This is a genomic window from Aquimarina acroporae, assembly GCF_023195925.1.
Classification (GTDB): Bacteria; Bacteroidota; Bacteroidia; order Flavobacteriales; family Flavobacteriaceae; genus Aquimarina; species Aquimarina acroporae.
The window spans coordinates 346,028-576,713 of sequence record NZ_JALPRE010000006.1 but is presented as its reverse complement, the minus strand read 5'-3'; the positions used below and the strand labels follow the sequence as shown (position 1 = coordinate 576,713).

Below are 230,686 nucleotides of genomic sequence, written 5' to 3'. Positions count from 1 at the left end.
CAGTTGTTATTCCGGGAAGTTACACCAAGAAATTTGCTGCTGGTGAATATAATGTTCCATGCGCCTTGATTATTGGAAAGCGTAAAGAGAGTACAGACAAAAAGACTTCTCTAAATGATGCGCTTCGTGAGTATGATGTAGCCGTTTAGTAAAACGAAGAAGATATTTTTGACATTGAGCTTGTTTTGCGACTTAAAACAAGCTCAATTATTTTGACAAATAGCTTATGAAAATCTTAGTTATTCAGCAGAAAATGATTGGTGATGTCCTTACAGGCTCTATTATTTGTGAGACCTTAAGGAAGGAATACCCCAACGCCACCATTGATTATCTGATATACACTAATACAAAACCTGTTATAAAAAACAATCCTTTTTTTGACAATATTATAGAGTTTAAACAAGAATATCGAGATAGTAAAAAAGAACTATTTAAATTTCTGAAAGAAATACGAAAATCTAAATATGATTATGTAATTGATGCCTTTGGGAAATTGGAGAGTAATTTGATTACATTGTTCTCTGGAGCACCTAAGCGCGTTTCTTTCTATAAGTGGTATACCCAATTTATTTACAATACCATTATTCATAGAAAATCTGAGACGTTAACCAATGCTAGTACAGCAATAGAAAATAGACTAAGATTAGTTTTACCCGAACATAGAATAGCCACCGAAATTGTAAAACCGCGAATTTTTCTTGACAAAGAAGAACAAGAACAAGCCAAAGAATTTCTTGAGTCTAATGGTATTGATGCCAAAACTCCCTTAATTATGATCAGTGTTTTGGGAAGCGAAGAGCGTAAAACCCTTCCTCTAAAATACATGGCTAAACTAATTGATGAAATTGAATACCAAACCAAAGCAAATATCCTTTTCAATTACATCCCAAGTCAGGAAAAAGATGTGAAGACTATTTATGAATATACGCTCCCGCGTACACAAAAATGTATTCACTTTAATGTATATGCAAAAAGTCTTCGTGGCTTTATTGCCATTTTATCTCACTGTGATGCATTGATCGGAAATGAAGGAGGAGCAGTAAACATGGCCAAAGCACTAGATATACCTACTTTTACAATTTTTTCTCCTTGGATCATCAAAAAAGACTGGAATATGTTTGAAGACGGCCTAGATCATGACTCCATTCATTTGGCCGATGTAAGGCCTGACCTCTTTGATGATAGCTCACCTAAATCTCTTAAAGATCAATCAATAGAACTATACCAATATTTCACACCCGAATTAATTATCCCTCAACTAAAGAGCTATCTAATGCAACTGTTTAAATAACAAGATAGAGGTATATCGAAGGATATATTTTTGTAGCTGTACATACTAAGAATAATTCATGTGGTAAAAATGGTTATTTTTGCGCAAAATCATATTTAAAAAAGGAACTGACAATGGTAAAACTCTCTGGAGTAATCATTACATATAATGAAGAACGAAAAATTGAAACATGTCTAGCATCTCTAAAAGATGTGGTTGATGAAATTGTCGTTGTAGATTCCTTCTCCACAGATCGCACCGAAGAAATTTGCAAAAAATATGATGTGAAATTCGTAAAGCAAAAATTTCTTGGTTATAAAGAACAAAAGAACTTTGCCATCAACCAAGCTACTCATGATCATATCATATCTCTTGATGGAGACGAAGCATTATCTCCCAAACTACAGGAGACACTTTTAAAATTAAAATCAAATTGGGTATATGATGGTTATTATATGAACCGCTACAATAACTTTTGTGGACAATGGATCAAGCATTCAGATTGGTATCCCGACAAAAAACTACGTGCTTTTGTAAAAGGCAAAGGAGAATGGAAAGGTATTAATCCACATGATTCTTACAAACTACACGATCCAAAAAATTGCGGTAAACTCAAAGGTGATATTTTACATTGGAACTACCCTACATACAGTGCTTACAATACCCAAATTGAAAAGTTTTCTTCTATTTCTGCTCAATCCTATTTTGAGCTTGGTAAAAAAGCTACGTTATGGAAAATTTTATTTAATCCGTGGTGGGCTTTTTTTAAAGCTTACTTTTTAAGGTTAGGTTTTTTAGACGGTTTAAATGGCTTTATTATTTGTCTTCAAACTGCTAATCTTACATTTTTAAAGTATATAAAATTGAGGGAGATTATTAAATCGGAGAATCGGAAGGCATAGTTTTATACTTTTTCTTCCAAAAGAATACTCTTTTTTTAATTCTGATTTTTCTATAAAATTTATCCTGAAATTCTTTGGTAGTCTGCCACATGAGTTGAAATATTTTTTCTTCGTCTTCTCCTGTGCATTTTGCATATTCGTTACTCATGATCTCAATCATAGATTTATGAATAGTAAGCTTCGCAAAATTTTTCACCCTAGTTTCAAAATTCATGGGCCCAAACTCCATTCTATTGAGATCAACCAAATAAAAATCGTATCCTCCTCCAGTTTTTCTTTTTATTAAAGTATTTCCAGGAGAGTGGTCTAGAAAATTCACGCCATTTTCATGCAATTTATATGTAAAACGAGTAAAAGCTCTTAATATCTCTTCATGATCTGGAATACCGAAATCTGTGGTTAACTCCCTATAGGTCAAATCACAATCTACCAGCTCACTAACATAGTAACTCTTTTTGAATAAGAAAAGTGTTGTATATAAATCATAAGCGACAGGAAATGGAGTATTTATACCAAAGTCCAGCAATTTATTTGCATATTCATATGATCTTTGTGCTTTTGATTTTCTTAAAAACTTATACGCTACCTGATTTATAATATTGGGGATTTTAAAAGATTTAATAGTATACTCCTTCCCATCTACCTCAGCAATTTTTATAATGTTACGTTCTGCAGCTCCTAAAATTTTAGAATAACTCTCGAAATTGGATATTACTTCTTTTATTTTGGCCCTAGAAGCTTCATATTCAGGATGTAGTATAAATTTATTTTGCATTAACAAGCATATTATCTTTTAAACTTAGCAACAGTAGCATATTGTGGATACCTTATGTCTAACTGAGTAAATAAAACTGGTATATTATATAGATATGGCTTAATCGATTTACTTTTATTAATACCTTCATGATTTACCACTAAATACCCTAGCTCTTCATACATTCGTCTAATACTTTTGCCTGTAAAAAACCTAAGATGTGTTCTATCCATAACCCCAAAGTCCTCATACATCCAATCCTTTTTTACCAATACCCGCATAAAAGTATTATGATACCTTACATTTGGTATAGAACTTATTACCACCCCTTCTGGAGTAAGTTTATGTTTTATCTTGTCCAAAACCATGTAAGGATCTACCAAATGCTCTAAGACATCATTAAAATAAATAGCGTCAAAATAGTTATCTGGAAGTTCATCTAGATAATCTTCACATTTTCCAGAGAATACTTTAAACAATCTATCTTTAGCAACTTGAGCCTCATCATCCATATACTCTATACCCCAGACCTCTGCTCCAGTTTGCTCTTTCAAAACTTCTGCAAAAGCGCCATTACCACACCCAATATCAATGATCTTTTTAGGATTATCGGGTAGATATTTGATCATTTCATGACGTATATTATCGTAGTAACCTTCGGGCTTATTTTCGTAATCCATTCATTTGGTTTTTTGCAAATATATTCAAATAAAAAGTACCTGCACATGGAAACGAAATCATATTCATTTGCTTAATCTGTTTTCAACTTGTACTTTTGATTTTTATGCTCAAGGCTAACCTATGATAGACATTTCTGTAATACTTATTAATTACAACTCTTCCACTTTTACTGTAGATTGTATTAAATCTATCCAAGAACAAACTTCTTCTGAGATTTCGTATGAATTTGTGGTAGTTGACAATGCTTCTGAAATTGAAGACTATACGTCTCTAGAGACAGCTATTCAATCTCTAGACTTGCCAAATTTAACCTTTGTTAGAAGTAAATTCAACACCGGTTTTGGAGGTGGTAATATGCATGGAGTGCAATTTGCAAATGGTAAATATTATGCCTTTGTAAATAATGATACCATTTTACAAAATGACTGCTTAAAAATAGTATTTGATTTCCTTGAAAGTAACAAAAATGCTGCCATTTGCTGTCCACAACAATATGATGAAAATGGCAATGTACAAAAGTCTTTTGATCATTTTTTAAGTTTGAGAAGAGAGCTTTTTGGCCGTGGTATTTTAGAAAAAATAAATCCTAAAAAATATCCGAAAAGACAAAAAGTTTATACGAACCCTGTGAAAGTACAAAGTGTTCCTGGATCATTTCTCGTTGCAAAGGCTGACGCTTTTGATGAAGTTGGAGGGTTTGATACTAATATTTTTCTGTACTATGAAGAAACAGACCTTTGTTATAGAATCGCCAAACACATAAAAAATGGTGATTGTTTTCTAGTTCCGGAAGGGAGATATACACATTTCAAAGGACAAAGCACAGGAAAGAGTTTAGCAATAAAAAAAGAACTTAAAATATCTTTATTATACGTATTGCGAAAAAACTCAGGATATTTGGCGTATGAAATTTTGAGATGGTGGTTAACTATTAAGTTTTTATTCAAGTCGGTATTTAAACCCAAAAATTTCGCACTTTTTACTTTATTTCTAAAAGGTGCTTCATTAAGCGAATCTTTAAAACAAAAACAAACTATAGCAAAACAATAGTATGCATATTTTACATTTATCTGCAGTAACGAATTGGGGTGGTGGCGAAAATCATATTGAAAATTTATGCAGTGAACTAGCTTCAACACATCCCGAAGTAAAAAACACTATTTTTTGTGTAAATAACTCTCCTTTTCATGAGAGACTCAAGAAAACAGACTTGCCTGTTATACCAGCTCCTTTACGCATAAAAATTGACCCTGGATACGTTTTTAAATTAGGTCGTGTATGTAAAAAGGAAAAAATTGACATCATTCACATTCACGACCCAAGTGCAATTCAATTGGCAATTATTGCAGATAAACTTTATAACCTTCCACCTTTTATCTTCAGTAAAAAAACCTCTTTCCCTATCAAACAGCGAAAAAAAACACTGTATAAATACAACTATCCCAAGATTAAAAAAATACTTTGCGTTTCAGAAGAGACCAAAAGAATAGCCGAAAAAGGAATACGAGATCATGATAAACTTATAACCATTTATCATGGAACAAATTTAAAAACCAAAAGCGCAGAAACTCCGTTTAAGATTAGAGATAAATACAATATCTCTGATAACAAAATTATTATCGGAAATATTGCAAATCACATACGAGCAAAACACTTAGATACCTGGGTAGATATTGGAGATCAAATTGTAAACAAAGAAAAAAGAAATGATTTTTTCTTTGTACAAATTGGAACATTCACCGAACGAACTGAGGCATTATTAACCCGAATAAAAGAGCTAAACTTGGAGAATCACATGATTTTTATGGGATATACTCCAAACGCTTCAAATTTCATCCCCCAATTTGGTATGTCTCTTATCACTTCGCAAAGTGAAGGGATCCCACAGTTTATCTATGAATCTATGTATCATAAAGTCCCTGTGATAAGTACAAATGTGGGAGGAATTCCGGAGATAATAGAACACGATGTAAATGGTCTACTAGCTCCAATGCATGATCCAGAAACATTAACAAAACACATATTACATCTGGCAAAGAAACCAGATACTCAAAAGAACTTTGTAGAGAGAGGATACACAAAACTCATGGAGAAATATACTACCAGTAATATGGCAGAACAGACTTTAAACGTTTATAAAAACATTGCAAATCATGGCTGATCAACAATTGGAAATCGAAAAAACACTTTCAGTTTTAAAAAAAGGAGGTATTATTCTTTATCCTACAGATACCGTTTGGGGTATTGGATGCGATGCCACCAATGCAGATGCTATAGATAAAATTTTTGCACTAAAACAAAGAGCAGAAAGTAAATCTATGATTTGCTTGGTTAGTGATTTCAAAATGCTTCAACAGTACGTTGAAGATGTTCCCGAAGTAGCTTATGATATATTGAAATACGCTTCAAAACCGACTACTATTATTTATGACAAACCTCTTCGAGTAGCAGAAAACATTGTTGCAGAAGATAATACCTTGGCTATTCGGGTGGCAAGAGATCCTTTCTGCGGAAAACTCATACGAAAATTCAAACGCCCTATAGTTTCTACTTCAGCTAATATAAGCGGGATGCCTACTCCAAAAAACTTTAAAGAAATATCCACCGCTATTTTGGAAGGCGTAGACTATGTTGTAAATTTGCCCCTACAAAAAAAAGGTATGAAACCATCTTCGATTATTAAAATTGGAAATGACAGTACCGTGAAAATTATCAGGAAGTAAATTGATTCATGTCTGAAGCCAAAAATTTTAAAAAAGCCTTACAACATCCAATATTTAAGACAATTACCAAAGCTGCAGAACATCTTAACGTAGATAGTTATGTAATAGGAGGATATGTAAGGGATTATATATTACAAAGAGGCACTGCCAAAGACATAGATATTGTTGCCGTAGGAAGCGGTATTGAATTGGCTAAAGAAGTTTCGAAACTACTGCCTAATAAACCTAAGGTTCAAGTTTTTAAAACCTATGGTACTGCTATGCTAAAAACTGATGATATTGAGATAGAATTTGTTGGAGCTCGTAAAGAATCATATGCCGAGAACAGTCGTAATCCAGTTGTAGAAAACGGAACTTTGGAAGATGATCAAAACCGTAGAGATTTCACCATCAATGCCCTAGCTCTTAACTTATCACAAGAACACTTTGGCGAATTACTAGATCCTTTTTCTGGTGTTGATGACATGAAGTCTAAACTAATTCGAACTCCGCTAAATCCTGATATCACCTACTCTGATGATCCGTTGCGTATGATGAGAGCTATTCGTTTTGCAACACAGTTAAACTTCAAAATTGAAGAAGAATCTTTACAAGCTATCACAAGAAATAAGGAACGTATTACCATTATTACCAAAGAGCGTATTGTAGATGAACTACATAAAATTCTATTAAGCGAGAAACCTTCGATAGGCTTTATATTATTAGAAAAAACCGGATTACTTAACTTTATTTTACCAGAGTTGATAGCATTAAAAGGTATCGATGAAATTGAAGGACAACGGCATAAAGATAATTTCTATCACACACTGGAAGTAGTTGATAATATCTCTGAAAACACTGATGATCTTTGGCTACGATGGGCCGCTTTATTACATGATATTGGTAAAGCGCCTACTAAAAAGTTCAGTAAAAAAGTTGGATGGACATTTCACGGACATGAATTCGTGGGCTCAAAAATGGTATATAAGCTGTTCAAGAGATTAAAAATGCCATTGAATGAAAAAATGAAATTCGTTCAAAAAATGGTTTTAATGAGCTCAAGACCCATAGTTATTGCTTCAGATGTTACAGATTCTGCTGTACGCAGATTAGTTTTTGATGCTGGTGACTATATCGAAGAACTTATGACATTATGTGAAGCAGATATCACAACTAAAAACCCGAAACGTTTTAAAAAATATCATAACAATTTCAAGATTGTACGACAAAAAATTGTTGAAGTCGAAGAGAGAGATCATGTACGTAATTTCCAACCTCCTGTGAGTGGGGAAGAAATAATGAAAACTTTCGACTTAAGACCGTCAAGAGAAATTGGCATCATCAAAGAAGCTATAAAAGAAGCTATTCTGGAAGGGGAAATCCCAAATGAACATGAAGCGGCATTCCAGTATATGCTACAAAAAGGAAAAGAACTAGGGTTAGAGAAAAATTAAGAATATGAAGAAGCATTTTAGAACTCTGATAATAACATCTATTGTTTTTATATATCTCATAATAATTGCAGGAGCTGTAGTGAGAATGACTGGTTCGGGAATGGGTTGCCCAGACTGGCCTAAATGTTTTGGATACTATATTCCACCAACAGAACAAGCTCAAATTCAGTGGCAACCAAATCATGATTATAAAAAAGGGTTCATTGTTATTGTTGATGAAGAATTGCGAATTGCTCCTCAAGATTTCACATCAGGACAACAATACAATTCATCGAATTGGAAACCTTATACCAAACATGACTATGCCAAGTTTAATGTATGGCATACATGGATCGAATATATTAATCGATTATGCACAGTACTTTCAGGTATTCCCATCTTACTCATGTTCTTTGTTTCGTTTAAGTTTTGGAAGAAAAATAAACAAATTCCTATTTTGGCAACTATAGTACTGTTAACCATGGGATTTCAAGCATGGTTAGGCAAAGTTGTTGTTGATTCGAATTTATTACCATTTAGAATCACCATACATATGGTAATGGCTTTTGTCATACTAGCTGTTCTAATTTTTCTTTTATTCTTAACCAAAGAACGATTTAGAATCGCCCATTTTTCTAGAACTTTTAAATCTATTTTGTTGTTTTCTGTAGGACTCACTTTGATTCAGGTAGCCCTTGGAACCCAAGTACGACAGCACGTAGATCAGCAAATAAAAACACTTGGAGACTCAGCAAAATCTCAATGGCTAGACCCACCAACCATTATGTTCTATGTACACAGATCTTTTTCTGTTCTTGTAGTATTGGTAAATGCTTGGCTATTCTTACAACACAGACGTTTACAACTAGGTTTACACAAACTAACATGGGTGATGATTTTTATTGGCCTGGAAGCATTTACCGGGATTTTAATGTATTATTTTGATTTTCCATTTTTATCACAACCCCTACATTTGGTATTGTCCTCATTACTATTTGGAGTACAATTTTTTATTCTTTTGGAAGTTTTTAAAACTAAACCAGAAATGGAAAAACTATAAAACAACAAGGTCAAAATCTGAAAGAAGTCACAAACTTGTTTGTATCTTTGCAAATCAAATTAGTCAAGAATGATTTATCGTTTTAGAGTTATATTAGACACTGAAGAAGATGTCTTTAGAGATATTGAAATTGAACAAGACGCAACTTTGGAGCAATTTCACAATGTAATCACCCAATCTTTTGGGTTTGACGGCACAGAAATGGCATCGTTTTACATTAGTGATGATAAATGGAACCAAGGTGAAGAAATATCTTTATTTGATATGAGTGATGGTGCGCAACCAATTCGACTCATGAATGAAACCAGTTTAATAGATGTGGTTCATGAAGCATCACCAAAACTGATTTATATCTATGATTTCTTAAACATGTGGACTTTCTTGGTAGAATTAGCTGAAATCGCAGATCACGAAAGCGGGATGAAATATCCGAACTTAATGTTTGTTCATGGACAAATCCCCGATCAAGCTCCCGAAAAGGAATTTACTGCCAACGAATCTGATGATTATGATGAGGACGAAGATTTTATGGATCTTGATGAATACAATGATTTGGGTTTTGACGAGAACTGGAACTGATAGTATCCAGAGTAATACTCAAATTCCTTGAAGCACTTTTTTACATTGAAACAAAAAAAATATGATCAACCTATATAGCACTCAAATTGAATCTCTTTCAATACACAAAATTGGTAATAAAAGCCGAAACGAAAATATCTTTCTTTCTGAAGCCCCTTATGCTATTAATGATGAATTAACAGCGCTGTTAAAAGAATATTTTTTCAAACCCTTTCGGGAAAAAGAGGAAAACTACTTTCAATTTGCTGATGAAGTTGACATTGAGTTTAACCCATTGTTTAAAATTTGTACCGAGATTTTTAATAATCCTGCATCAGTTCACGAGAAATCGAAAAGAATAGCATCTCTGCTTTATGAACAATCACAGCACCCACATATCAAAAGTGGTGAAGTATATGTTACCTATCTTGACAACGTAACAATAGATAATGAAAAGGTAGATGCAATTGGAATTTTTAAATCAGAATTGAAACACGATTTTCTTCAATTCGCTGAAAAAGAATCAAACATTGAATTACTCATTCAACAAGGAGTAAATCTTAATAAACTAGACAAAGGATGTCTTATTTTTAATCACAAAAAGGAAGAAGGATATAAAATACTTTCTGTCGATTCTAACAAATACGACACCAAATACTGGTTAGAGCATTTTTTAGGTGTTGAAGCTTTTGCCGATGAAAACTTCTACACGAAAAGATATATGAAATTTTGCCAGGATTTTGCAAAAGATGTTGTACTTCCAGCCGAAGATAAAAAGGAAGAAGTGATGTTTATGAATCGTGCTGTAAATCATTTTGCTAAAAACGATGAGTTCGATGAATCTGCATTTTTAAATGATGTTATAGACAATCCTGATCTGATTCCAGAATTCAAACATTACAAAGTCGAAAAAGCACCAAAATATCAAATAGAAGACCTTACCTCCTTTCCTATTGCCAATAATGCCGTTACAGCAGCTCGTAAGAAAATGAAGAATGTCATCAATTTGGATACCAATGTGCAAATTAAGATGGATTTCATCAACCCTGAATCTGCAGAAAAATTCGTTGAAAAAGGGTGGGATGAAGAAAAACAAATGTATTATTATTTAGTATATTTCAATAAAGAACAAAAGACCTAACCGTGGATTATGTTCTTGTTGGCATAATAGCACTGTTAGGATCTGGACTTACATTTTTTTCTGGTTTTGGTCTGGGCACCTTGCTTATGCCGGTATTTGCACTTTTTTTTCCTATAGATATTGCTATTGCGCTTACTGCCATTGTGCATCTGTTAAATAACATTTTTAAATTGACATTGGTTGGAAAGTCTGCCAATGTTAGAACAGTACTTCGATTTGGTCTTCCTGCTGCTTTATTTGCCTTTCTAGGCGCTTACATTTTAGGGCAACTTACCGAAATCCCTGCAGTATATTCATATACCCTTGGGGCCAAATCATATGAAATAACCGTAGTAAAAATATGTATCTCTCTATTACTTATATTCTTCTCCTTTTTTGATCTTATACCAAAACTAAAACGATTAGAAATAGACACTAAACACTTGCCCGTAGGAGGAGCGTTAAGTGGATTCTTTGGAGGTTTATCTGGACATCAAGGTGCATTGCGTACCGCTTTTCTTATACGAGCAAAGTTATCTAAAGAAGCATTTATTGCAACTGGAGTTGTAATAGCCTGCTGTATAGATATATCTAGAATTTCAATCTATGCAAAAGATATATCACAACTAGGAGATAGACTAAATTACCCTGTACTAATTGTTGCTACTATTATGGCTTTTACTGGAGCATACCTCGGTAATAAATTTTTAAAAAAAATCACGATTAACACCATACAAATGGTGGTAGGTATCTTTCTAATTATATTCTCGGTGTTGTTGGGAATAGGAATATTATAATGTCTTGTTTCTAAATAATAACTCTCTATTTTTTCAAGAGAACACAATTGTAAAAAAGAATTTTATCGATCTAATAAATTTTTCATATTCACATTTTCATAATTTCGTCTCACAAAGTCAAGGGCTGTTTTGAGTACTTCACCCATAGAATCGCTTCTTCTAAATTTTAAATCTAACGTAAAATTATAGAGATGCTCGCGTAACTCCTTTGTATTATCCTCGGTCGAAATCTGATCGGCACACATGCACTCTACCAAATTTTCATACCTCGATCTGGAAGCCAAAATACGCTTGGCCAAAATAGATCGTTCTTCTTTTTTATATTGTTCAATAGAGTTTGGCTGCAATTTTTTCATTACGATATCAACCATGTTAAAATTTTCTTTGAAAAACTGAGGTTGATATACTTTTAATTTTCCTTCATAACACTGCTGATCAAAGTCTATAGCCCTTATCTTATACTCTACATGGTCAAAATCATGAATAGGTATGATAACATAATTGTATGAGCGCATATCCCCTAATAATCGCATTTGACAACGCTCATTAAATTTCACAAATTCTTTTGCGATCTGTGATTTTGCCTGATCACTTAAGTCGGGTAAAAAATCCTTAATAAATACATCTCCGGGAATTCCCGCAATATGCTCCTCTATCAAAGTATTTTTATACACCAAAAAATTAATTCGATTCGGAGAAAACATATGCTCAAGTTCCAAACCATAAATTCTTGAAGCATCTGCCTTTTTCACATAGATATAAGTATAATTATCATTGAGAATGTTTCGTACTTTTATTCTAAAAGGTTTTGAGTTTCCGAAAGTACAATAGTCAATAGCGTCTATATTTAAAAACTCGATAGCATCCTCATTACCGTCAGAATGAAGAATAGTGTACACCTTTTTAAGACTTAGTTCTATCTCTGGTCGTTCATGTTCTTCGTAGTATACACGAACCCATAATGTATCTTCATCGTTACTATCATAAACCACTATAGATCCCGAAAACCGAAGTAAATCATCATAAAATACTGGAATCTTAATCTTTCGATTACAAGCTTTTAAATACGAATCCAACAAATCATTGATAGGATATGTTGGTTTTTTTTTTGACATTAATTTTTCTTCCATAACCATCTATCATTTCTTCTGGCAAGTTACGAATTCCAATGTTGAAACTCCAAAAACCCAATATACCCCGATTACAACAATATTAACAAATATCACAACTGTAATCTACCTTCAAATTGTAACAAATATTCTCCTCTGTCGTCTAGTTTAATATAACCACCAAAAAAATAGTTCATTGGAAAATATTCTAACGCTAAATAATCTCACCAAGAGATTTGGCCCGATAACCGCAGTAAAAGACTTATCCTTTACGATCAAAAAAGGGAATGTATATGGGATTCTTGGACCTAATGGAAGTGGAAAATCGACTACCTTAGGTATAGTTCTCAATGTTGTTAACAAGACTTCTGGCGATTTTACTTGGTTTGATGGTAATACTTCTACCCATGATGCTTTAAAAAAGGTTGGAGCTATTATCGAACGACCAAATTTTTATCCTTATATGACCGCTGCTCAAAATCTAAAGTTGGTATGTCAGATCAAAGGAGTCGCTCCCGATAAGATTGAAGAAAAACTAGAAGTTGTTGGGTTATTAGATCGTAAAGACAGTAAGTTTAGAACATTTTCTTTAGGAATGAAACAACGATTAGCTATTGCTTCTGCTCTATTAAATGATCCTGAAATTTTAATTCTTGATGAACCCACAAATGGTCTAGATCCACAAGGGATCCATCAAATACGACAAATTATCAAAAAAATTGCTGCACAAGGAACTACCATATTATTGGCTTCCCACCTTTTGGACGAAGTAGAAAAAGTATGTAGTCATGTAGTCATTATACGAAAAGGGATTAAGTTGTATTCGGGACCAGTAGATGAAATGAACGCTAGTTACGGTTTCTTTGAACTAAAAAGTAATCAAAATTCTGCTTTAAAAGAGTGGTTATCTAAACAAGCACGTTTTAAAAGTTTTAAAGAAGAAGAAGACAAGCTTATCGCATTTTTAGCTGAAGAATTAGATGAAGAAAGTTTAAACAAGCAGCTATTCAATGATGGTATTATTCTTACTCATCTTGTAAAACGCAAAGAAAGCCTTGAAGAACAGTTCTTACAATTAACCAACAACTTAAACTAGACTCATGTTACGATTACTTAATATAGAATTCATTAAATTATGGAATAACAGATCCAGTAAATTTTTAATTTTTTGTTATTTTGGATTATTAATTTCAATTGCCTTATTCGCATCTATCAAATTTAATATTGGTCCTATAAAGTTCCATTTGGCAGACATGGGCATATTTAGTTTCCCTTACATCTGGCATTTTAATACCTTCGTTGCTGCTTTATTCAAGTTATTTTTAGCAATTGTCATAGTATCAATGGTAGCTAATGAATACAGCAATAAAACCTTAAAACAGAACTTAATTGATGGACTGAGCAAAAAAGAGTTCCTGGCGTCTAAATTTCTAACCGTAGTTGTTTTCTCGGTTATATCTACACTTTTTGTATTTGTAGTCTCTCTAATATTAGGCTTAATATTTTCTGATTACAATGAGATTCCTATTATATTTTCCGACTTAGAATATTTAATTGCCTACTTAGTAAAACTTATCGGTTTTTTCTCATTTTGTTTATTTATTGGAATCCTTATTAAAAGATCAGCATTTGCATTAGGGTTTCTATTCATCTGGTTCTTGGTGGTTGAAATTTTTCCTTACTTATATGTTATGTCAAAATACTCCAAAGACCTTGCTGATAAGATTTTTGCTTTCTTTCCATTTGGGTCTATGTGGAATCTTATCGATGAGCCTGGCTCTAGATTAAATGCGGTTCAGTCCTTGGCTAACCAGGTTGGAGAAGATATAAGTTATGACTATGCAGTACACTGGTATGAGATTGTAATTGTATTGGTATGGACGGTAATATTTGTAAGACTTTCATACTGGCTTCTTAAAAAGAGAGATTTATGATATCTTTGGCCCTTTAGCGTCAAAGTTTAATGAAATATTCACACTTATTTCTTTTTTCACTCTTTCTTTATTGGAGCACATATGGTCAGGGAGAAGCTAACAATTGGTATTTTGGTCAAAATGCTGGATTAAGCTTTAATACCACTCCTCCAACAGCACTTATAGATGGACAAATAGACACCTTAGAAGGATGTACTACTATTTCTGATGCTACCGGACAACTATTGTTCTATACTGATGGAATAACCGTTTGGGACCGCTTTCATAATGTCATGCAAAATGGAACCCGACTAAAAGGAGATCCTTCTAGTACATCTTCTGCTTTGATTGTACCACAACCCAACACCCCAAATATATACATCATTTTTACTGTTGACGAACCTCATCATGTAAATGCAGATAATGATCCTGAAACTTTTGATGGAGATGGGGTAAATGATGGGTTTATGTATTCTGTGGTAGATTTATCTCTCAATGGTGGATTAGGAGGTGTAGTCCCGGGTCAAAAAAACATTCCATTAATCACATATGACACTTCAAATACTTTAGAAAGTGCATATAAATGCTCAGAAAAAATTACAGCTGTAAAAAGTGATGACTGTGACTCGTTTTGGGTAATCACTCATTTTGTAGATACCTTTTACGCATTTAGTGTTACGCAAACCGGGGTAAACACAACACCTGTAACTTCTACGACTGGTACAACAGTGCCTCTTTCCGGATATAGAAGAAATGCATTAGGTTATATAAAAACTTCTCCCGAAGGAGATAAATTGGCAGTTGCTCATTTAGGATTCGCTACTATTACCGGAGGTGAAGGTCCGGGAAAAATATTACTATACGATTTTGATAGCGCGACGGGTATTGTAAGTAATGAAATTGAATTATACGATGGTAATTCTCCATATGGAATAGAATTTTCGCAAAGCGGACAAAAATTATATGCTACTGTTGGACTTTCTGACCCCATTGGAGATAGTTTTCTTATACAATTTGATCTTTCTTTACCTGATAATCAGATTGCCGCTAGCGGTACTAGAATTCGGAATGAAAATAACCAGGCCATACTTCGTCTTAGCGCGGGTGCTCTTCAGCTAGGACCAGACGGAAAAATTTATAAAGCTCAATACAGTTTTATTGAAGAAAATGGCGATTTTCTGGGAGTTATAGAAAACCCCGAAGCTTCTGCAAGCGATGTAATTTATATACAACGGGGAATCATTGTAAATAACGATAGAAACAGAGGTTCTCGCCTTGGGCTACCTCCATTTATTCAGTCTATTTTTGCTCAAACTATTGACATCATAAATAACGGAGAACCAAACGATGTAAACCTCCCTCTTTGTGATGGAGATATTTACCGTCTATCATATCAGAATATTCCTGGAGCTACATATACTTGGTTTATCAATGATGTACCAAGTTCAAGCACTACTAATTTTTTAGATATTACTGCTACTGGAAATTATAGACTCGAAGTTGATTTAAATGATGGGAGTTGTGCACTTATCGGCGTAGCCAATGCTACTTTTTTTGAAATCCCTCCAGTTGTTTCTTCTACCCTGATTCAATGTGACGCTTACGAAACCATAGGTGATGGCTTAACTATTTTTGATTTAAGCTTAGCCACCGATGAACTCACAGGAGGAAACACTAATTATTCTGTTCAGTTTTACAGCGATTTACCAGCTGCTCAAGCTGGTACTCCAGCAATTAATAACATTAGTGCTTTTGAAAACAATCAAAACAATCAAATTGTATATGCCCGGGTCATCAACAATGAGAATACAAACTGTTTTAGCATTTCTACAGTTACATTAGAAATAAGTAATACTAGGGTTAATGATGCCGAATTAAGAGCATGTGATGATGACGGTGCCGAAGATGGCTTTACTTCTTTTGATCTTACACAAGCTGATCTCCAGGTACTTGCAGGTATTTCTACTACAGGTTTAACCATATCTTATTTTTTAAATACTGATGATGCGTTACTCAATATGAATTCTATTACCGACTACATCAACTCTACACCAAATTCGCAAGGTGATGATTTTGTATATGCAAGGGTGCAGGAAAATGGAATCGATTGTTTTGGTATAAGTCAGGTATTCCTTTTTGTAGATCCTTTGCCCGACATAGAAGATCAAGGTGAAGGTTTTTTGTGTGAAAACGAAAATAGTATCCCCATTAACTCAGGGTTATCTCCGGGAAGTAATCTAAGCGATTTCACCTACCAATGGTCTACCAATGAAACAACCGAAACTATTTTAGCAACAGAACCAGGAGTGTATACGGTAGATGTAACTTCTATGCAAACCGGTTGCACCAAGACTCGTGCCTTCACGGTTATTGGCTCAAGTATTGCATCGATTGCATCCATCGATATTAATGATGCAAGGGATAACAATATAGTAACTGTAAACGCGGCTGGTTCGGGAGACTACGAATATGCTGTCGAAATTAACAACGAACTTAGCGAATATCAAGACGACCCTACGTTTACTAATGTGCCTCCAGGGTTTCATACTATATATGTTAGAGATAAGAATGGTTGTTTACCTATAGTAACTCAAAATATCTCGGTAATTGGTTTCCCGAAATACTTTACGCCTAATGGTGACGGATTTCATGAAAGTTGGAATATTATAGGCATCTCAAACCAAATTGCACAGGGATCCATGGTATATATTTTTGATAGGTATGGAAAACTCCTAAAACAAATAAGACCAACTGGTGATGGCTGGGATGGAACATTTAATAGCAAGCTAATGCCCTCTAGCGAATATTGGTTTAGAATTGAATTGGGAGATGGAAGAGTTGTTACCGGTAGTTTTTCTTTAATTAGATAAAAAAATAAACATACTACTTTTCAAAAACTTAATCTAAATGTAAGATTTGGGGTGATCCCTAAAGAAAATTTATTCACTTCTCTCAATTCAAAAGAAATATTACCTTCTTGATCTTGCAATTGGTAGAGTGTAAAAGTGCGATTTAAAATGTTTTTTTGCTCGTATAAATTCAACAAAGAAACTCCTAATCTACCTTTTACTTTATCGCTATTCTTGGACCAATTAAAATCATAAACCATAGAAAAATCTAATCTATGGTAATCTGGTAAGTTTCTAGCATTGGCCTCTTCTAGTTGAATAATTGGTTGGTTATCTATAATTTCAAATCCGGTAGCCTGAGTAAACGGTATTCCAGTTCTATATTTCCAACCTAAAGAAAATTGAAATTTATTTAATTGCAGTGCATGAGACCAGGATAATGAATGCGCTATGTTATTGTTTCCTTGAAAAGAATTACCATTATTGATATCATCAAAAGTAAACATGGTATCAGAAAACGAGTAGCCTAACCAAGAGGTATACTTGCCTATTTTCTTCTTAATCAAAACATCGATTCCTTGTGAGATACTTTCACCTTCAGAAAAACCATTAGCAAGAGTTTCAAAACCACGGGTTAACGAAGTAAGTCCTTTTACTTTTTTATAATAACTATCGACTTCTATGTTCCAATTTCCCTTGTTGAACAACCCTCCTACAGTGAATTGACGACTTTGTAACAAAGGAAATCCATCCTCCTGAGCCAATATCCAAACCTGATTTTCTAAACCAAAATTGAAGGTCGCAAATTCTATGACCTGACTAATCGATTGATTTTTCAGCTCTGCCGAGCTATTAAGACTGAAGTGTTTCCCTAATTTTTTCTCAACAAAAAGTCTAGGCTCCAGATACGATTTGTTCAAACCTGCATAATAACTTGCTCTTACTCCCAAATTAACTAACCAGGATTTTAGTCCTCTATATTGTAGTTGCGTATAAAAACTATTGATAGAATTATCCTGTTCGTTTTCAAAAATATCGCTGGTATCTGTAAAAATAAAACCGACTTTATCAGAATATAATTGATACCCATTTGACCATACAAAATTGGCACCTAATTTCCAGTCTGAGTTAAATAGGAACCCAAATTCTTGAATGTCATTTTCTTTGGTAATTATCTGATTTTGATTAAAAAACATATTCCTCCCTTCGTATTCTAAATCATACTCAGAATATGTGATTTCAGATCTGGTAGAAAATTTTGGACTCCACTCTCCTTCCCAACTTAGATTAGTGCCAAAATTTTTAATCCCCAATTTGTCGCTAGAACTATCTGCAAACTCAATATCACTAAACGAATAGTCTAGCTTATTTCTGGTATATAAACTAGAAACTGCAAGCTTATGTTTATCAGATATATGAGTCGTTAATTTCCAGGTGACGTCTGTAAAATAAAATTGCTCTTTGATTTCGGTGAATTCAGGATCAAAAATACTTTTATTCGAACTTATACTAGTATTCTGGAAAGCTCTATTCGAGAATTTAGTGATTGTGGGTGTTTCCAAGATATCGGTTATCGATCTCCTCCCCGAAACCAGCAACCCTGTCTTTTTAGAAAGTGGTATTTTCAAATAAGCATCTCCGTGAGTCATATTCACTCCTACACCTCCTTGAACGGTATTTGGAATAGCATCTTCAGTTTTAATGTCAATTACCCCTGCTACCCTGTCGCCATATTGTGACTGAGTACCGTTTTTAAAAATGGTAATTCCTTCTAATATATACGGATTAAAGGCTGATATTAGTCCAAAAAAATGATCTGAATTATACATTTTTATTCCATCCCATAAAATTAAATTCTGATCGGGTGTACCGCCTCGAATATAAATCCCCGAAGCTGTTTCTAAAGGACTTTCAATACCAGGTAGCAATTGTATATTTTGCAGTACATCGGGTTCTGAAACACCAGAAATCAATTCCAGCTCTTTAGGTTTAATTTCTACCGCCCCGTTTCTTTTTTTAACCATTCCAGAGGCAAGATATTCCTTAATAAGCACCTCGTTTAGCATAAAGCTTTCTTGTTGCAGGGTTATTTTGGTGCAATCGGGATCAATAACATCTTTTACTTTTACCTTTGCAGTTTTATACCCGATAAAAGAAAAAGTCAAAGTATCGTTAATCTTATTTTTCTTAATGCTAAAAAAGCCCTGGTCATTCGACAAAACCCCAATTTTTCTGGACTCGTTCAAAATCGTGGCTCCAGTCATTGGAGTATTTTGTTCATCTAGCAAATACCCACATACCGTTACTTCTTTCTCTAATTTCACCACATAATAGCGCTCATCAACTTTATTAAATTGAAAGGGATAATCTTCTGACACTTTATTAAGAATTCCTGATAGGGTTGCATTATCAATTTCAAGAGAAATTGAAAACCCTTCAAAAGAAGAAGAGTTGTAAGAAAACTTAACATCGTACTTTGTCTCAAGTTCAGTTAAAAACTCATCCAACCCAATATTACTAAAACGGATACCCTTATCTTCTTGAGTATACCCAATAAGGCCCAAGAGGAAAAACAATAGTAAAAAGAATTTGTACTTCATTTATTCTTCAGACAATTCAATAGTAGTATTGTCTATAAAAATAAATTTAATATCCATAGCATCAAAAACTGTATGTAACGCATTTTGGAGATTGTCATGTGTAAATGCTCCTGTATAGTATAGTTTTTGATCAATATTTTCAGATTTAATTATAACATTATATTGTTTTTCTATAGCTATAATCACTTGTGACAACGGAATTGAACTAAAACTACTCTCACCATGAATCCAGGTAGGATTGTGTTCTTTTATTTCATCATACTGTAGTGTATTATCAATATCTCTAACTCGCTCTCCTTTACTTATAATTTTAGAAGATGTACCACTTTCTACCTTAACCTTACCTTCGAAACAAGAAACTTCAAAAAAATTGGAATTGGTAATAACATTGAACTGTGTACCTAAAACCGAAACCTTTTTTTCTCCCGAAATTACAGTAAACGTACTTCCTTTTTTTACTATAAAATAACCTTCTCCATTAAGAAAAACATTTCTTTGCTCTTCTCCCCAGCCTTGTTCTTTATAATATAATTTCGATTTTGCATTTAGCAAAACTTCAGAACCATCTGGTAGTGTTACTGCCAGTTGCTCACCAAAATCAGATTCATAAGATATTTTTTGATTTAAAAACAATGCAACTCCAAAAATTAAGGCTACACTAGCCGCAACGCCGTATGCCCAATTAGGGATTAGGCGCTTAACCTTGGTCTCTTTGTGTTTATCTTCCTGAATACGATCAAAAAGTTTTTCTCGATCTGTCTCTGGAACTTCTAATAGCTTTGTACCTTCTAATATAGTCTTATACAGCATATAATCCTTCGACTTTTCGAAAGCTTCAAGCTCTGAGTCAGATAACTCATTACTCACCCACTTCGCCAACAAATCATTTGTTTTGTCTGGTTTTTCCATTTTGCAATACTATTAGATGGATCTTCCTAATTTTTCTCTAAGTTCTAAAAGCGCCAGGTGCATTCTTCTTTCTACTGCTTTTTGCGATAAGCCGATAATCTCAGCTATTTCACGATACGTTTTATTATCTTTTCTACTCAATAAAAAAACTACTCGTTGCTTTTGAGGCAACTCGGCAATACACCTTTCCAGCTTTATCATAAATTCCTTCTCTTCCATTAAAAATTCTGGACTATAGTCGAATTTTATTGAAGAAAAACTTTGCTTGTTATATTTTAAAAGCACTTTTTGATGCCGCACCTCATTTAAAAAAGCATTTTGAGCTACTTTCATCAAAAACGACTTTGCTTTACCAAATAAAACTTTACTACAATTTTTCCAAAGTTTCACAAAAGCCTCTTGCGTGATATCCTCTGCCTGTTGCATATCTCCACATTTATAATAAACGAAATTGAGAATTACCTTTGAATGATTCTCAAAAATCATTCTGAAATTTTTTTCGTCACAAACAGACTTTTGTTCTTCAGACATTCGATAAATACTTTGCTTTTTTCAAAACTAAGCTATTTATACAAAAAAAATAGAATGATATGATTTTAATCTATTAACTACCACGTTCATAATTAATCAATATAGATTGATTCATAATGTTGCTTTTTAATCTTATCACTCTACAATTACACAACACCTCTACCACATAACACCCTATTCTTTTTAACTAAATAATCAAAACTAAGAGCAAAAAAATAAAATAGGGTGTTGCATCACTTCTGTGTTGTTTAATAAAAGAAAGAATTCTTTTCAATCAAAAAACACAAACCTAATTTAAAAATACTATGATAAAATTTTCAAAATACACTATGGTAACATATATAGTAATTTCTATTCTTTTAATAGGCTGTAAAAGTAATCATGACACCGCATCGTCTCATTCGATTACTTACATCACCAAGGCTTGTTTTGGAAAATGCCCGGTATATTCTTTTACCCTTTCATCTGGAGGGAATGCATCGTTTACAGGTCATAAAAATGTAAACCAGACTGGCAACATCAATATAAATATTCCTAAAAAAACAACAGTTGAAATCTTCAATTTATATGACCAAATAGACCATACGAACAAAACCTACAATGCCAATCTTAGAGATTTTCCCGAAAAACTTTTGATTTACGACAAAGACACCATTCGCATAAAAGGAAGCAAAAACGTACCTCAAAATCTATTGAATCTTATTAAAAAGATCGAAACCACAGTGAACATACATATCCTAAACAATTAACACACCCATCAGCTCTTAAATTCATTATTAACCTTTCAAAAATTAAAATCATGCAAAAATGTTTTTTTTATTTAGTACTGTGTACTTTATTTACAATTACCGGCTGCAGCAATGACGACGACACTTCTGGCAACCCATTTATCCCAACCAATTTGGCTGCCGTATTATCCCTTGAAAGCAATGGAATCTCGGTTAATGAAGGGAAACCATTTATAATTAACCTCAATTTATCTAAAGCTTTTTCAGAAGACCTCATCCTGGAAGGTATATTTACAAATACCAATAAAGCGACTTACATCAATGATGATGATTTAAAAAAAGAATTTGAGTACAGTACAGATGGTGTTAATTGGTTGAGCGAATCAAACAAACTACAGATCAAATTTCCGAAGGGCAAACAATCTCTGAAAGTAAGAATGCAGACCAACGACGATCAAAACAAAGAAATTCTATTTGAAGACGTTGAACTTGCTTTCTCAAATAAATCTCCCAATCTCGATATCGGAAAAGAAGATCTTAACATTAAACTTTCTATAAAGGACAATGATGATCCTGAAGAAACTCAGGAAGGAGCCTTGATGGAATTTGTTTTTGATGAAAACAACGATTATACGCTAAAAGCAGTAACTAACGGACTTCTTTCATCTGAATTTACTACGTTAAAAGAGGTAGTCGACGGGGGGTATAAAAAAATTATGGATGATGTTAAATACGTTAATTCTATATTACCAGCTGAGAATAAAATAAAAACCTTCTTATTACTTTTCTTAGAGAATAGTGGATTAGGCGGATTCGTATTTAACGGCCAGGATCAAAATACCATTCAAGGTAATATCAATGAATGGACCATGGGGATGAATTTGGCTTTTGCATTTTTTGAAGGAGGAGAAAATGGTATCTCGACGATAAAGTATAATGAGAATGGAATATATGGATACATCCTTGCTCATGAAGCAGGTCATATCATCACCCTGGCGAGAAAACTTCAGTTTGATGCTACCATTGAAGAAGCAAATTGCAACAACTTATTTATCTCTGAAGGGTGCGCTCTTAACGACGCTCATTTAAACAAATTCAACAACTCTTTCTACATTCCAACGGCGCCAGAATATGAGGAACCAAAATATGTTACCGAATATGCGAAGACTAATATCGCCGAAGACATCGCCGAAGTTGTCGCTACCTATGTAACCCAAGAAAACTTACCTAATTTGAATACCAAAAGTTCTGGAGCATTACACAAAATGCATCAATTATTCGGAGAAAATGAATTTATAAATTTCCGAGAAAACTTTAGAAAAAATATCAAAGTTGGATTTGGACTTGGCAGTTCCCCCATAGAAAAAAGCGGAATCAATAATGAGGTAGTTTTTAACAGGTATGACGGAAAAAGAGTCCCTTGTAAGCACGTAAAAGATTTAATGCGTAAAGAAATTAGGAAAAAAATAAAGAGTTTTGAGTAGTTTCCCGATTTACTTTACCATTGGCCGTTTAATTTTTTAAACGGCTTTTTTTATTAATATTTTAAGGAAAAAGATATAGCAAGAATGGTATATGATTGTGTATCTTTATTTTTAAAAGAAAAGGGAAGTATGAAGTTCGAACTAATATCTGAATTTAAACCTACAGGAGACCAGCCTGATGCTATCGAACAATTGGTAAGTGCCATATCATCTGGAGAAAAATACCAAACCTTATTAGGTGTTACAGGATCTGGAAAAACATTTACCGCGGCCAATGTAGTATCACGCCTGCAACGACCTACACTAGTATTGGCTCATAACAAAACGCTTGCAGCACAGTTGTATTCTGAGTTTAAGCAATTTTTTCCAAACAATGCAATTGAGTATTTTGTTTCTTATTACGATTATTACCAACCAGAAGCATATATCCCAACTACCGGAACGTATATAGAAAAAGACCTTTCTATTAATGATGAGATTGAAAAAATGCGATTAAGTGCAACCTCATCATTACTCTCGGGAAGAAGAGATGTATTGGTCGTTGCATCAGTTTCTTGTTTATATGGTATAGGTAACCCTGCAGAATTTCAAAAAAATGTTATCTCAATTCAGGAAGGGCAATTTGTATCTAGAACAGCATTACTTCACCGTTTAGTGCAAAGTTTATATTCACGAACAGAAGGAGAGTTTAAACATGGAAATTTTAGGATTAAAGGAGATACTGTAGATATTTTTCCCAGCTATGCCGATGATGCCTACAGAGTGCATTTTTTTGGTGATGAAATAGAAGAGATCGAAGCTTTTGATGTACAAACGAATAATGTGATCGAAAAATATGATCGATTAAATATTTATCCTGCGAATATGTTTGTTACTTCTCCTGAAATCCTTCACAATGCTATTGATCAAATTGCATTGGACTTAGGAAAACAGGTAGAATATTTTAAAGAAATTGGAAAACATCTTGAAGCCAAGAGATTGGAGGAACGCACTAATTTTGACTTAGAAATGATTAAGGAATTAGGATATTGTTCTGGAATCGAGAATTATTCCAGATATCTCGATGGAAGAGAACCGGGAACAAGACCATTCTGCCTGCTAGATTATTTCCCAGATGATTATCTAATGATTGTTGATGAAAGTCATGTTACCATTCCACAAACACACGCAATGTACGGTGGTGATAGGTCAAGAAAAGAAAATCTTGTAGAATTTGGTTTTCGACTTCCTGCTGCAATGGATAACAGGCCATTAAAATTTGAAGAACTAGAGGCATTGCAAAATCAGGTAATTTATATAAGCGCAACTCCCGCCGATTATGAATTACAAAAAACTGAAGGAGCTTTTGTAGAACAAATTATACGCCCAACTGGGTTATTAGACCCTGAAATTGAAGTACGACCAAGTCTAAATCAAATCGATGATTTGATAGAAGAAATGCAACAACGTATTGATAAGGACGAACGTATTTTGGTAACTACACTTACCAAAAGAATGGCAGAAGAATTAGCTAAGTACCTGACGAGAATAGATATTCGATGCCGATATATACATAGTGATGTAGATACTTTGGAACGCGTCGAAATCATGCAAGATCTCAGAAAAGGAATTTTTGACGTACTCATAGGAGTAAATCTACTTAGAGAAGGATTAGATTTACCAGAAGTTTCCCTTGTAGCTATTCTTGATGCAGATAAAGAAGGTTTTTTAAGAAATAATCGCTCTTTGGTACAAACGGTAGGGAGAGCAGCAAGAAATGTAAATGGGAAAGCAATTATGTATGCCGATAAAATCACAGATAGTATGCAAAAAACTATTGATGCTACAGAATATCGTCGAGAAAAACAGATTGCCTACAATACCAAACATGGAGTAACTCCAAAGGCAATTAAAAAATCTCTGGATAATGCATTGGCTGGAAAAAAAGCAGAACCCTATAAGTTTGAAAATGCCCCAACCCTTCAAGCCGCCGAAGAAGAGACAGCTTACTTCACCAAAGAACAATTAGAAAATAGAATCAGAAACGTTCGCAAAGAAATGGAAAAAGCAGCTAAAGAATTAGACTTTATAACTGCTGCACGATTGAGAGATGAGATCAAAATGTTGCAAGGTAAAATTCAAGATCAAAAGGTATAACCACTCCTCACAATTATTTAGAGATTATGGATGTAGAAGAATTTATTAAAGGAATTCCAAAAGCAGAACTTCACTTGCATATAGAAGGTACATTTGAACCGGAATTGATGTTCGAAATTGCCAGTAGAAATCATAAAGAAATCAAGTATAACTCGGTAGAAGAATTAAAAAAAGCGTACCGCTTTAACAATTTACAGGAGTTCTTGGACATTTATTATGAAGGAGCCAATGTTTTGGTTAATGAACAGGATTTTTATGATCTAACCTGGGCGTATCTTACAAAAGTACATGAGCAGAATGTAGTTCATGTAGAAATATTTTTTGATCCTCAAACCCATACAGATCGAGGCATTCCTTTTGATACCGTTATTACTGGAATTTATAAAGCTCTAGAAGAAGGACAATCAAAATATGGTATTAGTTTTAAACTCATCATGTCTTTTTTAAGACATCTGAGCGAAGAAGCTGCTTTTAAAACACTAGAACAAGCTCTACCCTATAAAAAATGGATTAGCGGTGTTGGTCTAGATTCCTCAGAATTAGGAAATCCTCCTTCCAAATTTGAACGTGTTTTTGAGAAAGCAAGATCTGAAGGTTTTATTACTGTTGCTCATGCCGGTGAAGAAGGTCCAGCCGAGTACATTTGGGAAGCTCTCAATCTTCTTAAAGTTACTCGAATAGATCATGGTAATCGCTGTTTAGATGATATTAATTTGGTAAAACAATTAGCAAAAAAACAAATACCGCTTACTGTTTGTCCGCTATCGAATCTGGAACTTAAAGTAGTAGATGATCTGAGAAATCACCCAATACTCAAGATGATGGATAATAACCTTCTGGTTACTGTGAATTCTGATGATCCTGCATACTTTGGTGGATATATGAATGAAAATTATATCGAGATCGCAAAGGCCTTGCATCTTTCCAAAAAAGATATTACACAATTGGTCATCAATAGTTTTAAAGCTAGTTGGTTACCAGATCCTGAAAAAGAAAAAATAATTACTCAGATTGAAATTTATTTTCAAAATAATTAAAACGCAAACATGCCACATTTTATATTAGACTGTTCTGAACGTATTATCGAATTGAAGTCTCCTCAAGAAATCATAGAAACCGTTTATAATGCTGCAGAATCTACTGGACTATTTGCAAAAGGTGATATAAAAGTAAGAATAAACCCTTTTAAATATTATACTGTTGGTGGTACTCATCAAGATTTTATTCATGTATTTGGAAACATCATGGAAGGCAGAACTAATGAACAAAAGGCCAACCTTTCTAAAGAGATTGTTACTATACTAAAACAAATGTTCCCTGACGTTCCTATACTATCAATAAACATACGAGACTTTGAAAAAGCTTCTTATGCAAATAAAACAATGGTATAAGAAGATTACTCTTTCAAGATATCTTTTACGATTTTAAGATGATGCCTTGTATGAATTTCTATAAATCTCTTAGCCTGCTTTTTATTTAAGCGATCAAAAACAGGGTGTTTAAAATTTGAATGGTCATCTAAATTACCTATATGTTTTAATTTGTCCCGAGCCATCGACAATTGAAGTACGATATCATCTGTTTTTATGGTATCCGGAGGTAAAACAGATTGAGGAGCCTGAGCCCTACCTCTTGGAATATACCCCAAGGTAAATGATAATAATCTAGGCATATTGAATTTTCTAACATATGCTTCGGGATCTGATTTATGCAGGGAATCACAAATCCCATTAATCACCTTTAAGCTATGATCTAAGTGCCATGCCACGGCAACTCTAGACACCTCTTCATTAAGGCTATCTCTATAAATCAAATATTTCTCGATTTTGTTTAGTTCACTTTTCATAAAATCTTTTTTTGAGGGTTGACCCTTGATTTGCACAAATCCTAATAGGCAAATGCATAAAACAAAAATATTTACTAGTATTTTTTTCATGAACTTCTTCTTTATGAATATACTATTTTTATTAATTTTCTGTAATAGACCCACATTAATAGAAATACAATAATGGCTACTATTTGAATCTTTTTTATCATTGAGATAAGTATTAAAAACAACTCCTCCTCTCAACCGGGGTATGGGAGAATTAGAAAAAAAGTCAAGAGAAGGAGTTAAAACAAACCTACTTTATTCAATACATTCACCTTTTAAAACTGAAATCTATACCCGAAATCTGGGAAAAAGCCTATTTGATCTACTTGATCTACTTGATTAGTCAGTCTATTATATCTGCGTACAAATATGTTTTCATTATTAGTAACATTTTGAAGGTCTAGATAGAATTGATGAGATCTCTTTTTGGATTTACTATTTATTTTATACCCAAGTTTCACATCTAACCTGAAATAATCATCGTTTTGTTCACTAAATGCTAAATCCTCTCTTAACACTTCAAATCCAGCTTGCTGAGAAGCTTCCAGGTTAACTGGAGTAAAATATCTTCCTCCAGAAAGGGTTAATTTGGTATCAAAAAAGAGCACATCTTTCTTGGACTTACCCATCTGAAATTCTTTACCAGCTAATAAGTTAAATACATAACCATTGTTAAACGGCGTGTTTCTTTCTATACCATCCCTCCCCTCATATTTACTTTCAAAAACAGAAGTGGTTAGCAACCCATAATACCCATCACTAAAAAATTTCTCCAGAGTAAGTTCTATTCCTTGATTAAATCCTGTACCCTCATTGACTAAAGAAACCCGATCATTTTGAAAACCAAAATCTGCTCCCTCTGTAAGTGAAGAGTAGCTAGAAGAAAAAGGTTCTATAGCTGCTTTATCTATATCCTGATAATACACTTCTACTTTACCCCGCCAACTTTTACCCAACCTTACATCATAACCCAATACATAATGACTACTACGTACAAAATCTAAGTCTAGATTGGTTTGTACCAACTCTCCGTTTACCTCTTCATTTAAAAACAATAGAGGAAGTGAGATTGGTTGATGATGTAATCCATATCCTAAACTAATACGATGATTTTGTCCAGCTTTAAATGACAACCCGGCTCTAGGTTCTATCACAAATTGCTCATTCAATGTACTATATTGGCCATGTAATCCTGCATTTAGTGTTAGGTTTTGAGTAAGTCTAAATTGTCCCTGAATATACGGTTGCACTATGCTCAGTCCTTCATCTATATCGGTAAACGTAAACAAATCTGGATCTCCATCTCCATCATTATCTGGTTGTTCTAACCTATCTCTTTCTAAGGATTCTAATTGAAAGTTTTCAAGTAAAACCCCAGTTCTTAGTGTTGCTTTATTACTAAGCTTGGTGTTAAAAAGTGTAGAAAATGTATAACGAGTTTCGGTATTATCGGCTTCAGTATATCTTATAACTCTTTCCTGAGAAGTGTCTTTATCGATAAAACGATCTGCGACAAAATCATTGACAGCATATGAACCTGCCAGAATTGTTCTTAAGAAAGAGTTCTTACCTAAATTAATTTGATGCTTTAAACCAACTACACCAAAACCAGAATCTACAAAAGTATTCTCATCCTCGGCGGCAAAAAGATCATCCTCATCTATATCATCTCCCAAAAACTCTATATCCGACGCCCCAATAATACCAAATAACGAAAAGCTTCCTAAGCTACCTTTCCCCGAATCAATATTAAAAGATACATCATAATAATTCGGTGTGGCTGATGTACCACCTGCACCAACACCTAACAATCCTACTAAGGAATATCTTCCTGCAACCAGAAAAGAGCCCTTATTTTTCCCTAAGGGACCTTCGGCCATGGCCTCTACCCCTGTAAAAACTCCTACTTGACCAGTATATTCATATTCATCGAGGTTTCCTTTTCTAAACCCTAGGTCGAATACTCCACCAATTGCATTTCCATATTCTGATGGAAACGCGGAAGTAATAAAATCAGAATTCTTTAACATGTTAGGATTTAAAGCAGATACTGGACCACCAGTAGTTCCCGATGTTGAATAATGATTGGGACTAGGAATAGGAACACCCTCCAATCGCCATAGAAGTCCAACTGGAGAATTTCCTCTCACTACAATATCATTTCTGCTATCATCGGGTGCAGATACTCCAGCAAAATTGGCCGCTAATCGTCCTACATCACTCCTTCCTCCAGAAAATCTGGTTACTTCTTCAAGACCAAATTGTCTTGCTGAAACTGATGTAAGCTTATTAATCGCCTGAGCTTTATTGGTTTCAGAAGTAATAATAATTTCGTCAAGCTGATCAAAAGATTCTGTCAAGGCAACATTAATCACTGCCTCTTTACCAGATGTCACCACAATATTTGGGATAGTTATAGACTCAAAACCTATAAAACTTATCCTGATGGATTGTCTCCCCAAGGGAACTTTTTCTAAGGTAAAATAACCATCTATATCTGTAATCACCCCATTGGTCTGTTCTACATTAAGGAGTTCTATGGTCGCCCCAACCAAAGGACTTTCAGATTGTTTATCTATAACTAACCCTTTTATAATACCTGTTTGAGCACTGGCGATAAATGCGAACAAAACAAAATAAACTTGAACAATTTTTTTCATGAGATTTTTGATTTTTCTCAAAAATGCACTAATAACAAAAAACTCAAAAGCCACTTTATCTGAATTGAGCATTTTACTCTTGTATTGCTAAAAAACCGATTTAAATACTAAAAAAAACCTTGATGTTTATCTCACATCAGGTCAAGTCGTATTTCATACAGTTCAAGAGAATATTTAACAATTGGTAGTAATAGAAATAGGTATTGAAACTTAGTTATGTATCTTTATACGTACCAATTATTTAGAATTCAATGATTTCGAAAAACTACATAAAAAAATTTCTCATTCGTTTTTTGATTGTGAACATCATCTATTTTATGGTGAAACTAACCATAGATCACGATGACGACGGAAGTGCTTTTGATGCAACTGGTATTTTTTACTATTTCAGCGCTTTTTTCCTTCTTATGCTGTCGTGGGAAGTTAACGATTGGCTGATACGTAGAGAAATGCGAAACAACATTAATAAAGGACTAGATTTCACTAATGGAATTCGAATATTAGGAATAAACTTAGTAATTGTAATGCCTATTGCCGCATTACTATACTATTTAGCCATTTTTGAGCTAGGTCACATTTGCAAAATAGATACCGATAATCCATGGCTGCGATTTAGGATCGATTTTTTTAGAGCTGTAATTTTAGGTTTTGCTGCTATACTGTTTAACATGTTTTTCTTCGCTTTACAGCAAAAAAAGGAATTGGAAAACACCATGAATAAATTGAAAAAAGAAGTAGTTACTTCAAAATATAAATCTTTAAAGAATCAAATAAGCCCTCATTTTCTTTTCAATAGTTTAAATACGCTTACTTCTTTAATGTATGAAGATAGAGATTTGGCCTCAGATTTTGTTTCTAGACTTGCTTCTTGCTACCGATACATATTGGACAATCGTGAAGAAGATCTTGTGAGTTTGGAAAAGGAATTGACATTTCTTGATTCTTTTATTTTTATGATGAATGTAAGACATGAAGGGGCACTCAGTATCACAAGTCATATTACTGTCGATCCCAAGGAATTTGTAATTCCTACGTTATCACTTCAGATGCTGGTTGAAAACGCCTTAAAACACAATTATTTTTCAAAAGAAAAACCCTTAGAAATAAGTATCCTTTCTATAGATAAGAAAAGTATTGTGATACAAAACAATATTCATATTAGAAAAAAAGAAGAAAACTCTACAAAATTAGGGTTAAAGAACATAAAAAAAAGATATGCATTTTATACCAATCAGAAGGTAGAGATAGACACTGAAAATGGATACTTCAAAGTTTCTATTCCTTTATTACCTAGAGATATTCAAGAAATAAACGTTATAAAAGTTTCTTAGTATGACTGCTGTTATTATAGAAGATGAAAATATCGCTTCAAGGCGTTTAGCCAACTTAATTGGAGAACTAGCTCCAGAGGTAGAAATAACCGGACAAATCACCTCTGTAGAAAATGGCAAACTATGGTTTGACAACAACCCCTTACCAGATCTGATTTTTTTAGACATACAATTAAATGACGGATATGGGTTTGATATTCTTGATTTTTTGGAAGATCACCCTCCGGTAATATTTACTACTGCGTATAATGAATATGCCATTCGCGGCTTCAAGTATAATGGTCTTGATTATTTACTAAAACCTATTGATAAGAAAGATTTAAAAAAAGCGCTAGCAAAATACCGTAAAAATCATACAGAAACTTCGCCATATATCGATGAAGATCAACTGGCCCGAATTAAAAATATATTCAATAAAGAATATAAAAAAAGATTCATGATTAAAGTAGGTAATCATTTTAACACCTTTGGTGTTGAAGATATTGCATATTTCAAATCACATGATGGAGTTATTTTTTTATATGCCCACAACGGACAGCAATATCCAATTGAATATTCTATCGACCAATTGGAAGATATATTAGATCCTGTTCAGTTCTTTCGAATTAATAGAAAATTTATGGTCTCAGTAAAATCTGTTATTGAAATACATAGTTATTTTAACAGTAGACTATTATTAAAACTTAAGCCTCAAGAAGAAGAGCAAGTAATTGTCTCTCGCGAACGTACTTCTAATTTTAAAAAATGGTTAGACCTATAATATGCGTTTAGCACGAAAAATTATTTGGGTTTTGTTTGCCGTCTCATGTCTGTTCATAGGCCTGTATCCTATTATGTACTTTATTCTAGATCCCAAATTTGGTCTTCTAAGTTCAAAAAGTACAGAGCTGTTATCTAATTCCATTTGGAATGCTGCTTTTTACAGCCATATAATGTTAGGAGGAATTGCTCTACTCGTTGGATGGTCTCAGTTCAGTAAAAAACTAAGATCCAAAAGATTAAATACACATAGAACTCTTGGTAAGATATACGTTGTGTCGGCTCTAATGAGTGGTGTTTCGGGAATTTACATTGGGTATTTTGCAACGGGTGGTATTATTGCTGCCCTTGGGTTTATAAGTCTTGGTGTTATTTGGGTATTCACCACTTATAAAGCATATACACAAATAAAATCTGGAAACATAATTGCACACCAACGTATGATGATATACAGTTATGCCGCTTGCTTTGCAGCAGTCACACTTAGGATATGGTTACCTATATTGATTCCCATTTTTGGCAGCTTTATCTTAGCATATAAAATTGTCGCCTGGCTCGCATGGGTTCCCAATTTAATTGTTGCAAATATTATGATTGCAAAAAACAAAGTTTGAAGAATAAAAAAACGCCCCAGCGCAGGGCGTTTTTTTCAAACATTAATTAACTAAACAAATCTCAAATCAAATTATGAAATCTCAATCAACCTTTTGGGTTGAACCTTTGCTTCTTCTTTTTTAGGAATAGCTACTTCTAGCACACCATTTTCGTACGATGCTTCAATTCCTGTAGCATTTACCGTATCTGGTAAATTAAAAGACCGTTTAAATGAACGGTATCCAAATTCTTTTCTGGTATATTTTCTTGCTTCTTTAGTCTCCTTTTCAGATTTTACCTCAGAAGAAATGTGTAATACCTCATTATCCAACTCTATATTAAAATCTTCTTTTGCTAGTCCAGGTGCAGCAAGTTCTATGGTAAAGTCATTATCTGATTCTTTAATATTTACTGCCGGAGTATTAAATCCTATTTTACTCACATTTGTTCCCCCGAACCAATCGGTATTTAGAAAATCATCAAAAAGGAATGGTAATCTGTCTGTTCTTTTTATTAAACTCATTGTATTGTAATTTTTAAGGTTAATCTTAATTTCTAATTCAACCTATCTATAGCAATTTGAGTTCCATTGCTAAAAACAAGACATTTTGTCATTTATATCACTCAAAACAATGACATAATGACAATTTTACTTAGGCCAAGTATGACAATTTGTATAAAAAAACCTATCAGAATTACTGATAGGTTTCTAACTATAGCTGTATTATTATTTCTAGTTATAAAATCTTGTAAAAATTTCTATAAGCTTATTTGGTGGGATTACCTTATTAGGATAATTATGCATTTCGGCTAAAACAGTATCAATAGCTTCTGGTCGCAACCCCATACGCAAACCAATATCTTTAATATCACGAACTTCAAGTGGTGAGGTTTCCTGATCTACATTCATTAACAATACTAATCTATGAAACTGTAGAATTCTTTGTGATTCTGGCTGCAAACTCTTTTGCTCCACATTATTCTCTTTTAAATCTTCAACTTCTTCTTTTGAAACCCCTAACTGTGAAGCTACAGCCACAATAAAATTATATTCCTCCTCTTTAAAATTCTTATCAGCTCTTGCAAACTGAATCATTTCAGAAAGCAAACTTAATTTTTCCTCTTTACTATACATGAATAGATTACTTTTGCGCCGAAAATAATAAATTTCAATTTATATATAATCAGTTTTTAAAAACAAAACTTACATTTGCACCATGGGTTTAACCAATAACGACATTTTTAAGAAATTACGTGTTGCACACAAATTGAGAGACGATGATATCGTGAAGATTTGCGCACTGGTAGATTTTAAAGTAACTAAAAGCGAATTAGGTGCATTTTTCAGAAATGAAAACCATCCCAAGTACATGGAATGTGGTGATCAGATTCTAAGAAATTTTCTGAACGGACTTATCATTCACCTTCGAGGACCTATGCCAGAAAAAAAGAAACCAAACTCTTCAAAAGACAACCCAAAATAACACTTTACACTTAAAAATAAATGCTTAATTTGGTGGGAACTAATTCAAACAACCACTTAATTAAGTATATATGCTAACAACTACCGAAAAACAATTATTTCGAGAAGAATTGTTTCGTCATTTAGATGGAATCGCAACAGCTCCAATTGCATATTCTTTATTTAAAAATGGAATAACAAAACATATATTACAACAACAAGAAACCACAATCGCTGCTATTGCAAAATCTTGTAAAGCAAATGAAGGATACCTTAATGTAGCATTAAGAATTTTAGGGTCTCAAGGTTGGTTGAATTACAAAGTAGACAAAGACCAAACCTTTATAGGTGTAAATGAAAATACTAATATAGCATTTAACAATTTTTACCTCTACAAAGATATGGTAGACCTATTAGAATATTCAGGTAAATTTCATCCTAGAAAGTTTGAATTGGACCCCTTTCATAAACTGGAAAAATTATTTATCAAATACCAGAATCGATTTAACCTCGAAGAAAGCAAAGATATACTTACCACTAAAATTCAGAATCAAATTCTCAAGCATATTGAAGGCATTTTGGTTGGCCCAACTACTGTACATTTAGGCATGGGTGGGATGTTTCACAAATATTTCATGGAAGCTTCTTTTAGAGCGGATGAATACCATCGTTTCCCGGAAAGTTTTAATACTATTCTTACGTTTTTATGTTCACTAGGGTGGTTTAGTAAATCTAACGATCACTACACGTTTACCGAGAAAGGGTTATTTTTCGCAAAAAGAGCCTCTGCCTACGGGGTGACGGTTTCCTATATTCCAATGTTTAGAAAAATAGATGAACTCTTGTTTGGAGATCCCAATACACTATGGAATACTAAGAGCGAAGAAGAAACCCACGTAGATCGAGAAATGAATGTTTGGGGTAGCGGCGGTGCTCACGCCTCCTATTTTAAAAAGATAGATGAAATTATTATTAGTCTTTTCAACAAACCTTTAGAAGAACAACCAAAAGGTATCTTAGATATGGGATGTGGTAATGGCGCTTTTTTAATTCATCTTTTCGAAGTCATCGAATCAAAAACTTTGAGAGGTAAACATCTAGATGACTACCCATTGTTTTTGGTTGGAGCAGATTACAATAAAGCCGCGTTAAAAGTAACTCGTGCCAACCTAATTCAGGCAGATATCTGGGCCAAAGTGATCTGGGGAGACATTAGTGATCCCAATTTGCTACAAACAGATTTGAAAAAAAACTATAATATCGAACTTAAAGACCTCTTGTCCGTTAGAACTTTTCTAGATCATAACAGAATCTGGAGCGAACCAATATCGGAGTTAAACGCTCCCAGTATATCTACAGGAGCTTTTTCATATAGAGGTAAAAAATTACATAATGATGATGTAGAACGTAACTTAAAAGATCATTTTAAAAAATGGGCTCCACATATTTCAAAGTTTGGACTTATTGTTATCGAATTACACACCATCTCTCCGGATCTTACTGCTAAAAATTTAGGAAAAACTGCCGCAACGGCCTACGATGCAACACATGGATTCTCTGATCAGTATATCCTGGAGATTGACAGTTTTCTAAAAACAATAGATGAAGTTGGATTAAAAAGTGATGAACGCTATTTTTCGAAGTTTCCGAATTCAGATTTAGCAACGGTAAGCATCAATTATATCATCAAAAAGTAGTAAATATTCATTATTGACTGGTTTTTAGGTTTTAGTTAACAACAAGCCTTTTACAAAAGGTGTATTTTCCCTTCTGCAAACAATGCAATAAAGTTTATCAATCACACCTATTATGATCAAGTTAAAACTCACACTTTCAAAACTACTTTTATTTTTTCTTTGCATTCCATTATATTCTTTTCCTATTGACCCTGTCAATACAAGAATGATGCAACAACCCGCTATTAGTCAAACAAATATAGCCTTCATTTATGCCGAAGATCTATGGATTGCTAACTTAGATGGTTCACAACCTAAAAGGCTTACCATTGACAAAGGCATAGAGTCTAATCCGGTTTTCTCTCCAGATGGAAAGCATATAGCTTTTAGCGCACAGTACGATGGCAACGTAGACGTTTATATTCTTCCTACCACGGGAGGAATTCCTAAACGACTAACCTGGCACCCCGGAGATGACATCACACTAGGTTTTTCTCCCGATGGAAAATCTGTATTGTTCAATTCTCAGAGAGCCATACATACTCGACGATATGCAAAACTCTACCAAGTTAATATCGACGGAGGTTTTCCTAAAGAGTTAGAAATACCCAATGCCTGGCATGCTACGTATTCTCCCGATGGCACTCAAATGGCTTACACTCCAATTCGAGAAAGATTTCAGCAATGGAAAAATTATAGAGGAGGTACAATCGCCAATATATGGTTATTTTCTTTTGCAGATAAATCTATAGTAAAAATACCACAACCAAATGGAGGAAGTAATGATGTTCAACCCATGTGGAAAAATGATAATGTATTTTTCCTAAGTGATCGAAATGGAGAATTCAACTTGTATTCATACAACACTACCTCAAAAACTATTGAACAGCTTACTCAATTTGATGATTTCCCCATCCTTAATGCTAAATTAAATCAAAACAAAATAATCTTCGAACAAGCTGGCTATCTTCACACATACGATATTGCTCAAAAAAGTAGTTCGAAGCTAACCATTGGAATCGCAACAGATTTACTCGAATTGAGAGATCGATATATTAAAGGAGATCGATACATCCGCTCTGCTCATATATCACCAACCGGAAAAAGAGCAGTATTTGATTATAGAGGTGAAATCATTACCGTGCCCGCAGACAAAGGAGACCCAAGAAATATTACTTCTAGCGCAGGTGCTCATGAAAAATACCCTTCATGGTCTCCCGACGGAAAGCATGTCGCTTATTTTTCTGATGCATCAGGCGAATATGAATTACATATTAAACAACAAGACAATAAGGGAAAAACGCAAACCTTTAAGCTATCAGGAACAGGCTTCTATGCATTTACCAGCTGGTCTCCAGATGGAAAAAAAATAAGTTTTTCTGACAATGGAAGAAGCTTATATATATTTGATATTGACACAAAAAAAATGACCAAAATTGACACCGATGAATATTATTTTCCTGGCGCTTTCAGAAACCTATTTGGTGATTGGTCATCAGACTCAAAATGGATTGTATATTCTAAAATTATAGATAGCAATTTTGAGCAATTGTATCTTTACTCGATATCTCAAAATAAATCATATGCCATAACCGATGGCTTGAGCAATGCAAGTGATCCTGTTTTTGATCGTAACGGCAAATACATATATTTTACTGCATCTACAGATGCTGGACCGGTGGTAAACTGGTTTGACCAGTCTAACCAAGACATGACATTAACCACTTCATTATACCTAGTTACACTCCAAAAAAACACCTTATCCCCTTTCGAAAAAGAAAGTGATGAAGAAGAATCTAAAGAAGAAGATTCTAACAACAAGGACGATAAAAAAGATCAAAAAGACACTGTAAAACCTGTTCAAATTGATATAAACGGAATACAAAACAGAATTGTAGACCTACCTGTAAAACCAGGTTTCTATTACAACCTCGGTTCTGGTGAAAGTGATAAATTACTATATATCTCAGGGAGTCAAAACGATTTTGAAACAACACCTACCCTTCACATGTATGACATTAAAGAGCAAAAGGATTCTGAAGTCATGAAGCTTGATAATTATATGATTTCTTCTAATGGAAAGAAAATGTTGTATACCACTAAGAATAAATGGGGAATAACAGAAACAGGGAAAAAACCGACAAACGGCAATGAAACACTAAACATTAGCGCTATTCAAGTAAAAATGACACCTTCTTTAGAATGGAAAAACATTTTTAAAGAAGCATGGCGTATTAATCGTGATTACTTCTATGACCCGGGAATGCATGGATCAGACTGGAAAGGAGTAAAAAATAAATATGAAGTCTTTTTACCTCATTTAACAACCAGAGGCGATCTTGATAGAGTCATGCAATGGATGTTTAGCGAGCTTTCTGTTGGACATCATAGAATGGTAGGACGAGGCGAAAGGCTAAATATCCCCAAAAGAATACCAGGTGGCTTACTTGGGGCTGATTATAGCATTGAAAACAATAGATACCGTTTCAAAAAAATATACGGAGGCCTAAACTGGAATCCAAAAATGCGTGCACCACTTAGCGGACCAGGGATAGATGTAAAAAAGGGAGAATATCTACTTGCAGTAAACGGAAAAGATTTAAATGCAACAGATAACATTTTTAATCACTTTGAAAACACGGCCGATAAAATAGTAGAAATTACAGTAGGTCCAACTCCAAACTATTCAAACTCTAGAACTCTTAAAATTACTCCTATCGGCAATGAATCTGCCCTAAGGAATAGAGACTGGGTAGAAGGTAACTTAAAGAAAGTACACGAAGCTACCAATGGGCAAGTAGCTTATGTTTACGTACCAAACACTACTACAGCTGGACATGAATATTTTAAAAGGTATTTTTATCCTCAGGCTAATAAAAAAGCAATAATTATTGACGAACGATTTAACGGAGGAGGGCAAATCTCAGATTATTACATCAACCTTCTACTTAATCCATACCAATCTCATTGGAACTTTAGATATGGTAAAGATCTTAAAACCCCGAGCGCCTCTATACAGGGGCCAAAAGTTCTTTTAATTGACGAAACTGCTGGTTCTGGAGGTGATATGTTCCCATGGATGTTCAAAAAATTTAATGTAGGTACTATGATAGGAAAACGCACTTGGGGTGGACTAGTAGGTATTTTAGGGTTCCCAGAATTTATTGATGGGGCTAGTGTTACTGCTCCTAACGTTGCGATTTGGACAGAAGATGGGTTTATTGTAGAAAATGTCGGTGTAGCTCCAGACATAGAAATAGAACAACTCCCATCAAAAGTAATTAATGGAGAGGATCCTCAATTAGACAAAGCTATTGATGTAATTCTTAAGAAACTACAAGAAAACCCTCTTAAAGAACCAAAACGCCCTTCATACCCAAAAAGAGCTAGAAATTAAAACTAAAAAAGCTGGTAACTAGTTACCAGCTTTTTTATACCCGTGTTAATTCAGTAATCACAGTTTTATGCTCAGGAAATTCTGAAATCAACTTATTTCTCTCCGCTAGTTCAAAATCATCAAAATCAAACCCGGGAGCCACGGTACAACCTACCAAAGAGTATGCTTCATTATGTTTCACACTTGAAGCGAACCAACAACCTGCCGGAACCACCAATTGAGGCATTTGCATATTATAAAAATCCGTCCCCAACGTATACCTTTTATATGTACCATCTTGATAAATCACATGCACAAAAAGAGGAGAACCCATATAAAAATGCCACATTTCATCTTGTTTGATTCTATGAAAAGCCGAAAAATTATCTGAAGTCAACAAAAAATAAATCCCTGTGCTATAATTACGACTTCCCTCAAAATTAGGATAAAGTTCTTCTTGAGATATCGTCTCTTTACTTCTATAAGTTTCTTTATAAAACCCTCCTTCAGGATGAGGAGTTAACGCTAACTTCTCTACAATTTCAGAAATTTCTAAAGACATATGTATATTAAATAAGGTTAATAAAAAAAGCGGCCTAGAATGACCGCTTTTACATATATAAAATTTTATTTCTTTATGCCAAAACAGCTTGAACTTTATCAGCAGCTTCCTGGAACTGCACAGCGCTCTGTACGTCTAATCCACTGTTATCAATCAATTCTTTAGCAATATCTGCATTAGTACCTTGTAAACGCACAATGATCGGAACGTTGATCGCATCTCCCATATTCTTGTAGGCATCTACAACACCCTGTGCTACACGATCACATCTTACAATTCCTCCAAAAATATTGATCAAGATAGCCTTTACGTTAGGATCTTTAAGAATAATTCTAAACGCAGTTTCCACACGCTTAGCATCTGCTGTTCCTCCAACATCTAAGAAGTTTGCTGGCTCTCCCCCTGCTTGCTTTATCAAATCCATAGTTGCCATTGCAAGGCCTGCACCATTTACCATACAACCAACATTTCCGTCTAGATCTACATAGTTAAGACCAACTTCTTTAGCTTCAACTTCAATGGGATTTTCTTCTCTGATATCTCTCATGTCAACATAGTTCTTATGTCTATACAAGGCATTATCATCTAAAGTAACCTTTGCATCTACAGCCATGATTTTATCATCACTAGTTTTCAATACAGGATTAATTTCAAATAGAGAAGCATCAGACTTTACATATGCTGTATATAGCGCCATCACAAACTTGGTCATTTCTTTAAAAGCAGAACCACTCAAACCTAAGTTAAAAGCAACTCTTCTTGCTTGAAAAGGAAGTATTCCAACAGAAGGATCAATTTCTTCTGTAAAGATTAAATGAGGAGTTTCTTCGGCTACAGTTTCGATATCCATACCTCCTTCAGTAGAATACATGATCATATTACGACCTGAAGTACGATTCAATAAAACAGACATGTAGAATTCGTCCGGTTCACTATCGCCAGGATAATACACATCTTCTGCTACTAAAACCTGATGTACTTTTTTACCTTCTGCAGAAGTTTGAGGAGTAATCAAATTCATTCCTATGATTTGTTCTGCAATTTCCTCTACTTCTTGAAGATTTTTGGCGAGTTTCACTCCCCCTCCTTTACCGCGCCCACCGGCGTGAACCTGTGCTTTAATCACATGCCACCCAGTTCCTGTTTCTGCAGTTAATTGTTTTGCAGCAGCTACCGCTTCGTTTGCATTTTGAGCAACAATACCACGTTGAATACGTACGCCAAAGCTGCTTAATATTTCTTTACCCTGATACTCGTGTAAATTCATCTGTTTTAGTTATTACATTTATTATCAGACCATTTTTTGACACTTATAGGCCTGTTAAATTTGCGCTTTTTAAGCAGTTCCAAAAATAGGAAAAGTGAAGTTACTGTGCCAATCTTTTACACAAAAAATACGACTTAGAAATTAGAGCTTGAAATCATCAAAATCTAAAGGATCAAAATTCTTAAAATGACCATTCATTTTAATAACTTCTTTGGCGCGATTCATTTCTCTAACTACCGGAATAGTAATCTTTAGATGTCCAATAAGATAATTAAGTCTTTCTAACTCACTTCTTAATTTCAATAGATGATATTCCTGATGCATAGCCAACCCCACTTTATGAGCCACTTGATAACTCACAAAAGGAATATCGAAAATCGGTGGGTTTTCTATAGTAAGTTCTACATATAGAATGGCTATGTTTTTTAATAATTCTTCTTGAAGATCCTTTGCTCCATTATCTTTATCGTCCAAAAACTCTACTTCTCCCCCTGGATATAATTTACCTGGGTACTGTTGATAAAATTGTGTGATCCTAAAGATTCTTGTTCCTACACATACCACATCACTCTCTCCTCCAGGATAACGTTTTGCTACTTTTTGCAACGTTACTTCGGTACCATATTCTAATTTTTTATTTATGTAGGTAGGAACACCAAACGAAATACGATGCGTTTCGCAATCTGCGATTAATTGTTGATATCGTTTTTCAAAAACGTGTAAAGGCAGGCGTTCACCAGGATACACCACTAGTTCTAAAGGAAAAAGAGGAAGCATTTTTTTTATTTAAATGTACTAATAACCTATTGTTATCCCCCTTAAACACAAGTTAAAAATCTTAAAATCTACCAAGGAAGTAGATTTTTTTATAATTAGATCGTAATATCTCTGATTTTATTGATAATTTCGTAGGCTTAAATTGTGACACGATGGAGAATAAAAATTTATTAGCAGTAGCTAAAGAGCACGGGAGTCCTGTTTATGTATATGACTCCTCAAAGATTATTTCACAATACAATCGTCTGTTCGACGCTTTCAAAAAAGTCAAACAGGTGAAGCTTAACTATGCAGTAAAAGCACTTTCGAATATATCTATATTAAAGCTAATAAATTCTTTGGGAGCTGGTTTAGACACAGTATCTATACAAGAAGTGCAACTTGGTTTAAAGGCTGGGGTAAAACCAGAAGATATCATCTTTACTCCAAATGGAGTTTCTTTGGAAGAAATAGAAGCGGTTTCTGCTCTTGGAGTTCAAATTAATATTGACAACTTATCTATTCTGGAGCAGTTTGGATCTAAACATCCTACAACTCCAGTATGCATTAGAATTAACCCACATGTTTTGGCTGGAGGTAACAGTAAAATTTCAGTAGGACATATTGATAGTAAGTTCGGAATTTCTATTCATCAAATACCGCACATTCTAAGGATTGTTGAAAATACAGGAATGACTATTAACGGTATACATATGCACACAGGAAGTGACATTCTTGATGTTGAAGTTTTCTTATATGCAAGTGAAATCTTATTTGATACTGCTAAAAATTTCAAAAACTTAGATTTTATTGATTTTGGTAGTGGTTTTAAAGTACCATACAAAGAAGGAGATATCGAAACCAATATTGAAGAGTTTGGTGAAAAACTAAGCAAACGTTTCAACGAGTTTTGTAAAGAATATGGAAAAGAATTAACCTTAGGTTTTGAACCTGGTAAATTCTTGGTTAGTGCTTCGGGATATTTTTTAGCGAAAGTTAATGTTATAAAACAAACGACCTCTACAGTATTTGCAGGAATAGATAGTGGTTTTAATCACCTTATCCGTCCGATGTTTTATAATTCGCATCACGAAATTATAAATGTTTCGAATCCTAAAGGAAGAGAACGATTTTATTCTGTAGTTGGATATATATGTGAGACGGATACGTTTGCTACCAATAGAAGAATTTCTGAAATTAATGAAGGAGACATCATAGCTTTTAAAAATGCCGGAGCCTATTGCTTTTCAATGGCTAGCAATTATAACTCTCGCTATAGACCTGCTGAGGTCTTATGGCATGAAGGTAAAGCTCATTTAATTCGAAAAAGAGAAACCTTTGAAGATTTAACCAAAAATCAAATTGAAGCTGATATATTTTCAAAAGTGACCGAATCTGTATCTTAACAAAAAGTAATAATAATACATAAAAAAAGCGCCATTAAAACATGGCGCTTTTTTTGTGCCTTGAATAGACCTCATGCTTATTTCATACTCATTATCAACATATTAAAACTACAACCTAGCTTTCAAAAGCTATAATTTTATTATTTTTAGAGATATAGAATATAACATGTACATCATGAACAATTTAGAATGGAACTCTTTTACCAAAAAAATTTACATCCATGCATCGGTAGAGGAATTATATCCGCTATGGGCTACCTCACAAGGGATCACTTCCTGGTTTTTAAAACATGCCGAATACCGAGATAAGCACCAAAAAATAAGACTCCCCGATGAGCACATTCAAGAAAATGACACCTATTTATGGCAATGGCACAATTGGGATGGAAAAGAAGAAGGAAAAGTCATAATCGCCAACGGGAAAGATCATATTGAGATATCATTCGAATCTTCTAAGGTATCTATTCAGTTATCACCAAAAAACACCGTTACTATTATTACACTAACTCAATATGATATCCCAACGGATGATGAAAGTAAGTTAAAAATTCATTTTGGCTGCAGTAATGGCTGGACATTTTGGTTAGCTAATCTAAAAGCTTATGTAGAACATGGAATTCTACTCAATGAAAAGGAAATCGATTTAACAAAAAATGAATTAGCTGGATACGAATTCGTTAATATGTAATTTAAAACTTTTGGATATTACGAATTAGATGTTCTAGTCCATTTACTTTGAGTTCATATACCGTCTGAAGTTGTTGGCCCAGTTTACCCTTGGGGAATCCTTTGTTATGATACCATACGATATAGTATTCTGGAAGATCAATAAGATATCTATCTTTATATTTGCCGAACGGCATTTTGGTATGAGCTAATTTTAGTAAAAAGTCTTTTTGAAAGTGAACCTCCATAAAAATCAAAAAAATATTATCTATTTCTTATAGTCACGATAATACCACATTAAGGTCTCCACTTTTTTCTCCCATTTCTTCTGTGCTTCACTATTTCTCGAATGCTCTGTTTCTTCATCATATCTTTCCTGCATATTAATACGCATTCGTTCTACCAACTTGTACATTTTATTAAGATCTCTACGAATATTATCTCCAGCTTTATATTCTTTCAATCTTTTTCTCATGATTCGAGCGTGTAGTTCAGAAATATCAAAGTGTAGTTGCTCATGAGAAAGTAACATACTAGACATTTTTCCTCGTTTAACCCAAGACAAAGAGGGATAACAGAAACTATCAACTTGATAGTTCAATTCTATATTACCATCATCTTTCCCATAAGACCATTGATAAGTAATTCCAGTATTCACACTAGCATCAAAAGTACTGCTAGATTCAGGTCTTCCCCTAAAATCAGACCAATCCAATTCGCTTCTTTCAGTGTATGAAAACTTTCCTACATATCCATTATTATTAGAAAAAAATAAAAATAAAATAATAGTAAAGTACTTACTCATAATTGTAACAATTATGCCCAACCAAAGTTATTTTTCTTCCATTTTACATCGCTGAAGACACAATATGGGGCAAATACTGTGAGCAAAATGCAAAATAGCCTTATTTTTTGATTCTAATATACGAGTATTTTTAAATTATACATAATATTTAGAACCTTAACTTGGAATTAATTTTCCACTTGTATTCCTTACAACTAGTACATCAATTATGATGCCAAGGGAATCCTATTCTATGAAAACATTAGTATAGATTTAAGATAACCTTAAGATTCTCAAATATATATAAAATTCTGGTTTTATACTATGGAAGACACAATTTTATTTATCACAAGGCAGAATACCCTAGATAGCCCCTATAAACTTTAACATTTTAAAATTATTCTACCAAGCTTAATTTTAGATCATCGCCAAATTTAACCAAATAAGTAGCCTTGTTGTAATACCCTCCGAGCGGCTTTTTGGCATAGTTGAATTTGTTTTCTACATATTCGGTTGTTCCTTCTACTGAAACGGCATGAAACAAATCATCTGCTGTTCCTAATCGCATTAAAACATCATAGGCGATATCAAAACCACGAACCGCCCAAGTGTTTGGATACACTCCAAATCTATCTTTGTATTTATAAGCAAATGAAGATTTATCTTTCTTTTCATTCTCATCTTCATGCTCATCTTCATCGAATTCCTTGAACACAGATGGATAATGTAAATGTAATCTAGACAGATGTTCATTTTTAATATTATCATCATCAAAGGCTCCATTTTTGTCGGTAGTAAACAATGTAATTTTATGACTTTCTGCTTTTGCGTTTAGTAACGGAATTACGTTGCTTATCATAGCCACATCACTCGATTCAAGAAACACCCAATTTGGTTTATTTTCTACCAACACCTTCCCTAAATGCACTTCATACAGATAATTACCTTCTTCAATTTTTGCTACTTTGGCATTAGGAAATTTGGCTATCAATTTCTCTTTTATAGCCTCATATTTCTTTCCTTGTTGCACAATAATGATTATGTTTTTATCGGTAGAATCCTTTTCAACGTAAGAGATGATTTTTTCCTGTAACATTTCATTGGTTGGACGAGTTTGAAAAAAATTATCATAAGTACTAGACTCTCTCCTGGATGCCGGAGAGAATACCGGAACATCATATTTTTTAAGCTCTGATGCTACTATCTCTAAATTCGATTGATACAAAGGACCAATGACTACATCTGTGCCTTCAAAATCATTTTCCCGCATCAATTTCTTAAGAAACGCCTGATTCTTATTCTTTTGAGTATCATACACATTAAGTTCGGTAGTAATCCCTTTAGTTTTAGCCGAATCTATAGCCACTAACACTCCACTGTATAAATCAAGAGAAATCCTTAAACTCTGTTTATTTTTAAGTAAATCTTCTATTCCTTGTCTCGCATTAAAATCTAAAGTATCAACACTAAAAGGAAGCATAACAGCTATTTTCTTGGGCTTGAAATTATATAACTTCTTCTCTAAGTTTACATATTTTTCCTGTCCAAAATCAATAGATAGCGTATCAATGGCTTTTTGTTCTGGAATTGTTATTACCATACCGGCTTTTAAACCATCTTTGATATAAGGATTCATTTTTAGTAAAGAATCCGAAGAGATATCTAATCGACGAACCAAACTAAACATCGTTTCCTTAGGTTGAATCTCGTACAACTGAAAACCTGGCTGTATAGAATCTTGCAGTGACACAAAAATTGTTGTAGGAACAATGATCTCCATGCCGATAGGGAAATCTGGATCCATATTTGGATTAAGTTGTTCTAATTCCCCAATAGAAATCCCATGTCTCCTTGCAATACCATATTTTGTTTCTTTCGGCTTTACAATGTATTTGGTCGTAGCAGAAATCCTTGAAGCTACGCTATCAACAATCATATCGTTTTTGGGCGCACCCTTCTCGTAAACGGGTATTCTAAGACGATCTTTTTTCTTGATCTGTTCTGAGTATAGCCTTTTATTGTGCTTCTTAATATCTTCTACCGTAATATCATACTTCTTTGATATGCCGTACAATGTCTCTTTTCGTTTCACTTTATGTGTAATAAAGCGTACAATCTTTCGCTCTTCAGGAACTACTTTAAGACTATCTAAGACGTTATCTTTTCCAGGCTCTTGAGCACCATCAATTGCAGTTGGATCTTCTTTTTCAAGTTTCCCTACATTTAACACCTGCCCAACATTAATACCATTCACCGCTTCGGGATTAAGCAAGTAAATTGTTTCTGTAGTTATATTGTATTTTTTTGAAAGACTATATACCGTATCTCCTTGTTCTACCACATGAGTTTTGTACTCCTGATCATCAGTAACAGGGATGGCCAAAATTTCTCCTTCTTTAATCCCGTCTTTTGCGGTTGGGTTTATTTTGTATATAGCTTCTGGAGTAGTATTATAACGCTTTGCTATACGATATACGTTTTCCCCTTTAACTACGGTATGACTCTTATATTGCTGTGCATAAGCTGTTGTAGCCATGGTGAGCAGCAAAAAAATCAACAAAATTTTCTTCATTTAAAATAGCTTTTTGTTTCCCGAATTTCAAAAAAATAGATACTAATTAGATATACTTTATTCCCACTCAATTGTTGCAGGAGGCTTAGAACTTATATCATATACTACTCTATTAACGCCTTTTACCCGGTTTATTATTGCGTTTGAAGTTTTTTGCAAAAACTCATAAGGTAAATTTACCCAATCGGCTGTCATCCCATCGGTACTTTCAACAGCTCTCAAAGCAACACAATTCTCATAGGTTCTTTCATCTCCCATAACTCCTACACTTTGAACAGGTAATAAAATTGCACCTGCTTGCCAAACCTTATCATATAAGCCGTTTTCTTTTAGACCATTTATGAATATTGCATCAACATCCTGTAAAATAGCAACTTTTTCTGCTGTTATATCTCCCAAAATTCGAATCGCTAATCCTGGTCCTGGGAACGGGTGTCTACCTAATAAATCCTTATGCATTCCCATAGAAGCCCCTACTCGTCTTACTTCGTCTTTAAACAACATTTTAAGAGGCTCAACGATCTTAAGTTTCATATAATCTGGTAATCCACCAACATTATGATGGCTTTTTATTGTTGCACTAGGGCCTCCAGAAACAGAAACACTTTCTATAACATCAGGATAGATCGTTCCCTGTGCTAACCATTTTACATCCTCTATTGCATGCGCTTCATCATCAAATACTTCGATAAACACACGTCCGATCGCTTTACGCTTTTTCTCGGGATCACTTTCACCTGCAAGAGCTTCCAAAAAACGTGCCGAAGCATCTACTCCTTTTACATTTAACCCCATTCCCTTGTACTGTGCCAACACATCTACAAACTCATTTTTACGAAGTAACCCATTATTTACAAAGATGCAATATAAGTTTTTTCCGATGGCTTTATGAAGTAACATTGCCGCTACAGATGAATCTACACCTCCAGACAACCCAAGAACAACCTTGTCATCGCCTAACTGTTCTTTAAGATTTTTAACGGTTTCATCAACAAAAGAGTCTGGAGTCCAGTCTTGAGCAACTCCTGCAATATCTACCAAAAAGTTTTTTAACAATTGGGTACCATCTTTGGAGTGATAAACTTCTGGGTGAAATTGAATTGCATAGGTATCCTCTCCGTTTATTTTGAACGCCGCATTTTTTACATCATGCGTACTAGCCAAAAGCACACCATTTGTGGGTAATTCCTTTATAGTATCACTATGACTCATCCATACTTGAGAGCCTTCAGAAATGTTTTGAAACAGTTCATTACCATTTACATATGACAAATTAGCACGACCATATTCCCTCGTATTAGAAGCTGCTACCTGACCACCACCAAAATGCGCAAGGTATTGAGCCCCATAACAAATACCTAGCAATGGCTTCTTTCCTTGTATTTCTGAAAGATCTGGATGTGCAACATTATCTCCTCGAACCGACAATGGACTACCAGATAATATTACAGCTCCATAATCATTGATATCTTTTGGAGGTTTGTTGTATGGATGTATTTCTGAATATATATTGAGCTCTCTTACACGACGCCCAATAAGTTGTGTAACCTGTGAACCGAAGTCCAGAATAAGTACCTTGTTGTTTTGCATAGGCAAAAATAAAATTAAATTAGTAACCCTGAAATCCTTAGCCAGATAATTTTATTCTAGTATACCTATTTTAGAAAAACTGCACTTATTTTAGATATTATTTAAAAAATTAGATGTACTAGACCGAAATTATTTTATCTTTTATTGCTTTCACGATCAATCCAGCAGTATTTTTCACTCCTAACTTACTAATTAAATTTTTTCGATGCCCCTCGATGGTCCTAGCACTTAAAAAAAGTTGCTCTGCTATTTCGGCAGTGGTACATTCTTTTGCAATTAATTCTAGAACTTCTAACTCTCTAGAGGTTAGATAATAGTTCTTCCCAATTTTTGGAGGTTTATGGGTTTTATTCTTTAGTTCCTTCAACAAAGCTTCAGAGACAAAAGGGTTAAAATAAATTCCTTTTTCATGTACAGCTCGTATAGCTTCTTCCAATTCCTGTTGATTCGTATCCTTTAGCAAATATCCGCTTGCACCTATTTCCATAAGGTAAGAGGTCATCCTCTCTTCCTTATGCATCGTAAGGATAATAATCTTGATATCTGGATAAAGCTCCTTCAATTTTATAGTTGTATCTACGCCATTCATTTCTCCCATTTCAAGATCTAACAATATTACATCAGGCACAACATCATTAAGTTTTACTAGTAAATCTTTACCGCTAACGGCCTCTAAAACCAATTGTATACCCGGTATTTTTTTAAGTAATAACTTGATCCCTTCTCTAAACAAATTATGATCATCTATTAATCCCAATTTTATTTCTTCCATGATCTTTTATTTTTCGATGTGTTTACTTATTTCAAAATAATCTTCACTTCAAACCCTTGAGAAGTGTGCACAAAATCCATATATCCAGAAATTACCGATAATCGACTTTCTATATTTTTAAGGCCTAAGCCCTTACTTTCTACGAGTCTCTTTTGATCTATACCAATTCCATTATCCCTATATACAATTACCAAAGCCTCATTTTCATTCTTCATTGTAATATTGATTAATGTTGCCTTAGCATGTTTTAATGTATTAGTGATTAACTCTTGAATAATTCTATAGATATTTAGTTCTTTAGATTTCATAATTGTAGAAGTGGTATTATCATAAAACCTGATTTTGATTTTTCCGGAATCATTGATTGTTTGCATCAAGCTCTGAACTGCCTCAATGAGCCCCAATTTCTCTAAGACTACTGGTCTTAAGTCTTGAGAAATTGTTCTTACGCTATAAATCATATCGTCTAAAAAACCTCCCATTTTATGGATAATTTCATTAAGATCTTCTGGAGGTAAAATTGGGGTAATTTGCCCGAAATACAATTTGGTCGTGGTTAACATAGCCCCTACGTCATCGTGAAGTTCTTTTGCAATTCTAGTACGTTCTTCCTCCTGACTCAAAATGGATGTCCTAAGTAGTTCCTTTTGATACTCTGACGCTATTTTTTGATGCTTTTTTTGCTGTGCCAAAAGCCTTCGCTGATATACAATAAAGAAAATAATCACAGACAGGGAAAGAAGAAAAATAACTCCCATACCAATCATTACAATCTTTAATGTTATTGCTTCTTCGGATTCACCCATACGGCAATGGTATAAAAAATAATGAGTATAATATTTACAACGGCATGGAGTCCCCAAACTAAGTAGCTTGCTTCTGTAGACTCCTTAAACAGATTATTATTAATGAAAAACAACATCAAATTACTCGAAAAATAAATCAAGAAACCTGAATTGATCCAAAACATAGGGTTCGTTTCCAAACTACTGTATTTAACCTCTTTTAATAGCTTATAAAAATAACTTAGCGCAAAAAGAACTACAATCACTCCCAACGCTGTAGTGACGTTGGAATTGAATGTAAAAAGGTTCTGAAAAAAAATAGTATTTATAACAGCAAAGACAGTAAATATTATACTTAAATATACAAAAAGTTGTTTTGAATACACTTGAGATAACTCACCTACATAAATATTCATGATTAGTAAAAATTCAATTACCGTATAAAAATGATAAACCGGTAAATTATTTATTTTCTGGTACCATAATATGGTAGAAATAGATTCTACAATCAAAATAACAATTAATATGTACAAAAGCTTCTGCTGTACATTATTCAAAGATTTGAACTTAAATGCAGCGACCAATAGTGGTAACAGAGCTATAAAAGATGAGATATCTCCTAGAATATTGAAAAGCGTTTTACTCATTATTAAGTATTTATACGACTACGATTTACGGACATGTAGGAGGACACGGTTTAGAATACTCCAGATAGGTCTCATCATCATTTGACTCCATCAAACCTACTCCACTCATTTCTCTATTCAGATGCAAAGGAGGAGTGACACCCAGTACTGGCGTAAAAGAAATTTCATCTTCATGTTGAAACTTATTCATGTCTATGCCAGGATAAAGATGAATAGCCTCCACTTTTTCCGGAATAATATCTTGAACTATCTCATCTAACATGAAGAATTCTACTCTAAGCATAGTCCCTAGCATATTACCCTCTTCAGATTTTGCCTCCCCCCAACAATGAAACAGGTCGTCTATTAAGTGCATTTCCACTTTATCCCAATTTGCACATATTTTCTCTTTAAAAATTTTGGGAACCAAAGACTCGGTAAATTGTTTCCTATTGAATCGGGATTCATTGGGTCGAGGCTCTAGGCATGGGGTTAGATAAAATATTTTCTCCCCTTGACTCTCAGGGGTATCTTTTTCATCATAATTTAAATGAAGATAAGGACAAAATGAAACTTTTTCTTTACGATATTTTTGTTCTAATGCCAGATAAATACGAATGCTAGCTATCCTTTCAGAAAATTTATTAAACCTTTTTAACTCAGAAGGATTTAATTTAAAATAAGTCACTCGCTGATATTGCCCCCTATTCAATTTATGAAAATGATGCGCTAGTTGTAAAACATCCTCTTCACACCACTTCTCTCGCGTGGGTGGATAAGCTGCTGGATCTAACTTTTCATTGTTTTGTGTGATTGCATTTCCCATGTTAATGTGTTTTATTGATTACACTTGTTTAAAGCTACTTAAAAAAAGTGTTTCTTACTAATTACCAATACCTTAACAAGGATTTACCACTACCATACACGTATTTTCCACGGTTTTGCATTTTCGGTATTTATGGTCTTTTACTTTTAGTAGATCTCCCTCAATTTTGAAACATTGGTTCTAGTCAGATCTTGGTCTGTTTTGAACAAAAAAACATGATCGTCAAAATCAAAGTAATTAATAACAGTTTATAGTATGAAAACTCACACAAAAATTTTAAGGATGCTTATTCTCATAACATTAATCGTATGGGGATGCAGCAAGGATGATGGAGATGAAGTACAACCGCCATCAACAGAAGTTGAAGAATTACCAGGAATAGATTTGGAAGAATTTGAAACCGATCCCGGTGAAATAGGAATTATCATTAATGCTAGAGGTATTGCCAGAAAAGGTTACAAACCAACTATTGCCGATATACAGGTAACAGCAAGTTCTGGGGATTACAGTCAAAAAATTGTTTTTGACGAGTTCAACAATATTGCCTCATTATCTTTTAAAAACGAGAATCTTTCCGAAGAAGCCCAAACAGAACTCAAGAACGGAGTACCTGTTACAATAAAGGTATTTGATGAGAATGATAATGAATTATCTACAAAAGAAATTTCTAAACTTTCGTTTGTATCCAACCCTGCCGAAGAAGAAATGTCATCAGATAATTTAGAGGATCGTTACGCCAAAGTAAGTATACGGGAAGATGTAAAACATTATATGCAAATTGTGAATACAGATACCGAAGAAATCTACGGAGCTCCAAACTCAGTATTGTTCCCTAATACCGTACTACTCAATACTCCAATAGTAGTTAGCAAATTAGCCGATCTAGATTATAATTCTGAGAATACAGAGACCTTTACAACCTATAGATTTGTTGAAGTCCCCGGTGAAGAGGGAGTTTTTACTATAGCAGTGCATAATGGAGATGACATTCATTACTTATATATTGTGCCGGCAAATTCTGAGCTTCGTATTCAAAGCAAAGCAAACTTAATTAGAAATGGAGGAAATAATACCGGAACCCCTCCTAATTACAAATTCAAAATTGAAAAAGTGGCAGCAGGATTATATACAATCACACCTACATTTACAAATAATCCATTAACTCTAATTAATGATCGTTTAAATGCAGGGACTAGTAATGCAGAACCTGTTTATTTTAGAATTTTATCCTTTGACATAGACTGGGAAATACAACCAATAGATTCAAAATTCACGCATCCCATTCTTCCCCCATCGACTACATCTGAAGCCTATAATAGTACCTTGAGAAACTGTAGCAGTGGTAGTCTTGAACAAACAATAGGACGATCTGAATCATTAGAAACAAAAGAAGTAATGGGTTGGGAAGAGTCTATGTCGGTGAGTACAACGCAAGAGTATGCTGTCTCTGTAACCATTGAAGCGGAAGTATCTACTAAGTTTTTTGGTGCTGGTGGATCTGTAAAAAGTTCGGTAACCGGTAGTTATTCCTTCAGTAAATCAAGAACATCTACGAGTTCTCGATCTGGATCTTTTGAAGAAACTAGAACTACAGAAATTTCAACCGAACGCAAACAAGAGGTACCTCCTGGGACTTCCATCACTGTTGCAGATGTTTACCAAACTTATGAAAATGTAAGGATACCATATGTAAAAAGATTTAGAATAAAAGGAAAATATCAAAAGGATGGTAAACCGCTAACTGGAGAAGAAATAACTACACAATTTGCTTTCAATAGTTTTACCGGTGTGATTACTGAAGTACAAAGTGACTTTATAGAAGTTACTGTGAGAGGGACCAACTTGATTAACAGATTAATCGAAACCGAAACTATTTCAAAAGATATAGAGGGAACATGCAACAATTAACACAAAGCTCTTGATCATAGAAAAAGGCATCTAAATTAGATGCCTTTTGCAATTATTCTATTTTGATTAATTTTAATCATTATTTACACGACATATGACTCAAATCATCTTTTCTTCCTTGATACGTGACCTTCAGGAAGCTGCCAAAACTCCAGGACATCCCTTTCGTTATTTTACCTTAGCTACTACAAATGAAAATGGCACCCCCAGATTGAGAACTGTGGTTCTTCGAGAGATAGATCAACTATCGAACCTCATCGTATATACCGATAAAAGATCTGAAAAAATAACTCATATTAATAAGCATGCTATAGTAAGTTTACTTTTTCTGGATAAAGAGAGATTAATTCAATTATCGATAGAAGCTAAGGCTACACTCATAGAAGATCCCGAAAAAACAAGAGCTATTTGGGGGCAAATTCCTGAAAAATCTAAAAAAGACTACACTTCAAAATATACTCCTGGGAAAGAAATTAAAGACCCCCAGAACGTTGAATTTCTAACTCAGGGAAACTTTTTTGCTGCAATACGACTAATTCCTCAAAAAATCGAATACTTACGACTTAAACGCCCAAATCATATTCGCGTTCTATTTTCTAAAGAAGGAAACGATTGGAAAAGTTCATATCTCGTTCCTTAAAATGTCTTTTTCAATATTACAGTTCTAAAACTAAAAACTCTCCCTGTAAAGGGTTTAGGTGTTCGATTAACATAGGGATTAAATCTTTTCCGTACTCCAAATATATTTCAGAGAAATTTCTATTACGCTCTTGTAAACTTTGGTTAGGAAATAACTCATTTTGGATAGCGGTGAGTCGCTTTACATGATCACTCAACTTTCGTCGTTGTGCTTTAAGCAATCGTTTTTCTAAAACCTCTAGTCCTTTTAACTGTTTTATTTCTTGTGCTTTTACAGCATTCAGAAAAGTGACATCCGTTTGATCTGCTAAGGTATACATATCCTTAAATTGCTCCTTTAAATGTTTCCGTTGAGGGTCAAAGTTAATATCAATATTAGAAATTCTTCTTACTTTTCTATTAATCAATTCATGTTGTTTTAAAAACAACTCCTTGTAAGAAACTTCGAGTTTTTCAATTTTTGCAGCTTGTTTTTTGGTATGTATTAGAACTGAATTACGCAAGAGAAGCATCGGAAAGGGAACTGCAACTTCTTCAAAATAACTCTTCAACTCTAACCAATATGCTAGTTCACCACCACCACCTATATAACATAAATTTGGCAAAATCACCTCTTGATATAGCGGACGCATTATTGCATTTGGACTAAACTTTTGTGGTTCAAGTTCTAGATGATTTAATAATTCATCTTTACTCCAGGAAATATCGGTCTCATTTACAACAAACCTTTCCCCATCTCTTATAATACGTTCACGCAGACCATCTGCTAAGTAGAATAAATTAATTTCTCTTGGGTTAACCTGAACCTTGTAACCCTCTTTTTTAAGCGTATTAGCTTTGGGCAGTATTTGATTATATGCTATCTCTTCTAACAATTCTCGTTTCATAAAAGGAGTGAAGAGCTGCTTTAATGTACTATCATCACCATCAACAATGACCAGACCGTATTCACCAAATAGTGTATTTGCCAAATATCTTGTGGCATCTGCAAGAGAATTATGCCCTAGATAAGCTTCTTTAAAAAGTGATTTCAAATATTCTGCATTACTACCTGGGCCAATTTCGGAAGAAAAAACCTCAAAAACCCTATCCAATCCCTTAGTATCAAAAATACCTACTGCACCTCCGTCTTCTCTATTCCATTGAATTTTCTTTCCAAATAAATTAAAGTAATTTATTTCATCAAAATCATGATCTTCAGTAGCCATCCAATAAACCGGCACAAAATTATAATCAGGATAATTTTCTTTTAAAACCTTGGTAAGATTAATTGTAGAAATAATCTTGTACAAAAAATATAATGGCCCAGTAAAAAGGTTTAATTGATGACCAGTAGTGACGGTAAATGTATTAGTATTTACTAATGACTTAAGATGTGCATCCGTCGTCTCCGAAACTTGAAAGTCTTTATACTGTTTTTGTAACGCCTCAAACAACACCTCTCTATTTTCAATAGAAAACGACTCTTGTTTCTCTTTTATTTGAGCAGCAAAATTCTGTACTTTTGGAAAATGATTATAGTACGAATGAAGCGAATCTTTTTGATCCAAATAATCACAAATTAGAGAGGAAAAATAATTCGTTTCTCTAAACGGAATACAGTCACTGGGCATAAATCCTTTTTTTTGAGAGGTTAAATATACATCAGATTGTAATTGCAAATCCTAAATTTTAGTTAATACAGATGATATCCTAAATTTAACTCGGTATTTTTCGATTTAAATTTTTAGTAGATCAATGAAAAAACTAGTCTTCTCGCTATTAGTACTCACAACACTTTTTTCCCATTCACAAAGTAAATTACAATCACCTGTTGAATTTCTAGGCTATGAAATAGGAGAACAATTTACTCGACACGCAGATGTTGTAAACTATTTTAAACATGTAGCACAAAATTCGTCATTAGTAACCTATACCAACTATGGTAAAACTAATGAACGGAGGCCACTCACCTATGCCATTATATCTTCTGCAGAAAATTTAAATAATCTAGAAACCATACGCACAGATCATCTAAAAAGTGCAGGAATTATAGAAGGTAATGCTACTTCTGACATTGCAATAGTTTGGCTTAGCTATAACGTACATGGTAATGAAGCCTCTGGAACAGAATCGTCTATGCAGACTGTTTATGAACTCATTACAAAAAAAACAGAATGGTTAAAAAATACTGTAGTCATAATGGATCCCTGTGTAAATCCAGATGGCAGAGATCGCTATGTCAACTGGTATAATCAAGTAAAAGCTACACCTTATAATACTGATCAATTGGCTACCGAACATAACGAATCTTGGCCTGGGGGGCGACCAAATCATTACCTCTTCGATTTAAATCGTGACTGGGCTTGGGCAACACAGGTTGAAACAGCTCAGCGTTTAAAAATATACAATCAATGGATGCCTCATATTCATGTTGATTTTCATGAACAAGGCATAAACGAACCTTACTATTTTGCTCCTGCTGCAGAACCTTTTCATGAGATTATAACGCCTTGGCAAAGAGATTTTCAAACACAGATTGGTAAAAATCATGCTAAATATTTTGATAAAGAAGGATGGTTATTCTTTACTAGAGAACGCTTTGATTTACTTTATCCCAGTTATGGTGACACCTACCCAACTTTTATGGGAGCTATAGGAATGACATATGAACAAGCGGGACATGGTAGAGCCGGATTAGGTATTGAAACCGATGAAGGCTATGTACTTACACTCAAAGATCGGGCGCTACATCATACCACTACAGGATTGTCTACTATTGAAATTTCTTCTAAAAATGTTACGACACTAAACACTGAATTCAAAAAGTTCTTTATTAATTCAAATTTAAAGTACAAAAGTTACATACTCAAAGGGGAAAGTGACAAGATCAATTCACTTACTCAACTTTTAGACATCCATGAAATAAAATACGGCTTCACCAATGCTACTAAAGTTTCGGGCTTCGATTTTAGGCAAAATAAACAAAGTACTATCAATGCAAAGGGAGCTTTGGTTGTAAGCACGAACCAACCCAAAGGCAAAATGGTAAAAGTGCTATTTGAACCCGACGCGAAACTTAGCAATCCTCTTACTTATGACATTACCGCATGGAGTGTACCCCATGCTTACGGCTTAGATGCTGTAGCTTCAACATCACTCATTGCTGCTAATGAAAGTAAACAACCTAAAACAATAAACAATATCGTTTCTCCTGATGGTGCTGGATACATTTCAAAATGGAATAGTATAGATGATGCTGCTTTCATGGCAGAATTACTTCAACATAAAATCAAGGTTAGATTTAGTGAGAAAGATTTTTCAATACGTGAGAATCAATTTAAAAAGGGTAGTCTAATTATTACTAAAAGTGATAATCGCAAAACAAAAGACTATGATCAAATTGTAGTTGACATTGCCAACAAACACAATAGACAACTATATGCATCTCCAACTAGTTTTGCCACAAAAGGAGTCGATTTTGGTTCCCCTGATGTTAAACTTATCAACAACCCTAAAATTGCAGTACTTAAAGGTGATTACGTTTCCTCACTAAGTTTTGGTGAAATTTGGTACTTCTTCGAGCAACAACTAAAATTCCCAATTACCGCTATTGACACCGATTACTTTAGCCGAGTAGATCTAAACAAGTACGATGTTCTTATTCTTCCCAATGGATATTATAATGGAAATATTACCGAAAATCACCATACCAAATTAAAAGATTGGGTGAAATCTGGAGGTAAAATAGTAGCAATGGCTAATGCGGTCGACATCTTTTCGAATAAAAAAGGATACGATCTCGAAAAACATAAACCTAAGAACAAAGAAAAAGACTCTATAGGTAATCTTACTCCGTATGACCAACGTGAAAAGAAAAGCGTCAAAAATTTTATTACAGGTAGTATTTTTAAGACAAAAGTAGATCCTTCACACCCTATGGCTTTTGGATATAGCGATACTTATTTTAGTTTAAAACTAGGAAGTTCTTCCTATAAGTTCTTAAAGAATGGATACAATGTTGCCTATGTTGAAAGCCCTATTAATGTTTCGGGTTTTTCAGGTGAAGATGCATTAAAAGGCCTTAACAATTCTCTGGTTTTTGGAGAAGCAAGAATGGGTAGCGGAAGCATTATTTACATGGTAGACAATCCTTTGTTTCGGTCATTCTGGGAAAACGGGAAACTTTTTTTTGTTAACGCTGTTTTCTTAACAAACAACAATAAATTCAGATTATAAATTAATTATATATTATGATAACTACTCACATCTCAACAACCTTTAAAATTACAGCATTGTTTGCTATATTGCTTCTTATAGGTTGTAACAAAAACAAAACCACTGTGGAAACGAAGTCAGAAACAAAAGAGGTAGAAAACCCTTTATTGGCAGAATGGACTGGCGAATATGGCGGTACTCCTGCATTTGATAAGGTAAACATTTCCGATGTAAAACCAGCTCTTGAAAAAGCAATGGAACTTAACTTAGAGGAAATCGAAGCCATTGCGAATAGTACAGAAACTCCAACGTTTGCAAACACTATAGTGGAGATGGAAAAATCTGGAAAGGAACTTAATAAAATCTTTACGTATTACGGAATTTTAAGCAGCAACATGTCTTCTCCAGAATTTAGAGAAATTCAAAAAGAGATGGCACCTAAGTTATCTGATTTCAGATCTAAGATTTCACAAAATGAAAAACTTTTTCAGCGTATTAAAACGGTATACGACAATGCAATTAAGAATCCTTTAGAAGATGACCAACAACGAGTTGTACAGTTAACCTATGAGCAATTTGCGATGAATGGAGCAGAATTGGATGTTGAGAAAAAGAAACGATATGCTGCAATCAACAAAGAACTCTCTGAGTTATATACCAATTTCTCAAACAATATTCTTGCCGATGAAGAAGGGTATGTTACTTATCTTACCAAAGAACAATTAGGCGGACTATCAGAACCCTTAATAAATGCTTATGCCAAGGCGGCCACAGATCGTGGTCAAGAAGGAAAATATGCTGTAACTAATACAAGATCATCAATGGATCCATTTCTGACCTATTCTACTGAAAGAGGTTTAAGAGAAAAAGTATGGAAAAACTATTACTCCAGAGGTGATAATGGTGATGAACATGATAACAATGAAAATATTGCAAAAATCCTTAAACTTCGTAAAGAGCGTGTTGGCCTATTAGGTTATGATAATTATGCTGATTGGAGGTTACAAAATCGCATGGCGAAGAACCCAGAAAATGCAATGAAATTAATGAATGCTGTATGGCCTGCAGCTATTGCAAGAGTGCAAGAAGAAGTAGCCGACATGCAAGCTATTGCAGATGCCAATGGGGACAAGATTACTATCGAGCCATGGGATTACAGATATTATGCCGAAAAGGTAAGAAAGAAGAAATATGACCTCAATTCTGACGAAGTAAAACAATATTTGCAACTGGACAAATTGAGAGAAGCCATGTTTTTTGTAGCAGGCGAATTATTCAATTATAAATTTACTCCCATAGCAGAGGGAAAAGTTCCTGTTTTTCATCCAGATGTAAAAGTTTGGGAAGTAAATGATAAAACTTCAGGAGAACATATAGGACTTTGGTATCTTGATCCATTTGCAAGAACCGGAAAACGTTCTGGAGCTTGGGCCACAACATATAGAAGTCACACTACTTTTGATGGTAAAAAAACGGTGTTAGGTTCAAACAATTCTAACTTCGTTAAACCTGCCCCAGGGGAGCCTGTTCTTGTTTCATGGGATGATGCAGAAACTTTCTTCCATGAATTTGGTCATGCTTTACATTTTTTCTCTTCTGAAGTACGATATCCAACATTAAATGGAGGAGTTAGGGATTATACAGAATTTCAGTCTCAATTATTAGAGCGTTGGCTTTCTACCGATAAGGTTATTGATAAATATCTTGTGCATTATAAGACAGGAGAGCCAATTCCTAAAGCCCTTGTACAAAAGATCAAAAAAGCTGCTACCTTTAACCAAGGGTTTGCAACCACAGAATATTTGGCTTCTGCATTAATGGATATGAAATTTCATTTGGCCGACCCTACCAATATTGACGTAGATGCATTTGAAAGAGAAACACTTAATGAATTAAAAATGCCAAAAGAATTAGTAATGCGTCATAGAACTCCACACTTTGGTCATGTATTTTCTGGTGAGGGATATGCCACTGCATATTATGGATATATGTGGGCCGATGTACTTACTTCTGATGCGGCAGAAGCTTTTGCTGAAGCCCCTGATGGATTTTATGACAAGGATGTAGCAGATAAACTGGTCAAATACCTCTTTGCTCCACGCAATGCTATCGATCCAGCCGAGGCTTATAAAAAATTTAGAGGTAGAGATGCTCAAATAGAAGCATTGATGAGAGATCGAGGTTTTCCAGTACCAAAGTCTTAGCGATAAAACACACAATTTATACTTTAAAAAAGGAATAAGCTGAAAGAGTTTATTCCTTTTTTGTTTGTAGTACATCAAATATTTTCTGTACTTTAGTGTCACTCCCAACCATGCCGATACATTTACGGCATTATAGAATTTCTCATATAAGAGGTAATTCTGTCTGAATCTATTGAAATTCTCAATAGAAAGAACAGGACATTTATGTAAACACGATAGCTTATATAGTACAATTATCATGTGCTAAAAAATGAATTATCAATATGGATTCATTTTTTAAACACCGAGGGTAACATTTTATCCCATCACAACACAAAAGAATAAAGTAAACAATCAACTATTGTCAAAATACTAACTTAAAACCTAAAAATAAATGTTTGCACTTCCACCAAAAATGAATACGCTAACCATTAATTCTACAAATTGCAATCAACTTATTGAATTCTATTCTAAACTGGGTATGTTATTTACCACAGAAGTAAAAGAAGGAATCGTTAGATATCATACATATGTCTATAAAAATCTAACCTTAGAAATAAATGAGGTATCTCACCACGACGCATCTACACGAAATGTTTCCTTACAATTTTTTATCAATGGAATAGATGGATATATAGACCGACTAAAAGAAAAAGGTATAAAATTCACAAAAGATTCCTGGAAAACCGAAACACATCAACACATTCAGCTTATCGATCCAGATGGCAACTTAGTTGAGCTAATTGCAAAAACTTAAAAACGTTTAACTACCTAACCTGAGAGATAGTTACATTTTATCTACAGAGATGTAGATATATGATTTATTATTCGTAGTTTTTTACTAAAAACCAATACTATGTCTAAGGTTATAAAAGTTTATGAGTCTGTTAATCGCTCTGACATTGAAGTAACATTCGAAATTAAACGAATGGAAGATGTTCATGAAGATAAGCATGGCAAAACCGATGAACCTCATCGGCACAATTTTTATACTATTCTCCTTACCAAAGAAGCAAGAGGAAAACATTATATTGATTTCAAAGCGTATGAACTAAAAAATCTACAAATATATTTTATTAGCCCGGGACAAGTTCATCAAGTTATTGAAGAACAAAAATCTTATGGTTATGTAATTACATTTTCAAGACTATTCTTGGCAGAAAATAATATTGATTATTGCTTTTTAGAAGATATCAATCTATTTACAGATTACGGGGACTCACCTCCTTTATCTCTAAACACTGAACAATTTGAGCAACTTTCTAATTACTGTAACCAAATATTTGATACTCGAGGTTCTGGGATAAAATTTGAGAACCAAGCTATAGGTGCGCTGTTACAACTTTTTTTAATTTCATGTAATAATATTTGCAAACTCGATGTAATAAATTTACAGCAACAACAAGTAGGAAGCTCTATTTTAAAAGAGTTTAAAGGTTTGGTTGAGAAACACTTTTCAGAATGGCACTTAGTACAACAATATGCCGAAGCGTTGCATGTTACTCCAGATCATCTTAATCGCACCGTAAAGCTCCTTATAGGCAATACAGCAAAGGAATATGTGCAGTCGCGTATTATAATTGCTGCCAAAAGAATGTTATTTTTTTCTGATCAAACTAACAAAGAAATTGCATACACTCTAGGGTTTTCTGATCCCTCAAATTTCAGTAACTTTTTTAAGAAATTGACTGGAATTCCTCCTTCTCAATTCAGGAAATAAAATGGATATCGGATTTTGACATACCTATCTCGTATTCTAATATTTCATAATCACTATAATAGGTAGAACTTTGTTACATAATAACAAACTATATAAAGAAAGGAGTTAAAATGAAAACAACAGTTCATAAAGCAGATAGCAGAGGAAAAGCAGATCACGGTTGGTTAAGCTCACATCACTCTTTTAGTTTTGCCAATTATTACAACCCTGAGCGTATGAATTTTGGAGTACTAAGAGTATTAAATGATGATATTGTTGCGCCAGGAATGGGTTTTGGAAAACATCCTCATGATAATATGGAAATTATTTCTATTCCTTTGTCTGGTGATCTTGAACACCAAGATAGTATGGGGAACACTACTGTTATCAAACAAGGAGACATACAGGTAATGAGTGCAGGGACCGGGATTTTTCATAGTGAATACAACAAAAATAAAGATAAGGAGGTGAAATTTCTTCAAATCTGGGTGATTCCAAATAAAAAAAATGTCGCCCCTAGATATGATCAAATCACCATAGATGAAAGCAGTGCAAAAGACCAACTATTACAAATACTATCGCCAAACCCAGATGATCATGGGGTGTGGATTCATCAAAACGCATGGTTTCATTTAGGAAATTTTGCTAAAGGTCATAACGAACATTATGACCTAAAAGACAAAACAAATGGAGTTTATGTCTTTGTTCTAGAAGGAGATATCATTATCGAAAATCAAGAACTAAATAAAAGAGACGGCATAGGCATCTGGGAAGCTCCTAAATTTGACATCAAAGCTACAAGTGATTCAAAAATTTTAATCATGGAAGTTCCAATATCCATCTAAAAAAACAAAAATAATATGCAACTACTAGAAAATTTAAAATGGCGTTATGCCACAAAGAAGTTTGATTCCAATCGAAAAGTGTCTGACACAGATCTTCAAAAAATCAAAGAAGCAGTTTCTTTATCTGCTTCTTCCTATGGCCTACAGGCCTATAAGGTTTTAATCATAGAAAACGATGAGATTAGAAAACAACTACAACCTGCTTCTTGGGGGCAATCACAAATCGTTGATGCTTCGCAACTCATTGTTTTTTGTAATTATACAGAGGTGGGTCCAAATGTTATTGATGAATACCTTACGCTCAAAGCAGACACACAAAACCTTAACATTGACGATCTTAAAGGTTATGGAGATTTTATGAAATCAAAAATAGGAAGCCTTTCTCCAGAAGCCATGAAAACGTGGACAGCAAAACAAACCTATATTGGACTTGGTAACTTATTGGCTGCTTGTGCAGAATTAAAAATAGATGCCTGTCCTATGGAAGGTTTCGAAGCCGACCAGTATGACCAAATATTAGGGTTAACCGAAAAAGGGTTATCAACATCGGTAATTGCAACTATAGGGTATAGATCAGAAGAAGATGTGACCCAAAACAGTAAAAAAGTTCGAAAACCCATAGATGAACTATTTGACATCATCTAAAAAGAACTAAAAGTAAAGAAAAGAAGCCTAGTGCTTCTTTTTTTTATTTAGGCATAATTCATTCACTATACACAAATCGAATGAGTCTTCATTTTCTACTTTACAATGATATTGAATTAAACTTAAAAACCATTCGATACCGGCGTGTCAAAAATAAAATATTCTCAACAAAAAGCCATTTTTAATCAAAAAAAATCAAAAAAATATAATTTTAACCTCTTAATATTAACAAATCGTTAATAAATAGGTTTTTCTGTTAATTTCCATTTTTATCTAATTTTCAACAAAATCTCCTAAAAATTATCATTAATTCATCTTCTTCTTTATTAATGATATCACATTCTAAAAACTTCCCTTATTACCATTGAAAATAATGCATCTCCAAATACTGTTAACACCCCATGAACAAAGGCTTGATAAGGAAATCAAAGAGTTTTATATCGCTTTTTTGAATACATTTGCCCCGAATTTAAAATCAAACAAGTAAAATATAAATTGTTTCGAAAATGATCAAAAAAGTTACATTTCTATTATTACTCGGAATCTCATTAATCTCTTGTGAAAATGACTCTGTAGATGATGCAGTATTTAATGAAGAAAATAACCCAGAAGCGCCGTCTGAAATAATCGATGTATATGTCGACGATAGCAAAGGCTTATAAAACATCAAACAAAAATATCACCCAAACTAAATTTAAAAACAATGATCAAAAAAATTTCAATCTTATTAGTATTAGCTGGTTTATCATTCGCTTGTGAAGCAGAATCTTTCGATGACGCTACTTTTAATCAGGAAACTAATCCAGAAACTCCAAATAACGGAGAAGAGATATTAACTGAGACAAACTAATTAATTTGATTCTCATTTAATTTTAAAAAATAATTCTTTTTTAAGATTTATTGAATTAGCCCAAAATAAAATAAGTCAGCAAAAGAAGCCTATTCAGGCTTCTTTTTTTATGTCAAAATTTAAAATCGTATTTTAGAACTGTAACTTTTAACACAACGGTGATGAGGTCTATAGAGCGAACTTTTCTTTTATTATTATGTTTTATTGTATCACAAGGATTTGCGCAAAATGTATCTTCAGATAAATACAAAGAGTTTGATTTCTGGATAGGAGAATGGAATGTCTATAAACAAGGAACAGATTCTATTGTTGGAAAAAGCAAAATACAAAGCATTGTAGATGGAATGGTAATTAAAGAAACTTATCACTCCACTACATCCCAATATCAAGGAACCAGTTTAAACAAATACAATCCCAGAATTGATAAATGGGAACAGTTTTGGGTTGACAATAGTGGACTTTCTCTTCATATTGTCGGAAATCTTGTAAATGGAAAAATGGTTCTAGAAAACCAAATAACTTCCAAGAAAGGGACTATCTTCAACAAGATCGAATGGCAAAAAAACAATGACGGAACCGTACGTCAAACCTGGTATCAAAGTAGTGATGAAGGTACTAGCTGGAAAGCTGTATTCGATGGAGAATACAGAGTTCTTAGCAAAAATTAAACCACCTCTGCATAGAGATCGAAATCTTCGGCTTCATAAATTTTAACGGTAGTATACTCCCCTACCTTTAGGTATTGTTTTGTAGCATCGATTAATACCTCATTATCAACATCGGGAGAATCGAATTCGGTTCTTCCTACAAAGTATTGTCCTTCTTTACGATCAATCACTACCTTAAATTGCTCTCCTATTTTTTGTTGATTGAGTTCCCAAGAAATTTGAGATTGAATTTCCATAATCTCATTTGCTCTCTGCATCTTAACATCTTCTGGCACATCATCCTCAAGATTAAAAGCATGTGTGTTTTCTTCATGAGAATAGGTAAAACAACCCAAACGTTCAAAACGCATTTCCTTTACCCAGTTTTTTAGAGTTTCAAAATCTTCCTGAGTTTCTCCAGGATATCCAACGATAAGGGTAGTACGAATTGTCATTTCTGGAACGGCAGCTCTAAACTCTTTCAGCAACTTTGTCGTTTTCGCTTTAGTTGTTCCTCTTCGCATCGATTTTAGAATAGGATCTGCAATATGTTGAAGCGGAATATCAATATAGTTACAAATTTTAGGTTCTTTTTTCATAACATCAAGAACTTCCATAGGAAAACCTGTAGGAAAAGCATAATGCAAGCGAATCCACTCAATTCCATCTACCTTCACCAATTCCTTTAATAAATCTGCAAGTTTTCTTTCCTTATATAAATCTAAACCATAATATGTAAGGTCCTGAGCAATTAAAATAAGTTCTTTTACACCATCTGCAGCCAATTTCTCTGCTTCGATAACTAAATCCTCAATAGGAGTAGATTTATGTTTTCCTCGCATCAATGGTATAGCACAAAACGAACAGGGACGATCACACCCCTCGGCTATTTTTAGATATGCATAGTTCTTTGGTGTTGTAGTTAATCTCTCCCCTATCAATTCATGTTTATAATCTGCTCCTAAAGCTTTTAACAAACCTGGGAGTTCTGTAGTCCCAAAATATTGATCTACATCTGGTATTTCTTCCTGTAAATCTGGTTTATATCTTTCAGACAAACACCCTGTAACAAAAACTTTATCTACAACTCCCTCTTCCTTTTTCTGCACATATTGTAAAATAGTATTTACAGACTCCTCTTTCGCATTAGCAATAAAACCACAGGTATTAATTACAACAATATTACCTTCTTCTTCATGAACAACTTCTTTATTGTTGGCTTTTAACTGTCCCATTAACACCTCACTATCGTAAACATTTTTACTACAGCCAAGTGTAACTACGTTGATTTTATTCTTCTTTAAAGTCTTTGTTCTCATTTCGTTTAGATAAAAGGTGTGCAAAGATACAATGATTAGTTCAAGTATCGATATAAATTCAGCTTCAATATGTTAAAGATGCCATTACCTTTTAAACCTTTTGTATATTGTATAGTCCAAATCTACAAATACCCATAATGAAAAAGCTACATTTTATTATGATTAGCCTGTTATTCATCAGTATCTCATGTTCTAGTGATTCTGGTGAAAACACAGTTAATCTACCGCCCGATCTAAGTACCTTATATTTCCCTCCTGTAAACTCGAGTGATTGGGAAACTATAACAATTCAAGATCTAGGATGGAACATTGAGCAGGAACAACCTTTATACGATTTCCTAGAAAGTAAAGGAACTAAAGGTTTTATAATTTTAAAAAGCGGAAGAATTGTAGTCGAGCAATATTTCAACGGGGGTTCTGCTTCAGATAATAATCCTTGGTATTCGGCAGGAAAAACATTAACTGCCTTTACCGCAGGTATTGCACAGCAAGAAGCATTGCTTAATATTAGTGAGTCTTCTTCGACTTACTTAGGATCAGGTTGGGCAAATATCACCCTAGAACAAGAAACCAACATCTCAGTCTTTCACCATTTAACCATGAGCACTGGTTTAGATTATAATGTTACAAATCAAAATTGTACTGATAGTAATTGTTTAACCTATTTAAATAACCCAGGTGATTTTTGGTACTATCATAATGCTCCCTATACTTTATTAACTGACATTATTTCTGGAGCCACAAACAGATCTTATAATGATTATTTTAATGAAAAAGTAAGAGACCCTATCGGCATGGATGGCACTTGGATACGTTTGGGCTTTGCAAACATATATTATAGTACTGCGCGGAGTATGGCACGTTTTGGACTATTAACTTTAAACAAGGGTACTTGGGATACCACTACCATACTCACTGATACTTCATATTTTACTAAAATGACTACCCCCTCACAAGAATTGAATCCTGCCTATGGCTACCTATGGTGGCTTAATGGAAAAACCAGTTTTAGAGCACCTGCTTCTGAAATTGAATTTAATGGCGAATTGATCCCTAATGCTCCAGATGACCTTATAGCAGGATTAGGTAAAGATGACCAAAAGTTATATGTGGTTCCAAGCGAAGACTTGGTAATCGTGAGGATGGGAGATAATGCTGGAGAAGCCCTTTTAGGCCCCTCCAGTTTTGATAATGATCTTTGGGAACAATTAAACCTCTTTATTAATTAACATATTTTGAAGGAAGTTTTCGCTCCTTTGTAGCCTGCTCATAGGCATAACCTAATTGCAAGAGTTTGGCTTCAGAAAATGCTTTTGCGATAAAAGTTAATCCCTTAGGTTCACCTTTATCGTCGTATCCCATTGGGACTGTTAACGCAGGATATTTGGCCACTGCCGCATATCCAGCATGATAATTATTTATAGATAATACAGCATCAAGATTATGTTTATCTATATGTTCATCAAAATATGCTCTTGATGTTGTTTCTAGTTGTTCTTTTATCGTATCTAGTTCTGCCGTGGTTGTACTATCGCTTAAAATGCCTTCGAACAATTGTTGACCATAAGGTACTCTAAGTGTAGTATCTTGTTTATTAAAACTCACTGCATCTGCTATATTTTTTATAGACACTTCACTTCCCGCTTGAGAAGCTAAATAGGCAGGTAGATCATTTTTCATATCTATATTTAAAATACTTAAAAAACCTGGAAGCGGAGTTTGTTTTGGTTCAAGCTCAAAGATTTCTGCTCCTTCTTTTTTAATTTTTTCTATGGCGATATTATATATAGAATCTTCCAAAAACTCTTTAATCACACCAAATCTTTTTCCTTTTAATGTTTGTCCTTCAATTCCTTTTACATAATCTATATTAGTCTCAACAGAGGCACTATCACTAGCGTCTTTACCTATAACCGCATTTAACACTATAGCATTATCAATTACATTTTTTGTCATGGGTCCCGGAGTATCAAGCGTACTAGAAATTGGCACAATACCTGTTCTACTTAACACCCCAATAGTAGGTTTAAGGCCAACAACCGAATTCTGACTAGAAGGCGATAATATAGATCCACTAGTTTCTGTACCTATTGCCGCAACACAATAATTTGCAGCTACTGTCACACCACTTCCAGAACTAGAGCCACCAGATTCAAAAACTAATCTCCCATATGGATTTATGGTTTGCCCTCCCACTGCACTATATCCCACAGGACACCCTGAGCACAAAAAATAGGCCCATTCACTTAAATTTGCTTTCCCTAGAATAAGTGCATTCTTATCTAATAATTTTTGTGTGATGTAGGCATTACCTGTCTTATTATGCTGCAATGCAATTGCTCCTGCAGTAGTATTCATGCCCACGGTATTGATATTATCCTTGAGTAAAATTGGCATTCCATACACCGAAAATATGTCTATTTTAGATTTATCTGTTTTATCCAATGCTCTAGCTTGTTCTACCACTTTAGGGTTAAGAGAGATCACCCCATTTAAAGATAGTCCATTATCACTCTCATATTTTCTAATTCGATAAATGTAAAATTTAGTAAGTTCTTCATAAGAAAGTTGCCCAGCTTTAACACTTTTCTGAAGTGTAGGAATATCTTTTTCAAGGATTAAGTCTTTAAGACGATTATAATCTTCGGGAGCAAAATAATCCAATTCAGGCTCCAAAGATTCCCAAATGCTGTTTTTATCAAGTACTTTAGAATTGACCAGTTTAAGATGCATTCTGGATTGCTCTAATTTTTGAGTTGCTTCAATGTCCTCAGACTCATCATAAGTTTGCCAGGTTACTTTTGGTTGTTTTTCTTCAACTATTTGTTTTTCTTTTTTACAAGACAGGAAAGCTAAGAATAGCAAAGTGACGAGAATAAGATTTTTCATTATGATTTACTTTTTATGTTTGTGTTTAGTTTACGCCTTTAAATGTAGCTCTAATATGATACTGATCAATGCTTTTTATTTTTTTTTAACGGTGTATTGATCCAATATAAATGTTTATCGTTAAACTCATTTATTTCTGAAGACGAAAGAGGAGCTTGCTTATCTACCACTTTAAATCTAGGCTCAAGTCTACTTTCTGTAAAAACTTCCTGAACAAATATTTCTCGATATTGATTTAGGGCTAGTTTTGGAGCTTCATTCAATACATTCCCTTTAGTATCGGTTATTCCTTTCATCAATAGCTTTATATTCTTCGACAAACCTTCTGCGTTAAGGTTAGGTATTTTTTGCATTTGGTTCTTATTTACCTTTATTCTAATATGTCTACTAAAAAGTAAAACATCTTCAATGTCAATTTTCTGTTCCTCATAACTCAATTTTATCTTTTTTCTTCTTGTTTTAATCGACAATCGATCAAAGTCCTTATTAAAAACAACGTCAAAAGAACTATTGTTTACATTATAAATGATCTCTTCAATTGCAAAAGAAGGATCACCATATATCTCAAACCTATTATTAAAAGTGATATAATTTAAATACATTTTTTCTCCATTCTTTTTATATTCTATATTCACTGCATACAAAGGAAATTCGTTTTTGCTCCCATACAAACCATAACTTAATTTATGAATGGCATAATCCTCTTTTGAAATGTATATTTTTCCCTTACCACGGTAAGTAGACTTAGTAATATCCTTGTATGAATAAAAGTCTATTTCATAAAGAGCAATATCATCCAGATAATTAACCTTATTAAGTTTAAAACGATGATTTTTTACAAAATCTAATTTTAAACTCTCCACAAAAGAAAAAGAGCGTTTATTATAATTTCGCACCGCATCAGTAAGTGTTAAAAGGTTAAGCTCATTACCACCAAGCGGGGGAATAACAACATCTTTGAGGTATTTTTTCTTATAATTATCATAAGGCACCGTAAACAAACTATCTCTAGCAAAATCTTCATTTCTTAAATAACTATACAAGACTGTTTGATTGTCATCATTATCGAGATGATCTGTATCAAAACCAGCATCAAAAACATGAAGAATACTTTCGTTAAGGTTAATATATTCAGGATATATTTCTTGATCTGTATTCAATACATATGAACTATCTATTGGTTGTTGATAGTCTCTGTAATAAGCTATATACGAAAATGGAGTTTGTGAATAGTTTTCTTTGATACTCGCTATTGCTTTTTTTACTATTCTTTTTGCAGAGAGTTGTCTTTTTTTCTTCTTAGATCTTAAAACTACCGTAGCCAACTTATCGATACTAGGTTGTAAATAAATCAGATTTAAAGTATTTGGTTTTAAGTCTGAGATATACACCTCTTTTATTTCATAGCCTATAGAAGACAGAATTATTTTCTGTGAAGAATTTAAATTACCTGGAAGCCTAAACTGTCCTTTATCATCGGCTATGGTACCTCTATTAGTTCCAAAAAGTTTAACCGTAGAATAAAAAACCGGGGCTCCCGAATCTGCCCTAATAACTTTACAAACAATTTCTCCCCCAGTATCTTGCGTGTAAGCACCAGGCAAAAAACAGAGTGTTAGGCATATGATGGCAAGGAACAATTTATTTGCCATGAGTACTATTTTTGATTCTTACTTGAAAATATAAAAAAAGGCATTTAGATTATTCCTAAACGCCTCTTTTTTAACTCTTTTGTAACAATGATTAATCATCTCCACGCCTTAAAGGTGTATTCACCCAGTACTTATTCTTTTCTTCAAAAACATTGATTTCAGAATCCGAGAGAGGTGCGTATTTATTCATTAACTTCATGCTTTTGTCTACAGTTTTACCAGGAAACACCTCTTGTACAAATATTTCTCTATATTGATTTACAGTTACGTTAGGTATTTTATCAATACCATTACCATCTATATCTTTGATATTTTTTATATACAATCTAAGATCTCGTGACAAAGTTTGTTTATTAAAATCTGGAGACCCTAATACCTGTTTTTTATCAATCTGTACTCTAACATAATCATCAAAAACCTGAACATCATTCACCTTAATTTTATCTTGTTTATAAGTATAGGTTACTTTATACTTACTTTTTGAGGATGCCGACTTTTTATCGTATGGCCTATTGAAGTAGATATCAAAAAACAAATTTTCTTCATCCAATACACGGGTTTTAGTTTTGAAATAATGATCGCTATTGGCCTGAAATCTATTATTAAAAGTGAGATAATTCAAATACATTTTGTCATTGACCGAAACATATTCTAGAGTTACCCCATATAGAGGATTTTTATTAATCTCCTTATCTTTTTCAAACATTTCATAAGTAAATTTATGAATCGCAAAGTTTTCTTTTGCAATAAAAATAGAGCCTTTACCATAGTGATTTACACCTGCCACTTCGGCTTCAGTTAAAAAACCTATTTCATATATCTTCATATCATCTAGATATCGAATTCCTTTAAGATCAAAAAAATGGTTTTCCATGAAATTCTTATCCAACATATCTACAAAAGAGAATGTTACCTTATTGTGATTACGTATCACATTGGTAATATTCATAACACTAAGCTCATTACCTCCTAATGGAGAAATAGTTACATCCTTAAGGTATTTTTCTTTTTTGTTATCATACGGAATAGCTAGTGTACTATCCTGAATAAAGGTCGCATTACGATCATAGCTATATAATAATGTCTGATTTTTTTCATCTGCAAAATAATCGGTACCAAAACCTGCATCATACACCTCTATTATACCTTCATTAAGATTAACATATTGAATACTTTCTAAACCTTTATACAATTCTGCATAACTTTCGTCTACAGGTTGCTGATAATCTCGATAATAACCAATATAGGAATATGGACTCTGAGGGTAGTTATCTGGTATTTTTCTTAGTGCTTTTTTTATTATTTCCTCCGCAGATAATCTCGGTTCCTTTTTTTTCTTCACTACTAAAGCAACAGCATCTAGTTCTTCTATTTTGGAAGTAAGATAGATGATATTAATTTCGCTTTTTTTGAGGTTTTTTATTGGTATCTCTTTGGTTTCAAAACCGATAGAAGAAATTTTAATTTTTTCTGAGCCATCTAAATGCAACGGAAGTCTAAATTCTCCCTTATCATCAGATATCATCCCTTGATTTGTACCCAAAAATTTAATAGTTGCGTATAGCACAGGTTGTTTCGACCCCTGTTCTAGCACTCTACAAAGAAGTTGATCTGCACTAGTGCCTGTTTGCCCTTGAATGTCTTTACAAAAGGCTAGAAAAAAAATTATAGTGAAAAGAATTATTTTTTTTATCATGCTTGATTCCTCTAATATTATCGTTTTGTTATATAGTATCTAACCTCTACTATAATGTGTCGTAGTAAGGCAAAATGTTACCCTTATTTCATCCTTTTTTATTTCTATAACGTCTAATCAAAAATACAAGATTCATTTTATTCATCGCTTGATCCTTATGCTATTATATAATGCGGTAGACATTTTAGTTTATATAGTTAAGTATCCTTTTGAAGTTTTAAAGTGCCTAACCGTTTTATTTTATTAATTTAAGGAGAAAGCATACTAATAAAGTAAACAAAAAAGGTCCTGAGAAACTTCTCAGGACCATAAATGAAATATCGTCATATTTATTTAAAAAACGAATCTACAAATTCGTATTTATTAAACACTTGTAAATCTTCTATTCCTTCTCCTACACCGATATATTTTACCGGAATTTGAAACTGATCACTAATACCTATCACTACCCCTCCTTTTGCTGTACCATCTAACTTGGTAACCGCCAAAGAATTCACTTCGGTAGCTGCAGTAAATTGTTTCGCCTGTTCGAAAGCATTTTGGCCAGTAGAACCATCTAGTACAAGTAACACATCATGAGGAGCATCTTCTACTACCTTTTGCATCACTCTTTTTACTTTGGTTAACTCATTCATTAAATTAACCTTGTTATGCAATCTTCCTGCAGTATCAATAATGATAACATCTGCATCTTGATGTACTCCAGATTGTAAAGTATCAAAGGCTACTGACGCGGGGTCGCTTCCCATAGCTTGTTTCACGATAGGAATATCAACACGATCTGCCCATACCTGAAGCTGATCTATAGCAGCTGCTCTAAAAGTATCTGCCGCCCCTAACACAACTTTAAGACCTTTTTTCTTAAACTGATATGCTAATTTACCAATAGTAGTAGTTTTTCCCACTCCATTCACTCCCACTACCATTAGGATATACGGTTTCTTGTTTTGAGGAATTTCAAAATCTATTGCTTCTCCAACGTTAGTTTCAGAAAGTAAACCTGCTATTTCTTCCCTAAGTATTTTATTTAGTTCATCAGTACCTAAATACTTATCTTTTGCTACTCGATCTTCAATTCTTTCAATAATTTTTATCGTGGTTTTCACGCCAACATCACTAGTAACCAAAACTTCTTCGAGTTCATCCAAGACATCATCATCTACTTTAGACTTACCTGCAACAGCTTTGCTAAGTTTAGAAAAAAAACTTGTTTTCGTCTTTTCTAAACCTTTATCTAGTGTTTCTTTTTTTTCTGAAGAAAATATATTTTTAAAAAGCGCCATTGTTATTTTCGATATAAGTAAAATTTAAAAAATCTAACAATTACCATTAGACTATCTAAATATAAAAAGAAAGAGCCATTTCAATACTATTGAAACGGCTTCTTTTAAATATCTTTTTACAGGAAATTTACTTTTGCTTTAAAAAGTCATTTACCAACTCTGGTGACATAATTGATTCAACAAAAGTATACGCTCCAGTTTTAGGAGACTTTACCATTTTTATGGCCTTAGTTAATCTTTTTGAACCTGTCTGTAACGATGCTACTGATTTCTTTGCCATGTCTTATTATTTTATTTCTTTATGAACAGTCATTTTCTTAAGAATAGGATTAAATTTCTTTAATTCCATTCTATCTGGAGTGTTCTTTTTATTTTTTGTAGTTATATATCTTGATGTACCTGGCTGACCAGAAGCTTTGTGCTCTGTACACTCTAAGATTACCTGAACTCTATTACCTTTCTTCGCCATTTGTAGTAACTTTTATAAAAGGAGATTATTTATTAAAAAAACCTTTTTCTCTTGCTTCCTTTAATACAGCAGAGATTCCATTTTTATTTATATTTTTTAACGCTGCAGTAGACACTTTAAGTGTAATCCAGCGGTCTTCTTCTGGAATATAAAAACGCTTTTTAATCAAATTTGCATTAAATTTACGTTTTGTTTTATTCATCGCGTGAGAAACGTTGTTTCCTACCATTGCTTTTTTTCCTGTAAGCTCGCAAACTCTAGACATCTCTTCTTAATTTTGGTGTTATTTCAAAACAGGGTGCAAAGTAACGAATAATTTCTCGAACAGCCAATAATAGTTTTTAAAAATTTTCTCATTTATTAAAGTTTTTTTAACCTTGTTTTTATTGCATTAAAAACCAAGGGTTTTCCTATTTCTTAAAAAACAAAATGATCTCATTTATTAAAGCATTAGAATGACCAAGCAAATATAACACTAAGCTACTCATTACAGCCTAAAAACAAGCTATAATTAATGAGCTCCTTGCTACAATAAAACATTTGAAACTTTTAAAAGTTGGTTTATTGCTATGGTGTAATGTATATTTATAAGGTAAACACATTTAATTTAAACCTAAAAATGCTTGATAACATAGAACATAAGCTCATCAAGAAACATACTGTAGTCAATATTGGCTCTTTTTATTATTATGAGAACTTTATGATTTCTGAAATTGAAGAAGGTGTAGTTATCGATCTGGAGATGGTAATGCAGGTTACTGACATGTACACCAAAAAATATTATGGCAGACACAAACCATTTGTATATATAGCAAACAGAATTAATTCATATTCGCTAAACCCCACCGTACATTTTGAAACTGCTAAAATTTTACCAAACACAAAAGGTTATGCTATTGTCACTTATAGTAAAATGAATGCTGAAATAGCGAATATAGAACGTCCTTTTCTTAAAATCCCAATACAAATCTTTTACAATATGGAAGAAGCAATCAAATGGGCCGAAGATTTAATAGTTCATGATTAAAATCTTTTTAAGACTCATTAATTTTATAAAAAACCAGTTTTTTGAGCTTTAAACTATATAATTTATATGTTTAAAACATGCTCACTAGTGCCTCTTATTATGGTTTTAATTATTATTGTTTATTTTAGAAAGATCAAACAGTTTTTTTAAATGATTAAAAATATTAATACCCCTCTTTTAAATAAACATGAAATTGATATTGGCTGGTTTTACTTTTACGAAAACTTTGTTATCGGAAATGTCAATGAAGGATTGGATCTTAATTTTGATAGTGGTAAAAAACTCTACGAATTAATTCAGTTTTATTACAAAGACCAAATACCATTCACGTATATTTCTCAACGAATTAATTCTTATTCTTTTAAACCAACAAGAATTTATGGAGCCGAAGATTACTTTCCTAATCTTAAAGGTTACGCAATTGTAATTTATGATCCGGTTAATTATAAAGTTGCAAAGTTAGAAGAGACTTTCACGGCAATGCCCACCTATATAACAAACGATTTAGAAGATGCTATTGATTGGTCTAACAACATAATTTCAATAAAAGAATAGAAAAGTACAATTAGTACCTATTTCCCAAGCTCGTTTAACAAGAGTTCTAAGGATTTATTTACGGCTTTACCGATAGTTCTCTCTCTGCCATTTCCAAATTCATACTTTTTGGAAAAAATTCTTTCAGGGGTGGCAATAGCAATAAATACTGTTCCTACCTCTACATCACCATCTCCTTTATCGGGACCAGCATTTCCTGTTGTTGCGATAGCATAATCGGAATTAAACTTTTCTTTAACTGTTTGAGCCATTGCTTCAGCAACCTCTAAACTAGTTACAGTATATTCTTGTATAAGTTCTGCTGGAACTCCAAGTACATCTATCTTAGATTGGGTTGCATACGTAACTGCCCCTCCACTAAAATATTTGGAAGCTCCAGAATTTGCAGTAAAAATTTGAGCTATCGTACCTCCAGTGCAACTTTCTGCAACCGCTAAAGTCTTCTTTTTGTACTTCAACAAATTACCAATTCTCATCTCTATCGTCTCTCCCTCATCATAACCCACAATAATATCACCTATAAGGAGTTTGAGTTTAGAAATTCTTTCTTCTATAGTATCCTGTAACAGTTTTTTATCTCTTCCTCTAGCGGAAACACGAAGTCTCACTCTTCCAAGATTTGGTAAATACGCGAGTTTTAAAAATGGAGGTAAACTATCTTCCCATTCTTCAATTCTTGCCGCAATGGCACTTTCGCCTAAACCGTAGGTATGAATGGTCTTATGAATAATAAAAGGGCGTTCAAATCTTTTCTGTAATCTGGGAATAACCTCATTTTTCATTAATCCCCTCATCTCAAACGGAACACCAGGCATAGACACAAACACCTTACCATCCTGTTCTATCCACATTCCGGGGGCCGTACCATATTGATTCATCAAAACTGTGGATTTACTTGGCACCAAGGCTTGTTGTCTATTTACATCTGAAATTGGTGTAGAAATGTACTTTGCAAATAAAGCCTCTACATGAGCCAGCACTTCCTCATTTTCAATTAATGTATCATTAAAATACTCACAAATCGTATGCTTGGTAACATCATCTTTTGTAGGGCCTAATCCTCCTGTAATAAGAATTATATCTGCTCTATTTTTAGCCTCATCGATAGCATTAAGAATATGCTGATGATCATCACTAATAGATGTAATCTGGTAAACATCGATTCCAATTTTATTCAATTCTTTTCCCATGAAAGCAGAATTAGAATCGACAATCTGACCTATTAGAATTTCGTCTCCAATAGTAATAATTTCGGCTAACATACTTATGAGAAATCCACCTTTAATTCTTCAATAGCACCATTTACGGTCAATACAATATGATCTAAAACTGTTTGAATTTCTTCTTTACTCTTTTTTGTTTTAGACCAAGCTTCTATCTGTTTAATTTGAGCCAACAAATCGATATCGAACAATTGAAGATTTGGCTTCATTTTATGAGCATATTGATAAGCCATTTCAGGATTATCAGCATCAACAGCCTGGACCATGTTCTCCAAATCTGGCGGAATCTCTTCTAAGAAAGTTTGTACCAATACGGCTATAAATTCATCATCGCCACCAGATAACTCATTTACATTTTTCAAGCTATATCCTTTGCTCATTTATTTTATTTTTGATTCAAAAATTGTCAATAACAGAACCCGTAATACAAGAATCGGTTCAAATTCTTCTGGGTTTATGTGTAAATATAATATCTCCTTCCTACAAACTAAAATATTTATTGATTATTCTGTAATCAAAGTGCATTTATATCAAAAAAATATCAATCTACTGTATCCTAGTAATGCTTAAATAGCAAAAGAAAAACAGGCTAATTAAACAAAACTAAAATCTATTTAATAGTTGTTAAAAAAATTTGTTAGTCTAGCCTAACTTTATAAATTTGCCAAAACTAATAAAAATAACAATTAAACATGAAGACACTGTTATTCCTTTTTTCCTTTTTCCAAATCACTATGATATTAGGACAAAACGGGACATTAAAAGGAAATATACGTACAGAGGAAGCAAATCTACCATACGCAAATATTAAACTATACAATTCCTCTTTTAACACCTATATCTCGGCAGATGAAAACGGTGCCTTCGAAATTAAAAGTATTCCTTTCGGGAATTACCAAATATCTATCAATTCGGCAGGTTATCAACCCTTCGAGGACGCTGTTTACATCGATAGCCCAACCACAACAAAAACATTTACCCTAAAAGAAGATCGATTAAATTTGGACCAGGTGGTAATAAGCGCGACAAGAAATAGAGTAAATCGCAAAAAAGCTCCTGTAGTTGTCAATGTTCTTAGCCCAAAGTTATTAGGAGCTACTCAATCTATTTCAATTTCTGAAGGACTTAACTACTCTCCCGGGGTAAGAGTTGAAAACAATTGTCAAAACTGTGGATTTACTCAGGTAAGACTCAACGGCCTGGATGGAAGCTACACTCAAGTTCTAATAAACAGCCGAGCTGTATTTAGTGCTCTAAATAGTGTATACGGACTAGAACAAATACCTACCAATATTGTAGAACGTATAGAAGTAGTGAGAAGTGGGGGCTCTGCACTGTATGGATCTAATGCTATAGCAGGAACCATCAACATCATAACCAAAGACCCTGTACTAAATACTTGGGAAATCGGAACCTACTTTGGACTGATAGATGGAGACACTCCAGACCGCACTCTAAATTTTAACGCCTCTCTGGTAAGCGATGATTTAATGTCGGGAATTACGGTATTCGGACTTAGCCGAGACAGAGAAGAATTTGATGCTAATAACGATGGTTTTACAGAATTAACAACCCTTGAAAACACTACTTTTGGTTTAAAAACCTTCTTAAAACCAAATGACAGAAGTAAAATTTCTCTTGACCTAACTACTATAAAAGAATATCGTCGAGGAGGAGATCGTTTAAATCTTGCACCCCATTTTACCGACATCACAGAAGAACTAGACCATAATACCTTTTTAGGAGGGATCACATACGAAGTAGAAAACAAAAAGGGTACTAATAATTTATCAGTATACACCTCGGGACAATATACAGATAGAGATAGTTATTATGGAGGTTTGGGAGGTTCTCGTACCCGACAAGACAGTATACTTGCATTAAATTCATATGGGGTGACCAAAGATTTAGCATTGCTTACAGGAGTTCAATTCACTCATAACCTTAAGAACAATGATATTATCACCATAGGAGCAGAATATAACATTAGTGACACAGAAGATATTATTGCCGGATACAATCGTCTTATTGACCAACAAGTACATACCGTAGGCTCTTATGTACAATACGAATGGAAACCAAATGATAATTTTACAGCACTTGTTGGAACTCGACTAGATCATGTAAATGTAGATGGCGATTACAATATTGGAGGTATCTCAAGAAATGCATCCATTACCCAAACAGTGCTCAGCCCAAGAATTACACTATCGTATAATCTTTTCAAAAGCCTAAAATTACGAGGTGGTTTTGCTAGAGGTTTTAGAGCACCGCAAGCTTTTAATGAAGATTTACATATTTCATCGGTTGGTGGAGAACCTCAATTTGTGATTTTATCAGAAAATCTTGATACCGAGTTTTCTAATGCATACACAGCTTCTTTAAACTATTCAAAAAATATACGTAAAATGCAGACGGATTTTCTTTTAGAAGGGTTCTACACCGATCTTGAAGATCCATTTACGTTAGTAAGCACAGGAGCTGTTCTTGAAAACGGATCCATTCTAGAAGAAGTGCGAAATGGATCAGGAGCCAAAGTATTTGGAACCAATTTTGAGATAGGAATCTCCCCTTCAAAAGAATGGCAATTTCAGTTGGGAGGAACCATACAAAAAGCTAGCTATGATGAAGACCAAGTACTTTTTGAAAGTGATGACTCCAATACTAACGAAACAGATGTTGTAGTAGATGAGTTTGTGAGAAACCCTAACACCTATGGATATCTAAATGCATCTTGGATACCTGGAGAACATTTTAATATGGATCTTACAGGAACTTATACCGGAAATATGACAGTGCCCAGAGTGGTAAGTGAAACCGGATTTTTAAATCTTATAGATACAAATCCGTTTTTCGATTTGAATTTGAAATTAGAATACCATACCGATATTTCAGAGAACTTTCAGATTACATTTAGCGGAGGTGTTAAAAACATATTCGATAGTTATCAGGATGATTTCGATATCGGACCACTTCGGGATTCTGATTATATTTATGGTCCAGGTAGCCCAAGAACCTTTTTTATAGGAATAAAACTTGGTAAATTGCATAAGTGATGAGATACATTAAAATCATACTATTCATTCTTATTGTTACATCTAAAGCTTATTCACAACAAAAAGAAAAAGTAAGATGGATTACTTTTGAGCAGTTAGATGACTCCCTATCTATTAAGCCCAAGAAAGTACTGATTAGCTTTTATGCAGATTGGTGTGCGTACTGCAAAAAAATGGATCGTGCTGTCTTCACAAAACCCAATATAGCGAAGAAAATCAATGAAGATTATTATGCAGTTAAAATGAATGCAGAGAGCACAGATACCATTCACTTTGATGGTACTGTGTTCACCAATAGAAATTATTTAGAAAACCGGAATGCTATACATGAAATCCCAATATTACTAGCTTCGCGAGAAAAACAGCCTTTTTCTTTACCCGCGACTATTTTTTTGGATGAACAATTCCATATCAGAAAACGTTATTTTGAATATATGAGTCCCAAAAGACTATTATCAGTTCTGGAACAGTTAGATTAAAGCTCCCTGCCCTACTTCACTTTAATGGAGAACATTTTTTGTCCCTCGATAAAACCGGTCAAAACATCATTTGTTTTTACTTGCCCTACTCCAGCAGGAGTACCCGTGAAAATAATATCACCGATCTTCAAGGTAAAAAACTGTGAAACATATTCGATAAGTTCATCAATTTTCCAGAGCATCAGTTTTGTGTTTCCTTGCTGAACAATTTCTTCATTTTTCTCAAGTCGAAAATTAATATCGTTCACATCTAAAAATTCTTCTTTAGATACCCATTTACCTAATACTGCTGCTCCATCAAAAGCTTTTGCTTTTTCCCAAGGCAAGCCTTTTTCCTTAAGCTGACTTTGTAGATCTCTTGCCGTAAAATCTATTCCCAGACCAATTTCATCATAATATTTATGAGCAAATTTTCTATCTATATATTTACCCAATTTTTTAATTTTTACCAGAACCTCTACCTCGTGGTGTATATTATTAGAAAAATCTGGGATAAAAAACGGTTGTTTTTTTAGTAAAATAGAAGTGTCAGGTTTCAAAAAAACCACTGGATCAACGGGTTTTTCATTTTCTAATTCTTCTATATGATCCGTATAATTGCGTCCAATGCAAATAAGCTTCATAATTGAAAAAATAAAAGAATACTATAAGTTCAGGCTATTGTTTAATTTGCGAAGTCGAACCGCAGTAAGCACTTTTTTGGTATACAATGGAAAGTCGGCATTTTGAATCCATCCAAAATACCCAGGTTCTTCTTCCATGACTTTTTCAACTAGTTTTCCCTTATGCTTACCAAATGAAAACACTTCTTTTCCATTTTCGTCATAAGCGATAAAACCAGCAAAATCTGCAAATTGTTTTCTAGAACTAAATTCTGACAAAAACTTAGTGTCATTTTCTAACTCTGGGTATTTGTCGAGTTGTGCCTTTAACACTTCGTAAGTAGCCATAGTATCTGCCTCTGCAGAATGAGCATCTTCTAGATTTTTGTCACAATAAAATTTATATGCAGCAGAAAGTGTTCTCTTTTCCATTTTATGGTAAATGGTTTGCACATCAACGGCAACAGTATTTTTCATATCAAAGTCAAGGCCTGCTCTCAATAATTCTTCTGCCAATAATGGAATATCGAATCGATTAGAGTTAAACCCTCCAAGATCACACCCTTTAATCATCTCACTCACCAAGTTTGCAATTTGTTTGAATGTAGGTTCATTTGCAACTTTAGCATCATCGATACCATGAACGGCAGTTGTTTCGGGAGGAATTGGCATTTCAGGGTTCACTAACCAAGTTTTACTTTCCTGGGTTCCGTTTGGAAATATTTTGAGAATAGAAATTTCTACAATGCGATCTTTAGAAATATTGACACCGGTAGTTTCAAGATCAAAAAAACATATCGGTTTTTTCAAATTCAGCTCCATAAATTATTTGTGTGATTACCAAAGATAACTTCAATTCTTTAACATTCTTATAGACGATGACTATTTTAACACTTACAAAAACTATATAAGCTTCTCTACAAATACATTATCTGCAAATTTTCTTGTCACCGTTTCAATAGTGTCATTAAATGCAATTCGAATTGACTTATCAAATTCGCGTACCTCGAGTATCTTAATTTCACTACTCAAGGCCAATCCTATTTCTGAGACAAATCTCAAAAAATTAACCGAACCATCGTTTACAGATATTAGTTTACAGACATCGCCTTCTTCCAAAGAAGATAAGGTAATTTTAGGAACCACTTTATACTCCCCTTTTGAATTTGGGATGAGTTCTCCATGTGGATCCTTTTCAGGAAAATCCATAAACCTATCCAACTCATCAATTAACTTATAGGATTTTATATGTTCTAGTTGTTCTGCGACATCATGTACTTCGTCCCAACTAAAATTCAAATAATTATATAAAAACGTCTCCCAAAGTCTATGCTTTCTAATTAGCTTAACAGCTATGGCACGTCCCTCTTCGGTTAGCTCTAACTTTCCATATTTTTCACTTACTACATAATCCTTTGTTTTTAGCTTCTTGATCATATTATTTGTAGAAGCCGGAGAGACCTTTAGATATTCGGCTAGTTGGTTATTACCGACTTTTACCGAATTATCCTCTACCAATAACTGAAAAAGAGCTTTTAAATAGTCCTCTTCGCTTTTTGTTAAATTATTCGAATTTGATTTGTTAGTCATGGCTAACTTTTTTAGTTTTGCTTCAATAATAAAACAAAAATACTAAACCTAATATAATTTCAAAGTATTAAACAACAACCTATGCAGTTTGAAAGTTAGATAAGTAATTGTTAGCATAAAAAATTAAGCCTCTAACTGTATAAAATTTTATTAGGACTAAAATTTATAAAATGATCAAAAGACTTGGGATACTTTTTTTAATCTCTATGACTCTTTTTTCCTGTAAAAAGGGAGTCAAAAAAGAAAACCAAAAACTAAATGTAGTAACTACCACTTCAATGATAACAGACCTGTTAAAAAATATTGGAGGAGATACTATCGAGGTAAATGGGTTAATGGGAAGCGGCGTAGATCCCCATTTATATAAGGCTAGCGAAGGAGATGTGAATAAACTGGTTAACGCAGATATTATATTTTATAACGGCTTACATCTGGAAGGAAAACTGGTAGAAGTATTTGAAAAAATGGAAAGCCAAGATATCAAAACCATTCCTGTTGGTGCATGTCTGGATAAAAGCACCCTTATAGGGTCTGATTATTTCGCTTCAAATTATGACCCCCATGTATGGTTTAGTGTTAATAATTGGAAGATAATTACCGAATATGTTATAAAACAATTATCTGTTGCTGATCCTAAAAACTCTGTAGTTTTTGAAACAAATGGAAAAAACTATCTTTCGAAATTAGAAGCATTAGAAACACAGTTAGAAAGAACCATCGCTACGCTTCCTAAAGAAAAAAGAATTTTGGTTACGGCACATGATGCGTTCAGTTATTTTGGAAAAGCATATAACTTTGAAGTAGTTGGTTTACAAGGGCTTTCAACAGCAACAGAAGCTGGTGTTCAAGATGTCCAAAAACTTGCCAATTTTATTATAGAGAAAAAAGTGAAGGCCATTTTTGTAGAAAGTTCGGTTCCTAAACGCACCATTGAAGCCTTGCAAGCAGCAGTAGCTTCTAAAAACCATCAGGTAACTATTGGAGGCACCTTATTTTCTGACGCGTTGGGAAACCCTGGAACTAATGAAGGAACGTATATCGGAATGTTTGACTATAATGTAAATACGATTATAAATGCATTGAAGTAATGGAAGAAAAAATTGCTGTTCAAATAGATGATTTAACGGTTGCCTACAATTACAAGCCGGTACTATGGGATATCGACTTAGCTATTCCCGAAGGGGTGCTTATGGCAATTGTAGGACCAAATGGAGCAGGAAAATCAACTTTGATCAAATCAATTTTAGATATTATAAAACCCATTGCCGGAAGCACTAAAATCTATGGAAAATCTTACAAGAAACAGCGTTCACTAGTAGCTTATGTCCCTCAAAAAGGGAGTGTAGACTGGGATTTCCCTACCACAGCATTAGATGTGGTCATGATGGGAACCTACGGCAGCCTAGGGTGGATTAAAAGACCAGGTCAAAAAGAAAAAAAAGCTGCGCTTGAAGCACTGGAGAAAGTTGGAATGTTATCATTTAAGCATAGACAGATTAGTCAATTGTCTGGAGGACAACAACAACGTATATTCCTAGCTAGAGCATTGGTCCAAAATGCATCAATTTATTTTATGGACGAACCTTTTCAAGGGGTAGATGCTACTACTGAAAAAGCTATTATTAATATCTTGAAGGAGCTTAGAAAGGCTGGAAAGACTGTTATAGTGGTTCATCATGATCTACAAACAGTACCCGAATATTTTGATTGGGTAACTTTTCTAAATGTAAAAAAGATTGCCACAGGACCGGTGAAAGACATTTTTAACGATGATAACCTCACCAAAACTTACGGAATTAATTATAAAGTAAGTATAAAACAATAATACTATGGATCTTCAAGAATACATAGAACTTGTTTTTACCGATTATACGTTGCGAACGATAACATTGGGCACGGCTATTCTTGGTGCAATTTGTGGAATGCTAGGAAGTTTTGCCGTACTACGTAAACAAAGCCTGTTAGGTGACGCTATTTCACATGCGGCACTACCAGGTATCGCCATTGCCTTTTTAGTTCTTGGTACCAAAAATAGTGCTGCGTTTCTACTAGGTGCACTTGTAAGTGGTTTAATTGGTACATTCTGGATTCGTGGTATAACGCGTAAAACACATCTTAAATCAGATACTGCCCTTGGCCTTATTTTATCATTGTTCTTTGGGTTTGGAATGTTACTATTAACCTACATTCAAAAGCAACCAAATGCTAATCAAGCGGGCTTAGAAAGCTACCTTTTTGGACAAGCAGCAACACTTCTCGAAAGCGATGTATGGTTAATGATTATAGTAACCGGAATAAGTTTGGTTATTCTTTTATTGTTTTGGAAAGAATTAAAACTATTACTCTTTGATCCAGAGTATACAAAAACCTTAGGTTTCAATACTAAATTCTTAGACATTTTAATTACTACCTTTATTGTAGTAGCTATTGTACTGGGGTTACAAACAGTTGGAGTTGTATTAATGAGTGCCATGTTATTAGCACCGGCTGCTGCAGCAAGACAGTGGACAAATAACCTTGCTATAATGGTTATTTTAGCTGCTATTTTTGGAGCATCTTCTGGTGTTCTGGGTACTGCCATAAGTGCAAGCCATAACAACCTATCGACGGGACCTGTAATTGTATTGGTAGCCGGAGCATTTGTCTTAATTTCATTTGTGTTTTCACCAGGTAGAGGCTTACTATTCAGAGAAATTCGTTTTAGAAAAAACCGAAACGATCTTCAACTGCATAAGACACTTTCTTTTATGTATGATATTGCGAGTACACATGAAGATATTTCTCATCCACATGCTATAAAAATTCTTAACAATTTTCAAGGTTTTACTCGAAAATCACTTCAAAAACTTGAAGATAAAAATTACATAAAAGTTCATGGAAATATGTGGTCAATGACCGCCTCTGGATTTCATACCGCAGCCAACCTATACAACCAACTTGTTAAAGCAGAGGAAGATGAGTAGTGCACAAATTGAAATACAATTAATTGCAAGTTTGGTGGCTATGGCCTGCGCCATACCCGGAACTTTTCTGGTTTTGCGTAAAATGGCTTTAATCACCGATGCCATAAGTCACTCTATATTACCCGGCATCGTGATTGGTTTTTTTGTTACACAAGATTTATCCTCTCCCCTTTTAATTATTCTAGCAGCAGCTAGTGGGGTCTTAACAGTAGTCTTGGTAGAGTTTATTCAAAAAACAGGCTTAGTAAAAGAAGATACCGCTATAGGATTGGTATTCCCGGTACTCTTTAGCATTGGAATATTGTTAATTGCAAAAAACGCCAACGACGTGCATCTAGATGTAGACGCTGTTTTACTTGGAGAACTTGCTTTTGCACCTTTTGACAGACTCAACATAGGAGAATTTGATTTAGGCCCAAAATCCTTATGGATTATCGGAACAATATTATTAATTACCTTAGGGCTACTTCTTGCATTTTTTAAGGAATTAAAAGTAAGTACGTTTGATGCTGGTTTAGCCTCTGCGCTTGGTCTTTCTCCAGTTGTAATTCATTACGGGTTAATGACAGTTTCATCTATAACTACTGTTGGAGCTTTTGATGCCGTTGGAGCCATTTTGGTAATTGCCCTTATGATTGCTCCTGCAGCAACCGCTTATTTGCTCACCAACGATCTCAAGAAAATGCTCTTACTTGCTGTTATTTTTGGCGTAGGAAGTGCAATTACCGGATATTGGGTAGCACATGGTTTAGACGCTTCTATATCTGGTTCTATGACCACCGTTTTAGGCGTGGTATTTTTGATGGTTTACCTATTCGCCCCCAATAAAGGGCTACTTTCTGTACTGTATCGTCAAAAACAACAACGTATAGAAGTTTCATTACTTACTTTTCTATTACATCTCGGAAATCATAAAGAAAAAGAAGAAAGACATGTAAAACATTTAAATGAACATATTAACTGGCAAAAAGTACAATCGAAATCAGTTTTAGAATTGGCGCTAAAAAATAATATGATCACTATAGATAATGAAATTGTCTCATTAACCCAAAAAGGCAAAAAATTCACCAAAGAAGCTATAGATTATATTGTGACCAATAAAAACTCAGAAATTGAAAACATGAAAGATAGATTCTTTTTGTTCAGAGGTTAGCCATGTATCTATACCAATTCTTATTTTACCATAGACGATAGGACTCAGCATTTTTAACAAATTTACCCGTAAGACTACTATCTATCTCCCATTTCATCTCTAATGCAGCCACTTCATTTTGATGTGCTATAACTCCTTTCATCAAATCTATATGATAATCTTTTTTCCACTCTTTATGATGCTGCGCTAATTGTTTTATAGCATTCAAAATAAATGCTACTTCCTCAGTCGTATGCGTAGGATGTATAGACATACGAATCCACCCTGGTTTATTTGTATAGTCCCCTTTATCAATCTGGTCAGTAATAACTCTAGATTTTTCCTGAGTTACATTAAGTAAAAAATGCCCATAGGTTCCTGCACAAGAACACCCTCCCCTTGTCTGTATTCCAAATCTATCATTCAATAATTTAACCCCAAGATTATAATGCAAATCTTCAATATAAAAGGAAATTACACCCAACCTATCCTTATGTTGTTCTCCTAAAACATATAAATTTGGAATAGCATTCAGGGTTTCCCATATCATTTCCAAAATATCTATTTCCCTCTTTTGAATATGACTTACATTCATCTCTTCCTTGAGACGCATACACATAGCCAACTTAATTGTTTGGAGAAATGCAGGAGTGCCCCCATCTTCTCTTTCTTCAATATTCTGTAGGTATTTATGCCCTCCCCAAGGGTTTGTCCAGGATACCGTGCCTCCTCCAGAAACATCAGGCACCAAATTATTATATAATTTATGATTAAAAACTAATACACCTGTAGTACCAGGACCTCCCAAAAACTTGTGACCTGAAAAATAAATTGCATCAAAGTATCTTCCGTTACTATCATCGGGATGCATATCAATTCTAATATACGGTGCTGCACAAGCGAAGTCTACAAAACATAAACCATTATATTTATGAATTAATTCTGCTATTTCAAGATATGGAGTTATTATCCCAGTAACATTGGAACAAGCTGTTATCGCAACAATTTTTGTTTTACGATGAATATATAGGCGTATTACTTCTTCAAATTTATCAACCGATACCAAACCAGTGTCATCGGGAGGCACAATGATCACATCTGCAATAGTTTCTAACCAAGAAGTTTGATTAGAATGGTGTTCCATATGAGAAATAAAAATCACAGGGCGATCCTCTTCTGATAATTTAATTTGATTTTTAAACCGTTCTGGGATGCGCAACCCCAAAATACGCTGAAACTTATTGATTACTCCAGTCATACCAGAATTTGAAGAAATAAGTACATCTTTAGTCCCCGCATTCACACAATCCTTAACAATCTGTTGTGCCTTATGATAGGCATAAGTCATTGCAGATCCAGTATAATTGGTATCAGTATGAGTATTGGCAACAAGCGGATAAAAGTCTTTCTGCATACGTTCTTCTATGGGGCCATACATCCTCCCACTGGCTGTCCAATCAGCATAAATGACCCTAATAGCATCATGATAAGGAGTTTTTATACTGTGGTATTGACCAATAATACCTTTGTGATATTTAGAAAAATAATGCTCCATAATTATTTTTCTGCTGTTCCCTGAATGATATCCCATAAGTCTCTAGGGTCTTCTGTATAAACATCTTGCAGAAGCATTACCATGATCACTATATAAAAAATGAACCCTAAAACAATCATAAGTTGTATTCGAGACGTTTTTTGTATGTTTTGCCTATCTTTTCTTTCACAAACCTCCCCTGGGCAATATTGTACCTTATCTTTATAAAAGATGCTATAAAACTTACAACCCAAACAAATACCAAAAGCTGTTTCCCAAAACAAAAATACCAGACATATTAAGCAAATAAGTGCCGTAACGGGTCCGTAGGAGTTGATCACATTAGAAAGTATGAATATAGTTGCAGATAGTATCAAACCAATTTTCCAAGCAAATTTCTTTTGAGGTGCTCCCACATATTCTGGCACTTGATTACGAACCATTAGCCTACCTAAAATAAGAAATGGGGAAAACTTAGGATTTATTAAAACCCTAATCATAATATCGGTAAGAAAAATAGTAACTGCATATTTGAGCATGGTAAAATCACCTGTAAAAACGACTATGAGTATCGAAATAAGCATAAGCAGAAATAAAACTCCAGCTGCTGCTCTTATTTCTCTTTCGTTTAAAACAGGAATAGTATATCCCTCTACGAATTCTCCAAATTGAATTGTTTTATTTATCGTTTGCATAATTTTGTTTTTTGATTGTTAATGATGAATTTTTATACGGTATCTGGAACTAGTTTCTTAAGAGTAAAACCTTTTATAATTAGCCAAAACGCAATTGCTATTTGCATTAACCCAACAGGAAGGTAAAGTGTCATTGATCCTGTACCATAAATAGACCAGAGCACATTACCCAACATGACCAAAGTTGCTGCACACCCCAGAATAGATAAAAGACCAGGGACAAGCTTTGTTTGGCAAAACCCATAATACAAGATCATCATAGATATTCCTCCAACGAGCATATCCATCATGTGTACCCAACCCCTCATATCAAGAATTAGATTACCAAAACCCTTTAGCAGTTTTGTATCTGAATCATGAGCTTGCACGTAATCGTTACTTACAGACAGAATAGAAAGTACAACAGTATTATCTACCAAGGTGATAGCAAAACCTATAATACTAAAACCTAGATACCAAAGTGCTAAAGAATTTTTGTAGATCGAGAAAAATGGTTTTAATAGCAGTGCAGCCCAAAAACCAAAACCACTTAATACCACTGCAAGTAATACCGCTGTAATTACTATATTGGACTGAGAAGAGGCTATCGCCAAGAAATCTTTATCGTAGATTACTGGGCCTAATAAATGAAAGTTTATTAAAACACCCAATACAAATTGAGTTAAAAAAAGGCAACCCAATACCCTTCCTATTTTAGGATTTAAATTCATAATATTCGTTTTTTGATTGATGATTTCCGGTTTGAACTACTGTATGTTCAAACCTCTGTATATGGATATAAGCCTATTACTTAACCCAAAAAAGTCGTTTTATATAATTCTCATAAGTATACTTCCAAGGAATTGCTATTACATCTAGTGGTACAGCAATCAAAAAAGGTGTTAAAAACCCCTCGACACCTTCATCTAATCTTCCAGATAGACTCAAAGGAAGATAAATACCTAGTAACCAAATAGATTTATAGCTTAATTGAAGTAATAATAAGGGCAACATCTTTAACGGGTATCGTATACCAAGCCCCATCAGCAATGCGTAGCCAGCCCAAAAACTATAAACTACTCCATCATAGGTGCCCCAGGTTTCACTTGGATTTATGATTTCTGACCACACATCATACCCTAGCGCTACAAAGGTTATAAGATACACAAATCGCATTGCGCAACTTTTAAATTTGGATATCTTTTTGGCAGTATGATACTGCTCATTTGGCATTATTGCCATGCTCTTTTCGAAGTTCATAACTGTTCGTTTTTTGATTAATGATTAAGATTGATTGATGATGATTTAACTACTTTCTGTTCGTTTCCATATTTCTTCAGTTGTAATTGATTTAATTTGTGAAATCTATATGATTAGAATTCCCTTTTATGTTGACTTTTGAATCTGAAACCGCCTTGCATTTTACCGACTTATAGGACAAATCGAGATATCCTTTACTCGCATTACTAAAATGCAATTCTATCTTATCTCCCAAAACTTGATGAACAGTTTCAAACATTGTTCCCGAACTCATATCAATTTCTATTAAACCTGGATTAGAAATAAATATCTTTACACTATCTTTTTTCCTAATTTCTGGTGTCTTATCAATAAAAAGAGTATCACCAACGACTCTAATTTTGACCTTAGAGATGTATGTTTCGGGTCCTTTAATTTTTATGGTAGTAATACTATCTTGAGTAAAATAAATTGTTGCATCCTGACTATTATATATTCTTTTAAAAGACGAAACGGTTCGTATCTCTTCTTTAAAATCAGATACCACTTTTCTTCTGTCTACCTTATCGATATAATCATGCATAATAGCTTGAAACGCCAAAAAGAAAAATGCTAAAACTGCAACGGCAATTATTAAAACTAAATTACTTTTTCTCATCATTTACATTTTTAACATACTCGTCATAAGAGTGTTTTACTTCTTCAAACTCTACATCTAAGAGCATCATTTCTTTAAATATATTAGGTAATTTTACACCCATAAATTCTTTTTTCTTAATCTCCAGAACAGTATCATATCCTTTTTCTGAGACGAAATACCCAATTCCTCTTTTGTTATAGATCACCTCTTGTTCTTGTAAATGGTTAAACGCTCGTATTGCTGTATTCGGATTTACTTCAACGGTAACAGCAACCTCTCGCACAGAAGGTATCCTCTCATTTTCCTGCCATTTCCTTATAAGAATATTCTCATAAAAGAAATCTACAATTTGCAGATAGATAGGCTTGCCATTATCAAAATCCATTATCGTATCTCCTTTTCTGTTATTCTAAAATAAGTTACCAAAAGCATCATAGGGCCAAATACGAGACTAAACAGAAACGCTCCTATTCCAGAGACATCTTTTGTTGCCAAATCGAATGCATCTGTAGAGAATGGGTCGGATGTAAATACATCGAAAGCCCCTCCCGTAAATGCAAAACATAGTATGAGATTGTATATAAAAACACAAAAAAACACCACTATTGCCGCTAATAAGGTTTTACCAATTCTATTTTTTGAAAACACCACAGCTCCGAGAAGAAATGCAGGTTGAACGAAAAAATAAAATTTGACCACCGTCCAAAACGTTTCAGAAAATATGGGTAAAAAGTGTATACCGGTACTAGGAGAAAAACTACAAAGTAAAATTGCTATTTGTCCAATTACAAATGCAAAAAATGTAAATACAATAATATAAATAACGTTGGACAATAACCATGCTGCTATTACTCTTTCTAATGCTGTAACTGGTAGTAAAAAATAAAAGTAACTTGACTTACCACTATGCATTTCTCTAAAAATCGCAAAAGTAAATAATAACCCTATTGATAAAAACAGTACTGAGAACACCCCTATAAACTCATTAGATTTTACCACATAATCTCCGCGAATACTTAATAGTGTAGCAACCAAAATAAGACCACCAGCCACCAACAAGGTGGTGATTATAGCTCCTCTAAGAAGAACTAAGTTCCTATACATAAGACTACTTACTCTTTTTATATTAAATGACTGTGCCATGCATCTTACCTTTTACCACGTTATTAATTCTCTCCGGATTACTCACTACCGCATTAAATAGTAACTCTAAATCTACCTCTGTTTCCTCCTGATCTAATCTTTCAAGGACGGCTCTGCTACCAAAAGAAGGTTCGGTATATATAATTTGATCCTGCCTATCCTGCTTCGCCCTACCAAACCAAAGCTTTTCAGAAATCGAAGAAAAAGGCTGATCGAATACAACTTTAGATTGCCCCAAAATCACAACATGATTAATAAGACTATGTAAATCTCTTACTTGATGCGTTGAAATCACAATACATTTACCTTCATCTACTGCAGAAGCCATTATTTTTCTAAACTGACTTTTGGAAGGTATATCTAAACCATTAGTTGGCTCATCCAATAACAACAAACTAGTGTTTGCAGAAACCCCAAAAGCAATAAGAACTTTTTTCTTTTGCCCAAAAGACAACGCAGAAAGGTTTTCTTGCGGCGAAAGCTTGAATTCCCGTATTAAATCATAGAATTGATCTTGAGAAAACTTAGGGTAAAAAGGAGCGTTTATTTTTTCAAACTTATGAATACTTAAACTAGGCAATTCAAAATCTTCGGGCACCATAAACACCTCTCGCATATCTTCTATTCTTCTTTTTGAGAGATCATTGTTAGACATTTGGCAATATCCTTTTTTCGGAAAAAGCAGACCCGCCATTAATTTTATAAGTGTACTTTTCCCTTCTCCATTTTCACCAAACAGCCCATAAATATTACCAGAACTGAAATCCAATGAAATATCATTAAGCACCACTCTGCTTTTAGGATAATGAAATTTTAAACCTCTTATTTGAATCATATCTAGTGTATTAGTTATCTAGTACACCTCAAAAATATAAAAGTTATTTAAATTGAACAAATATTTACAACATCTTTTAAATCAAACACTTTGTCCACAAAAAAACCTCGTAGTTGTACTACGAGGTTCTTACAATAGGTTTTAGTTTATTTTCTAGATCTCTCTATTCACATCAAACGCTTCTAAGTAATCTTTTACGCGCTGTACAAATTGTCCTCCTAACGCTCCGTTAACCACTCTATGATCATAAGAATGTGACAAAAACATTTTATATCGAATCCCGATAAAATCTCCTTCTGGAGTCTCAATTACAGCAGGAACTTTTCGAATAGCACCTAACGCTAAGATACCTACTTGAGGCTGGTTGATAATTGGTGTCCCCATTATACTACCAAAGGTTCCTACATTGGTAACTGTATATGTTCCATTTTGAATATCATCAGGCTTTAATTGATTATTACGAGCTCTATTAGCTAAATCATTAACAGCTTTGGTCATTCCAACCATATTTAATTGGTCTGCATTCTTTATAACGGGAACAATCAGGTTCCCGTCTGGTAATGCCGCAGCCATACCTAGGTTAATATTTTTCTTTTTAATTATTGTATCTCCTGAAACAGAAATATTCATCATCGGAAAATCTTTAAGCGCCTTTGCAACAGCTTCCATAAAGATTGGTGTAAAAGTAAGATTCTCTCCTTCGCGTTTCATAAAATCTCCTTTCACCTTTTTTCTCCAGTTCCAAATATTGGTTACATCTGCTTCAATAAAAGATTGTACATGCGCTGAAGTCTGTACCGAATCTACCATATGATGAGCAATAAGTTTACCCATCCTAGTCATTTCTATGATTTCATCTTCTCCAGAAGCCACCACAGGAGCAGGTTTTTGAGAAACCTCCTTTTTAGGAGCAGCCGGAGCTGCTTTTACCACTGCTTTAACTGGCTGTACAGGTGCAGATACTTTTCCGTTTTTACGATCTTCTACAAATTGGAGAATATCGTTTTTGGTAACCCGACCATCTTTTCCTGTACCTGTAAGTGCATCAAGTTCTTCTACTGAAATTCCCTCGGCAGAAGCTATGTTTTTCACTAACGGTGAATAAAACTTAGAACTCCCCGAAAAATCTACGGCAGCACCTTCAGCAACAGCCTCCACAACATCGGCTACTTGAGTCTCAAGTACCACAGCTTCTTTTGGAGCTTCCTCGTTTTTTATAACTGTTTCTGATGGACCAGAAACCTCTACTACATCTCCTTCGGTTTCAATAACAGCAATAGTTTGACCTACTTGTACCACATCATCAACTTCGAAAAGCTTTTCAACAAGCACTCCTTCTACCTCACTAGGTACCTCACTATCTACCTTATCTGTAGCAATTTCTACCACTGCATCATCTAGTTCAATAGTATCTCCAACTTCTTTTAACCAAGTTGTTATTGTTGCCTCTGCAACACTCTCACCCATTTTTGGAAGTTTAAGCTCAAATTTTGCCATATTCTTAATCCAAAGTGTTTATAAGTTAAATTTTTTGCGAATTTAATTAAAATAAAGCTTTAATATTAGTTTTTCTCTATTAAAGTTTATTTAAAATACTATAACCTCTCCTTTTCCATCACTAAAATTGCTCCCTAAAATGTAATTACAATTTTTGGGTCGAATCTTAAAGGTAACATTCTTCTTTTTCAAAAGCTGCATTTGATCTATAATATCTTCAAAGGTCATAAAATCGTTATCAAAGATAATCTCGATATTACTATCTCCCAAATCTTCAGCTTTTATTACAGAAAACATTACCACTTTTTGTTGTAATTCGACCTCTAAAAACCCTCTAAATCTCTCATTATCAGACAACAAAAAATAACTATCAATTTTCCTATTTCTTTTATCAAAGTTTTTAAACGACTGAAAAAAAGACACAATACGAATTCCGGTAGAGACCATAACATCTAAAATAACATTACTTCTAAAGTGTTTTTTGTAAAACAAACGCATGGCATTATAAAATCGTTTTACGTAAACCGCATTCCTATCTGTACTCTCTCCTCTATAATGTACCGCTACTATATTCCCTATATAATAGTTTAATAATCCATTTTTTTTGATCTTATACGACAAATCTATATCCTCGCCATACATAAAGTAATCATCATCAAAACCTCCTGCTTGTATAAATGCTTTCTTTTTTAGCATCATAAAAGCTCCTACCAACACATCTACATCACCGATACCATTGTCACTTATATGATCTGCATAGTAATTTTTCACATACCCTAAGTTAATTCCAAACAGTCTTCTAAATGAAGTTAATGGAGATGGAATATTACGCTTACTCTCGCTAAGATAATCACCAGTTCCACTTATAAGTTTAGGCCCAACAATGCCCAAATGAGGTAGCTGTTCTGCCGATCTCATTAACCTTGTAAAGGTCGAATGCCCTACAATAGTATCTGGATTTAGGAAACAAATATATTCGCCAGTCGCCACTTCTGCTCCTTGGTTATTTGCACTAGCGAAACCATTATTTATTTTGTTTTCTATAAGAATAACCTTAGAAAAGTGTTCCTTAACTAATTGCACACTATCATCAGACGAACAATTATCAACAACAATAATTTCTGAGTCTAATGAAGATATAGCCTCTCGAAGGCTAAGCAAACATTGTTCTAAAAAATATTGAACATTATAACTTACTATGATAACTGATAATTTCAGAAGGAATTCTCTTTAATTTTTGGAAAATTAAGAGTTTTTTAGGGCATTTTCAAAAGGAATTCTATTTACAATACTTCTTCCAAGCGTTACCTCGTCTGCATACTCCAATTCATCATTAACTCCAATACCTCTTGCGATTGTAGATGTTTTAACAGACATCCCCTCCAATTGTCTGTAAATGTAAAAATTTGTAGTATCTCCTTCCATAGTTGCGCTTAAAGCAAATATCAGCTCTTTAACTGCTCCTGTTTTTACTTTATCTACCAAAGAACCAATAGTTAGATCTTGAGGACCAATACCATCTAATGGACTAATCTTACCTCCTAAAACATGATACAAACCTCTATATTGTCCTGTGCTTTCTATAGCCATTACATCTCTAATGTCTTCAACTACACATATAACATCTTGAATCCTATTTGGATTGCTACATATATCACATATCTCGGTATCGCTAATACTATGACATTTTTTACAAAAATTAATATCTTTCCTTAATGTTCCTAAAGCTTGGGTTAAGTGTTCTGTTTGTGTTTCTGGCTGTCTTAATAAATGAAGTACCAATCGTAAAGCAGTCCTTTTGCCTATACCCGGCAATTGAGACATTTCATAAACTGCATTTTCTAATAACTTTGAAGAGAATTCCATAGCGCCACAAATTTAACATTTTTACCGGATATAACTTCACAAATACCCCTCACTTATTACAAGCATTTAAAACCATTTTTCTACTTTTACCTTAAAAGTAAAGATAATGTTTGATTCTCTTTCTGAAGAAACCCAGCTTATTCTGATGATTATCGGAATCGCTGTGTTATTCGCTCTTGTTTCCTGGAATACGAAACGAAACAAAAACAAATTATACGGTCGCAAAAAGCGAAATTTCAAAAAAAACTATTTTGACAAAAAAGAAAAAAACAACCAATGAAAATATATACCAAAACTGGTGACAAAGGTACAACGGCTTTATTTGGAGGCACAAGAGTCCCAAAACACCATATAAGGATTGATAGCTATGGTACAGTTGATGAATTAAACTCCCACATTGGACTTATTAGGGATCAAAAAATCGATGAGCTAAGCAAAAAAACACTTATCGATATTCAAGATAAATTATTTACTGTAGGAGCCGTTTTGGCAACAGATCCTGAAAAAGCAATTTTAAAAAGTGGTAAAAAACGATTAAACATTCCCACTATTAACAACGTTGATATTGAAATTCTGGAAAATGAAATTGATCGAATGAATGAATTATTACCCCCAATGACTCATTTTGTTTTGCCTGGAGGACACCAAACCGTGTCATTCTGTCATATTGCACGTTGCGTATGCCGAAGAGCCGAACGTTTGGCAACTGCTCTCTTTGAAATAGAGCCTTTTGAAGCTACAACACTGCAGTATTTAAACCGACTATCTGACTATCTTTTTGTGCTGGCACGAAAATTGTCCCTCGATTTGAAAGCGGAAGAAGTAAAATGGATTCCGACAAAGAATTCATAATTTTTCTAACTGAGAAATTAATAAGGGAAAGTCTCAGAAAATCACGTTCTTATAATTATTGTTTAAATAATTAATTTTTTACTTGACTTTTTAAACTAAAAAATTATTTTTGCAAAAAATTAAACCAGTAAACATATGTATTGGACTTTAGAATTAGCATCATATTTAAGTGATGCACCTTGGCCAGCTACAAAAGACGAATTAATAGATTATGCAATTCGTACTGGAGCACCTCTGGAGGTTGTAGAAAATCTACAGGCAATTGAAGATGAAGGAGACTCTTATGACTCTATAGAAGAAATATGGCCAGACTATCCTACAGACGAAGATTATCTTTGGAATGAGGATGAATATTAAAAAAAATTGAAATAGTACTAAAAGTCTCGCAAGAGGCTTTTTTTTTGCGTAAATTACGCTTCTTTTGAGGTTTTTAAACCTTAAAAGCATTGTATAATGTTGACCCAATGGGTCTTGAGATAAATAAGCAATCCCCATGCTGGGATTTTACCATTGTGTAATTAAATAGCACTGGTTACTATCAAAATCTCAGTAAACACACATAACCATTAATTATGGGAATTTTAGATTCTGTACTTAAAGTATTTGTTGGAGACAAATCCAAAAAAGATATAAAAGAAATTCAGCCTAAAGTTGAATTGATTAAAAAAGCTGGAAAAGCTCTCGAAGGGTTATCGGATGATGAGCTACGTGCAAAAACAGAAATGTTCAAAAAGCAAATTAACGACGCACGAGCAGAAATCAATACTAAAATAGAGCAACTTAAAGAAGATGCGAATAACACTGAAGATATTGACAAAAAAGAAGATATCTATGGTCAAATTGATAAACTGAAAGACGAGGCTTACGAAATCACCGAAAAAGCTTTAAATGATATCCTCCCAGAAGCTTATGCCGTAGTAAAAGAAACGGCAAAAAGATTTGCCAATAATGAAACTATTGAAGTAAGTGCTTCTAGCTATGATCGTGAGCTTTCTGGAACCAAAGATTATGTAACACTTGATAATGATAAAGCTATTTGGTCAACTAGTTGGGATGCTGCAGGTAAAGAGGTAAAATGGGATATGATTCACTACGACGTGCAGTTAATTGGTGGTGTCGCAATGCATGAAGGTAAAATAGCCGAGATGCAGACGGGAGAAGGAAAAACGCTAGTTGCAACACTCCCAGTATATCTTAACGCACTTTCTGGAAATGGGGTTCATCTGGTTACAGTAAATGACTACCTAGCTCGTCGAGATAGCGAATGGATGGCACCTTTATTTCAGTTTCACGGGCTTACTGTTGATTGTATTGACAACCACAGACCTAACTCTGCTGAACGTAGAGCAGCCTACAATGCAGACATTACCTACGGAACCAATAACGAATTTGGTTTCGACTACTTAAGAGATAATATGTCTCATGCACCAGAAGATCTTGTACAGAGACCACATAATTATGCTATTATTGATGAAGTAGACTCGGTATTAATTGATGATGCAAGAACGCCTTTAATCATATCTGGTCCAATTCCTAAAGGAGATATTCACGAGTTTGATGAATTAAAGCCAAAAATTGCAGACGTTGTATCGGTACAGCAAAAACTCCTGACTACAGTACTTGCCGAAGCAAAAAAACTCATTAAAGAAGGGGACACTAAAGAAGGTGGATTTAAATTACTTCAGGTATATCGAGGTATTCCAAAAAACAAAGCTTTAATCAAGTTTTTGAGTGAAGAAGGTGTAAAACAATTACTTCAGAAAACAGAAAACTTCTACATGCAAGATAACAATCGTGAAATGCATAAGATAGATGCTGATCTGTACTACGTAATTGAAGAAAAAAACAATCAGATAGATCTCACCGATAAAGGAGTAGAATATTTATCTGGAAAAGATAATCCCGATTTCTTTGTATTACCCCAGATAGGGATGGAAATCGCTAAAATCGAAGACTTAGAATTATCAAAAGAAGAAGAAGCTGAAAAGAAAGAAGATCTTTTTAGAGAGTATAGTGTAAAAAGTGAGCGTATTCACACATTACGCCAGCTTCTTAAAGCATATTCATTGTTCGAAAAAGACGTAGAATATGTTGTAATGGACAATAAAGTAAAAATTGTCGATGAGCAAACCGGCCGTATTATGGACGGTCGTAGATATAGTGATGGACTGCATCAAGCGATCGAAGCTAAGGAAAATGTAAAAATTGAAGATGCTACCCAGACATTTGCCACAGTAACTTTACAAAATTATTTCAGAATGTACCGAAAGTTATCCGGTATGACAGGTACTGCGGTTACTGAAGCAGGTGAATTATGGGAAATCTATAAGCTGGATGTAGTAGAAATACCTACAAACAGACCAATCGCTAGATTTGACAGAGAAGATTTGGTATACAAAACCAAAAGAGAGAAATACAATGCTGTAATTGATGAAGTAACCGAATTATCTAAAGCAGGAAGACCAGTGCTTATTGGTACTACATCTGTAGAAATATCTGAATTATTGGGTAGAATGTTAACTATTCGCAAGATACCTCACAATGTACTTAATGCTAAGTTACATAAGAAAGAAGCAGATATCGTTGCCGAAGCTGGAAAAACAGGTATGGTAACTATTGCTACCAATATGGCAGGTCGTGGAACGGATATTAAGTTATCTGACGAGGTTAAGGCCGCTGGTGGTTTAGCAATTATTGGTACAGAGCGTCATGATTCACGTCGTGTAGACCGCCAGTTGCGTGGTCGTTCAGGACGACAAGGAGACCCTGGTAGTTCTCAATTCTACGTTTCGCTTGAAGATAATTTAATGCGTCTTTTTGGATCTGAGCGTATCGCAAAAATGATGGACAGAATGGGGCTACAGGAAGGTGAAGTTATTCAACATTCTATGATTACCAAGTCTATAGAAAGAGCTCAGAAAAAAGTAGAAGAAAATAACTTTGGTGTTCGTAAACGATTACTAGAATATGATGACGTAATGAACGCTCAACGTGAGGTAGTTTATAAACGCCGTTATCACGCATTATTTGGCGAGCGTTTACGTGTAGATCTAGCTAATATGATCTATGATACTTCTGAAGTTATTGCCGAAAGCAACAAAGTAGCTCAAGACTTTAAGAACTTTGAATTCGAACTTATTCGTTACTTTTCGATGAGCAGCCCAATTACTGCTGAAGAATTCGAAAAAATGGATGCTCAAAAGATTGCGGGGGAGATTTACAAAGCTGCTTATGAGCATTATCAGGATAAAATGAAGCGTAATGCAGAGATGGCCTTTCCGGTAATTAAACAAGTATACGAGGATCCTTCGAGTAATTATGAAAGAATTCTTGTTCCTTTTACTGATGGAGTTAAAAGCTTAAATGTAGCTACTAATCTTCAAAAGGCCTATGAATCGGAAGGAAAGCAGTTAATTACAGATTTTGAGAAAAATATCACACTTGCCATTATAGATGATGCTTGGAAAACGCATTTACGTAAAATGGACGAACTAAAACAAAGTGTACAGTTGGCGGTTCATGAGCAAAAAGATCCTTTATTAATTTATAAGTTTGAAGCTTTTGAGTTATTTAAAGCAATGATAGAGGAAGTTAATAAAGATGTAATTTCTTTCTTATTTAAAGGTGAATTACCTACAGGTAATACTCAAGATATCTCTGAAGCTCGTCAGGTAAGAAGAAAAGAAAACCTTGAAACATCTAAAGAGGAAATTCCAAATATGGATGAGCGTGCTGCTATGAATAGAGCAGCTGGACAAACTCAACAGAGGCCTCAGGTTACTGAAACCATTGTACGAGAACAACCAAAAATAGGACGTAACGACCGTGTTACCATTAAACACGTTATGAGTGGAGAGAATAAAACACTTAAATACAAGCAGGCTATTCCATTAATTGAAAAAGGAGAATGGGTACTTATAAATAACGAATAAGAATACATAGCATCTTATCGATATAAAAAACCTGGAGAGAAATACCTCCAGGTTTTTTATATCGATATTTTATTACCTCGTTAGGCTATGGACTTTTTATACATTGTAAAAAACAAAAATGGCAAAAAACCAACTGCAAAAACAAAAGCTCCGGCTAGTAGCAAAATACTAACTCCTTGTAACTCTAAAAGCTTAAACACACCAGCAAATCCAGTTATTATTGCAGCGACACAGCCCAAAATGATTTTTAGCCTTTCTGAAAAAGCTCGAGCAATAGTAACCTTATACATATCAAAGGTTAACATTGGGACAAACACCAACAATAACGTAATAAATCCAATCATAAAAAACAGGTTCGCCCCAGGATAAAGTAACAACTTAAATGTTACACCAATTGTTAATGAAAATGAACCTATAAAGCCTATTAAATACATCAATTTTTTCATCATAATTATTCGTTTATAGTTTAATAAAAAAAATGTTTTACGCTCTAAATCAATTAAACCGTTAGGAGCTAATTCTTTAATAGCTTCATCAAACGATTGTTTAAAAGGTTTCCCTCTCCTTAATTCGCTATCTACGGCGCAACATAAGTGATCCAGGATATCATCTCTTAAATCCTTATGTTTTAACCCCTGAGAGTCAACAAAATGCTGAATACTATATAGCTGTTCTTCATTTAGTCTCATATCGTTCCAAATTCAGGAAAAATAACCTTATTCAGTGTTTCTATAAAATCTTTCAGTTCTTCTACATAAGAAGCTTTCTTCTCCTTTCCTTTTTTGGTGAGGGCATAATACTTTCTCACCCTTTTCCCTATATATATTTCTTCACATGACAATAGACCTTCTTTTCTCATTTTTTGAAGAGCCGGATATAAAGACCCATCCTTTAGTAAAATCTTTCCACCTGAACGTTCTTTTACCTGTTGAAAAATTTCATACCCATACATGCGACCATTCTCTGCAAGGATATTTAACACAATAACCGATAGGGTTCCTTTTAATAGTTCTTTTGAATACATAGAATAAATATACATAAAAAAACAATACATCATAATTCTGTGCATTAAAATTAAAAAAAATGATAAAATTGTTTTATCAATACATCTATTATTACTAAAAAAACCGATTCATAATGAACCGGTTCCTGTATTATTTACTAACTACTATGACGTTTTTTCAAAAAGCCCTAAAGGATGAACAATCCTATAGGTCTGTAATATTATTTTGAGTTTCTGTATATTTCTCTACAACTACTGCATCCCCATTACTGTTTTCTAATAGGTAAACTCCTACCGGTAATTGACTTAAGTCGATCACATTTGTAGTTTTAGATAAAACATGTACCGTATCTTTAACTTCAAATAATTTTAATTTATCTCCTTCTGCAAAATCTACAACAGTAATAACATCTCCCTCTCTCTGAATATCTAATACATTCTTCTGTGGGTTAAGATATTGTGCTACGAACTCCTCTTCGGTATTTTCATTTACTACCTCATTACTCATTTCGGCATCTTCTACCAAAAAGTTTTCTTCCTGAGCAAAAACAGCTCCATCAATCATTAATTCTTCTTCAAGACGATCGATAACGATAGACTTTCCTCTATTGTTTTCTAATAAATAAGATCCGATTGGTAATTGACTAAGATCGATACGAGAATAAGATTTAGATAAAATATGATCACCTGTTTCAACTTCGAACAACTTTAACTTATCTCCTTCTTCAAAATCTACAACTTCGATAATAAGTCCTTCTTGTTGAATGGTAAGATTATCATCCTCCATACCAAAAATCGATACCGATAAAAATAGTGTAATTAATAGTGTAGTCGCTTTCATAATTTGGGGCTTTTTGATTGTAAAACTACGGTTTCACCATACAATGATAGGATTAAATAATTATGCTACCAACTAATTATCAGTCTTTTAGACCAAAACCTGTTAATTTTCGTTAAAATACCAAAAATGCAAATAATAAAACATAAAACATTGATTATCAATGCTTTAAAAATTTAAGTTTAGGTTAAAAGGCAACTATGAATCGATTAAAAACACAAAAAACAGTTATTCTGACACCTTAATCCCCTTAATTTCAAGGTAATATCTAAAAGAAACTATCTAAGAAACCAATTGCATCTTTCAAAAAATGTCTATTGATTACCATTGTTTTACTAAGGGTGCAATTGGATACGATAACTTTTATGTATTGCAGAGGCTCTGCGTATGTGAGTAAAGGTCACCAATTAAATGAATAAACTTAGATATTAAGAAGTAAATTAGGATTAGGGCAGTTATATTTATATTTATTCAACTCCTCTCTACTAGAAACCCCGGGATAATCGCCTACATTACCTTCTAAATCTTTTATAATTTGAAAATGCAGATGTGGAGCATAATCTCCATTTACCGAAGCATCTCCAAGTATTGCAATAACATCACCAGCCTTTACAACATCTCCCATATTTAATCCTGAAATAGATGCTGTACTTAAATGACCATAAAGCGTGTAGAACTCAACTCCTCTAATATGGTGTTTTAATATAATGGTAGGCCCGTAATCGCCATAGTTGTTATTATTTTTAAAACTATGTATTTCTCCATCCAATGGAGAGAGTATTTCTGTACCTGCATCACACCAAAGATCTAGGCCTAGATGAATATTACGTTCCTCTGCAATGTCACCGTCATTAAAATGCTTACTGCGTCTATAAATACCTCTGGGTTCATGATATCCCCCATAGGCCACTTTGGCATTATTCTTATTAAGATAATCAACTACATAAGCCTCAAATGCTTTAGAAGAAGACACATCAAAAGTATCTAGGCTTACATTAGATTCAGATAAATCTATGGGGATATATTGTTCTTTAGAGAATTTAGAGGATACTACCGGAATAAAATCTGAGGACAACTCCTCTACGAATTTAGAAAAATTAAAATCTGTCATTGACACAATATGAACTAAACATTACGAAACTGACAGTAAATATAAAAAAAGCTTTGCATGAATAACTTCAAACTTTATAGTTATGCACTTTGATCCATAACCACAGGTTCTTTAGACACCCATTGTTTGGGTAATTGTTTTAAAAGAGCTTTTCTAAAAATATGATAATCAACTGTAATAGTGTGCCTAGGAGTATTTATTTGCTTATAATGTGGATGTGTCACTTCTCTTTCACATAATTTTTTAATGTTTGAAGGCATTCGCCAATCTCCTGCTAAATAATTGGCCAAAATTTTACTTTGTAACTCCGAGCCAGGCCAAATACAGCCCAAAGGCTGGAACATCCCTACAAAAAACAAATCGTGATACTCTGGGTGAAACATTTTTAAATATAACGGAACAGGACCATCGCTATAGTCTACAAATGATTCATCAAAAAAGGAATGCTTAAGAACATATCCTGTACAGGCAATAATAACATCTACATGCTCTGTAGTCCCATCTTTAAAATGTACAACCTCTCCTTCTAATTTTTCTATATCGACTTTAGGATGAACTTTACCATGTCGAATCTTATAGAGTAATTCATCGTTTATTGTTGGGTGCGTTTCTCCAAACTTTGTCTTCACCTCTTGCAAGCCATATAGTTTATTTTTGCCCAACATAATGTTTAGCAATTTGTCATTAAGCCAACTTCTTATTTTTACCGGTAGCCATGCAGATCTTGCACCAACTATATCTGAAGGTATTCCAAAAAAGAATTTGGGTATAATTCGATATCCTCTTCGCCAACTAATACTGGTTTTTGCACTTACTCTACTTGTTTCTACCGCCACATCGCATGCAGAGTTACCGCCCCCAATGACCAATACTCTTTGATTAGCAAAAGGCGCAGCCTTTTTATAATTATGTGAATGAATAAATGCCCCATCAAAAGTACCAGGATATTCTGGCATTCTTGGAACAGAGTGATGTCCATTACAAACCACCAGATCAGTAAAGGTCTCTACAACTTCTTTGTTATTTTGTAAGATCGTAACTTCCCATTTATTCTTCGCTACTCTTTTGCAATTTTGCACAACCGTGTTAAACTCTATATGAGTATACAAACCAAAATGTTTTGCATATTCCTGAAAATATCTTCTCAATTCATCATGAGAAGGGTAATCTGCTACGGTAGGATCAAAATCTTCAAATGTAAAATCTTCGTATTGGGATAGCGTTTTAGAACTTATAATATGTGTAGTGTCGAAAACACTAGAATGGCTTTCATTTTCTGAATAAATCCAATTACCTCCTACTTCATTATTACGATCATAACATACTACATCAAGGTTTTTGTCTTTTAGATTTTTAAGCGCAGTTATACCACTTGGTCCTGCCCCAATAACACATATCCTTTTTTGCATACTAAGTTTGCTTAATTAATTCCTTATGTAAAATAGAGAATGTATTGCAGTTTTAAAAATATTTTAACGATATGACACCATAATATGTTTTATACCGCAAAATTCTTATCTATTCTCTTTTTAAGGAATCCTATTTGCACAAAAAACAATAGTGCTAAAAAAACAATCGCGTAGGTAGTGGTTTTTGTAAAATTGATGCCTGATAGCGGATTTTCAAATTTGATAAAATAATCAAAAGGAAAGTTTACTTTATTGAAAACTGATTCGCCGTTATACAACAGAAACAAAGCTCCAATAAGAACCGAAACAGTAAGTAAGACTATTATCCATCCCTTTTTGGAGATAAGAGGTTTATATACTATAGTATCTTTTGAAACAGAAGTTTCTACTTGGTTCATCACATTACTAAGAAAACTAGGAGAAGGGTTTTCTAAACCAGCTTCTTTAACTAATTTTTGAATATCTCTAAATCGCTGTTCCATTTTTACTACTGATTTCTGGCGAAATGTAATTTTTCAATATCGAATATAGCTTTTTTCTACTTCGATATAGTTTAATTTTCACATTATCTTGTGATAAACCAATGATTTCGACAATTTCTTTTATACTTTTTTCATCAAAATAATAAAGTGTAACTATAGCCGCTTCCTCTTCAGGCAACTTTAAAATACTATCTGCTATTATTTGTTTTCTTTCTTTGACCTGTAAATAATTAAGTGCATCTGTAACTAATTCTATTTCTCCCTCATTAATCTCTTCTATTAATTCTGAAGTCATTATACGCTTGTTAGATTTAATCGCATCCAAACTTTTTCTATATGCTATGGTATATAACCACGTAGAGAACTTGGCTTCTCCTCTATATTTTTGTAACGACCTAAAGGCCTTTACAAAAGTATCTTGAGCTACCTCCTCTGCTATTTCTTTATTTTTAACCACTCGATATACAACGGTATATACCAAACTTTGGTATTTCTCTACAAGTACAGAAAACGCATTCACATTTCCTTCTAATACTTGATCTATGTAATATTGATCTGGTTGATGGTTCATTTACGGGTATGACGATCACAAATTGAAAATGGTTACACATTTCTCTCCAAAAATTACAAAATATATTTTTACACTTTTTTGTAACCAACCAAAACTATCTATCGTCATAGAAGAAAAACGAACAGTATTAACCTATAAAAATTTATAACATGGGATCTGAAGTAATTATTTTACCTGCTATTTTTGGAGTTCTTTTCGGAATCTATTACCTATTCATTTCTGCAAGAAACAAAGAACGTATGGCTCTTATTGAAAAAGGTGCAGACGCTTCTATTTTTTATAGCAGTAAGGAAAAAAGAGTTACTCCTATTTGGAAAGTTCTTGTACTAAACTTATCTCTTTTATTAATGGGAATTGGACTTGGCATTTTCTTGGCAGGAATATTAACTGAAGTAATTGGCGTTAAAGACCATATTGCTGAACCAGGAACTATATTCCTAATGGCCGGCGCAGGATTATTTGTTGGATTTAACATGACCAAAAATTTAGACAAATAAATCTATCTTTAGTACAAACCATCGAGGTGCTTTATGCACCTCTTTTTTTGTATCCATATTATCTTCATATTTTTTTTAGAATTCATCTTTTAAATTAAAAACAAGTATATCAATACGAAACACTACTTTAAGTAAAATAAAGAGATCCCAGAACTATACTAAAACGCTTAAAAACATATCTATACTTTTCCAGCACAGAATTACAGAATAAAAAAAACCTACCCGTTTCCAGGTAGGCTATAAAAATATTATGGCGAATATTATTTAATGCATGTCTGCTACTTGATCCTTGTCATAAAACTTTTCTACAACTACAGAGTCCCCTTTACTGTTCTCTAAAACATAAACTCCAGCTGGTAACTGACTAAGATCAACAAAATTAGAAGTCTTTGTTAAAATATGTACTGTATTTTTCACTTCAAATAACTTGATTTTATCACCTTCTTCAAAATCAACAACGGTAATCATATCACCTTCTCGCTCTATAGCTAAAAGATTGGTTTCTGCATTATCATAATAATGCATATATTCTTGTTCTACATCTATTTCTGCAGGCATCATCACTCGTTTGCTATCTCTTTCTAAAAGAAAATCATTGTGTATTGCAGTAATAGCACCATCAACATTTAACCCTTCTTCTAAACGCTCAATTACAATTGACCTTCCTTCGTTATTTTCTAACAAATATGCCCCTATTGGTAATTGACTTAAATCTATCTGACCATGAGTTTTTGACAAAACATGATCTCCTGTTTCGATCTCGAATAATTTGATCTTATCTCCTTCTTCAAAATCTAATACCACAACAACAAGTCCATCTTGCTCCACTTCTAATTTTTCTCCATCACCAGCATAACTGTTGATAAATAAAAGCAAGCCAAAAAAACATGTAATTAATTTCATTTTAATACTATTTTATTAATGGTTTGTGAGTTTGTTGTTACGGTTTAACCATACAATAATATTATTAAATAACTGTTAAACAAACTAAAAGACAGACTTTTAGATCAAATGGTTTTGATTTTCGATAAAAGACACAAAAAAAGCTAAAATAAGTTAAAATAAAACACAAAATTCTGATTAGCAACATCTTACATTCAACGTTTACTTAAAAAAGCAGATAAAAAGCAGTATTAACAGGACAAAAAACACGATGCAACGTATCTTCGTACGTTTTTATTGTTAAGCAATTGTAAAAAAAATGCTAACAAACTAAAAAAGCCCCATTGACCAAGTCAATGAAGCTTTTTTATAATTAACACTACAATTATTATGAAAAACTAATTTTTATGTAATACTACTTCACTATACTTTGCATTGATAGTTATTAAGTTTTCTGTACTACGTGTATCTTGATATCCGTTGATGAATACATTTCCAAAATTCTTTCTACTGTTTATCTCAAGAGTTTTAGGTAATGATATTAAACTTTGAGCCCCACTATATGACAAATTGAATGCAGATTCAGGTAATTTCAGTTTAAAGTCACTATTCTGTACTGCTAGATCCAAAGTAGTGAAGGATTTTCCCAAATTTGCTATAGTGATCATTCCGAAACTTGCAGAAATCGCACCATTCTCATCTAGTTGTTGAATAAAAATGTTACTAGAATCAGCATTTACCAAAAGGTTCTTAGCGTTTTGAATTCTGCAATTCTTTACATAGTTCACCACCAACTTACCATTGTTCCATTGTTTTACATACACAGGTGAATACGAAGCTTTTATGTAGGTTTGATTTCCCTCCACTACATTGGCAGAAAGTTTTGTGTGCGATAATGAAGCCTTCACATTACTTGCAAGTTCAGGTAATTGAACCGCACCATGTCGTACATTCATTTTCAGATTTGCCCGTTTTGGCATCTTTATCTTAATAATCTTACTAGTATTGTTACCTACATTTGATCGTTGAGCACTATATTGATATACTGTTACATTGGCCGTTCCCTTCTGCTGGTTTTGAATATCTCTTACCAATTGTGAAGCCCACGCCTCCATTTGCTTTCCATACTGTGCTCCCCAAGTATCGAGACGTATTTCCATTTGACCCGATGTAGGAGTAGTCTTACCTTGAATTTGATTGGCCAATTTTTGTTTTCCTTGCTCTATTTCCTCACTAAACTTCTCTCGTATTTGATTCTCCCATTGTTGAATATACTTCTCTTCTTCTTTGCTGTATTTTTTGTTTTCTAAAGTTACGTTGGAAAGATTTTCTGGAAGTGCACTAGGCATAGGATTATTAGCAATATTCTCCATTATTGGCCCCAACATATCTGCTATTGCCGGACTCAACCTCTGTAACTCTTCTTTAGTCATAGTTATATTTGAAGCTGTTACTTTTCCGGTCCATAAATTACCTGCTGCCGACGTAATGGTTATGTTTTGATCATCTCCCAATATTTCTAGCTGCCAACTATCTAATATCCTTCTACTATTTTCATCGGTAAGATTAGCTCCCTCAATATAAGCTTCTACACCAATTTCATTCTTGTTCCATGTTTCAAAAACAATATTGGTATGACTTGTATTAAGGTTTACGTTAACATCAGGATTCACGGTAAGCCTTTCATTCAGCTTTTCTTGTCTGTCCTGCGCAAAAAGACCAACACAAGAAATACCCATGACCAATGCTACAACATTAAGCTTGTATTTCATCGTAACTTTCATTCTCAATTTTTTCTAATTCTTTAAGTTTATCTTTCAGTCTATTAAGCAGAGAAAGCCTTAAGGTTAAATTCTCCATCATAGCTTCTACACTTTCAATATTAGGACCTACTTCGATAAGTTCTTTACTAAGATTTTGATATTCTCTATCTAAATTATTCAGACGTATTTTAAAACTCTCAACCAACTCTCTGTTTTTATCATCTACAGTAATCTCAGATAGTTGAAACTTTATACTAGTTAGTAAGTAATTTTCTACTTTTTCATATTCTGGAGATATCTCAGCCAAGGGAGAAGATTGTTTGGTTAAAACAACCGTTCCGTCTTTCAAATCTGTAGTCTCAGTATCAACAACATCTGTGCTTACGGTATCGGCACCATTAAACTGATTGAAAGTAAACATAGAAATGGTAAATACTATTGCTACACTGGCAGCAATTTTAAGCCATCCATAGTTGAAACTCTTTTTCGCTTTCTTGGGAAGCTCTTTCTCAAGTCTTGCCATAAAACGAGCCTCATGTCCTTCCTTTATTCTCTCTGAAGGCAAAGCTCTATCCTGTTTTAATAGCTCTCTAATATCTTGTGCCATCTTTCAAATGTTTTAGTTGATCCTGAAGTTGTTTTTTTCCTCGGTGCACCAAAGTTCTTGAAGCTACCGGGGTGATATCTAATATCTCACTTATTTCATTATGGTCATACCCTTCAATCAAAAACAGCATCACTGCATATTTATACTTTTCTGGTAATCGCTCTATTGCTTTTTTTACTTCTTCTACCGTTACCGAATCTGATACAGACCAGTCGTTTTGTTCTTCTACCGTCGTCATCACTTGTTCATTTATTGCAACCATATTCATCTTCTTCGCTTTCAGCATATCTATACTCTTATTTATTACAATCCGCTTGAGCCAGGCGCCAAAAGTTACATCACCTGTAAATTGATGTAATCTGGTAAAAGCTTTAATGAAAGATTCCTGCATAGCTTCCTCTGCCTCGAAAGGATCTTTGAGGAACCTTAAAGCCACATAATACATACCATCACAGTACTTATTGTACAGTTTCATCTGCGCTCTGCGATCATTGGCCCTACATTGTTCTATTAGCTCGCTTTGTAACAAACTTGAATAACTTTTTGGTTAGTGATTATTATTTAAAAACGGTCTTAAATCTTATTCATTTATATAGACGATTTCCCATACCTAGATGTTGCAAAATTATGCATAAAATCCATACAGAAACAACAAATAACTGAATATCAAATAATTAATAAATTTTTAACTACCTAAAAAGTAAGTTTTTGAAGATTACAAATACTATTTATAACACTTTTATTAATTAATCAACACTTATTTAACCATGCAAAGATTAAATAAATACTATGACCCCCAAAAATATGAAGACAAAGATGTAGATGATATTATCAACTTATTATCAAAAAACGTACGTTGTACCAATAACCTAATACAACGTATTGACCAGCTAATAGAAAGTAAGAATTTACCAGAATCTATAACCAAAGTTCTGGTAACTTTCAGAAACACCTGCGCTATAAATGTGATGAATATCACACAAGTCATTAAATAACCAAAAGAGCATTTAATTTTAGATATTATCAAAAAACGTAATACTTAAAAGACTATATTTATGTTTTAATTTTTTATGTCAAAATCATTGAAACGTATAGTAATTGTATTGGTGGGACTTTTCATCTTAGGATACTCTGGCTTATTGTTGCTGAAACATAATACAAAAAAACATAGTCCGGAAGAAACTATAACTCATATTGGACAAGATACCAATTTCTCTGTGTTTTATAATCGCCCTTTCAAAAAAGAGAGGATAATTTTCGGAGATTTAGTTCCATATGGTGAAGTATGGAGAACAGGTGCGAATGAAGCTACTACTTTTACTTGTGATAAAGATATATTAGTAGATGGAACTATATTAAAAGCTGGAACGTATACACTTTGGACTATCCCCAATAAAGATTCTTGGAAAATTATTTTTAATTCAAAAACGTATAATTGGGGTGTAGATTTCAAGGATGGTAAAGCGAAAAGAGATTCTAAACATGATGCACTTGTAGTAGAAGTTCCCACACAACCTCTATTAAATATCGTTGAGCAATTTTCTATTTATTTCCAAAATGCAAATGGCTTTACTATAATGTATATGGCCTGGGATCGAACGGCTATTGCAATTCCTATAAAAATTAGTAGTTGAATAATCTCAGCCAATACTCCTGTTTTTCTATACTAATTCATAAAAGGAATTTATAACTTTGCTTTAAAGTAATTTTGTGCCAGACAATAAATCAAAACATACAGACGCTTCGTTTAAAGTTCCGACTAGCACGACTAGTGCTGCGATAAGTAGGTTCAAAAAGCTACAACAAAAAAATATTTCTATCGATACCATTTTTAAAGCTATTATAAATGGTGACACTCCTGCGTTGAGTAAAGGTATTACTTTGATCGAAAGTACTCAACCTGATCATTTTGGCAAAGCTCAAGAACTTATCGAAAAATGCTTACCGCACTCTAACAATTCGGTTAGAATTGGAATTACGGGAGTACCAGGGGTTGGAAAAAGTACATTTATCGAAACCTTTGGTAAAGTTCTCATTGACAATGGCAAAAAAGTGGCAGTACTCGCTGTAGATCCCAGTAGCTCTGTCTCACAAGGAAGTATATTAGGAGACAAGACTAGAATGGAATCGCTAGTAAGATCTCCAAAAGCATTTATTAGGCCTTCTCCCTCGGGAAAATCTCTTGGCGGTGTTGCGCAAAAGACTAGAGAATCTATCATACTTTGTGAAGCAGCCGGATATGATGTTATCATTATTGAAACTGTGGGTGTTGGACAAAGCGAAACCGCAGTGCATAGTATGGTTGACTTTTTCTTACTTTTAAAACTTGCCGGAGCCGGAGATGAATTACAAGGTATCAAAAGAGGGATCATAGAAATGGCAGACGCAATTATTATCAATAAAGCAGATGGCGATAATGTTAAAAGAGCAAGAGAAGCCAAAAATCAATTTCGTAAGGCTTTACACTTATACCCTTTGGCCAAAAGCAGTTGGTCCCCACAAGTGTTAACATGCAGTGCTATTGAAAATAATGGGATAGATGAAGTGTGGAATCTTATAGAAAATTATTTAGATACTACTTCAAAAAACGGGTTTTTCACAGAAAACAGAATCCAACAAAATAAATTTTGGTTATTACAAACTATAGAAGAGCAACTAAAAGCTAACTTTTACAACCACCCTAAAGTAAAAACTGAAATTGAAGCCCAAATTGAAGCTATGCTACTTCATAAAGTAACACCATTTGCTGCTGCAAGATATTTATTGGACTTAAATAAAGAAAAGTAAAATTTATTGTCTGATCTTTTCTCTTAAGTTAAACCGATATGTATATCCCAAACTAACTTCAGAAAAATCGGCTTGCCCTAGATTAGCGTTAATATTTGCTGCTAGAAACAAATTGTTTTTTGGAGATTTAAATGTATTGATTACGTAATATTTTATTCCCAGTCTACTTGACACCGTCCTTTTAACTTCAAAATACCAATCTATCTCTCCCAAAGTGGTATATTCATTATTGTAGAAATATCCCTGACTTAGCTGCCAATCTATTTTGTAAAAAGGTTTGTATATATTGATCCCTAGGTCAAATTCGATACCTACATGTCCTATCAATAATTCTGTACTGCCAAAAAAACCAAAGTTGGTAGCGTAGCGATATGGATTCTCTCGATACTCAGGAACTTGTTCATTGATCAATTGTCCATTTTCATTAATATGATCATAATAATGTTCATAAAATCTATAATATGCACCTCCGCCAAATTTAAACGTACGATTTATAATTTTACCCCCAGAAAAAGCAGCAGAATAGACTTCTTTCTTATCATTAAAAACCCGAGATAGTACATTTTGCCCAATTCCACTTCGGAAAGAAAAATAGTTTTCTAAATATCTATTTTTCTTTTTTAGTTTACTACCTGTTCTTATATCTGCAATTTCACTTTCTCTACCTATACGTGACGATAAACTTACCGAAAATGAATTCAACCCTTGGTTTGGTAGTTTTGTATGACCATTTGAAAAGTGCGAATACCCCAGTCCTAAATGAAAATCTATGGTTGATTTATCCAAAACCTTGTAATACACAAATGACCTAAAAGCCCAATTTATATCTGTAGTTACTGCTAAATTGGATGGATTGATTTCGGCATCAAACTGAGTATCGATATATGCAGCTCCCATACCAATATTGACATTCCAATTATCAGTCTTTTTTCTAAAAAGTCCAAACTCTACAAAGGGCATTACACTATATGCCATTCCGACCATTTCAGTATTTCCAAAATCTGTAACTCCTATTGAAACTCCTGTTTTTGGGAAACCTAACTCAGATGCCCATTGCTGGTTTAATGTTGTGTTATGTGTTCCTAAACTTAAAAAAAGAGATTTTTGTAATTTGGTTTCAGGAAAACCAGTATTTGCTTCCATCGTCTTTCCCACCAAAAATTCTGGTGCAACAAAAAAGGTGGAATTATTAACACTATCTTCAGATTGGCCGTAAAACTGTACTCCTATAAAAAATATAAGTAAAAAACTTCCCTTTAACTTCATATATTCCATTTGTCCCCTTGGTTATTTACACATACCTGTAAAAACACCAAGTCATCTCTTTACACCTTTTTTTCCCCTTTAGGTGCTTGAGATTTTAATACTGTTATGCATTGAAAATCAAAACACAAGTACTAAAAATAACAAATAAAAAACACTTATTAACACTTTATCTTTTATGAAATACCATTCTACTATTTATCCCCGAAGTCTCCTACCTGATCTTTGCTGACACCATTGGGTATTTCTGCTGTAGAATTTTCTTCATCAAAACTCTCCATAGTATCTGCTAGCCTCTTACTTATTTTTACCAAATAAATAGTATCTGTAGTTTTTACCTCAAGAGCTTCTATCGCTTCATTACGATGATTTTTGAAAGAAATAACGTCTTTATCGGCATATCCATCCGGAAACTTTTCTACAAGAAGGTTCAAAATGTTTTTATCAAGCTTTTTATAATCAACAATTACTCTTCTCATGGTTGCAGGTTTAGTTAGTTACATATTCTTAAAGAAGTAAAATAAATACATAATCGCCTTTTCGAAATACAAACCTTGGGACGTTTATTTCTAACCTATCCCAAGTAATTTTGAAATTGGGAGCAATAACATTTCTAGTTCGAAATGCCTATACAAGTCTAACTAAAAAAAATGAAATTTTGCATAAAAAGAGTTTAAAAATGAAATTATTTTTTGGCTTTTTTACTTGTTAAAACAATTAAAACTTTACTTTTTTTTTAGGTTGGTTTTAAAACTTTTTGGACATTTATAGACATCACATTAATCGTATGACCACTGATGGCATTACAAGGTGAGATAAAACAATTTCTATGAAATCAAAAAACAGTAAAAATAGTTTACTTTATATTTCTCTCGGTATATTGCTTTTCTTCTCATTTTTTTTATACTTTTTTACTTTAGAAACCTATAACGGAATAGAATCCTTTTCCATTTACATTCGTCAACGATTCGGACGGTTTTATTTATGGCTTGGCCTAATATGTGTATTGTTACTAATAGTTCTTGCTCTATCTAAATGGGGAAAGCGAAAATTAGGAAAACCAGACGATAGTCCTGAATTTTCTAGGCTAGCATGGATATCCATGCTTTACAGTGCAGGTATGGGAGCAGGAATACTTCTAAGAGCAGTTCAGGAGCCAGTTTACATGATAAACAACCCTCCTATTTCTAGTAATTCAGATAATGCTACTATTGCCTTAGAATATACTTTTTACCAATGGGGTTTCACGGCTTGGGCATTTTATGCCATTTTTGCCATCACGGTAGGCTATTATCTTTTTGTACAATCTAAAAAAGTATTATCCAGCAGTGCATTCTCTTCTATAGAAAATCTGGTGACTCAAAAAATTCCAAGAAATGTAATTTTTGGCAGTATCGATATACTTGCTATTTTAACTACCGTTTTTGGGTTGGTAGCAGCTATTGGCTTGGGCACCACTCAAATTGAAGGAGGACTCACCCATTTACTACAAGAAGATTTTGGGCTAAAAGGTACCATTTTAGTACTTATCCTAATTTCTTTACTGGCCTTCATTTCTGTATACCGAGGAGTAAATAAGGGTATCAAAATTATTTCCACATGGAATATTTACATAACTGTTGGATTACTAGTATTTGTGTTTTTACAAAGTGATATTATTGCCATAATTAGCCAGTTTTTTTCTTCTATATTTCATTATTTCATAGATTTTATTCCGCTAAGTCTTGCCTATGGGGATTATAACCCCGGAGAGAAGTTTTTAACGGATTGGACCTATTATTATTGGGCTTTTTGGTTAGCTTGGGCTCCTTTTACAGGGATTTTCATCGCACGAATTTCAAAAGGTCGCTCCCTACGAGAAGTAATATTGGGAGTGCTTCTTATACCATCTTTGGGCACATTTTTCTGGTTCACAACATTTGGGCAATCTGCTTTTGGCATTATCGAAAATCTTGGTGCTTATCAAGGGCAATTTGATAATGTATTCACTTCTATTTTTGTGTTTTTTGAAAACTACCCTTTTCAAGGTTTTATAAATACACTTACCATCCTGCTACTTATTAGTTTTTTGGTAACCTCTTTAGACTCTGCAATTTTTGTATTAAGTATGTTTACAGATAACGGAAAAGCAGAACCCTCGAAAAAACATCGATTCCTGTGGAGTATCATTCTTACAATTTTCTCTATTGGTATTATCTTATTAGGGAACGCTAAAACAGATATCAATGTGCTTATCGCAATGCAAAAACTACTTATCATCACTTCTCTACCATTTTCTTTACTTATGGTAGTAATGATTGTATTGTTTATCAGGGATTTTAGAAAAAACAGAGTTTAACTTCTTACTTCACCATATTTCTTTATAAGAACACTGTGAAGTTTATGAGCACCTAAACCAAGTAAAATTCCTATCGCCATACCGGTTACTATATCACCTGGGTAATGAACCCCTACATAAATTCTACTATAGCTTACGACAACAGACCATACGACCATAAACGGAAAAATATATTTAAGATGCTTTTGTAAGGTAAGCCCAGTAAAAAATGCTAAAGCCATTGAGCTAGCCGCATGGGCAGAAAAATATCCATGCCTACCACATCTTTCGGCAATAAAACGAGTAAACTCTGCTACACCATCCGCACGACATGGTCTTGGCCTCATGAATAGTACATTTTTAAAAAGATTAGATAATTGATCTGAAGCGGCTATAAGTGTTGCCACAACAACCAAGGTAACTATAGTACCTCGAATACCAAAATACTTATAGAAAAAATACAGCAACACAAGATAGAGAGGAATTTGATATAACTTCTCGGTCATAAACAACCAAAAACCATCCCAGGTAACTGTACCCAAATTATTGAGGTACAAAAAAAGGTCTTTATCCAGCTCTATAAGTTCTTCCATAAGTTATTGTAGATTATCTTGAATCTTACTCATCATATCGTTCAATCTCCCGATCATAAAAATCATTCGCAGCTTGAAAAAGACTATTAGCTTCTTCCTGCAATTCTTTTTCATCACTTTTATCAAACTCCTCAAGCCATTCTACCTCATCATTTTCCAGATTAATAATAAATCTTGGAAATTCAGTATGAATTACAAAAATAGCCTCGGGGAAATCGGTATTATCTCCTAACAAAAATTTCGGAAAACTCATATGGTATACTTAGAATTACTCCTCAAAGGTATCACCTTTTTACAAGGAAACCAGTATAAAGATAGAATTACTCTATTTTAATTTCTACCCTGTTGTTTGATTCTGGATCAAGATTTGTTCCCTCTGCTTCTAAAGGATCTGTATCTCCAGAAGCAACAATTTCGATTAAGGACTCGTCTACCCCTTTTTCTATCATGTACTTTTTTACATTACTGGCCCTCACTGCTGACATAATTTCGTTTTCAAAGGTAGACCCAGCGTCATCAGCATGACCAATAATCTTAACAGAATTCACTTTAAATATAGTCACATATTGAATATATGAGTCTAATGCTTTCTGAATCTCAGTATAGGCTTCACTTTCACCTACAAGAAATTCAATCGGCTTAAAATCTAAAGCCATATCACAAACTTGTCCTGCAACCAGGTTTTTGGGAGTTCTCATCTCCATAAGCAACACATCATCTACAAAATAATATCCTGTATCGTATGCTCCTCCTTTTACTGATTTTCCTCTAGGATCATCCCCAAAATAACCAAGAGATAGATACTTTTCGGTTCCTTTTGCACGGTACACCCCGCATACCTTTGTCCAACCCTTGGTATTACAAACCAATTTAGAAGATTCAACATGTAATGGTAATTTTGAAGTGATTGTTATTTTAGGACTTCGGGCACTAAAATACCCTCCAATCGAAGAGGTGCAAGAATTTGAAATTCCTTCACCTAAAGAAACATACATATGAAAATAATAATATTTACCTGCTCCAAGAGGTTTTTTCAATTTTGCAGTTACTCCTTCCTTGTATTCTCCTCCAGCAATGTACATCCCTACCTTACCTTCTCCAGTTTTAGGCTCTTGAGCTCCAAATTGATTTAAAAAATTTGGCGATTTATGCACAAATCGTACTAATTCTAATTGAGGGTGGTGGACATCGGGAGAATTAATTGCAGGCTTCCAATCTTTAATAATCCCAAAGTTTTTCATTTCCATATCCATTCTCTTAACAGAGGTATCTACATTTTCAAAACTTGGATTGGGAATTAGATTCTGATTTTTACTATGCTCGAAGTTTTGAGCAATGCTACTTTGTGTAACGGCAATAACAAGAACTGCCAGCAGTAGACAAAATTTAGAATTTGGGACTCTCATTTTTTGTATTCTGTTTTTTTGGAAAGATAGTTAATTATTCGTTAATACCCAATAAACGTTAGATACGAAAAAAACGTATTTTCCAAGGTTCTTAAATTAAAAATCAACCTTTTTTTACTAAATCTTTGGTTAACTTATTGAACCTAAAGTACAATAACAATGCCGAAGTAGTTAAACCCGCCAGAAGTCCTATCCATATCCCAGAACTTTTATATTCGGTATATAATCCTAAATAGTAACTAATTGGAAAACCTACTACCCAATAAGCGATAAATGTGATAAAGGTAGGGATCTTAACATCTTGAAGTCCCCGGAGCGCTCCCAAAACCGTTACCTGAATTGCGTCAGATATTTGAAATAACGCAGCTATAATTAAGAGTTTGGCTGCAATACCAATTACTTCATTTGTATCTGCAAGATTTTCTGCATCATTTACATCTAAATAAATCATTGGTAATAGTTCATTACAAACAACAAAAATTAAAGCAAATACCGTAGCTATTAAAAATGCTAATAGAAAAATAGAAATGGCTATTCTTCTTAAATCTTCAAATCTGAGTAAACCCTTCTGGTTTCCTACCCGAACCATCGCTGCTACACTCAATCCCATGGCCACCATAAATGTCATAGATGAGAGATTTAATGCTATTTGATTTGCTGCTTGAGGATTTTTACCTAAAATACCAGATAACCATATCGCCGCAGTAAAAATAGCCACCTCAAAAAACATTTGTAAGGCCGAAGGAAAACCAAGAGCTAGTATTTTCTTCAACATCTTATTTTCTAAAACGAAAAGTTTAATTTGTGTAACGTATGCCGTAGATTTTTCCTTTTGTTTTAGGAATATCCAAAGGAAAATAATCATTACTATTCTGGAAACCAAAGTTCCTACGGCGGCGCCAACAATTCCCATTTGCGGAAAACCAAATTTTCCAAAAATCAAAAGGTAATTTAATACTACGTTAACCAAATTAGCTATTAGCGTAGCATACATGGGATATTTGGTCATCGACAAACCATCTGAAAACTGTTTTAACGCTTGAAAACTTATTAATGGAACTAATGAAAAAGCCACCAAATCTAAATAAGGCATTGCTAATGTTACTACCTCTTCGGGCTGGTTCATCAAATACATTAAAGGTTTCGCCAAAAGAATTAGAAGAAACAGTATAATACCAAGGGTAGTACATAAAAACAACCCATGCTTAAAAGCAGATTTACCATTTTTAAAATTATTCTCGCCATCAGCTTCGGCAACAAGTGGTGTAATTGCAGTAGAAAAACCAATCCCTAAGGACATTGCTATAAACATAAAGCTATTCCCTAATGAGACCGCTGCCAATTCAGCAGTTCCCAATTGCCCTACCATAATATTATCGACCAACGCAACTAAAGTATGACCAATCATACCCATCATCACAGGAGCCGCCAACTTAAGGTTGTATCGAAATTCTTTAGTGTATTGGTAAAGCATTTTTCAGATTTTGAACTCGCAAAGGTATTAGAACTATAGAAAACTAAAATATTCTTATCGTATATTTAACGTTCTATACCCGTATTATGTCAGAAAACTTAGCATCTTCAAAACAAACAAAAAAAAGAAACAATACCCGTATCTATCTAATTGTAACCAGTATATTATTCGGTATCTTGATTTTACCCTCCTTACCCATGATAATGATGTCACCCATGATGTTTGACAGCCCAGGATCAGAAGATAGCACTCCTACCATAATCTTGGTATTAAGCCTAGTTGCTTATCCTGTTGTTACCGTTTTTGGTATTGTAGTAGGATGGATTCTATTTGCTAAACAGAAACATTTTTTATCAATTATTTTTGCAACATTACCTCTTTTGAACATCTTAGTAGGCATTCTTTCTGTTATTTACATGGCCGTATTTTGCAATGGCAATTTTGATTGTTAATTACTAGGTTCTCATTGTTCAATTGCAAATACTCAAAATAGCTCTAACAATTCTAAAAAGTAAATTTTAGTTCACTTATTTTTTATAAGTTCGTTTAGGATCTCTACAAATCATCTATCATGAAACTCAATTTTTCGATATTTCTGTTTATACTATTAAGCACGACTAATGCTATCTGGTCTCAAAGAACAATAACAGTAAGCATAGAAAAAACTGATTATCTAACTGGAGAGATTATTCAATCAAATTTTAAAACTTCTTCTCCTTTGGCACAGAGATCTTGGATCGGTCTTTTTAAAGCTTCAACTCCTCATGGTAATACAAGTAATTATATTAATTATCACTACATAAATGAAAAAACATCTGCAAGTTTCGATTTTGAAGCCCCTGTTGAGCCAGGTGCATATGAATTACGGGTATTTGAAGAGGAATATGGAAAAGAACTGAAATCAATTCCTTTGAATGTGATGTCTATTGACCCTAATTTGGTTACTTTATCTATTCTAACCAAAGAAATTAAACCCTCACAGCCATTCGATGTTAAGATTGAAAGTTCGTTTACTTTAAATCCAAAAGCATGGATTGGAATATTCGACCCCAAAACAAGTAAAGATGAAATCACCTATATATCTTATGAATATGTAACTTCTAGGAAAGGAAATATTTTACGTCTTAGTGCTCCTGAAAACATTGGAGATTATGAGCTTAGATTTTATGCCGCAGACCCTGGAGCATTAGTAAAAAGAGTTCCTTTTCGAATAGGTGCTTTAAAACTAGATGGTCTTAGATTTTCTTTAAACAAAAAGGAATATGAGCCTGAAGAAGATATCATTATATCCTACACTGGCCATAAGGACCTAACTGACAGAGCCTGGATAGGGCTATTCAAAGCTGATGCTACTCCAAATGACTACAAAGAATTTCTTGATTATGAATATCTAAACCCAAAGATCGGTGGAACTTTAACCATAAAAGCTCCTTCTACAAAAGGTGCTTATCAGGCTAGGCTTTTTTATGCAGACTTAGGCCCTCAATTACTATCGCCAATTGCATATGTTGTCACCTCTTCTTTAGACAAAGATTTTATAAAAAAAACTATTGACACCAAGGGAAAAATAACTTTATACGGCATCTATTTTGACACTAACAAAAGTATTATTAAACCTTCATCCCATCCCTTAATTTCGCAAATTGCCCAAATGCTTAAAGCAAACCCACATCTAAAAATTCGAATAGAAGGGCATACAGATTCTCAAGGTGACGATGCGTATAACCAAACTCTATCAGAAAAACGATCTGCTGCAGTACGCGAATATCTTATCAAAAAATATGAAGTGCCTACTGGGCGATTAGAATCTAAAGGCTACGGCGAAACAAAACCTGTTGGTGATAATAAAACCTCGGCCGGAAGAGCCAAGAATCGCAGAGTAGAACTGGTAAAAATTTAACTCCGGACTTTTTCAAAAAGGGATATCAAATCCTCTATATCTTTTTCATTGGTCATCCATGAGCAAATACTTATACGAATTGCTGGTTTGCCTTGCCAAATAGTACCACCCAACCAAGCTTCTCCAGATTGTTGAATGCATGTTATGACGTTCTTAGTATTTTCTTCGCTCCCACAAGAGATTAGCACCTGATTGAACACTACCTCATTGATTACTTGATATCCTATTTCTTCCAAACCAGTGGCTAGTTGTTTTGCTCTTTCATAAAAAGTAGTAACCATTTGGTCGATTCCATCTTTACCCAGGTATTTCATAGTAGCCCATAGCTCTATCGCTCTAGAACGTTTTGATAATTCTGGAGTATACAAAAGAGGGTCTCTTTGTTCACTGTAGATAATATATTCTCCAGAGGCCTGAAGCGCACTTATCATTGCATCGGGGTAACGGCACATTATAATACCTGAATCATACGGAGTATTTAAAGTTTTATGACCATCAACCGCCCAAGATGATGCTTTTTCCATACCTTTTGTTAAGTATGCTAATGCTTTTGTTGCTCTTGCCCATAGGCCAAATGCTCCATCAATATGTACCCAGGCACCAACTTCATTAGCTATATCACATACGGTATCAAAGTCATCAAAAGATCCTGTATTTGCATTTCCCGCTTGTAGCAGTACCAGACAACTATTATCTAATTTTGGTAATGCATCGAGCACCAATCGCCCTTGATCATCTGCTTCTAACCATTCTATACTGTTTTTCCCATACCCAAGCATTGCGAGTGTTTTCTTAACACTTGCATGTACTTGCTGGTGCGCCAAAATTCTAAGGTTGGGAGCTCCATTTAATCCATTTTCGTGTACATCCCAACCCAAGTTTTTAAGCAGTTGAAATCTTGCCGCAGCCAAACCGCATAAGTTCGCCATAGAAGTTCCACTTACAAAACCTGCCACAGTTTCCTTTGGAAGATCAAAAATATCTTTCAACCAGCTTTCACATACTTCTTCTAATTTTGCATTTACTGGAGATGTTAAATACAAGCCCCCACACTGATCCCAAACATCAGACAGCCATTTGGCTCCTAAAGAAGCGGGAACCACTCCTCCATTTACAAAGCCATGATATTTTCCTCCAATCTGAGCAATTGTTCCTGGAGCACCAAACGTGTTTAATTCATGTATTACTTCTTTGGCATCGATAGTGTCCTGTTGAAGAGGAACATCAAAATGATTTAATCCTTCCAGATTCTTTTCTGAAGGAAAAACATCCATATCTTCGATATTGTCTAAATATTCAAAAGCATACAAGCGAGCCTGGTCAAATAACGCTTTGCTTTCAAAATCCTGCTTCATCTTTCTTTGAAGTGTATTCATATGGCTGTTATTAAAATTTTAAAATCATTTCATACTGTCCTTTTCCCGGTTCCAGTTGGAGTTTGTTAAAGAGTTTTTCAAAAGGAGCATATCCTTTTTCTATATTGATAACTTTTAATTGTTCTGACGTAGAAAATCCAGCCAATGCTCTCATTAATTTTTCTCCAACCCCCTGTTTTCTATATTCTTTATGAATAGCTATTTGGGGAATATCTCCAGTATGCTTTTCTATAATTCCGAACCCAACGAATGTCTTATTTATCAAGGCTTTTACAAACGTAAAATTTTCTCGTTTTCTCTCTATGGATTCTTTATTATTTTGCCAAGAAGGTTGAATAGTGTAAAAAGATTCTGAGCTATCCATTGAGAAGTTTGAAATTTCTTCAAACGTGATATCAAATTCATTTTTTGAAGTAAAATTATTCAACTTAGATTTTGAAAACACATAATAATCGAATTCTCTACTGATGTTAAGCCCAAGCTCTTTATATAAACGTACAGCTTTAGTGTTGGTTTTGATGACTTCTAACAAATACTGCTCTATTCCGTTAGATTGTAAATCTTCAAACGCATATGCAAATAGTTTTTTAGCAATCCCTTTTCCTTGAAACTTTGGAATAACACCTGTACCTGTGTCATAAGCTGTATGTAAACCATTCCAACTACCGATCCCGTTTAACACAAAACCTACCAGTAGACCTTCGTTAAATGCCCCATAAGACAATTGGAAATTACACCCACGTCTTTCGAGCATATATTTTAATTCTGCCAGAGTTATATTAAAAGGAACTTCATAATTAGAAAAAGCATCCAAAAAACAAGTATGAACTTTAGATATTGGGACATTGACAAGGTTTGTAAAGGTTACCATAATTCTATAATTTATAGCAAATAAAACAAAGATAGTGACAACCCTATGTCAGTAGCATTTTGAATATCCTTTTCTGAGGAAAAAAATTAGTTATTTGAGTATTTTCGCTTCAATTTTTTCCTCTTCTATCTTACCATTATTTTTATACACAAAGTATGAATTACTTTGTTCATCTAACGTTACCGCTTCTTTCACCTTATCATTTATAAACAAAATACCGGCATTATCATCACAAGCATACCCATCACCGAGTTTTCCTGTTAAAATGTTTTTATGATATAATGGTCTTCTTGATTCTTCAGAATGATAATGAGGACAATGGCTATAATCAAGAAAACTTAACCCCTTTACAATACTCAATTCTTTTGGTCTGGAATCTGTAGTTCCTCCATTAAACCAACATAAAGAACCTGCACTTCCTCCAGCAAGAATTATCCCTTTTTTATATGCTTTTTTCAACGCTTGATCTATTTCTTGTGCCTTCCATATAGCCAACATATTTAGAGTGTTCCCTCCTCCTACTATAATTGCATCCATTTTTAAGAGTACATTCTCAAAAGATTCTTTTTGCCTATACGAATTAATCCAAACCCTGAGCACGTGTGGTTCAATATCTAGATCTGAACATAACTCATACCAGTAATTAATATATCTATCACTATCCCCGGTAGCTGTAGGTAAAAAAATAATTTTTGGTTTTTCTTTACCTGTAAGCTCAGCAGTATACTTGAGAAATTGTTTATTCAATTGCCCACCATAGACAAACAGTTTTGTAGTTATTGAGCTATTATCTTGACCTACAATTTTAGCATAGGTGAACATAATTAAAACAGCTAATATTACCTTTTTTATCATCGCACTTTTGTTATTTCACCCCGTACTTATCAAAAAGATACATTAAACTAGCCATAGTGGCAGCTCCTAATTCTAATTCTCGCTTGTTTACAGCATCAAAGGTATCGTTCTTGGCATGGTGGTAATCAAAATACCGTTGTGAATCTGGTCGTAAACCTGCCAAAACAATATTATCATTTTTCAGGGGACCAATATCTGCTCCACTTCCCCCTTTGGCAAAGTAGTGAACCAGGTACGGTTCGAACAATGATTTCCAACTTTCTATTTGTTCGAAATTTGCATCATCACAATCGAATGAAAATCCTCTGGGGGTAAATCCTCCAGCATCACTTTCTAAGGCAAACACGTGCTTTTCTCCCTTATTTTGTGCTACTTTGGCATATTTTCGCCCCCCTCGTAGTCCATTTTCCTCATTCATAAATAGCACTACGCGAATAGATCTTTTGGGTTTATATCCTATTTCTTTAAATAGGCGCAATACTTCCATAGATTGTACAACTCCGGCTCCATCATCATGAGAACCATCACCCAAATCCCAAGAGTCTAAATGCCCTCCTACTACCATATACTCGTTAGGAAATTTAGAACCAGTAATTTGTCCAATAACATTAAACGATTCTACATCCTTCCAACTGCGACAGTTCATATTGATGTGAAATTTTATTTTTGGATTTAGTTTTAGCATAGAGCTTAACAACTCTGCCCCATTTGTACTAATAGCTGCCGCGGGTATTTTATCCTTATTGGGAAGGTCTCCATAACTCATTGATCCGGTATGAGGAAAATCATCAAGTCTTAAATTCATAGAGCGCACGATTACTGCAATTGCCCCAAATTTTGCTGCCTCTGCTGCTCCAGAATAGCGTTGATCTACACAACCGCCATACGCTCTAAAGGTTTCAATTAAATCTGGCTGCATAGGTCGATTATAAAAAACAATCTTGCCTTCAATTTGATCAGATCCAAGTTTTCTTAAATCTTCTAATCCTTTTACCTCTATAATAGGTGCTTTTATACCACCTATAGAAGTGGGAACAGAACCTCCCAAGGCACATATAGGAACATTGGTTGTCTTTCCTGGTTCTGTTTCTATATAAGCAAATTCGGTAACACCCCTGGTCCATTTTGGTACCATTACCGACTGTAGCCAAACTTTATCTATTCCAAGTTCTTTTAGTTCCTTTTCCCCCCATTCTACTGCCTTTTGTGCATTGATCGACCCTGAAAGTCTACCTCCAATTTGATTGGACAAATAGTCTAACCACTCATAACTTTTTCCATTTACAAGCGAAGTGGTATATAACTTCTTAATTATAGTAGAGTCTTCTTTGACATTGTTTTGAGCATATCCACTTAAACAAAGTATCGCAATTAAAACAGGGGTTATTTTTCTTAACATAGCTTTTGTTATATTCAGTCATTGATCTCACATACTTTTTAGAGTGAGCTTATAACTTTATTCATTTTCTAACTGTTGTTTGTATAAATCTAAATTAGATTTTGTTTTTTCATCTAGTTCAGGTTCTTGAATATCCTCATATTCTTTAAGTGAATCATAAAGTGTTTTTGCCACAATATATCTCGCAGTGGGTTTATCATCTGCAGGAATAATATACCATGGGGCATGTGAAACCGAGGTTCTATTTATAGCATCTTGATAACACTCCTGATACTTATCCCAAAGTTTACGTTCTTTAAGATCTCCAGCAGAAAATTTCCAGTTCTTTTCTTTTTTTTCGAGTCTTCTAAGTAATCTATTCTTTTGTTCTTCTTTGGAAAGATGTAAATAAAACTTATAAATTAATGTTCCGTTTTGGGCGATGTGCTTTTCAAAATTCCTAATTTGTTCAAAACGTGAATCCCAAAATTCATCGTTGATATCTTCTACTGTATTGATATGTGGGATATTCTCACTCATAATATATTCTGGATGCACTCTGGTTACCAATACATTTTCATAGTGCGTTCGATTAAAGACTCCGAACTTACCTCTTTGTGGCAAGGCGATATAATGTCTCCATAGATAATCGTGTCCTAATTCTAGATCTGTAGGAACTTTAAAACTATGAACGATAATACCTCGTGTATTAAAGTCTTTAAACACCTCTCTTATTAAACTATCTTTACCGGCGGTATCCATTCCTTGTAGACATACAAGAACTGCATATTTATTGTGTGCATATAAGGTATCCTGAAGCTCCCCAAGTTTTTCGCGTACCTTTTCTAACTCTTTCTCTACTTTTTTCTCGCTTTCATTTAGATCATAGGTAGTAGATATTTTTGATAACTCAACTGGGTTATCAACTCTAAAATCTTGGTGATGTATCGTCTTCATATTGTGATTTGTGTTATACTTCGAAAGATACTAAAGTTTTATATTTGTTTGAAATATAGTTTTGTTTTCTGGCGATAACTACACCGTTGTTAAGATTAAATGGCTGAATACTTTTTGGTGTTACCAAGCATTAAAATCATAGCTAAATCCGATAAGAAAAGTATCATATCGTCTTCCTAGACTCTTTATATTGAGTTCAGCAAAGATATGGACCGGTATAGACACTTGATGGAGTGCCCTCAACTTAATTTGCGCACCGTGATTAAAATTCCCTGTCCTAAAACCTAAAAAAGCTTCGTCTTCAATTTCTTCAAAAAAATCAGAATCATTTCCAACATAACTCATCCCGGCAGTAATTGTAGTTGGATACCAATTAAAAAGGATAAGATTTACTCCAAAAGCAAGCTCATTAAAACCTTCATATTCCTCTTCGTCACCGACCGAAAAAGAGCGATTGTATTCGCCAATAAAAGTAGTATAACAGTTAAAAGCATACTCTACCCTGGCCCCTACTCCTACTTCATTTTGCAAACCAAAACTTTTGATTCCAACGAAACCGTAATTTACAGCACCTGGGTCATACTGGGCTACTGCAGTATGTACACAAAATAACAGTACTAGTATTAATTGTATCCTCTTCATCATATGGGGTCTCCCTTACTCTTAACGGAAAATAACGTCTTAAAAAAGTCGTAAAACAAATTCTAAACCTTACAATCTTCCTTTATTTTGCTGCAAAAAGTTTGACATCCTCTTCACTAACATCTTTTCCTCCTAAAATTATTAATCGTTCTACGACATTACGCAATTCACGAATATTTCCTGTCCAATCGTACTGTTGTAGTTGTTTGATTGCCTTATCTGAAAAGGATTTTACCGGAGAACCTTGCTCATCTGCAATTTTCTTAGCAAAATATTCTACTAATAATGGGATATCTTCCCTGCGATCGTTTAAAGCTGGTACTTTAACAAGAATCACCGCCAATCTATGATATAAATCTTCTCTAAATTTATTGTCGGCAATCTCTTTTTTAAGATCTTTATTGGTAGCTGCTACTACACGAACATTTACCTTTATGTCTTTATCACTACCTACTCGCTGAATTTTATTCTCTTGAAGTGCTCGTAACACTTTTGCCTGTGCAGAAAGACTCATATCACCTATCTCATCTAGAAAAATAGTTCCTCCGTTTGCCGCTTCAAATTTACCCGCTCGGTCTTTATTTGCCGATGTAAAAGCTCCTTTTACGTGACCAAAAAGTTCACTTTCTATAAGCTCTCCCGGAATTGCAGCACAATTCACCTCTATCATAGGACCGGAAGAACGATCACTTTTTTGGTGAATCCAATGGGCCACAAGTTCTTTACCTGTTCCATTGGGACCTGTTATTAATACTCTGGCATCGGTTGCCGCAACTTTCTCTATAATTTCTTTGATATCGGAAATAGCTTTTGATTCCCCGATCATTTCATAGTTCTTAGAGACTTTCTTTTTCAGCCTCTTATTTTCCACAACTAATTCTTTTCTATCTAAGGCATTGCGAACCGTATTCAATAATCTATTCAAATCTGGTGGCTTCGAAATATAATCGAATGCCCCTAATCTCATAGTATTCACCGCAGTATCAAGATCACCATGACCAGAAATCATAACAATCGGTATTTCTGGTTTTATTTTTTTAACGGCTTCCAGTACCTCTACTCCGTCCATCTTAGGCATCTTAATATCACAAAGTATTAAATCAAAATCGTCATTCTTTATTTTTTCTATCCCTGAAAGACCATCTTCGGCTTCAAAAACTTCATATTTATCACTCTCTTCTGATAAAATTTTCACCAGTACTCTTCTAATTGCCGATTCGTCTTCTATTACTAATATCTTTGCCATTATATTTTTAATTTTATACCACTACGAAAATAGAACGTATTGTCATTATTAATTGTCAATACGTTTTCTTGATCTCCATCTCGTAAGCGAATTTCATTACTTAATGTATATCCTGCATATGTGTAGAACAATAAGTGTTCCGTAAAATAATATTCGTACCCCAAAGCTCCAATTACATTAAGCATTGAGGCATTTTCTGCTAATTTTGCTTCTCCATTTGCATCAATAAACATTCTGTTATTCTGCAAATTACCATAAAACCTATCTAAACCTACAAAAGCCTGAAGCGTATTTTTCTCATTAAAAAAATATTTGATATTTGTTTTTGGAGTACCTACAGAATATGACCAGTTTTGATGAAATCTTTTAAAGTAGTTTATTATTGGGAGTGGAAAATTTATACTGGCGGGAGTGGTATATCGTAACCCCAAAATCAATCTGGCGGTCTTTGGAGCTTGTTTATTTTTATAACTTTTTACAAAGTAGACCGACCCTGTATACCTGAAGTCATCGCCCTTTATACCCGATCCCTCAAAATTCGAAGATATCTGTGCTCCTAATTTTGTGCCAAACCTCCAGTTATTTTTCATTTTGAAGGTATATCCCAATTCTAATCCAAAGGTTTGAAATGCATTAAAATCTCCTAAATCCTCGAACAGCAATCCATCATTAAGTTCTAAGTTGTTATATCGGTATTGTGCAGAAATCACAACATAGCTACCCTCGGTACTCATTTTAATAGGGTAATTTGCCGAAACCCTAATTCTGCTATATACATTATCGCTTTCGCTTTGAGGAATATAGGCATATTCTACTCTAGCCAAGTCTGTATCCTGACATCTGAGATAACAACAGGAACAAAAGCAAAGACAAAACAGTATCAAATCTTTTGTTCTCATCTATGGGGCGTATATGTTATTATTTCTTCGATATCTTATATTTTATTCTTTCAAAATGGTAACCTCCCGTTGTGGGAATGGTATTGTAATGTTATTTTCTCTAAATAACCTATCTATTTCAAATCTTATTTCACTTTTGGGTATGGCTCCCTGAAAACTGTCATTTATTGTAAATACTAATTTAAAGTTTAAAGAACTATCGCCAAAATCTGTAAAAAGAACGATAGGAGCTGGGTCTTTTAAAACATGTGAATTGGATAAAGCAGCCTGAATCAACAAATCTTTCACCAATTGAGTATCACTACCATATGCTACTCCAACGCTCACCGACTCTCTGGTAAGCGAACCATTTTGTGTCCAGTTATATACCGAAGAAGACATGTATTTATGATTCGGAATAATCAATACTTTATTATCTATAGTAACCGCTCTTGTGGTTCTAAGTTTGATTTCTTCTACACGCCCTACTTTATCTTCTATCTCGATAATATCTCCTACCAGTACAGTTTTGTCGACAAAAATGAAAACACCCGACAAAATATCTTGTATAAAAGTCTGAAGTGCAAGACCAACACCCACCAATAATGCAGCAGAAGCGGCAAATATTCCTGTAATATTAAAACCTATGCCATCTAATGCTCCAAAAAGGACCGCGATATATACGACATATTTCAAAAAGGAAAATACAGATTCAAATTTCCGTTGGTCTTCCTTACGTAATTTTCTGGTAAAAATTTTCTTAATCATCCTTATGAGGAAGGATGTCCCAATCAAAATAATAATTACAAAAAGTAAAAGTCCCACTGTAAGCACCATGGGATGCTCATCTGTTCCAAAATGAAAAATTTCAAAATTGAGAAATTCATTCAAAGGCTTCTCAACCTCATCAGGAATTAATCCTCTTACTTTCTTCTCTACTGTACCTTCCTGAATTATCATTATTGACTAATATTTTAACCATTTAAATAACTCCTTATAACTTGGTTTTTTACCGTACATCAATATACCTACTCGATATATTTTTCCGGCCAACCAGATCATAAATATAATACTTCCAAATAAGAGAAAAATTGAGATCACGACTTCCCACCAATTCACTCCAAAAGGTATCCTCATAAGCATTACGATAGGTGACGTGAGAGGAATCATCGAAAATACCGTAGAAACCGTTCCATGAGGATTTTCTATTACAGAAAAGAACCCCACATATATACCTAGCATTAAGGGTAAAATAATAGGCAGCATAAATTGTTGTGAGTCGGTTTCGCTATCTACAGCTGCACCAATTGCTGCATATATAGAACTATATAAGAAATACCCCCCTACGAAATACACAAAAAAAGCGAGAACCAATGCTCCTAAAGGAAGTTTATTAATCTCAACCAGTACCTCGGCAAAATTTGCCATTGTTACTCCTTGAGTTTCTTCTACCACTTTAAGAGCGTCTTGCATATTACTTTGATCTACATCTATTCCTAAAAAAACAACACCTACTGTAAGCAAAACACCTCCCAGGATTACCCAAATGATAAACTGTAAAATTCCAGCAAATGAAGTTCCTAAAATTTTCCCCATCATTAACTGTAGAGGTTTTACTGAAGAAATAATAATCTCTATAATTCTATTTGCTTTTTCTTCAATTACAGATCTCATTACCATGTTCCCATAAATAATAATGAACATCATTAAGAAATAACCTGCCGCTCCTCCAAAGAACATTTTTACATAGTTAGTAATTTTGGATGTTTTTTCTCCCGAAAAATTCTCAATTGAGATATTTACTTGGGCCTTGGCATTTTCTATAGTACTAAGATCTAACCCTTTACTTTCAAAATTCTGATTGGTAATCTTAGCAGCTATAATCTTCTCAATACTACTAAGCACACCAACATTTGGCGCTTCTTCTGCATAAAATTGTATCGATTCTGCCAGCTCCTTATTCGATTGTTTTTTAGGTATATAGAGCAGTCCGTATAATTTTTTAATGATCACAGAATCCTTAGCATCATTTAACGTTAATTGGCTGTAATCTACATAATCGATATTTTCTGAATCCTTAAAATCTTTGGCAAACATGCCTGTTTCATCAAAATAGGCTATCTCCCTGACCTCATCATTATTTAAGGTCGCCAGCCAAGTGATTAATGAAATCATACCGACCATGATCAACGGACTTAAAAAAGTCATCACGACAAATGTTCTATTGCGCACTCGTGCTATGAACTCTCTTTGGATAATTAGTTTAAGGTTACTCATTCTCTGTGATCGTTTTTATAAATATCTCATTAACCGTTGGAATCACCTCATTAAATCTCATTACCTGAGCTTTACTCGATAAGAAACCAAGAAACTCATTTGAAGGTGTATTTTTATCTAGGGTGATTTTAAGTTTTAATTGGTCATCGATGGTTTTAAAATCTGCAGGTCCAACATCGAATTTATCGGTTAACTCGGCAAAAAGTGCGTCATTATTTTCTGCTATAAGTCCTACTTCGTAGGTATTGGTTTTAAATTCTCGTTTGATATCTGAAACCTTCCCTTCTAGAATTTTTTTGGACTTATTAATTAAAGCAATATGATCACATAACTCTTCTACACTCTCCATACGATGTGTGGAAAAAATCACTGTTGCTCCTTCATCACGCAACTGTAGAATTTCATCTTTTATAATATTTGCATTAATGGGATCAAAACCACTAAAAGGCTCGTCAAATATTAAGAGTTTGGGACGGTGCAATACCGTAACAATAAACTGTACTTTTTGAGCCATTCCCTTAGACAGTTCTTGTATTTTTTTATTCCACCAATGAGTTATTTCAAACTTATCAAACCAATATTTTAGCCTTTCCTTTGCTTCTTTTTTACTTAACCCTTTTAATTGAGCTAGATATAGCGCTTGTTCTCCAACCTTCATTGACTTATAAAGCCCTCTTTCTTCGGGCAAATAGCCAATATCTTTAATATGTTCTTTGTGTAATGGTTCTCCATCCAGATAAACAGCTCCTTGATCTGGAAGTGTTATTTGATTTACAATCCTTATTAAGGTTGTCTTACCTGCCCCATTGGGCCCCAACAACCCAAAAATACTTCCTTGTGGGACTTGAATAGACACATCATGCAATGCAGTAAAACTTCCAAAGCGTTTTGATGCATGTTGCACTTCTAATAGATTAGTCATATTTGGTACAATAATACGTTGTGATTCATTAGAAAGTCGAATGATACAAAAACTTAAAAACTTTTACTAATTAAGTTTACATATTTCTGTGTATGACCATAAGAAGTTTGATTATTTTAGAATAGTCTTCATTATAAAAACAAAACCCACCCTAAATACAAGTATTAAGGATGGGAAAAAAATTGCTATGAAAAAGAAAAATTATCACTAAATGCGCTAGTGATTTTCCAAATATACAAATTTTTCCTAATCAAAAGTTAATAAAAAGCAATTGATTGCTGCGTTAACAAACAATTGTTTTTATTAAGAAAACATATCTTTCACCTTTTCAAAAAATGACTTCTCACCACTATCTGGGTTTGGTTTAAAATGATCATCTTTGGCCATTTTTTCGAAAAATTCTCTTTGTTCTTTATTCAATGTTTTAGGAGTCCAAACATTAACATGTACTAGTAAATCTCCTTTACCGTACCCATTAAGACTAGGGATTCCTTTTCCTCTTAATCTTAATATTTTTCCACTTTGTACTCCTTCTTCTATTTTGATACGCACTTTACCCGATACTGTATCAATCTCTCTTGATGTTCCTAAGGCAGCTTCAGAAAAACTAACATACAAATCAAAATGTAGGTTATTACCTTCTCTTTGTAATTCTGGATGATCAAGCTCTTCTATAGCTACCAAAAGATCTCCTGCTACACCATTACCAGGAGCTTCATTACCTTTGCCAGATACTTTAAGTTGCATACCATCTTCTACTCCTGCTGGAATTTTTATACTCACAGTTTCTTCTGAAACCTTTAATCCCTGTGCATCTGCATCTGCTGGTCGGTGATCGATCATTTGTCCTGCACCACCACAGGCTGGACAGGTAGTAGCAGTTTGCATTCTACCCAAAATGGTATTTGTAACTCTTGTTACCTGACCGCTTCCATTACATGTAGTACATGTCTTGTAGGTAGTACCTTTGGCTTGAACTTTACGCTTTACTTTTATCTTTTTCTCAACTCCGTTGGCTATTTCCTCCAGAGAAAGTTTTACTCGAATTCGAAGATTACTTCCTTTTACACGGCGTTGTCTGCCTCCGCCACCAAAACCACCGAAACCGCTAAAACCTCCTCCAAAAATATCTCCAAACTGGCTAAATATGTCATCCATATTCATACCACCGCCACCGCCGAAGCCGCCGCCTTCAAAAGCCTGATGACCAAATTGATCATAACGTGCCTTTTTATCTGGATCACTTAAGACTTCATAGGCTTCTGCCGCTTTCTTAAACTTTTCTTCTGCAGTTGTGTCTCCAGGATTCTTATCAGGGTGGAACTCTATTGCTTTTTTACGATATGCCTTTTTAATTTCGGCTTCGCTAGCATTTTTACTCACTCCTAATATATCATAAAAATCTTCCTTCATACCTTTTTTATTGTCCGGTTACAACCTTAGGAAAACGAATTACTTTTTCCCCTAGCTTATAGCCTTTTTCTATAACATCTACGATTTTACCCTTAAGATCCTCACTTGGTGCAGGTATTTGAGTAATAGCTTCATGATCATCAGCATTAAAAGTATCTCCCGCGTTAACTTCTATTTCCTCAAGCCCTTTTCCTTTTAAGGTTTCTTTAAGTTTATTATGAATAAGCTCAACTCCTTTAATCAGTTCTTTGTCTTCAGATTTTTCAATTTCCTTTGATGCTCTATCGAAATCATCCAAAACTGGTAGCATAGATTGTAATACATCCTGACTAGCTGTCTTAAATAATTCTATACGCTCTTTTGAAGTACGCCTTTTATAGTTTTCAAACTCTGCAAAGAGTCTCAAAAATTTATCTTTTTCTTTTTCCAGCTCTTCTTTTAACTGCGCTTCAACATCTACTTCCTCTGCTTCTTTTTCTTCAACCTGAGCCGTATCAAGTCCTTCTTCTACTTGATCTTTTACATCTTCAGTATTTTTATTTTTCTTACTCATGTAACGTGTACCTTTTATAAGTTTTGATTTTGAAGTAGCAAAAGTACTGCCATTTTTGAATTAATGTCATAATGTCACCGTAATATTTTTAGATATTTTTAAGAGGTTTGTTTTTTAAATGAAATAATTTTGAGTTCAACTATAATCTAAAAATATACTTATGAAAACCAAATTAACCTTTATAGCCGCAATGTGCTTTATGCTAGTAGCCTCAATATCTTGTAAAAAAGAACAGAAAAATGAAGCTGAAGCAAAGGAAGAAGTAAAAGTGAGAGAAGCACCAGCTTCTGCGTTATCTTATGCTGTTGATAATAATAGCTTAATTTACTGGACTGGTAAAAAACCTACTGGACAGCATTCTGGCACCATCAATCTTAAAGGTGGAGATGTTAAAACAGAAAACGGTAAAGTGTTAAATGGGTCTTTCACGATAGATATGAATTCTATAACAGTAACCGATTTGGAAGGAGATGAGAAAGCAAGCCTTGAAGGCCACTTAAAAGGAGAAGGTGAAAAGACTGAAGATCACTTTTTTAATGTTGCGAAGTTCCCAACAGCTGCATTTGAAATCACGGCTGTTACTGAAACTGAAGAAGGGACCACCATTGCAGGAAATCTGACTATAAAAGGAATTACCAAAAATGTATCTTTCCCAGCAAATATTTCTGCTGATGATAATGGAGTGACTATCACAAGTGACGTATTTACCATAAATAGAACAGAATGGGGAGTGAACTATGCTTCAAAATCATTGTTTGACAACCTTGGGGATAAGTTTATTAACGATGACATTGAATTAAAACTAGAGATTAAAGCGAATCCTACAATCTAAGAACAAGTTTAGATAATAAGACAAGAAGGCCGATTATAGAAAATCGGTCTTTTTTATGGTATTAACGCATGTATTGCAGAAGTTATATTATCGTATTTAAACTCAAAACCAGACTTCGAAATTTTATCGCTACATACTCGTTGGCTCGAAAACAACAATATGTGCATTTCTCCTAAAATCATTTTCAATGTAAGTCTTGGAACTCCTGGTAGAATAATTCTTTTGTTTAATCTTTTTGCAATAGCATAGGTAAGCTTTTTGTTGGAAACAGGATTGGGAGCAACAGCATTAAAAACTCCTATTAGTTCTTCTTTCAAAACATGTAAAAACATATGGGCCAAATCTTCTACATGAATCCAACTTTGCCATTGTTTACCATTTCCAAAAACAGCTCCGAAACCTAATTTAATCGGATTTTTCATTTTCGGAAACGCCCCACCCTTTTCAGAAAGAACCAAACCAATGCGAAGAAGACTCGTATCTATACCTAATTCTCCAAACTCTAATACAGAACTTTCCCATTTTTGTACTACTTCGCCCAAAAAACCTAAATCTCTTTCAGGAGAATCTTCCATATAATAATTTTGAAAAGAATCTGGATAAATACCTATGGCACTAGCAGAAATCACATGACGAACGGTATGATCATTATCCCTAAGCGCATTTAGAAGTAAACGCGTTGAAACAGTTCTACTTTCAAGTATTTCTTTTTTATACTTTGAAGTCCATCGTTTGGCCACAGTTGCCCCCACTAAATGGATAATTACCTCAACACCATTAAAACAGTTAACATCAATTTCATTCTGTTTGGGATTCCAAAGAAAGCCTCGATAGTCTTCGGTATCTTGTATTTTGCCTTGTCTTGTGGTAAGGTAATGCACATCAATATTTGCCTGGTGACAAAGTTTAACAATTTCCTGGCCAATCATGCCGGTTGCACCAGTAATTAGAACCTTCATTTCTTTTTCTTTTTATGCAAAATACTATCGCTCTATTACAAAACCTATCTCTTTATTATAGGTTTAACAGTCGTTCATTACAGATTGGTATGGTATCTAGTTAACAAGCTTTGTTGCTCTTAACATTTCTCTTTTACCAGGTGGGCCGGGTAGTCTTTCAACATCAAAACCCACTTCTTTCATAGCTCGCCGTACACTTCCTTTGGCCGAATATGTAACCAACACTCCATTAATCTTCAATGCTTTATACATTTTTTGAAAAATCCTCACTGTCCACAACTCTGGTTGCACCCTAGCTCCAAAAGCATCAAAATAAATCAAATTAAAGCTGCTTACATCTTCTATTTCTGAAAAAAACTGTTGTCTTTTGGTACAGGAAAAATTGTTAGAAATAATTTGAGAAGTTTCCCATTCATTCTGATGCAATACATCAAAAATTTTCTTTTGCTCAGCAACTTGCAATGTTTCTGGGTAGTTCATAAGCTGCGCTTCTTCTAAAGAAACTGGATATGCCTCTACTCCAACATAGTTAACTTTTTGTTTTACTTTTTCAGCCTCTAAAAAAGTAATAAAAGCGTTTAAACCGGTTCCAAAACCAATCTCTAGGATATCAAGTGTTTCAGAAGATGATGTATTTAAAACATGATCAAAACCTTCCTTAATAAACACATGTTTGGCTTCATTTATAGCGCCATGCCTAGAATGGTATTGTTCATTAATATCAGGCAAATGAATAGTTGAAGAACCGTCGCCCGTTGTAATGATTTCACGTTTTAGGTTTTTCTTCATCATTTTTTTACGAGTACACCATCCGCAACAAGAGAATATGTCTTTTTAGGTTGGGTTATTGCTGTTATTTCAGCTTCACTTTTTCCTGCATCACTTGCAAAGTGACGTTGATCTTCTACAGACATTTCGCTTACAAAAGCTTTTCCTCTCACAATAACAGTATCATTTTCTATGTCTTTTGGTACAAAAAAACCATAATCTTTAAATTTCACCATGGTTTCTTTTCCATCATTAAGGGCAATTTTCATCCAACATCCCTTTGCTTTACAAACAGCATTCACTGTGCCTGTAAAAGCAATATCTACCGTATCACCAGGTGTCATGTTTTCATACTTCTCAGATATCAAATCTGCATACAACACTTCACCAGAAGAAATTTTTGCACCAAAATCATCATACTCTTTTAACAAAGTCTCATCAATTGCAAAAGAATCTTTCTTTTTATCTGAACAACCAGCAAATAAAACCACCAATACTGTTAAAAAAAATATGTTTTTGTTCATTATTTTATAATTATTGTTATCAGTTGCTAAAAATACACATTTTGAGAATTCCTATTTCATCAGAAAAGGGTATTTTTGTGTACTTTATAACTATTGTAAATAATTTTAATTATTTCTACCGTAAATCATACAGAAAGATGTCTTGGTTATAAAATTAGTTTGATCACTAAAAAATGAATAGAATGAAAAACACCGTCTCACAGCAGATAGAAATTTTGCAGGTAAGTGAATCTAAAATTGGACAAGTAGATTTTGAAAATCTTAATTTCGGAAAAATATTTACAGATCATATGTTTGTCTGTGACTATGCCGATGGAGAATGGAAATCTCCAAAAATTGTCCCTTATGGACCTTTAACCTTAGACCCATCTGCTCGTGTATTTCATTATGGCCAAGCTGTTTTTGAAGGTATGAAAGCGTATAAAGATGATCAAGGAGACACCTTCTTATTTCGACCAGACGAAAATTTTAATCGAATCAACAAATCTTCTGAACGTCTTGCAATACCAGAATTTCCAGAGGAATTTTTCTTTGAAGGGTTAAATACACTATTAAAACTAGAGGATGCGTGGATTAAACCTGGATATGGTAATTCCTTATATATTCGTCCGTTTGTAATTGCAACGCAAGCAAGTGTATCTGCTTCTGAAGCTGATGAATATAAATTCATGATAATTTGCTCCCCGGCACAATCTTATTATAGTGGAGATGTAAGCGTATTGGTTGCAGAAAAGTTTAGTCGATCTGCCAATGGAGGTTTTGGATATGCTAAAGCAGCAGGAAATTATGCTGGGCAGTTTTATCCTACTAAACTTGCCAAAGAACAAGGATATCAACAAGTAATCTGGACAGATTCTAATACGCATGAGTATATGGAAGAAGCCGGAACGATGAATGTATTTTTTAGAATAAACGACACCTTACTTACTGCACCAGTAAGTGATCGTATACTAGATGGGGTTACTCGTAAAAGCCTTATAGCTATTGCAGAAAAAGAAGGTATAAAAGTAGATGTACGACCGGTTAAGGTTAGTGAGATCGTTGAAGCCGCTAAAAATGGAAGTCTAAAAGAAATTTTTGGTGCTGGAACCGCTGCTGTGGTGAGCCCAATAAAGGCTTTTGGATATAAAGGTGAACATTACGAAATTGAAAAACAAGAAAGCCCATATGCTTCTTTCTTCAAAAAAGCATTGATGGATATACAGTATAATAAATCTGAAGACCCATTTGGATGGAGATATAAAGTATAATGCCTACAAACTAAAAAAAACTCCGGAATAACAATCCGGAGTTTTTTTTAGTTACTTATCTAGTATTTCTTTGATATTCGGTTTAAAGTAATTCGGGCCCTTGAGCACTTTACCGTCCTCCCGATAAATAGGCTGTCCATCTTCTCCCAGTTTACTCATATTACTTCGTTGAATCTCGTTAAACACTTCTTCTATTTTATGTTGCATACCATGTTCTATGATGGTACCACATAAGATGTAAAGCATATCTCCCAAAGCATCTGCCACTTCAACTAAATCGTTATCCTGTGCCGCTTCAAAATATTCTTCATTTTCTTCTTTCATCAGATTAAATCGAAGTTTATTTTTTGCTTCTCCCAAATCTGCAATAGGTTCATTTTTATAACCCAATTTAAAAGCAGTATGAAATTCTTGAACCGCAGCAATTTTATCTTTCATCGGTATGTTTTTATAGATTATCTTTGCGGTAAAAATAACAATTTATGTTCAGTCAGGGCCAGTTAATATTTGCAGGATGTTTTGTTGTAGCGTTTATTTTACTCATGATTTTTAGCTATCGCAAGGACCGTACGCTACATAGCAAATATTACAAGGGCAGTCTTTTTATATTGATCGGTTTTATTATCTTTATTTTCGTGTTGTTCGCGTTGAAAATATATTTACAGCCCGAGTAAACCGTATACCCCTAGTTATCAATCGTTAAAATATTAGTATTCAAAACATCAAAGGTTTTGAGTACAGGGTCTTTTCTCAGAAAAGAAAATATTACCCTGTATTGGGTATGGATAGGTATGTTCTTTTTTGAGAGTTTTGGAATAACTAAATAACTTCAATGTCATGTCAAAAAAACTCTATGCATTACAAAATTTAAAACTTTTTGTACAACCAAGAAATTCTCATTTATGCTGGGCAGCATGTATCCAAATGTTACGCCATACGGATAGTGATGGACAAGACTTTATAGACCAAAATGAGCTTGTCAAAGATTATAGAAATGATCAATGTTTTTTAATTAATGACGAAGAAGACTATCAAAATAATTACAATATCCCGATATACGAAGAATGTATTGTACCTTTCTTTCAAAAACATCAAATACTTTGCGAAAATCATCTTAATAAACTTAACAATTTTGAATTTTACGTAAAAAGTTTGAACAAGAATAAAGCTCCATTACTTTTAGCTCTTAAAACCAGCTCAAATATGGGGCATTTGGTTCTTGTAATGGGTTATGGATATTGTGACACAACAAATTATCTATTAATCTTTGATCCTGGTCTAGGCACTACTTATTTCGAAAAATTTGATGAAAACAATTTTACATTTGAAGATTATTCGTGCGTTAACCTCTGGAGTATCACCTTTAAACAAACGGAAAAAATAAAACTAAAAGAGTATGACTTAAGTGTAGAAAACTCCTTTGATGTACCAAAAGAAGTTATCGAAAATTCTTTCAAAGAATTTGGTATCCCTACATTCTTATTCAATGTGTTTCCAAAAAGAGAGCAACTTATTAATAATGATGCACTAATTGATTATTATCCTGCAATAGAAGGAAAAAATCTTTCCGATTTCGGTTTTTTTAAAATAAAAAAAACTAAGCGTATTGAGTGCGCCAATGAGATTTATTTTAGAAGCTCCTCCACTGAACCAATTGACAAAACTATTTCCGAAGAATTTTTTCAAAGAAACGTTAAACCTTTCAATCAAAAGATATTGTTTTTACCAATATATCAAACTAAAATTTTGATTTCAAATGATTTAGATAATCCAGAAGTATATCCTTTTCATTTCCCCTCTGACTATAAAATAGAAAAAAAATGGTATTCATATGAAAGCTTCGAAGAATCAATGATAAAATTTCCAAAGGCAGAATCATTAAAACTAAATAATAATCGAAAAGTCTAATATTATGCATGAAAATTTAAGATTTAATCTAAAACCAAAAAAATTAAATGAATGGCAACCTATTATAGCAACTGAATATATCGGTACCTTTTATATGATTTATATTAAATTTCTTGAAGAGTTAAAACAATCCAATAATGGTGATTATCATGTAAATTGTAAGTTTCATTTGCAAAATTTTAGAGGTGCTATAACAATGGGGATAGATTATGAATATTCAGATCTATTAAAAGCTAAAAAAACAAGCGTACCTTTTGATTACATGCTGAAAATACCTGTTTCTCCATTTTTAAAAAACAGTGAAAATGAAGATGATTATCCGACAATTAAAATGACTTTTTCTGAAGGTTTAATAAATAAGGAAATCAATGGTCATCCTTTTAAACTTGAAACAGAAATAATGTATCGAAACTTACCAAAATGCTTATTTAACCCTTACAATATAAAAGAGTCTGCTTTTCTTCATCCTCTTTATTTATTCAGAGAAGGAGAAAATATACAACATATTTACTATAACAAAAACACAGATCAAGGAGTCCAGGTTACCGGCGGAAAATATGATGTAAATAGAGCTTCCAATAACAACAACTCTCAAAACCCCACCCATTTTGGAACTAATGGCAGTCCAACATGTGATGCTAAAATATCCGAGATAATAGAATGATAAAGTCTTTTTTAACACTTATTCTTATAAATGTTATGCTCCCAATGTTAGCTTATTCAAACATTGGGAGTATGCATCAAATTATGAATGAATTAAAATTTAATAACTTTCGGAATGCTCGATCAATTACTAAAAACTCTAAAATAGATAAAAACCTAAAAAACTTATTAATTGATTATATTCATGTTAGACAATATGGCTGTGAAGAACGCCCAAACAGCATTAAAAACCAAAACACTGATCTTTTCTATATAATAAATAATCTTAAGAATGGTTTACATCTTTTTTACCATGATGGTAACGAAACTGAGGCATTTAAAAAATTGAATTTAGCGTTAAAAAAATCATTAGAAATCAACAAACCTTTTTTGATCTGTGAATCATTACGTGCCCTTTTAGAAATCTATAACAATCAATCGGCGGGGATTGAAGAAAAATCTCATATCTCCCTACTTAAAACTTATAAGCAAAATTTAACTGATAAATATGAGCAAGCACACTATCATTATTATCTTTTTAGACTAAAACAACGATATAATGTAAAAATTGAACTGTTAGATCAAAAATTATTACATAAAACAAGAAGAATTATCAATGAACTAGGCTTTAAACCTCTTCTTGGGAAACTATACATTTCGAATGCCACTTATTATTTTCATTATCTCAAAAAAAAAGATAGTGCAATTATATTCATTAATAATGCTAAATTAATTTTAGAAAATTCGAACCATTTCTTAGACAAAGAAAGGTTTATTGCTGCTTCTATAAATCATGCAGGCTATAATACTGAAACGAATACGGCGGAAAAAGCTTTGAACCAACTACAAAAAATAAAATTCAGTAATGACGGATACATTTTTGATCTACTTAAAAAATACTACTGGTATAGAAAATGGAAAGTTTTTGAAAACTTAAAGGTTCAAGATAGTAGTTATTTCTATAAGTCTAAATACTTAGAGCACGAACTAAATCTTAAACAACGAACAAGCCTTTTTAAAATATCAGAATTAAAAACTCTAGAAAAAGAAAAACTAAATCTTATTCTCCAAACTGAAATAGAAAAAAAGAAGCAGCAACAGCGTTACTTATGGATTGGGTCCATTTCACTGCTAATAATAGGAAGCGGTTTTAGTTTTTTAATTTATAAAAACACAAGAAAAAAACAACGTATCGCCGAACAAGAAAAAGAACTTGAGGTACAAAAAACAGAAAAGCTGCTAAAAGAACAAGAACTAGCTGCTATCGATGCCATGATTTTGGGACAAGAAAAAGAACGGCAACGACTAGCCAATGATCTTCACGATAACCTTGGGAGCACTCTTGCAACTGTAAAACTACATTTTCAGCATCTCCAGAAAAACCAGAACAATCCAAAGGCAGAAAATCTTGAAGAAATATATCACAAAACCAATACCTTACTAGACGAGGCCTATCAAAAAGTGCGCACCATGGCACATGAAAAAAATAGCGGTGTTATGGCAAATCAAGGTCTATTATTGGCCATTAAAAATTTAGCAAAAAAGGTATCTAATGGCAATGAAATGCTGGTTGAAGTTCAAGATTATGGTCTCAATGAACGACTAGACAATACGCTTGAAATTTCTATCTTTAGAGTGATACAAGAATTAATTACGAATATTATTAAGCATGCTAATGCAAACGAAATACATATCTCTCTTACCAATCATGACTCTCTATTAAACATTATTGTCGAGGATAATGGAAAAGGGTTTGACGCCAAAATACTCCCAGAAAAAGAAGGGATGGGGCTGAAAAATATTGAAAAACGTATAGAGCATCTTGAAGGCACTTTTGAAATCGACTCCACCCTAGAAAAAGGAACTAATATTATTATAAACATCCCCATATGATTACAATAGCCATAGCAGAAGACCACCAATCACTTATTGATGGCGTTAATCTACTTCTTAAATACGAAGAAGAAATAAGCATTGTTGGTATGGCTAATGACGGGGAAGAACTTTTATCTATTGTGAGAAGAAAACAACCAAAAGTGGTTCTCATGGATATACGCATGCCAAAAATTGATGGTATTGCTGCGACAAACATTATTAAAAAAGAGTTTCCGCATATCAAGGTTATTGCATTTTCTATGTTCGACCAGGAAGATGCTGTAACCCAAATGGTAGCGGCAGGTGCATCTGGATATATACTTAAAAACTCCCCTCTGGAAGAAGTGCTAGCTGCCATTCAAAAGGTAGTTAAAGGAGAAACTTACTTCGATGCCGCCTTAGACCCTTCCCTTTTTTCGAAAGACACAAAACAGGAAGCCAAAAAACAAGTTTTATCCAAAAGTGAGCGGGAAATTCTCAAGTTGATAGGACAAGGAAAAACCTCTTCTGAAATTGCTGCTATTCGATTTAATTCGGTGTCTACTATAGAAACTCATCGTAAAAATATTATACGAAAACTAGGACTTCATGGCAAAGGTGAATTATTGCGATATGCCATAGAGAAAAAGTATGATTTTTAGATTTTTCCGCTTCTTTCCGAAATTATACAAATACCCTACAATGGGTATTTTTTTGTGGTTGATAACATGGTAGTTTTGAGTGACTATTAATCAAAATCACATACAATGAAAACACGAAAAATTTATACCGGTAAAATGTATCAGCAGTTTAGATACCTGGCTACATGGTTACCGGGTACACCAATGGAACTGGGAGATATTGGTATCTTGAGAGGGAAAGAGTTTATAAAAATAGGAAATATTTCAGATCATGGTATTTCCTTTGATATAGAGCATGACAATACTCCAACAGATCTAGATCATACTTCTAAAAATGCAGTTTCAATTTCAGCCAAATTATCAGGATCTCCAACTCCACCGGGAAGTTTTCTAGCTCAAGCTGATGCAGGAATTTCGGTAAAGTTCTCAAAAGAAAATGCAATTCTTTTTAAAGCAAAAAACACTACTACACCTGCTATTAAAGACCAGATTAAACTTGGTAAGGAAATTTTAAAATTAAACGAAACAGGTTTATGGAATCATAATTGGTGTGTTATCACAGAGCTAGTTCATGCTGAAAGTTGTAGCATTATCATATCTAGCTCTAAAGAAGGGCAAATTGACCTAAAAGCATCGGCCGATATACAAATCAATTCATTAAGTATAACTGATACTGATTTACAATTTGCAAATGCCTTTTCCAAAGATTTATCTACAACAATTATCGCACAATCGGGACTCACTCCATTATTCAAAGTAAGCAAGGTACGTAGAAGACTTTTAGGCTCACCCGTTTTTAAAGCTAGAGGAATTGACAGCATGAAATTGATTACTCAGGATTATATGAGTAAACAAAAAGATGAATTCTATTTCGGTCAGCCAGACTTTGATCATGAATTAGAAGACCTTGAAATATAAAATAAATAAAAAGAGCCCTTTCTGGAGAAAGAGCTCTTTTTATAATCGAGTGTTTTTTTATTAATTCACCTCTGGCAAAAAGTTAAAACTTTTACTATACTCTATCATTTGCGTTGCAAAATCTTTAGGTTGTGTTACTTCGATTTTAGTAATTTCTCCATTTTCATCCATTTCCGGAACTAGCACAGGATTCACAAAACCGCTATAAGGAGCTGCAGTAAACTGTTCGTTACGTTTTAAAATTTCTGCATGCAACGCCTGATCTACTTTAACTCCATATCCTTCTACCAAAGCTTCTGCTGCTTTATAATCTCCCTCAGATTTAATTCTTTGGGTTTCTCTAAGTAATTCACCAAAAATCTCTCTTAACTTTTGATAATCATTAATATTATAATAGGTTTTACCATCTTTTGTTACTTTTTCGATGACATTATCTTTGGCACCTTGTTCAAAAGCCCAAGCACTCACCCATTGTCTATTTCTCATATGTGCTTCTTCTACATCATCTCCAAGATTCAAACGAATTAACTGTGTCATTAATCCATTTCTGATATATCCATCATAAGCAGCTTTACCAACTTTTTCCCAATCTTCAACCAATCCTAATTCCTGTAATTTTGGATCCATCAAATAATACAACCCTACTAAATCTGCACGTCCTTCTTCCATGGTAGAAGCATAATTCTTAAGCGTTTCCTTGGTCTCTCCTACTCCAGGATTTAATTGCCCAGAAGCATGCCCAATAACTTCATGAAGAGCCGTATGAAGTTTATCTCCAAGTTGTCCGTATTTTTCTTCTAGTTCAAACTCTTCATCATCATGAACAAATTCTTTTAATCGACCTGATCCACCGGCATTATTATATGCTCCAATAATATTTCCTAAAGAGACCGACTTTGATCCTACTGCGGCTCTAATCCAGTTGGCATTTGGAAGATTCACTCCAATAGGAGTACTTGGTGAGGCATCTCCTGCTTCTCCTGCAACTGCAACCACTTTATAGGTTACCCCTACTACATTTTTTTTCTTGTGCTCTTCCATCAAAGGAGAATTATCTTCGAACCATTGTGCATTTTCAGATAACACCGCCATTTTTTCAGACATATCAAAATCTTTGATTTCAACAATGGTTTCGTATGAACCTCTGTATCCAAGTGGATCATTATACACTTCAATAAAACTATTGATATAATCAATATTACCTTCCGTAGCTGCTGTCCAAGCTACATTATAGTCATCCCAAGTTTGCAAATCACCTGTCTTATAGTAATCTATCAATAACCCCAATGCATCTCCTTGTGCCTTATTCTCAGCAACACCCTTAGCTTTTTCTAGCCATTTTATGATTTCATCGATTGCCTGACCATATAATCCTCCAGACTTATACACTCTTTCCTTAAGTACCCCATTTTCTTTCACCAATTGAGAATTTAAACCATACGACAGTGGTTTGTCAGGATCTGGAGATTTCATTTTTCCATAAAAGGATTCAACATCTGCATTGGTTACTCCAGGTCCATAAAAATTAACTGCTGACATGGCTACGTTATCTATTCCTTTTGACTGATTTACTTTCTTAACATCTTCTTCGTTGAAAATAACCTCATATACTTCCTTTGGAATTTCTGTACCAGTTGCAGCCAATAATGAGCTGAAATAGTCCTGACTGAATTCAGGTTTAATTTTATCATTGCTATAATGATGGTGAATTCCATTAGAAAACCAAACCCTTTTTAAGTATGTTTCAAAAGCTTTCCAATCGTCACTATTCTTTTCTCCTTCATATGAAGCGTAAATTTTCTCAAGTGCTTTTCTAATCGTTAGATTATATCTATAGTTTTGATCCCACATGATATCTCTACCACTTAATCCTGCCTGAGTAAGATAATATACTAGTTTTTGTTCTTTAAGAGTAAGATCATCCCAACCAGGTATTTGGTATCTTAATATTCTTAGATCAGCAAATTGCTCTACTACATAGTCAAACTTCTCTTCTACCGCTGTTTCTGCTTGTTCTTCAACTTGTTCTTGTGTCTTAGGTTCATTTTTACAAGCAACTGCAAATACAACCATAGTCACTAAAAAGAGTATTCTATTGAGTTTCATCAGTAATTATTTTGTTTTAGTTATTGTCTTGAAACGCATTGTATTTTAGTTTTAAAAGTAGTTATCACCTCAATACAACAATATTCAAAAACCGTTAGTTTAATTGTTGAGACAAATGTAACAAAATAATAGGATGCAAAAATTAGTTATATTAGCTAATCAAACAATCTAAACTAACTACAATGAAAATAATCAAATATTTATTTTTTCTATTATTACTAGTGATTCTTGGAGGAGCTGTTTATGTTGCCCTCATCGACGGTAAATATCAGGTAGAAGAAAGCCGTGTAATCGATGCTCCAGACGAATTACTATTCGATACAATTAATGAATATAAAACTTGGGAAAAATGGGGGCCATGGATGGATGAATCTGATGATCTAATTATGGAATATCCAGAAAACACCAGCGGAGTTGGAGCTTCTTATAGTTGGAAAAGTGAAACACAGGGAGATGGTAAAATGAAAACAGTTAAAACATTTCCTTTTACAAGCATAGATCAAGAAATAACCTTTATCACTCCAATGGGAGAAAGTAAAAGCGATGTATATTGGAAATTTGAAAAACTAGAAGGTAGAAAAACTAAAGTTACCTGGGGAATGAAAGGAGAACAATCTTTCATGGAAAAGGCATTTTGGGCTACTCAGGATAGCACTTTATCTCAAATGTTACGTCCCATGTATCAAAGAGGACTCGAAAAACTTGATGCATTTACCGAAGAAAAGATGAAAGTATACGCTGTAAATGTTGATGGTATTACAGAACACGGTGGTGGTTTTTATATGTATAGTGCTACAGCTTCTTCAATAGCAGTAATTCCTGAAAAAATGGCTCAGATGTTACCTGCTGTTAAGTCCTATATGACAGAGAATAATCTGGCTCAAACCGGAATGCCGTTTACAATATATAATGAATATAACGAAGAACAAGGAACTGCAATTTTTTCAACTGCTATTCCTACACGAGATAAAGTGGTAACTCCCAAAGAAAGTACAATTTTGTGTGATTTTTTACCAAGACAAAAGGCAGTAAAAACAACCCTAAAGGGAGATTATATTCACTTGAAAGAAGCTTGGGAAACAGGATATAAATATATAGGAGAAAATGGTTTAGAAGCCAATGAACAATCTCCAGCTTTTGAAGTATATCGAACAGACCCTGAGGTTGAGCCAAATCCAGCCAATTGGATCACCGAAATCTATATTCCTGTAAAATAAATACAACATATTTAAGCTGCATTTTGACTGTTTTTCTCAAAATGCAGCTTTAAAAAAATTATCCTATCTCATGAAGCAATTGTTTTTAGTATTTATTGGTGGTGGTACCGGGAGTATTGCCAGATATCTTATCAGTAAGTACCTCAATAATGCTTCTAATGGTATACCATATGGCACTTTTACCGCCAATGTCCTAGGTAGTTTGTTTATTGGGATTATTTTAGGGCTTGCTCTTAGAAACAACTCTCTTTCCCAAAACACTGTTCTTCTATTGGCAACCGGTTTTTGCGGAGGGTTTACTACTTTTTCGACCTTCGCCTATGAGAATCATGTACTTCTGAAATCTGGAGATCTTATTCCGTTTTTTCTATATACCTTAGGTTCTATACTTATAGGTTTTCTCTTTGTTTTTTTAGGAGTGTTCCTTGCCAAATGAATTCCAAACCTTAAAAATCCAAGTCATGAAAAAAATTGAAGCGATTATTAGAAAATCAAAGTTCAAAGCAGTAAAAGATGGATTACATGATATTGGGATAAGTTTCTTTACTTATTGGGATGTCACTGGAGTTGGAAATGAAAAAAAAGGAAAGGTATATCGTGGCATCACCTATAATACCTCAGATATACAAAGAAGATATTTATCTATTGTAGTCATCGACGACCTAGAGGAGCAGACTATTCATACTATTATTGAAAATTCTAAAACTGGTGAGGTTGGAGATGGAAAAATTTTCGTTTCAACGATTGAAGAATCCTACAGAATTAGAACAGGTGAAAAAGGAGACCAGGCACTACTCTAACTCTCTCTTTCCCCTTTCGTTACATTTTTAATTTCTTGCCTTTTTAATTGAGACTTTACATTCTTTTTAAGAAAAAAAACAAAAAACTCTCAAAAAAGAACTTTCATATTCTCAAAATTTATCCAAATAAAAATTAAACCCTAATTTTTTAAGGGTTTAAAATAGAAAAACCATAAAAATAACTCTATAACCCCTTTTTTTTATTGGGGTAAAATTCTTTTAATATAGTTTTACAACTCCAATTAAAAACAAATAATTACCATAATTAATGTTATTATGAAAACAAAAACCGTAACAGATCTTTTCAAAAAAATCATGCTAGTCTCGCTAGCCTTTTTAAGTTTTAACACCTTCGCACAAGAAGAAGAATCAGAATCGACTGTAGAAAAAGTATTATCAAAAATAAGTTTATCGGGGTCTATAGATGGATATTACAGATATAACTTTGGAGCACCAAATGACAATTCTGTAGCTCCAGCGTCATCTTTTGCTAACCAAAGTGGTTTCGCATTAGGTATGGCAAATGTAATTTTGGGGTATGAAGGAGAAAAAGTAGGTTTTGTAGCCGATCTTGTTTTTGGACAAAGAGGTGAAGATGCCGTTTTTAACTCTGATGGTTCTGCACAAATTGTTAATCAATTATATGCCTATTGGAATGTAAGTGAAAGCGTTACTCTTACCTTTGGTAACTTTAACACATTTCTTGGGTATGAAGTAATTTCTCCTACTGGGAATTTTAACTACTCTACATCTTATATGTTCTCATATGGTCCTTTTTCTCATACTGGACTTAAAGCAGATTTTGCTCTTAGCAAAAAATGGTCTGCAATGTTAGCTGTAATGAACCCTACAGATTACACAGAAAACAATCCTTTTGACACATATATTGTTGGAGCACAATTAGGATACGCCACCGATAGCGGAAGCGCTTACTTAAACTTTAGATACGGAAATGAAGGTGAGCCTGGAGAAGTAGGCCCTACTTTTCAAGCAGATTTAACCACTGGTTGGGATGTAGCCGAAGATTTCTATCTTGGTGTTAATGCTACATATCTATCTACCGAACCACAAGAAGATGGTGATGCTTCAGGATTCTATGGTGTAGCGTTATATCCACAGTATAAAACTTCTGAGAATTTTACTTTAGGGTTCAGAGGTGAATATTTTTCAGTATATAACGGTGGACTTGCAGATGTAGTTGGTTTAGATGCAGAAGGTGATGGAAATGTTATTGCTGCTACATTAACAGGAAGCTATGATATTGGTGATTTAACTCTTAAACCAGAACTTAGATTAGATTCTACTTCTGAAGACTTCTTTACAGATAATGATGGAGAACTTACCAAAAGTTTATCATCTTTTGTACTAGGAGCTATTTACAAATTCTAATATATCAGGCAGATATATAAATTATAGTTTTTTATTAAATGAAGCGTTTCGAAATACCGAAGCGCTTTTTTATTTATGATCTGGAGTATTCTTATATTTTTTCACACCTACTCTTACGGGTAAATCGAGATGATTTTCCTCTGGTGGAATAGGACAAGAATACCGCTCATTATACGCACAATAAGGATTATATGCGGTATTAAAATCTATTAAAATCATATCCCTGTCAGGAATTTTAAGATCTATAAAACGTCCTCCAGAATACGTTGACGTTCCATTGGTTAAATCTGTAAAAGGTAGAAATAAATAATCCTTATATTCTGGTTGGTTGATAAGCCCTTGATTTTGATAAATATTAAGTACAATTTTTTTCTCTTGAAGCCTGAAATGTGCTTCACCATACTTCACATACAAAGGTTCTCTTCCTGTAGTAGTTTGCATTATGAAAGGAGTTTCATGCGGAGTTCTAACAAATTTCGCCTTAATGCAAAATGAAGTATCTATCTTAAAAAAATCTAATGCTTTAAAATTTTGGAAATCTTGAGCAGTTAGCGGTGTAGTTTCTTTGGATGCAAATTCTTCATTTATCTTCTCCTGAAAAGATAATACCCGCTGAATATCAGAAGATTTCTGACCATAAACAGTTCCTAACAGGAAAACAAATATTAAAAACACAAACCGATTCACTACCCCTTTACTTTTTTGCAAAAGTACAATTTACAATGACTTAACTAATTAATTTCAATAAAATTGTTCTTAAAACTAGTTAAAAAACTACTTTTATCGACTATTTTCCTATTGCAACCTAAATTCCTGACTCTTGTGAAAAAAATTTTGCTTCATTATGTTGATTCTTTTTCCGGCTTATCTAAAGAAGTATGGTGGCTTGCCCTTATTACTTTTATAAACCGTGCAGGGGCAATGGTTATCCCTTTTTTATCTCTGTATTTATCTGATAACCTAGATTTTACAAAAGAACAAATTGGTTGGGTAATGACCAGTTTTGGATTAGGTTCTTTTTTTGGCGCATGGCTGGGAGGAAAATTAAGTGATAGAATAGGGTATTACAAAGTAATACTGGGATCTTTGGTCCTTACAGGTATTGCATTTTTGACTGTTCAATTTTTCACAAGCTTCATTAGTATTTGCATTAGTTTCTTTGTTCTTATCGCTATTGCAGATGCGGCAAGACCTGCTTTTTTTGTTGCGTTAAGCGCATATAGTAAACCTGAAAACAAAACACGTTCTCTTACTTTTATCAGGCTAGCGATTAACCTGGGATTTTCAGCTGGACCTGCTTTAGGTGGACTAATCATTGCAACCATTGGATATTCTGGATTGTTTTGGGTAGATGCAGTTACGTGCATCATCGCTGGATTAGTAATGATTCAAACCTTACATCCTAAAAAGGCAAGAGAGCTGGATAAAGAAAAAGTAGTAGATAATCCTACTCCAGCACATCTAGATTTTACCTATATAATTTTTCTATTTTCATTAATGCTGTTCGGGTTTATATTTGTGCAATATTTCTCGACCTTACCCTTATATTATAATGAGATACATTCCCTTTCTGAAAAAAATATCGGGCTTATCTTAGCATTAAACGGGGCTTTAATTTTTCTTTTCGAGATGCCATTAATCGCTTATTTGGAAAAAACAAGCATCTCACATATAGGAAATGTTATTTCAGGTTTTATTCTCACAGGATTAAGTTTTATAGTTCTATTGATTACGCCATGGTCTGGTATTCTTGTTATTGGTATGGTCCTAGGAACCCTAGGAGAAATGGTCGCTTTCCCGTTCGGAAATGCATTTGCACTTGAAAGAGCCAAAAAAGGAAGACAAGGTTCATATATGGGACTATACAGCATGTCATTTTCTGTTGCTCATATATTTGGGCATAACTCTGGAATGCAATTTATTGCTAATTTTGGATACAATAACAATTGGCTCTTTATGGCAGCAATAGCTGTAATTGGAACAATTTTGTTACTCGTCGTGAAACACAGGTTACATCTTGAAAAATCTACTCACTAAAATGAATCATAAACATATCATCATGAGCACAAAGTTTTTGGTATTTATTTCTTTGGTTTTGTTAAGCTGCTCCAATGAGAAGAAAGAACAACAACTAGCTCCGAAAAAAGAAGAATCCGATATTTCTATAAAAGAAAAGAAATTTCCAGTCTTGGCGCCAAATAGATACAATGTTGCTTTCCTTATTATGGATGGCACTTATAATACAGAATTTACAGCTCCATTTGATATTTTTCAGCATACTCAATACCGAGAAAACATAAAACAGATGAATGTATTCACTGTCGCCAACACCGATGAACCTATTACCACTTTTGAAGGAGTTCGAATTCTACCAGATTATAACTACATGACAGATAGTATACCCAAAATAGATATTTTAGTTGTACCAAGCGCAGAGCATCATTTAGATACCGATCTTGAGGATCAAAAAATGATCAATTTTGTTAAGACTGTAGACAAAACTGCACTGTACGTAACTTCACATTGCGATGGAGCATTTGTGCTTGCAAAAGCTGGTTTATTAGACAATTCTGTCTCCACTACTTTTCCCAGTGATATCGATAAAATGAAAGATATGTTTCCTAATCTTGATATAAAAAAAGAAGTTCTATTTGTTCATGATGGGAAATACATTACCTCTGCAGGTGGAGCAAAAAGTTTTGAAGCTGCCTTATATTTATGTGAATTTTTATACGGTGAAGATATAGCAAAATCTTTGGCTGGCGGCCTTGTGATTGATTGGAAATTGAAAGATGTTCCTCACCTTATCATCAGAAAATAAAATTCCTAATGTTCTTAACTAAGAACTTAAGATGAATACAAAAAGAAAGCGCTCAATTACAAAGAGCGCTTCATATCATGGGCAAATTACGTACTCTCTTTAGCTTCAAGATCTGGGGTCTTTAGACTAATGTCCTCACACCTAATTTGTCCCCGATGTATTCCAAACTAATATTTTAATTCCGTATCGTCACACAGCTTAAAATATTAATTCTATGGACTACATCAAGTATTTTTAAGATGTAGTAAATTTAATGTAAATAAATTGTAAAAACAAAAATAAACACGATAAAAAACATATAAAATCGATGAAATACACAATATTTTATGATTTCAAACTATTTTGAAAGAGAATATCTAGAAGTTCCCAGGTATTTTTTCACTAAATCATTGTATTCTTTTGACACTCGTAAACTTAGAGTTCCTTCAATAGAATAAATCCCATCTAAATCATTATAACCGTTTTGAAGCATTTTTTCCAAATAGAATAATGCTGTTTCCTTATCCCGATCTAAAACGCTTAGGGTAATAACCTTTTTATAAGACTCAAAATCTTTACTATCTACTATCGTACTAAATATGTTCAGAAACATTTCTCTTTCAAAATCTGGCGCCATTTTATTAGATATCATCTTGTAGGTTTCGACTATATATTTTAAATACCCTTTTACTCGTATTGCCATTCTACTTTCGTAGGGTTTCTTTTGGGCAATTAGAGTATCGAGTTTAGACATTTCATGTTGCCACCACCCAAGGTTATCATAACTATAAAGTTCGATATCTTCTTCGGCGCTAAACAAGTACATATCCCTAAAGTAATTTTCTTTATAAGAATATTTATACTTAAGTCTTCTTTCTTTTTTGTACCCGCTCAACTTTTTAATTTCCTTTTGTTTCTCTTTTAAATCATCTGTAGCAAAAAATAGATTATAATTAATTCGTATCCTCTTAAGCTCTTCCAACGACTTAATAAATTTTTTATCTTCTACATACTCATCTACCAAATCGAGATCCTTTTGAAACCGTTGTTTAACCCAACTAGAATCTGTTGGAATTCTTCCCTTTAACATTGCTTGAATATCGAAAGTTGATAAGACTTTATGAATAAGTTTCTGATCAGGAAAAACTGAATCTCCCTCATAGATTAAGATGTCTGCAGGCACTGCTTTTCGCTTTAAAAAGCTTTTATTCTCAAGAAAATTTTTATAGAGATGATTATTTTCATTAACAATTCCAAAATAGGATAGGTTTTTATTCATCTTAACTTTATAATCATAAAAATAACTATCGTTAATTGCTACAACTCCAGAAATCTCTTTAGGATACAAAATGGGTAATAAACTGATTAATTTAGCATCATTTTCTTTTGCTGTTACATATACCCTCCCTATCTGAACTGGAAATAACTTAAAAACATATCGTAAAAAAACAGGAACATAATTTGCTTTTTCCTCAGGTTTTTGACCTTCTAAAAAATCTGTAACCACTACTATGTATCCTAATTCCTCTGCAGCTGCCTTATATAAACTGGTCATATTTTTGGTTTTTCCAGAAGAATCGAATCCTATTATTACCGGCCATGTTTTACTTTGATCATATTTTTTTGGTAGATATATACTAAACGTATTTTTAGTAGTTGGAAAGTTAAGGTCAGCAGTAATTGCTCCTTTTTTAAGCGTATGCTGTTGTTTTTGAGTCCACCCCAAATTCATAGTTAACATCAGCAAAATGCCAATCAAAGCCCTGGATAAAGATAATTGCACGATCAATTGTTTTTCAAATAAACTCCACAAAAAAGATGCCAGTGATTCGTATAAATTACCACAAAAAAAACACCTGAACAAATTCAGGTGTTTTTCATCTTTTTCCTTGTACTCTCTTTAGCTTCCCTAACTAATGTCCTCACACAAGATTAAAGACCTCTATCTGATTAAAAAGTAGCAAAACTCATGCCAAAAATTAAACATCAAAATCGTCTAGTTGGGCTTGATCAATAATAGGATTATTCTCTACCAAGTTGGAAAGAATAATATGAGTTTTCACTTCTCCATATGTTATTAATCTATCTATAAATTCTTGTAAATGGATCTGATCTCTAAGAACTACCTCTATTATAATATTTTCATTACCAGTAATCCTGTAGCAGTTTAACACCTCATTAAACTCAGTTACCTTAAGCATAAACGGTTTTAACCTTCCCATAAAAGCTTTTAATGTAATCATGGCTTTTAATTGATATCCCGTTTTTTCATAGGAAACCTCAGCCTTATAACCTTTTAGAATCCCGTAGTCTTCCAGCTTCTTAATTCTTTCTGCCACGGCGGGAGAACTCAAACCTATCTTTCGGCCAATTTCGGCATTTGATAGCCTTGCATTTTCCTGTAGACATTGTAATATTTCCCAGTTTATCGAATCAATTTTCATTTTAAACAAAAAACTCTAATTATACTTAAAAAGTTAAGCAAATTAACTATTTAACTTTAATATCAAAAGAAAAAATAACCAAAATTAAGCTATTTTTGATATAGAAATTGCTATGAGATTACAACCCAAAAATAAAAGGCTATATAGAAAAGCTCTTGAGATATTTACGCTTTCAAGGAGTGTTTCTAATTATCTTGTCCATGATTTAGCATCATTGGAAGAAGATGGGAATGAAAATCCGCATATTTATTTTACTGGTGATATTATAAGACAATCTGATGCTCTGGCTCCTCATATAATTCATGCAGAAAATCAGGTCTTTCAAGACGATAGAATTAAGCATGCCCATTCTTTAATTCGTATTACCAATCGACTTTACAAAAATTGCGAACGACTAGAGCAATCTCAAAGCAATGGAAAAGAATTTGCTACATTATTACGGAAAGAGCTTCGCAAATTTAAAAGTCTTCAACGCAGTTGGATGATGACTTTATAGTGCTTATCACCTTTTAAATTCAGGATAAATAATTTTATTAATTTTTATACAAAACTCCTTTTGTGCGGTATTTGGTTGATTAAGATTTGGATTATTCATAGAATATGCCAAAGCAAATATTTTAAACCGTAATCTTTTTATCATTTTATTCATTTCCGGGTCCTTTGATTCCTTTAGTGCATTTAATTCCCTTTTCCACCAGTTCATATCACTTTGCTTTGGGTTTACATAATCTTTATAAAACTGTTTTCGGAATTTTTCGGTCAATTTTGCTTCAGCATCAAAAGCCTTTGAAAAGGATCTAAAAATACTTTTATAAGCTTTACTACTCTTTATCTGCCTTATATTCGATTTGATACTATCCATTTCATAAAATGATTCGTAGGTCGATATTAAACGATCATAATCTTCTATGGCCTCAATAAGATTATTTTTTGATACCGATAATGATGCATCTTGATAACTACCTTGATAGCTTCTATAAATTTCCTTATCTGTTCTTCTCTTTATATTTTTGATATGCGCTTGAATCTCTAGCCATTCAAAAGCTTTTAAAATTTCTTCTGGTGGAGGCCAACTGTGATCACCGCTATAAGTGAACAGAGCCTGACTAAAATTAAACTTCTCTAAATAATGTCGTGCCAATATCATTTCGGTGTAGTTCATATCTTCATCTCCACACATTCCTACAAAGGCAAACTTTTGTATAGAAGGGACATGGGATTGATTTTCAGAAAAAGCAGCTCCACAGGCAATCACTCCGGCAATTTGATCTGTTAATACAGCAATAGAAGTCGCCAAACGTGCTCCTCCCGAAAAACCTGCTAGCAAAATTCGATCTTCAGCAACGTTGAAATTGGAGAATATATAATCAAACAATCTATTGGTTATTTCAAAATTTCTCTGATAGGGGCCGTTTCTAGTATTGTTTGAGCATACTAAAATATAATTATACTTTTCTGATGCTTCTACAAAAGCCTGTATCCCAATTTTACTTCTTGCTGCTGGTTCAAAAATAAAGACTATAGAACTTAATGTATTTTGAGTATATGTAGATGGTAAATACAAGGCGAAAGATTCTTTTGCCTCTTTAGATATTGGAATAGAATCTATAATCTTACCGGTTTCAAAGATTTGTTGTGCATTTCCCAGGCAGAAGGCAGAAAATATTATAATTATAATGAAGTGTTTCATTTATATCGTTTACCATGCTTAATTACTATATCTACATTTTGCAATAGACTAATATGTCGTAGCACATCTCCTTTCACAGCTATAATATCGGCATCTTTACCTTCGGTAACCGTTCCCACCTTTTGGGCTACACCTGTCCACAAAGCAGGCCAATAAGTAGCAGCCCTAATTGCGTACATAGGATCGATACCAAATTCGTTTACCCAAACATCAAATTCATTCCATGTAGATTGACTGTGAAATTTCATTGGAATACCACTATCAGTTCCAATTAGCAATACCACTCCTGCCTCTATAAGTTGCTTAATTTTCGTTTCTAGAGTAGGTTTACGCATTGGCGTAAGTTGAAAATAAGGTAGTTGATCTTTATGAGCAAAACTATTTTTGATATCTGCTATTATAGTATCATGAAGTCCTCTGTGCCAAGAATCATTATCTAGATGTTCACCATTATCTCTCACATATTCATAATTGTATAACCCTTCGACAGTAGGGCACCAATAGAGTGGTCCCAAATTCATTTGGGCAGTTCGTTCTTTTATTGCTTCGAGGATATCATCGGGATAACTAGGAGCCGATGAAAGTCCGGTATGCTCGAAACAATCTACCCCAGCCTTAAGACCTAATCTAATTTCTTCGGGGCGATGGCCATGCGCTACAACTTTTAAACCATATTCATGAGCAGTATTCACCACTGCTTGCAGCTCATCATAATTCATTTGATCTTGATCTATGAGCTTAATACAATCTACTCCAGCATTTGCCAGCTTTTTAATTTTCTTTTTAGCATCTTCTACCCCATTAACCCCCCATCTGAAAGCTTCGGTACCAGGGTAGGGTTTCTTTTGAATAAATGGTCCCGAGACATACAAAGTTGCACCAGGAATTTCTCCTTTATTAATTCTATCTCGTACCGAAATACTTTCTTTGAGCGGTCCCCCCAAATCTCTGGCACTAGTAACACCCGCCATTAATAATTGTTCTGCTGAAGCGGGCATAATTACTTCTTCTAGTAGAGGAGGATATGTTTTATCCCAATATGCATAATCTGCATGACCATTGATCATAGTATGCACATGCATATCCCATAGTCCTGGTAAAACCGACATCCCTTCAGTAGAAATCACTTCGGCATTTGCCGGTACTTGTAGAGTTTCAATAGTACCTACTGCCTTTATTTTTTTTCCTTCAATAATGATCACACTATTTTTAATGGGTGTGGATCCAAAACCATCGATTAAAGTACCTCCAACTAAGGCCTTTATTGGTTTTTCCTGAGCAAAACCTAAAGAGCATGAAAAAAGAAAAAAGAGAATGTAGCGCATGATGTTTGTGTTTCTTTAAAGATAAAGAAATTCAAATACATAAAAATCATGTTATTTCAAACTAACTCACTTCCTCTTCTATTGCATTGTTATATAATTTCAACTCTTTTTTTACCTTTGGACTTAATAAAAACAATCCGATCATATTAGGCACCATCATTGCAAATATCATGGTATCACTAAAATCGGTTACCGCGGTTAATGTTGCGGCCGCTCCCACCACGGTAAAACAGCAAAATATAAATTTATAGATGTATTCTGTTTTCTTACCTCGTCCAAAAAGATAACTCCAGGCCTGATACCCATAGTACGACCATGAGATCATCGAAGAAAATGCAAACAGCATCACCGCAATGGTTAGTATATATGGAAACCAGGAAATACCACTCTCTAGGGCAGAAGATGTAAGCAATATTCCTTCTTCAGAATTAATCTCTACACCAGTATGTATTTGTCCAGTAATAATTAATACCAATGCGGTCATAGTACATACAACAACTGTATCTATAAAAGGTTCTAACAATGCCACTAGACCTTCACTCGCAGGAAATTTGGTTTTTACTGCACTATGTGCAATCGAAGAACTTCCTATTCCTGCCTCATTACTAAAGGCTCCCCGTCTAAACCCTTGAATAAGTACTCCTATAAAACCACCTATAACTCCCTCAGGATGAAAAACACCCTGCCATATCGCAGCAAAAGCATCTGGAATTTTTTGCCAATTCAACCCCAATACTATAATGACAGCAAGAATATAGATTACCACCATTACTGGCACTATCTTATCGGTTACACTAGCAATCTTTTTGATCCCTCCTATGATAACAACTCCTACCAATATGGCCATAATAAGACCAAATATCCACCCTTGTCCTTGCAAAGAAACATGAGGAGACAACACTACATGTTCAAATAATTTAAAAGCTTGATTGATTTGGAACATATTACCTCCTCCAAAAGAACCACCAATACACATTATAGAAAATAGTATAGCCAACACTTTTCCGAGTTTTGGAAAACCTTTCTCCTGGAGTCCTTTTCGCAGGTAATACATTGGCCCTCCATATACCTTTCCTTCGGCATCTACTTCACGATAGGCAACTCCGAGCGTGCATTCTACAAATTTTGACGACATTCCCAGTACACCAATTAGAACCATCCAAAACGTTGCCCCTGGCCCACCTATGGATAAAGCGATTGCAACCCCCGCTATATTTCCTAATCCTACAGTAGCAGAAACTGCGGTTGTCAACGCTTGAAAGTGACTTACCTCGCCTTTGATCTCTGAGGTATTATCTCTTTCGTTATCAGCGGCTTTTTCGAGACCATCATATGTACCTCTTACTACTCGAATTGCCTTGCCAAAACCACTAATATTTATGAATTTAAAATAAATGGTAAAATAGGCTGCTCCCCCTAGTAAAATTAGTAGTACCCAAGGTATACCTGTAGTACTTGTCAAGGGAATCTCGGCAAGGATTGCATCTACAAACCAACCTGTTGCGTTTCCAAAAACTTCATTAATACGTTCATCTAAGCCTTGTTCTGAAATAAGATAAGAAAATAACATGTTTACTATTTTCTTTGCAAATTCTTAGAAAAGTGGTTAACACAAAAGGTTAAGTAGTGATCAAATTTTATGATGTCTATGGTTAACCATAGGGTTAGGTATTATTTTTAAATGAGGTATACTCCAGATAATTATTGTCTTTTGCGAAGTCGATTAATTGTTCTTTTCCACCGGCGCCACTAATGTTAAGCATCTTTTTGATCTGATAAATATGAGTTTGAAATCCATCTACACTAATGTGCATTTCTTTGGCTATTTCTGTATATGATTTGTCATCACCGTAATGTGCCAAATACCCTAAAACCTCTTTTTGTCGATCAGAAAATTCAATTTTCGAGGATTTATCTAGATCTGAAACCGTCTTTTTAAGTGTTTTAATAGTATCCAGATGGCTTTCATTTGCTAATTCTAATTGTTCTATTGCTCTTTCTAACTCTGTATTACGAATTTCTAATTGATGCGCCAGGCTCTGTTGTTTTTCCTGTTCTGAAAGGAATTTCCAACTATATAATAATATTGAAAATAACAGAATGAAAAGAAATTTAAATGAAATAGCTGTAATACCCCCTAAAACACTCCAAAACCGTTGATCAATAAACTGCAATACTTTGTCCTGCGGAATAATTCTATGCGAGACTGCTATCACAATGAGTACAAATAACACAAATGTGGGCAAGTACATAAACTTCATTTGCCTACCAACAAAAGCCTTATTCAATTCAAACAATAAAGAAATGGCTACCAATATTGAAATAGGAATATCTATCAACCAAATAAAGTTATTACTAATCTCTTCGTTTCCATAAGAGGACGCTACAAAAACAAAGGCTATCATACCAAGTACTCCACAATATACACCAACAAATTCTTTAACACTGAAGCGTTGCACCAATCTCACCAGGATCCCAGGCTTTTTTTGATGCTCTATAGAAGGTAATGAGAGAATAATAAACAATGAGTTTGCCAGTGATACCAAAACTCCAAAATAAATCAACATTTTGTTTGTCGTTGGCCATTTCTGCCATGTGACCAAAATAAGGTTTACCATTGCCCCTAAGCCCCAAACGAATATAGCAAGCCCAAACCATTTTATTCCTTCAATCGCATTGGTTGCTGCTCCTCTTCGTTTTTCCTTACTAAAAATTCTCTGTATGACAATAGCCGAGATAAGACAAACAATAGCTGTGACTGTATATTCTATAGTAGTTAACAAGATATATGCTTTTGCCTTAAAGATAAAGAAACTCCCCTAAACGAAAAATCCCGTTTTATAAAAACGGGATTTGAGCTTTATCTTATTCATACCATTACATATTCCTTCTATACTGTCCACCCACTTCAAAAAGGGCTGCAGTAATCTGCCCCAAAGAACATACCTTGGTAGCTTCCATCAAAACTTCGAAAATATTTTGATTCTGTATGGCCGCTTCCTGTACTTTCGCCAATGCAGTAGCTGCAACGTCTTCTTTGGCTTTATGTAAATTATTGAGTGTTGTTATTTGGTATTGCTTCTCCTCTTCGGTAGCTCGAATTACTTCTCCTGGAGTAACCGTTGGAGAACCTTTAGAACTCAAGAACGTGTTCACTCCAATAATTGGAAACTCTCCTGTGTGCTTTAAGGTTTCGTAATACAAACTCTCTTCCTGTATCTTACTTCGTTGATACATAGTTTCCATAGCTCCCAGCACCCCTCCTCTTTCTGTAATTCTGTCAAATTCGGTTAAAACAGCTTCTTCTACAAGATCTGTTAGCTCTTCTATAATAAACGATCCTTGAATTGGATTTTCGTTCTTAGCCAAACCAAGTTCTTTATTAATAATTAACTGAATAGCCATAGCCCTACGAACAGATTCTTCGGTTGGTGTCGTAATAGCTTCATCATAGGCATTGGTATGCAATGAATTACAATTATCATAGATTGCATATAAGGCTTGTAAAGTTGTTCTTATATCATTAAAATCTATCTCCTGCGCATGTAATGAGCGTCCTGAAGTCTGGATATGATATTTCAACATTTGAGCTCTAGAATTCGCTCCATATTTATGTTTTAACGCCTTAGACCATATTTTTCGAGCTACTCGACCAATTACAGCATATTCTGGATCAATACCATTAGAGAAAAAGAACGATAAGTTAGGACCGAATTTGTTGATATCCATCCCTCTACTTAGATAATATTCTACATAAGTAAATCCGTTGGCTAAGGTAAGTGCCAATTGTGTAATCGGATTAGCTCCGGCTTCTGCAATATGATACCCCGAAATAGAAACAGAATAAAAGTTACGTACCTGTTTCTCGATAAAATACTCTTGTACATCTCCCATTAGTCGCAATGCAAACTCGGTAGAGAAAATGCAGGTGTTTTGCGCCTGGTCTTCCTTTAAAATATCTGCTTGAACTGTACCTCTAACTGTATTTAGAGTTTCGGCTTTAATTTTATTGTATACATCAGATACTAATACCTGATCTCCCGTAACTCCCAAAAGCATTAATCCCAAACCATCGTTTCCTTCGGGTAATTCTCCCTGGTATTCCGGGCGATCAATTCCTTTTTCGGAATATATCTTTTTGATTTTAGCTTCTACCTCAGCTTCAAGATCATTTTCTTTAATATACTTCTCACAGTTTTGATCTATGGCCGCATTCATAAAAAATCCTAACAACATAGGTGCTGGACCATTAATAGTCATACTCACTGATGTCATAGCATGTGCCAAGTCAAAACCAGAATACAGTTTTTTAGCATCATCTAAGCAACATATAGATACTCCCGCGTTACCAATTTTACCATAGATATCAGGTCTGTGATCTGGATCATTACCATAAAGCGTAACCGAATCAAAAGCCGTAGATAACCGTTTGGCCGGCATTCCTAAACTCACATAATGAAAACGACGGTTGGTTCTTTCTGGTCCTCCTTCTCCGGCAAACATACGTGTAGGATCTTCTCCAGTTCTTTTAAAAGGATACAACCCAGATGCATATGGAAACTCTCCAGGTACATTTTCTTGTAATGACCATCTTAAAATATCTCCCCAAGCTTCATACTTTGGTAGGGCTACCTTAGGAATTTGTGTATGCGACAAGGACTCTGTATGTGTATCTATCTTAATTTCTTTGTCTCTTACTTTGAAAGTATATACTGGATCTTTATACTTTTTAACCTTGGCTCCCCAACCTGTAATAACTTCCCAATTATAAGGATCCAGATTTAGTTTTACACGGTCAAACTCGGCCAATAAAAGTTTGATAAGCATCTTCTTATCTTCATCTTTTACCTGGCGAAGCCCCTCATCTTCAATCCCATTTTTAGATAGTCCAATAAAATCTATATCAGCCACACTACAAATGGTTTTATAGATACCATAAAGCTTTTGTCCTACCTCGACCTGGGCTTCTACAGTGTTGTCATATGCTCTGTTATTCTCGGCAATCTCAGATAAGTATCGTGTTCTACTTGGAGGAATCACAAAGATCTTTTCTGACATTTCCTTTGAAATATGAAAATCTGAATTGAGATTTGCTCCTGTTTTCTCTACCACTTTATCCATAATAGCTTTGTACAGCGTATTCATTCCCGGATCATTAAACTGAGAAGCAATAGTTCCATACACTGGCAAATCATCTTGCGGAGTATCCCACAAGTTATGATTTCGCATATATTGTTTTTTTACATCACGAAGCGCATCTAGCGATCCTCGTTTATCAAACTTATTAATAGCAACCAAATCGGCAAAGTCTAACATATCGATCTTCTCCAACTGTGTAGCAGCTCCAAATTCTGGTGTCATTACATATAGAGAAGTATCGCTATGTTCTAATATTTCGGTATCAGATTGGCCTATTCCCGATGTTTCTAAAATAATTAGATCAAATTCTGCCGCTTTTAATACTTCAATAGCTTCGGCTACATATTTTGAAAGTGCCAGGTTAGACTGTCTTGTAGCCAAAGAACGCATATAAACTCTTGAAGAATTAATAGCATTCATTCTAATTCTATCTCCTAATAAAGCTCCTCCTGTTTTTCTTTTCGAAGGATCTACAGATATAATCCCTATGGTCTTTTTTGGAAAATCAATTAAGAACCTGCGAACCAATTCGTCTACTAATGATGATTTACCAGCTCCACCAGTACCTGTAATCCCTAAAACCGGGGTCTTTGAAGTTTTATTTTTTTGATGAATTTCATCTAGTGTATTCTTTGCGATATCAGGAAAATTTTCTGCTGCAGATATAACTCTTGCAATAGCTCCTATTTCTTTTTCTGCAAGATGTTCGGCTTCTCCATTAAGCGCATCACCAATTGGAAAATCGGCTTGTTTCACCAAATCATTAATCATTCCTTGCAAACCTAGTTCGCGACCATCATCTGGAGAATAAATTCTGGTAATCCCATAATCCATCAAATCTTTAATCTCCTCAGGGAGGATTACTCCTCCTCCTCCTCCAAATATTTTAATATGTCCTGCTCCTTTTTCTTGTAGCAAATCATACATATATTTAAAATACTCATTATGCCCTCCTTGGTAAGAAGTCATAGCTATCGCATTGGCATCTTCCTGAATTGCACAATTCACTACCTCTTCAACACTTCTATCATGTCCCAGGTGAATTACTTCGACTCCGGTAGACTGTATGATACGTCTCATAATATTGATCGCTGCATCGTGTCCATCAAATAGGGAGGCTGCAGTTACAATTCTAACTTTGTTCTTTGGGGTGTACGGTGCAATTTGTTCCATTGACAATAAATAGTGATTTTAATGCTGCTAATTTACGAAATACGCATCAAAAACGATGGTTTTTTTAGAATTATATAATTTATTTAACCCTCCATAGCTTTTCGTTGTTTATTCTTCAAACAAAGATGCGATTTTTAGTTAAATTCTTAAGATTTAGACATTTGTTAATGCTTATGTTAAACATTTTCTATCTAAGCCCGGAAAATAATATCTTCCGAGGCAATAACAAAAACAAATTTGATTCACAATGAAATTCACATCATCAAAAAACAAAGTATTCTTACTTTTGATGTTTTTCGTTTTTGGAATGGGGATCCAAAACGCAGACGCACAAAAGAAAAGTAAAAAGTCTAAAAAAAGTAAAAAAGAACAAGTAGACCCTTCTAAAAGTACTAAAGACGATAAGAAAAAAACCATCGAAGAACTTACCAAGAAAAGTATGAAAATGGAAGGTCTTTTCACTATGTATAGAGATTCTATTGACGGTACTACCCAAATGGTTATTTCTAAAGATCAAATAGGAAAAGAGTTTATCTATTTTAGTCAGATTGCAGACGGAGTATTGGATGCAGGAGCTTTTAGGGGAGCTTATCTGGGTTCAAAGGTTTTTAAAATTGAAAAACATTATAATAAAATTGAATTCATAACACAGAATTCATCCTTCTATTTTGATAAAGACAATGCTTTGTCAAAATCGGCCAACGCAAACATTAGCGATGGAATTATGGCAAGTTTAAAGATCGAAGCCGAAGATGACAAAAAAGGCTTATATCTTATTAAATCTGATGATCTTTTCCTAAAAGAGACTTTTGAGCAAATTAAAGCACCTAATCGACCAAAATCATCGCCATTTGCCTTTAAAGTAGGAAAACTCAGTAAAGAAAAAACCAAGATTAAAACCATCAAGAATTACCCAGAGAACACAAATGTAAAAAGTCACTATGTGTACACAAATCCTTCAGTTCTTAACGGAGGTTCTGCCGCTGTAAGTGATGGAAGAAATGTCACTATAAAAGTAGAACACAGTTTAATCGCAATGCCTGAAAACAATTATCAACCAAGATTTGATGATCCTCGGGTAGGATATTTTTTCACTCAGGTTACAGATATGACCTCTACCAGTCCAACTCCATATAGAGATTTAATACACCGATGGAATTTGGTAAAAAAGAACCCAGGAGCAGCTATTTCGGAACCGGTAAAGCCTATAGAATGGTGGATTGAGAACACTACACCCATGGAATTTAGAGAAACCATTAAAGAAGCGGTATTAGAATGGAATAAGGCCTTTGAAAAAGCTGGTTTCAAAAACGCTATGGTAGTGAAGGTTCAACCAGATGATGCTACCTGGGATGCTGGTGACATTAGATATAACGTACTACGATGGACGTCTTCTCCCAGACCTCCATTTGGCGGATATGGTCCTAGCTTTGCTAACCCAAGAACCGGAGAAATTCTTGGAGCCGATATCATGTTGGAATATGTATATCACACGAACCGAGTTAAATATGACAGATTATTTAACCTGTCTACAAGTGATCAACAAGAAGATGAATCTTCGTATTACTTAAATAAGAATAATCAGATTTATTGTTCTTATGGGCATGTAATGCAAGAAAATTCTCTTTTTGGTCAAACCGCACTAATGGCATATGGAGCCAATGACAATGAAATGAAAGGTATGAGAAAAGAGGCTATGAAAGAACTTATTATGCACGAAGTTGGTCATACTTTAGGACTTAATCATAATATGAAAGCCAGTCAGCTTTTCTCGCCAGAAGAACTAGAAAACCCAGATTTAATTGCAGGAAAATGCCTTACTGGTTCCGTTATGGATTATACCGCCATTAATCTTACCAATGACAAAACAAAACAAGGAGCCTATTTTTCTACGACAGTAGGGCCATATGATAATTGGGCAATTCAATATGGGTATACACCAGTAAATTCTGATAGTGAATTGGAGAGAATAACTAGCCAATCTACCAATCCTGAATTAATTTTTGGAAACGATGCTGATGATATGCGTTCTCCCGGAAAAGCAATAGACCCAAGGGTAATGACAGGAGATATGTCTAATGATCAAATAACCTATTCTATTAACAGAATGGAATTGGTAAACGATCTTATGCCAAAAATTAAGTCTAAATTCAACAAAAAAGGGCAATCATACCAAGAACTGCGCCAGGCATACTATATTTTAAGAAGTCAATATGGGCGTGCTGGTGACGTAATTTCGAGATTTATTGGTGGAGTTTATGTAGATCGAAGTATGATTGGCCAAGATGCAAATGCAAAGCCATTTACACCGGTAAGTTATGATGATCAAAAAAGAGCTATGAAAGCACTTAGCAAATATGTATTTGCTCCCGATGCCTATAAAACTCCGACCGACCTCTATAACTATATTGCCATGCAACGAAGAGGATATAATTTCTTTGGAGGCCCCGAAGACCCTAAAATTCATGATGTTACACTAAATTATCAAAAACGAATTCTGGATCACATCTTACACCCTAATACCCTTCAAAGAATTACAGATTCTGAACTATATGGAAATACTTACAAATTATCAGAATTTATGACTGATTTGAACAACGCTATATTCTTAAGCGATGCTGGAAGCAGTGTAAATACATTCAGACAAAATCTACAGTTAGCATACACTCAAAAACTAATTCATATTTTGGCCAAATCGTCACCACAGCAAAGGGTTTCTTACACCTATGCAGCTAAATCGATGGCCCTATATAATTTAAAGAGAATACGATCTATGATTTCTAATAGAGCTGGGGATAAATTAACCAAAGCTCATAAAGATCATTTAAGTGTTTTAATAAATAACACTATCGACGAGATTAAGTAATTTTATATACTTTTTTTAAAGGCTGGTCATAACAACACCAGCCTTTTTTCTTTATCAATCTTTCACCAAAAAAGGGTATTCATTTTTAATCAGGCAAAAAAAACGTCTAGACAAAGGATATTTACTTGAAATATTGGGAACTAAGAGGTTTCTTGGTATGTTTATCTTCGGAAAAAACTTTTATTAATGAAGAAGACCACATTATTGATCAATTGTCCCGACAAAAAAGGGATTATTGCCACCGTAACCAATTTTATACTTACCAAAGAAGGAAACACCACTTATATCGAACAACATGTAGATCGGGAACTTAAGGAATTTTTTATGCGACTTGAGTGTGAATTTGACAATGACGAAAAGAAACTTGCTCGATTTAAAGAATCATTTAATACCGAAGTTGCCGACAACCATAATATGCATTGGGAAATGTATGATACTGATAAGAAGCCAAAAATGGCTCTTTTTGTTTCGAAATACGATCATTGTCTGTATGATATCCTTGGTCGACATGCCTCTGGAGAACTTAGGGTAAAAATACCAATCATTATAAGCAATCACCCCGATCTTAAACCAATTGCCGACGCTTTTAACATTCCTTTCAAACATATTCCGGTTACAAAAGCCACTAAGTTCGAAGCCGAAGCAGAACAATTACGGGTCTTAAAAGAGCAGAAAATAGATTTCATCGTTTTGGCTAGGTACATGCAAATCTTATCATCCAATTTTGTAGATCACTTCCCCAATAAAATCATAAACATACACCATTCTTTTTTACCAGCTTTCCCTGGGGCTAAACCTTATCATTCGGCTTATAAGCGTGGTGTAAAAATTATTGGTGCTACCAGTCATTATGTTACCTCAGATCTTGACGAGGGTCCAATCATAGAGCAAGAAATTGTGAGAGTATCACATGTACACAATGTTCAGGATTTTATTCTAAAAGGTAGAGATTTGGAAAAAATAGTATTGTCTAGAGCGATCAAACATCATGTAGAACATAAAGTTTTGGTTTATAATAACAAAACTGTGATTTTTTCATAGGTATTACTTACTTTAGTCCCGTAAATTTTTACGGATACCTTAAATCGATACTATGAAAAAATTAGTTTTACTATGCAGTATACTTCTATTGAGTAGCTGTGCAGAACTTCAGCAAGTTGTAAACAGTTTACCTCAAACTACAGGAGGAGGATTTGGAGTAAGTAATATAGATATTGCTAATGGCCTACGACAAGCACTAGATAATGGTATCGATAAGCAGGTAACTAAACTTACTCAAAAAGATGGTTTTTATAGAAATCAATTGGTAAAAATATTACTTCCTCAAGAACTAAGAAAAGTTGACAAAACACTTAGAGATATAGGATTAAGCAGTTTAGCAGACGAAGGGTTAAAAGCCATTAATCGTGCTGCCGAAGATGCGGTAAAAGAAGCTACTCCAATTTTTGTAAATGCAGTAAAGCAAATTACATTTAATGATGCCAAACAAATATTGCTGGGTAATAACGATGCTGCCACCAATTACTTAAAAGGTAAAACAAATAGTGCGTTATATGCTAAATTTAATCCGGTAATTAACAACTCTTTTTCTAAGGTGGGAGCCGATAAAATCTGGTCTAGCATTATTACAAAATACAATGCGCTTCCTTTGACGAACAATGTAAACCCTGACTTAACAGATTATGTCACTCAAGAAGCCTTAAAAGGTGTATATACTATGATCGCCGTTGAAGAAAAAGAAATAAGAACCAAACTTAGTTCAAGAACAACAGATTTGTTACGAAGAGTATTTGCACTTCAGGATGGAAAATAGCATAGAATGTTAATCCTCTTTTTTGCCTTATTTTTTATTTATAAGAACTTTAAATATTGTTAACGCTCCATTAAGAAGGTAAACCATTGGCAAGCCATAACTTTGTACGCGAAAAAGAAAGAGAAAGAGCTAATGTTTTACTGGTTAAAAAATAAAAGCGAATTACAAAAGCTTCGCGATAACTACTGCAAATTAATGAAGAAGGCGTATCTAACTGCAATTAAAGACAAAGAAAAAAGTGATGCCTTACATCAACAGGCTCATGAAATTTTAAAAGAAATTAAGAGAATAGAAAACCTATCGGCATAAACAACAGCTACCTATTTAAATTTATCTATAAAAGCTATAGACTCTCTATTAAAAATCTCTGGTTGTTCTACATTTACAACATGACCAGAATTTTGAACAATGAATAAATCTGATAGCTTATGAGATTGCGCTACTTTCTGAACCGAAGGTAGAAACAAATAATCTTCTTCACCCATCATATAAAGAGTAGGAATCTTAATATCCTTTGCTCTGAAGAATCGAAGTAGCGGATTGATCTCAGAGGTAAGTTTAAACCAACGAACAAATTCTTTTTGATATAATTTCTTAGCCTCATTTGCAAACAATAATCGTGACTGCTTATGATTTTTTTTAGGCATGATTATAAATGCAAAAAATTTATATAACAACATATAAGGTATTACCGATTTAAACACGATTCCTAATCGCATCAGTACCTGAGATCTAAAATTAAGTTTCATAATAGCTCCTCCCATAATCATGCTACTCACACGATCTGGATACTTTTCTGCAAGATTTCGTATTAAGATCGTTCCCAGAGAAATACCTATAAAATGAGATTTCTCAATCTTTTCTTTATTTATCACCTCGACTATATCTTCGGTAATAGAATCAAAGGTATATTTAGAATTAAACGCATCTTTTAGTGCAGGTTTAGAATTACCATGACCTCTAAGGTCTAATAAAAGTACATTAAAATGTTTTCTAAATTCGCGAACTTGCTTAAACCAAATTGAAGAACTCCCACCTGCGCCATGCACAAACGTTACCCATTCTTGATTTGTAGGATGCTGATATATTGAATAATTTAACAAATGTAGCTGTTTAGTGTGTCAAAAATAGAAACTTATTTCAAATAAAAATTAGCATTAACAGTTTTTAATGACATGTTCAACTTTAAAACTCACTGTAAATTAAACTAATGCAATGTTTTAAAATATGTGAAAGCTTCTGTCAAACGCGAACCATACCAAGAAAAATACTCACCATCTACCAATTTTATAGCTGCCGTTGGATGTAATTTACGTGCTTCTTCGATATGTTTTTCTGAAAAAGGAAAAGGTTCTGAAGACAACAAAATAATATCTAATTTTTCCAACTTGAGCATGGTCGAAGGAGTTACTTCAGGATAACGACTTATACCTCCAAAAACGTTAATAAACCCATTTTTCTGGAGTATATGGTGCACAAAAGTAGTATTTCCCACTGCCATCCAGGGATCTTTCCAGATAAAATAGGCAATGTGCTTTTTAGGTTTATTTGCTATAAACTCTTTAAAAGATTGCTCTTCCTGCCTTATTTTAGAAATAAGAGTTTTGGCCTGAGGTCCTTTGTCAAAAATCTCCCCATATTGTTTGATCATTTCAAGTGCATCTGGGAGCTCAAAGATATCTGAAACATGAACGGGGTATTTCTTCTCCAGATGCTCTACAATTTCTTTTGTATTCTCCTCTTTATTGCACAAAATAATATCTGGTTGTAACTCCTGTATAACTTCATACTTTATCTTTTTGGTCCCTCCTACTACTCTTTTTTCTTTTCTAATGTAATTCGGATGTACACAAAACTTAGTCACTCCTACGATATGATCTTCTAAACCCAGTTCCACTAGTAATTCGGTCTGAGAAGGCACCAAAGAGACAATACGTTTTGGAGTATTATCTAGGTCTATTTTACGATATAACTGATCTACAAAGTTCATACGGCAAAGCTCATTCTAAAAAGAAACTTAACAAATCCTAAAAAGTTCATAAATACCTAATAAATAGATGTTTAAAAGTAGGAATTTTCGCAAATAATCCTTATCTTAATAAGAATTATTAATTAAATTTTTGGGGCTATGAATTCAGTATTACCTAACATTATCATTTATGGAATAATGTCATTTTTCGTTGTTTGTATTGCATATGGCCTTTATGGCTACGCAAAACATGTATTCAATGCGAATAGACGTTAAACGTTAATTCTATTGTTTCTTGAGAAACGAGGGTCTTTTTACGAAAGGTTCTCGTTTCTTTTGTTTAATATTAATTCCATCTCGTGTTGAAGCTCCAACGCTTTGTTTTTTGCGGCTTCAGCAAAATCTGTCCCTTTAGAAGCATAGATAATTCCCCGAGAAGAATTAATTAATAACCCCACTTGATCGTTCAATCCGTAGGTACAAACTTCTTGTAGATTACCTCCTTGCGCTCCTACCCCTGGAACCAATAGGAAACTATCGGGAATAATTTTTCTTATTTCACCAATAAACTCTGTCTTCGTAGCTCCCACTACATACATTAAGTTTTTTGAATTCTCCCACTTCAATGACTCCCCTAATACTTCTTGATACAAAGGAGTATTATGATGCAATAATTGCATCTGGAAATCGAAAGCTCCCTGATTAGAGGTTAGTGCTAAAAGTATGGTGTGTTTATTTTCAAAAGCCAAGAAAGGCTCTACAGAATCTTTACCCATATATGGAGCCACCGTTACCGAATCGAATTGTAAATCTTCAAAAAAGGCCTTAGCATACATGGTACTGGTATTACCTATATCCCCTCTTTTAGCATCAGCAATAGTGAAAATATCGGGGTGATGCTCATTAAGATACTTAACAGTTCTCTCTAGAGACTTCCACCCTCTTAACCCATAGGCTTCGTAAAATGCGATATTAGGTTTATAGGCCACTGCCAGATGATGCGTAGCATCGATAATAGCTTTATTAAATTCGAAAATAGGATCTTCCTTGTCTAGTAAGTGTTCTGGTATTTTATTAAGATCGACATCAAGACCGACACATAAAAATGATTTCTTTTTATAAATCTGTTCAACCAGTTGTTGAGTAGTCATGTAGTGTTGTATTTATTCAAAATTACTCTTTACCATCCACATAATCCTGAAGGTAACTAAATCTTTCTGTTAATTTTCCACCCTTGGTCATTCTGGCTCTTTCCAATACGCCATCTTCATCCTTATTAAAAAAAGCAGGGATCACGTGCTCCAAAAACATTTCACCAAAACCTTCACTGGCATCTTTAGGTAGTTCACAAGGTAAATTATCTACTGCCATAACCACAATAGCATTGGAATTTTTAAAATCGACTTCAGTTTCTGTATTTGGATCATATCCATATATAGGATCTGCAATCGTTGATGCTCTAAGCGTACTGGCCACAGGGCCATCGATATCACACGATATATCGGCTACCAATTTTATATTAAAATCTTGAGATCTGGCATCTTCCCTCGTAAATATAAAAGGAGCTCCATCACCAAAAAAGTGACCCGCGATATACATATCAGACACTTTGGCAAATCGCATAAAATCTCCTTCATAGTCCTGCGGATTTTTATAAAAATCCATTTTATCAATTATGGTTCGGTCTTTTCGTTTGTTATAATCAAGTACATCTATTTGAACATATACCGGCTCATCAAAACTACCATTAAGATACTCTTCTACACTTACCTCACGTATTTTCATTGCATCCAGAATCTCCTTCGCACCACTTCCAACTTTACCTTTACCGGTAAGTACAATTTTGATGGCTGGTAGCGAAAGTGTTGAAAGTTGAGCTTCCAACTCTTTTTGATCGTCAAGCGTTTCTGCTTTGGGTAAGTTAAAACTATCATATGCAAGTCCCCATGCTCGAAACCCATTATAGGCACCTACAATACCAGCATAGCGACCAAAACCAATAAGTCTAAAACCACTTTGACCCACAATAACTTCATGGTCATATAACTCAATATTCTTGTCAAGAATCGTTTTTAGTAACTCCCGATTATAAGGTTGTTTTTTTATGGTGTGTGAAAAGAAAAAGTATTTCTTATTAGGTATCAAATCTTCTTTAGGAACTTCTTTTACTCCCAGCAATACATCACAGGCAGACATATCGTCTGTGACATGAGCACCGACCTTAGTATATTCATAGTCTTTAAACACTCTTATGTCTGAATTTTCTACTAAAAACTGAGCTTCTGGAAAGCGAGAAGTTACATTTTTTATACCTTGCGGAGAGAAAACCACACGACGATCTGGCGGGTTTTTACGTTCTTTAATGATACCGAACTTGGTCATATAACTTTGGTATATATTTTGTTCATTTAAAATTGCGGCTAAAGATATGACAATTATAGTTATCTTTGCCAACCATTTTAGGTTTCAGGAAGGTGTTTTTTGGTCAATTTGACATTAAATAGTTACTGTAACCAAAGTATCATCGGGGTCGACTGGTTTTGACAGCGAGATGAATAGGATGGTAAGCACGTCGAGCGCTGGGATATAGCTCGTAAATATCATGTTTCACTTTTTTAAACGGCGAGAATAACTACGCCCTAGCTGCATAATCTGAATTATAGTAGGATAGTGCCTCGGCTCACTAGGTGAGCAAGCAGGAAGTCTCCCAATAGCCTTGGTTTGCGGCGATTGATTTTGAGACTTCGTAAAAGTAAACCTAGAAATAATAGGATCTCGATAATATTTCGAAATTTAATTGAGAATAAGCGATAGGTTGGCGGTTTTTGGTCTTTCTTATCGTCGAAAATTAAACAAAGACTAAGCGTGTAGAAAGCTATGTTGTTCCTTGTTTGGACGAGGGTTCGAATCCCTCCGACTCCACAAAAAACTCCCAAATCTCCAATGATTATGGGAGTTTTAAATTCAAGGGGACTATTAAGGGGATTTTACAAAGTAGTTTATTTGTCAAAATACGGCAACCTCAACACTAAGAAAAAGTCAAAATCTTATGAAAACCAATCAATAATGACACCCCACCCCTTTTTATGAAATAGTTTTTCTTTTCAGAAAATTTTGCAATAAAACCCCATATAGTCTTATACACATAAGCATATAGAATTCCTTTACTTAACAGGGGTTGTTAAAATTTTTACTATACATAAGTTTATTATCTTAATTAAAGAGTAGTTAGAATCCTATAATAAACATCAAAAAATGCATGATTGAGTGGAAATATCCCTAATTTTGAGATAAACATATTGGAAATATAAGAGATATATCCGTTATTTCATTGTTAGTGGCAATTTGAAGAAATACACGAATTGAATTGAAAAAAATTACAACACTTTTTCACGGAACAAGAAAAATCGAGCACTTGACTTCGATTTTGTGCAATGGCTTCTATTCTTCTTATGCAGATGAGAGTATAGCTGATCGTAAAACAAAAATCATGATGGTTAGTTTTAGTAATGTTCCATTAATTGAGTCTAGAAATCAAGTAAGTTATGGAGATTATTTCATTGGACTCAAAAGGGATTGGGGAACAAAGAATGGTCTTCATCCTGTTGCTTACACTTATAAAGGAAGTGATTATGAAAGAGGTGTATGGGATTTAATGCGAGAGTCTGCATTGGGACAAACACTACACTTGCTAAAAGAACACGGACAAAATGGAGTTAACTTCCATTTTGAAGGTGATCCACTAAAAAATTTATCAGAATTGAATTTTGAGCAATTAACCGACAATAATATTCAAGCTCTGGAAAGAATTTTTGAGAAAACTCATTCTCAGATGTATGATATGATTCTATATCTCAAACCATATATTGTTACGGATTCGAAAGGTCAAGAAAGATTAGCTTATAATGATAGAGAATGGAGATATATCCCAAGACACGTTGAGAAAAAAATCATTTATGAAACAGATGCTAGCGGTAATGAATTTAATAAAGAGTTTGCAGAATGGACAAAGAAATCAAAACCTCATTACAAAGAAAATCCTTTAAAATTTGAACTCAATGATATTAATTTCATAATCGCAAAAGAGCAAAACGAAATACATATTATCTATAAAATTCTATTTGAAAAATATACAAAAGAAAAAGTTATCGAACAAATAACAAATGGACAACTAATAATTTTATCACTAGATAAAGTAACGAGCGATCTATAAAATAAAAAGCCCCTAACAAAGATTTGTTTAGTAAATATTCTCCTTTCGGGAAGTAAACGCACCTTACAAGAGACATTGTATATCATTTCACATATAAAGAAACTCTATTAATTTCTTTTGTTAACGAGTTAAATTTTTGTGTAAGAATTTTATAATAAATTTAATCGTTAGTAAGAATATTAAAGAAATCTTGATGACAATAGAGAAATGGATTGAAAGTAACGAACCTCTCACATTGGAGATGTTTAATACTTTTAAATCTTCAATTTTAGGGGTTGATTCTAAAAATCAGATGCTTTTTCTTAAAAAGGTAATGTCCGAAATTCACAAAGGACAGATTACATTAACTGTCGAAGAATTATTGGAAATTAAAACATTTAGCTTTGATACGTATGTTGAGTTTGGGAAGCCTAAAGAAATAGATTATACATTAGATTTGGTTTTACAGACGTTACAATTCATTAATAATAAAGGTCATTTCCCAAAAGATTACAAAGAAAACTATGAACTGGTACGAAATATAGCAGATTTTATAGCTGACTATCTAAAAAACGATCTCGAACATCTTTCTAAAATAAATCTTTTGTTCGATAGCTGTCCTGAAAGAACGGCAATCGTTAGAAAAAAACAGGATGAATTTTACATAGAGTTGAGAGGGAAAAATTATAAGGTTTACGATATATATCAGGGATATTCGATTAAAAACCAAGACAAATCGGGCTATGGAGATTTAATAGTTCATCATCAAAAAGGTATTTACACAAAAGGCATAGTTTGTCTTCTTGAAGTAATTGAGCGTAAACCAAATAAAAAAAGTGATGATTATTTAAAGTATGGAAAAAACATCATTTACAATGACAAAAAATATCCGTTCAAATGGAAAAAAAATACTAATACATTTTTAATTATGCCAGATGAGAGTCCTGTGGAGAGTTGTGAAGGGCGACTATCAGAAATTGAATGTAATCTTTCCTCTCAAAAGTTTTGGTGGTGTTACGGCAGAAAATGTATGAAGGCTAATCAAAACGATCATAGTTTTGAGGAATGGAAAAACTACACTTTGAGAGATTTTTTGAAGATATTAGGTCTTCCTTTTGAGGATAAAGGTTATTATATATTTGTTAGTGAGATTAATAGGCTGAATAGGTTAATAGACAGAATTAAATGTAAAAAATGTAGCAAGGTATTAAGACCTTCAAAACAAAGTAATTTTGGTTTTTACAGAGTATCTCATTTCCATTGCAATAATAAAAATTGTAATGACTATCGAAAAGAAATATATCTTACTCATTGCTTGAATAGCAAATGCACAAATGTTATTGATAGTCGAATATCCGAAAGATGTGAAAACGGGTTAATAATTTGTGATGCATGTGGAAGCTGTTGCTCGAATGAACAATTTATAAGAAGAGCTGATGGTTTAAAAGTTAATGGCCGTAGTATTCCTCAAAGTTTGATTAGTTTAATTGAGAAAAAAAAAGGTCATTGGGAAAAAGCAGAATGCTTTTGTTATAGATGTAAATCCAAAATGATTGAGAAGGGAGGGAATTATAAATGTGAACATTGTCAGGTCATTTACAATCGAAATAATGTCTATATCAGACAAAACAAAAATTATCAGAATATTGTAAATCAAAGAAGTAAAATTAAGCCGTCGAAATAAATTCTACGGCAATAAATAATGTATGTAAGATATGTTAAACATATGATTTTTAGTAAGGTTAGCGAGTAACTGTAAAAAGACTCTGTGTTAATCAGAAAAAGGAAGTGCCTATCACGCACTTCGTTTCATACTAAAAGCGTGATTTTAAATTTAGAAAAATACATATGGAAAAAACCAAACTATGGAAAGTTGATGATAACAAATTAGTAGAAATCAGCTCAAATAATTTAGACTATGAAGATAGAATTCATACGTGGATTGAAAATGATATTTCCATTGTACTTCCAGATGCTATTCTGATTGGTTCTAAAATTAAAACTGACCACGGGAAAGAAATTGACCTGCTCGCAATTGATGAAAATGGAGATATAATTGTTCTTGAATTAAAAAGAGGGTTAACTACAAGAGAAGTTACAGCACAAGTTTTAGACTATGCATCTTGGATAGATACCTTGGATGAAGATGGAATTAATGACATTCTTGCAAAAAATGGAATAGATAAGACTGTTTCAGAATTAATGTCGGAGAAGTTTGATGATTACGAAGAGGACATAGAGATAAACGAAAATCAAAAAATCTACATCGTAGGTTCTTCAATTGATTTAATTACAGAAAGAGTATGCAAATACCTTGCAGGCAACGGGCTTCAAATAAATGTTTTGACTTTTAATTATTTCCAAGATAATGAAATTGAGTTTATCGCACGCAATTTTCTAGTAACAGAGTCAGACTCACCAAAAGATACTGGTAAAAAAAGAAAAGGTAGATACATTACAAAACTTTTTCTTGAAGAAAAAATTAAAGTCGGGCAAAAAGTGAAATATCTCCCTTTGAGTGAAAAGGGAGTTAATAAAATTGCTACTATTTATAGAAAGGGGAGTAAATGTTTAAAATTAGACGATACTGGAGAGACCTATTCCTTTAGCGGATTAAGAAAGAAATTAATATTGGATAATGCCCTTGATTTAAACCCCCATTTTCCATATTGGCAATGGACAGAATGGTTGTTGTTGGACATTGATACAAAATTATCAGACTTATAAAATATATACAGTAACTAGGACATTTAAACTCATTTGCAGCTCGATAACTTCGTTACAAAAGAACTTTTACTTTCCCATCAATACACAGAAAAGTAAGAATAAAACTCACAGTTTTTTGAGATATAAATTCAATTGTTTTTATATTGTCGGCTGAAAAAATAATGTATTCAGATGAATAGAATAAAAGAAGTTTTGGAGGAAAAAGGCATAAAACAAATTTGGCTAGCCGAAAAATTGGGTAAAAGCTACAATATGGTAAATGCTTATGTACAGAACAGACAGCAACCGAGGCTAGAAATTCTAATGCGTATTGCTGAGATACTGAACATAGACATAAAAGAATTAATTATCTCCAATAAAATAGAAGTTAAATAAATGTTTGAACAAACTTTTAAAAATATAGACGATATACTACATAAAGACGCAGGATGTGGTAGTGAGTTAGATTATGTAGAACAAACCTCTTGGGTGTTGTTTTTAAAATATTTAGATGATTTAGAAAAAACTAAAGAAAATGCGGCTCTACTTTCTGGACAAGAATACACTAGATTAATAGACCCAACATATCACTGGACAACTTGGGCAGCTCCTAAATTAGCAAATGGGAAGATTGACCATAACGCACAAACTGGAGATGATTTATTGGACTTTGTAAACAACGAACTCTTTCCTTACCTAAAAAAGTTTAAAGCAAATGCTAGCGGAGCAGACACTATTGAATATAAGATTGGTGAAATTTTTAGTGAGTTAAAAAACCGGGTACAATCGGGGTATAATTTGCGAGAAGTAGTGGAGTTAGTAGATAAACTCCGTTTTAGAACCCATGCAGAACAGTTGGAAATGAGCCACCTGTATGAAGGAAAAATCAAAAACATGGGGAATGCTGGACGTAATGGTGGTGAATACTACACTCCACGCCCTTTAATCAAAACTATCGTAAAAGTAGTTGACCCACAAATAGGAGAAACGGTTTATGATGGTGCAGTAGGTTCCGCAGGTTTCTTGGTAGAAGCTTTTGATTACCTTAAAAACAGTAAAAAACTATCTACGCAAGACATTGAAACGCTCCAAAAGAATACCTTTTATGGCAAAGAGAAAAAATCGCTTGCTTATATTATTGGTATTATGAATATGATATTACACGGGGTAGAAGCCCCCAATATTATACATACTAATACCTTGGCAGAAAACATTGCTGACATCCAAGAGAAAGATCGTTATAATGTAGTATTGGCAAACCCTCCTTTTGGAGGAAAGGAACGTACAGAAGTACAAGAAAATTTCCCGATTAAAACAGGAGAAACTGCTTCTTTGTTTTTACAACATTTTATTAAAATATTAAAAGCGGGTGGCAAAGCAGGTGTGGTGATAAAAAACACTTTTTTGAGCAATACCGATAATGCATCTATTGCCATACGGAAAGAACTGCTAGAAAATTGTAACCTACATACGGTATTAGATTTACCAGGAGGTACCTTTACGGGTGCAGGAGTAAAAACGGTAGTGTTGTTTTTTACCAAAGGAGAGCCTACTAAAAAAGTATGGTTTTATCAATTAAACCTTGACCGTAATTTGGGGAAAACAAACCCATTAAACGAAAAAGATTTAGCCGATTTTGTGAAGCTTCAAAAAACAAAAGCCGAAAGCGAAAACTCTTGGAATGTACGCATAAGTGATATAGACCAAAATACCTTTGACCTGTCTGCCAAAAACCCAAACGCACCAGAAGAAGCTCCATTACGCCAACCCAATGAAATTTTGGAAGCAATGGCAATTTTGGATAAAGAAACAAATACTATTCTTGAATCTATTAAAGAATTAATATGAGAAAAGATTGGGAATATTGTGAACTGCAAAAACATATTAAATTGATTGATTATCGGGGCAGGACACCAAAAAAAACTGACAATGGTGTAAAACTGATAACTGCAAAGAATGTGAAATTAGGATATTTACAGGAACATCCTGAAGAATTTATTGCGGAAAACAATTATGAAGAATGGATGAAAAGAGGCATTCCTGAATACGGAGATGTGATTTTCACAACCGAAGCTCCTTTAGCTAATGTTGCGCAACTGTTGACACATGAAAAGGTGGCTTTTGCACAAAGAACAATTGTAATGCAGCCTACTCCGAATATTTTGGACAAAACATTTCTGAAATATTTACTTCTTTCCCCTCAAATTAGAAATGATATCTTTTCGAATGGGACAGGAGCCACAGTGACTGGGATAAAATCTAGTTTACTCAAAAAAATAAAGATCCCGATTCCACCACTGACCCAACAAAAACAAATAGTAACCATTTTAGACAAAACCTTTGCTGCCATAGATACAGCAAAAGTCAAAACGGAACAAAATCTACAATATGCAAAAGATATTTTTGATAATTATTTGCAAGGAGTACTGTCTGATAATAAATGGTCAATAGTTAAATTAGGTGAAGTCTGCCAGAAAGTAGAATACGGTTCATCTTCAAAGTCATCCCCTGAGGGCAAGTTACCCGTTCTGAGAATGGGAAATATTCAAGATCGAAAATTTGTATGGGATAATTTAAAATATTCTAACAATGAACAAGATAATAAGAAGTATCTACTAAAATATAATGATGTGCTATTTAATAGAACAAACAGCCCAGAGTTGGTAGGAAAAGCGGCTATTTACAAAGGTGAAATGCCTTCAATTTTCGCAGGCTATCTAATTCGTATCCATCGAAAAGAAGATTTGTTAGATGCAGACTATTTAAACTATTATCTGAATAGTCAAATTGCTAAAAACTATGGGAATAGTGTAGTTATCTCAAGTGTAAATCAAGCAAATATTAATGGAACGAAATTAAAAACATATCCAATTCCTTTACCTTCTCTAAAAGAACAACAAGAGATCGTTCAAAAACTAGATGCATTATCGGTGGAAACAAAAAGGCTAGAAGCCATTTATACTCAAAAAATAGCCGATTTAGAAGAACTAAAAAAGAGTGTATTGCAAAAAGCATTTTCTGGGCAACTCAACACCATAAATTAATATTATGAATGAAGCCGAAACTAGAGCAGAATTAATAGACCCAAAACTAAAAGAAGCGGGCTGGGGTGTGGTTGAGGGTTCAAAAATATTAAGAGAACGCAACTGTCAAATTACCGCTGGTCGTATTCAAAATGGTGGTAGAAGAGGCAAACCACTTATTGCGGACTATATTTTGGTATATAAAGGTATTAAACTAGCTGTAGTTGAGGCAAAAGCAAGAAATTTAGAAGTCGGTGAAGGTGTTGCACAAGCTAAATTATATGCAGATAAATTAACCTTAGATACTACCTATTCTTCTAACGGAGATGAGATTTACCAAATCTGTATGCAAACGGGTGAAGAAGGTTTAGTAGACCGTTATTTATCACCAAAAGAATTATGGATAAAATCATACCCATTAGAAGCAAGTTCTGAGATTACAGAATTGTGGAGAGACAACTTCTCTAGCGTTCCGTTTGAGGATAAATCGGGTACTTGGCAACCACGTTATTATCAAGAAATAGCCATTAAAAAAACTTTAGAAGCAATTGCGCAGGGTAAAGACCGCGTTTTATTAACGCTCGCAACAGGAACAGGAAAAACAGCCATTGCTTTTCAAATTGCTTGGAAACTATTTCAAACCCGTTGGAATTTAACCGCAAACAATCAATACCAAAAGAGAAGACCAAGAATTTTATTCTTAGCTCATAGAAACATATTAGCCAATCAGGCATTCAATTCCTTCTCTGCATTTCCAGAAGATGCTCTAGTGCGAGTTAAACCCAAAGAGATTAAGAAAAGAGGAAAAGTACCTACTAATGGTAGTGTTTTCTTTACCATTTTTCAATCTTTAATGGCAAATGACAATACTGCAGATTTAGATGAACTAGAAGAAGAAAATATTACAGATTATGACAAAGAAGATGCTTATTACAATCAATATCCAACAGATTACTTCGATTTAATAATTATTGATGAGTGCCATATCGGTGGAGCTAACAATGAAAGTACTTGGAGAGGTATTTTAGAACACTTCTCTCCTGCGGTTCAATTAGGTTTAACGGCAACACCAAAACGAAAGGATAATGTTGATACCTATAAATACTTTGGCGACCCTGTTTATATCTATTCGCTTAAAGAAGGTATTAATGATGGTTTCTTAACACCTTTTAAAGTAAAACGAATCAACACCACCATTGATGATTATATCTACACAGATGATGATACAGTAGTAGAAGGAGAAATAGAAGAAGGCAAGTTGTATGAAGAAAAAGACTTTAATCGAAAAATTGTCATTCCAGCAAGAGAACGTTATCGTGTTCATACCTTTATGAAGGATGCAAACGAAAATGAGAAAACTATTATTTTCTGTGCTACACAAGAACACGCAGCTATGGTGCGTGATATGGTAAATCAAAATAAAAAAATCAGCAAGAACACTAATTACTGTGTGCGTATTACTGCCAAAGATGGAAATATAGGAGATAATGCATTAAAACAATTTCAAGATAATGAAAAGATTATACCGACCGTTTTAACCACTTCCAGAAAACTTTCTACTGGAGTTGATGCACGCAATGTGAGAAACATTGTGCTAATGCGTCCAGTAAATGATATTATAGAATTCAAACAAATTGTAGGAAGAGGAACCAGAACCTTTGACGGCAAATATTACTTTACTATTTATGATTTTGTAGATGCTCACCATCGTTTCCTAGACCCTGAATGGGATGGAGAACCAGAAGATCCTGTAATCCCTGAACCAAGAGAACTAAAACCAAATATTGATGAAGTCGACATTATTAATAATGATGAAGAAGAACCTATAAAAGGTCATAATAATAAAGTTAGGGTTAAACTTAAAGGTGGTAAAGAGTTAGAAATTCAACACACAACACAAACAATGTTTTGGGATACTGGGGGTAAACCAATTTCATCGGAAGAATTTTTAAATAACTTATTTGGTGAATTACCTAATCTGTTTAAAAGTGAAGCAGAATTACGAGAGTTATGGAGCAATCCAACAACAAGAAGAACTTTACTTGAAAAGTTAGAAGTAGCAGGTTACGGAATAGAAGAATTAAATGCGTTGCGTAAACTTGTAGATGCTGAAAATAGCGACTTATTTGATGTTTTGGAATATGTATTCAATAGTGAAATAAAACCAATCACAAGAGCAGAACGTGTTGCGGCAGCTGAAGCTACTATTTTTACATTAATGAATAATAAACAGAAAGAATTTATTGAATTTGTTTTAAGCAAATACATTGAGATTGGTGTAGGTGAATTAGATCAGACCAAGCTTCCTGTTTTGTTATCAAGTATGTTCCAATCACAAGCTGATGGAATTGAAGAATTAGGTGGGGATGTAACGAAAATAAGAGATTTATTTATTGAGTTTCAACAGTATTTATATAAGACAGCATAGAAACGCAAAATAAAGTGCATTACAATCCTCAATGCTGAGGTTACAAATAACTTTTTTAGTCAAGACTAGAAAATTTAAAACTTCACCGAGATAAACTATAAAGACAACCTTTTCAACTAGTATATCGCGGTATGTGAAGAGCTTAATAAAAATTATAGCATATAGCTCCTATATCATCCACTGGCTATATAAGTTTTATGAGAAGATAGGAAATGTGGAATTGAACGCAACTCTCTCAATTTTTTGTGTCGATACGCGATATAATTAAAAACATCTAAGCATACTATTCGAGTTTGTGAGTCACATAACGAATTTCTACTATATTACCATCTCGACCTTGTATGCACACTACTTTTTCTTTTATTTTTAATTGATCCTGATAATCCCATTTTCAACCTCTTTTCTTTTGAAGTATACTCGTTTTCCTATACCATAGGCAATAAGCTTGCCTTTTTTTGTCCAGTTCCAAACGGTACTAAGGTCAACTTTGAGTAACTCAGCCACTTCGTTTCTGGTCATATATTCGGTAGGTTCTTTGGGTTGGAAGTCCTTTTGTAAGGTCTCAAATTGTTTTTTGATCTCCTTCGTAATCCCATCTTGTAGTTCTTCAGGTGTTATTTGTATAAATTGTATGTTTCTCTTTGCAGCAAAATTCCCTTTATGAATTTGTTGTTGCGCTAATTTCATTAAGGTTAGCATTATTTCTTTTTCAGTATATGCCAAATGTTTTTGCATCCACTTTTGAGGGTTTTCTCTATATTCTTGATAAATTTCTAGTGTAGTCATAGAGCAATATTTTTGTTAGTAAATCAAAAAGACTAATTCCTTGCTCCCATACTTATGCTTCTATCTTTTACTCCCAATACACCTAACTTAAAATCCACCCCATTAGTATCAGTAAGATCAAAAGTCTTGATGAGGTTTATAATTTTAGGGTTTTTACAAGCTAATCGATGTAGCTTTTTTTCTTCTTCTGATAGATTATCCGCATCAACTTCAACTATTTTTGAAGTTTTTTCTCTATCCGATTCTATTTCTTCAATCATTTTTTCATCTACAAAATAATCAGCTATATCGCATCCATTTCGCCCCAGAGACCTTTCTACAACATCAGAAACCTCAACATTATACCCTTTGCTCCGTAACTCTTGCGCTCTTTTTTTCCACTTATCATACATTCCTTTGTCAGGATACAAGATTATTTTTCTCCCTTTTAAAGGAATAAATTTATCATCCTGTAAACCTGTTGCACTACCACACCCTAACCATAAATAAGAATCATATATTGCAGACATGATGCAAGCTGTTTTTTCAGACTCACATATCGCTATTACCTTAGTTTTATATTCATTAATCAGATGTAACCCAAAGAAACACTGTTCCCGTTGGTAATCTTTTATCTTACCTTTCTTTTTCAAAATGCTAAGCACCCAATGAATACCAGATCCTCCCTTTATTCTTTTACCAGTATTAGAGTTATACTTCATTATTTTACCCGCTCTTACACGGTTTTGTTCGTCTATTTGCCAAAAAACACAGGCATTTTTTATATAACTAGATGTACCTATGAGGTATCGTTTTATGATTGCTTTTACTGCACTATCGCTAAATTTGGTCTTTAAGTATTGGACAAAATTATTTTCTTTGAAATTTCTTCCTGACTCCTTTACTAACGCATCTCTGATAAAAGTTATGAGCATCATCGGTAATATTGGTCTATCAGCAAGCATTGATGATTTCGCTTTTTCAGGTTTCCGCCAGTATCCACAGCTTGTTTCACGATCACATCTTGAAAATTCTATGGGTAAGTAATTTCCTGTTTCATTGTCAATGTATCTCACTGCCCTTTTCTTACCACAATTTGGGCAGATATATTTTTTGCTGCTCTTATCCAGTTCGTATCTATAAAGCGTATTCAATACCATATCAGTTTCAGCCAATTATTGTTTTCAACATTGTTTAAAGAGCTAAACCTAACAGCTCATTCTTCTAAAAAATTACAAATTCATAAATCTTCTAAGGTTTAAAGACAAACCAAAAAAATACCTGTTTATCAATTAGTTAACACAAGGTTTAACCCTTAATCTCAAAATTAAACCCTGTTGCAGATAAGGTTTAGTTTAAACACTCCCCTTATATATAGGGGAGTGTTAAACCTTATCATTTGAACCTACCTATGATTACCCTCAAAAGATCTTAGTTTCCAAGGCATACGCTCCTTTTCCTGATATATAAAGTCATTCTTTTTGTAATACCGGTACCAGGCTTTTGATAAATCATCATTTAACTTAACTCCAAGAACCCTATTGGCTTGAAGCTTTATTGCTTTCCTCAAAGCTGTATATTTCATCTCTTTACCTCCCTTAAACATCTCTTCTAAAACCTTATTATGACCTGCTAATTCGAAATATTGAGGTTCTCTTTTCTGTTTATCTGTTTTTGATTTTGTTGTAAAAGAAACATCATCAATAATGTACGGTATCCCATCATCATTTACGGAAAAGTAAAGTGGATCTTTCATACCTTCTCCTCTATGAAACTCTGATTTGATAAACGAAATACTATTATCCCGATTATCCTTTTGGATAGAAAATATTGTTTCGGCTTTCTTGATTATACAACTCCCCAAATGACCCGTAGCATGATCATTACCTTTATTTGTATGTAACACCGTCATTATATGAATGTTCTTTTCCTCGCTCCATTTCATTAAGAGTGATACTTTTTCATTACTTTCTTGCTCATCGTTATTACCCCCTACCATTAAATCGGCTATGCCATCTATTATTAATAAACCCAAGTTCTCATTGCATTCTATCATTTCTTCTATATGCTTCAGCCGTTCCTTTGGGTTACAGGTTCTGAGAGCAACATACTCCATATTGCTTTCAACCCGATCTAAAAGCTCTTGTATTCTTTTTACTTGTAGACCTGCGTGGTAGGCAGATTGTTCCGTATCAACATAAATGATTTTTTTACCTTTTATACAAGTTTTTACATAATCATTTAATGTCCCCTGTAGCATGGCAGTTAACCAAGCCAAAAACATCGATTTTTTTGTTTTTGCTTTACCAATGATAGCAGAGAAATTACCTAAAGTACATAAAACCTTATTCTGTATACGAAATAATGCAGGGGGCTCTTTTATTTCATCATTAGGATTTATAATGTACTTCTTATAGCTGGTCTTATCAGATGTAAATTTTTGTATTGGCTGCTGTTCCAGATAATCAGTTTCCTTAATCATCTCCATACGAATCTCTTCTTTCACTCCCGTATATACATACTTATTATTTACCGATGATACCGTTTCTTCTACTTCCATAACATTACAGGTTTAAAGGCTATAACACACGTTTAATATGATCATACAACCTAAGCTAATCTCTCCTGTATCTAAGTGATTTAAACTCCTTTAAACCCTGCTCTATCTGTGAAGAATGTATAAGCACCCTACGACCAAAGCGATTAGCCTTGACCCTACCATCTTTAATCGCATTACGAGTACTCTGAGGATGAACACCTATTTTTTCTGAATACTCATCAACAGAGTAGTATTTATCTTCCGGTATTGGTTTCTGGATATAATCGAACATTGAAGAAAGTAATGTTCGTTGTTCTTTTTGTTCCTGTAGTATTTGATCTAAAACATTCATGCTAATAGTTTTTGTTTTTAACTATCAGCTAAATTATGTAGTAGTTACAAGGAATTAGTCCATAAGGGGTTATGTAAGAGGGTTACAACTTTTTAATTAAATTCTGTTTGCCATCTTTTAGTAGCATACTCCCGACCTTCTTTACTCAATAATTCTAGGGCTTCTTCATAGTGATCCTTATTAAAGCCAGATGTTCCATTAGACGAGTTAATTTTCACAAATACATTTTTAAAATGATTACCACTCACTCCAAGGCTTTTACCGTAAGCTATTACATCTTTTTGATGAACCAATCGTTTAATCTCCTTGATCTCTTGTTGTACATATGCTATTAATGCTAATGTCCTAATCGGCACACTACTTCCTTTTACCTCTTTATCCAATATACTTTCTAAATGAGGCTTTAATAACACGTGTCTATAATAAGCATCCACTTCTTTGGATGCCCAATCGTAAAGAGAAGCTGTAGGATATTTTTTGTAATAGTTTTTGAGAACTCTTAGAACCTCAACAGAGTTACCTTCATAATTATGACTATCCACAAATTCCTTGTCGTTACTTGCCCATAGAAACCCTTTTTCGTTTTTGGTATTATTGTAAAAATCTATTTTTTCCTCTCTTAGTAGGCGAAAAGCTTTTTCCTCTACATCGATTATTTTAACAAATTCATTTTGCAGGTTTTCTGTAAAATTTAGCTCAATACTATCCTTGTAAATTTTAGAATTGAGGTATTTGTCAAAACGTTTTTCTGCCATATACCTTAAAAACCAATATCTGTATTCTGCAGTATCCTGTACGGTTTTAAAATACTCATCAAAAATTGACTCCGGCATAAATAGAGGTGTAATGAGTTTTTCTGAACCGAAAATACTGTTCAACAATACGGTCTCATTTTCTAAAAACAAATCGCGTTCTGCTTCGCTGAAACTACTTTTAATTTCCTGAAACTTGGTGTAGAATTCTTTTTCTACACTTCTAAGATGATCTAATTTATCGGATATCGTATTCAATCGGGATAATTGCTCTTCTATTACCTTACGATCAGGATAATTAAAATCACTGAATTTTTTCGATATACTTTCAATATCTACCTGCTCTATCATACCTATTAATTTACCTTTTTTAGTATCCCCACGTCCAAAGCGAATGTTTTGTTTACAGCTTCTTCTTTATCCTGATCATCTACCTGATAATATTGATTTAAGGTTTTAAGATCACGATGACCACTTATAGAAGCTATTAGCTTATCTGATTGCTTATCTTTTTTCATTAAAGTAATAAAGGTTCTGCGCGCAGTGTGGCTAGAAATCCTATCGTAAAAAGGGATCACCTCCTTGATATTCTCTTTACCTCTAGTGGTATTCTTTACAACATTATGAGTGTATCCTGCTTCTTTGAAAACTTCCTTGATATATTCGTTATATTTTTGATTTGCTATAAGTGGTAGTTTATAATCATATTTTCGTAGTATACTTATGGCTACATCACTTAGTGGTATAGAACGTGATTGTTTTTCACTTTCCTTTTCCTCTTTTAGTATAAAGTTATTACCAACAATATCATTTTTGGTGATTAGTTTAAGTTCTCCGAATCGCATCCCAGTAACACAGGCAAACACAAATACATCCCGTACACGTTCCAGCCTCTCATTTTTATAATCATAGGTTAGGATAGTTTGTATATCAAGCATTGAAAGTGCTATTTGTTTGGTAATCACTCTTTTTTTCTTTTCGAAACCTACAAATGCACTATTGTATGTATGCTTATTTTTTAATGCCCAAAACATAAATGTTTTAAACAGCCCCAAATTTCTGGAGTATGTATTATTAATATGCTTTAGATCGTTCATACAATAGTCGGTAAACTCGGCATGGAACCTATCTGTAATCGCAGTAAAGGTTAATGTATACTTCTTTTCCTTTTCAAAGTTTTTTAGGATATTCTTTATGTTCTTATATCTTTTTACGGTAGATAGTGACCAGTTTTGCTGTTTTTGATTAAAGCTCATAAACTCATCGTATCTATCAAAAAAAGTATCTTTCGTTCTTGGTGTCTTTTTAAATTCTTTGTCAAATGCTGCTTTTAACACATCACTAGTAAAATCCTCACCCAACTTCCTATACTGTTCCTTTGTTTGTTCAAAAACGGATTCGTACCTACCGAGCTGTGCTTTAATAGAAACTCTATCGATCGCCTTACTCTCTCCCAGCGTATGAGGCAATCTTTCTTTTTGATTCCAATCTGACGGATGTATTTTTTCTCCTGTAGAATATTTGAACCTACCTTTTTCGTTAGGAAATTTGCAACGGAAGAAAATCAAAGTCTTCTTCGTACTCTTTGGATCTTTAAGATTAAATGTTGAAATCATAAGGGGACTCTTTAGGGGACTTTTTTACGCTTTAAAGCTCTTATCCCGTATCAACACAAAATTAATAAACACCTATATAACAGCACATTATTATCAAAATTTGTAATTAACAAAAACAATAAGTTATAAACATAACAATAGCCTCCGACTCCACATTAAAACATATAAACCCCTGTAGAAACAGGGGTTTTGTTTTATCATTAATCGAAATTTAAAATATCTCTAATCTCTTCCGTAATGTCAACTACGTTTCCACGTTTCTGATTGGATTGTACTATGATCGTTAGCACATCTTTTTCTTTAGTAAACCTTCGTACAAAACACTCATAGTTACCATTTTCACCATGATGAGAATGTTCTATGATTTTATTGTCTTTCCATTCTACAAAACCCAGTGGCGCTTGAATATTTCCGAAAAAATCTGCTTTTTCAGATAGCAGCTTTACCGATTTTTGATTAATAATTTTAAAAGCATGAAGATTATCTATCCAACGATACAAATCACGAGCAGTAAAGCAAAATATAACTCCTGAGATTGCAATTCTGTAAGAGTCTTCTTCATAGGCCTCATCAAAAGGAATAGCCATTAAATTTCTATCCAAAAACGGAACTTCTGTAGGAATGACTGCATCATCTAATGAAAAAGGAAGAAATAAGTTTTGAACTACATAATCGTTGAATTTTTGTTGGGTAATTTCTTCAACAATTCTAGACAATACTATCGGACTGTAATTCGTATATAAATAATCATCACCCGGCTCGAAATCTAATTCTTCGATATGCTGCAAGTCTTTTTTTACTTTCTCATCTGTCATTAATTCATCTTTTTCAATATACTTTTCCCAGGGTACTTTGGGAAGCCCACTAGTGTATTGTAATAAATTTTTGATTGAAACTTTTGATGCCCAATTAGGAAGGTCTTTTAAATACTTATCAATTTTATCATCTACATGCAATAATTCTTTTTCTTGAAGTTGCATAATTGCTACCGCAGGAAATTCTTTAAAAACAGACCCTAGACCGAAACGAAAATCTTTGGTAAGTGGTACTGTTTTAGTACCATCTGAATATCCAAAAGATGCTTCGTAAAGGGTTTCTCCATTTTTAATAACTAAGACATTTCCATTAAAATTACCATCTGCAACCAGTTCTTCTATATAAGAATCTACCGAGGTGTGGTTTTTACAGCTTGTAAAAGGTATTGAAATAAGTAACAATACCAGTGTAGAAAAAATACGTTTCATAAGATTTTTTGATTGATTATATCTCAGAGACGAATCAAATGTAGTTTTGCTACAGTACAATTTGTATAGCCGTATAGTGGTTATGATTGTTTTATTAAAACTAGAGTATAATCTAAAATCAAGAGTAAAGAACTATCTTTAGGCATAGGCAACACTAGTAAAGCTGAAATTGCAAAACCTAATTGAATTAACCGTTAGCCACAAGCTTCAAAAACAATGATCAGACCTTATAAACCGAATGACAAAGAAACACTGCTACAGCTATTTGAGCTAAACACACCTCAATATTTTGACAAGAACGAACTACATGATTTTGAGAAATATCTAGACAAGAATGCAGCAACCTATTTAACGATCGAGGTAGATCATACCATTGTAGGAGGAACCGGATATTATATCAATGAAAATGACAATTCGGGGCGTATCACTTGGATTTTCTTTGACCCAAACTATTCTGGACAAGGACTAGGGAGACAATCGGTAGAATATTGCTTAGAGGTATTAGGTAAAGATAACCGTGTAGAAAAATTTATAGTAACCACCTCCCAGCTGGCCTACCAGTTTTTTGAAAAATTTGGTTATACTACTATGAGAATTGAAAAAAATTATTGGGGAGAAGGTCTTGATTTATATGAGATGGAAAAGCCGAACAAGTAAGATTATACCCATTGTAAATAAATAAAACAATAGTTATAATTTGTTAATGTGGAATATCAATTTTAAAGAAGGGTTAGTTATATTCCTCCTCTTTAAAAGTCAAGGTAACATTTCATCTCATTATTATACATATAATAAACATTACCAACCCAACACGCTAGATGGAAAAAATTCAAAATCAACAACACACCAAAGAAACATTCTACTATGCTGTATCTAGAATGTTCGAAAGAGCATCTTACTACGGTTTTAGAGCTCTTCTGGTTCTATATATGATTGGAGAAACATTGAAAATGACAACAGCCGAAGCCTTAAGTCTTTATGGTTGGATTACTTTTTCATTAATTTTTTCTCAAATCATAGGAGCTCTATTGGGAGATTTAATTATCGGAAATAAAAAAACAATGCTATTTGGAGGAATTATTCAAGCAATAGGAGCATTTAGTATTTGTATTCCTTCAAAAACCGGGCTTTACGTAGGGCTATTTCTCGTTATATTGGGCAGTGGATTTTTTACTCCGAATATTATCGCAAATTTTGGAAAATCATATTTGAATAAAACCAAACTACTAGATTCTGGGTTTACGATATTTTATCTAGCAGTAAATTTAGGTTCAATTCTCGGAACTTTTTTCATTGGGTATTTAGGCGAAACTTTTGGTTACCCTATTGGATTTATAACCTCTGGAATATTAGTGATATTTTCATTGATTCCGATACTTGTTTCAAAAGAAATTGCTACGGAGACAATTGAAAAAAGTAAATTATCAATGGACAAAAGAGTGATCAACATTTTAATCGCTTTCCTTGTGGTTGGATTATTTTGGGGAATTTATGAAATGTCTGGTATTCGAGTTTTTGATTTACAAATGAAATTTGGTGAAATTTCGGCTTTGACTATATCTAAAAGTATGTGGCAATCTGTAAGTACTATTTTTTTAATTCCGATTAGTTTAATCGCAATTGTTTTATGGACTTACTTTTATAACTCCCAATCTTTCAAATTAATGCTTGGTTTTATTTTTGGAATTGTATCATTTGGATTATTATTTTTCATTCCCGAAGTTCCAACCGAACAGCACGCTATGATTTACTTGTTATCCCTATTTTTTCTTGGAGCTTCAGAAATTCATATTGCACCAGTAATTCATTCTATCTTAACAAAATATTCGAATCCAAAATACCTGGCAATTCTAGTTAGTTTAGCATTTATCCCCACTAGATTATTTTCATCTGTTTTTGGTTTGTTTAATGATAAATTTTATGACAATCCAACATTAGGATTAATCTTAGGTATTATCTTAATGACCATCACCGCGCTCGTACTAATGGGATATATATTATGGAATAAAAACAGCACAGGAAGTCAAGTTTAAAAATGTATTAGAATACCCTTTCATGGAACATTATCAACAATCAAAGAAAACATGATACTTAAAATAATTCCCTTATTATTGACTCTATTATTTATGAATATAAGTCTAGCTCAAGATTCGAAATCTGACGACTTACCTTTAGATGGAAAATATCGATATGATATTGCATTTGCCGAATGGGGAGGTAAATCAATGGGAGAAAAAGTGACAGTGATCATTAAAAACGGTACCATAAAGGTAATTTATGAAGGTGATGGGCAATTGTCTTTAACCAAAAAAGGAGACATTATCGATGAGGGTAAAATCTTAAAACATAAATCGGGGGTTTGGATAATTGGAACAGACGAAAAAGACGTTGATACTGAGGAGGTCGGAGGATGTTCGAATGGACCAAGAGTAATTGACTTTGAAAAAATGAAATTCTGGATGTGTTAAGACAAAATTACTCGCTACAACCTAAAATGCATTAAAAACAAATTTTATCTCATCTTACAGGCAACTAAGAAATGGCAGTAGAGTTTGAAATAGATCGTGTTTTTAAAAAGGTTTCAAGGAATAGTCCCCAATTAATAGCCAAGCTCTTAAACAAAGAAGAATTTAGCCTAACCGAATCTTCTACATTTGGAGGGTTTGAGATAAAAAGTATTGCAATGCCAAGAGCTCTTGATGATGAAGGAAATCCAAGATTTGATATTTTTATCATTAATTTAAAGGACAAATCGAAAAGAGAATACTTTAAGCCAGGGCAAATAGTTCAATTGATACCATAATCATTATCAAAAGTAAATGATAAACAAATTTTTAAAAACAATATTCTCAGGGTTTTCTAACTCAAACAGGAGAGAAAAATTAATTGAGTCTTTGAAAACAAATCCTAATTTCCGAACCGTAGAAGGAATTGAAAAACAAGGGACTAGTTCACCTCTCCCGTCTGAGTTTAAACTAAAAAGAGGGGAAACTAAAACAATTAGATCACCTAACTTAGGAAATCAGAAGAATCTGATTCTTACCAAATTGAATTATCGTGTTGGAGATATCGTAAAGTACGGTGATATCTTATGTGAAATTGAGAACGAAAATGTTGTTATGGAATTCGAAAGTGTTTTTGAAGGGAAAATAATATGGTGCAGTGAAGAAAATAAAGAACTTTCTGTTGGAATGGAAATCTATCAGATCGAGGGAATATAAATCCTCTATCATAATTATTTATAGGAACCATGGTCTAACTAACTACTTGTGAGCAACACACGCTTGCTATTGATAAAAAATTCAACATGAAGATAATACCAATCACAATAATTACAGTATTGATCATAGTAGGATGTAGTAATGGTAATACGGTTAAAAATACTGAACCAAATGCTGTAATCAATACCACAAAACTAAAAAGTCAGCGGTATTTGCATGAAAAAAAATATGAAGATATTACCTTCAATACTGAGAAAGATTGGGATAGCCTTAATACCACTACAATCACCAAAACATTATTTAAAAAAGGAAAAGTACATCCCGATATTCACACATTTGGTTGGCATTTATATTCTAATGGTTCCGTATGGAAAAACTACAATTTCTCAATGTTATGGGGCATCTCATACTTTTCATATTCGGTTGAACCAGAAACTGGAAGCTATAAAAGTATTCATCAATGGAAAACTACAGCTTTGATCGATAGTGCCAAAGCTGCAAACTGTAAAGTATTTCTTTCGATCTCCAATTTTGGAAGTAAGAATAATGCTACTTTTTTAGACAATCCCAAGGCTCAAAGCACCTTAATCGATAGTGTATCTAGGTTATTGGCATTGCGATCGGCAAATGGTATTAATCTAGATTTTGAAGGAGTACCAAAGAAAAGCAAAAGTAATTTTACAAAATTTATTGTTCAGATTTCAAAAAGACTAAAACAGGATAATCCCAATTACCATATTTCTCTATGCCTGTATGCCGAAGACTGGAACGATGTTTTTGACATTAAAGCTATTGATGCACATATAGATTTTTACACCTTAATGGGTTATGACTATTATGGAGCATTTAGCAAAACCACAGGACCTGTAACTCCTTTTACTTCAAGCGAAAAGTTTGGAAACGGTTTACAATGGTCCGTTCAATACTATCAAAACAAAGGTGTACAACTTGACAAATTAATTCTTGGACTTCCGTACTATGGTGCCGAGTGGTATACCAAAACTTCTCAACCCGGAGCCGCAGTTGTAAAATTCAGAGATCACCCACCCTATCGAAACATTAGGAAATTGTATATCGACTCTCTAGATATTCCCGTAAAATTTGATTCGATAAGCGCTTCAACCTATTTAGTTGTAAAGGAAGGTGCAAACAGCTATAAACAGATCTTTTTTGAAGACGAGAAATCACTTTCAATCAAGTATGATTGGATACAAAAAAACAAAATAAAAGGAGTAGGTATTTGGGCTTTGGGTTATGATGATGGATATTCAGAATTATGGGATCTCTTAACTGAAAAATTTTCAGAAGAACAAAATACCACTTTGCATAACCTTGAATAATTACTGCTAGAACGTATATTTAGCAAACCATTGGCTACATTTGAGAAATGATAGATACAATAAACAAATTAGAACAATTAATAAAGCAAGGAGTAGCATATTGCGCTCAATCTTCTGAACAGGAAATGAGCCGAAAAAAATCTCTGGACAAATGGTCTAAAAAAGAGATTTTGGGACATCTCATTGATTCTGGAATTAATAACCTCCAAAGATTCACAGAAATTCAATTTGAAAACAAACCCTATAACATCAGAAAATATAATCAGAATGAGTTGGTAAAAGCTAATGACTATCAAAACTCTGACCTTACAGAGATTGTAGAATTTTGGAGTTCAATCAACCATCGAATTAAAAATTTGATGGCACAACAAACCGATAACACACTGAATTATAAAATTGAATTGGAAAAAGGTAATTTTTCTGATTTAAGATTTTTAATGAACGATTATGTTGTGCATTTAGAACATCATTTGAAGCAAATCATCCAATAGAAATCGAAAACTAAATTCGTTTACACTATCACTTCGTCTATCTTAAACATTACCTGTACTGAACTATGAACCCTATCTCAAACCTCATCGAAAAAATAAACCGACAAGATCTTTGGGATAGAGAGCTTATATTAGAACGTAACGAATACTTAAAGGTAAAAGGAAGTATCGACACCAATATCTATTTGGTCGTAGAAGGAGCCCTTAGAATATTTGTAATAGACGAATACGAAGAACACACTATTAGATTTGGGTATAAAAATAATCTCATCGCTTCTTTAGATTCATTTTTGAATGAAAAACCGTCGGACTTTTATATCCAAGCGCTTAAAAAAACAACGGTGAAAGTCATTAATAAAAAGAGCTATCAATCTTTTATCACCTCATCACAAGAAACCGAGCAGCTATGGCTTGCGATTTTAGAAAATTTTGTCTTGCAGCAAATGGAAAGAGAAAGAGATATTCTCACCTCTTCTCCGGTTGAGCGGTATAAGAGAGTCTTAGAACGAAGCCCACAATTGTTTCAGGAAATACCCAATAAATACATTGCTTCATATTTAAGAATGACTCCTGAAACATTGTCCAGAATTAAAAAGTCTTAATTTCAATCAATTTTTTTGTGAGTTGATATGATGACATTTGTATCAAAACAAACACAATGGCAATAGCAACAGAAGAATTATTACAGAAATTATTAGAAATTACACGAGAGAACTTAAACAGTGCCGAACATCTAAAAACCCAAACTATAGACACCCTAAACTGGAGAGAACATGAAACCAGCTGGAGCGTTTTAGAATGTATCGAACATTTGAATCGATATGGTGATTTTTACATCCCAGAAATCACAACCAAAATTAAATCAGCTACTCATCAAAATTCACCTATTTTTAAAAGTAATTGGTTAGGAAAGTATTTTAGTAAATCTGTTTCATACAAAGAAGATTTAAATAAAATGAAAACATTTACGTCTATGAATCCTCTGCACTCGAAATTAGACATACAAACATTGGATAAATTCATCAATCAGCAACATCAAATTATTGAGCTTTTGGATAGCGCAAAAAGCGTAAATCTGGATAAAACAAAAACTGCTATTTCCATTTCAAAATATGTTAAACTACGATTGGGAGATACGTTTAGCGTAGTAATATATCACAATGAAAGACATATTAAACAAGCTGAAAGAGCTTTAGCAATGGCTATAATGTAACCAGATTCATTGCAGATTTTGTTACCTTAGTACATTGTTGAGATACTTCATTAGGAAATTCTTTACAAGCTAATATAAAGGAACAACTGCAATAGAAAATATGACTCAAGAATTATATCAAACAGCAATGAAATTTGCCGGTGAAAAACATAGTGAACAAAAAGTTCCCGGAACAAAAGCGAACTATCTTTTGCATATTTCTAATGTAGCCATGGAAGTTTTAATGGCTTACAACTTCGATCATAATTTTGATATTGACTTTGCTATTCAAGTAGCAATACTTCACGACACTATTGAGGACACAAATACTAGTTTTGAAGAACTCAAAAGCAAATTTGGCGAGTCCATAGCCATGGCTGTACAGGCATTGAGCAAGGATGAAAGAATACCATCTAAAACAGAAAGGATGATAGATAGTTTGTCTAGAATTAATACATTACAAAAGGAGGTGGGAATAGTAAAAATAGCAGATAGAATCACAAATTTACAAAGACCTCCAGAACATTGGGATAAGAAAAAAATAGTAAAGTATTGTGAAGAAGCTAAATTGATTGTATCTACTCTTGCTAACAAGAATGATTATTTGAACCAAAGGTTAGCATCAAAAATTTTGAAATACGAACAAATGGCGAATGATCTGCTATGATGAATGATAGATTGTATAAAATACTACAAGAGATCAAACAAAAATGTTTCGAAGCCAATTGCTTCGAATTTGAATATCACTGGGAGATATGGGGAGTACTTTGGTATCCCTGGTTTTTAGAAATTAATGGTAAATCAATATCTTTTTCTGTTAATGATATTTCTAGTAAGGATCTAGAAAACCTATGTTCTGAAGGATACATCTAACTTGTTAAAGAATATCCGGATCATGAAAAACTTAACGATGAAATAGATAAGAAAAGATACAAGCTATTAAAAATCGATTAACTACTAATCTGTTCATAATTCTTCTTTTTTTGTTTAATACTTATCTTTTCTAATTTATCACCGCTATCACCTCCACTCCTTTTATTTCTCTATTTTTGAATTCAAAAACAGTTGTAATTATGTTTACATTTTTAGTTAATCACATCGCTTTATCTGTACAAGACGTAGATGCTGCTGTAGCATTTTATCAAGAGGTACTGCATTTGGAAGAAATTGAGAATACGGCTTCAAACTCCAAAACCAGATGGCTAGCTTTAGGACAAAAGCAATTACACTTGATTCCTCGTCCAGGTTTTGAGATAAAAGTGAATAAGGCAGTGCACTTTGCACTAGCTATCAAAGATATCGATGCATTTATACAACATCTGGAAAGCATAGGCATCGACTACTCAGACTGGCGTGATACTAAAAAGAAAGATTATGTGCGCAAAGATGGTATTAAACAAATCTATTTCCAGGATCCCAATGGGTATTGGATCGAAATAAATAATGATATCTAGCCAACAAAAAAGGACTTAATCCTACTTTTATTTACGATATTTTACATTATTTCACCCCCGATAAACTATGCTTGGTCTTTTTTCTTTTTACATAATTATCACATCTGGAGTCTGATGAAAATCCCAATTGCAGTTTTAAACAAAAAACGCGTTCTGCCAGAATTCCCTCATAGGTTACCGATCCTGCTTTTGCACAATTCATACATGATTCTTTCATCTGTTTATCTATATTATTGTTTAGTGTTTTTACTCCAACATAATTGTTAGATGTATTAACTCACAAAGTCACTACAAATTCTATAGCTCATGTTATTTATACATAAAGGGAATGTTACGTTTTGGTATAGATTTGTAACCACATGATTATAAACAATCTACTCTCCATTTAAGACAACCATATTGTCCAAAAGGCAAAGCCCAGTTCTTTTTTATTCATCGCTATTGTGGTTTCCCGTAATGTATTACTTATGGCTTTCCATATTTTTGAGAATATAGATTAAATTTCTACTAGTAATAAAGATTACGGTAAAAAGTCAAAGAAGTCTATTCAACCCTAACTATGATATTCATTAGTTTATAGTAACTAAAATTGTAAAATATGGTTTATTTTTCTGATTATTTCAACTTAGATGAACAATTATTGGAAGATTATGGAGCATTCAATATTTCACTAATTAATGATCTCCCCTTATTTATTGATCCATTTTTACTATTCGGCAGCAACAAAAATGAGTATCAAAAATTACATTCAGACATAATCAAATATCTAACTTTCTTAAAAAACAAATCAAAAACCGGAAGCCTATCGAATGCCAATATCAAGAGTTGGTATAAATTTTCGGAAGTAAAGCAAAATTGGTTTGGTTATAGTTTAGTAGGTAACGGAGGAAGCGGATTAGGAAAAAAATTCGGCAAGGCAATGTCCGCCAATATGCACATTGTTTATGACGATCTTAATAATGAAAAAGTTACTGTTTCTTCTCATTTGGAAAAAGCTGGCCTATTCCAAATAGGTGTTGGAAAAGATAATATAAGTGATTTTACCTGTAATCTAATTAAAGGTTATATAGCAGAATATACAGAAAAATTTGCGTTAAAACATCTAGAATCTCAACAGGTTAAGGTTATTATGGTAGATAAGATTTATTTCGATTATACACTGGAAAAATGGATGCCTAAGCAATTCACCCTACCTTTTATTAATGGAGATTTTGTGTTTCTAACACCAAAGGACTTGCTCACTAAAGACGATAACTGGATTAATAGTAATGATCTTAGAGGTAACTTTGAGAGCATATGTACTGCTGTCCCAAATGATCAATTAAGGAGCGAGATTCATAATTACTTTAGATCCAAAATTCCTCCAAAACCAAAAAAGAAAAGACCCTCTCAAAAAGAACTCACTTTTGCGATTAACGAAACAATCAAACAATTTCCAGAGATACTTAAATACTATATTAAATTAAAGGAAGAAAATAAGGTGGGTGCCAAGCATATATCACAAGAAAAAGTTGAAGAGGTTGAAAATATTTTTATTAAAAATGTTTCAACCTTAATAGGAGAATTAATAAAACAAACTAAATTCTACCAAATTAACCCAAAAGGGTCCTTTAAAGAAGCACTGGAGCGAGTTGAATTTTTAAAAGATGTAATAGAAAATAAAGATGGTTATCGGTTATTCTATTCAAAAGGGAAAGCAATCAAAAGAGAAGCTGACCTCCAAATTATTTACCGTTTAACATGGCACGCAACGCCATTTGACGTAAATAGAGAGGTCAATAATGGCAGAGGACCAGTAGATTATACAGTTTCTAATGGTTCAAAAGATAAAACATTAGTGGAGTTTAAACTAGCTTCTAATTCTAAACTTAAAATGAATCTAAAAAACCAAGTTGGAGTATATGAGGCTGCTAATAACACAAGTAAGAGTATCAAAGTGATTATGTATTTTGATTTAGTAGAACTTGCTAAGGTGAACAACATATTAAAGGAATTAGAGCTAGAAAATAACCCTAGTATTGTTCTTATTGATGCTTGTAATAATAAACCATCCGGATCAAATGTAAAATAAAAAACTTCCAATAATGATCAAAAAAATATAATTCCCCTTAAGAGTTATACTTTTTGGTCAAAATATCATTTTAAATTAACTAATAAATGGCTAAAAGAAAAAGAAAGGTTTGGTCCATAAAAGAAGAACTACTTGCAAAATCTAGAGAAGCTATGCTTAATGCCGTTCAAATTTTTAATAATCCCAATATTCAATTTAAATCCGAAAGTTTTATAGTTTTATCTAATATAGCATGGATGTATTTACTCCATGCTTACTACAAAGATAATAATATAGAATATAGGTACTTTAGGATAGCAGGTACCCGACGCCGTTTTGACAAAACTAAGAGAGGTGCTTATAAATATTGGGAATTAGAACGATGTTTGAACACAAATGAGTGTCCTATTGGTAATGTTACTAAATCCAATTTAAGGTTTTTAATCGGATTAAGACATGAAATTGAACATCAAATGACCACTCGAATTGACGATTATTTAAGTGCTCGTTTTCAAGCCTGCTGTTTAAACTTCAATAGATATATTAAAAAGTTTTTTGGAGATGAATATGGGATAGACAAACATCTTTCTCTCTCACTTCAATTTTCAACAATTGATGAAGAGCAAGTAAATCAACTAAGAGAGTTCAAGGATTTACCAAAGAATATTGCAACTTACATTGATGCATTTGATGAAGAGCTAAGCGAAGAAGAATACAATGACATTAGATTTTCTTATCGAGTACTTTATGTTCCAAAAGCAGTAAACAGAAAAGGGCAAGCGGATAAAGTTGTAGAATTCATACCTGCAAATTCGCCAGAGGCTGAAGGGTTGAATAAAGAATATGTTTTAATCAAGGAAAAAGAAAAGCAAAAATACTTGCCTTCAAGCATTTTAGAAATTATGAGAAATGAAGGATATGTGGGGTTTGGAATGCATCAACATACTCTATTATGGCAACGAAATAACGCCAAAAACCCTGGCAAAAACTTCGGTGTCCAAGTAGCCAAACAATGGTATTGGTATTCAAATTGGGTCGAATTCGTAAAGAATTATTGTAAAGAACATCATAGTGCCAACGAATGAAAACGAAAATTGAAAAATACATATCAATTAATATCCTTAATAAGAGTTATTCAAATATTAATCTCCAGAAATGGATATTTTAAAAAAAATTAATTCACAAAACGTATTAACGTGGTATAAAAAAGCCTCTCCAAGGAGAGGCTTTTGTTTTTTATCATTTAGTGATTTTATTTAATCACTTTTTTACCTTTAAATTTCCATTCGGTGATACCGCCATCTAAGTCGTAGATCTTGGTAAATCCCGCTTTTTTCATATAAGCAGAGCATTTACCACTTCTCCCTCCTTTACCACAATATACAGCTACTGGTTTGGTTTTATCTACCTTGGCTATTAAAGCTTCAAAATTTTTATCTCTAAAATCAATATTCAATGCATTTTCTATATGCCCGGCCTCATACTCTTTTGGGGTTCTCACATCTACTAGCTGCACTTTACCTAATTTAAGCAGAGAATCCATTTCCTCTACAGTAATAAGCTCTACGGTAGTGTCTTTTTCTACCGTGTTTTTACAGCCTACTACGGCAAACGTTAAAAAAGAAACGATCAATAATGATTTTAGACTCATAGTATGGCACTATTTATTCTTCGGTTTCGCCGTCCCAATTCATAAAACCGCCTATAAGATTATAGGTAGTCTCAAACCCCATTTGATTCATTAAGGTACAGGCTTGAGCACTGCGCGCTCCAGAGCGGCAATACACATAATAATTTTTAGACTTATCAAGCTTTTCTACTTCATCTAGAAAACCTTGCCCTTGGCGTATATCGATATTTATCATATTGGGTATATATCCATCTTCTACTTCTTCTTCCGTTCGTACATCTAGGATAACCGCATTGCTATCGTTAGAAATTTTATCTTGCCACTCTTCTTGTGTGATATCTACTCCCATTAAAAATATGTTATGCTTATTTTGACTCTATTTTTATATTTTCCTTACAAATATAAGAGTCATTCTCGAATTGCTGTACACAATTCGAAAATTAAAAACAGTGTTTGTTAAAAATAAATTAGGCTTTTATACTACAACCAATAGCCTTAGTGGTTTCTACAGGCACTTTTTCTCCTTTTAGTAAGGCATTTACTGCATCTTCTACATACTTTTTATCGGCAGCAGCTTCGTCTTTGTAGTTATTATCTATAGCACCTATGTAGCGTACTACATTGCCCTTATCGGTTTTTTCGAGTACGTATACATGAGGTGTTTTGGTAGCTCCGTATTGTGGATATATTTTTTGTCCGTCGTCAAACAGATATGGGAAAGTAAACCCTTTTTCTTTGGCTCTTACTTTCATATTATCAAAACTATCATCTGGATAAGCCTTTGGGTTATTAGGATTAATAGCTACTACGGGATATCCTTTGTCTTTAAAGCTTTTGTCTAGCGCAATAATTCTATCTTCATATGCCACAGAATATGGACAGTGGTTACAAGTAAAAATAACAATAAACCCTTTGGCATCTTTATAATTTGATAATGACACCATGGCATCATCAATATTTTTCAATTCAAAATCTGTAGCAACGTCACCAACGGCATAACCTCCTGCGGCGGGTGAACTAGAAACTTTATCTATTGCAAACGCACTTATTGCGATAATAAATGCAACTCCAACAAGAATTTTTAAAGTTTTCATAAGTAACGGGTTTGGTAATGAGTTTAGTTTAATTATAATATCTTTTTCAATTCTTTCTCCAGATCATTATAAGTAAAGGAACGCTCATAAAAATTAACATTATTTCCTTTATATATAATGGTAGCCGGTATAGATCCTGACCAATTTTTATTCACTTTGGGTATCCATGCATTCGCATCAGGATCGTCTAGCAAGATCACTTTACTCTCAATTTTTTGTTTTTTAAGAAACGGTATCAGCTTTGTTTCTACATGCTTTGGTAAATCTAAACTTACCAGCACCACTTCTACCTCATCATCGGGATATCTACTATTAATTAATTCAAAATACGGTAACTCTGCTACACAAGGTTTACACCATGTGGCCCAAAAGTTAATCACTCTAGTTTTACCATCATTAATTTTTAATAAAGGTGCAAAGCTTTCGAAATCATACATGGGTATTTCTACTCCTTTACTCTTATAGACCTCGGTAGCATCAAGCGCTACGGTCTGCTCTCCTTTGCAGCCGTAAAAAAGAATTAAACATGTAGCATATAGTAAATATCTCGTCATATTACTAAAATATCAAAACCGCTAATCAACCGAAAGAAAATTAACAAGGTTTCTGGTTTTTTTGCAAATATTTTCAAAAATTTTCACAAATGTTTGACGAACCTGCCCATACATTTGCATCGCAATATTATGATTTAACATTTGTCAGCATTCAATTTTAACAAAGAATTAATATGCTTTTATAATTTCCAAAACATAAAGAAGTATACATTTGTACATACAAATATTGTATAGACAATTGAATATAGAAGATATCATAAAAACCGAAGTACCACTTCCTCCCTCAAAAAAAGCAATCATCAATCTTATGTACACTGAGAATTGGGTGAGAGAAAAAGTTACATCAGAATTAAAGAGCTTCGATATTTCTATACAACAATTTAATGTGTTACGAATTCTTAATGGTCAAAAGGGCAAACCAGCTAATTTATCTACTATTCAGGAACGTATGGTAAGTAAAATGAGTAATACCACCAGACTGGTAGACAAGCTCATTCAAAAAAACTATGTTTCAAGAACTACTTGCCCTACTAACAGAAGAAAAGTTGAGATACGTATTACTAAAGAGGGAAAACAATTTCTCGATACCGTAAGCCCAGTAATCAATGTTTTTGAAAATAATCTCACAGCACATCTTACCGAGCAGGATTTGTTAACACTTAATGAACTTTTAAATAAACTTAGAACTGTACAATAAGTACACATAAATTAAATTTTTTAAAATCATGAAAACTACACTTAAATCAGCATTCTTAGCATTAGCAATTATTGCAACTGGCTCTGTTTTTGCACAGAAAAAAGCCATCAAAACCTCAGAAAGTACCATTAATTGGGTAGGTAAAAAAGTAACTGGTGAGCATTCTGGAACTTTAAATCTGTCTGAAGGATATCTGGTATTTGACAATAACAATATTACAGGAGGAGAATTTGTAGTAGATATGACCTCTCTACAGGTAACCGATCTTGAAGCCGGAAAAGGAAAAGAAAAACTAGAAGGACACTTAAACTCAGACGATTTCTTTGGTGTAAAAGACCATAAAACTGCAAAATTAGTAGTAACCAAAGCCAAAAAAACAGACAAAGGTTTCAAAATTGCAGGGGATCTTACTATCAAAGGAAAAACAAATCCTATAGAGTTTGATTTGGCCGTAAACGGTGATAGCGCTTCTACCACTTTAAAAGTAGACAGAACCAAGTATGATATTAAGTATGGATCTGGAAGTTTTTTCGACAACTTAGGTGACAAAGCGATAAGCGACGAGTTCGAATTGGCCGTAAACTTAAAAATGTAATTTTTTTGTTGTTTAGAATTATAATTAATTTATATATTTGAACCAATAATAAGAAAATGAGAACAATTTTAGCAAATAACTGGTGGTGGTCTTCGCGAAACGAAAACGTCGTGAACTAGACCTGTTATTGTGTTAAATAAACATATCAAAGGCTTGTCAATCACGACAAGCCTTTTTTTGTGGTCTTATTCGAAGGGTTTATACTAAAATAATAGCGTAACAATGAGTTTTAAATTAACAACACATTACAAACAAATTTTGGCAGATACCATTACGCCGGTAAGTGTTTATCTAAAAATTAGAGATCGTTTTCCCAATAGCCTACTGCTGGAGAGTAGCGACTACCGAGGTAATGAGAATAGTTTTTCTTATATCTGCTGTAATCCTATTGCCAATCTCAAGATCGAAAATGAAACGGTTTACCAATCTTTTCCAGATAAAACCACCAACGAAATTGCAATAGATGATACGGTTAATGTTCCTGAAATTATTGAAGCTTTCGGAAATCAGTTTCAAACTACCAAAAGTGATTTTAAATTCATAAACAATGGTCTTTTTGGATATATCGGCTACGATGCTGTTCGCTATTTTGAAGATATAGATATCACCAAAAAAGAAGGTGGGCTTCAAATACCAGATATCGACTACAGTGTATATCAAAACATTATTGCGATTAACCATTTCAATAACGAAGCCTATATTTTTGCCCACTGCTATGACTCTGAGAGTAATATTGCAGAGATAGAATCGCTGTTAAACGTAAAAAACTTTGCATCCTACAATTTTACTACGGTTGGCGACACCACTTCGGATCTTGATGATGAACAATACAAAGAGCATGTGGCCCTGGCCAAGAAACACTGCCAGCGAGGTGACGTTTTCCAGCTGGTACTTTCAAAACGTTTTTCTCAAAAATTTAAAGGAGATGAATTTAATGTATATCGCGCCCTTCGTAGCATTAATCCATCTCCTTACTTATTTTATTTCGATTATGGAGACTTTAAAATCTTTGGTAGTTCTCCAGAGGCTCAATTGGTCGTAAAAGATGGTATTGCCGAAATTCACCCTATCGCTGGTACGTTTAAACGTACCGGAAACGATGAGCAAGATGCCGAATTGGCCAAAAAACTGGCTGTCGATGAAAAAGAAAACGCCGAGCATGTTATGCTAGTAGACCTGGCACGAAATGACCTAAGCCGTAACGGAAGCGAGGTAACCGTAGAGACCTATCGCGAGATTCAGTTCTACTCACACGTGATTCATTTGGTGAGTAAAGTAACTGGTAAAAAGCATAACGATACTACAACCATGCAAGTGGTGGCCGATACGTTCCCAGCAGGAACCCTAAGCGGAGCTCCAAAACATATGGCTATGCAGCTCATAGAAAAGTACGAAACCGTAAATCGTGACTTCTACGGGGGAGCCATTGGTTTTATGGATTTTTCAGGAAACTTCAATCACGCTATTATGATACGAACCTTCTTGAGTAAAAACCACGAGTTACATTGGCAGGCAGGTGCCGGACTGGTAAATGAATCTAACGAAGAAAGTGAATTACAAGAAGTATATAACAAGCTGGGCGCTTTGACCAAAGCACTAAAACTGGCAGAAGAAATATAAATAATTGGGTGTTACCCCAATAGGTTGGGGTCGGGCTATTCGCGCTACATGGTAGCTAGCTACTATCCCTAACACATGAAAAATTGAAAGTACAATGAGCAAAAAAGTATTAGTAATAGACAACTACGATTCCTTTGTATATAATCTGGTGCACTACCTCGAAGATTTGGGGTGTGAGGTGACCGTAAAAAGAAACGATCAACTACAATTGCATGAAGTAGAACCTTTTCATAAAGTTTTACTGTCACCAGGACCAGGGATCCCAGACGAGGCCGGACTGCTTAAAGATATTATAGCATCTTATGCAGATTCCAAAAGTATTTTTGGTGTATGCCTGGGACAGCAGGCCATTGGCGAAGTATTTGGCGGTAACCTCATCAACCTCGACGAAGTATATCACGGTGTGGCAACCAACGTAACCTTATCGGTAACCGATGAAGTGCTGTTCAACGGGTTGGACAACAATTTTGATGTAGGAAGGTATCACTCTTGGGTGGTGGCAGATCAAAACCTACCCGAATGTTTAGAAGTAACATCGTACGACCAAAACGGACAAATCATGTCGTTACGCCATAAAGAGTTAGATGTGCGTGGAGTGCAATTTCACCCAGAATCTGTATTGACTCCAGACGGTAAAAAAATGTTAGAAAACTGGATTAACAATTAATAAAGATGAAACAATTATTAAATAGATTAATCAATCACGAAACCATATCCAAAGAAGAGGCCAAAGAAGTATTGGTAAATATTTCTAAGGGGGCATATAATCAAAGTCAAATTGCATCTTTTCTTACCGTTTTTATGATGCGTAGCATCACTATAGAAGAACTCGAAGGGTTTAGAGATGCACTACTAGAACTTTGTATCGCAGTAGATTTTAGCGAATACAACCCAATCGATTTGTGCGGTACTGGAGGTGATGGCAAAGACACGTTTAATATATCTACGCTTTCGTCATTTGTATCTGCTGGTGCAGGCATCAAAGTAACCAAACACGGTAACTATGGCGTATCTTCAAAATGTGGGAGTTCAAATGTGATGGAGTATTTAGGTATTAAGTTTAGTAATGACAAGGATTTCTTGAAACGTACAATGGATGAAGCCGGAATATGCGTACTACACGCTCCCCTATTTCACCCAGCTATGAAAAATGTAGCTCCTATTCGTAGAGAATTAGGCGTAAAAACCTTTTTCAATATGCTAGGACCAATGGTAAATCCTGCGTTCCCAAAAAACCAAATTGTAGGGGTGTTTAATCTTGAGTTGGCTAGAATGTATGGATATCTGTATCAAAATACCGATAAGAATTTTACAATTATTCATGCACTAGACGGGTATGATGAGATTTCATTAACCGGAAGCACAAAAACCATTTCTAACAATACTGAAAGCATGCTTACTCCTGCAGATTTTGGAGTAACTACCTTAAAACAAGAAGAAATCGTGGGTGGAGACTCTGTAGAAGAGTCGGCAAATATTTTTATGAATATCCTCAACGGAAAAGGAACAGAGGCACAAAACAATGTGGTCTGTGCCAATGCAGGTATGGCCATAGCTACTGTAGAAGGATTACAACCCAAAGAAGGATTCGAAAAAGCCAAAGAATCTTTGCTATCAGGTAAAGGTCTTACAGCTTTAAAAAAAGTACAGGAATTAAGTAAGAATTGATGCATGGTATTTAGTTCCTGCATAGACTGGAATCTAAAAAAGTCACAACAAAAAAGATCCTGAAACAATTTCAGGATGACAACAAACAATGAACATACTAGACAAAATAGTAGCCGATAAATATAAAGAAGTAGCACTGAAGAAAAACATAATTCCGGTAACTCAACTTGAGAATTCTGCACTTTTCGATCGTCCTACTACTTCATTGGCCAATACTTTACGAAATAGCAACACAGGTATTATCGCTGAGCACAAACGCAGGTCACCTTCAAAAGCGGTTATTAATCAAAACGTAAGTGTGCAAGATGTAGCACAAGGATACCAAACTGCTGGAGTGTGCGGAATGTCTGTACTCACCGATGGCAAGTATTTTGGAGGTTCTCTAGACGATTTACTGCTAGCCAGATCCTCTGTCAATCTCCCTTTACTTCGTAAAGAATTTATTATTGATGAATATCAATTACTCGAAGCGAAGGCTCATGGTGCCGATGTTATTCTTTTAATCGCTGCTGTACTTGACAAAGCTCAAATCAAACAGCTTTCAGAATTTGCCAAAAGCCTATCACTAGATGTATTACTCGAAGTTCATAACCAGGAAGAACTAGAGAAATCTATTATGCCTTCGTTAGATATGCTTGGGGTAAACAACCGAAATCTAAAAACTTTTGAAGTAAGCACAGATGTGAGTAAAACCTTAAGTTCACAAATTCCAGACGAATTTGTTAAGGTTTCAGAAAGTGGTATTAGTACTGTAGAAGCGATTAAAGATCTGCAACAATATGGATACGAAGGTTTTCTCATCGGAGAAAACTTTATGAAAACAGAAAATCCAGGAGATAGTGCTATCGATTTTATAAAACAATTAGCATCATGAAAATTAAGGTCTGCGGAATGAAATACAAAGATAATATAGCGGCTGTTGCAGCATTGCAACCCGACTATATGGGCTTTATTTTCTATGACAAATCTCCAAGAAATTTTGACACCGAAATTCCATCAATTTCAGAAGACATTAAAAAAGTGGGGGTATTTGTAGATGCTCCTATCAATATTGTCCTAGAAAAGATATACAAATTTGGGTTTAAAGCACTGCAATTACATGGTCAAGAGTCTATAGAATATTGTGAAGATCTTAAATCAAAACTGGCAAAGCTTCCTCAGCCCTTAGAAATATGGAAGGTATTTTCAATAAAAGACACTTTCGATTTTTCAAGATTAACCCCTTACGAAGGTATCGTCGATTGTTTTCTTTTTGACACAAAAGGAAAAGAAAAAGGAGGTAATGGTTATACGTTTGATTGGACCGCTTTAAAAAATTATCCTTCTAAAACCCCATTTATATTAAGTGGTGGAATAGGACTAAATGAAATCGATAACCTCAAAGCAATACTAAACACAGATTTACCCATATATGCGATCGATGTAAACAGTAAGTTTGAGATTGAGCCCGGATTAAAAAATAGAGAAGAATTAGAAAAATTTAAAAATGCGTTGTTAGTTGATTGTTAACCGCCACTAGATCCAAGAAACATCAACTATTAACCAAAAAACAAAAACTAAAAAAGATGAGTTATCAAGTAAACGAAAAAGGTTACTATGGAGACTTTGGAGGAGCGTATATCCCTGAAATGCTTTATCCCAACGTAGAAGAATTACGCACTCAATATCTTGACATTATGAACGATCCTTCCTTCAAAGAAGAGTTCGATCAACTACTAAAAGATTATGTTGGGCGCCCCTCTCCTTTGTATTTCGCCAAGCGTCTTTCAGAAAAGCATAATACCAAAGTGTATCTAAAAAGAGAAGATCTTAACCATACCGGAGCCCATAAAGTAAATAATACTATTGGTCAGATATTGGTAGCCAAGAAACTAGGGAAAAACAGAATTATCGCTGAAACCGGTGCCGGACAACATGGTGTAGCTACCGCGACAGTATGTGCACTTATGGGTATACAGTGTATCGTATATATGGGTGAAATTGATATTAAAAGGCAAGCTCCCAATGTGGCCAGAATGAAAATGCTTGGTGCCGAAGTACGTCCTGCCAAATCTGGAAGTAGAACTTTAAAAGATGCTACCAATGAAGCGATAAGAGATTGGATCAATAACCCAGTAGACACGCACTACATTATTGGTTCTGCTATTGGCCCACACCCCTACCCAGATATGGTTACCAGATTTCAATCTGTCATTTCAGAAGAAATCAAATGGCAACTTAAAGAAAAAGAAGGAAGGGAACATCCCGATTATGTCGTCGCTTGTATCGGTGGAGGAAGTAACGCAGCAGGAACCTATTACCATTTCCTAGATGAACCTAAAGTTGGCATTATCGCAGTAGAAGCCGCTGGAAAAGGAGTAGATAGTGGAGAAAGTGCTGCGACCTCTCAATTAGGAAAAGAAGGTATTATACACGGTTGTAAAACACTATTGATGCAAACTCCCGATGGCCAAATCACAGAGCCCTATTCGATATCTGCTGGATTAGATTATCCCGGTGTAGGACCATTACACTCCCATCTTTATCGTTCTGGGCGCGGCGAGTTTTACTCGGTAACCGATGATGATGCAATGGCAGCAGGATTAGAATTATCGCAACTAGAAGGTATTATTCCTGCAATAGAAACCTCACACGCCCTAGCTATTTTTAATGATAAAAAATTTAAACCAGATGACGTGGTGGTCATTAGCCTATCGGGTAGAGGAGATAAGGATTTAAATACCTATATCGATTATTTTAAATTGTAACCTAAATTAAAAAACATCGTTGGTCATTCGGCGTAGGCTGGAATGACAAAAAAACAAATACGAATGAAAAACAGGATCAACCAAAAACTGGCAGAAAATAAAAAACTGCTTTCTATATATTTTACGGCGGGATACCCAAACCTTGATGACACAGTGGGTGTTATTCAGGATTTAGAAAAAAGTGGAGTCGATATGATCGAAATCGGATTACCATTTAGTGATCCTCTTGCCGATGGGCCAACCATACAAGAAAGTTCTACTGCAGCACTCAAAAATGGGATGACTACCAACGTCCTTTTTGAGCAGTTACAAGACATCAGAAAAACGGTAGAAATTCCTTTAATCATTATGGGGTACTTCAATCCTATGATGCAATACGGTATTGAAGCTTTCTGCGCTAAATGTCAAGAAATAGGTATTGATGGTTTAATTATACCCGATCTACCTGTAGCTGAGTATCATGAACACTACCAAGAGACTTTTGAAAAGTACGGATTAATAAATGTATTTTTAATCACACCACAAACCTCAGATGAGCGCATTCGATTTATCGATGATGTTTCTAATGGTTTTATCTATATGGTAAGTTCTGCAAGTACAACTGGTGCCAAAAACACCTTTGGAGATGTGCAACAAGCATATTTTGAAAGAATAGAAAGTTTACAACTCAAAAACCCACAAATTGTAGGTTTTGGAATTAGTAATAATGAAACCTTTACTCAGGCAACACAAACTGCAAAGGGTGCAATTATAGGTTCGGCTTTTATTAAACACCTAACTAACGAAGGTATTGGAACTATTGAAAAATTTGTGAAAACTATCAGGTAATATAAACACTAAAAACTCATATTTTTCAAAGTAATTAATTAGCACCAATCATGAAAAAAAGATATCTATATATTTTAGGATTGATACTAATTGTGTTCCAATCATGTTTTTCTCAATCCATTTCAAGAAGAGAATTTAAGAAAACTAGATGGTTTACTTCTAACAAAGACAGTTTATTTTTTAAATCTGACACAATTAGGTTTATCAAATATTCTAATAAATCCAAAAAGGAAGATAATATGGAGTTCTGCCCAGAAACTTTATCTTTTTACGATGTTGAATCAATACAATTGTGGTTTACTCAAAATAGATATATGAACTTTTTAAAACAAGATTTTCATATTCATACTATTAAGTTAAACAAATGGATTTTGGGTAAAAAAGACTCTACCTTAACTTTGGAAAGCGAAAAAAAAATTAATTATTTTTTCAAAATAATTAGAATTAAAAATTTAGAATTTGAAAGTAACGGACAAAAATTTGTTACGAAAGAAATGATACTAAAAAAAGAAATACCACCGGTTACTAACTAAATTAAGTAACACATATAAATGAGATAATATGAATAACACCATCAAATTTAACGTAGTTTAAGTTTTCTTGACTTTAGAGTAATCTCTGCTTCACAATGAGCTTATTTTGGATTTGTTCCTTTACCCAAATCTAAAATTAAAACTATGAAACTTTTAAAACCCATTATGGTAATACCCCTTTTATTAATTTGTTTTACCTCTTGCGATCTTATCGATGACAATACTGGTAATCCGGGGCCTGATGATGATGCACCTATTATTATTGCACATAGAGGAGCACAATCTGTGTTACCTGAACACACACTAGAGGGATACAAAAGAGCATCTGAGCTTAATGCCGATTTCATTGAGCCTGATCTGGTATTAACCAAAGACGGACACCTTGTAGCACGTCATGAGCCAATGCTTTCTGGCACTACCAATGTAGCCGATCTACCTGAGTTTGCAGACTTAAAAACCACCAAAAATGTAGATGGGAAAATGGTAACCGATTGGTTTGCGTGCGATTTTACTTTGGCGCAAATCAAAACACTTCGTGCAAAGCAAGCGTTTAATGGTAGACCCACCGATTTTGATAATCTTTTTGAAATCCCAACACTCGAAGAAGTAATTCTCTTGGCAAAAGCTGAAGGATTAAAACGTGGGAAGGTACTGGGGATCTATCCTGAAATTAAGCACCCTTTATTTCACAATGAACTATTTGGTGAGCACTACATGGAAAATGAACTATTAAAAGTACTTAGCAAAGCACATTGGAACGATAAAAAAGCGCCTGTATTTGTGCAATGTTTCGAAGTAGCTCCTTTGCTATATATCAATACGAAATCTTCGGTTAAACTGGTACAGTTAATATCTACCTATAACATTAACCAAGATGGATCTTTAGACTATGATGTTCCTGAAGGAGACTTTATCTCTTATGGTTCTCCGTATGATTTCTACGTAAATGGAGATAATAGAACCTATGAGTTTTTTACCACAGCCGAAGGTATGGAGTTTACCGCTTCATATGCCGATGGTATTGGACCATGGAAACCTTTTATCATTTCATACAGAACAGAAGCTTCTGGTGAACTTACATTATTAGAACCTACAGACTTTATCGAACTTGCCCACAACTATGATCTATTGGTGCACCCATATACCTTTAGAAATGAAAATGAGCAGTGGAGCCAAGGGAATCCTGAAGCAGAATATCATCTGTTTTTTGATGCTGGTGTAGATGGTGTGTTTTCCGATTATACCGATGAGGCAGTGAATGCCCTGAATACCTGGAAAGAGTAATTTCTTATTAGTATACATATTACAAAATCACTTGTCATAACAATAGGCAAGTGATTTTTTGTGTATTACTATTTCTAACCTCGTTTTACAAAAAGTGTTCTAATAAACTTGTCCAGCTTTTCCTTTTTAAGCTGTAAGACATCGGTTTTAATTTTGGTCACAAAGCCAAAAGTATTTCCTTCTATAGCCATATCACCAGCTACATACAAAAGGTTCTTCCCATCGAACTGTATTTTGTTTAATGCTATAATCGGGTATCTCATTGCGATAGAGGCAATACCATTTTCTCCAAAAGTTTCATCTATACTACCGTCATTATTTAATTTCTTGATTAAAAGCTCATAATCATCATGTAGGCTTTTTGACACCACATAGAGTTCTCCTTTATCCCCTACTACAAAACTAGAGTCATACAAATCTGCACTTCCATGAACCTCACCTGTATCGGCAAAGGTTTCATCAAGATTACCATCAAGGTCGTATTTACGAATAAGATATAAAGCTTCTGCATTCAATTTTAGGTGAGAAATATACACCGCCGAATGGGTAACCACAATATGATCTATAGTCTCAAAATTTTCTCCTGTCGATAAGCAGTGTACTTTTTGAGATACCATTTGCTCACTATCGACCCCTGCCAAATAACTAGCTTGCACAGGCACAGTTGGAGTGGTTCCTGAAGAATATGCTAGCAATAGATAATCATCTTGCATAGCAGAACTATCGAGCTTATAACAGCGATTGGCATACAGATCAGACGATAAGGTTCTCCCATCGCGGGAAAGTTTAAGAATAGCAATTTTCTCATCTGTAGTAGAAACGCTAAAATCATTAATTTTTGCAACTACAATAATTTCACCACTGGGCGAAGTATGGAGATATTGCCCAAAGTTATCATCGGCATTATTCAAGATACTTTTGGTATAAATTCCACGTCTTCCAAAATTTGGATTTAGCTTTCCATTTTCGAAAAACTCATTGATATGAATCATCCAGTTTAAACCGTTCCATAGGTTTGATAGTACTACGACGGTACCTTCTTCGGTAGCACTCATGGCAACAGGTGAGGTTCCCTCATTATCCAGAATCACGGAGGTAAATTTAAAAGAGTCATCCTCTGTACCATCTTCCTGTAATCGAATTAACCTACGATGAATATCCGACTCATATAACACATATAATTGCCCCTGGTCAGTAAGATTATAATCTATAATTTGAGAAGATTCCATCCCCAATTCTTTAAAGAGATAGAGGCCGTTTCTAGAAAACTTTACATCAACTTGTTGTGCACATAAATGATAACATATGGTACACAAAAGAAAAGGCAAAAACTTAATATTCATATCAAATTGGTGTCTAGCTTAGGATAAGCCATCACGCAAGTTGTTGATTAGCATGAAAGATCCAGGGGTAATTGGATGAAGTCCCAAAAAAAAGAATTAATATGGTATTACGCAAAACCTTTCGATAAATGTCTTATAAAATAGACCAATCACCCAATTTTTGGTTAACCATGAATAGATACTCTTAACTTTGACTTAAGGCGTTTTCTTTTCCTGTTTGAATTCATTAAATTAGTAACACTCTAATTATCAAATCGTTTAATTTAATAGTATAGCTATATGGGCAAAGGAGATAAAAAAACACGACGAGGCAAAATCATTATGGGAACTTATGGACGTTTACGTCGTAAGAAAAAAGATAAAGTAACCACAACCAAAGCTTCAAAGCCCAAAGCTGCTAAAAAGGCCGCTCCAAAAAAAGCAGAAGAATAACAAGTTAGATAAAAAACTCTCGATATTGCATTACCCTAAAATCGATAGTATTAAATTTAGGATCTTTTGCTTTTAGATCCTTATACAACGGCATACTACCTATTGCTCTATTGGCAGAACCCGATGGTGCAGTAAGAGAAATTGTACGTACAATTCTACCAGCAATTGTTACCTGGTGTATTCTGGGTACCTCTCCAGACACTACTTCTAGTGATAGATCATACGTTTTAAGGTGTCTTCTAAAGAAATATTCGGGACCGTTTTTACTATTACCTCCCATAAAAATTAAGGTATCAATCTTGGGATATTGCTGTAAATATCCCACCATATCCCTAAGCACTATATTTTGCATCCCCAGGTCTGAGGCGTCTATTTTATCACGTTCACAACGTTGTACAATATCACACACACCTATCCCCTTGGAAGTTAAAAATTGCCTACGTTGCTCAGCTGCGGCATGAGTGGTTTCATACTTTAGACCCAACTCAAAAATGCGATCAAGTACCGGCCATAACAAACCATTACTACTCCCATAACAAAAATCTACGTCTTTCTCGTTTAACGCTCCTGTAGTAAATCTGGGTGGTGGTAATGTGCCTACTATAAGTTTTGTGGCTCCTTCTGGAAAAAAAGGCTCATAAGGATGAATGTGCTGAAACATAAGCTTAAGTATAGGTTACGAATGTACTAGTATTCTCTAAAAAATTGAAACGTACTTTTATAAAATTTATCATACTTTTTCTACTAAAGGTGAATGTTTTACTACAGTCTCTTTTTCTATAACTGACCATCTTACCTTGAGTCTTTTTATAAAATTGATTACCAGTACAGATTTCTGTATGCAGATCATCTTTTCCTGTCTTAGTTTTGCAGCGTTGTTGTATACAACTGGGGAAAACAAAAAATTTAACATTTGATAGCATTAGGGGGTCATTTTTTGATACTGTTATGTATTAAATTCGCGCCTGGAAAAGCAAAAGTATAGGGATTTTTTATAGATATATGCTTGCTGCTTTCAAATACAAACAGGAATACATACCAAAAAAATATAAGCATTAACAACAGAAAACTTTGTAGCAAAATGAAGAAATTCACCTTTTTAATTTACCTTTTTACCATCACATCCTTAACCTTAGTATCTTGTGCAGACGATGATGCTCAGGACATCGAAGAAAGTTCGGCAAACCTTATTGTATCTTTTTCATTCGATATTGATTCTGAAACTTATACAGGAACTATAGATGACACGAACAACACCATTAATCTTGTCTTACCATTTAAAACTGAATTAACCTCGCTTTCTCCTACTATAGATATCTCAACAAAAGCAGAAGTAGCTCCTTTATCTGGAGAAGCTCAAAACTTTACCGATGCTATTATCTATACCGTTACTGCCGAAAATGGAGATACCAGAACATATACGGTAAATGTGATTGCTCCCAATACAGAGAATTTTATCACAGCATTTGAACTAAAAGATGAAAATGATCAAGTGATAAAAAGTTTTTTTGATGAAGAATCGTCTACGATTCTTGTAGAATATACCGATGTGTTAGATCTTACAAATTTAGTTCCAGCTATCAGCATCTCAGAAAATGCCACAATCACCCCTAATCCAACAGATGGATTAGATTTATCTAATGACATTATCTTTACCATAACATCTGAAAGTGGGGAAATTAAGGAGTATCGATTAGCCGGTTACACAGACAATTTATTAAAAAATCCAACGGGTGAAAATAATGGAGAATTTTGGGTTCTTGATGGAGATGTGGGAGTTACGGAGAGTGTAAACACAAGTAATATCTTTTTTATTATCTCACAAGAAGACACCTATGATGCTATTGAACAAACTATAGAATTCACCAGAGATTTTGGAGAAAAATACGTTATGTTCTTGGGAGATTTGACTACCGAAAAAGTAGTTGAAGGTTCTATTACCAGACGTCCATATTTTTGGGGGTACCAAAAAGGAACATTCAGTACCGATGGTGAATTAGCCATAGAAGAAGTTTTACAGAGTAACATGATACATACCGAAGATGCAAATGTTTGGGAAGGCGTATATGACGCTAAGCCTCTGTTTGAAGGTGTAGAGTCTGTACTCTTTAAAATGGCTCAAGCCAGCATGAATGGCGACCCTCAAGACGGCACTAAGAGTAAATATAGAGACATAGAAGTTAGAGTTTTTGAATCTAAAGAAGATGCAGATCTCTATGTTAATAAACTATATAGACAAACAGCAGAGTAAACAAAAACAAATATTTATCACGCTGATAAAAAACAAGCCGGTTTCAGAAATTGAAACTGGCTTGTTTTATTTTTATACAATTTTAAAACTTACAAAAATATGAGTGATCAAAACCCAATAGGAAAGTGGATGCTGATACTACCCCAAGGAGTTGATGTACTCCCTAGTGATTATATAGAAGAAATCACTCCTAACGAAATCATATTTTATAGTTTTGACGAAATACAAAACCGGTTTCCCTTAAAAATTGACCAAAAAAATCAATTATTGATTACCAGTGAGGTTCACAAAGCTAAATACTTTATTGAAGACAACGTTCTAAAAAAAACGACTATCTACGAAGATGGGGAAATATCTGAAATGATGTATCTACGGTTATTTCCGACTTTAATTACAAACCCGTTAGAAGACATACTGCAAAGGCAATATAAACTTCTTGCCAAAGATACTCCGAGCAACATAAAAGCTGAAATATTCGATTTTAGCAATTCTAATATTAAGCGATCTACAGATATTATTATTGAAGAAATTCTTGGCACACATTATATCGTAATTATTTATTTGGGAAGGCGAGCTAATATGTTTCCGATTAAAGAAATTCATCTAGATCACATTCTTATTTATGGGTTTAAAAAAGATGGGGGTTTTAGTACACTTCAGCAACATATACCGCCTGCAAATCATACGATTGAAGGCAAACCCGATGTTTTTCTGATGCCCAAACTCAATTTGCTCATCGACCAACTGGCTTCAGAACGAGCCTATCTATCTCAACAAATTGATGATTTCACAAAAGAGCGTGATTATTTATCAGCTCACTATCACGCAGAAGGGTATCGTCTCATTAATAGAGCTTTTAACACTATGAGTACGATTAAAAATGAGCATCATAAAGATATTTCATTTTATCAAACCATGTTGAGTCGATATAAAACCTTATTACAAGAAGAAGCCGAGGACTATAGCCGCAACTCTCTACAAGCACAAATTGAAGATTTTGAAACCAAAATAAACCGACTTCAATCTGCAAAAACAACTTTTAGACCCAATACAGACCATATTAAAAAAGCACTACAAGAATTAGCAAAAAATGAACTAAAACGTATCAAACTTATTCTAAAAGAAAAATATAACACTACGCTAAACATATATTGGTTAGATCCTGATTCACTACAACTAGTACTACAGTTTCATGGTAACGAAGGATATTTAGATTGTCATTTCGATATACTTGCCTCTCTAGGGTTTTATAAAGAAGAAGTAGATTACTATTATACCGTCAATAATTTTTCTAAAGAAAAAATAGATGAAGTAATCACAATATTATCTCGACTTTTTTTTGATGCTTTTTATCCTCACACGCTCGATAAACCTATGAAACTTATTGTTTCTTAAGAACGAAAGGTATTAATCATCTAGAACTGAAAGTAAATAAACGGTTGAAAATCGGCAGCATAGGTTTGGTAACAAATAATCGCCACAACAGTTGCAATGGCTGCTTTGATTACAAAATTGCTTCTTACAAACAAATCTTCGATCTTATCCTTGGTGCTGTAGGGTAGCCAATGCGTAATATACCCAATAAGCATCACTATAAATACTATCCTATATTCCCATAATACGGCCAATGCATTTTGCCAATCCATATTGGTAGCTACCTGTTGATAGAAGCGCTCAATATGATCCATACTATTTCCCCTAAAATAAATACGTGTAAAAGTGATAAACACAAAAGTTAAGGCAATACGCCACAATAAAGCATACCATGCCTTAGAATTCTCATAAGGGCTTATTTTTCGCCAGTATTTGTAGGCCACAATACCAACACCATTGAGTCCTCCCCAGATCACAAATTTCCAGGATGCCCCATGCCATAGCCCTCCTACCAGCATGGTAATCATAATATTTACATTTCTATTAAAATGCCAGGCCAGTCGCTTTGAAAACAAAGTAATAATAAGTAACGCTCCAATTCCTGAGCATGCCAAAAGCGCTATACCATAGTCTGATACCGCAAAAAACCCTAAAAAAGTAAACACCAGTATAAAGGCATAGGAAAAAATACTCCCGCTACGATTTCCTCCAATTGGGATATATAGATAATCTTTGAGCCAACTCGATAGTGAGATATGCCAACGTTTCCAAAAATCTCCACAATGAATAGCCTTGTAAGGCGAATTAAAATTCACTGGTAACTTATAGCCCATAAGCATTGCCAACCCAATAGCGATATCGGTATATCCAGAAAAGTCACCATAGATTTGTAGTGAATATCCAAACATTGCCATAATATTGGTAAAACCAGAGAACATTTCGGGTACATCAAAAACTCGATCCATAAAATTGGCTGCGATATAATCTGCAAACAACATTTTCTTGATTAGCCCCTTTAGAATCATAAAAGTAGCTTTCCCAAACTCTTCCTTTGTAATATTGATTTCTTTTCTGATCTGCGGAACAAAATCTGCTGCTCTCACAATAGGTCCAGCTACCAGTTGAGGAAAGAAACTCACAAAAAACCCAAAGTCGATAATCGAATTAAGGGGTTTGATCTGTTTGCGATAAATATCGACACTATAACTTATCGTCTGAAAGGTATAGAACGATATTCCCACAGGTAAAATAATCTTGTCTACCGTAAAGTAATCGATTTCACTCCAGCTATTGGCCCATTGCGCCAAATAGTTAATTACTTCATAATCGGTTTGAAAAAGGTAGTTGTAGGAGTCTGTAAAGAAATAGGCATATTTAAAATAACAAAGCGTGCCCAGATTAATAATCACACTTATAGCAACCAAAAACTTTTGTACAATTACTGATTTACTTTTATAAATCGCTTTCCCCAGAAAAAAGTCATTTATGGTGCTAAACAATAATATACCAATAAACAACCCACTGGTTTTATAGTAGAAAAGAATACTTATCGCAAAAAGATAAGCACTTCTTAGACTTTTCTTGCTATATACTATGGCATATATAAAATAGATCACTGCAAAGAAAATCCAGAAATCGGCCTGTGTAAAAATAAGAGGCGAATCTTCAGAAAAAGCAAATATGTCAATGAGTCTATTCATTAATAATCTGATTCAATACAGAATTTGGTTCCAGTTGTAATTCTTTTTCCCAGGAGTGTGCTAATGCTTGCAATAGTAAATCAGCTTTTATTCGATATCCTGCTACAGTAAAATGAATACGATCCTTAGGCATTAATTTGTTGGTATACCAATCTCTAGAAGAATTAAACCCTCCCATAATTTCATAAAAATCCCACACAGCCATATTTTGCTCTTTAGCCACTTCATATATTACTTTTCTTGCAATCCTGGTTCTTGGGTTTGGGAATTTCCTTTTATAATACGAATCATTAGGTACCGTAAGTAAAACGGCACAATTGGGATTGGCTTTTTGTATCAATTTGATTAAATCTGTGTAATATGTTTTGTATTCATCGGGATTAAAATCTGGATGATAAGCATCATTGGTACCTACAGATACTATGAATAAATCGGGTTTATAAAGCAGTAGTTGATCGTCAAAATACTCGCATCTATTATAGTATGAAAAACTACCGCCATTTACTCCAATCGAGGTGTATTGTACTCCCCTATTTTCATTCATAAGCTCTACTCCCATCATCAAAAACTCAGCATTGGCAGAACTATCGATCTTTTGAACACAAAATTCAATCTTATCTACCTTATTTTTCAGGGTATACTCTATAAAATGAGCTTGCTTATTTTCTTTGGTTTCAGATACCAAAGAATCCTGTTTAAACGATATTTGATAGTCTGATGTCCAGTTATCATAAAAGATTCTTATCTTATTAAAATCATACATATTTTTATGATAATTATTACCATTGGCCATTATTTTCACATTGGCAATAGAATCTTTGAATACCGCGGTTACTCCGGAAAGACCCCAGGTAACGCTATCTTTTACCACAGAGCATCGGTATCCTGTCCATTCCCCATCATACTCTACCCTATAGTTCCCTGGGTTATTGGTTTTGGCCAGTTTATAAGGATAAATAAAACCACGTTGTCCTTTTGCCGTTGGGCTCATCGTTTGAAGATATGATCGAAGTCTATTGGAGTAAATATCTGCTTGTATATGAGATCCCCCTATATGAAAAATATGAATATCGTCTTCTCCTCCTTTGGCAACAGTATCAAATTTACGAAACAGCTTCTTAAACGCAGGAGAGGTTTCTGCCATTTTGATGGTATTGGCTTTCCAGTTGATGAATTGATACTTGTGTTGAATAGAGTCTAAAACATAGGTCTGTGCTACCAAAGGCATAGTTACAATGCACAGCAAAACCACAATACTTATTTTGTTATACTTCATTATCGATAGGTTCTTTGAGATCAAGGTATAGGGCTGTAAAAAATAGTTCAGATATTATTTTGGTTCCTTTCCAGGTAAAATGCATATAATCTTTGGCGGTCAACTTTTCATCTACCCAAAGTGGCATAGATCCTTTGCCCCCCATAGCATCATACATGCTCCAATAAGCAACATCATTCTCTAGACATGTGGTCATTAGTTTCTCATTGAGATATGGTAATAACGGGTAGGTTTCCATTTTACCGTTTACAGGCTGACACATATCGGTTGGACCAATAAAAATGAAACTAGTATTTTTTGCGCGACGGCGTATCCATTTCACCTGATTGACAACACGCTTCGTGTACTTTTCAACATCAATAGAATCCTTAAGATACGGCATCGTATTTCCTCCATATTGCATGATTACAATTTTGGGATTTAATTGACGTACCATTCGACCATAAGTACCCGAATTTGAACTTGCAAAAATAGTCCCTGAAGCCCCACGCATCGCTATGTTATCTATTTGTACTCTTGAACCTCCATCTAAAGTGAGCCCGTAGAAATCTGCACTTACCTTACCTTCAACCTCAATTTTAAGATTGGTTGGAGTGGTTAAGGTTCTTATTTTATATTGGTGATATTTTCCGTCTGCTATTAAACTATCTCGTTGAATAAGTTCACCATCATTATATACCGATATTTTGATAGGTAAATTACAATTCCCGTAATGCAAACCAATATTGGTAAATCTTCTAAACTTTGCATAGGTTTTTGTGGATTTACCTATAGTAACCGCAGCTTTAATAATAGGTAAGGAGTCGATCGTAGTACTATCTGGGAGTGTTTTTTGATATGGAGAAAATCGTGAAACCGATAAGTAAGCTCCATACTTACGGTGAGAAAACTTCTTTTTTGTAGGGTCAAAATAAGCATATCTTTCCCAATGCTCACTTGGTTCTACAATTGCACTTATTTGCCGATATACTGGCAATAAAGGAATAAAACCGGGACCACTACCACCATACATATGTTGTAGCCTGTTTCTAAGATAAGCAGTTATACGATCCCCTTCTATTTGAGAGTCTCCATAATGTAGTATTCGACATGATTTTGAAGATAACTTCCTGCGCAATTCCTTAGCAAAGTCTGGATTACTATCGGGGTATCGTATACGGACCAAACGGGTGGTATCAATTTTCGAAAAATCTGGCAATTGTTTAATCTGAGTTACCGCAGCAATATCTTTGGTAGTTTCTGTAGCCTCCTCAATATCCAGAGGAGTCACAATTTCGGTTACTTCAAGAATATCTTTTCTGGTAAGCGTGGTATCTTTCTCTAACCCCAAAAAGGTTGTATAGGTAGGATACTTTAATGAAACACCTTCATAAGAAAACCCATCATCTTGTGTTTGCTCTTTTTGCACGCCTCCTTTCTGACTTAGAAACATAAGGCCAAATAATGCTCCCAGCACCAGAAATATAAATAATGATATTTGGATAGGCTTAATTTTCAATGTTTCCCGGGGTATTTTTCTCTTTTTCAGTAAAAATAGAAAGATTTTGGAAACTACAAAGTAATTCACCGCTTGTTGACGCTACCTAGCCTATGATTTTAAAGCTTTTACAGTTGCGAAGCTAACTTTTTGACATCATTAACTACACTTCTATATTTACTCCTATTGGGTTTAGACATATGCTGAGATTCGGTTATAATTTCAGACAAAATCTCTTTGGCATCTTCTACTTTTCCTTTATCTACAAGGAATTGCGCCAATTGGTATCGTTCTCCATAGTTTGAATAACGTTGATCAATTTTTCGTAAGTGTTCTTCCGCTTTTTCTGATTGCCCTAATTCTTCTAAAGCCAACGCATATAGAAACTGACTACGGGAACCATTAAAATCTGATTTATCAGAAATTTTTTCGGCACAAAATACTACCTTATCGTAATCATTGATTTTTGAATACCCCTCGATCAAGCGTTTTACAACTCCTGTGTCTTTTTCATAATTACCTTGTAAAGCAATTTCATACTCTGTTATTGCCTGAGTGTAATCTCCAGATTCTAAGAGTGCATCTGCCAAGTTTATCCTATTCTGAAAAGTATCTGCAAAATCTAATTGCTTTTGCAGATCTTTTACTTTTTTAGAGGGATTAATCATATGAACAATTTCATCCTGAACCACATTTAAATCCCTTTTATTAAATACTTGGGTGAGCAAATAAATTATACTCCCAATTACAGGTAAAAAGATGATAACAAAAAACCAATAGTAGTCATTTCTATTTTTAAAGGCGTGATATACACAAAAGGCTTGCAGTGCTATGATTAAAAAGTATGGCATAGTCGCAAAAATAGAAAAACTTATTTAAGCGTAACGACTAAATCGTCGGCTTCTACCATAGTACCCGATTTCAATACTACTTTTTTAACTACAGCATCTTCGCTGGCAGTAATGGTAGTTTCCATTTTCATAGCTTCTATAATGAATAACGGTTCATTCTTTTTCACAGCCTGACCTGTTTTTACCAATACCGTAGATAATGACCCCTGCAATGGCGCCCCTATTTGTTTGGCATCTCCTTTATCTGCTTTTGCATGTACTACTTTATCTACTTTAATAGAGCTATCTTGTATCTCAACATTTCTGGTCTGACCATTAATTTTAAAGAATACGGTTACCTTTCCTTCGTCATTAGGTTCTCCTACCGAAACTAATTGAACCAACAGGGTTTTTCCCTGGTCGAGTTTTACGATAATCTCCTCTTCAGGAGTCATTCCATAGAAGAAGTTCTTAGTAGGAATGTTCATGACATTACCATATTTTAAGTGGTGATTATATGCTCCAGTAAATACTTTAGGGTATAGCTTATATGAAAGAAAATCTGTAATATCTAAAGTCCTTCCCATTCCTTTTTTATACACCTTCTCAAACTCTTTAAATTCAGATTCAAAATCTACTGCCTCCAAATGAGCGTTGGGTCTATTGGTAAATGGTTCCTGGTCTTTTAATACCGATTTTTGAACATCTTTTGGAAAACCACCAACTGGTTGCCCTAATTCTCCTTTGAAAAAGCTCATTACCGATTGCGGGAAAGAAATACTTTCTCCACGCTCTTTTACATCTTCAATAGTGAGATTATTACTTACTAGATATTGCGCCATATCTCCTACTACCTTAGAACTAGGTGTTACCTTTACAATATCACCAAACAGTTCATTAACCTCACCATACATTCTAGTAATTTCATGAAAACGATCAGATAACCCCAGTGCCTGTGCTTGAGGTTTAAGGTTTGAATATTGTCCTCCCGGAATTTCATGTTTGTACACTTCTCCTGTTCCTGCTTTTAATCCAGACTCAAAAACATAATAGTACTCGCGTACCGCCTCCCAATAATTAGAATATTCGTTTAGTTTAGGAATATTTACCGCATTTTCACGCTCATGAAATTTTAGCATTTCTACTACTGCATTGAAATTAGGTTGTGCCGTAAGCCCCGAAAGACCTCCTAATGCTACATCGACTACATCTACTCCAGCTTCAATTGCTTTAAGATAGGTTGCAGATTGCACCGATGATGTATCATGTGTATGTAAATGAATAGGAATATTAATCTCAGATTTTAAAGCCGAAACCAATTCATACGCAGCATATGGTTTCAATAACCCTGCCATATCCTTGATTCCTAAGATATGTGCTCCAGCATTTTCTATATCCTTTGCTAGTTGAATATAATAGTCTAATGTATATTTTGTACGTTTAGGATCAAGAATATCTCCTGTGTAACATAACGAACCTTCTGCTAGTCCTTGGGTTCTTGTACGCACATGCTCAATACAAGGAGCAATGGATTCCATCCAGTTTAATGAGTCGAAAATTCTAAAAACATCTACCCCATTTTCCCAAGACTGTTCTACAAATTTACCTACCAAATTATCGGGATATGCCGTGTAACCCACACCATTGGATCCTCGAATTAACATCTGTAATAAAAGATTAGGCATGGCTTCTCTCAATGATCGTAATCGTTCCCATGGATTTTCTCTCAAAAAACGCAAACACACATCAAACGTGGCTCCACCCCAAACTTCCATACTAAATATTTCGGGATGGTTTTTTGCAAAACCTTCAGCTACTTTTAACATGTCATAAGTTCTCATACGAGTCGCTAACAAACTCTGGTGAGCATCTCGCATGGTGGTATCGGTAAAATGTACTTTCTTCTCATTTTTTAACCACTCTGCAAACTTTTCTGGGCCAAGTTTGGTTAACAAGTTCTTAGTTCCTTCGGGATATGCTGTATTTTCTTCAAACTTTGGTATAACAGGTTCTACAAAACTCTTTGTAGGATCCATTTTCTTCACATCAGGGTTTCCGTTCACAATAACGTCTCCCAAAAAGTTTACTAGTTTGGTGGCTCTATTTCGAGATTCTCTTACCTTAAATAATGACTTGGTATTTTGAATAAAGTTCACCGTAGCCTCTCCTTTTCTAAAAGTCTCGTGATTCAAAATATTATCCAAGAAAGGCATATTGGTTTTTACTCCTCGAATTCTAAATTCTGAAAGTGCTCGACGCATTTTTCTACAGGCTCCATCCAGGGTTCTACTATTTGCAGATACTTTTACCAACATCGAATCAAAGAATGGCGATATCGTTACTCCCTGATATACACTTCCTGCATCTAATCGGATACCAAAACCTGAAGCACTTCTATAGGCAGTAATGGTTCCATAATCGGGTTTGAAATCATTTTCGGGATCCTCTGTCGTTACTCGACATTGAAGAGCAAAACCTGTAGTTTTCAAACTCTCCTGACTCTCGATTTTTATTTGTTTATCTGAAAGCTTATACCCTCCAGCTATAAAAATTTGTGCTTTAATAAGATCTATACCAGTTACTATTTCGGTCACTGTATGCTCAACCTGCACTCTTGGATTTACTTCAATAAAATATATACTGCCATCATCATCTACCAAAAACTCAACAGTACCTATATTGTTGTAATCTACCGCTTTACAGATCGTAAGCGCATAATTATATAAATCTTGTTTTATTTGATCTGCCACCCCAAAAGAAGGCGCATATTCTATTACTTTCTGATATCTTCGCTGTACCGAACAATCACGTTCAAATAAATGAACCATATTCCCATGGTGGTCGGCTACAATTTGAATTTCAATATGTTTCGGGTTTTCAACAAATTTTTCTAGAAACACTGTATCATCACCAAAAGCATTAAGCGCCTCTCTTTGAGATTCTGGAAATGCTTTTTCTAATTCCTCAACATTACGAATTACGCGCATTCCTCTTCCTCCTCCTCCAGAAGCTGCTTTAAGCATCACAGGAAAGCCAATTCTCTTTGCTTCTTTAACTGCTACTTTAATATCACTAAGATCTTCTTTATTACTCTGAATAATAGGAATATCATTCTCTATCGCTACTTTTTTAGCGGTAATCTTATCCCCAAGAGCTTTAAGAACAGATACTTTGGGTCCTATAAAAATAATATCGTTTTTCTCACATTGCTCTGCAAATTTTGCATTTTCAGAAAGGAAACCATATCCCGGGTGAATTGCGTCTACATTATTCTTCTTTGCAACCTTTATAATGGCGTCAATATTTAAATAAGGTTTTAATGGCTCGTGGTTTTCACCAATCTGATACGCCTCATCTGCTTTATATCGATGTAAAGAATAACGATCTTCATAGGTATAAACTCCTACCGTTTGCAGACCTATTTCTGTACAGGCACGAAAAATTCTGATTGCTATTTCTCCACGATTGGCTACTAAAACCTTTTTAATTTGCATAGTGATATTTTTGAGTTTAGAACACTTTTAGCGAACATTCGCTGCGAAGATATTGATTAGAAAAATTCCTTGCAATAGAATATCCAAAAAATATATAACATAAAATTAAGCTTTTAAATCGAGCATTTCCATAAATAGAGAAATTAAATCTATAACATAACATTAACATAAATTAACAAAGCAAATGATAAGATTTATCTCTTTTAAGTCGTTGTAAATGAAGAATCAACCAAATCAATTTCAAATATTAACTCAAAAGATTTTTAAGCATGAAAAAAAATGCTATTGCCTTTCTAAGCTTTTTATTCTTATCGACTACTTTCTTTTTAAGTTGTCAAGATGATGATAACGACCAAATGATCCCAACCGCTCAGGTAACTACCGAAAAACAATATGATGATATTGAAACTGCTAATAACAGAATACAATCTACTGTAGAAAATACATTTAATCTTGAGTCAGGATTCCCCGTAAACAGACAACTATTATCTAAAAATTCAGACTGCATTACTACTACTTCTGAAGTAATAGAGAATACCAGAACAATTACCATTGATTTTGGAGATGGTTGTGAAGTAGCAAACGGAGAAATAATCACAGGAACCATTACTATGAGTTTTAGTATTCTGATGGACACCGAGAACCAAGTTGAAATTACGTACACCGTAGAAAACTTTACCTACAAAGAAATTTCTGTAAACGGAAGTGCTACTACCACGGTATCTATTGATAGAGACGCTGGAAACAGAAAATTCACCACTACATCTAACTTTGTTTTTACATGGGGAGATGGACTTTCTGCCACTAGCGAAACTAATTTCACAAAAGAAACCTTTCTAGAGACAAATGCAGATAATCCCGGTGATTTTGATTATTACTCCTTAACCTCAGGCAGCAGCAATACCACATTTAGTAATGGAGATATATATAGTGTAGAAATTACTACACCACTTAGAA

The 230,686-nt window shown here is 34.0% G+C and carries 223 protein-coding genes and 1 other RNA gene (2 of these 224 cut by a window edge); 112 read left to right on the top strand and 112 right to left on the bottom strand.

Annotation, left to right across the window (positions count from 1 at the left end; translation table 11 throughout):
* From M0D21_RS11065 to M0D21_RS11055, 3 genes are all read left to right on the top strand, one after another.
* On the top strand, nucleotides 1-149 hold the 3' portion of the coding sequence (locus M0D21_RS11065) for a 2,3,4,5-tetrahydropyridine-2,6-dicarboxylate N-succinyltransferase (RefSeq protein ID WP_248329403.1). 667 nt of this gene lie to the left of the window's left edge; the window shows 149 of its 816 coding nt (coding positions 668-816); the start codon falls outside the window, past its left edge; the stop codon is at nucleotides 147-149.
* Nucleotides 150-226: 77 nt separating this feature from the next.
* Complete coding sequence (locus M0D21_RS11060) at nucleotides 227-1,291, top strand: glycosyltransferase family 9 protein (RefSeq protein WP_248329401.1); 1,065 nt, start codon at nucleotides 227-229, stop codon at nucleotides 1,289-1,291.
* 113 nt (nucleotides 1,292-1,404) lie between these two features.
* Nucleotides 1,405-2,172, top strand: coding sequence for a glycosyltransferase family 2 protein (locus tag M0D21_RS11055; protein ID WP_248329399.1), 768 nt, complete (start codon nucleotides 1,405-1,407; stop codon nucleotides 2,170-2,172).
* On the opposite strand, the gene M0D21_RS11050 is transcribed toward M0D21_RS11055, so the two are convergent.
* Nucleotides 2,147-2,947 (bottom strand): lipopolysaccharide kinase InaA family protein, encoded by an 801-nt coding sequence (locus M0D21_RS11050; RefSeq protein WP_248329397.1) that lies wholly within the window; start codon nucleotides 2,945-2,947, stop codon nucleotides 2,147-2,149. The two genes, M0D21_RS11055 and M0D21_RS11050, sit on opposite strands and share 26 nt — an antisense overlap.
* A gap of 11 nt (nucleotides 2,948-2,958) precedes the next feature.
* Complete coding sequence (locus tag M0D21_RS11045; RefSeq protein WP_248329395.1) at nucleotides 2,959-3,606, bottom strand: class I SAM-dependent methyltransferase; 648 nt, start codon at nucleotides 3,604-3,606, stop codon at nucleotides 2,959-2,961.
* 121 nt (nucleotides 3,607-3,727) lie between these two features.
* On the opposite strand from M0D21_RS11045, the gene M0D21_RS11040 reads away from it, so the two are divergent.
* From M0D21_RS11040 to M0D21_RS11005, 8 genes are all read left to right on the top strand, one after another.
* Entirely contained in the window at nucleotides 3,728-4,657 is a 930-nt protein-coding gene (locus M0D21_RS11040; RefSeq protein WP_248329393.1) for a glycosyltransferase family 2 protein, read from the top strand.
* Between the two features lies 1 nt (nucleotide 4,658).
* On the top strand, nucleotides 4,659-5,768 hold the full coding sequence (locus M0D21_RS11035; protein WP_248329391.1) for a glycosyltransferase family 4 protein: 1,110 nt from the start codon (nucleotides 4,659-4,661) through the stop codon (nucleotides 5,766-5,768).
* Nucleotides 5,761-6,330, top strand: a complete 570-nt coding sequence (locus tag M0D21_RS11030; RefSeq protein WP_248329388.1) for an L-threonylcarbamoyladenylate synthase — start codon at nucleotides 5,761-5,763, stop codon at nucleotides 6,328-6,330. The genes M0D21_RS11035 and M0D21_RS11030 overlap by 8 nt, the downstream gene beginning before the upstream one ends.
* Before the next feature lie 8 nt (nucleotides 6,331-6,338).
* Nucleotides 6,339-7,763 (top strand): CCA tRNA nucleotidyltransferase, encoded by a 1,425-nt coding sequence (locus tag M0D21_RS11025; RefSeq protein ID WP_248329386.1) that lies wholly within the window; start codon nucleotides 6,339-6,341, stop codon nucleotides 7,761-7,763.
* Nucleotides 7,764-7,767: 4 nt separating this feature from the next.
* Nucleotides 7,768-8,802, top strand: coding sequence for a COX15/CtaA family protein (locus tag M0D21_RS11020; RefSeq protein WP_248329384.1), 1,035 nt, complete (start codon nucleotides 7,768-7,770; stop codon nucleotides 8,800-8,802).
* Nucleotides 8,803-8,871: 69 nt separating this feature from the next.
* Entirely contained in the window at nucleotides 8,872-9,381 is a 510-nt protein-coding gene (locus tag M0D21_RS11015) for a plasmid pRiA4b ORF-3 family protein (RefSeq protein WP_248329382.1), read from the top strand.
* A 61-nt stretch (nucleotides 9,382-9,442) separates the two neighbouring features.
* On the top strand, nucleotides 9,443-10,501 hold the full coding sequence (locus M0D21_RS11010; RefSeq protein ID WP_248329380.1) for a nucleoid-associated protein: 1,059 nt from the start codon (nucleotides 9,443-9,445) through the stop codon (nucleotides 10,499-10,501).
* 2 nt (nucleotides 10,502-10,503) lie between these two features.
* The gene (locus tag M0D21_RS11005; protein WP_248329378.1) at nucleotides 10,504-11,277 is read left to right on the top strand and encodes a TSUP family transporter; all 774 of its coding nucleotides are present in this window, start codon (nucleotides 10,504-10,506) and stop codon (nucleotides 11,275-11,277) included.
* A 62-nt stretch (nucleotides 11,278-11,339) separates the two neighbouring features.
* On the opposite strand, the gene M0D21_RS11000 is transcribed toward M0D21_RS11005, so the two are convergent.
* Nucleotides 11,340-12,407 carry a hypothetical protein gene (locus M0D21_RS11000; protein WP_248329376.1) on the bottom strand — a complete coding sequence of 356 codons (1,068 nt, stop codon included), beginning with the start codon at nucleotides 12,405-12,407 and terminating at the stop codon, nucleotides 11,340-11,342.
* A 175-nt stretch (nucleotides 12,408-12,582) separates the two neighbouring features.
* Between M0D21_RS11000 and M0D21_RS10995 the strand changes: the two genes are divergently transcribed.
* From M0D21_RS10995 to M0D21_RS10985, 3 genes are read left to right on the top strand one after another with little or no spacing between them, the layout of a single operon-like run.
* The gene (locus M0D21_RS10995) at nucleotides 12,583-13,482 is read left to right on the top strand and encodes an ABC transporter ATP-binding protein (protein WP_248329373.1); all 900 of its coding nucleotides are present in this window, start codon (nucleotides 12,583-12,585) and stop codon (nucleotides 13,480-13,482) included.
* Between the two features lie 4 nt (nucleotides 13,483-13,486).
* A complete protein-coding gene (locus M0D21_RS10990) occupies nucleotides 13,487-14,320 on the top strand; it encodes an ABC transporter permease (RefSeq protein ID WP_248329370.1) in 834 nt (277 codons plus the stop codon).
* A 29-nt stretch (nucleotides 14,321-14,349) separates the two neighbouring features.
* Entirely contained in the window at nucleotides 14,350-17,169 is a 2,820-nt protein-coding gene (locus M0D21_RS10985; protein ID WP_248329368.1) for a T9SS type B sorting domain-containing protein, read from the top strand.
* A 20-nt stretch (nucleotides 17,170-17,189) separates the two neighbouring features.
* Here the strand turns inward: M0D21_RS10985 and M0D21_RS10980 are convergent, their stop codons facing one another.
* The 3 genes from M0D21_RS10980 to M0D21_RS10970 are packed head-to-tail and all read right to left on the bottom strand — an operon-like array spanning nucleotide 17,190 to nucleotide 21,188.
* Complete coding sequence (locus M0D21_RS10980; protein ID WP_248329366.1) at nucleotides 17,190-19,748, bottom strand: carboxypeptidase-like regulatory domain-containing protein; 2,559 nt, start codon at nucleotides 19,746-19,748, stop codon at nucleotides 17,190-17,192.
* On the bottom strand, nucleotides 19,749-20,657 hold the full coding sequence (locus tag M0D21_RS10975; RefSeq protein WP_248329364.1) for a FecR family protein: 909 nt from the start codon (nucleotides 20,655-20,657) through the stop codon (nucleotides 19,749-19,751).
* 12 nt (nucleotides 20,658-20,669) lie between these two features.
* On the bottom strand, nucleotides 20,670-21,188 hold the full coding sequence (locus tag M0D21_RS10970; protein WP_248329362.1) for an RNA polymerase sigma factor: 519 nt from the start codon (nucleotides 21,186-21,188) through the stop codon (nucleotides 20,670-20,672).
* A 329-nt stretch (nucleotides 21,189-21,517) separates the two neighbouring features.
* Here M0D21_RS10970 and M0D21_RS10965 point away from each other — a divergent pair, with 329 nt between their 5' ends.
* The 5 genes from M0D21_RS10965 to M0D21_RS10945 all read left to right on the top strand — a co-directional run bounded on the left by M0D21_RS10965 (nucleotide 21,518) and on the right by M0D21_RS10945 (nucleotide 26,927).
* Nucleotides 21,518-21,937: a DUF6438 domain-containing protein gene (locus tag M0D21_RS10965; protein WP_248329360.1), complete on the top strand. Its 420-nt coding sequence runs from the start codon at nucleotides 21,518-21,520 to the stop codon at nucleotides 21,935-21,937.
* 50 nt (nucleotides 21,938-21,987) lie between these two features.
* Entirely contained in the window at nucleotides 21,988-23,400 is a 1,413-nt protein-coding gene (locus tag M0D21_RS10960; protein ID WP_248329358.1) for a hypothetical protein, read from the top strand.
* Between the two features lie 129 nt (nucleotides 23,401-23,529).
* A complete protein-coding gene (gene uvrB / locus M0D21_RS10955) occupies nucleotides 23,530-25,536 on the top strand; it encodes an excinuclease ABC subunit UvrB (RefSeq protein ID WP_248329356.1) in 2,007 nt (668 codons plus the stop codon).
* Nucleotides 25,537-25,562: 26 nt separating this feature from the next.
* The gene (locus tag M0D21_RS10950; RefSeq protein ID WP_248329354.1) at nucleotides 25,563-26,573 is read left to right on the top strand and encodes an adenosine deaminase; all 1,011 of its coding nucleotides are present in this window, start codon (nucleotides 25,563-25,565) and stop codon (nucleotides 26,571-26,573) included.
* Nucleotides 26,574-26,582: 9 nt separating this feature from the next.
* A complete protein-coding gene (locus M0D21_RS10945) occupies nucleotides 26,583-26,927 on the top strand; it encodes a 5-carboxymethyl-2-hydroxymuconate Delta-isomerase (protein ID WP_248329352.1) in 345 nt (114 codons plus the stop codon).
* A 5-nt stretch (nucleotides 26,928-26,932) separates the two neighbouring features.
* Here the strand turns inward: M0D21_RS10945 and M0D21_RS10940 are convergent, their stop codons facing one another.
* Nucleotides 26,933-27,382, bottom strand: a complete 450-nt coding sequence (locus tag M0D21_RS10940; protein WP_248329350.1) for a DUF1569 domain-containing protein — start codon at nucleotides 27,380-27,382, stop codon at nucleotides 26,933-26,935.
* A gap of 302 nt (nucleotides 27,383-27,684) precedes the next feature.
* Complete coding sequence (locus M0D21_RS10935; RefSeq protein ID WP_248329348.1) at nucleotides 27,685-30,069, bottom strand: TonB-dependent receptor; 2,385 nt, start codon at nucleotides 30,067-30,069, stop codon at nucleotides 27,685-27,687.
* 317 nt (nucleotides 30,070-30,386) lie between these two features.
* Between M0D21_RS10935 and M0D21_RS10930 the strand changes: the two genes are divergently transcribed.
* From M0D21_RS10930 to M0D21_RS10920, 3 genes are read left to right on the top strand one after another with little or no spacing between them, the layout of a single operon-like run.
* Complete coding sequence (locus tag M0D21_RS10930; protein WP_248329346.1) at nucleotides 30,387-31,400, top strand: sensor histidine kinase; 1,014 nt, start codon at nucleotides 30,387-30,389, stop codon at nucleotides 31,398-31,400.
* 1 nt (nucleotide 31,401) lies between these two features.
* The gene (locus M0D21_RS10925; RefSeq protein WP_248329344.1) at nucleotides 31,402-32,160 is read left to right on the top strand and encodes a LytR/AlgR family response regulator transcription factor; all 759 of its coding nucleotides are present in this window, start codon (nucleotides 31,402-31,404) and stop codon (nucleotides 32,158-32,160) included.
* A 1-nt stretch (nucleotide 32,161) separates the two neighbouring features.
* Nucleotides 32,162-32,773 (top strand): DUF2306 domain-containing protein, encoded by a 612-nt coding sequence (locus tag M0D21_RS10920; protein ID WP_248329342.1) that lies wholly within the window; start codon nucleotides 32,162-32,164, stop codon nucleotides 32,771-32,773.
* A 71-nt stretch (nucleotides 32,774-32,844) separates the two neighbouring features.
* Here M0D21_RS10920 and M0D21_RS10915 read toward each other — a convergent pair whose 3' ends face one another.
* Both M0D21_RS10915 and M0D21_RS10910 read right to left on the bottom strand, forming a co-directional pair.
* Nucleotides 32,845-33,276, bottom strand: a complete 432-nt coding sequence (locus M0D21_RS10915; protein WP_248329340.1) for an Hsp20/alpha crystallin family protein — start codon at nucleotides 33,274-33,276, stop codon at nucleotides 32,845-32,847.
* A 210-nt stretch (nucleotides 33,277-33,486) separates the two neighbouring features.
* Nucleotides 33,487-33,888 carry a TerB family tellurite resistance protein gene (locus tag M0D21_RS10910; RefSeq protein WP_248329338.1) on the bottom strand — a complete coding sequence of 134 codons (402 nt, stop codon included), beginning with the start codon at nucleotides 33,886-33,888 and terminating at the stop codon, nucleotides 33,487-33,489.
* Nucleotides 33,889-33,970: 82 nt separating this feature from the next.
* On the opposite strand from M0D21_RS10910, the gene M0D21_RS10905 reads away from it, so the two are divergent.
* The 3 genes from M0D21_RS10905 to M0D21_RS10895 all read left to right on the top strand — a co-directional run bounded on the left by M0D21_RS10905 (nucleotide 33,971) and on the right by M0D21_RS10895 (nucleotide 39,288).
* On the top strand, nucleotides 33,971-34,237 hold the full coding sequence (locus M0D21_RS10905; RefSeq protein WP_248329336.1) for a DUF1456 family protein: 267 nt from the start codon (nucleotides 33,971-33,973) through the stop codon (nucleotides 34,235-34,237).
* 70 nt (nucleotides 34,238-34,307) lie between these two features.
* Nucleotides 34,308-35,912 (top strand): class I SAM-dependent methyltransferase, encoded by a 1,605-nt coding sequence (locus M0D21_RS10900; RefSeq protein ID WP_248329334.1) that lies wholly within the window; start codon nucleotides 34,308-34,310, stop codon nucleotides 35,910-35,912.
* Between the two features lie 112 nt (nucleotides 35,913-36,024).
* Nucleotides 36,025-39,288, top strand: a complete 3,264-nt coding sequence (locus M0D21_RS10895; protein ID WP_248329332.1) for a S41 family peptidase — start codon at nucleotides 36,025-36,027, stop codon at nucleotides 39,286-39,288.
* A 34-nt stretch (nucleotides 39,289-39,322) separates the two neighbouring features.
* Here M0D21_RS10895 and M0D21_RS10890 read toward each other — a convergent pair whose 3' ends face one another.
* The 3 genes from M0D21_RS10890 to M0D21_RS10880 form a co-directional block, all read right to left on the bottom strand.
* Nucleotides 39,323-39,829, bottom strand: coding sequence for a cupin domain-containing protein (locus M0D21_RS10890; RefSeq protein WP_248329330.1), 507 nt, complete (start codon nucleotides 39,827-39,829; stop codon nucleotides 39,323-39,325).
* A gap of 73 nt (nucleotides 39,830-39,902) precedes the next feature.
* Complete coding sequence (sucC, locus tag M0D21_RS10885) at nucleotides 39,903-41,096, bottom strand: ADP-forming succinate--CoA ligase subunit beta (protein ID WP_248329328.1); 1,194 nt, start codon at nucleotides 41,094-41,096, stop codon at nucleotides 39,903-39,905.
* Between the two features lie 141 nt (nucleotides 41,097-41,237).
* Nucleotides 41,238-41,873: an LON peptidase substrate-binding domain-containing protein gene (locus M0D21_RS10880; protein ID WP_248329326.1), complete on the bottom strand. Its 636-nt coding sequence runs from the start codon at nucleotides 41,871-41,873 to the stop codon at nucleotides 41,238-41,240.
* A gap of 152 nt (nucleotides 41,874-42,025) precedes the next feature.
* Here M0D21_RS10880 and lysA point away from each other — a divergent pair, with 152 nt between their 5' ends.
* Both lysA and M0D21_RS10870 read left to right on the top strand, forming a co-directional pair.
* Complete coding sequence (gene lysA, locus M0D21_RS10875) at nucleotides 42,026-43,258, top strand: diaminopimelate decarboxylase (RefSeq protein WP_248329324.1); 1,233 nt, start codon at nucleotides 42,026-42,028, stop codon at nucleotides 43,256-43,258.
* A gap of 175 nt (nucleotides 43,259-43,433) precedes the next feature.
* Complete coding sequence (locus M0D21_RS10870; protein ID WP_248329322.1) at nucleotides 43,434-43,946, top strand: SRPBCC family protein; 513 nt, start codon at nucleotides 43,434-43,436, stop codon at nucleotides 43,944-43,946.
* A 1-nt stretch (nucleotide 43,947) separates the two neighbouring features.
* On the opposite strand, the gene M0D21_RS10865 is transcribed toward M0D21_RS10870, so the two are convergent.
* The 8 genes from M0D21_RS10865 to M0D21_RS10830 all read right to left on the bottom strand — a co-directional run bounded on the left by M0D21_RS10865 (nucleotide 43,948) and on the right by M0D21_RS10830 (nucleotide 51,879).
* Nucleotides 43,948-44,172 (bottom strand): DUF3820 family protein, encoded by a 225-nt coding sequence (locus M0D21_RS10865; protein WP_248329320.1) that lies wholly within the window; start codon nucleotides 44,170-44,172, stop codon nucleotides 43,948-43,950.
* Nucleotides 44,173-44,192: 20 nt separating this feature from the next.
* Nucleotides 44,193-44,729 (bottom strand): DUF922 domain-containing protein, encoded by a 537-nt coding sequence (locus tag M0D21_RS10860; RefSeq protein ID WP_248329318.1) that lies wholly within the window; start codon nucleotides 44,727-44,729, stop codon nucleotides 44,193-44,195.
* Between the two features lie 376 nt (nucleotides 44,730-45,105).
* Entirely contained in the window at nucleotides 45,106-47,280 is a 2,175-nt protein-coding gene (locus M0D21_RS10855) for a PBP1 and LysM peptidoglycan-binding domain-containing protein (protein ID WP_248329316.1), read from the bottom strand.
* Between the two features lie 57 nt (nucleotides 47,281-47,337).
* Complete coding sequence (gene guaA / locus M0D21_RS10850; RefSeq protein ID WP_248329314.1) at nucleotides 47,338-48,870, bottom strand: glutamine-hydrolyzing GMP synthase; 1,533 nt, start codon at nucleotides 48,868-48,870, stop codon at nucleotides 47,338-47,340.
* A 118-nt stretch (nucleotides 48,871-48,988) separates the two neighbouring features.
* On the bottom strand, nucleotides 48,989-49,642 hold the full coding sequence (locus M0D21_RS10845; RefSeq protein WP_248329312.1) for a response regulator transcription factor: 654 nt from the start codon (nucleotides 49,640-49,642) through the stop codon (nucleotides 48,989-48,991).
* Between the two features lie 26 nt (nucleotides 49,643-49,668).
* On the bottom strand, nucleotides 49,669-50,448 hold the full coding sequence (locus M0D21_RS10840; RefSeq protein WP_248329310.1) for a sensor histidine kinase: 780 nt from the start codon (nucleotides 50,446-50,448) through the stop codon (nucleotides 49,669-49,671).
* On the bottom strand, nucleotides 50,424-51,074 hold the full coding sequence (locus tag M0D21_RS10835) for a hypothetical protein (protein WP_248329308.1): 651 nt from the start codon (nucleotides 51,072-51,074) through the stop codon (nucleotides 50,424-50,426). Before M0D21_RS10835 ends, M0D21_RS10840 begins: the two co-directional genes overlap by 25 nt.
* 25 nt (nucleotides 51,075-51,099) lie before the next feature.
* Complete coding sequence (locus M0D21_RS10830) at nucleotides 51,100-51,879, bottom strand: hypothetical protein (protein WP_248329306.1); 780 nt, start codon at nucleotides 51,877-51,879, stop codon at nucleotides 51,100-51,102.
* Between the two features lie 255 nt (nucleotides 51,880-52,134).
* Between M0D21_RS10830 and M0D21_RS10825 the strand changes: the two genes are divergently transcribed.
* Nucleotides 52,135-53,787 carry a hypothetical protein gene (locus M0D21_RS10825; RefSeq protein ID WP_248329304.1) on the top strand — a complete coding sequence of 551 codons (1,653 nt, stop codon included), beginning with the start codon at nucleotides 52,135-52,137 and terminating at the stop codon, nucleotides 53,785-53,787.
* 94 nt (nucleotides 53,788-53,881) lie between these two features.
* A complete protein-coding gene (locus tag M0D21_RS10820) occupies nucleotides 53,882-54,427 on the top strand; it encodes a pyridoxamine 5'-phosphate oxidase family protein (RefSeq protein ID WP_248329302.1) in 546 nt (181 codons plus the stop codon).
* Nucleotides 54,428-54,443: 16 nt separating this feature from the next.
* Here M0D21_RS10820 and bshC read toward each other — a convergent pair whose 3' ends face one another.
* Complete coding sequence (bshC, locus tag M0D21_RS10815; RefSeq protein WP_248329473.1) at nucleotides 54,444-56,039, bottom strand: bacillithiol biosynthesis cysteine-adding enzyme BshC; 1,596 nt, start codon at nucleotides 56,037-56,039, stop codon at nucleotides 54,444-54,446.
* Between the two features lie 124 nt (nucleotides 56,040-56,163).
* On the opposite strand from bshC, the gene M0D21_RS10810 reads away from it, so the two are divergent.
* From M0D21_RS10810 to M0D21_RS10770, 9 genes are all read left to right on the top strand, one after another.
* Entirely contained in the window at nucleotides 56,164-58,644 is a 2,481-nt protein-coding gene (locus tag M0D21_RS10810; RefSeq protein WP_248329300.1) for a M14 family metallopeptidase, read from the top strand.
* Nucleotides 58,645-58,658: 14 nt separating this feature from the next.
* Nucleotides 58,659-60,827: a M3 family metallopeptidase gene (locus M0D21_RS10805; protein ID WP_394802457.1), complete on the top strand. Its 2,169-nt coding sequence runs from the start codon at nucleotides 58,659-58,661 to the stop codon at nucleotides 60,825-60,827.
* Between the two features lie 373 nt (nucleotides 60,828-61,200).
* Nucleotides 61,201-61,563 carry a VOC family protein gene (locus M0D21_RS10800; protein ID WP_248329296.1) on the top strand — a complete coding sequence of 121 codons (363 nt, stop codon included), beginning with the start codon at nucleotides 61,201-61,203 and terminating at the stop codon, nucleotides 61,561-61,563.
* Nucleotides 61,564-61,662: 99 nt separating this feature from the next.
* Nucleotides 61,663-62,526 (top strand): helix-turn-helix domain-containing protein, encoded by an 864-nt coding sequence (locus tag M0D21_RS10795; RefSeq protein WP_248329293.1) that lies wholly within the window; start codon nucleotides 61,663-61,665, stop codon nucleotides 62,524-62,526.
* 110 nt (nucleotides 62,527-62,636) lie between these two features.
* On the top strand, nucleotides 62,637-63,350 hold the full coding sequence (locus M0D21_RS10790) for a pirin family protein (protein WP_248329291.1): 714 nt from the start codon (nucleotides 62,637-62,639) through the stop codon (nucleotides 63,348-63,350).
* A 15-nt stretch (nucleotides 63,351-63,365) separates the two neighbouring features.
* Nucleotides 63,366-63,995, top strand: a complete 630-nt coding sequence (locus M0D21_RS10785) for an NAD(P)H-dependent oxidoreductase (protein ID WP_248329289.1) — start codon at nucleotides 63,366-63,368, stop codon at nucleotides 63,993-63,995.
* 506 nt (nucleotides 63,996-64,501) lie between these two features.
* The gene (locus tag M0D21_RS10780; RefSeq protein WP_248329287.1) at nucleotides 64,502-64,657 is read left to right on the top strand and encodes a hypothetical protein; all 156 of its coding nucleotides are present in this window, start codon (nucleotides 64,502-64,504) and stop codon (nucleotides 64,655-64,657) included.
* A gap of 41 nt (nucleotides 64,658-64,698) precedes the next feature.
* Nucleotides 64,699-64,845, top strand: coding sequence for a hypothetical protein (locus M0D21_RS10775; RefSeq protein WP_248329285.1), 147 nt, complete (start codon nucleotides 64,699-64,701; stop codon nucleotides 64,843-64,845).
* Nucleotides 64,846-65,006: 161 nt separating this feature from the next.
* Nucleotides 65,007-65,513, top strand: a complete 507-nt coding sequence (locus tag M0D21_RS10770) for a hypothetical protein (protein WP_248329282.1) — start codon at nucleotides 65,007-65,009, stop codon at nucleotides 65,511-65,513.
* Here M0D21_RS10770 and rimO read toward each other — a convergent pair.
* Nucleotides 65,510-66,811, bottom strand: coding sequence for a 30S ribosomal protein S12 methylthiotransferase RimO (gene rimO, locus M0D21_RS10765; protein WP_248329280.1), 1,302 nt, complete (start codon nucleotides 66,809-66,811; stop codon nucleotides 65,510-65,512). The genes M0D21_RS10770 and rimO overlap by 4 nt on opposite strands.
* A 137-nt stretch (nucleotides 66,812-66,948) precedes the next feature.
* Between rimO and M0D21_RS10760 the strand changes: the two genes are divergently transcribed.
* On the top strand, nucleotides 66,949-68,040 hold the full coding sequence (locus M0D21_RS10760) for a serine hydrolase domain-containing protein (protein ID WP_248329278.1): 1,092 nt from the start codon (nucleotides 66,949-66,951) through the stop codon (nucleotides 68,038-68,040).
* Here M0D21_RS10760 and M0D21_RS10755 read toward each other — a convergent pair.
* The 7 genes from M0D21_RS10755 to rpmB form a co-directional block, all read right to left on the bottom strand.
* The gene (locus M0D21_RS10755) at nucleotides 68,033-69,700 is read right to left on the bottom strand and encodes an amidase family protein (RefSeq protein ID WP_248329276.1); all 1,668 of its coding nucleotides are present in this window, start codon (nucleotides 69,698-69,700) and stop codon (nucleotides 68,033-68,035) included. The genes M0D21_RS10760 and M0D21_RS10755 overlap by 8 nt on opposite strands.
* A 65-nt stretch (nucleotides 69,701-69,765) precedes the next feature.
* Nucleotides 69,766-71,352 carry a carboxypeptidase-like regulatory domain-containing protein gene (locus M0D21_RS10750; RefSeq protein ID WP_248329274.1) on the bottom strand — a complete coding sequence of 529 codons (1,587 nt, stop codon included), beginning with the start codon at nucleotides 71,350-71,352 and terminating at the stop codon, nucleotides 69,766-69,768.
* A 91-nt stretch (nucleotides 71,353-71,443) separates the two neighbouring features.
* Nucleotides 71,444-73,048, bottom strand: a complete 1,605-nt coding sequence (locus tag M0D21_RS10745) for a carboxypeptidase-like regulatory domain-containing protein (RefSeq protein WP_248329272.1) — start codon at nucleotides 73,046-73,048, stop codon at nucleotides 71,444-71,446.
* Between the two features lie 329 nt (nucleotides 73,049-73,377).
* On the bottom strand, nucleotides 73,378-74,331 hold the full coding sequence (gene ftsY / locus M0D21_RS10740; RefSeq protein ID WP_248329270.1) for a signal recognition particle-docking protein FtsY: 954 nt from the start codon (nucleotides 74,329-74,331) through the stop codon (nucleotides 73,378-73,380).
* 127 nt (nucleotides 74,332-74,458) lie between these two features.
* On the bottom strand, nucleotides 74,459-74,611 hold the full coding sequence (locus M0D21_RS10735; protein ID WP_248329268.1) for a DUF4295 domain-containing protein: 153 nt from the start codon (nucleotides 74,609-74,611) through the stop codon (nucleotides 74,459-74,461).
* Between the two features lie 6 nt (nucleotides 74,612-74,617).
* On the bottom strand, nucleotides 74,618-74,800 hold the full coding sequence (rpmG, locus tag M0D21_RS10730; RefSeq protein WP_013070733.1) for a 50S ribosomal protein L33: 183 nt from the start codon (nucleotides 74,798-74,800) through the stop codon (nucleotides 74,618-74,620).
* Between the two features lie 25 nt (nucleotides 74,801-74,825).
* Nucleotides 74,826-75,065 (bottom strand): 50S ribosomal protein L28, encoded by a 240-nt coding sequence (gene rpmB / locus M0D21_RS10725; protein ID WP_109437158.1) that lies wholly within the window; start codon nucleotides 75,063-75,065, stop codon nucleotides 74,826-74,828.
* A 354-nt stretch (nucleotides 75,066-75,419) separates the two neighbouring features.
* Between rpmB and M0D21_RS10720 the strand changes: the two genes are divergently transcribed.
* The gene (locus M0D21_RS10720) at nucleotides 75,420-75,827 is read left to right on the top strand and encodes a DUF7793 family protein (protein WP_248329266.1); all 408 of its coding nucleotides are present in this window, start codon (nucleotides 75,420-75,422) and stop codon (nucleotides 75,825-75,827) included.
* A 150-nt stretch (nucleotides 75,828-75,977) separates the two neighbouring features.
* Entirely contained in the window at nucleotides 75,978-76,382 is a 405-nt protein-coding gene (locus M0D21_RS10715) for a hypothetical protein (RefSeq protein ID WP_248329264.1), read from the top strand.
* A 17-nt stretch (nucleotides 76,383-76,399) separates the two neighbouring features.
* Here M0D21_RS10715 and M0D21_RS10710 read toward each other — a convergent pair whose 3' ends face one another.
* On the bottom strand, nucleotides 76,400-77,644 hold the full coding sequence (locus M0D21_RS10710) for a competence/damage-inducible protein A (RefSeq protein ID WP_248329262.1): 1,245 nt from the start codon (nucleotides 77,642-77,644) through the stop codon (nucleotides 76,400-76,402).
* 2 nt (nucleotides 77,645-77,646) lie between these two features.
* Nucleotides 77,647-77,985: an Hpt domain-containing protein gene (locus tag M0D21_RS10705; RefSeq protein ID WP_248329260.1), complete on the bottom strand. Its 339-nt coding sequence runs from the start codon at nucleotides 77,983-77,985 to the stop codon at nucleotides 77,647-77,649.
* Nucleotides 77,986-78,297: 312 nt separating this feature from the next.
* Here M0D21_RS10705 and M0D21_RS10700 point away from each other — a divergent pair, with 312 nt between their 5' ends.
* Entirely contained in the window at nucleotides 78,298-80,661 is a 2,364-nt protein-coding gene (locus M0D21_RS10700) for a TonB-dependent receptor (RefSeq protein WP_248329258.1), read from the top strand.
* Nucleotides 80,661-81,140, top strand: a complete 480-nt coding sequence (locus M0D21_RS10695) for a thioredoxin family protein (protein WP_248329256.1) — start codon at nucleotides 80,661-80,663, stop codon at nucleotides 81,138-81,140. Before M0D21_RS10700 ends, M0D21_RS10695 begins: the two co-directional genes overlap by 1 nt.
* A gap of 11 nt (nucleotides 81,141-81,151) precedes the next feature.
* On the opposite strand, the gene M0D21_RS10690 is transcribed toward M0D21_RS10695, so the two are convergent.
* The 3 genes from M0D21_RS10690 to M0D21_RS10680 form a co-directional block, all read right to left on the bottom strand.
* Complete coding sequence (locus M0D21_RS10690; protein WP_248329254.1) at nucleotides 81,152-81,763, bottom strand: fumarylacetoacetate hydrolase family protein; 612 nt, start codon at nucleotides 81,761-81,763, stop codon at nucleotides 81,152-81,154.
* A 21-nt stretch (nucleotides 81,764-81,784) separates the two neighbouring features.
* Nucleotides 81,785-82,564 carry a 3'-5' exonuclease gene (locus tag M0D21_RS10685; RefSeq protein WP_248329252.1) on the bottom strand — a complete coding sequence of 260 codons (780 nt, stop codon included), beginning with the start codon at nucleotides 82,562-82,564 and terminating at the stop codon, nucleotides 81,785-81,787.
* 81 nt (nucleotides 82,565-82,645) lie between these two features.
* Nucleotides 82,646-83,332, bottom strand: coding sequence for a metal-dependent transcriptional regulator (locus M0D21_RS10680; protein WP_248329250.1), 687 nt, complete (start codon nucleotides 83,330-83,332; stop codon nucleotides 82,646-82,648).
* Nucleotides 83,333-83,502: 170 nt separating this feature from the next.
* On the opposite strand from M0D21_RS10680, the gene M0D21_RS10675 reads away from it, so the two are divergent.
* From M0D21_RS10675 to M0D21_RS10660, 4 genes are read left to right on the top strand one after another with little or no spacing between them, the layout of a single operon-like run.
* Nucleotides 83,503-84,420 carry a metal ABC transporter solute-binding protein, Zn/Mn family gene (locus M0D21_RS10675; protein ID WP_248329248.1) on the top strand — a complete coding sequence of 306 codons (918 nt, stop codon included), beginning with the start codon at nucleotides 83,503-83,505 and terminating at the stop codon, nucleotides 84,418-84,420.
* Nucleotides 84,420-85,157: a metal ABC transporter ATP-binding protein gene (locus M0D21_RS10670; protein WP_248329246.1), complete on the top strand. Its 738-nt coding sequence runs from the start codon at nucleotides 84,420-84,422 to the stop codon at nucleotides 85,155-85,157. Before M0D21_RS10675 ends, M0D21_RS10670 begins: the two co-directional genes overlap by 1 nt.
* Nucleotides 85,158-85,161: 4 nt before the next feature.
* On the top strand, nucleotides 85,162-86,295 hold the full coding sequence (locus tag M0D21_RS10665) for a metal ABC transporter permease (RefSeq protein ID WP_248329244.1): 1,134 nt from the start codon (nucleotides 85,162-85,164) through the stop codon (nucleotides 86,293-86,295).
* The gene (locus M0D21_RS10660) at nucleotides 86,288-87,448 is read left to right on the top strand and encodes a metal ABC transporter permease (RefSeq protein ID WP_248329243.1); all 1,161 of its coding nucleotides are present in this window, start codon (nucleotides 86,288-86,290) and stop codon (nucleotides 87,446-87,448) included. Before M0D21_RS10665 ends, M0D21_RS10660 begins: the two co-directional genes overlap by 8 nt.
* A 25-nt stretch (nucleotides 87,449-87,473) precedes the next feature.
* On the opposite strand, the gene M0D21_RS10655 is transcribed toward M0D21_RS10660, so the two are convergent.
* The 11 genes from M0D21_RS10655 to recR form a co-directional block, all read right to left on the bottom strand.
* Nucleotides 87,474-89,018, bottom strand: a complete 1,545-nt coding sequence (locus M0D21_RS10655; RefSeq protein ID WP_248329241.1) for an aminotransferase class V-fold PLP-dependent enzyme — start codon at nucleotides 89,016-89,018, stop codon at nucleotides 87,474-87,476.
* Complete coding sequence (locus M0D21_RS10650) at nucleotides 88,985-89,656, bottom strand: DUF4395 domain-containing protein (RefSeq protein WP_248329239.1); 672 nt, start codon at nucleotides 89,654-89,656, stop codon at nucleotides 88,985-88,987. The genes M0D21_RS10655 and M0D21_RS10650 overlap by 34 nt, the downstream gene beginning before the upstream one ends.
* A gap of 32 nt (nucleotides 89,657-89,688) precedes the next feature.
* Complete coding sequence (locus M0D21_RS10645; protein ID WP_248329237.1) at nucleotides 89,689-90,366, bottom strand: DUF4386 domain-containing protein; 678 nt, start codon at nucleotides 90,364-90,366, stop codon at nucleotides 89,689-89,691.
* A gap of 76 nt (nucleotides 90,367-90,442) precedes the next feature.
* Nucleotides 90,443-90,895, bottom strand: a complete 453-nt coding sequence (locus tag M0D21_RS10640; protein ID WP_248329235.1) for a hypothetical protein — start codon at nucleotides 90,893-90,895, stop codon at nucleotides 90,443-90,445.
* Between the two features lie 91 nt (nucleotides 90,896-90,986).
* Nucleotides 90,987-91,535 carry a GIN domain-containing protein gene (locus M0D21_RS10635; protein ID WP_248329233.1) on the bottom strand — a complete coding sequence of 183 codons (549 nt, stop codon included), beginning with the start codon at nucleotides 91,533-91,535 and terminating at the stop codon, nucleotides 90,987-90,989.
* Nucleotides 91,519-91,899 (bottom strand): GntR family transcriptional regulator, encoded by a 381-nt coding sequence (locus tag M0D21_RS10630; protein ID WP_248329231.1) that lies wholly within the window; start codon nucleotides 91,897-91,899, stop codon nucleotides 91,519-91,521. The genes M0D21_RS10635 and M0D21_RS10630 overlap by 17 nt, the downstream gene beginning before the upstream one ends.
* Nucleotides 91,899-92,657 carry a hypothetical protein gene (locus M0D21_RS10625; RefSeq protein WP_248329229.1) on the bottom strand — a complete coding sequence of 253 codons (759 nt, stop codon included), beginning with the start codon at nucleotides 92,655-92,657 and terminating at the stop codon, nucleotides 91,899-91,901. Before M0D21_RS10625 ends, M0D21_RS10630 begins: the two co-directional genes overlap by 1 nt.
* Nucleotides 92,641-93,492, bottom strand: coding sequence for an ABC transporter ATP-binding protein (locus tag M0D21_RS10620; protein WP_248329226.1), 852 nt, complete (start codon nucleotides 93,490-93,492; stop codon nucleotides 92,641-92,643). Before M0D21_RS10620 ends, M0D21_RS10625 begins: the two co-directional genes overlap by 17 nt.
* 153 nt (nucleotides 93,493-93,645) lie before the next feature.
* The gene (locus M0D21_RS10615) at nucleotides 93,646-94,989 is read right to left on the bottom strand and encodes a dihydrolipoamide acetyltransferase family protein (protein WP_248329224.1); all 1,344 of its coding nucleotides are present in this window, start codon (nucleotides 94,987-94,989) and stop codon (nucleotides 93,646-93,648) included.
* 90 nt (nucleotides 94,990-95,079) lie between these two features.
* Complete coding sequence (locus tag M0D21_RS10610; protein ID WP_317250139.1) at nucleotides 95,080-96,189, bottom strand: glycosyltransferase family 2 protein; 1,110 nt, start codon at nucleotides 96,187-96,189, stop codon at nucleotides 95,080-95,082.
* Nucleotides 96,190-96,234: 45 nt separating this feature from the next.
* Nucleotides 96,235-96,855: a recombination mediator RecR gene (recR, locus tag M0D21_RS10605; protein ID WP_248329220.1), complete on the bottom strand. Its 621-nt coding sequence runs from the start codon at nucleotides 96,853-96,855 to the stop codon at nucleotides 96,235-96,237.
* Between the two features lie 276 nt (nucleotides 96,856-97,131).
* Here recR and M0D21_RS10600 point away from each other — a divergent pair, with 276 nt between their 5' ends.
* The 3 genes from M0D21_RS10600 (at nucleotide 97,132) to secA (ending at nucleotide 101,639) form a co-directional block, all read left to right on the top strand.
* Nucleotides 97,132-97,707, top strand: coding sequence for a cob(I)yrinic acid a,c-diamide adenosyltransferase (locus M0D21_RS10600; RefSeq protein ID WP_248329218.1), 576 nt, complete (start codon nucleotides 97,132-97,134; stop codon nucleotides 97,705-97,707).
* 135 nt (nucleotides 97,708-97,842) lie between these two features.
* The gene (locus tag M0D21_RS10595; RefSeq protein WP_008272287.1) at nucleotides 97,843-98,064 is read left to right on the top strand and encodes a DUF2795 domain-containing protein; all 222 of its coding nucleotides are present in this window, start codon (nucleotides 97,843-97,845) and stop codon (nucleotides 98,062-98,064) included.
* 215 nt (nucleotides 98,065-98,279) lie between these two features.
* Complete coding sequence (secA, locus tag M0D21_RS10590) at nucleotides 98,280-101,639, top strand: preprotein translocase subunit SecA (protein ID WP_248329216.1); 3,360 nt, start codon at nucleotides 98,280-98,282, stop codon at nucleotides 101,637-101,639.
* An 80-nt stretch (nucleotides 101,640-101,719) separates the two neighbouring features.
* Here the strand turns inward: secA and M0D21_RS10585 are convergent, their stop codons facing one another.
* From M0D21_RS10585 to M0D21_RS10555, 7 genes are all read right to left on the bottom strand, one after another.
* Nucleotides 101,720-102,328: a hypothetical protein gene (locus tag M0D21_RS10585; protein ID WP_248329214.1), complete on the bottom strand. Its 609-nt coding sequence runs from the start codon at nucleotides 102,326-102,328 to the stop codon at nucleotides 101,720-101,722.
* Nucleotides 102,325-102,663: a PadR family transcriptional regulator gene (locus tag M0D21_RS10580; RefSeq protein ID WP_248329212.1), complete on the bottom strand. Its 339-nt coding sequence runs from the start codon at nucleotides 102,661-102,663 to the stop codon at nucleotides 102,325-102,327. Before M0D21_RS10580 ends, M0D21_RS10585 begins: the two co-directional genes overlap by 4 nt.
* Before the next feature lie 184 nt (nucleotides 102,664-102,847).
* Entirely contained in the window at nucleotides 102,848-103,483 is a 636-nt protein-coding gene (locus M0D21_RS10575; protein ID WP_248329210.1) for a hypothetical protein, read from the bottom strand.
* Between the two features lie 418 nt (nucleotides 103,484-103,901).
* On the bottom strand, nucleotides 103,902-104,591 hold the full coding sequence (locus M0D21_RS10570; RefSeq protein WP_248329208.1) for a peptidoglycan DD-metalloendopeptidase family protein: 690 nt from the start codon (nucleotides 104,589-104,591) through the stop codon (nucleotides 103,902-103,904).
* Nucleotides 104,592-104,671: 80 nt separating this feature from the next.
* Nucleotides 104,672-106,000 carry a flavin-containing monooxygenase gene (locus M0D21_RS10565; protein WP_248329206.1) on the bottom strand — a complete coding sequence of 443 codons (1,329 nt, stop codon included), beginning with the start codon at nucleotides 105,998-106,000 and terminating at the stop codon, nucleotides 104,672-104,674.
* A gap of 89 nt (nucleotides 106,001-106,089) precedes the next feature.
* Nucleotides 106,090-106,482, bottom strand: a complete 393-nt coding sequence (locus tag M0D21_RS10560) for a hypothetical protein (RefSeq protein ID WP_248329204.1) — start codon at nucleotides 106,480-106,482, stop codon at nucleotides 106,090-106,092.
* A complete protein-coding gene (locus tag M0D21_RS10555) occupies nucleotides 106,466-107,053 on the bottom strand; it encodes an RNA polymerase sigma factor (protein WP_248329202.1) in 588 nt (195 codons plus the stop codon). Before M0D21_RS10555 ends, M0D21_RS10560 begins: the two co-directional genes overlap by 17 nt.
* Before the next feature lie 149 nt (nucleotides 107,054-107,202).
* On the opposite strand from M0D21_RS10555, the gene M0D21_RS10550 reads away from it, so the two are divergent.
* Nucleotides 107,203-107,550, top strand: coding sequence for a DUF6249 domain-containing protein (locus M0D21_RS10550; RefSeq protein ID WP_248329200.1), 348 nt, complete (start codon nucleotides 107,203-107,205; stop codon nucleotides 107,548-107,550).
* 264 nt (nucleotides 107,551-107,814) lie between these two features.
* Here M0D21_RS10550 and M0D21_RS10545 read toward each other — a convergent pair whose 3' ends face one another.
* From M0D21_RS10545 to M0D21_RS10530, 4 genes are all read right to left on the bottom strand, one after another.
* On the bottom strand, nucleotides 107,815-108,453 hold the full coding sequence (locus M0D21_RS10545; protein WP_248329198.1) for a T9SS type A sorting domain-containing protein: 639 nt from the start codon (nucleotides 108,451-108,453) through the stop codon (nucleotides 107,815-107,817).
* A gap of 377 nt (nucleotides 108,454-108,830) precedes the next feature.
* On the bottom strand, nucleotides 108,831-110,216 hold the full coding sequence (locus M0D21_RS10540) for a hypothetical protein (protein WP_248329196.1): 1,386 nt from the start codon (nucleotides 110,214-110,216) through the stop codon (nucleotides 108,831-108,833).
* Nucleotides 110,188-110,802 carry a hypothetical protein gene (locus tag M0D21_RS10535; RefSeq protein ID WP_248329194.1) on the bottom strand — a complete coding sequence of 205 codons (615 nt, stop codon included), beginning with the start codon at nucleotides 110,800-110,802 and terminating at the stop codon, nucleotides 110,188-110,190. The genes M0D21_RS10540 and M0D21_RS10535 overlap by 29 nt, the downstream gene beginning before the upstream one ends.
* Nucleotides 110,786-111,277 (bottom strand): RNA polymerase sigma factor, encoded by a 492-nt coding sequence (locus M0D21_RS10530; protein ID WP_248329192.1) that lies wholly within the window; start codon nucleotides 111,275-111,277, stop codon nucleotides 110,786-110,788. Before M0D21_RS10530 ends, M0D21_RS10535 begins: the two co-directional genes overlap by 17 nt.
* Before the next feature lie 292 nt (nucleotides 111,278-111,569).
* On the opposite strand from M0D21_RS10530, the gene M0D21_RS10525 reads away from it, so the two are divergent.
* The 3 genes from M0D21_RS10525 (at nucleotide 111,570) to meaB (ending at nucleotide 113,589) form a co-directional block, all read left to right on the top strand.
* Nucleotides 111,570-111,797, top strand: coding sequence for a hypothetical protein (locus M0D21_RS10525; protein ID WP_248329190.1), 228 nt, complete (start codon nucleotides 111,570-111,572; stop codon nucleotides 111,795-111,797).
* An 87-nt stretch (nucleotides 111,798-111,884) separates the two neighbouring features.
* On the top strand, nucleotides 111,885-112,436 hold the full coding sequence (locus tag M0D21_RS10520) for a DUF2911 domain-containing protein (protein WP_248329188.1): 552 nt from the start codon (nucleotides 111,885-111,887) through the stop codon (nucleotides 112,434-112,436).
* Nucleotides 112,437-112,512: 76 nt separating this feature from the next.
* Nucleotides 112,513-113,589, top strand: coding sequence for a methylmalonyl Co-A mutase-associated GTPase MeaB (gene meaB, locus M0D21_RS10515; RefSeq protein WP_248329186.1), 1,077 nt, complete (start codon nucleotides 112,513-112,515; stop codon nucleotides 113,587-113,589).
* A 3-nt stretch (nucleotides 113,590-113,592) separates the two neighbouring features.
* Here the strand turns inward: meaB and M0D21_RS10510 are convergent, their stop codons facing one another.
* Both M0D21_RS10510 and M0D21_RS10505 read right to left on the bottom strand, forming a co-directional pair.
* Nucleotides 113,593-114,855, bottom strand: coding sequence for an acyloxyacyl hydrolase (locus M0D21_RS10510; protein WP_248329184.1), 1,263 nt, complete (start codon nucleotides 114,853-114,855; stop codon nucleotides 113,593-113,595).
* A 191-nt stretch (nucleotides 114,856-115,046) separates the two neighbouring features.
* The gene (locus M0D21_RS10505; RefSeq protein ID WP_248329182.1) at nucleotides 115,047-115,331 is read right to left on the bottom strand and encodes a hypothetical protein; all 285 of its coding nucleotides are present in this window, start codon (nucleotides 115,329-115,331) and stop codon (nucleotides 115,047-115,049) included.
* Between the two features lie 350 nt (nucleotides 115,332-115,681).
* On the opposite strand from M0D21_RS10505, the gene M0D21_RS10500 reads away from it, so the two are divergent.
* Nucleotides 115,682-117,190, top strand: coding sequence for a BCCT family transporter (locus tag M0D21_RS10500; RefSeq protein ID WP_248329180.1), 1,509 nt, complete (start codon nucleotides 115,682-115,684; stop codon nucleotides 117,188-117,190).
* On the opposite strand, the gene M0D21_RS10495 is transcribed toward M0D21_RS10500, so the two are convergent.
* From M0D21_RS10495 to M0D21_RS10480, 4 genes are all read right to left on the bottom strand, one after another.
* Entirely contained in the window at nucleotides 117,187-117,762 is a 576-nt protein-coding gene (locus M0D21_RS10495) for a phosphatase PAP2 family protein (protein WP_248329178.1), read from the bottom strand. The two genes, M0D21_RS10500 and M0D21_RS10495, sit on opposite strands and share 4 nt — an antisense overlap.
* A 25-nt stretch (nucleotides 117,763-117,787) precedes the next feature.
* Nucleotides 117,788-118,015 (bottom strand): hypothetical protein, encoded by a 228-nt coding sequence (locus M0D21_RS10490; protein WP_248329176.1) that lies wholly within the window; start codon nucleotides 118,013-118,015, stop codon nucleotides 117,788-117,790.
* A gap of 67 nt (nucleotides 118,016-118,082) precedes the next feature.
* Nucleotides 118,083-119,168: an OmpA family protein gene (locus M0D21_RS10485; protein WP_248329174.1), complete on the bottom strand. Its 1,086-nt coding sequence runs from the start codon at nucleotides 119,166-119,168 to the stop codon at nucleotides 118,083-118,085.
* 103 nt (nucleotides 119,169-119,271) lie between these two features.
* Nucleotides 119,272-120,642: an MATE family efflux transporter gene (locus M0D21_RS10480; RefSeq protein ID WP_248329172.1), complete on the bottom strand. Its 1,371-nt coding sequence runs from the start codon at nucleotides 120,640-120,642 to the stop codon at nucleotides 119,272-119,274.
* Between the two features lie 86 nt (nucleotides 120,643-120,728).
* Between M0D21_RS10480 and M0D21_RS10475 the strand changes: the two genes are divergently transcribed.
* Nucleotides 120,729-121,094, top strand: a complete 366-nt coding sequence (locus M0D21_RS10475) for a hypothetical protein (protein ID WP_248329170.1) — start codon at nucleotides 120,729-120,731, stop codon at nucleotides 121,092-121,094.
* Between the two features lie 119 nt (nucleotides 121,095-121,213).
* A complete protein-coding gene (locus M0D21_RS10470; RefSeq protein ID WP_248329169.1) occupies nucleotides 121,214-122,542 on the top strand; it encodes an OmpA family protein in 1,329 nt (442 codons plus the stop codon).
* Here the strand turns inward: M0D21_RS10470 and M0D21_RS10465 are convergent.
* From M0D21_RS10465 to M0D21_RS10405, 13 genes are all read right to left on the bottom strand, one after another.
* Entirely contained in the window at nucleotides 122,539-123,918 is a 1,380-nt protein-coding gene (locus tag M0D21_RS10465) for a pyridoxal phosphate-dependent decarboxylase family protein (protein ID WP_248329167.1), read from the bottom strand. The two genes, M0D21_RS10470 and M0D21_RS10465, sit on opposite strands and share 4 nt — an antisense overlap.
* Before the next feature lie 10 nt (nucleotides 123,919-123,928).
* Entirely contained in the window at nucleotides 123,929-124,789 is an 861-nt protein-coding gene (locus tag M0D21_RS10460) for a GNAT family N-acetyltransferase (RefSeq protein WP_248329165.1), read from the bottom strand.
* A 90-nt stretch (nucleotides 124,790-124,879) separates the two neighbouring features.
* Complete coding sequence (locus tag M0D21_RS10455; RefSeq protein WP_248329163.1) at nucleotides 124,880-125,644, bottom strand: Type 1 glutamine amidotransferase-like domain-containing protein; 765 nt, start codon at nucleotides 125,642-125,644, stop codon at nucleotides 124,880-124,882.
* 10 nt (nucleotides 125,645-125,654) lie between these two features.
* Entirely contained in the window at nucleotides 125,655-127,043 is a 1,389-nt protein-coding gene (locus M0D21_RS10450; protein ID WP_248329161.1) for a M20/M25/M40 family metallo-hydrolase, read from the bottom strand.
* Between the two features lie 57 nt (nucleotides 127,044-127,100).
* Nucleotides 127,101-127,979, bottom strand: coding sequence for a PPK2 family polyphosphate kinase (locus M0D21_RS10445; RefSeq protein WP_248329159.1), 879 nt, complete (start codon nucleotides 127,977-127,979; stop codon nucleotides 127,101-127,103).
* A gap of 120 nt (nucleotides 127,980-128,099) precedes the next feature.
* The gene (locus M0D21_RS10440; RefSeq protein ID WP_248329157.1) at nucleotides 128,100-128,624 is read right to left on the bottom strand and encodes a hypothetical protein; all 525 of its coding nucleotides are present in this window, start codon (nucleotides 128,622-128,624) and stop codon (nucleotides 128,100-128,102) included.
* A gap of 79 nt (nucleotides 128,625-128,703) precedes the next feature.
* Nucleotides 128,704-129,867 (bottom strand): sigma-54-dependent transcriptional regulator, encoded by a 1,164-nt coding sequence (locus tag M0D21_RS10435; protein WP_248329155.1) that lies wholly within the window; start codon nucleotides 129,865-129,867, stop codon nucleotides 128,704-128,706.
* The gene (locus tag M0D21_RS10430; protein ID WP_248329153.1) at nucleotides 129,867-130,766 is read right to left on the bottom strand and encodes a hypothetical protein; all 900 of its coding nucleotides are present in this window, start codon (nucleotides 130,764-130,766) and stop codon (nucleotides 129,867-129,869) included. Before M0D21_RS10430 ends, M0D21_RS10435 begins: the two co-directional genes overlap by 1 nt.
* Nucleotides 130,767-130,808: 42 nt before the next feature.
* A complete protein-coding gene (locus M0D21_RS10425) occupies nucleotides 130,809-131,705 on the bottom strand; it encodes a mechanosensitive ion channel family protein (protein WP_248329151.1) in 897 nt (298 codons plus the stop codon).
* A 6-nt stretch (nucleotides 131,706-131,711) separates the two neighbouring features.
* Nucleotides 131,712-133,022 (bottom strand): ABC transporter permease, encoded by a 1,311-nt coding sequence (locus M0D21_RS10420; protein WP_248329150.1) that lies wholly within the window; start codon nucleotides 133,020-133,022, stop codon nucleotides 131,712-131,714.
* A complete protein-coding gene (locus tag M0D21_RS10415; RefSeq protein ID WP_248329148.1) occupies nucleotides 133,015-133,944 on the bottom strand; it encodes an ABC transporter ATP-binding protein in 930 nt (309 codons plus the stop codon). Before M0D21_RS10415 ends, M0D21_RS10420 begins: the two co-directional genes overlap by 8 nt.
* 303 nt (nucleotides 133,945-134,247) lie before the next feature.
* The gene (dnaJ, locus tag M0D21_RS10410; protein WP_248329146.1) at nucleotides 134,248-135,357 is read right to left on the bottom strand and encodes a molecular chaperone DnaJ; all 1,110 of its coding nucleotides are present in this window, start codon (nucleotides 135,355-135,357) and stop codon (nucleotides 134,248-134,250) included.
* 7 nt (nucleotides 135,358-135,364) lie between these two features.
* A complete protein-coding gene (locus M0D21_RS10405; RefSeq protein ID WP_248329144.1) occupies nucleotides 135,365-135,910 on the bottom strand; it encodes a nucleotide exchange factor GrpE in 546 nt (181 codons plus the stop codon).
* A gap of 160 nt (nucleotides 135,911-136,070) precedes the next feature.
* On the opposite strand from M0D21_RS10405, the gene M0D21_RS10400 reads away from it, so the two are divergent.
* Nucleotides 136,071-136,742, top strand: a complete 672-nt coding sequence (locus tag M0D21_RS10400; protein ID WP_248329142.1) for a YceI family protein — start codon at nucleotides 136,071-136,073, stop codon at nucleotides 136,740-136,742.
* 53 nt (nucleotides 136,743-136,795) lie between these two features.
* Here the strand turns inward: M0D21_RS10400 and M0D21_RS10395 are convergent, their stop codons facing one another.
* The 3 genes from M0D21_RS10395 to M0D21_RS10385 all read right to left on the bottom strand — a co-directional run bounded on the left by M0D21_RS10395 (nucleotide 136,796) and on the right by M0D21_RS10385 (nucleotide 138,993).
* Nucleotides 136,796-137,701 carry a TIGR01777 family oxidoreductase gene (locus tag M0D21_RS10395; RefSeq protein WP_248329140.1) on the bottom strand — a complete coding sequence of 302 codons (906 nt, stop codon included), beginning with the start codon at nucleotides 137,699-137,701 and terminating at the stop codon, nucleotides 136,796-136,798.
* Between the two features lie 96 nt (nucleotides 137,702-137,797).
* Complete coding sequence (gene mnmD, locus M0D21_RS10390; protein WP_248329138.1) at nucleotides 137,798-138,493, bottom strand: tRNA (5-methylaminomethyl-2-thiouridine)(34)-methyltransferase MnmD; 696 nt, start codon at nucleotides 138,491-138,493, stop codon at nucleotides 137,798-137,800.
* Nucleotides 138,490-138,993, bottom strand: coding sequence for a DUF4920 domain-containing protein (locus M0D21_RS10385; protein WP_248329136.1), 504 nt, complete (start codon nucleotides 138,991-138,993; stop codon nucleotides 138,490-138,492). The genes mnmD and M0D21_RS10385 overlap by 4 nt, the downstream gene beginning before the upstream one ends.
* 182 nt (nucleotides 138,994-139,175) lie before the next feature.
* Here M0D21_RS10385 and M0D21_RS10380 point away from each other — a divergent pair, with 182 nt between their 5' ends.
* Nucleotides 139,176-140,243, top strand: a complete 1,068-nt coding sequence (locus tag M0D21_RS10380) for a branched-chain amino acid aminotransferase (protein ID WP_248329134.1) — start codon at nucleotides 139,176-139,178, stop codon at nucleotides 140,241-140,243.
* A 51-nt stretch (nucleotides 140,244-140,294) separates the two neighbouring features.
* Here the strand turns inward: M0D21_RS10380 and M0D21_RS10375 are convergent, their stop codons facing one another.
* Nucleotides 140,295-140,681, bottom strand: coding sequence for a nucleoside triphosphate pyrophosphohydrolase family protein (locus M0D21_RS10375; protein ID WP_248329132.1), 387 nt, complete (start codon nucleotides 140,679-140,681; stop codon nucleotides 140,295-140,297).
* Between the two features lie 399 nt (nucleotides 140,682-141,080).
* On the opposite strand from M0D21_RS10375, the gene M0D21_RS10365 reads away from it, so the two are divergent.
* The 5 genes from M0D21_RS10365 (at nucleotide 141,081) to M0D21_RS10345 (ending at nucleotide 146,206) form a co-directional block, all read left to right on the top strand.
* Nucleotides 141,081-142,151 (top strand): C39 family peptidase, encoded by a 1,071-nt coding sequence (locus M0D21_RS10365; RefSeq protein WP_248329128.1) that lies wholly within the window; start codon nucleotides 141,081-141,083, stop codon nucleotides 142,149-142,151.
* Between the two features lie 4 nt (nucleotides 142,152-142,155).
* Nucleotides 142,156-142,815, top strand: coding sequence for a hypothetical protein (locus M0D21_RS10360; RefSeq protein ID WP_248329125.1), 660 nt, complete (start codon nucleotides 142,156-142,158; stop codon nucleotides 142,813-142,815).
* Nucleotides 142,816-142,898: 83 nt separating this feature from the next.
* Entirely contained in the window at nucleotides 142,899-144,686 is a 1,788-nt protein-coding gene (locus M0D21_RS10355) for a sensor histidine kinase (protein WP_248329123.1), read from the top strand.
* Entirely contained in the window at nucleotides 144,683-145,309 is a 627-nt protein-coding gene (locus M0D21_RS10350; protein ID WP_248329121.1) for a response regulator, read from the top strand. Before M0D21_RS10355 ends, M0D21_RS10350 begins: the two co-directional genes overlap by 4 nt.
* Nucleotides 145,310-145,414: 105 nt before the next feature.
* The gene (locus M0D21_RS10345) at nucleotides 145,415-146,206 is read left to right on the top strand and encodes a hypothetical protein (protein WP_248329119.1); all 792 of its coding nucleotides are present in this window, start codon (nucleotides 145,415-145,417) and stop codon (nucleotides 146,204-146,206) included.
* 60 nt (nucleotides 146,207-146,266) lie between these two features.
* On the opposite strand, the gene M0D21_RS10340 is transcribed toward M0D21_RS10345, so the two are convergent.
* Nucleotides 146,267-148,312 carry a dipeptidyl peptidase 3 gene (locus M0D21_RS10340; RefSeq protein ID WP_248329117.1) on the bottom strand — a complete coding sequence of 682 codons (2,046 nt, stop codon included), beginning with the start codon at nucleotides 148,310-148,312 and terminating at the stop codon, nucleotides 146,267-146,269.
* A gap of 182 nt (nucleotides 148,313-148,494) precedes the next feature.
* On the opposite strand from M0D21_RS10340, the gene M0D21_RS10335 reads away from it, so the two are divergent.
* The 4 genes from M0D21_RS10335 to M0D21_RS10320 all read left to right on the top strand — a co-directional run bounded on the left by M0D21_RS10335 (nucleotide 148,495) and on the right by M0D21_RS10320 (nucleotide 151,718).
* Nucleotides 148,495-149,529 (top strand): SRPBCC family protein, encoded by a 1,035-nt coding sequence (locus M0D21_RS10335; protein WP_248329115.1) that lies wholly within the window; start codon nucleotides 148,495-148,497, stop codon nucleotides 149,527-149,529.
* Nucleotides 149,530-149,599: 70 nt separating this feature from the next.
* On the top strand, nucleotides 149,600-149,965 hold the full coding sequence (gene crcB / locus M0D21_RS10330) for a fluoride efflux transporter CrcB (RefSeq protein ID WP_248329113.1): 366 nt from the start codon (nucleotides 149,600-149,602) through the stop codon (nucleotides 149,963-149,965).
* A gap of 25 nt (nucleotides 149,966-149,990) precedes the next feature.
* Nucleotides 149,991-150,329 (top strand): P-II family nitrogen regulator, encoded by a 339-nt coding sequence (locus M0D21_RS10325; protein WP_248329111.1) that lies wholly within the window; start codon nucleotides 149,991-149,993, stop codon nucleotides 150,327-150,329.
* A 276-nt stretch (nucleotides 150,330-150,605) separates the two neighbouring features.
* On the top strand, nucleotides 150,606-151,718 hold the full coding sequence (locus M0D21_RS10320) for a porin (protein ID WP_248329109.1): 1,113 nt from the start codon (nucleotides 150,606-150,608) through the stop codon (nucleotides 151,716-151,718).
* A 69-nt stretch (nucleotides 151,719-151,787) separates the two neighbouring features.
* Here M0D21_RS10320 and M0D21_RS10315 read toward each other — a convergent pair whose 3' ends face one another.
* On the bottom strand, nucleotides 151,788-152,426 hold the full coding sequence (locus tag M0D21_RS10315) for a DUF1684 domain-containing protein (RefSeq protein WP_248329107.1): 639 nt from the start codon (nucleotides 152,424-152,426) through the stop codon (nucleotides 151,788-151,790).
* A 114-nt stretch (nucleotides 152,427-152,540) separates the two neighbouring features.
* On the opposite strand from M0D21_RS10315, the gene M0D21_RS10310 reads away from it, so the two are divergent.
* Both M0D21_RS10310 and M0D21_RS10305 read left to right on the top strand, forming a co-directional pair.
* Complete coding sequence (locus M0D21_RS10310; protein ID WP_248329105.1) at nucleotides 152,541-153,755, top strand: MDR family MFS transporter; 1,215 nt, start codon at nucleotides 152,541-152,543, stop codon at nucleotides 153,753-153,755.
* A gap of 22 nt (nucleotides 153,756-153,777) precedes the next feature.
* Nucleotides 153,778-154,539 (top strand): DJ-1/PfpI family protein, encoded by a 762-nt coding sequence (locus M0D21_RS10305; protein WP_248329103.1) that lies wholly within the window; start codon nucleotides 153,778-153,780, stop codon nucleotides 154,537-154,539.
* Nucleotides 154,540-154,876: 337 nt separating this feature from the next.
* Here M0D21_RS10305 and M0D21_RS10300 read toward each other — a convergent pair whose 3' ends face one another.
* Nucleotides 154,877-156,301, bottom strand: coding sequence for a hypothetical protein (locus M0D21_RS10300; RefSeq protein WP_248329101.1), 1,425 nt, complete (start codon nucleotides 156,299-156,301; stop codon nucleotides 154,877-154,879).
* A gap of 196 nt (nucleotides 156,302-156,497) precedes the next feature.
* Entirely contained in the window at nucleotides 156,498-156,962 is a 465-nt protein-coding gene (locus tag M0D21_RS10295) for an Lrp/AsnC family transcriptional regulator (RefSeq protein WP_248329099.1), read from the bottom strand.
* A gap of 112 nt (nucleotides 156,963-157,074) precedes the next feature.
* On the opposite strand from M0D21_RS10295, the gene M0D21_RS10290 reads away from it, so the two are divergent.
* Nucleotides 157,075-157,458: a hypothetical protein gene (locus M0D21_RS10290; RefSeq protein WP_248329097.1), complete on the top strand. Its 384-nt coding sequence runs from the start codon at nucleotides 157,075-157,077 to the stop codon at nucleotides 157,456-157,458.
* Between the two features lie 6 nt (nucleotides 157,459-157,464).
* On the opposite strand, the gene M0D21_RS10285 is transcribed toward M0D21_RS10290, so the two are convergent.
* The 5 genes from M0D21_RS10285 to M0D21_RS10265 all read right to left on the bottom strand — a co-directional run bounded on the left by M0D21_RS10285 (nucleotide 157,465) and on the right by M0D21_RS10265 (nucleotide 166,289).
* Nucleotides 157,465-158,652: a hypothetical protein gene (locus tag M0D21_RS10285; protein ID WP_248329095.1), complete on the bottom strand. Its 1,188-nt coding sequence runs from the start codon at nucleotides 158,650-158,652 to the stop codon at nucleotides 157,465-157,467.
* Nucleotides 158,649-159,977 carry an amidohydrolase family protein gene (locus M0D21_RS10280; RefSeq protein ID WP_248329093.1) on the bottom strand — a complete coding sequence of 443 codons (1,329 nt, stop codon included), beginning with the start codon at nucleotides 159,975-159,977 and terminating at the stop codon, nucleotides 158,649-158,651. The genes M0D21_RS10285 and M0D21_RS10280 overlap by 4 nt, the downstream gene beginning before the upstream one ends.
* Nucleotides 159,978-160,038: 61 nt before the next feature.
* On the bottom strand, nucleotides 160,039-161,547 hold the full coding sequence (locus tag M0D21_RS10275; protein ID WP_248329091.1) for an alanine/glycine:cation symporter family protein: 1,509 nt from the start codon (nucleotides 161,545-161,547) through the stop codon (nucleotides 160,039-160,041).
* Between the two features lie 94 nt (nucleotides 161,548-161,641).
* Complete coding sequence (locus M0D21_RS10270; RefSeq protein WP_248329089.1) at nucleotides 161,642-162,760, bottom strand: sigma-70 RNA polymerase sigma factor region 4 domain-containing protein; 1,119 nt, start codon at nucleotides 162,758-162,760, stop codon at nucleotides 161,642-161,644.
* 94 nt (nucleotides 162,761-162,854) lie between these two features.
* Nucleotides 162,855-166,289 carry a methylmalonyl-CoA mutase family protein gene (locus M0D21_RS10265; protein WP_248329087.1) on the bottom strand — a complete coding sequence of 1,145 codons (3,435 nt, stop codon included), beginning with the start codon at nucleotides 166,287-166,289 and terminating at the stop codon, nucleotides 162,855-162,857.
* Between the two features lie 247 nt (nucleotides 166,290-166,536).
* Between M0D21_RS10265 and M0D21_RS10260 the strand changes: the two genes are divergently transcribed.
* The 4 genes from M0D21_RS10260 to M0D21_RS10245 all read left to right on the top strand — a co-directional run bounded on the left by M0D21_RS10260 (nucleotide 166,537) and on the right by M0D21_RS10245 (nucleotide 171,277).
* Entirely contained in the window at nucleotides 166,537-169,155 is a 2,619-nt protein-coding gene (locus M0D21_RS10260) for a zinc-dependent metalloprotease (RefSeq protein WP_248329085.1), read from the top strand.
* A gap of 186 nt (nucleotides 169,156-169,341) precedes the next feature.
* Entirely contained in the window at nucleotides 169,342-170,196 is an 855-nt protein-coding gene (gene purU / locus M0D21_RS10255; RefSeq protein ID WP_248329083.1) for a formyltetrahydrofolate deformylase, read from the top strand.
* A 52-nt stretch (nucleotides 170,197-170,248) separates the two neighbouring features.
* The gene (locus M0D21_RS10250; protein ID WP_248329081.1) at nucleotides 170,249-170,968 is read left to right on the top strand and encodes a DUF4197 domain-containing protein; all 720 of its coding nucleotides are present in this window, start codon (nucleotides 170,249-170,251) and stop codon (nucleotides 170,966-170,968) included.
* Between the two features lie 132 nt (nucleotides 170,969-171,100).
* Nucleotides 171,101-171,277, top strand: coding sequence for a Lacal_2735 family protein (locus tag M0D21_RS10245; protein WP_248329471.1), 177 nt, complete (start codon nucleotides 171,101-171,103; stop codon nucleotides 171,275-171,277).
* Between the two features lie 11 nt (nucleotides 171,278-171,288).
* Here M0D21_RS10245 and M0D21_RS10240 read toward each other — a convergent pair whose 3' ends face one another.
* The 4 genes from M0D21_RS10240 to M0D21_RS10225 form a co-directional block, all read right to left on the bottom strand.
* Nucleotides 171,289-172,071: an alpha/beta fold hydrolase gene (locus M0D21_RS10240; protein ID WP_248329079.1), complete on the bottom strand. Its 783-nt coding sequence runs from the start codon at nucleotides 172,069-172,071 to the stop codon at nucleotides 171,289-171,291.
* Between the two features lie 104 nt (nucleotides 172,072-172,175).
* Entirely contained in the window at nucleotides 172,176-172,958 is a 783-nt protein-coding gene (locus tag M0D21_RS10235; RefSeq protein WP_248329077.1) for an ABC transporter substrate-binding protein, read from the bottom strand.
* Nucleotides 172,959-173,251: 293 nt separating this feature from the next.
* Nucleotides 173,252-174,088 carry an orotidine-5'-phosphate decarboxylase gene (gene pyrF, locus M0D21_RS10230; protein ID WP_248329075.1) on the bottom strand — a complete coding sequence of 279 codons (837 nt, stop codon included), beginning with the start codon at nucleotides 174,086-174,088 and terminating at the stop codon, nucleotides 173,252-173,254.
* A gap of 22 nt (nucleotides 174,089-174,110) precedes the next feature.
* On the bottom strand, nucleotides 174,111-175,319 hold the full coding sequence (locus tag M0D21_RS10225; protein ID WP_248329073.1) for an NAD(P)-dependent oxidoreductase: 1,209 nt from the start codon (nucleotides 175,317-175,319) through the stop codon (nucleotides 174,111-174,113).
* Nucleotides 175,320-175,463: 144 nt separating this feature from the next.
* On the opposite strand from M0D21_RS10225, the gene ssrA reads away from it, so the two are divergent.
* The 8 genes from ssrA (at nucleotide 175,464) to hsdR (ending at nucleotide 185,286) form a co-directional block, all read left to right on the top strand.
* Nucleotides 175,464-175,862: a transfer-messenger RNA gene (ssrA, locus tag M0D21_RS10220) on the top strand.
* Nucleotides 175,863-176,352: 490 nt separating this feature from the next.
* Complete coding sequence (locus M0D21_RS10215) at nucleotides 176,353-177,150, top strand: abortive infection system antitoxin AbiGi family protein (protein ID WP_248329071.1); 798 nt, start codon at nucleotides 176,353-176,355, stop codon at nucleotides 177,148-177,150.
* A 193-nt stretch (nucleotides 177,151-177,343) separates the two neighbouring features.
* Complete coding sequence (locus tag M0D21_RS10210) at nucleotides 177,344-178,813, top strand: hypothetical protein (protein ID WP_248329069.1); 1,470 nt, start codon at nucleotides 177,344-177,346, stop codon at nucleotides 178,811-178,813.
* A 164-nt stretch (nucleotides 178,814-178,977) separates the two neighbouring features.
* On the top strand, nucleotides 178,978-179,856 hold the full coding sequence (locus M0D21_RS10205; RefSeq protein WP_248329067.1) for a hypothetical protein: 879 nt from the start codon (nucleotides 178,978-178,980) through the stop codon (nucleotides 179,854-179,856).
* A 171-nt stretch (nucleotides 179,857-180,027) separates the two neighbouring features.
* On the top strand, nucleotides 180,028-180,231 hold the full coding sequence (locus M0D21_RS10200; RefSeq protein WP_248329065.1) for a helix-turn-helix domain-containing protein: 204 nt from the start codon (nucleotides 180,028-180,030) through the stop codon (nucleotides 180,229-180,231).
* Nucleotides 180,232-181,683 (top strand): class I SAM-dependent DNA methyltransferase, encoded by a 1,452-nt coding sequence (locus tag M0D21_RS10195; RefSeq protein ID WP_248329063.1) that lies wholly within the window; start codon nucleotides 180,232-180,234, stop codon nucleotides 181,681-181,683. It begins immediately after the preceding gene.
* Nucleotides 181,680-182,879, top strand: coding sequence for a restriction endonuclease subunit S (locus M0D21_RS10190; protein WP_248329061.1), 1,200 nt, complete (start codon nucleotides 181,680-181,682; stop codon nucleotides 182,877-182,879). The genes M0D21_RS10195 and M0D21_RS10190 overlap by 4 nt, the downstream gene beginning before the upstream one ends.
* Before the next feature lie 4 nt (nucleotides 182,880-182,883).
* A complete protein-coding gene (gene hsdR, locus M0D21_RS10185) occupies nucleotides 182,884-185,286 on the top strand; it encodes an EcoAI/FtnUII family type I restriction enzme subunit R (RefSeq protein WP_248329059.1) in 2,403 nt (800 codons plus the stop codon).
* A 366-nt stretch (nucleotides 185,287-185,652) separates the two neighbouring features.
* On the opposite strand, the gene M0D21_RS10180 is transcribed toward hsdR, so the two are convergent.
* The 7 genes from M0D21_RS10180 to M0D21_RS10150 form a co-directional block, all read right to left on the bottom strand.
* The gene (locus M0D21_RS10180; RefSeq protein ID WP_248329057.1) at nucleotides 185,653-186,072 is read right to left on the bottom strand and encodes a helix-turn-helix domain-containing protein; all 420 of its coding nucleotides are present in this window, start codon (nucleotides 186,070-186,072) and stop codon (nucleotides 185,653-185,655) included.
* Nucleotides 186,073-186,104: 32 nt separating this feature from the next.
* The gene (locus M0D21_RS10175; RefSeq protein WP_248329055.1) at nucleotides 186,105-187,226 is read right to left on the bottom strand and encodes a DUF6371 domain-containing protein; all 1,122 of its coding nucleotides are present in this window, start codon (nucleotides 187,224-187,226) and stop codon (nucleotides 186,105-186,107) included.
* A 230-nt stretch (nucleotides 187,227-187,456) separates the two neighbouring features.
* Entirely contained in the window at nucleotides 187,457-188,611 is a 1,155-nt protein-coding gene (locus tag M0D21_RS10170) for an AAA family ATPase (RefSeq protein ID WP_248329053.1), read from the bottom strand.
* Between the two features lie 55 nt (nucleotides 188,612-188,666).
* Complete coding sequence (locus M0D21_RS10165) at nucleotides 188,667-188,942, bottom strand: MerR family transcriptional regulator (RefSeq protein WP_248329051.1); 276 nt, start codon at nucleotides 188,940-188,942, stop codon at nucleotides 188,667-188,669.
* A 92-nt stretch (nucleotides 188,943-189,034) separates the two neighbouring features.
* Nucleotides 189,035-190,045, bottom strand: a complete 1,011-nt coding sequence (locus M0D21_RS10160; RefSeq protein WP_248329049.1) for a hypothetical protein — start codon at nucleotides 190,043-190,045, stop codon at nucleotides 189,035-189,037.
* A 5-nt stretch (nucleotides 190,046-190,050) separates the two neighbouring features.
* Nucleotides 190,051-191,310, bottom strand: coding sequence for a tyrosine-type recombinase/integrase (locus M0D21_RS10155; RefSeq protein WP_248329047.1), 1,260 nt, complete (start codon nucleotides 191,308-191,310; stop codon nucleotides 190,051-190,053).
* Nucleotides 191,311-191,510: 200 nt separating this feature from the next.
* Nucleotides 191,511-192,554: a serine hydrolase domain-containing protein gene (locus M0D21_RS10150; protein ID WP_248329045.1), complete on the bottom strand. Its 1,044-nt coding sequence runs from the start codon at nucleotides 192,552-192,554 to the stop codon at nucleotides 191,511-191,513.
* 216 nt (nucleotides 192,555-192,770) lie between these two features.
* Between M0D21_RS10150 and M0D21_RS10145 the strand changes: the two genes are divergently transcribed.
* The 12 genes from M0D21_RS10145 (at nucleotide 192,771) to M0D21_RS10090 (ending at nucleotide 200,252) form a co-directional block, all read left to right on the top strand.
* Entirely contained in the window at nucleotides 192,771-193,211 is a 441-nt protein-coding gene (locus M0D21_RS10145) for a GNAT family N-acetyltransferase (RefSeq protein ID WP_248329043.1), read from the top strand.
* A gap of 161 nt (nucleotides 193,212-193,372) precedes the next feature.
* Entirely contained in the window at nucleotides 193,373-194,587 is a 1,215-nt protein-coding gene (locus tag M0D21_RS10140) for an MFS transporter (RefSeq protein WP_248329041.1), read from the top strand.
* Nucleotides 194,588-194,638: 51 nt separating this feature from the next.
* Nucleotides 194,639-195,022 carry a hypothetical protein gene (locus M0D21_RS10135; protein ID WP_248329039.1) on the top strand — a complete coding sequence of 128 codons (384 nt, stop codon included), beginning with the start codon at nucleotides 194,639-194,641 and terminating at the stop codon, nucleotides 195,020-195,022.
* A 71-nt stretch (nucleotides 195,023-195,093) separates the two neighbouring features.
* Nucleotides 195,094-195,357, top strand: coding sequence for a hypothetical protein (locus M0D21_RS10130; protein WP_248329037.1), 264 nt, complete (start codon nucleotides 195,094-195,096; stop codon nucleotides 195,355-195,357).
* 91 nt (nucleotides 195,358-195,448) lie between these two features.
* On the top strand, nucleotides 195,449-195,775 hold the full coding sequence (locus tag M0D21_RS10125; protein ID WP_248329035.1) for a biotin/lipoyl-containing protein: 327 nt from the start codon (nucleotides 195,449-195,451) through the stop codon (nucleotides 195,773-195,775).
* 86 nt (nucleotides 195,776-195,861) lie between these two features.
* Nucleotides 195,862-197,115 (top strand): glycosyl hydrolase family 18 protein, encoded by a 1,254-nt coding sequence (locus tag M0D21_RS10120; RefSeq protein WP_248329033.1) that lies wholly within the window; start codon nucleotides 195,862-195,864, stop codon nucleotides 197,113-197,115.
* Between the two features lie 47 nt (nucleotides 197,116-197,162).
* Complete coding sequence (locus M0D21_RS10115) at nucleotides 197,163-197,606, top strand: DinB family protein (RefSeq protein ID WP_248329031.1); 444 nt, start codon at nucleotides 197,163-197,165, stop codon at nucleotides 197,604-197,606.
* Nucleotides 197,607-197,671: 65 nt separating this feature from the next.
* Nucleotides 197,672-198,208, top strand: a complete 537-nt coding sequence (locus M0D21_RS10110) for a Crp/Fnr family transcriptional regulator (RefSeq protein ID WP_248329029.1) — start codon at nucleotides 197,672-197,674, stop codon at nucleotides 198,206-198,208.
* A gap of 56 nt (nucleotides 198,209-198,264) precedes the next feature.
* The gene (locus M0D21_RS10105) at nucleotides 198,265-198,819 is read left to right on the top strand and encodes a DinB family protein (protein WP_248329027.1); all 555 of its coding nucleotides are present in this window, start codon (nucleotides 198,265-198,267) and stop codon (nucleotides 198,817-198,819) included.
* A gap of 100 nt (nucleotides 198,820-198,919) precedes the next feature.
* Nucleotides 198,920-199,465, top strand: coding sequence for an HD domain-containing protein (locus tag M0D21_RS10100; RefSeq protein WP_248329025.1), 546 nt, complete (start codon nucleotides 198,920-198,922; stop codon nucleotides 199,463-199,465).
* A complete protein-coding gene (locus M0D21_RS10095) occupies nucleotides 199,462-199,671 on the top strand; it encodes a hypothetical protein (RefSeq protein WP_248329023.1) in 210 nt (69 codons plus the stop codon). Before M0D21_RS10100 ends, M0D21_RS10095 begins: the two co-directional genes overlap by 4 nt.
* 200 nt (nucleotides 199,672-199,871) lie before the next feature.
* Nucleotides 199,872-200,252: a VOC family protein gene (locus M0D21_RS10090; RefSeq protein ID WP_248329021.1), complete on the top strand. Its 381-nt coding sequence runs from the start codon at nucleotides 199,872-199,874 to the stop codon at nucleotides 200,250-200,252.
* Between the two features lie 46 nt (nucleotides 200,253-200,298).
* Here M0D21_RS10090 and M0D21_RS10085 read toward each other — a convergent pair whose 3' ends face one another.
* The gene (locus tag M0D21_RS10085) at nucleotides 200,299-200,469 is read right to left on the bottom strand and encodes a hypothetical protein (protein ID WP_248329019.1); all 171 of its coding nucleotides are present in this window, start codon (nucleotides 200,467-200,469) and stop codon (nucleotides 200,299-200,301) included.
* Between the two features lie 381 nt (nucleotides 200,470-200,850).
* On the opposite strand from M0D21_RS10085, the gene M0D21_RS10080 reads away from it, so the two are divergent.
* Both M0D21_RS10080 and M0D21_RS10075 read left to right on the top strand, forming a co-directional pair.
* Nucleotides 200,851-202,323, top strand: coding sequence for a hypothetical protein (locus M0D21_RS10080; protein ID WP_248329017.1), 1,473 nt, complete (start codon nucleotides 200,851-200,853; stop codon nucleotides 202,321-202,323).
* 86 nt (nucleotides 202,324-202,409) lie between these two features.
* Nucleotides 202,410-203,387: a DUF3644 domain-containing protein gene (locus tag M0D21_RS10075; protein ID WP_248329015.1), complete on the top strand. Its 978-nt coding sequence runs from the start codon at nucleotides 202,410-202,412 to the stop codon at nucleotides 203,385-203,387.
* Between the two features lie 167 nt (nucleotides 203,388-203,554).
* Here the strand turns inward: M0D21_RS10075 and M0D21_RS10070 are convergent, their stop codons facing one another.
* The 4 genes from M0D21_RS10070 to M0D21_RS10055 all read right to left on the bottom strand — a co-directional run bounded on the left by M0D21_RS10070 (nucleotide 203,555) and on the right by M0D21_RS10055 (nucleotide 205,580).
* Nucleotides 203,555-203,953: a rhodanese-like domain-containing protein gene (locus M0D21_RS10070; RefSeq protein ID WP_248329013.1), complete on the bottom strand. Its 399-nt coding sequence runs from the start codon at nucleotides 203,951-203,953 to the stop codon at nucleotides 203,555-203,557.
* A 13-nt stretch (nucleotides 203,954-203,966) separates the two neighbouring features.
* On the bottom strand, nucleotides 203,967-204,281 hold the full coding sequence (locus tag M0D21_RS10065) for a rhodanese-like domain-containing protein (protein ID WP_248329011.1): 315 nt from the start codon (nucleotides 204,279-204,281) through the stop codon (nucleotides 203,967-203,969).
* 118 nt (nucleotides 204,282-204,399) lie between these two features.
* Entirely contained in the window at nucleotides 204,400-205,026 is a 627-nt protein-coding gene (locus M0D21_RS10060; protein WP_248329009.1) for a thioredoxin family protein, read from the bottom strand.
* 32 nt (nucleotides 205,027-205,058) lie between these two features.
* Nucleotides 205,059-205,580, bottom strand: coding sequence for a TlpA family protein disulfide reductase (locus M0D21_RS10055; protein ID WP_248329007.1), 522 nt, complete (start codon nucleotides 205,578-205,580; stop codon nucleotides 205,059-205,061).
* A gap of 238 nt (nucleotides 205,581-205,818) precedes the next feature.
* Here M0D21_RS10055 and M0D21_RS10050 point away from each other — a divergent pair, with 238 nt between their 5' ends.
* The 11 genes from M0D21_RS10050 to M0D21_RS10000 all read left to right on the top strand — a co-directional run bounded on the left by M0D21_RS10050 (nucleotide 205,819) and on the right by M0D21_RS10000 (nucleotide 215,552).
* Nucleotides 205,819-206,277 carry a MarR family winged helix-turn-helix transcriptional regulator gene (locus tag M0D21_RS10050; protein ID WP_248329005.1) on the top strand — a complete coding sequence of 153 codons (459 nt, stop codon included), beginning with the start codon at nucleotides 205,819-205,821 and terminating at the stop codon, nucleotides 206,275-206,277.
* Between the two features lie 28 nt (nucleotides 206,278-206,305).
* Nucleotides 206,306-206,872 (top strand): YceI family protein, encoded by a 567-nt coding sequence (locus M0D21_RS10045; RefSeq protein WP_248329003.1) that lies wholly within the window; start codon nucleotides 206,306-206,308, stop codon nucleotides 206,870-206,872.
* A 222-nt stretch (nucleotides 206,873-207,094) separates the two neighbouring features.
* The gene (locus M0D21_RS10040; RefSeq protein ID WP_248329001.1) at nucleotides 207,095-208,492 is read left to right on the top strand and encodes an anthranilate synthase component I family protein; all 1,398 of its coding nucleotides are present in this window, start codon (nucleotides 207,095-207,097) and stop codon (nucleotides 208,490-208,492) included.
* A 94-nt stretch (nucleotides 208,493-208,586) separates the two neighbouring features.
* The gene (locus tag M0D21_RS10035; RefSeq protein ID WP_248328998.1) at nucleotides 208,587-209,159 is read left to right on the top strand and encodes an anthranilate synthase component II; all 573 of its coding nucleotides are present in this window, start codon (nucleotides 208,587-208,589) and stop codon (nucleotides 209,157-209,159) included.
* Between the two features lie 5 nt (nucleotides 209,160-209,164).
* The gene (gene trpD, locus M0D21_RS10030) at nucleotides 209,165-210,160 is read left to right on the top strand and encodes an anthranilate phosphoribosyltransferase (RefSeq protein ID WP_248328996.1); all 996 of its coding nucleotides are present in this window, start codon (nucleotides 209,165-209,167) and stop codon (nucleotides 210,158-210,160) included.
* 88 nt (nucleotides 210,161-210,248) lie between these two features.
* On the top strand, nucleotides 210,249-211,034 hold the full coding sequence (trpC, locus tag M0D21_RS10025) for an indole-3-glycerol phosphate synthase TrpC (RefSeq protein ID WP_248328994.1): 786 nt from the start codon (nucleotides 210,249-210,251) through the stop codon (nucleotides 211,032-211,034).
* Nucleotides 211,031-211,669, top strand: coding sequence for a phosphoribosylanthranilate isomerase (locus M0D21_RS10020; protein WP_248328992.1), 639 nt, complete (start codon nucleotides 211,031-211,033; stop codon nucleotides 211,667-211,669). Before trpC ends, M0D21_RS10020 begins: the two co-directional genes overlap by 4 nt.
* A gap of 56 nt (nucleotides 211,670-211,725) precedes the next feature.
* Complete coding sequence (gene trpB / locus M0D21_RS10015) at nucleotides 211,726-212,907, top strand: tryptophan synthase subunit beta (protein WP_248328990.1); 1,182 nt, start codon at nucleotides 211,726-211,728, stop codon at nucleotides 212,905-212,907.
* Between the two features lie 63 nt (nucleotides 212,908-212,970).
* Nucleotides 212,971-213,735, top strand: coding sequence for a tryptophan synthase subunit alpha (gene trpA / locus M0D21_RS10010; RefSeq protein ID WP_248328988.1), 765 nt, complete (start codon nucleotides 212,971-212,973; stop codon nucleotides 213,733-213,735).
* Between the two features lie 50 nt (nucleotides 213,736-213,785).
* Nucleotides 213,786-214,268, top strand: a complete 483-nt coding sequence (locus M0D21_RS10005; RefSeq protein WP_248328986.1) for a hypothetical protein — start codon at nucleotides 213,786-213,788, stop codon at nucleotides 214,266-214,268.
* Nucleotides 214,269-214,412: 144 nt separating this feature from the next.
* Entirely contained in the window at nucleotides 214,413-215,552 is a 1,140-nt protein-coding gene (locus M0D21_RS10000) for a glycerophosphodiester phosphodiesterase (RefSeq protein WP_248328984.1), read from the top strand.
* A 74-nt stretch (nucleotides 215,553-215,626) separates the two neighbouring features.
* Here M0D21_RS10000 and M0D21_RS09995 read toward each other — a convergent pair whose 3' ends face one another.
* Nucleotides 215,627-216,781 carry an NHL repeat-containing protein gene (locus M0D21_RS09995; RefSeq protein WP_248328982.1) on the bottom strand — a complete coding sequence of 385 codons (1,155 nt, stop codon included), beginning with the start codon at nucleotides 216,779-216,781 and terminating at the stop codon, nucleotides 215,627-215,629.
* A 393-nt stretch (nucleotides 216,782-217,174) separates the two neighbouring features.
* On the opposite strand from M0D21_RS09995, the gene M0D21_RS09990 reads away from it, so the two are divergent.
* The gene (locus M0D21_RS09990) at nucleotides 217,175-217,327 is read left to right on the top strand and encodes a 30S ribosomal protein THX (RefSeq protein WP_248328980.1); all 153 of its coding nucleotides are present in this window, start codon (nucleotides 217,175-217,177) and stop codon (nucleotides 217,325-217,327) included.
* A 4-nt stretch (nucleotides 217,328-217,331) separates the two neighbouring features.
* Here M0D21_RS09990 and M0D21_RS09985 read toward each other — a convergent pair whose 3' ends face one another.
* Nucleotides 217,332-217,988, bottom strand: coding sequence for a uracil-DNA glycosylase family protein (locus M0D21_RS09985; protein WP_248328978.1), 657 nt, complete (start codon nucleotides 217,986-217,988; stop codon nucleotides 217,332-217,334).
* Between the two features lie 420 nt (nucleotides 217,989-218,408).
* On the opposite strand from M0D21_RS09985, the gene M0D21_RS09980 reads away from it, so the two are divergent.
* A complete protein-coding gene (locus tag M0D21_RS09980; protein WP_248328976.1) occupies nucleotides 218,409-219,578 on the top strand; it encodes a DUF5018 domain-containing protein in 1,170 nt (389 codons plus the stop codon).
* 99 nt (nucleotides 219,579-219,677) lie between these two features.
* A complete protein-coding gene (locus M0D21_RS09975) occupies nucleotides 219,678-220,973 on the top strand; it encodes a hypothetical protein (RefSeq protein ID WP_248328974.1) in 1,296 nt (431 codons plus the stop codon).
* Nucleotides 220,974-220,993: 20 nt separating this feature from the next.
* On the opposite strand, the gene M0D21_RS09970 is transcribed toward M0D21_RS09975, so the two are convergent.
* The 5 genes from M0D21_RS09970 to M0D21_RS09950 form a co-directional block, all read right to left on the bottom strand.
* Nucleotides 220,994-222,652: an MBOAT family O-acyltransferase gene (locus M0D21_RS09970; protein WP_248328972.1), complete on the bottom strand. Its 1,659-nt coding sequence runs from the start codon at nucleotides 222,650-222,652 to the stop codon at nucleotides 220,994-220,996.
* Nucleotides 222,645-223,928: a GDSL-type esterase/lipase family protein gene (locus M0D21_RS09965; RefSeq protein WP_248328970.1), complete on the bottom strand. Its 1,284-nt coding sequence runs from the start codon at nucleotides 223,926-223,928 to the stop codon at nucleotides 222,645-222,647. Before M0D21_RS09965 ends, M0D21_RS09970 begins: the two co-directional genes overlap by 8 nt.
* Nucleotides 223,918-225,426 carry an SGNH/GDSL hydrolase family protein gene (locus tag M0D21_RS09960; RefSeq protein ID WP_248328968.1) on the bottom strand — a complete coding sequence of 503 codons (1,509 nt, stop codon included), beginning with the start codon at nucleotides 225,424-225,426 and terminating at the stop codon, nucleotides 223,918-223,920. The genes M0D21_RS09965 and M0D21_RS09960 overlap by 11 nt, the downstream gene beginning before the upstream one ends.
* Before the next feature lie 107 nt (nucleotides 225,427-225,533).
* Nucleotides 225,534-226,256: a CDC27 family protein gene (locus M0D21_RS09955; RefSeq protein ID WP_248328966.1), complete on the bottom strand. Its 723-nt coding sequence runs from the start codon at nucleotides 226,254-226,256 to the stop codon at nucleotides 225,534-225,536.
* 20 nt (nucleotides 226,257-226,276) lie between these two features.
* Entirely contained in the window at nucleotides 226,277-229,729 is a 3,453-nt protein-coding gene (locus tag M0D21_RS09950) for a pyruvate carboxylase (RefSeq protein ID WP_248328964.1), read from the bottom strand.
* A gap of 269 nt (nucleotides 229,730-229,998) precedes the next feature.
* Here M0D21_RS09950 and M0D21_RS09945 point away from each other — a divergent pair, with 269 nt between their 5' ends.
* Nucleotides 229,999-230,686, top strand: the 5' portion of a protein-coding gene (locus M0D21_RS09945; RefSeq protein ID WP_248328962.1) for a hypothetical protein. 149 nt of this gene lie beyond the right edge of the window; 688 of the gene's 837 nt are visible here — the first part of the coding sequence; it begins with the start codon at nucleotides 229,999-230,001; the stop codon falls past the right edge of the window.

Bases quoted from the DNA above. Each gene is read 5' to 3' on its own strand.
- M0D21_RS11060 (WP_248329401.1), top strand. From the start codon at position 227: ATGAAAATCTTAGTTATTCAGCAGAAAATGATTGGTGATGTCCTTACA.
- M0D21_RS11055 (WP_248329399.1), top strand. From the start codon at position 1,405: ATGGTAAAACTCTCTGGAGTAATCATTACATATAATGAAGAACGAAAA.
- M0D21_RS11050 (WP_248329397.1), bottom strand. From the start codon at position 2,947: ATGCAAAATAAATTTATACTACATCCTGAATATGAAGCTTCTAGGGCC.
- M0D21_RS11045 (WP_248329395.1), bottom strand. From the start codon at position 3,606: ATGGATTACGAAAATAAGCCCGAAGGTTACTACGATAATATACGTCAT.
- M0D21_RS11040 (WP_248329393.1), top strand. From the start codon at position 3,728: ATGATAGACATTTCTGTAATACTTATTAATTACAACTCTTCCACTTTT.
- M0D21_RS11035 (WP_248329391.1), top strand. From the start codon at position 4,659: ATGCATATTTTACATTTATCTGCAGTAACGAATTGGGGTGGTGGCGAA.
- M0D21_RS11030 (WP_248329388.1), top strand. From the start codon at position 5,761: ATGGCTGATCAACAATTGGAAATCGAAAAAACACTTTCAGTTTTAAAA.
- M0D21_RS11025 (WP_248329386.1), top strand. From the start codon at position 6,339: ATGTCTGAAGCCAAAAATTTTAAAAAAGCCTTACAACATCCAATATTT.
- M0D21_RS11020 (WP_248329384.1), top strand. From the start codon at position 7,768: ATGAAGAAGCATTTTAGAACTCTGATAATAACATCTATTGTTTTTATA.
- M0D21_RS11015 (WP_248329382.1), top strand. From the start codon at position 8,872: ATGATTTATCGTTTTAGAGTTATATTAGACACTGAAGAAGATGTCTTT.
- M0D21_RS11010 (WP_248329380.1), top strand. From the start codon at position 9,443: ATGATCAACCTATATAGCACTCAAATTGAATCTCTTTCAATACACAAA.
- M0D21_RS11000 (WP_248329376.1), bottom strand. From the start codon at position 12,407: ATGGAAGAAAAATTAATGTCAAAAAAAAAACCAACATATCCTATCAAT.
- M0D21_RS10990 (WP_248329370.1), top strand. From the start codon at position 13,487: ATGTTACGATTACTTAATATAGAATTCATTAAATTATGGAATAACAGA.
- M0D21_RS10985 (WP_248329368.1), top strand. From the start codon at position 14,350: ATGAAATATTCACACTTATTTCTTTTTTCACTCTTTCTTTATTGGAGC.
- M0D21_RS10980 (WP_248329366.1), bottom strand. From the start codon at position 19,748: ATGAAGTACAAATTCTTTTTACTATTGTTTTTCCTCTTGGGCCTTATT.
- M0D21_RS10975 (WP_248329364.1), bottom strand. From the start codon at position 20,657: ATGGAAAAACCAGACAAAACAAATGATTTGTTGGCGAAGTGGGTGAGT.
- M0D21_RS10970 (WP_248329362.1), bottom strand. From the start codon at position 21,188: ATGTCTGAAGAACAAAAGTCTGTTTGTGACGAAAAAAATTTCAGAATG.
- M0D21_RS10965 (WP_248329360.1), top strand. From the start codon at position 21,518: ATGGTAACATATATAGTAATTTCTATTCTTTTAATAGGCTGTAAAAGT.
- M0D21_RS10960 (WP_248329358.1), top strand. From the start codon at position 21,988: ATGCAAAAATGTTTTTTTTATTTAGTACTGTGTACTTTATTTACAATT.
- uvrB (WP_248329356.1), top strand. From the start codon at position 23,530: ATGAAGTTCGAACTAATATCTGAATTTAAACCTACAGGAGACCAGCCT.
- M0D21_RS10950 (WP_248329354.1), top strand. From the start codon at position 25,563: ATGGATGTAGAAGAATTTATTAAAGGAATTCCAAAAGCAGAACTTCAC.
- M0D21_RS10945 (WP_248329352.1), top strand. From the start codon at position 26,583: ATGCCACATTTTATATTAGACTGTTCTGAACGTATTATCGAATTGAAG.
- M0D21_RS10940 (WP_248329350.1), bottom strand. From the start codon at position 27,382: ATGAAAAGTGAACTAAACAAAATCGAGAAATATTTGATTTATAGAGAT.
- M0D21_RS10935 (WP_248329348.1), bottom strand. From the start codon at position 30,069: ATGAAAAAAATTGTTCAAGTTTATTTTGTTTTGTTCGCATTTATCGCC.
- M0D21_RS10930 (WP_248329346.1), top strand. From the start codon at position 30,387: ATGGTGAAACTAACCATAGATCACGATGACGACGGAAGTGCTTTTGAT.
- M0D21_RS10925 (WP_248329344.1), top strand. From the start codon at position 31,402: ATGACTGCTGTTATTATAGAAGATGAAAATATCGCTTCAAGGCGTTTA.
- M0D21_RS10920 (WP_248329342.1), top strand. From the start codon at position 32,162: ATGCGTTTAGCACGAAAAATTATTTGGGTTTTGTTTGCCGTCTCATGT.
- M0D21_RS10915 (WP_248329340.1), bottom strand. From the start codon at position 33,276: ATGAGTTTAATAAAAAGAACAGACAGATTACCATTCCTTTTTGATGAT.
- M0D21_RS10910 (WP_248329338.1), bottom strand. From the start codon at position 33,888: ATGTATAGTAAAGAGGAAAAATTAAGTTTGCTTTCTGAAATGATTCAG.
- M0D21_RS10905 (WP_248329336.1), top strand. From the start codon at position 33,971: ATGGGTTTAACCAATAACGACATTTTTAAGAAATTACGTGTTGCACAC.
- M0D21_RS10900 (WP_248329334.1), top strand. From the start codon at position 34,308: ATGCTAACAACTACCGAAAAACAATTATTTCGAGAAGAATTGTTTCGT.
- M0D21_RS10895 (WP_248329332.1), top strand. From the start codon at position 36,025: ATGATCAAGTTAAAACTCACACTTTCAAAACTACTTTTATTTTTTCTT.
- M0D21_RS10890 (WP_248329330.1), bottom strand. From the start codon at position 39,829: ATGTCTTTAGAAATTTCTGAAATTGTAGAGAAGTTAGCGTTAACTCCT.
- sucC (WP_248329328.1), bottom strand. From the start codon at position 41,096: ATGAATTTACACGAGTATCAGGGTAAAGAAATATTAAGCAGCTTTGGC.
- M0D21_RS10880 (WP_248329326.1), bottom strand. From the start codon at position 41,873: ATGCTTCCTCTTTTTCCTTTAGAACTAGTGGTGTATCCTGGTGAACGC.
- lysA (WP_248329324.1), top strand. From the start codon at position 42,026: ATGGAGAATAAAAATTTATTAGCAGTAGCTAAAGAGCACGGGAGTCCT.
- M0D21_RS10870 (WP_248329322.1), top strand. From the start codon at position 43,434: ATGAACAATTTAGAATGGAACTCTTTTACCAAAAAAATTTACATCCAT.
- M0D21_RS10865 (WP_248329320.1), bottom strand. From the start codon at position 44,172: ATGGAGGTTCACTTTCAAAAAGACTTTTTACTAAAATTAGCTCATACC.
- M0D21_RS10860 (WP_248329318.1), bottom strand. From the start codon at position 44,729: ATGAGTAAGTACTTTACTATTATTTTATTTTTATTTTTTTCTAATAAT.
- M0D21_RS10855 (WP_248329316.1), bottom strand. From the start codon at position 47,280: ATGAAGAAAATTTTGTTGATTTTTTTGCTGCTCACCATGGCTACAACA.
- guaA (WP_248329314.1), bottom strand. From the start codon at position 48,870: ATGCAAAACAACAAGGTACTTATTCTGGACTTCGGTTCACAGGTTACA.
- M0D21_RS10845 (WP_248329312.1), bottom strand. From the start codon at position 49,642: ATGGAAGAAATAAAATTGGGATTAATAGATGATCATAATTTGTTTAGA.
- M0D21_RS10840 (WP_248329310.1), bottom strand. From the start codon at position 50,448: ATGGGTGAATCCGAAGAAGCAATAACATTAAAGATTGTAATGATTGGT.
- M0D21_RS10835 (WP_248329308.1), bottom strand. From the start codon at position 51,074: ATGAGTAAAACGCTTTTCAATATTCTAGGAGATATCTCATCTTTTATA.
- M0D21_RS10830 (WP_248329306.1), bottom strand. From the start codon at position 51,879: ATGGGAAATGCAATCACACAAAACAATGAAAAGTTAGATCCAGCAGCT.
- M0D21_RS10825 (WP_248329304.1), top strand. From the start codon at position 52,135: ATGAAAACTCACACAAAAATTTTAAGGATGCTTATTCTCATAACATTA.
- M0D21_RS10820 (WP_248329302.1), top strand. From the start codon at position 53,882: ATGACTCAAATCATCTTTTCTTCCTTGATACGTGACCTTCAGGAAGCT.
- bshC (WP_248329473.1), bottom strand. From the start codon at position 56,039: ATGCCCAGTGACTGTATTCCGTTTAGAGAAACGAATTATTTTTCCTCT.
- M0D21_RS10810 (WP_248329300.1), top strand. From the start codon at position 56,164: ATGAAAAAACTAGTCTTCTCGCTATTAGTACTCACAACACTTTTTTCC.
- M0D21_RS10805 (WP_394802457.1), top strand. From the start codon at position 58,659: ATGATAACTACTCACATCTCAACAACCTTTAAAATTACAGCATTGTTT.
- M0D21_RS10800 (WP_248329296.1), top strand. From the start codon at position 61,201: ATGTTTGCACTTCCACCAAAAATGAATACGCTAACCATTAATTCTACA.
- M0D21_RS10795 (WP_248329293.1), top strand. From the start codon at position 61,663: ATGTCTAAGGTTATAAAAGTTTATGAGTCTGTTAATCGCTCTGACATT.
- M0D21_RS10790 (WP_248329291.1), top strand. From the start codon at position 62,637: ATGAAAACAACAGTTCATAAAGCAGATAGCAGAGGAAAAGCAGATCAC.
- M0D21_RS10785 (WP_248329289.1), top strand. From the start codon at position 63,366: ATGCAACTACTAGAAAATTTAAAATGGCGTTATGCCACAAAGAAGTTT.
- M0D21_RS10780 (WP_248329287.1), top strand. From the start codon at position 64,502: ATGATCAAAAAAGTTACATTTCTATTATTACTCGGAATCTCATTAATC.
- M0D21_RS10775 (WP_248329285.1), top strand. From the start codon at position 64,699: ATGATCAAAAAAATTTCAATCTTATTAGTATTAGCTGGTTTATCATTC.
- M0D21_RS10770 (WP_248329282.1), top strand. From the start codon at position 65,007: ATGAGGTCTATAGAGCGAACTTTTCTTTTATTATTATGTTTTATTGTA.
- rimO (WP_248329280.1), bottom strand. From the start codon at position 66,811: ATGAGAACAAAGACTTTAAAGAAGAATAAAATCAACGTAGTTACACTT.
- M0D21_RS10760 (WP_248329278.1), top strand. From the start codon at position 66,949: ATGAAAAAGCTACATTTTATTATGATTAGCCTGTTATTCATCAGTATC.
- M0D21_RS10755 (WP_248329276.1), bottom strand. From the start codon at position 69,700: ATGAAAAATCTTATTCTCGTCACTTTGCTATTCTTAGCTTTCCTGTCT.
- M0D21_RS10750 (WP_248329274.1), bottom strand. From the start codon at position 71,352: ATGGCAAATAAATTGTTCCTTGCCATCATATGCCTAACACTCTGTTTT.
- M0D21_RS10745 (WP_248329272.1), bottom strand. From the start codon at position 73,048: ATGATAAAAAAAATAATTCTTTTCACTATAATTTTTTTTCTAGCCTTT.
- ftsY (WP_248329270.1), bottom strand. From the start codon at position 74,331: ATGGCGCTTTTTAAAAATATATTTTCTTCAGAAAAAAAAGAAACACTA.
- M0D21_RS10735 (WP_248329268.1), bottom strand. From the start codon at position 74,611: ATGGCAAAGAAATCAGTAGCATCGTTACAGACAGGTTCAAAAAGATTA.
- rpmG (WP_013070733.1), bottom strand. From the start codon at position 74,800: ATGGCGAAGAAAGGTAATAGAGTTCAGGTAATCTTAGAGTGTACAGAG.
- rpmB (WP_109437158.1), bottom strand. From the start codon at position 75,065: ATGTCTAGAGTTTGCGAGCTTACAGGAAAAAAAGCAATGGTAGGAAAC.
- M0D21_RS10720 (WP_248329266.1), top strand. From the start codon at position 75,420: ATGCTTGATAACATAGAACATAAGCTCATCAAGAAACATACTGTAGTC.
- M0D21_RS10715 (WP_248329264.1), top strand. From the start codon at position 75,978: ATGATTAAAAATATTAATACCCCTCTTTTAAATAAACATGAAATTGAT.
- M0D21_RS10710 (WP_248329262.1), bottom strand. From the start codon at position 77,644: ATGTTAGCCGAAATTATTACTATTGGAGACGAAATTCTAATAGGTCAG.
- M0D21_RS10705 (WP_248329260.1), bottom strand. From the start codon at position 77,985: ATGAGCAAAGGATATAGCTTGAAAAATGTAAATGAGTTATCTGGTGGC.
- M0D21_RS10700 (WP_248329258.1), top strand. From the start codon at position 78,298: ATGAAGACACTGTTATTCCTTTTTTCCTTTTTCCAAATCACTATGATA.
- M0D21_RS10695 (WP_248329256.1), top strand. From the start codon at position 80,661: ATGAGATACATTAAAATCATACTATTCATTCTTATTGTTACATCTAAA.
- M0D21_RS10690 (WP_248329254.1), bottom strand. From the start codon at position 81,763: ATGAAGCTTATTTGCATTGGACGCAATTATACGGATCATATAGAAGAA.
- M0D21_RS10685 (WP_248329252.1), bottom strand. From the start codon at position 82,564: ATGGAGCTGAATTTGAAAAAACCGATATGTTTTTTTGATCTTGAAACT.
- M0D21_RS10680 (WP_248329250.1), bottom strand. From the start codon at position 83,332: ATGACTAACAAATCAAATTCGAATAATTTAACAAAAAGCGAAGAGGAC.
- M0D21_RS10675 (WP_248329248.1), top strand. From the start codon at position 83,503: ATGATCAAAAGACTTGGGATACTTTTTTTAATCTCTATGACTCTTTTT.
- M0D21_RS10670 (WP_248329246.1), top strand. From the start codon at position 84,420: ATGGAAGAAAAAATTGCTGTTCAAATAGATGATTTAACGGTTGCCTAC.
- M0D21_RS10665 (WP_248329244.1), top strand. From the start codon at position 85,162: ATGGATCTTCAAGAATACATAGAACTTGTTTTTACCGATTATACGTTG.
- M0D21_RS10660 (WP_248329243.1), top strand. From the start codon at position 86,288: ATGAGTAGTGCACAAATTGAAATACAATTAATTGCAAGTTTGGTGGCT.
- M0D21_RS10655 (WP_248329241.1), bottom strand. From the start codon at position 89,018: ATGGGATATCATTCAGGGAACAGCAGAAAAATAATTATGGAGCATTAT.
- M0D21_RS10650 (WP_248329239.1), bottom strand. From the start codon at position 89,656: ATGCAAACGATAAATAAAACAATTCAATTTGGAGAATTCGTAGAGGGA.
- M0D21_RS10645 (WP_248329237.1), bottom strand. From the start codon at position 90,366: ATGAATTTAAATCCTAAAATAGGAAGGGTATTGGGTTGCCTTTTTTTA.
- M0D21_RS10640 (WP_248329235.1), bottom strand. From the start codon at position 90,895: ATGAACTTCGAAAAGAGCATGGCAATAATGCCAAATGAGCAGTATCAT.
- M0D21_RS10635 (WP_248329233.1), bottom strand. From the start codon at position 91,535: ATGATGAGAAAAAGTAATTTAGTTTTAATAATTGCCGTTGCAGTTTTA.
- M0D21_RS10630 (WP_248329231.1), bottom strand. From the start codon at position 91,899: ATGGATTTTGATAATGGCAAGCCTATCTATCTGCAAATTGTAGATTTC.
- M0D21_RS10625 (WP_248329229.1), bottom strand. From the start codon at position 92,657: ATGGCACAGTCATTTAATATAAAAAGAGTAAGTAGTCTTATGTATAGG.
- M0D21_RS10620 (WP_248329226.1), bottom strand. From the start codon at position 93,492: ATGATTCAAATAAGAGGTTTAAAATTTCATTATCCTAAAAGCAGAGTG.
- M0D21_RS10615 (WP_248329224.1), bottom strand. From the start codon at position 94,989: ATGGCAAAATTTGAGCTTAAACTTCCAAAAATGGGTGAGAGTGTTGCA.
- recR (WP_248329220.1), bottom strand. From the start codon at position 96,855: ATGGAATTCTCTTCAAAGTTATTAGAAAATGCAGTTTATGAAATGTCT.
- M0D21_RS10600 (WP_248329218.1), top strand. From the start codon at position 97,132: ATGAAAATATATACCAAAACTGGTGACAAAGGTACAACGGCTTTATTT.
- M0D21_RS10595 (WP_008272287.1), top strand. From the start codon at position 97,843: ATGTATTGGACTTTAGAATTAGCATCATATTTAAGTGATGCACCTTGG.
- secA (WP_248329216.1), top strand. From the start codon at position 98,280: ATGGGAATTTTAGATTCTGTACTTAAAGTATTTGTTGGAGACAAATCC.
- M0D21_RS10585 (WP_248329214.1), bottom strand. From the start codon at position 102,328: ATGAGACTAAATGAAGAACAGCTATATAGTATTCAGCATTTTGTTGAC.
- M0D21_RS10580 (WP_248329212.1), bottom strand. From the start codon at position 102,663: ATGTATTCAAAAGAACTATTAAAAGGAACCCTATCGGTTATTGTGTTA.
- M0D21_RS10575 (WP_248329210.1), bottom strand. From the start codon at position 103,483: ATGAAAGCGACTACACTATTAATTACACTATTTTTATCGGTATCGATT.
- M0D21_RS10570 (WP_248329208.1), bottom strand. From the start codon at position 104,591: ATGACAGATTTTAATTTTTCTAAATTCGTAGAGGAGTTGTCCTCAGAT.
- M0D21_RS10565 (WP_248329206.1), bottom strand. From the start codon at position 106,000: ATGCAAAAAAGGATATGTGTTATTGGGGCAGGACCAAGTGGTATAACT.
- M0D21_RS10560 (WP_248329204.1), bottom strand. From the start codon at position 106,482: ATGGAACAGCGATTTAGAGATATTCAAAAATTAGTTAAAGAAGCTGGT.
- M0D21_RS10555 (WP_248329202.1), bottom strand. From the start codon at position 107,053: ATGAACCATCAACCAGATCAATATTACATAGATCAAGTATTAGAAGGA.
- M0D21_RS10550 (WP_248329200.1), top strand. From the start codon at position 107,203: ATGGGATCTGAAGTAATTATTTTACCTGCTATTTTTGGAGTTCTTTTC.
- M0D21_RS10545 (WP_248329198.1), bottom strand. From the start codon at position 108,453: ATGAAATTAATTACATGTTTTTTTGGCTTGCTTTTATTTATCAACAGT.
- M0D21_RS10540 (WP_248329196.1), bottom strand. From the start codon at position 110,216: ATGAAAGTTACGATGAAATACAAGCTTAATGTTGTAGCATTGGTCATG.
- M0D21_RS10535 (WP_248329194.1), bottom strand. From the start codon at position 110,802: ATGGCACAAGATATTAGAGAGCTATTAAAACAGGATAGAGCTTTGCCT.
- M0D21_RS10530 (WP_248329192.1), bottom strand. From the start codon at position 111,277: ATGAAACTGTACAATAAGTACTGTGATGGTATGTATTATGTGGCTTTA.
- M0D21_RS10525 (WP_248329190.1), top strand. From the start codon at position 111,570: ATGCAAAGATTAAATAAATACTATGACCCCCAAAAATATGAAGACAAA.
- M0D21_RS10510 (WP_248329184.1), bottom strand. From the start codon at position 114,855: ATGAAGTTAAAGGGAAGTTTTTTACTTATATTTTTTATAGGAGTACAG.
- M0D21_RS10505 (WP_248329182.1), bottom strand. From the start codon at position 115,331: ATGAGAAGAGTAATTGTTGATTATAAAAAGCTTGATAAAAACATTTTG.
- M0D21_RS10500 (WP_248329180.1), top strand. From the start codon at position 115,682: ATGAAATCAAAAAACAGTAAAAATAGTTTACTTTATATTTCTCTCGGT.
- M0D21_RS10495 (WP_248329178.1), bottom strand. From the start codon at position 117,762: ATGGAAGAACTTATAGAGCTGGATAAAGACCTTTTTTTGTACCTCAAT.
- M0D21_RS10490 (WP_248329176.1), bottom strand. From the start codon at position 118,015: ATGAGTTTTCCGAAATTTTTGTTAGGAGATAATACCGATTTCCCCGAG.
- M0D21_RS10485 (WP_248329174.1), bottom strand. From the start codon at position 119,168: ATGAGAGTCCCAAATTCTAAATTTTGTCTACTGCTGGCAGTTCTTGTT.
- M0D21_RS10480 (WP_248329172.1), bottom strand. From the start codon at position 120,642: ATGCTTTACCAATACACTAAAGAATTTCGATACAACCTTAAGTTGGCG.
- M0D21_RS10475 (WP_248329170.1), top strand. From the start codon at position 120,729: ATGTCAGAAAACTTAGCATCTTCAAAACAAACAAAAAAAAGAAACAAT.
- M0D21_RS10470 (WP_248329169.1), top strand. From the start codon at position 121,214: ATGAAACTCAATTTTTCGATATTTCTGTTTATACTATTAAGCACGACT.
- M0D21_RS10465 (WP_248329167.1), bottom strand. From the start codon at position 123,918: ATGAATACACTTCAAAGAAAGATGAAGCAGGATTTTGAAAGCAAAGCG.
- M0D21_RS10460 (WP_248329165.1), bottom strand. From the start codon at position 124,789: ATGGTAACCTTTACAAACCTTGTCAATGTCCCAATATCTAAAGTTCAT.
- M0D21_RS10455 (WP_248329163.1), bottom strand. From the start codon at position 125,644: ATGATAAAAAAGGTAATATTAGCTGTTTTAATTATGTTCACCTATGCT.
- M0D21_RS10450 (WP_248329161.1), bottom strand. From the start codon at position 127,043: ATGTTAAGAAAAATAACCCCTGTTTTAATTGCGATACTTTGTTTAAGT.
- M0D21_RS10445 (WP_248329159.1), bottom strand. From the start codon at position 127,979: ATGAAGACGATACATCACCAAGATTTTAGAGTTGATAACCCAGTTGAG.
- M0D21_RS10440 (WP_248329157.1), bottom strand. From the start codon at position 128,624: ATGATGAAGAGGATACAATTAATACTAGTACTGTTATTTTGTGTACAT.
- M0D21_RS10435 (WP_248329155.1), bottom strand. From the start codon at position 129,867: ATGGCAAAGATATTAGTAATAGAAGACGAATCGGCAATTAGAAGAGTA.
- M0D21_RS10430 (WP_248329153.1), bottom strand. From the start codon at position 130,766: ATGAGAACAAAAGATTTGATACTGTTTTGTCTTTGCTTTTGTTCCTGT.
- M0D21_RS10425 (WP_248329151.1), bottom strand. From the start codon at position 131,705: ATGATAATTCAGGAAGGTACAGTAGAGAAGAAAGTAAGAGGATTAATT.
- M0D21_RS10420 (WP_248329150.1), bottom strand. From the start codon at position 133,022: ATGAGTAACCTTAAACTAATTATCCAAAGAGAGTTCATAGCACGAGTG.
- M0D21_RS10415 (WP_248329148.1), bottom strand. From the start codon at position 133,944: ATGACTAATCTATTAGAAGTGCAACATGCATCAAAACGCTTTGGAAGT.
- dnaJ (WP_248329146.1), bottom strand. From the start codon at position 135,357: ATGAAGGAAGATTTTTATGATATATTAGGAGTGAGTAAAAATGCTAGC.
- M0D21_RS10405 (WP_248329144.1), bottom strand. From the start codon at position 135,910: ATGAGTAAGAAAAATAAAAATACTGAAGATGTAAAAGATCAAGTAGAA.
- M0D21_RS10400 (WP_248329142.1), top strand. From the start codon at position 136,071: ATGAAAACCAAATTAACCTTTATAGCCGCAATGTGCTTTATGCTAGTA.
- M0D21_RS10395 (WP_248329140.1), bottom strand. From the start codon at position 137,701: ATGAAGGTTCTAATTACTGGTGCAACCGGCATGATTGGCCAGGAAATT.
- mnmD (WP_248329138.1), bottom strand. From the start codon at position 138,493: ATGATGAAGAAAAACCTAAAACGTGAAATCATTACAACGGGCGACGGT.
- M0D21_RS10385 (WP_248329136.1), bottom strand. From the start codon at position 138,993: ATGAACAAAAACATATTTTTTTTAACAGTATTGGTGGTTTTATTTGCT.
- M0D21_RS10380 (WP_248329134.1), top strand. From the start codon at position 139,176: ATGAAAAACACCGTCTCACAGCAGATAGAAATTTTGCAGGTAAGTGAA.
- M0D21_RS10375 (WP_248329132.1), bottom strand. From the start codon at position 140,681: ATGAAAGATAAAATTGCTGCGGTTCAAGAATTTCATACTGCTTTTAAA.
- M0D21_RS10365 (WP_248329128.1), top strand. From the start codon at position 141,081: ATGTCAAAAAAACTCTATGCATTACAAAATTTAAAACTTTTTGTACAA.
- M0D21_RS10360 (WP_248329125.1), top strand. From the start codon at position 142,156: ATGCATGAAAATTTAAGATTTAATCTAAAACCAAAAAAATTAAATGAA.
- M0D21_RS10355 (WP_248329123.1), top strand. From the start codon at position 142,899: ATGAATGAATTAAAATTTAATAACTTTCGGAATGCTCGATCAATTACT.
- M0D21_RS10350 (WP_248329121.1), top strand. From the start codon at position 144,683: ATGATTACAATAGCCATAGCAGAAGACCACCAATCACTTATTGATGGC.
- M0D21_RS10345 (WP_248329119.1), top strand. From the start codon at position 145,415: ATGAAAACACGAAAAATTTATACCGGTAAAATGTATCAGCAGTTTAGA.
- M0D21_RS10340 (WP_248329117.1), bottom strand. From the start codon at position 148,312: ATGAAACTCAATAGAATACTCTTTTTAGTGACTATGGTTGTATTTGCA.
- M0D21_RS10335 (WP_248329115.1), top strand. From the start codon at position 148,495: ATGAAAATAATCAAATATTTATTTTTTCTATTATTACTAGTGATTCTT.
- crcB (WP_248329113.1), top strand. From the start codon at position 149,600: ATGAAGCAATTGTTTTTAGTATTTATTGGTGGTGGTACCGGGAGTATT.
- M0D21_RS10325 (WP_248329111.1), top strand. From the start codon at position 149,991: ATGAAAAAAATTGAAGCGATTATTAGAAAATCAAAGTTCAAAGCAGTA.
- M0D21_RS10320 (WP_248329109.1), top strand. From the start codon at position 150,606: ATGAAAACAAAAACCGTAACAGATCTTTTCAAAAAAATCATGCTAGTC.
- M0D21_RS10305 (WP_248329103.1), top strand. From the start codon at position 153,778: ATGAGCACAAAGTTTTTGGTATTTATTTCTTTGGTTTTGTTAAGCTGC.
- M0D21_RS10295 (WP_248329099.1), bottom strand. From the start codon at position 156,962: ATGAAAATTGATTCGATAAACTGGGAAATATTACAATGTCTACAGGAA.
- M0D21_RS10290 (WP_248329097.1), top strand. From the start codon at position 157,075: ATGAGATTACAACCCAAAAATAAAAGGCTATATAGAAAAGCTCTTGAG.
- M0D21_RS10285 (WP_248329095.1), bottom strand. From the start codon at position 158,652: ATGAAACACTTCATTATAATTATAATATTTTCTGCCTTCTGCCTGGGA.
- M0D21_RS10280 (WP_248329093.1), bottom strand. From the start codon at position 159,977: ATGCGCTACATTCTCTTTTTTCTTTTTTCATGCTCTTTAGGTTTTGCT.
- M0D21_RS10275 (WP_248329091.1), bottom strand. From the start codon at position 161,547: ATGTTATTTTCTTATCTTATTTCAGAACAAGGCTTAGATGAACGTATT.
- M0D21_RS10265 (WP_248329087.1), bottom strand. From the start codon at position 166,289: ATGGAACAAATTGCACCGTACACCCCAAAGAACAAAGTTAGAATTGTA.
- M0D21_RS10260 (WP_248329085.1), top strand. From the start codon at position 166,537: ATGAAATTCACATCATCAAAAAACAAAGTATTCTTACTTTTGATGTTT.
- purU (WP_248329083.1), top strand. From the start codon at position 169,342: ATGAAGAAGACCACATTATTGATCAATTGTCCCGACAAAAAAGGGATT.
- M0D21_RS10250 (WP_248329081.1), top strand. From the start codon at position 170,249: ATGAAAAAATTAGTTTTACTATGCAGTATACTTCTATTGAGTAGCTGT.
- M0D21_RS10245 (WP_248329471.1), top strand. From the start codon at position 171,101: ATGTTTTACTGGTTAAAAAATAAAAGCGAATTACAAAAGCTTCGCGAT.
- M0D21_RS10235 (WP_248329077.1), bottom strand. From the start codon at position 172,958: ATGAACTTTGTAGATCAGTTATATCGTAAAATAGACCTAGATAATACT.
- pyrF (WP_248329075.1), bottom strand. From the start codon at position 174,088: ATGACTACTCAACAACTGGTTGAACAGATTTATAAAAAGAAATCATTT.
- M0D21_RS10225 (WP_248329073.1), bottom strand. From the start codon at position 175,319: ATGACCAAGTTCGGTATCATTAAAGAACGTAAAAACCCGCCAGATCGT.
- M0D21_RS10210 (WP_248329069.1), top strand. From the start codon at position 177,344: ATGACAATAGAGAAATGGATTGAAAGTAACGAACCTCTCACATTGGAG.
- M0D21_RS10205 (WP_248329067.1), top strand. From the start codon at position 178,978: ATGGAAAAAACCAAACTATGGAAAGTTGATGATAACAAATTAGTAGAA.
- M0D21_RS10200 (WP_248329065.1), top strand. From the start codon at position 180,028: ATGAATAGAATAAAAGAAGTTTTGGAGGAAAAAGGCATAAAACAAATT.
- M0D21_RS10195 (WP_248329063.1), top strand. From the start codon at position 180,232: ATGTTTGAACAAACTTTTAAAAATATAGACGATATACTACATAAAGAC.
- M0D21_RS10190 (WP_248329061.1), top strand. From the start codon at position 181,680: ATGAGAAAAGATTGGGAATATTGTGAACTGCAAAAACATATTAAATTG.
- hsdR (WP_248329059.1), top strand. From the start codon at position 182,884: ATGAATGAAGCCGAAACTAGAGCAGAATTAATAGACCCAAAACTAAAA.
- M0D21_RS10180 (WP_248329057.1), bottom strand. From the start codon at position 186,072: ATGACTACACTAGAAATTTATCAAGAATATAGAGAAAACCCTCAAAAG.
- M0D21_RS10170 (WP_248329053.1), bottom strand. From the start codon at position 188,611: ATGGAAGTAGAAGAAACGGTATCATCGGTAAATAATAAGTATGTATAT.
- M0D21_RS10165 (WP_248329051.1), bottom strand. From the start codon at position 188,942: ATGAATGTTTTAGATCAAATACTACAGGAACAAAAAGAACAACGAACA.
- M0D21_RS10160 (WP_248329049.1), bottom strand. From the start codon at position 190,045: ATGATAGAGCAGGTAGATATTGAAAGTATATCGAAAAAATTCAGTGAT.
- M0D21_RS10155 (WP_248329047.1), bottom strand. From the start codon at position 191,310: ATGATTTCAACATTTAATCTTAAAGATCCAAAGAGTACGAAGAAGACT.
- M0D21_RS10150 (WP_248329045.1), bottom strand. From the start codon at position 192,554: ATGAAACGTATTTTTTCTACACTGGTATTGTTACTTATTTCAATACCT.
- M0D21_RS10145 (WP_248329043.1), top strand. From the start codon at position 192,771: ATGATCAGACCTTATAAACCGAATGACAAAGAAACACTGCTACAGCTA.
- M0D21_RS10140 (WP_248329041.1), top strand. From the start codon at position 193,373: ATGGAAAAAATTCAAAATCAACAACACACCAAAGAAACATTCTACTAT.
- M0D21_RS10135 (WP_248329039.1), top strand. From the start codon at position 194,639: ATGATACTTAAAATAATTCCCTTATTATTGACTCTATTATTTATGAAT.
- M0D21_RS10130 (WP_248329037.1), top strand. From the start codon at position 195,094: ATGGCAGTAGAGTTTGAAATAGATCGTGTTTTTAAAAAGGTTTCAAGG.
- M0D21_RS10120 (WP_248329033.1), top strand. From the start codon at position 195,862: ATGAAGATAATACCAATCACAATAATTACAGTATTGATCATAGTAGGA.
- M0D21_RS10115 (WP_248329031.1), top strand. From the start codon at position 197,163: ATGATAGATACAATAAACAAATTAGAACAATTAATAAAGCAAGGAGTA.
- M0D21_RS10110 (WP_248329029.1), top strand. From the start codon at position 197,672: ATGAACCCTATCTCAAACCTCATCGAAAAAATAAACCGACAAGATCTT.
- M0D21_RS10105 (WP_248329027.1), top strand. From the start codon at position 198,265: ATGGCAATAGCAACAGAAGAATTATTACAGAAATTATTAGAAATTACA.
- M0D21_RS10100 (WP_248329025.1), top strand. From the start codon at position 198,920: ATGACTCAAGAATTATATCAAACAGCAATGAAATTTGCCGGTGAAAAA.
- M0D21_RS10095 (WP_248329023.1), top strand. From the start codon at position 199,462: ATGATGAATGATAGATTGTATAAAATACTACAAGAGATCAAACAAAAA.
- M0D21_RS10090 (WP_248329021.1), top strand. From the start codon at position 199,872: ATGTTTACATTTTTAGTTAATCACATCGCTTTATCTGTACAAGACGTA.
- M0D21_RS10085 (WP_248329019.1), bottom strand. From the start codon at position 200,469: ATGAAAGAATCATGTATGAATTGTGCAAAAGCAGGATCGGTAACCTAT.
- M0D21_RS10080 (WP_248329017.1), top strand. From the start codon at position 200,851: ATGGTTTATTTTTCTGATTATTTCAACTTAGATGAACAATTATTGGAA.
- M0D21_RS10075 (WP_248329015.1), top strand. From the start codon at position 202,410: ATGGCTAAAAGAAAAAGAAAGGTTTGGTCCATAAAAGAAGAACTACTT.
- M0D21_RS10070 (WP_248329013.1), bottom strand. From the start codon at position 203,953: ATGAGTCTAAAATCATTATTGATCGTTTCTTTTTTAACGTTTGCCGTA.
- M0D21_RS10065 (WP_248329011.1), bottom strand. From the start codon at position 204,281: ATGGGAGTAGATATCACACAAGAAGAGTGGCAAGATAAAATTTCTAAC.
- M0D21_RS10060 (WP_248329009.1), bottom strand. From the start codon at position 205,026: ATGAAAACTTTAAAAATTCTTGTTGGAGTTGCATTTATTATCGCAATA.
- M0D21_RS10055 (WP_248329007.1), bottom strand. From the start codon at position 205,580: ATGACGAGATATTTACTATATGCTACATGTTTAATTCTTTTTTACGGC.
- M0D21_RS10045 (WP_248329003.1), top strand. From the start codon at position 206,306: ATGAAAACTACACTTAAATCAGCATTCTTAGCATTAGCAATTATTGCA.
- M0D21_RS10040 (WP_248329001.1), top strand. From the start codon at position 207,095: ATGAGTTTTAAATTAACAACACATTACAAACAAATTTTGGCAGATACC.
- M0D21_RS10035 (WP_248328998.1), top strand. From the start codon at position 208,587: ATGAGCAAAAAAGTATTAGTAATAGACAACTACGATTCCTTTGTATAT.
- trpD (WP_248328996.1), top strand. From the start codon at position 209,165: ATGAAACAATTATTAAATAGATTAATCAATCACGAAACCATATCCAAA.
- trpC (WP_248328994.1), top strand. From the start codon at position 210,249: ATGAACATACTAGACAAAATAGTAGCCGATAAATATAAAGAAGTAGCA.
- M0D21_RS10020 (WP_248328992.1), top strand. From the start codon at position 211,031: ATGAAAATTAAGGTCTGCGGAATGAAATACAAAGATAATATAGCGGCT.
- trpB (WP_248328990.1), top strand. From the start codon at position 211,726: ATGAGTTATCAAGTAAACGAAAAAGGTTACTATGGAGACTTTGGAGGA.
- trpA (WP_248328988.1), top strand. From the start codon at position 212,971: ATGAAAAACAGGATCAACCAAAAACTGGCAGAAAATAAAAAACTGCTT.
- M0D21_RS10005 (WP_248328986.1), top strand. From the start codon at position 213,786: ATGAAAAAAAGATATCTATATATTTTAGGATTGATACTAATTGTGTTC.
- M0D21_RS10000 (WP_248328984.1), top strand. From the start codon at position 214,413: ATGAAACTTTTAAAACCCATTATGGTAATACCCCTTTTATTAATTTGT.
- M0D21_RS09995 (WP_248328982.1), bottom strand. From the start codon at position 216,781: ATGGAATCTTCTCAAATTATAGATTATAATCTTACTGACCAGGGGCAA.
- M0D21_RS09990 (WP_248328980.1), top strand. From the start codon at position 217,175: ATGGGCAAAGGAGATAAAAAAACACGACGAGGCAAAATCATTATGGGA.
- M0D21_RS09985 (WP_248328978.1), bottom strand. From the start codon at position 217,988: ATGTTTCAGCACATTCATCCTTATGAGCCTTTTTTTCCAGAAGGAGCC.
- M0D21_RS09980 (WP_248328976.1), top strand. From the start codon at position 218,409: ATGAAGAAATTCACCTTTTTAATTTACCTTTTTACCATCACATCCTTA.
- M0D21_RS09975 (WP_248328974.1), top strand. From the start codon at position 219,678: ATGAGTGATCAAAACCCAATAGGAAAGTGGATGCTGATACTACCCCAA.
- M0D21_RS09970 (WP_248328972.1), bottom strand. From the start codon at position 222,652: ATGAATAGACTCATTGACATATTTGCTTTTTCTGAAGATTCGCCTCTT.
- M0D21_RS09965 (WP_248328970.1), bottom strand. From the start codon at position 223,928: ATGAAGTATAACAAAATAAGTATTGTGGTTTTGCTGTGCATTGTAACT.
- M0D21_RS09955 (WP_248328966.1), bottom strand. From the start codon at position 226,256: ATGCCATACTTTTTAATCATAGCACTGCAAGCCTTTTGTGTATATCAC.
- M0D21_RS09950 (WP_248328964.1), bottom strand. From the start codon at position 229,729: ATGCAAATTAAAAAGGTTTTAGTAGCCAATCGTGGAGAAATAGCAATC.